The 227245-nt window shown below is 69.5% G+C and carries 213 protein-coding genes, 7 tRNA genes, 6 pseudogenes and 1 riboswitch (1 of these 227 cut by a window edge); of the genes and pseudogenes, 122 read left to right on the top strand and 104 right to left on the bottom strand.

Annotation, left to right across the window (positions count from 1 at the left end):
- Positions 1 to 65 precede the first annotated feature (65 nt).
- The 13 genes from J7E96_RS18105 to J7E96_RS18165 all read right to left on the bottom strand — a co-directional run bounded on the left by J7E96_RS18105 (position 66) and on the right by J7E96_RS18165 (position 10036).
- Complete coding sequence (locus J7E96_RS18105; protein WP_215132680.1) at positions 66 to 1325, bottom strand: tyrosine-type recombinase/integrase; 1260 nt, start codon at positions 1323 to 1325, stop codon at positions 66 to 68.
- Between the two features lie 10 nt (positions 1326 to 1335).
- Entirely contained in the window at positions 1336 to 1584 is a 249-nt protein-coding gene (locus J7E96_RS18110) for a helix-turn-helix domain-containing protein (RefSeq protein WP_308296027.1), read from the bottom strand.
- A 219-nt stretch (positions 1585 to 1803) separates the two neighbouring features.
- On the bottom strand, positions 1804 to 2988 hold the full coding sequence (locus J7E96_RS18115; RefSeq protein ID WP_215132682.1) for a DUF3631 domain-containing protein: 1185 nt from the start codon (positions 2986 to 2988) through the stop codon (positions 1804 to 1806).
- Positions 2985 to 3338, bottom strand: coding sequence for a hypothetical protein (locus J7E96_RS18120; protein ID WP_308296018.1), 354 nt, complete (start codon positions 3336 to 3338; stop codon positions 2985 to 2987). The genes J7E96_RS18115 and J7E96_RS18120 overlap by 4 nt, the downstream gene beginning before the upstream one ends.
- Positions 3335 to 4249: a bifunctional DNA primase/polymerase gene (locus J7E96_RS18125; protein WP_215132683.1), complete on the bottom strand. Its 915-nt coding sequence runs from the start codon at positions 4247 to 4249 to the stop codon at positions 3335 to 3337. Before J7E96_RS18125 ends, J7E96_RS18120 begins: the two co-directional genes overlap by 4 nt.
- 84 nt (positions 4250 to 4333) lie before the next feature.
- Entirely contained in the window at positions 4334 to 4471 is a 138-nt protein-coding gene (locus J7E96_RS18130; protein ID WP_215132684.1) for a hypothetical protein, read from the bottom strand.
- A 24-nt stretch (positions 4472 to 4495) separates the two neighbouring features.
- On the bottom strand, positions 4496 to 4948 hold the full coding sequence (locus tag J7E96_RS18135) for a hypothetical protein (protein ID WP_215132685.1): 453 nt from the start codon (positions 4946 to 4948) through the stop codon (positions 4496 to 4498).
- A 203-nt stretch (positions 4949 to 5151) separates the two neighbouring features.
- Positions 5152 to 7272, bottom strand: coding sequence for an ATP-binding protein (locus J7E96_RS18140; protein ID WP_215132686.1), 2121 nt, complete (start codon positions 7270 to 7272; stop codon positions 5152 to 5154).
- A 67-nt stretch (positions 7273 to 7339) separates the two neighbouring features.
- Positions 7340 to 7909 carry a hypothetical protein gene (locus J7E96_RS18145; protein ID WP_251070089.1) on the bottom strand — a complete coding sequence of 190 codons (570 nt, stop codon included), beginning with the start codon at positions 7907 to 7909 and terminating at the stop codon, positions 7340 to 7342.
- Between the two features lie 9 nt (positions 7910 to 7918).
- Positions 7919 to 8305 (bottom strand): RRQRL motif-containing zinc-binding protein, encoded by a 387-nt coding sequence (locus J7E96_RS18150; RefSeq protein ID WP_215132687.1) that lies wholly within the window; start codon positions 8303 to 8305, stop codon positions 7919 to 7921.
- A complete protein-coding gene (locus tag J7E96_RS18155; protein ID WP_215132688.1) occupies positions 8305 to 9177 on the bottom strand; it encodes a DUF2637 domain-containing protein in 873 nt (290 codons plus the stop codon). Before J7E96_RS18155 ends, J7E96_RS18150 begins: the two co-directional genes overlap by 1 nt.
- The gene (locus J7E96_RS18160; protein ID WP_215132689.1) at positions 9174 to 9773 is read right to left on the bottom strand and encodes a hypothetical protein; all 600 of its coding nucleotides are present in this window, start codon (positions 9771 to 9773) and stop codon (positions 9174 to 9176) included. The genes J7E96_RS18155 and J7E96_RS18160 overlap by 4 nt, the downstream gene beginning before the upstream one ends.
- Entirely contained in the window at positions 9770 to 10036 is a 267-nt protein-coding gene (locus tag J7E96_RS18165; protein WP_215132690.1) for a DUF6284 family protein, read from the bottom strand. The genes J7E96_RS18160 and J7E96_RS18165 overlap by 4 nt, the downstream gene beginning before the upstream one ends.
- A gap of 443 nt (positions 10037 to 10479) precedes the next feature.
- Between J7E96_RS18165 and J7E96_RS18170 the strand changes: the two genes are divergently transcribed.
- The 4 genes from J7E96_RS18170 to J7E96_RS18185 all read left to right on the top strand — a co-directional run bounded on the left by J7E96_RS18170 (position 10480) and on the right by J7E96_RS18185 (position 16145).
- On the top strand, positions 10480 to 11268 hold the full coding sequence (locus tag J7E96_RS18170; protein WP_215132691.1) for a GntR family transcriptional regulator: 789 nt from the start codon (positions 10480 to 10482) through the stop codon (positions 11266 to 11268).
- Positions 11265 to 11918, top strand: a complete 654-nt coding sequence (locus J7E96_RS18175) for a YdcF family protein (protein WP_215132692.1) — start codon at positions 11265 to 11267, stop codon at positions 11916 to 11918. The genes J7E96_RS18170 and J7E96_RS18175 overlap by 4 nt, the downstream gene beginning before the upstream one ends.
- A gap of 533 nt (positions 11919 to 12451) precedes the next feature.
- Positions 12452 to 12625 (top strand): hypothetical protein, encoded by a 174-nt coding sequence (locus tag J7E96_RS18180; protein WP_215132693.1) that lies wholly within the window; start codon positions 12452 to 12454, stop codon positions 12623 to 12625.
- Positions 12626 to 13706: 1081 nt separating this feature from the next.
- Positions 13707 to 16145 carry a helicase-associated domain-containing protein gene (locus J7E96_RS18185; protein ID WP_215132694.1) on the top strand — a complete coding sequence of 813 codons (2439 nt, stop codon included), beginning with the start codon at positions 13707 to 13709 and terminating at the stop codon, positions 16143 to 16145.
- 62 nt (positions 16146 to 16207) lie between these two features.
- Here J7E96_RS18185 and J7E96_RS18190 read toward each other — a convergent pair whose 3' ends face one another.
- Entirely contained in the window at positions 16208 to 16696 is a 489-nt protein-coding gene (locus tag J7E96_RS18190) for a DUF6083 domain-containing protein (RefSeq protein ID WP_215132695.1), read from the bottom strand.
- Between the two features lie 235 nt (positions 16697 to 16931).
- Here J7E96_RS18190 and J7E96_RS18195 point away from each other — a divergent pair, with 235 nt between their 5' ends.
- Positions 16932 to 17759, top strand: a complete 828-nt coding sequence (locus tag J7E96_RS18195) for an isocitrate lyase/phosphoenolpyruvate mutase family protein (RefSeq protein ID WP_215132696.1) — start codon at positions 16932 to 16934, stop codon at positions 17757 to 17759.
- A gap of 24 nt (positions 17760 to 17783) precedes the next feature.
- Here J7E96_RS18195 and J7E96_RS18200 read toward each other — a convergent pair whose 3' ends face one another.
- Entirely contained in the window at positions 17784 to 18368 is a 585-nt protein-coding gene (locus tag J7E96_RS18200; RefSeq protein ID WP_215132697.1) for a rhodanese-like domain-containing protein, read from the bottom strand.
- Positions 18369 to 18518: 150 nt separating this feature from the next.
- On the opposite strand from J7E96_RS18200, the gene J7E96_RS18205 reads away from it, so the two are divergent.
- A complete protein-coding gene (locus J7E96_RS18205; RefSeq protein ID WP_215132698.1) occupies positions 18519 to 20804 on the top strand; it encodes an excinuclease ABC subunit UvrA in 2286 nt (761 codons plus the stop codon).
- 13 nt (positions 20805 to 20817) lie between these two features.
- Here J7E96_RS18205 and J7E96_RS18210 read toward each other — a convergent pair whose 3' ends face one another.
- Positions 20818 to 21330 (bottom strand): MmpS family transport accessory protein, encoded by a 513-nt coding sequence (locus J7E96_RS18210; RefSeq protein WP_215132699.1) that lies wholly within the window; start codon positions 21328 to 21330, stop codon positions 20818 to 20820.
- Between the two features lie 162 nt (positions 21331 to 21492).
- Between J7E96_RS18210 and J7E96_RS18215 the strand changes: the two genes are divergently transcribed.
- The 3 genes from J7E96_RS18215 to J7E96_RS18225 all read left to right on the top strand — a co-directional run bounded on the left by J7E96_RS18215 (position 21493) and on the right by J7E96_RS18225 (position 23378).
- A complete protein-coding gene (locus tag J7E96_RS18215) occupies positions 21493 to 22083 on the top strand; it encodes an HhH-GPD-type base excision DNA repair protein (protein ID WP_215132700.1) in 591 nt (196 codons plus the stop codon).
- Between the two features lie 225 nt (positions 22084 to 22308).
- Positions 22309 to 22611, top strand: a complete 303-nt coding sequence (locus J7E96_RS18220) for a type II toxin-antitoxin system VapB family antitoxin (RefSeq protein WP_215132701.1) — start codon at positions 22309 to 22311, stop codon at positions 22609 to 22611.
- A gap of 119 nt (positions 22612 to 22730) precedes the next feature.
- Positions 22731 to 23378 carry a LytR C-terminal domain-containing protein gene (locus J7E96_RS18225; RefSeq protein WP_215132702.1) on the top strand — a complete coding sequence of 216 codons (648 nt, stop codon included), beginning with the start codon at positions 22731 to 22733 and terminating at the stop codon, positions 23376 to 23378.
- Positions 23379 to 23414: 36 nt separating this feature from the next.
- Here the strand turns inward: J7E96_RS18225 and upp are convergent, their stop codons facing one another.
- Positions 23415 to 24050, bottom strand: coding sequence for a uracil phosphoribosyltransferase (upp, locus tag J7E96_RS18230; RefSeq protein ID WP_215132703.1), 636 nt, complete (start codon positions 24048 to 24050; stop codon positions 23415 to 23417).
- Between the two features lie 105 nt (positions 24051 to 24155).
- Between upp and J7E96_RS18235 the strand changes: the two genes are divergently transcribed.
- The 9 genes from J7E96_RS18235 to J7E96_RS18275 all read left to right on the top strand — a co-directional run bounded on the left by J7E96_RS18235 (position 24156) and on the right by J7E96_RS18275 (position 29417).
- A complete protein-coding gene (locus tag J7E96_RS18235) occupies positions 24156 to 24371 on the top strand; it encodes a hypothetical protein (RefSeq protein WP_215132704.1) in 216 nt (71 codons plus the stop codon).
- Positions 24372 to 24567: 196 nt separating this feature from the next.
- Positions 24568 to 25116, top strand: a complete 549-nt coding sequence (locus J7E96_RS18240) for a hypothetical protein (RefSeq protein WP_215132705.1) — start codon at positions 24568 to 24570, stop codon at positions 25114 to 25116.
- Between the two features lie 71 nt (positions 25117 to 25187).
- Positions 25188 to 25616: a tRNA adenosine(34) deaminase TadA gene (gene tadA / locus J7E96_RS18245; RefSeq protein ID WP_215132867.1), complete on the top strand. Its 429-nt coding sequence runs from the start codon at positions 25188 to 25190 to the stop codon at positions 25614 to 25616.
- Between the two features lie 46 nt (positions 25617 to 25662).
- Positions 25663 to 25749, top strand: a tRNA-Ser gene (locus tag J7E96_RS18250).
- Between the two features lie 94 nt (positions 25750 to 25843).
- Positions 25844 to 26008 (top strand): hypothetical protein, encoded by a 165-nt coding sequence (locus J7E96_RS18255; RefSeq protein WP_215132706.1) that lies wholly within the window; start codon positions 25844 to 25846, stop codon positions 26006 to 26008.
- 43 nt (positions 26009 to 26051) lie between these two features.
- Entirely contained in the window at positions 26052 to 26345 is a 294-nt protein-coding gene (locus J7E96_RS18260) for a Dabb family protein (protein ID WP_215132707.1), read from the top strand.
- A 181-nt stretch (positions 26346 to 26526) separates the two neighbouring features.
- Entirely contained in the window at positions 26527 to 27387 is an 861-nt protein-coding gene (locus J7E96_RS18265) for an RNA polymerase sigma factor SigF (protein ID WP_215132868.1), read from the top strand.
- A 221-nt stretch (positions 27388 to 27608) separates the two neighbouring features.
- Positions 27609 to 28475: an RNA polymerase sigma factor SigF gene (locus J7E96_RS18270; RefSeq protein ID WP_215132708.1), complete on the top strand. Its 867-nt coding sequence runs from the start codon at positions 27609 to 27611 to the stop codon at positions 28473 to 28475.
- A 69-nt stretch (positions 28476 to 28544) separates the two neighbouring features.
- Positions 28545 to 29417: a hypothetical protein gene (locus tag J7E96_RS18275; RefSeq protein WP_215132709.1), complete on the top strand. Its 873-nt coding sequence runs from the start codon at positions 28545 to 28547 to the stop codon at positions 29415 to 29417.
- A 15-nt stretch (positions 29418 to 29432) separates the two neighbouring features.
- Here the strand turns inward: J7E96_RS18275 and J7E96_RS18280 are convergent, their stop codons facing one another.
- Positions 29433 to 29648, bottom strand: a complete 216-nt coding sequence (locus J7E96_RS18280; RefSeq protein ID WP_214974126.1) for a hypothetical protein — start codon at positions 29646 to 29648, stop codon at positions 29433 to 29435.
- 212 nt (positions 29649 to 29860) lie between these two features.
- On the opposite strand from J7E96_RS18280, the gene J7E96_RS18285 reads away from it, so the two are divergent.
- The 3 genes from J7E96_RS18285 to J7E96_RS18295 all read left to right on the top strand — a co-directional run bounded on the left by J7E96_RS18285 (position 29861) and on the right by J7E96_RS18295 (position 33766).
- Positions 29861 to 30397: a MarR family transcriptional regulator gene (locus tag J7E96_RS18285; protein WP_215132710.1), complete on the top strand. Its 537-nt coding sequence runs from the start codon at positions 29861 to 29863 to the stop codon at positions 30395 to 30397.
- 14 nt (positions 30398 to 30411) lie between these two features.
- Positions 30412 to 32832: an MFS transporter gene (locus J7E96_RS18290; protein WP_215132711.1), complete on the top strand. Its 2421-nt coding sequence runs from the start codon at positions 30412 to 30414 to the stop codon at positions 32830 to 32832.
- Between the two features lie 115 nt (positions 32833 to 32947).
- On the top strand, positions 32948 to 33766 hold the full coding sequence (locus J7E96_RS18295) for a YceI family protein (protein WP_215132712.1): 819 nt from the start codon (positions 32948 to 32950) through the stop codon (positions 33764 to 33766).
- 233 nt (positions 33767 to 33999) lie between these two features.
- On the opposite strand, the gene J7E96_RS18300 is transcribed toward J7E96_RS18295, so the two are convergent.
- The 7 genes from J7E96_RS18300 to J7E96_RS18330 all read right to left on the bottom strand — a co-directional run bounded on the left by J7E96_RS18300 (position 34000) and on the right by J7E96_RS18330 (position 38405).
- Complete coding sequence (locus tag J7E96_RS18300) at positions 34000 to 34761, bottom strand: TetR/AcrR family transcriptional regulator (protein ID WP_215132713.1); 762 nt, start codon at positions 34759 to 34761, stop codon at positions 34000 to 34002.
- 82 nt (positions 34762 to 34843) lie between these two features.
- Positions 34844 to 35074, bottom strand: coding sequence for a hypothetical protein (locus tag J7E96_RS18305; protein WP_285439482.1), 231 nt, complete (start codon positions 35072 to 35074; stop codon positions 34844 to 34846).
- A gap of 7 nt (positions 35075 to 35081) precedes the next feature.
- Complete coding sequence (locus J7E96_RS18310) at positions 35082 to 35804, bottom strand: response regulator transcription factor (RefSeq protein ID WP_285439483.1); 723 nt, start codon at positions 35802 to 35804, stop codon at positions 35082 to 35084.
- 90 nt (positions 35805 to 35894) lie between these two features.
- Positions 35895 to 36767, bottom strand: a complete 873-nt coding sequence (locus J7E96_RS18315) for an amidohydrolase family protein (protein ID WP_215132714.1) — start codon at positions 36765 to 36767, stop codon at positions 35895 to 35897.
- Positions 36754 to 36957, bottom strand: coding sequence for a hypothetical protein (locus J7E96_RS18320; protein WP_215132715.1), 204 nt, complete (start codon positions 36955 to 36957; stop codon positions 36754 to 36756). The genes J7E96_RS18315 and J7E96_RS18320 overlap by 14 nt, the downstream gene beginning before the upstream one ends.
- Before the next feature lie 87 nt (positions 36958 to 37044).
- Positions 37045 to 37944: a DUF2797 domain-containing protein gene (locus tag J7E96_RS18325; protein WP_215132716.1), complete on the bottom strand. Its 900-nt coding sequence runs from the start codon at positions 37942 to 37944 to the stop codon at positions 37045 to 37047.
- Positions 37945 to 37991: 47 nt separating this feature from the next.
- Positions 37992 to 38405, bottom strand: coding sequence for a DUF3291 domain-containing protein (locus J7E96_RS18330; RefSeq protein ID WP_215132717.1), 414 nt, complete (start codon positions 38403 to 38405; stop codon positions 37992 to 37994).
- An 86-nt stretch (positions 38406 to 38491) separates the two neighbouring features.
- Between J7E96_RS18330 and J7E96_RS18335 the strand changes: the two genes are divergently transcribed.
- Positions 38492 to 39142: a MerR family transcriptional regulator gene (locus J7E96_RS18335; RefSeq protein WP_215132718.1), complete on the top strand. Its 651-nt coding sequence runs from the start codon at positions 38492 to 38494 to the stop codon at positions 39140 to 39142.
- A gap of 61 nt (positions 39143 to 39203) precedes the next feature.
- On the opposite strand, the gene J7E96_RS18340 is transcribed toward J7E96_RS18335, so the two are convergent.
- Together J7E96_RS18340 and J7E96_RS18345 are read right to left on the bottom strand one after the other, a co-directional pair.
- Positions 39204 to 39276, bottom strand: a tRNA-Arg gene (locus J7E96_RS18340).
- Positions 39277 to 39448: 172 nt separating this feature from the next.
- Positions 39449 to 39539: transfer RNA gene (locus J7E96_RS18345), tRNA-Ser, on the bottom strand.
- A gap of 194 nt (positions 39540 to 39733) precedes the next feature.
- Here J7E96_RS18345 and J7E96_RS18350 point away from each other — a divergent pair.
- Both J7E96_RS18350 and J7E96_RS18355 read left to right on the top strand, forming a co-directional pair.
- The gene (locus J7E96_RS18350) at positions 39734 to 40207 is read left to right on the top strand and encodes an SSI family serine proteinase inhibitor (RefSeq protein WP_215132719.1); all 474 of its coding nucleotides are present in this window, start codon (positions 39734 to 39736) and stop codon (positions 40205 to 40207) included.
- Positions 40208 to 40445: 238 nt separating this feature from the next.
- Positions 40446 to 44405 (top strand): PAS domain-containing protein, encoded by a 3960-nt coding sequence (locus J7E96_RS18355; RefSeq protein WP_215132720.1) that lies wholly within the window; start codon positions 40446 to 40448, stop codon positions 44403 to 44405.
- Between the two features lie 127 nt (positions 44406 to 44532).
- On the opposite strand, the gene J7E96_RS18360 is transcribed toward J7E96_RS18355, so the two are convergent.
- The 8 genes and pseudogenes from J7E96_RS18360 to J7E96_RS18395 all read right to left on the bottom strand — a co-directional run bounded on the left by J7E96_RS18360 (position 44533) and on the right by J7E96_RS18395 (position 51516).
- Positions 44533 to 46221, bottom strand: a complete 1689-nt coding sequence (locus J7E96_RS18360; RefSeq protein WP_215132721.1) for a long-chain fatty acid--CoA ligase — start codon at positions 46219 to 46221, stop codon at positions 44533 to 44535.
- A gap of 114 nt (positions 46222 to 46335) precedes the next feature.
- Positions 46336 to 46914, bottom strand: coding sequence for a SigE family RNA polymerase sigma factor (locus J7E96_RS18365; RefSeq protein WP_215132722.1), 579 nt, complete (start codon positions 46912 to 46914; stop codon positions 46336 to 46338).
- 175 nt (positions 46915 to 47089) lie between these two features.
- Entirely contained in the window at positions 47090 to 47971 is an 882-nt protein-coding gene (locus tag J7E96_RS18370) for a DUF1906 domain-containing protein (protein WP_215132723.1), read from the bottom strand.
- A gap of 52 nt (positions 47972 to 48023) precedes the next feature.
- Entirely contained in the window at positions 48024 to 49199 is a 1176-nt protein-coding gene (locus tag J7E96_RS18375) for a lipid-transfer protein (protein WP_215132724.1), read from the bottom strand.
- A complete protein-coding gene (locus tag J7E96_RS18380; protein ID WP_215132725.1) occupies positions 49196 to 49591 on the bottom strand; it encodes a MaoC family dehydratase in 396 nt (131 codons plus the stop codon). The genes J7E96_RS18375 and J7E96_RS18380 overlap by 4 nt, the downstream gene beginning before the upstream one ends.
- A 57-nt stretch (positions 49592 to 49648) precedes the next feature.
- The gene (locus J7E96_RS18385; RefSeq protein WP_215132726.1) at positions 49649 to 50641 is read right to left on the bottom strand and encodes a bifunctional MaoC family dehydratase N-terminal/OB-fold nucleic acid binding domain-containing protein; all 993 of its coding nucleotides are present in this window, start codon (positions 50639 to 50641) and stop codon (positions 49649 to 49651) included.
- A gap of 80 nt (positions 50642 to 50721) precedes the next feature.
- A pseudogene (locus J7E96_RS18390) lies at positions 50722 to 51015 on the bottom strand (acyl-CoA dehydrogenase); the annotation flags it as partial.
- Positions 51016 to 51204: 189 nt separating this feature from the next.
- Positions 51205 to 51516 (bottom strand): hypothetical protein, encoded by a 312-nt coding sequence (locus J7E96_RS18395; RefSeq protein WP_215132727.1) that lies wholly within the window; start codon positions 51514 to 51516, stop codon positions 51205 to 51207.
- A gap of 303 nt (positions 51517 to 51819) precedes the next feature.
- Between J7E96_RS18395 and J7E96_RS18400 the strand changes: the two genes are divergently transcribed.
- Positions 51820 to 52761: a bifunctional DNA primase/polymerase gene (locus tag J7E96_RS18400; protein ID WP_215132728.1), complete on the top strand. Its 942-nt coding sequence runs from the start codon at positions 51820 to 51822 to the stop codon at positions 52759 to 52761.
- Here J7E96_RS18400 and J7E96_RS18405 read toward each other — a convergent pair.
- Positions 52721 to 53326 carry a hypothetical protein gene (locus J7E96_RS18405; protein WP_251070091.1) on the bottom strand — a complete coding sequence of 202 codons (606 nt, stop codon included), beginning with the start codon at positions 53324 to 53326 and terminating at the stop codon, positions 52721 to 52723. The two genes, J7E96_RS18400 and J7E96_RS18405, sit on opposite strands and share 41 nt — an antisense overlap.
- Before the next feature lie 200 nt (positions 53327 to 53526).
- Here J7E96_RS18405 and J7E96_RS18410 point away from each other — a divergent pair, with 200 nt between their 5' ends.
- Positions 53527 to 53718, top strand: coding sequence for a hypothetical protein (locus J7E96_RS18410; RefSeq protein WP_215132730.1), 192 nt, complete (start codon positions 53527 to 53529; stop codon positions 53716 to 53718).
- A 63-nt stretch (positions 53719 to 53781) separates the two neighbouring features.
- Here the strand turns inward: J7E96_RS18410 and J7E96_RS18415 are convergent.
- Both J7E96_RS18415 and J7E96_RS18420 read right to left on the bottom strand, forming a co-directional pair.
- Positions 53782 to 53868: transfer RNA gene (locus J7E96_RS18415), tRNA-Ser, on the bottom strand.
- 43 nt (positions 53869 to 53911) lie between these two features.
- The gene (locus tag J7E96_RS18420; RefSeq protein ID WP_215132731.1) at positions 53912 to 55423 is read right to left on the bottom strand and encodes a S1C family serine protease; all 1512 of its coding nucleotides are present in this window, start codon (positions 55421 to 55423) and stop codon (positions 53912 to 53914) included.
- A 225-nt stretch (positions 55424 to 55648) separates the two neighbouring features.
- Here J7E96_RS18420 and J7E96_RS18425 point away from each other — a divergent pair, with 225 nt between their 5' ends.
- The 3 genes from J7E96_RS18425 to J7E96_RS18435 all read left to right on the top strand — a co-directional run bounded on the left by J7E96_RS18425 (position 55649) and on the right by J7E96_RS18435 (position 58241).
- Positions 55649 to 56467, top strand: a complete 819-nt coding sequence (locus J7E96_RS18425) for a glycerophosphodiester phosphodiesterase (protein WP_215132732.1) — start codon at positions 55649 to 55651, stop codon at positions 56465 to 56467.
- 95 nt (positions 56468 to 56562) lie between these two features.
- Positions 56563 to 57141 carry an ATP-binding protein gene (locus J7E96_RS18430; RefSeq protein ID WP_215132870.1) on the top strand — a complete coding sequence of 193 codons (579 nt, stop codon included), beginning with the start codon at positions 56563 to 56565 and terminating at the stop codon, positions 57139 to 57141.
- 125 nt (positions 57142 to 57266) lie between these two features.
- Positions 57267 to 58241, top strand: coding sequence for a DUF5926 family protein (locus J7E96_RS18435; RefSeq protein WP_215132733.1), 975 nt, complete (start codon positions 57267 to 57269; stop codon positions 58239 to 58241).
- A gap of 204 nt (positions 58242 to 58445) precedes the next feature.
- On the opposite strand, the gene J7E96_RS18440 is transcribed toward J7E96_RS18435, so the two are convergent.
- Positions 58446 to 58934: a hypothetical protein gene (locus J7E96_RS18440; RefSeq protein WP_251070092.1), complete on the bottom strand. Its 489-nt coding sequence runs from the start codon at positions 58932 to 58934 to the stop codon at positions 58446 to 58448.
- Positions 58935 to 59101: 167 nt separating this feature from the next.
- Positions 59102 to 59761 (bottom strand): bifunctional DNA primase/polymerase, encoded by a 660-nt coding sequence (locus tag J7E96_RS18445; protein WP_215132735.1) that lies wholly within the window; start codon positions 59759 to 59761, stop codon positions 59102 to 59104.
- 467 nt (positions 59762 to 60228) lie between these two features.
- Between J7E96_RS18445 and J7E96_RS18450 the strand changes: the two genes are divergently transcribed.
- Together J7E96_RS18450 and J7E96_RS18455 are read left to right on the top strand one after the other, a co-directional pair.
- The gene (locus J7E96_RS18450; protein ID WP_215132871.1) at positions 60229 to 61731 is read left to right on the top strand and encodes a PP2C family protein-serine/threonine phosphatase; all 1503 of its coding nucleotides are present in this window, start codon (positions 60229 to 60231) and stop codon (positions 61729 to 61731) included.
- Between the two features lie 103 nt (positions 61732 to 61834).
- Positions 61835 to 63289 carry an aminopeptidase P family protein gene (locus J7E96_RS18455; protein ID WP_215132872.1) on the top strand — a complete coding sequence of 485 codons (1455 nt, stop codon included), beginning with the start codon at positions 61835 to 61837 and terminating at the stop codon, positions 63287 to 63289.
- A gap of 54 nt (positions 63290 to 63343) precedes the next feature.
- On the opposite strand, the gene J7E96_RS18460 is transcribed toward J7E96_RS18455, so the two are convergent.
- Complete coding sequence (locus tag J7E96_RS18460) at positions 63344 to 63802, bottom strand: ATP-binding protein (RefSeq protein WP_215132736.1); 459 nt, start codon at positions 63800 to 63802, stop codon at positions 63344 to 63346.
- A 180-nt stretch (positions 63803 to 63982) separates the two neighbouring features.
- On the opposite strand from J7E96_RS18460, the gene J7E96_RS18465 reads away from it, so the two are divergent.
- The 12 genes from J7E96_RS18465 (at position 63983) to J7E96_RS18520 (ending at position 76279) form a co-directional block, all read left to right on the top strand.
- Positions 63983 to 64798 (top strand): hypothetical protein, encoded by an 816-nt coding sequence (locus J7E96_RS18465; RefSeq protein WP_215132737.1) that lies wholly within the window; start codon positions 63983 to 63985, stop codon positions 64796 to 64798.
- 115 nt (positions 64799 to 64913) lie between these two features.
- Entirely contained in the window at positions 64914 to 65660 is a 747-nt protein-coding gene (locus tag J7E96_RS18470) for a YcnI family protein (protein WP_215132738.1), read from the top strand.
- 39 nt (positions 65661 to 65699) lie between these two features.
- Positions 65700 to 66359: an SCO family protein gene (locus tag J7E96_RS18475; protein ID WP_215132739.1), complete on the top strand. Its 660-nt coding sequence runs from the start codon at positions 65700 to 65702 to the stop codon at positions 66357 to 66359.
- Entirely contained in the window at positions 66356 to 66817 is a 462-nt protein-coding gene (locus J7E96_RS18480; RefSeq protein ID WP_215132740.1) for a copper chaperone PCu(A)C, read from the top strand. The genes J7E96_RS18475 and J7E96_RS18480 overlap by 4 nt, the downstream gene beginning before the upstream one ends.
- Before the next feature lie 14 nt (positions 66818 to 66831).
- Positions 66832 to 68748, top strand: coding sequence for a copper resistance CopC/CopD family protein (locus J7E96_RS18485; RefSeq protein WP_215132741.1), 1917 nt, complete (start codon positions 66832 to 66834; stop codon positions 68746 to 68748).
- 5 nt (positions 68749 to 68753) lie between these two features.
- Complete coding sequence (efeB, locus tag J7E96_RS18490) at positions 68754 to 70025, top strand: iron uptake transporter deferrochelatase/peroxidase subunit (protein ID WP_308296019.1); 1272 nt, start codon at positions 68754 to 68756, stop codon at positions 70023 to 70025.
- Between the two features lie 82 nt (positions 70026 to 70107).
- Positions 70108 to 71043 carry a prephenate dehydratase gene (pheA, locus tag J7E96_RS18495; RefSeq protein WP_215132743.1) on the top strand — a complete coding sequence of 312 codons (936 nt, stop codon included), beginning with the start codon at positions 70108 to 70110 and terminating at the stop codon, positions 71041 to 71043.
- Positions 71044 to 71583: 540 nt separating this feature from the next.
- Positions 71584 to 72861, top strand: coding sequence for a serine--tRNA ligase (gene serS / locus J7E96_RS18500; protein WP_215132744.1), 1278 nt, complete (start codon positions 71584 to 71586; stop codon positions 72859 to 72861).
- Positions 72858 to 73691 carry an HAD family hydrolase gene (locus tag J7E96_RS18505; protein WP_215132745.1) on the top strand — a complete coding sequence of 278 codons (834 nt, stop codon included), beginning with the start codon at positions 72858 to 72860 and terminating at the stop codon, positions 73689 to 73691. The genes serS and J7E96_RS18505 overlap by 4 nt, the downstream gene beginning before the upstream one ends.
- A 194-nt stretch (positions 73692 to 73885) precedes the next feature.
- The gene (locus J7E96_RS18510) at positions 73886 to 74560 is read left to right on the top strand and encodes a FadR/GntR family transcriptional regulator (protein WP_215132873.1); all 675 of its coding nucleotides are present in this window, start codon (positions 73886 to 73888) and stop codon (positions 74558 to 74560) included.
- A 35-nt stretch (positions 74561 to 74595) separates the two neighbouring features.
- Positions 74596 to 75906, top strand: a complete 1311-nt coding sequence (locus J7E96_RS18515) for an MFS transporter (RefSeq protein ID WP_215132746.1) — start codon at positions 74596 to 74598, stop codon at positions 75904 to 75906.
- Between the two features lie 13 nt (positions 75907 to 75919).
- Positions 75920 to 76279 (top strand): DUF488 family protein, encoded by a 360-nt coding sequence (locus J7E96_RS18520; RefSeq protein ID WP_308296020.1) that lies wholly within the window; start codon positions 75920 to 75922, stop codon positions 76277 to 76279.
- 51 nt (positions 76280 to 76330) lie between these two features.
- Here the strand turns inward: J7E96_RS18520 and J7E96_RS18525 are convergent, their stop codons facing one another.
- The 5 genes from J7E96_RS18525 to J7E96_RS18545 form a co-directional block, all read right to left on the bottom strand.
- A complete protein-coding gene (locus J7E96_RS18525; RefSeq protein ID WP_215132748.1) occupies positions 76331 to 77047 on the bottom strand; it encodes a hypothetical protein in 717 nt (238 codons plus the stop codon).
- Between the two features lie 268 nt (positions 77048 to 77315).
- Positions 77316 to 78035, bottom strand: a complete 720-nt coding sequence (locus J7E96_RS18530) for an ABC transporter permease (RefSeq protein ID WP_215132749.1) — start codon at positions 78033 to 78035, stop codon at positions 77316 to 77318.
- An 18-nt stretch (positions 78036 to 78053) separates the two neighbouring features.
- Entirely contained in the window at positions 78054 to 78965 is a 912-nt protein-coding gene (locus J7E96_RS18535) for an ABC transporter ATP-binding protein (RefSeq protein WP_215132750.1), read from the bottom strand.
- A complete protein-coding gene (locus J7E96_RS18540) occupies positions 78962 to 79909 on the bottom strand; it encodes an ABC transporter permease (RefSeq protein WP_251070093.1) in 948 nt (315 codons plus the stop codon). Before J7E96_RS18540 ends, J7E96_RS18535 begins: the two co-directional genes overlap by 4 nt.
- A complete protein-coding gene (locus J7E96_RS18545; protein WP_308296028.1) occupies positions 79899 to 80924 on the bottom strand; it encodes an ABC transporter ATP-binding protein in 1026 nt (341 codons plus the stop codon). Before J7E96_RS18545 ends, J7E96_RS18540 begins: the two co-directional genes overlap by 11 nt.
- 218 nt (positions 80925 to 81142) lie before the next feature.
- Here J7E96_RS18545 and J7E96_RS18550 point away from each other — a divergent pair, with 218 nt between their 5' ends.
- The 5 genes from J7E96_RS18550 (at position 81143) to J7E96_RS18570 (ending at position 86340) form a co-directional block, all read left to right on the top strand.
- Positions 81143 to 82012, top strand: coding sequence for a M24 family metallopeptidase (locus tag J7E96_RS18550; RefSeq protein ID WP_215132751.1), 870 nt, complete (start codon positions 81143 to 81145; stop codon positions 82010 to 82012).
- Complete coding sequence (locus J7E96_RS18555) at positions 82009 to 83778, top strand: SDR family oxidoreductase (protein WP_215132752.1); 1770 nt, start codon at positions 82009 to 82011, stop codon at positions 83776 to 83778. The genes J7E96_RS18550 and J7E96_RS18555 overlap by 4 nt, the downstream gene beginning before the upstream one ends.
- The gene (locus J7E96_RS18560; RefSeq protein ID WP_215132753.1) at positions 83775 to 84701 is read left to right on the top strand and encodes a metal-dependent hydrolase; all 927 of its coding nucleotides are present in this window, start codon (positions 83775 to 83777) and stop codon (positions 84699 to 84701) included. Before J7E96_RS18555 ends, J7E96_RS18560 begins: the two co-directional genes overlap by 4 nt.
- Positions 84702 to 84726: 25 nt before the next feature.
- On the top strand, positions 84727 to 85674 hold the full coding sequence (locus tag J7E96_RS18565) for a MerR family transcriptional regulator (protein WP_215132754.1): 948 nt from the start codon (positions 84727 to 84729) through the stop codon (positions 85672 to 85674).
- 123 nt (positions 85675 to 85797) lie between these two features.
- The gene (locus J7E96_RS18570; protein ID WP_215132755.1) at positions 85798 to 86340 is read left to right on the top strand and encodes an RNA 2'-phosphotransferase; all 543 of its coding nucleotides are present in this window, start codon (positions 85798 to 85800) and stop codon (positions 86338 to 86340) included.
- Positions 86341 to 86369: 29 nt separating this feature from the next.
- Here J7E96_RS18570 and J7E96_RS18575 read toward each other — a convergent pair whose 3' ends face one another.
- From J7E96_RS18575 to J7E96_RS18585, 3 genes are all read right to left on the bottom strand, one after another.
- Positions 86370 to 87068: a maleylpyruvate isomerase N-terminal domain-containing protein gene (locus J7E96_RS18575; RefSeq protein WP_215132756.1), complete on the bottom strand. Its 699-nt coding sequence runs from the start codon at positions 87066 to 87068 to the stop codon at positions 86370 to 86372.
- 19 nt (positions 87069 to 87087) lie between these two features.
- A complete protein-coding gene (locus J7E96_RS18580) occupies positions 87088 to 87987 on the bottom strand; it encodes an LLM class flavin-dependent oxidoreductase (protein ID WP_215132757.1) in 900 nt (299 codons plus the stop codon).
- An 84-nt stretch (positions 87988 to 88071) separates the two neighbouring features.
- A complete protein-coding gene (locus J7E96_RS18585; RefSeq protein ID WP_215132758.1) occupies positions 88072 to 88236 on the bottom strand; it encodes a hypothetical protein in 165 nt (54 codons plus the stop codon).
- A gap of 447 nt (positions 88237 to 88683) precedes the next feature.
- Here J7E96_RS18585 and J7E96_RS18590 point away from each other — a divergent pair, with 447 nt between their 5' ends.
- Entirely contained in the window at positions 88684 to 89559 is an 876-nt protein-coding gene (locus tag J7E96_RS18590; RefSeq protein ID WP_374196693.1) for a Cof-type HAD-IIB family hydrolase, read from the top strand.
- A gap of 32 nt (positions 89560 to 89591) precedes the next feature.
- Here the strand turns inward: J7E96_RS18590 and J7E96_RS18595 are convergent, their stop codons facing one another.
- The 6 genes from J7E96_RS18595 to hisC all read right to left on the bottom strand — a co-directional run bounded on the left by J7E96_RS18595 (position 89592) and on the right by hisC (position 100061).
- The gene (locus tag J7E96_RS18595; protein ID WP_251070094.1) at positions 89592 to 90713 is read right to left on the bottom strand and encodes a M23 family metallopeptidase; all 1122 of its coding nucleotides are present in this window, start codon (positions 90711 to 90713) and stop codon (positions 89592 to 89594) included.
- Between the two features lie 77 nt (positions 90714 to 90790).
- Complete coding sequence (locus J7E96_RS18600; protein ID WP_215132760.1) at positions 90791 to 92446, bottom strand: GAF domain-containing sensor histidine kinase; 1656 nt, start codon at positions 92444 to 92446, stop codon at positions 90791 to 90793.
- A gap of 25 nt (positions 92447 to 92471) precedes the next feature.
- Positions 92472 to 96185 carry a thiol reductant ABC exporter subunit CydD gene (gene cydD, locus J7E96_RS18605; protein WP_215132761.1) on the bottom strand — a complete coding sequence of 1238 codons (3714 nt, stop codon included), beginning with the start codon at positions 96183 to 96185 and terminating at the stop codon, positions 92472 to 92474.
- Positions 96186 to 96220: 35 nt separating this feature from the next.
- On the bottom strand, positions 96221 to 97222 hold the full coding sequence (gene cydB, locus J7E96_RS18610) for a cytochrome d ubiquinol oxidase subunit II (RefSeq protein WP_215132762.1): 1002 nt from the start codon (positions 97220 to 97222) through the stop codon (positions 96221 to 96223).
- Positions 97223 to 97243: 21 nt separating this feature from the next.
- Positions 97244 to 98752, bottom strand: coding sequence for a cytochrome ubiquinol oxidase subunit I (locus tag J7E96_RS18615; protein WP_215132763.1), 1509 nt, complete (start codon positions 98750 to 98752; stop codon positions 97244 to 97246).
- 229 nt (positions 98753 to 98981) lie between these two features.
- Complete coding sequence (gene hisC / locus J7E96_RS18620; protein ID WP_215132764.1) at positions 98982 to 100061, bottom strand: histidinol-phosphate transaminase; 1080 nt, start codon at positions 100059 to 100061, stop codon at positions 98982 to 98984.
- A gap of 349 nt (positions 100062 to 100410) precedes the next feature.
- Between hisC and J7E96_RS18625 the strand changes: the two genes are divergently transcribed.
- The 5 genes from J7E96_RS18625 (at position 100411) to J7E96_RS18645 (ending at position 104880) form a co-directional block, all read left to right on the top strand.
- On the top strand, positions 100411 to 101523 hold the full coding sequence (locus tag J7E96_RS18625) for a LacI family DNA-binding transcriptional regulator (protein WP_215132765.1): 1113 nt from the start codon (positions 100411 to 100413) through the stop codon (positions 101521 to 101523).
- A gap of 172 nt (positions 101524 to 101695) precedes the next feature.
- Positions 101696 to 102817, top strand: a complete 1122-nt coding sequence (locus J7E96_RS18630; RefSeq protein WP_374196695.1) for a metallophosphoesterase — start codon at positions 101696 to 101698, stop codon at positions 102815 to 102817.
- Between the two features lie 183 nt (positions 102818 to 103000).
- Positions 103001 to 103831, top strand: coding sequence for a hypothetical protein (locus J7E96_RS18635; protein WP_215132767.1), 831 nt, complete (start codon positions 103001 to 103003; stop codon positions 103829 to 103831).
- Positions 103832 to 104193: 362 nt separating this feature from the next.
- Positions 104194 to 104490, top strand: coding sequence for a hypothetical protein (locus tag J7E96_RS18640; protein ID WP_215132768.1), 297 nt, complete (start codon positions 104194 to 104196; stop codon positions 104488 to 104490).
- Positions 104491 to 104712: 222 nt separating this feature from the next.
- Positions 104713 to 104880, top strand: coding sequence for a hypothetical protein (locus tag J7E96_RS18645; RefSeq protein ID WP_215132769.1), 168 nt, complete (start codon positions 104713 to 104715; stop codon positions 104878 to 104880).
- Between the two features lie 176 nt (positions 104881 to 105056).
- Here the strand turns inward: J7E96_RS18645 and thiC are convergent, their stop codons facing one another.
- Entirely contained in the window at positions 105057 to 106832 is a 1776-nt protein-coding gene (gene thiC / locus J7E96_RS18650) for a phosphomethylpyrimidine synthase ThiC (protein WP_215132770.1), read from the bottom strand.
- Positions 106825 to 106962, bottom strand: a riboswitch (TPP riboswitch). (Overlaps the previous gene by 8 nt.)
- A gap of 71 nt (positions 106963 to 107033) precedes the next feature.
- Between thiC and J7E96_RS18655 the strand changes: the two genes are divergently transcribed.
- Positions 107034 to 108356, top strand: coding sequence for a YibE/F family protein (locus tag J7E96_RS18655; RefSeq protein WP_215132771.1), 1323 nt, complete (start codon positions 107034 to 107036; stop codon positions 108354 to 108356).
- Between the two features lie 18 nt (positions 108357 to 108374).
- Here the strand turns inward: J7E96_RS18655 and J7E96_RS18660 are convergent, their stop codons facing one another.
- From J7E96_RS18660 to J7E96_RS18675, 4 genes and pseudogenes are all read right to left on the bottom strand, one after another.
- Positions 108375 to 108812: an SsgA family sporulation/cell division regulator gene (locus tag J7E96_RS18660; RefSeq protein WP_215132772.1), complete on the bottom strand. Its 438-nt coding sequence runs from the start codon at positions 108810 to 108812 to the stop codon at positions 108375 to 108377.
- Between the two features lie 47 nt (positions 108813 to 108859).
- A pseudogene (locus J7E96_RS18665) lies at positions 108860 to 109596 on the bottom strand (IclR family transcriptional regulator).
- A 144-nt stretch (positions 109597 to 109740) separates the two neighbouring features.
- Complete coding sequence (locus tag J7E96_RS18670; protein WP_215132876.1) at positions 109741 to 109962, bottom strand: DUF5326 family protein; 222 nt, start codon at positions 109960 to 109962, stop codon at positions 109741 to 109743.
- A 161-nt stretch (positions 109963 to 110123) separates the two neighbouring features.
- Positions 110124 to 110441: a cupin domain-containing protein gene (locus J7E96_RS18675; protein ID WP_215132773.1), complete on the bottom strand. Its 318-nt coding sequence runs from the start codon at positions 110439 to 110441 to the stop codon at positions 110124 to 110126.
- A gap of 69 nt (positions 110442 to 110510) precedes the next feature.
- Between J7E96_RS18675 and J7E96_RS18680 the strand changes: the two genes are divergently transcribed.
- From J7E96_RS18680 to J7E96_RS18695, 4 genes are all read left to right on the top strand, one after another.
- Complete coding sequence (locus J7E96_RS18680; RefSeq protein WP_215132774.1) at positions 110511 to 110888, top strand: phage holin family protein; 378 nt, start codon at positions 110511 to 110513, stop codon at positions 110886 to 110888.
- Between the two features lie 3 nt (positions 110889 to 110891).
- Complete coding sequence (locus tag J7E96_RS18685) at positions 110892 to 112043, top strand: cystathionine gamma-lyase (RefSeq protein WP_215132775.1); 1152 nt, start codon at positions 110892 to 110894, stop codon at positions 112041 to 112043.
- 184 nt (positions 112044 to 112227) lie between these two features.
- On the top strand, positions 112228 to 113124 hold the full coding sequence (locus tag J7E96_RS18690; RefSeq protein WP_215132776.1) for a LysR family transcriptional regulator: 897 nt from the start codon (positions 112228 to 112230) through the stop codon (positions 113122 to 113124).
- 68 nt (positions 113125 to 113192) lie between these two features.
- Positions 113193 to 113708, top strand: a complete 516-nt coding sequence (locus J7E96_RS18695) for an NUDIX domain-containing protein (protein ID WP_215132777.1) — start codon at positions 113193 to 113195, stop codon at positions 113706 to 113708.
- A 95-nt stretch (positions 113709 to 113803) separates the two neighbouring features.
- Here J7E96_RS18695 and J7E96_RS18700 read toward each other — a convergent pair whose 3' ends face one another.
- Both J7E96_RS18700 and J7E96_RS18705 read right to left on the bottom strand, forming a co-directional pair.
- Entirely contained in the window at positions 113804 to 115324 is a 1521-nt protein-coding gene (locus tag J7E96_RS18700; RefSeq protein ID WP_215132778.1) for a globin domain-containing protein, read from the bottom strand.
- 412 nt (positions 115325 to 115736) lie between these two features.
- A pseudogene (locus J7E96_RS18705) lies at positions 115737 to 116370 on the bottom strand (HAD family hydrolase).
- Positions 116371 to 116593: 223 nt separating this feature from the next.
- On the opposite strand from J7E96_RS18705, the gene J7E96_RS18710 reads away from it, so the two are divergent.
- Positions 116594 to 117466 carry a GNAT family N-acetyltransferase gene (locus J7E96_RS18710; RefSeq protein ID WP_374196696.1) on the top strand — a complete coding sequence of 291 codons (873 nt, stop codon included), beginning with the start codon at positions 116594 to 116596 and terminating at the stop codon, positions 117464 to 117466.
- 56 nt (positions 117467 to 117522) lie between these two features.
- Here J7E96_RS18710 and J7E96_RS37495 read toward each other — a convergent pair.
- Positions 117523 to 117741: pseudogene (locus J7E96_RS37495) on the bottom strand (hypothetical protein); the annotation flags it as partial.
- 50 nt (positions 117742 to 117791) lie between these two features.
- Here J7E96_RS37495 and J7E96_RS38845 point away from each other — a divergent pair.
- Together J7E96_RS38845 and J7E96_RS18720 are read left to right on the top strand one after the other, a co-directional pair.
- A pseudogene (locus J7E96_RS38845) lies at positions 117792 to 117893 on the top strand (GNAT family N-acetyltransferase); the annotation flags it as partial.
- Positions 117894 to 118074: 181 nt separating this feature from the next.
- A complete protein-coding gene (locus J7E96_RS18720) occupies positions 118075 to 119133 on the top strand; it encodes a restriction endonuclease (RefSeq protein ID WP_215132781.1) in 1059 nt (352 codons plus the stop codon).
- Between the two features lie 56 nt (positions 119134 to 119189).
- Here J7E96_RS18720 and J7E96_RS18725 read toward each other — a convergent pair whose 3' ends face one another.
- Together J7E96_RS18725 and dnaB are read right to left on the bottom strand one after the other, a co-directional pair.
- The gene (locus tag J7E96_RS18725; RefSeq protein ID WP_215132782.1) at positions 119190 to 120575 is read right to left on the bottom strand and encodes a serine hydrolase; all 1386 of its coding nucleotides are present in this window, start codon (positions 120573 to 120575) and stop codon (positions 119190 to 119192) included.
- Between the two features lie 51 nt (positions 120576 to 120626).
- Positions 120627 to 122108, bottom strand: coding sequence for a replicative DNA helicase (gene dnaB, locus J7E96_RS18730; protein ID WP_215132783.1), 1482 nt, complete (start codon positions 122106 to 122108; stop codon positions 120627 to 120629).
- A 458-nt stretch (positions 122109 to 122566) separates the two neighbouring features.
- Between dnaB and J7E96_RS18735 the strand changes: the two genes are divergently transcribed.
- Positions 122567 to 123904: an MATE family efflux transporter gene (locus J7E96_RS18735; protein WP_215132784.1), complete on the top strand. Its 1338-nt coding sequence runs from the start codon at positions 122567 to 122569 to the stop codon at positions 123902 to 123904.
- A 99-nt stretch (positions 123905 to 124003) separates the two neighbouring features.
- Here J7E96_RS18735 and rplI read toward each other — a convergent pair whose 3' ends face one another.
- The 4 genes from rplI to rpsF all read right to left on the bottom strand — a co-directional run bounded on the left by rplI (position 124004) and on the right by rpsF (position 125714).
- On the bottom strand, positions 124004 to 124450 hold the full coding sequence (rplI, locus tag J7E96_RS18740; RefSeq protein WP_214974266.1) for a 50S ribosomal protein L9: 447 nt from the start codon (positions 124448 to 124450) through the stop codon (positions 124004 to 124006).
- 18 nt (positions 124451 to 124468) lie between these two features.
- A complete protein-coding gene (rpsR, locus tag J7E96_RS18745; RefSeq protein WP_003949403.1) occupies positions 124469 to 124705 on the bottom strand; it encodes a 30S ribosomal protein S18 in 237 nt (78 codons plus the stop codon).
- 43 nt (positions 124706 to 124748) lie between these two features.
- Entirely contained in the window at positions 124749 to 125348 is a 600-nt protein-coding gene (locus tag J7E96_RS18750) for a single-stranded DNA-binding protein (protein ID WP_215132785.1), read from the bottom strand.
- A 75-nt stretch (positions 125349 to 125423) separates the two neighbouring features.
- Positions 125424 to 125714 carry a 30S ribosomal protein S6 gene (rpsF, locus tag J7E96_RS18755; RefSeq protein ID WP_006604399.1) on the bottom strand — a complete coding sequence of 97 codons (291 nt, stop codon included), beginning with the start codon at positions 125712 to 125714 and terminating at the stop codon, positions 125424 to 125426.
- A gap of 276 nt (positions 125715 to 125990) precedes the next feature.
- Between rpsF and J7E96_RS18760 the strand changes: the two genes are divergently transcribed.
- The 3 genes from J7E96_RS18760 (at position 125991) to J7E96_RS18770 (ending at position 128637) form a co-directional block, all read left to right on the top strand.
- Positions 125991 to 126305, top strand: a complete 315-nt coding sequence (locus J7E96_RS18760; protein ID WP_215132786.1) for a hypothetical protein — start codon at positions 125991 to 125993, stop codon at positions 126303 to 126305.
- 111 nt (positions 126306 to 126416) lie between these two features.
- Entirely contained in the window at positions 126417 to 127535 is a 1119-nt protein-coding gene (locus J7E96_RS18765; RefSeq protein ID WP_215132787.1) for a peptidoglycan bridge formation glycyltransferase FemA/FemB family protein, read from the top strand.
- 70 nt (positions 127536 to 127605) lie between these two features.
- Positions 127606 to 128637, top strand: a complete 1032-nt coding sequence (locus J7E96_RS18770; protein ID WP_215132788.1) for an alanine racemase — start codon at positions 127606 to 127608, stop codon at positions 128635 to 128637.
- Between the two features lie 27 nt (positions 128638 to 128664).
- Here the strand turns inward: J7E96_RS18770 and J7E96_RS18775 are convergent, their stop codons facing one another.
- Together J7E96_RS18775 and J7E96_RS18780 are read right to left on the bottom strand one after the other, a co-directional pair.
- Positions 128665 to 130140 carry a glycosyltransferase family 87 protein gene (locus J7E96_RS18775; protein WP_251070097.1) on the bottom strand — a complete coding sequence of 492 codons (1476 nt, stop codon included), beginning with the start codon at positions 130138 to 130140 and terminating at the stop codon, positions 128665 to 128667.
- Between the two features lie 93 nt (positions 130141 to 130233).
- Positions 130234 to 132936, bottom strand: coding sequence for a transglycosylase domain-containing protein (locus J7E96_RS18780; protein ID WP_215132790.1), 2703 nt, complete (start codon positions 132934 to 132936; stop codon positions 130234 to 130236).
- Positions 132937 to 133300: 364 nt separating this feature from the next.
- Between J7E96_RS18780 and J7E96_RS18785 the strand changes: the two genes are divergently transcribed.
- The 3 genes from J7E96_RS18785 (at position 133301) to J7E96_RS18795 (ending at position 136482) form a co-directional block, all read left to right on the top strand.
- Entirely contained in the window at positions 133301 to 133984 is a 684-nt protein-coding gene (locus J7E96_RS18785) for a PadR family transcriptional regulator (RefSeq protein WP_215132791.1), read from the top strand.
- A gap of 52 nt (positions 133985 to 134036) precedes the next feature.
- Positions 134037 to 135119: an inositol-3-phosphate synthase gene (locus J7E96_RS18790; protein WP_215132792.1), complete on the top strand. Its 1083-nt coding sequence runs from the start codon at positions 134037 to 134039 to the stop codon at positions 135117 to 135119.
- A gap of 82 nt (positions 135120 to 135201) precedes the next feature.
- A complete protein-coding gene (locus J7E96_RS18795; protein ID WP_215132793.1) occupies positions 135202 to 136482 on the top strand; it encodes an MFS transporter in 1281 nt (426 codons plus the stop codon).
- Positions 136483 to 136575: 93 nt separating this feature from the next.
- On the opposite strand, the gene J7E96_RS18800 is transcribed toward J7E96_RS18795, so the two are convergent.
- Positions 136576 to 138018 (bottom strand): CCA tRNA nucleotidyltransferase, encoded by a 1443-nt coding sequence (locus J7E96_RS18800; protein ID WP_215132794.1) that lies wholly within the window; start codon positions 138016 to 138018, stop codon positions 136576 to 136578.
- A gap of 183 nt (positions 138019 to 138201) precedes the next feature.
- Here J7E96_RS18800 and J7E96_RS18805 point away from each other — a divergent pair, with 183 nt between their 5' ends.
- The 7 genes from J7E96_RS18805 to trxA all read left to right on the top strand — a co-directional run bounded on the left by J7E96_RS18805 (position 138202) and on the right by trxA (position 147880).
- Complete coding sequence (locus J7E96_RS18805; RefSeq protein ID WP_215132795.1) at positions 138202 to 140547, top strand: DUF6049 family protein; 2346 nt, start codon at positions 138202 to 138204, stop codon at positions 140545 to 140547.
- Between the two features lie 160 nt (positions 140548 to 140707).
- The gene (murJ, locus tag J7E96_RS18810; RefSeq protein ID WP_215132796.1) at positions 140708 to 142906 is read left to right on the top strand and encodes a murein biosynthesis integral membrane protein MurJ; all 2199 of its coding nucleotides are present in this window, start codon (positions 140708 to 140710) and stop codon (positions 142904 to 142906) included.
- A 121-nt stretch (positions 142907 to 143027) separates the two neighbouring features.
- Positions 143028 to 144743, top strand: a complete 1716-nt coding sequence (locus tag J7E96_RS18815) for a protein kinase family protein (protein ID WP_215132797.1) — start codon at positions 143028 to 143030, stop codon at positions 144741 to 144743.
- Positions 144744 to 144772: 29 nt separating this feature from the next.
- Entirely contained in the window at positions 144773 to 145486 is a 714-nt protein-coding gene (gene sigM / locus J7E96_RS18820) for an RNA polymerase sigma factor SigM (protein ID WP_215132798.1), read from the top strand.
- Positions 145483 to 146382: a zf-HC2 domain-containing protein gene (locus J7E96_RS18825; protein WP_215132799.1), complete on the top strand. Its 900-nt coding sequence runs from the start codon at positions 145483 to 145485 to the stop codon at positions 146380 to 146382. Before sigM ends, J7E96_RS18825 begins: the two co-directional genes overlap by 4 nt.
- Positions 146383 to 146504: 122 nt before the next feature.
- Positions 146505 to 147479 carry a thioredoxin-disulfide reductase gene (gene trxB, locus J7E96_RS18830; protein ID WP_215132800.1) on the top strand — a complete coding sequence of 325 codons (975 nt, stop codon included), beginning with the start codon at positions 146505 to 146507 and terminating at the stop codon, positions 147477 to 147479.
- Positions 147480 to 147532: 53 nt separating this feature from the next.
- Positions 147533 to 147880, top strand: coding sequence for a thioredoxin (gene trxA / locus J7E96_RS18835; protein WP_215132801.1), 348 nt, complete (start codon positions 147533 to 147535; stop codon positions 147878 to 147880).
- Between the two features lie 78 nt (positions 147881 to 147958).
- On the opposite strand, the gene J7E96_RS18840 is transcribed toward trxA, so the two are convergent.
- The 9 genes from J7E96_RS18840 to rpmH all read right to left on the bottom strand — a co-directional run bounded on the left by J7E96_RS18840 (position 147959) and on the right by rpmH (position 154770).
- The gene (locus tag J7E96_RS18840; RefSeq protein WP_215132802.1) at positions 147959 to 148576 is read right to left on the bottom strand and encodes a GNAT family N-acetyltransferase; all 618 of its coding nucleotides are present in this window, start codon (positions 148574 to 148576) and stop codon (positions 147959 to 147961) included.
- Between the two features lie 307 nt (positions 148577 to 148883).
- A complete protein-coding gene (locus J7E96_RS18845; RefSeq protein WP_215132803.1) occupies positions 148884 to 149987 on the bottom strand; it encodes a ParB/RepB/Spo0J family partition protein in 1104 nt (367 codons plus the stop codon).
- Positions 149984 to 151060: a ParA family protein gene (locus tag J7E96_RS18850; protein WP_215132877.1), complete on the bottom strand. Its 1077-nt coding sequence runs from the start codon at positions 151058 to 151060 to the stop codon at positions 149984 to 149986. The genes J7E96_RS18845 and J7E96_RS18850 overlap by 4 nt, the downstream gene beginning before the upstream one ends.
- 253 nt (positions 151061 to 151313) lie before the next feature.
- The gene (gene rsmG / locus J7E96_RS18855) at positions 151314 to 152030 is read right to left on the bottom strand and encodes a 16S rRNA (guanine(527)-N(7))-methyltransferase RsmG (protein WP_215132804.1); all 717 of its coding nucleotides are present in this window, start codon (positions 152028 to 152030) and stop codon (positions 151314 to 151316) included.
- Positions 152031 to 152136: 106 nt separating this feature from the next.
- Positions 152137 to 152649, bottom strand: coding sequence for a R3H domain-containing nucleic acid-binding protein (locus J7E96_RS18860; protein WP_215132805.1), 513 nt, complete (start codon positions 152647 to 152649; stop codon positions 152137 to 152139).
- Between the two features lie 16 nt (positions 152650 to 152665).
- On the bottom strand, positions 152666 to 153901 hold the full coding sequence (yidC, locus tag J7E96_RS18865; protein ID WP_215132806.1) for a membrane protein insertase YidC: 1236 nt from the start codon (positions 153899 to 153901) through the stop codon (positions 152666 to 152668).
- A 3-nt stretch (positions 153902 to 153904) separates the two neighbouring features.
- Positions 153905 to 154246, bottom strand: coding sequence for a membrane protein insertion efficiency factor YidD (gene yidD, locus J7E96_RS18870; RefSeq protein ID WP_214967162.1), 342 nt, complete (start codon positions 154244 to 154246; stop codon positions 153905 to 153907).
- Positions 154243 to 154614 (bottom strand): ribonuclease P protein component, encoded by a 372-nt coding sequence (gene rnpA, locus J7E96_RS18875; RefSeq protein WP_214967164.1) that lies wholly within the window; start codon positions 154612 to 154614, stop codon positions 154243 to 154245. Before rnpA ends, yidD begins: the two co-directional genes overlap by 4 nt.
- A gap of 18 nt (positions 154615 to 154632) precedes the next feature.
- Positions 154633 to 154770, bottom strand: coding sequence for a 50S ribosomal protein L34 (gene rpmH / locus J7E96_RS18880; protein WP_078606731.1), 138 nt, complete (start codon positions 154768 to 154770; stop codon positions 154633 to 154635).
- 366 nt (positions 154771 to 155136) lie between these two features.
- On the opposite strand from rpmH, the gene dnaA reads away from it, so the two are divergent.
- The 12 genes from dnaA (at position 155137) to J7E96_RS18940 (ending at position 171268) form a co-directional block, all read left to right on the top strand.
- On the top strand, positions 155137 to 156873 hold the full coding sequence (gene dnaA, locus J7E96_RS18885; protein ID WP_215132807.1) for a chromosomal replication initiator protein DnaA: 1737 nt from the start codon (positions 155137 to 155139) through the stop codon (positions 156871 to 156873).
- A gap of 839 nt (positions 156874 to 157712) precedes the next feature.
- Positions 157713 to 158843, top strand: a complete 1131-nt coding sequence (dnaN, locus tag J7E96_RS18890; protein WP_215132808.1) for a DNA polymerase III subunit beta — start codon at positions 157713 to 157715, stop codon at positions 158841 to 158843.
- Positions 158844 to 158925: 82 nt separating this feature from the next.
- Positions 158926 to 159804, top strand: a complete 879-nt coding sequence (gnd, locus tag J7E96_RS18895) for a phosphogluconate dehydrogenase (NAD(+)-dependent, decarboxylating) (protein WP_215132809.1) — start codon at positions 158926 to 158928, stop codon at positions 159802 to 159804.
- 34 nt (positions 159805 to 159838) lie between these two features.
- Complete coding sequence (gene recF / locus J7E96_RS18900; RefSeq protein ID WP_215132810.1) at positions 159839 to 160969, top strand: DNA replication/repair protein RecF; 1131 nt, start codon at positions 159839 to 159841, stop codon at positions 160967 to 160969.
- A complete protein-coding gene (locus tag J7E96_RS18905) occupies positions 160966 to 161532 on the top strand; it encodes a DUF721 domain-containing protein (RefSeq protein ID WP_215132811.1) in 567 nt (188 codons plus the stop codon). The genes recF and J7E96_RS18905 overlap by 4 nt, the downstream gene beginning before the upstream one ends.
- A gap of 270 nt (positions 161533 to 161802) precedes the next feature.
- Positions 161803 to 163875 carry a DNA topoisomerase (ATP-hydrolyzing) subunit B gene (gyrB, locus tag J7E96_RS18910; RefSeq protein WP_215132812.1) on the top strand — a complete coding sequence of 691 codons (2073 nt, stop codon included), beginning with the start codon at positions 161803 to 161805 and terminating at the stop codon, positions 163873 to 163875.
- 55 nt (positions 163876 to 163930) lie between these two features.
- Positions 163931 to 166585: a DNA gyrase subunit A gene (gene gyrA / locus J7E96_RS18915; RefSeq protein WP_215132813.1), complete on the top strand. Its 2655-nt coding sequence runs from the start codon at positions 163931 to 163933 to the stop codon at positions 166583 to 166585.
- Between the two features lie 93 nt (positions 166586 to 166678).
- Positions 166679 to 167296 carry a DUF3566 domain-containing protein gene (locus tag J7E96_RS18920; protein WP_308296024.1) on the top strand — a complete coding sequence of 206 codons (618 nt, stop codon included), beginning with the start codon at positions 166679 to 166681 and terminating at the stop codon, positions 167294 to 167296.
- A gap of 61 nt (positions 167297 to 167357) precedes the next feature.
- Positions 167358 to 167431 (top strand) — tRNA-Ile (locus J7E96_RS18925).
- Positions 167432 to 167610: 179 nt separating this feature from the next.
- On the top strand, positions 167611 to 167745 hold the full coding sequence (locus J7E96_RS18930) for a DLW-39 family protein (RefSeq protein ID WP_003958712.1): 135 nt from the start codon (positions 167611 to 167613) through the stop codon (positions 167743 to 167745).
- 224 nt (positions 167746 to 167969) lie between these two features.
- On the top strand, positions 167970 to 169898 hold the full coding sequence (locus J7E96_RS18935; protein ID WP_308296030.1) for a VWA domain-containing protein: 1929 nt from the start codon (positions 167970 to 167972) through the stop codon (positions 169896 to 169898).
- A 2-nt stretch (positions 169899 to 169900) separates the two neighbouring features.
- Positions 169901 to 171268, top strand: a complete 1368-nt coding sequence (locus J7E96_RS18940) for a hypothetical protein (RefSeq protein ID WP_215132815.1) — start codon at positions 169901 to 169903, stop codon at positions 171266 to 171268.
- 11 nt (positions 171269 to 171279) lie between these two features.
- Here the strand turns inward: J7E96_RS18940 and J7E96_RS18945 are convergent, their stop codons facing one another.
- Positions 171280 to 172683, bottom strand: coding sequence for a serine/threonine-protein kinase (locus J7E96_RS18945; protein WP_215132816.1), 1404 nt, complete (start codon positions 172681 to 172683; stop codon positions 171280 to 171282).
- A 31-nt stretch (positions 172684 to 172714) separates the two neighbouring features.
- Positions 172715 to 173263 carry a DNA-binding protein gene (locus J7E96_RS18950; RefSeq protein ID WP_215132817.1) on the bottom strand — a complete coding sequence of 183 codons (549 nt, stop codon included), beginning with the start codon at positions 173261 to 173263 and terminating at the stop codon, positions 172715 to 172717.
- 162 nt (positions 173264 to 173425) lie between these two features.
- On the opposite strand from J7E96_RS18950, the gene J7E96_RS18955 reads away from it, so the two are divergent.
- The 3 genes and pseudogenes from J7E96_RS18955 to J7E96_RS18965 all read left to right on the top strand — a co-directional run bounded on the left by J7E96_RS18955 (position 173426) and on the right by J7E96_RS18965 (position 174299).
- A tRNA-Ala gene (locus J7E96_RS18955) sits at positions 173426 to 173498 on the top strand.
- Between the two features lie 122 nt (positions 173499 to 173620).
- A pseudogene (locus J7E96_RS18960) lies at positions 173621 to 173904 on the top strand (hypothetical protein).
- Entirely contained in the window at positions 173886 to 174299 is a 414-nt protein-coding gene (locus tag J7E96_RS18965) for a DNA-binding protein (protein WP_215132818.1), read from the top strand. The pseudogene J7E96_RS18960 and the gene J7E96_RS18965 overlap by 19 nt, the downstream one beginning before the upstream one ends.
- Before the next feature lie 345 nt (positions 174300 to 174644).
- Here the strand turns inward: J7E96_RS18965 and J7E96_RS38475 are convergent, their stop codons facing one another.
- Complete coding sequence (locus J7E96_RS38475) at positions 174645 to 175022, bottom strand: hypothetical protein (protein ID WP_308296033.1); 378 nt, start codon at positions 175020 to 175022, stop codon at positions 174645 to 174647.
- Here J7E96_RS38475 and J7E96_RS38480 point away from each other — a divergent pair.
- The 4 genes from J7E96_RS38480 to J7E96_RS18985 all read left to right on the top strand — a co-directional run bounded on the left by J7E96_RS38480 (position 174972) and on the right by J7E96_RS18985 (position 179774).
- Positions 174972 to 175508, top strand: a complete 537-nt coding sequence (locus J7E96_RS38480; RefSeq protein WP_308296031.1) for a LuxR C-terminal-related transcriptional regulator — start codon at positions 174972 to 174974, stop codon at positions 175506 to 175508. The genes J7E96_RS38475 and J7E96_RS38480 overlap by 51 nt on opposite strands.
- A gap of 27 nt (positions 175509 to 175535) precedes the next feature.
- Positions 175536 to 176453 (top strand): LysR family transcriptional regulator, encoded by a 918-nt coding sequence (locus J7E96_RS18975; protein WP_215132819.1) that lies wholly within the window; start codon positions 175536 to 175538, stop codon positions 176451 to 176453.
- 160 nt (positions 176454 to 176613) lie between these two features.
- Complete coding sequence (locus tag J7E96_RS18980) at positions 176614 to 178224, top strand: DHA2 family efflux MFS transporter permease subunit (RefSeq protein WP_215132820.1); 1611 nt, start codon at positions 176614 to 176616, stop codon at positions 178222 to 178224.
- 170 nt (positions 178225 to 178394) lie between these two features.
- On the top strand, positions 178395 to 179774 hold the full coding sequence (locus J7E96_RS18985) for an FAD-binding oxidoreductase (protein WP_215132821.1): 1380 nt from the start codon (positions 178395 to 178397) through the stop codon (positions 179772 to 179774).
- A 96-nt stretch (positions 179775 to 179870) separates the two neighbouring features.
- Here J7E96_RS18985 and J7E96_RS18990 read toward each other — a convergent pair whose 3' ends face one another.
- Positions 179871 to 180911, bottom strand: coding sequence for a ParB/RepB/Spo0J family partition protein (locus J7E96_RS18990; protein ID WP_215132822.1), 1041 nt, complete (start codon positions 180909 to 180911; stop codon positions 179871 to 179873).
- Between J7E96_RS18990 and J7E96_RS18995 the strand changes: the two genes are divergently transcribed.
- From J7E96_RS18995 to J7E96_RS19005, 3 genes are all read left to right on the top strand, one after another.
- Positions 180842 to 181615 (top strand): hypothetical protein, encoded by a 774-nt coding sequence (locus J7E96_RS18995; RefSeq protein WP_215132883.1) that lies wholly within the window; start codon positions 180842 to 180844, stop codon positions 181613 to 181615. The two genes, J7E96_RS18990 and J7E96_RS18995, sit on opposite strands and share 70 nt — an antisense overlap.
- A gap of 58 nt (positions 181616 to 181673) precedes the next feature.
- Positions 181674 to 182165, top strand: a complete 492-nt coding sequence (locus J7E96_RS19000) for a PhzA/PhzB family protein (RefSeq protein ID WP_215132823.1) — start codon at positions 181674 to 181676, stop codon at positions 182163 to 182165.
- 191 nt (positions 182166 to 182356) lie between these two features.
- Positions 182357 to 182899 carry a hypothetical protein gene (locus J7E96_RS19005; RefSeq protein WP_215132824.1) on the top strand — a complete coding sequence of 181 codons (543 nt, stop codon included), beginning with the start codon at positions 182357 to 182359 and terminating at the stop codon, positions 182897 to 182899.
- 73 nt (positions 182900 to 182972) lie between these two features.
- Here J7E96_RS19005 and J7E96_RS19010 read toward each other — a convergent pair whose 3' ends face one another.
- From J7E96_RS19010 to J7E96_RS19020, 3 genes are all read right to left on the bottom strand, one after another.
- Entirely contained in the window at positions 182973 to 183632 is a 660-nt protein-coding gene (locus tag J7E96_RS19010) for a response regulator transcription factor (RefSeq protein WP_215132825.1), read from the bottom strand.
- Positions 183633 to 183659: 27 nt separating this feature from the next.
- On the bottom strand, positions 183660 to 185399 hold the full coding sequence (locus tag J7E96_RS19015; RefSeq protein ID WP_215132879.1) for a sensor histidine kinase: 1740 nt from the start codon (positions 185397 to 185399) through the stop codon (positions 183660 to 183662).
- 172 nt (positions 185400 to 185571) lie between these two features.
- Positions 185572 to 186282: a DUF5324 family protein gene (locus tag J7E96_RS19020; protein WP_308296025.1), complete on the bottom strand. Its 711-nt coding sequence runs from the start codon at positions 186280 to 186282 to the stop codon at positions 185572 to 185574.
- A gap of 243 nt (positions 186283 to 186525) precedes the next feature.
- On the opposite strand from J7E96_RS19020, the gene J7E96_RS19025 reads away from it, so the two are divergent.
- Positions 186526 to 187053 (top strand): peptidylprolyl isomerase, encoded by a 528-nt coding sequence (locus J7E96_RS19025; protein WP_215132827.1) that lies wholly within the window; start codon positions 186526 to 186528, stop codon positions 187051 to 187053.
- Positions 187054 to 187179: 126 nt separating this feature from the next.
- The gene (locus tag J7E96_RS19030) at positions 187180 to 188028 is read left to right on the top strand and encodes a rhomboid family intramembrane serine protease (RefSeq protein WP_215132828.1); all 849 of its coding nucleotides are present in this window, start codon (positions 187180 to 187182) and stop codon (positions 188026 to 188028) included.
- Positions 188029 to 188326: 298 nt separating this feature from the next.
- On the opposite strand, the gene crgA is transcribed toward J7E96_RS19030, so the two are convergent.
- Positions 188327 to 188587 carry a cell division protein CrgA gene (gene crgA / locus J7E96_RS19035; protein ID WP_214967326.1) on the bottom strand — a complete coding sequence of 87 codons (261 nt, stop codon included), beginning with the start codon at positions 188585 to 188587 and terminating at the stop codon, positions 188327 to 188329.
- Positions 188588 to 188729: 142 nt separating this feature from the next.
- Between crgA and J7E96_RS19040 the strand changes: the two genes are divergently transcribed.
- Genes J7E96_RS19040 through J7E96_RS19065 form a run of 6 tightly spaced genes read left to right on the top strand, consistent with a single transcriptional unit; the run spans position 188730 to position 193197 of the window.
- Positions 188730 to 189497, top strand: a complete 768-nt coding sequence (locus J7E96_RS19040; RefSeq protein WP_215132829.1) for a DUF881 domain-containing protein — start codon at positions 188730 to 188732, stop codon at positions 189495 to 189497.
- Between the two features lie 20 nt (positions 189498 to 189517).
- Positions 189518 to 190198, top strand: coding sequence for a class E sortase (locus tag J7E96_RS19045; RefSeq protein WP_215132830.1), 681 nt, complete (start codon positions 189518 to 189520; stop codon positions 190196 to 190198).
- A 58-nt stretch (positions 190199 to 190256) separates the two neighbouring features.
- Positions 190257 to 190427: a hypothetical protein gene (locus J7E96_RS19050; protein WP_215132831.1), complete on the top strand. Its 171-nt coding sequence runs from the start codon at positions 190257 to 190259 to the stop codon at positions 190425 to 190427.
- Positions 190424 to 191062 (top strand): aminodeoxychorismate/anthranilate synthase component II, encoded by a 639-nt coding sequence (locus J7E96_RS19055; RefSeq protein ID WP_215132832.1) that lies wholly within the window; start codon positions 190424 to 190426, stop codon positions 191060 to 191062. The genes J7E96_RS19050 and J7E96_RS19055 overlap by 4 nt, the downstream gene beginning before the upstream one ends.
- Complete coding sequence (locus tag J7E96_RS19060) at positions 191059 to 192399, top strand: class E sortase (RefSeq protein WP_215132833.1); 1341 nt, start codon at positions 191059 to 191061, stop codon at positions 192397 to 192399. The genes J7E96_RS19055 and J7E96_RS19060 overlap by 4 nt, the downstream gene beginning before the upstream one ends.
- Before the next feature lie 51 nt (positions 192400 to 192450).
- Positions 192451 to 193197, top strand: coding sequence for a class E sortase (locus tag J7E96_RS19065; RefSeq protein WP_215132834.1), 747 nt, complete (start codon positions 192451 to 192453; stop codon positions 193195 to 193197).
- Positions 193198 to 193272: 75 nt separating this feature from the next.
- Here the strand turns inward: J7E96_RS19065 and J7E96_RS19070 are convergent, their stop codons facing one another.
- The 7 genes from J7E96_RS19070 to J7E96_RS19100 form a co-directional block, all read right to left on the bottom strand.
- A complete protein-coding gene (locus tag J7E96_RS19070) occupies positions 193273 to 194301 on the bottom strand; it encodes a restriction endonuclease (RefSeq protein WP_215132835.1) in 1029 nt (342 codons plus the stop codon).
- A gap of 222 nt (positions 194302 to 194523) precedes the next feature.
- On the bottom strand, positions 194524 to 196563 hold the full coding sequence (gene pknB, locus J7E96_RS19075) for a Stk1 family PASTA domain-containing Ser/Thr kinase (RefSeq protein ID WP_215132836.1): 2040 nt from the start codon (positions 196561 to 196563) through the stop codon (positions 194524 to 194526).
- A 169-nt stretch (positions 196564 to 196732) separates the two neighbouring features.
- Complete coding sequence (locus tag J7E96_RS19080) at positions 196733 to 198193, bottom strand: penicillin-binding protein 2 (RefSeq protein WP_215132837.1); 1461 nt, start codon at positions 198191 to 198193, stop codon at positions 196733 to 196735.
- Entirely contained in the window at positions 198190 to 199605 is a 1416-nt protein-coding gene (locus J7E96_RS19085; RefSeq protein ID WP_215132838.1) for an FtsW/RodA/SpoVE family cell cycle protein, read from the bottom strand. Before J7E96_RS19085 ends, J7E96_RS19080 begins: the two co-directional genes overlap by 4 nt.
- Before the next feature lie 22 nt (positions 199606 to 199627).
- Complete coding sequence (locus tag J7E96_RS19090) at positions 199628 to 201157, bottom strand: Stp1/IreP family PP2C-type Ser/Thr phosphatase (protein ID WP_215132839.1); 1530 nt, start codon at positions 201155 to 201157, stop codon at positions 199628 to 199630.
- 137 nt (positions 201158 to 201294) lie between these two features.
- Positions 201295 to 201804: an FHA domain-containing protein gene (locus J7E96_RS19095; protein ID WP_028810660.1), complete on the bottom strand. Its 510-nt coding sequence runs from the start codon at positions 201802 to 201804 to the stop codon at positions 201295 to 201297.
- A 10-nt stretch (positions 201805 to 201814) separates the two neighbouring features.
- The gene (locus J7E96_RS19100) at positions 201815 to 202696 is read right to left on the bottom strand and encodes a DUF3662 and FHA domain-containing protein (RefSeq protein WP_215132840.1); all 882 of its coding nucleotides are present in this window, start codon (positions 202694 to 202696) and stop codon (positions 201815 to 201817) included.
- 358 nt (positions 202697 to 203054) lie between these two features.
- Here J7E96_RS19100 and J7E96_RS19105 point away from each other — a divergent pair.
- From J7E96_RS19105 to J7E96_RS19125, 5 genes are all read left to right on the top strand, one after another.
- A tRNA-Leu gene (locus J7E96_RS19105) sits at positions 203055 to 203137 on the top strand.
- Positions 203138 to 203225: 88 nt separating this feature from the next.
- Positions 203226 to 204923 (top strand): glycosyltransferase, encoded by a 1698-nt coding sequence (locus J7E96_RS19110; RefSeq protein ID WP_215132841.1) that lies wholly within the window; start codon positions 203226 to 203228, stop codon positions 204921 to 204923.
- Between the two features lie 174 nt (positions 204924 to 205097).
- Positions 205098 to 206540: a DUF2252 domain-containing protein gene (locus J7E96_RS19115; RefSeq protein ID WP_215132842.1), complete on the top strand. Its 1443-nt coding sequence runs from the start codon at positions 205098 to 205100 to the stop codon at positions 206538 to 206540.
- A gap of 34 nt (positions 206541 to 206574) precedes the next feature.
- Positions 206575 to 207474 carry a J domain-containing protein gene (locus tag J7E96_RS19120; RefSeq protein WP_215132843.1) on the top strand — a complete coding sequence of 300 codons (900 nt, stop codon included), beginning with the start codon at positions 206575 to 206577 and terminating at the stop codon, positions 207472 to 207474.
- A gap of 39 nt (positions 207475 to 207513) precedes the next feature.
- The gene (locus J7E96_RS19125) at positions 207514 to 207858 is read left to right on the top strand and encodes a rhodanese-like domain-containing protein (RefSeq protein ID WP_215132844.1); all 345 of its coding nucleotides are present in this window, start codon (positions 207514 to 207516) and stop codon (positions 207856 to 207858) included.
- Between the two features lie 2 nt (positions 207859 to 207860).
- Here the strand turns inward: J7E96_RS19125 and J7E96_RS19130 are convergent, their stop codons facing one another.
- From J7E96_RS19130 to paaA, 6 genes are all read right to left on the bottom strand, one after another.
- Positions 207861 to 208994 carry an acyl-CoA dehydrogenase family protein gene (locus J7E96_RS19130; RefSeq protein WP_215132845.1) on the bottom strand — a complete coding sequence of 378 codons (1134 nt, stop codon included), beginning with the start codon at positions 208992 to 208994 and terminating at the stop codon, positions 207861 to 207863.
- Positions 208995 to 209094: 100 nt separating this feature from the next.
- Positions 209095 to 210180 carry a 2Fe-2S iron-sulfur cluster-binding protein gene (locus J7E96_RS19135; RefSeq protein WP_215132846.1) on the bottom strand — a complete coding sequence of 362 codons (1086 nt, stop codon included), beginning with the start codon at positions 210178 to 210180 and terminating at the stop codon, positions 209095 to 209097.
- Positions 210181 to 210678 carry a 1,2-phenylacetyl-CoA epoxidase subunit PaaD gene (paaD, locus tag J7E96_RS19140; RefSeq protein ID WP_215132847.1) on the bottom strand — a complete coding sequence of 166 codons (498 nt, stop codon included), beginning with the start codon at positions 210676 to 210678 and terminating at the stop codon, positions 210181 to 210183. It abuts the gene before it with no gap.
- On the bottom strand, positions 210672 to 211373 hold the full coding sequence (gene paaC, locus J7E96_RS19145) for a 1,2-phenylacetyl-CoA epoxidase subunit PaaC (RefSeq protein ID WP_215132848.1): 702 nt from the start codon (positions 211371 to 211373) through the stop codon (positions 210672 to 210674). The genes paaD and paaC overlap by 7 nt, the downstream gene beginning before the upstream one ends.
- On the bottom strand, positions 211370 to 211657 hold the full coding sequence (gene paaB / locus J7E96_RS19150) for a 1,2-phenylacetyl-CoA epoxidase subunit PaaB (protein WP_028810644.1): 288 nt from the start codon (positions 211655 to 211657) through the stop codon (positions 211370 to 211372). Before paaB ends, paaC begins: the two co-directional genes overlap by 4 nt.
- Positions 211654 to 212643, bottom strand: coding sequence for a 1,2-phenylacetyl-CoA epoxidase subunit PaaA (paaA, locus tag J7E96_RS19155; protein WP_215132849.1), 990 nt, complete (start codon positions 212641 to 212643; stop codon positions 211654 to 211656). Before paaA ends, paaB begins: the two co-directional genes overlap by 4 nt.
- A gap of 148 nt (positions 212644 to 212791) precedes the next feature.
- Between paaA and J7E96_RS19160 the strand changes: the two genes are divergently transcribed.
- Genes J7E96_RS19160 through J7E96_RS19170 form a run of 3 tightly spaced genes read left to right on the top strand, consistent with a single transcriptional unit; the run spans position 212792 to position 215540 of the window.
- Positions 212792 to 213571: a DUF5819 family protein gene (locus tag J7E96_RS19160; RefSeq protein ID WP_215132850.1), complete on the top strand. Its 780-nt coding sequence runs from the start codon at positions 212792 to 212794 to the stop codon at positions 213569 to 213571.
- A complete protein-coding gene (locus tag J7E96_RS19165) occupies positions 213568 to 214776 on the top strand; it encodes an HTTM domain-containing protein (RefSeq protein ID WP_374196694.1) in 1209 nt (402 codons plus the stop codon). The genes J7E96_RS19160 and J7E96_RS19165 overlap by 4 nt, the downstream gene beginning before the upstream one ends.
- Positions 214773 to 215540 carry an RNA methyltransferase gene (locus tag J7E96_RS19170; protein WP_215132851.1) on the top strand — a complete coding sequence of 256 codons (768 nt, stop codon included), beginning with the start codon at positions 214773 to 214775 and terminating at the stop codon, positions 215538 to 215540. The genes J7E96_RS19165 and J7E96_RS19170 overlap by 4 nt, the downstream gene beginning before the upstream one ends.
- A 35-nt stretch (positions 215541 to 215575) precedes the next feature.
- On the opposite strand, the gene paaN is transcribed toward J7E96_RS19170, so the two are convergent.
- Positions 215576 to 217267 (bottom strand): phenylacetic acid degradation protein PaaN, encoded by a 1692-nt coding sequence (gene paaN / locus J7E96_RS19175; RefSeq protein ID WP_215132852.1) that lies wholly within the window; start codon positions 217265 to 217267, stop codon positions 215576 to 215578.
- 123 nt (positions 217268 to 217390) lie between these two features.
- On the opposite strand from paaN, the gene J7E96_RS19180 reads away from it, so the two are divergent.
- The gene (locus J7E96_RS19180) at positions 217391 to 218902 is read left to right on the top strand and encodes a 3-hydroxyacyl-CoA dehydrogenase (protein ID WP_215132853.1); all 1512 of its coding nucleotides are present in this window, start codon (positions 217391 to 217393) and stop codon (positions 218900 to 218902) included.
- Positions 218899 to 219501: a TetR/AcrR family transcriptional regulator gene (locus J7E96_RS19185; protein WP_215132854.1), complete on the top strand. Its 603-nt coding sequence runs from the start codon at positions 218899 to 218901 to the stop codon at positions 219499 to 219501. The genes J7E96_RS19180 and J7E96_RS19185 overlap by 4 nt, the downstream gene beginning before the upstream one ends.
- Positions 219502 to 219507: 6 nt before the next feature.
- On the opposite strand, the gene J7E96_RS19190 is transcribed toward J7E96_RS19185, so the two are convergent.
- Positions 219508 to 220056, bottom strand: a complete 549-nt coding sequence (locus tag J7E96_RS19190) for an Lrp/AsnC family transcriptional regulator (protein WP_251070101.1) — start codon at positions 220054 to 220056, stop codon at positions 219508 to 219510.
- A gap of 173 nt (positions 220057 to 220229) precedes the next feature.
- On the opposite strand from J7E96_RS19190, the gene pdhA reads away from it, so the two are divergent.
- The 6 genes from pdhA to J7E96_RS19220 form a co-directional block, all read left to right on the top strand.
- Positions 220230 to 221387, top strand: a complete 1158-nt coding sequence (gene pdhA / locus J7E96_RS19195) for a pyruvate dehydrogenase (acetyl-transferring) E1 component subunit alpha (protein ID WP_215132855.1) — start codon at positions 220230 to 220232, stop codon at positions 221385 to 221387.
- Entirely contained in the window at positions 221384 to 222412 is a 1029-nt protein-coding gene (locus J7E96_RS19200) for an alpha-ketoacid dehydrogenase subunit beta (protein ID WP_215132856.1), read from the top strand. The genes pdhA and J7E96_RS19200 overlap by 4 nt, the downstream gene beginning before the upstream one ends.
- Complete coding sequence (locus J7E96_RS19205; protein ID WP_215132857.1) at positions 222412 to 223719, top strand: dihydrolipoamide acetyltransferase family protein; 1308 nt, start codon at positions 222412 to 222414, stop codon at positions 223717 to 223719. The genes J7E96_RS19200 and J7E96_RS19205 overlap by 1 nt, the downstream gene beginning before the upstream one ends.
- A gap of 139 nt (positions 223720 to 223858) precedes the next feature.
- Complete coding sequence (locus tag J7E96_RS19210) at positions 223859 to 224746, top strand: NTP transferase domain-containing protein (RefSeq protein WP_215132858.1); 888 nt, start codon at positions 223859 to 223861, stop codon at positions 224744 to 224746.
- Positions 224743 to 226170 carry a molybdopterin molybdotransferase MoeA gene (locus J7E96_RS19215; RefSeq protein ID WP_215132859.1) on the top strand — a complete coding sequence of 476 codons (1428 nt, stop codon included), beginning with the start codon at positions 224743 to 224745 and terminating at the stop codon, positions 226168 to 226170. The genes J7E96_RS19210 and J7E96_RS19215 overlap by 4 nt, the downstream gene beginning before the upstream one ends.
- Positions 226167 to 227245: the 5' portion of a potassium channel family protein gene (locus J7E96_RS19220; protein ID WP_308296026.1), read on the top strand. Its footprint extends 19 nt past the window's final position; the window shows 1079 of its 1098 coding nt (coding positions 1-1079); the start codon lies at positions 226167 to 226169; its stop codon lies beyond the right edge, outside the window. The genes J7E96_RS19215 and J7E96_RS19220 overlap by 4 nt, the downstream gene beginning before the upstream one ends.

Below are 227245 nucleotides of genomic sequence, written 5' to 3' on the forward strand. Positions count from 1 at the left end.
GAATAAACCAACAGCGTCCGCTCACGCGGACCGGGCCTTCTGCCTTTGCAGTCTCATCCGCAGTCTCAACGGGGCTGTTCGGGATCTTCCTTCGTCGCCTCGTCGTCGCTCTTGGCGACCTCCCAGATGAGTCCACCGACCTGCTTCGCGACGTCTTGCAGGATGCCGCCGGTCACGTGCTGGTAGCGGGCCGCCATCGCCGTGGACGACCAGCCCATGATCTGCATCACGACACGCTCGGGGACTCCAAGGATGAGCAGCACCGTGGCCGCCGTGTGCCGCGCGTCGTGCAACCGGCCGTCGCGCACCTTGGCGTCCGCGAGTAACTGCTTCCACGCGTCGTAGTCGGTGCTGGGCACCAGGGGCGCCCCGACGGGCGAGGTGAAGACGAATCCGGTCTCCCGCCATTCCTGCGCGGCCCGCACCCGCTCTCGCTCCTGCTCCTGCCGGTGCAGCTCCAGAAGCCGAACCAATTCGTCAGGGACCCCGATCACGCGGCGGCCGGCGCGGGACTTCGTGTTCGCCGTGTCCTCGTTCTTCCTGACGCGCTGCTTGCAGTAGCCGGGCTTGCGCCCGCACTCACCGCCGCATCCGTGCAGGTACTTCGGCCGGAGACGGTTCTTACGCACTCGCAGGACGCCCGCCTTGAGGTCCACGTCCGACCAACGCAGACCCAACGCTTCCCCCTGCCGGAGACCAAGGGCCAGGGCGATGGACCAGCGGGCACTGTTCCGGACCTTGGCCGCTTCGGAGAGGAGCCGCTGCACCTCTTCGATGTCGTACGGCTCGACCTCTTCGTCTTCGATGCGGGGCGGTACGGCAAGCGTGGCGACGTTCCGGGTGACGTGGCCGCGTCGCATGGCGTGGTTGAGCGCCGTCCGGATGGTGCGGTGCGCCTGGTGTGCGGTGGCGGGCTTGCTGCCATGGGTCAGCATCTTCGTGTAGAAGCGCTCCAGGTGCTCCGGCTCCAGCTTGTCCAACCGGTGAGCACCGACGCCGGGAACCAAGTGCACCCTGACGGCGACCTCGTACCCCGCATACGTGTTCTCGCGCACTGATGGTTTGGCAATCTCCTCAACCCAGTGCTGGAGCCACGCCTTGACGGTCCACGGCCGCCCCGGCTTCCGAACCTTCCCGGCGTCCCGCTGCTTCTCCAGTTCCCGGACCTTCTTGATCACCTCCGCCTCGCTCTTTTTGCTCATGACGTGGCGCCGGTCGGGCTTACCGTCGTCACGAACGCCGACGGTGACGCGACCGTGCCAGTAACCGTCATTGCCGAAGTAGATGGATGACGCCCCGTCGGGACGCTTGGCACGCTTGGCCATGAAATCTCCTTTACGCGGCCACAGGCCGGGCCTGCATCTGGGCGGTGAGGTAGTCGCTGAGCGCTTGAACGGGGACGCGGCGGAGCCGACCAATGGGCACGGTCTGCACGGCTCCGTCGCGGATGAGGGCGTACATGGTGGTGCGGCCGACACTGATTCGGCGGGCCGCCTCCTCCACGGTGAGCGCGAGAAGAGTGGGGTCGAATTCGTCTTCGCTCGAACCGGCTTGTACTGCCGAGGGTTCGAGCGCACGGGCCACTGTCACGAAAGTCCCTCCTTGGCGGAGATCCGGGAGCCCAGGGCCCCCTCCCTGTCAGGTCCGCTACATCCGCTATGCCGCTACATGGCAGGTCAGAGGCGGGTTTCGTGTAGCGGAAAGCGCAGATGTAGCGGCTACGACGCCGTTCATCAGCCCTGGCTCGCGCGGAGCTGGGACGGAAGCGAGGGCGCGCGTAGCCGCTACATCGGATGGGTTCCGCTACGCCGCTGTGCCGTCTGAGCTGGGCAGTAGCGGGTGAAGCGCTTGTAGCGGAATTTCCGGAGGGGGCGGGCAGTAGCGCTGCCATGCGTCGTGGAGGTCGACGGCGTAGTAGCCCTTGAGGACCCCGCCGGATGTGCGGATGTTGCGTGAGGTGATGGGTTCGTTGTCGGCGGTCACGTAGTCGCGGAGCATTCGGGACAGGCGGCGGGAGTCGAGCGGTTTGCCTTGGAGGTCGGCCCACGGGGCGTCGTCGAGGGCGTTGAGCCGGTCGACGACGGCGATGGTGGGGAGACGGTCGACCCCGATGAGGACGTGATCGCGCAGGTCGGTCAGCAGCCGGATTCCGAGACTGCCTTTGTCGTCGCCTTGCGAGGCCTTGACGAGCTGCACACAGGCGGCGCGGGCGCGCTGGGGCCAGGTCCCGCCGGCGGCGTCGGCGACGGCGAGCAGGGGTTCCCACACGTCGGCCGGCCGGTCGGTGACGCCGTCGGGCATCTCGGGCCAGGCTCCTTGAACCCGGTCGCGGACCTGGCCGGCCCATACGGCGAGGCGGTCGCGCAGGACGTTGCCTTGCGGCTCGTGGATGCCCTGCCGGAAGGGCTCGACTTTCTCGTTCCAGGCTCGGCGGCGCATGCGGATGATGACGGAGCGAGTGAGGATCGTGTCGGGCAGGGAACCGAGTCCGGCCATGGCCACGGCGCAGTAGGACGGGAAGCCCTGGACGGTCTGGTTGGATCCGTCGCCCACGCACCGGTACATGAGCCGTCCACGGCGGTGTCCGGCGTTCAGGAAGCCCCGGAGCTGTTCGTTCTCTCCAGCCTTGGGGCCAAAGACGGTGTCGATCTCGTCGAAGACGATCGTGGGCCGCTCGCCTTCGATGCCGGACACGGCACGGAACAGGGCGGACGGCGAGGCGTCCACGGCTGCCATCCGGTTCGGCACCAGGGTCTCGACGATTTCCAGCGCACGCGACTTGCCCGACCCGGGTTCGGGTGACAGGAAGGCGATGCGGGGGGTGGAGTCGAAGGCGTCGATCAGGTGGGCGTGCGCGTCCCACAAGGTGACCGCGACGTAGGCCGCTTCGGTCGGGAAGACGTTGAAGCGGCGGTGGAAGGCTTCCACCTCGTTGAGCAGTGCCGCGCCGTCGATGGGTGCCGTGGTCTGCGGTGCGGTGCTGGTCATGCGGCGGTCCTTTCTGCGCTGGGGTTGCGGAGGGGGCACGCGTCGCGGTGGGCGGCGTGGTCCTCGATCAGGTCCAGGACTTTGCGCCGTCCGACCGCGCTGCGGTCACGACCGCACGCGCACGTCGAAGTCGCGGTGGGCACGGTGCCTTTGGGAGCGACGATGTGCAGCCAGGCGACGAAGTACCGTCCGTCGCCCTGCTGCGGGTCAGGACCAACAGCAATGGGGACGGCCTGACGGCCGACGACCTTCAGCGCCCTCTCTGGGTGGGGTGCCGGGGCCGGTTCGGCGTGGTCAGCGTCAGCGGTGGCGGGGAGGCATTTCAGATGGGGATTGGGGCGGGCGCTCACGTCGCCTCCCTCGGCCGGCAGTTGCGCAGCGACCAGTTCAGAACGCTGCGCAAAGTGGAGCGGCACTGGGATGCCGGGAGTCCGGCCGACTCACCAGCCGTCTGAAATGCCTGCTCCACCTCCTGTCGGGTCAGGTCCCCCCATCCGACGAACCGGGCCACCTTGCGGGCACTCTCGAACAACTGGGCCTCACGGCGGCCCTCTTTGGCCGCTGCCACGAGTTCGGTCTCTCGTTCCAGGGCGGTCTTAGCGGCCCGGTTCCCATGCTTCGGCAGGGCGAGCCGCAGCGGCTGCGCGGGGCGCTCAGCGGGCTTGAGAGCGTCCAGCAGCCACGGAGGCAGCGGAGCGACCGGGCGAGGGTCAGCCACCGTGTAGCTGCCGCTGTGGAGGGTGCTGCCCGCCGCGACGACGTACCCGCCCCACGCCCGGGTATCGACGAGCGGTGCGAGACCGCCGGCGGTGTTGCTGAGCCGGGTACCGGGCGGGGCGGTGAAGTACAGGTGCTCTCCGCCGCTCGCAGTCCGGGTGCGGTAGGTGATGGGGACGGGCTGCCCGGCGCGCTCGCAGAGCGCCTTGAATGTCGTCACGCCGCAAGGCGTGCCCTTACTGCCCTTGTGCTTTGGCATGTCGAGATCCACGACCACAAGCCCGGAGGGACCGGTGGCAATCCCGACGTTGAACGGCCTGTCGGCCCACGCCCGGCGGATGCGGTCAGGATCAGTGGTCGCTCGCTGCTCCCACTTGCGGTGCCCACCCGCGCAGTCCCCGGTGCCGGGGCAGTGGGCTTCGCCGTGCAGGGCGGGGCGCTTGTCGTCGGGGCGCAGCGGGAAGACGTGCCAGCCGCGTTCCGCCGCTTCCAAGGCAGCGTTCAGTAAGCGGCGGGATCGCGGGATGGGGGTGGGTTGAGTCATGCTGGAGACCTCCAACAGGTCTGTTGTGGACTGGAGAACCAGGGCGGCCGTCGCTCGCCAAAGTCACGGCCGCCCTAGCCATTGCTAGGCGCAGGTGCAGTCAGGGCGTTCGCTGCTGCCGTCCGCGCCGCATCCGCAGCAGTGCGGGTAGTCGTACGGGTCGGTTCCGTCGGTGGGGTCGCACAAGTCGCAGTCGGTGAACTCGTCGTCGTCCTCGTACATGGGCGGGCATTCCTCTCGGGTTGGTCAGTGGTGGAAGTGGTTGCGCTTGATGACGGCCTTGCGGATGTTGACCGTGGTCCCGGCGCTGTCACGTCCGGTACCGAGGGCCTGGACGGCGATCCAGCCGCCGAAGATGACGGCGGCCAGGATGATGAGTTGCTGGACGAACGCGGCCAGGGCGGCGATGAATCCGGTGAGGATCAGCAGTCCGCCGCATGCGGCGGCGAACCCGATTCCACCGAGCGCGATGTTCACCGCCGCACGGCTGACGGCCGGCCGCTGCTCGACCGGAGCGGGTGCCGGGGCCGGGGTGATCGCGTAGCCGGTGATCACACGCCCGTCCGGCAGGATGACGCTCGCCACGGCAGGGGCGGTGCCCGGCTGCACCGGAACCAGTGGCGGTGCCGGAATGGGGATGGGCTGGTGGACAGTCACGGCCTGTTCTGCGGGCTGGTGGCCAGGGGTCTCGGGGTACATGCGGAATCTCCTTTTCGGGCAGGCCAGGGAGGCTGAGGCACCCCCTTGGTTGGGCGCGTGGAGCGGGTTGCGTGGGTGCTGACCTGGTCGCTTCCCTGACTCCCTGAGAGATCGTTTGCGCAGGTCAGGAGCAGGGAGGCGGGCCAGGGAGCCGGTTAGGGAGTTCTCCCTGTCTCCCTGACCCGCCAGGGGTGCGGCTCCCTCTATCGGGCGGCGGAAGCGGAATCGTCGGTGTCGCGGTTGGTGAGGGCGCGGGCGACGCGGTCGCGGCCGACGACCATGCGGCCGTCGGACTTGTACGGCTCCGCGCCCGTGCCCTCCAGCACCCGCTTGAGGTCGGCGTGCGTCCACGCCCCGTAGGCGTCTTCCGACAGCGTCGCGAGCCGTTGCAGCACGTCCTGGGTGAGCACCCGGGGCGCGTTCGCGATGACGGTGGCGATGTCCGCGAGCGGGTCGCGCTCCTCACCCCGCTCGATGACGTGGAGGGTGGTGACCCCGTCGCGCATGGCCCGGGCGCGGGCGGTGATCTGCGCGGCGGTCTCGGTGTCGATGTAGTGGGTGCGGACGGTGATGGATGCCTGGCCGGCCGGGATCTCGATGCCGTCGCTGGCGACGACCAGGGTTCCCTTGTCCAGGCCGGGACGCAGCAGGTTCGGGGCGGCGCCGCCGTCCACGGCCTTGTCTCCCAGCGCCATGCGTGCCTGCGACTCCGTGCCGAGTGCGAGTGAGGCGCGGGTGTGGGCGCCCTCGCGGACCAGCTTGGGCAGGTTCTGGTCGGTCGGGTCCTGCGTGCCCTGCCACAGCGTCACGTTGACCGCACGTCCCTGGTTGTGGATCTTCCGGGCGGCCATGAAGTACCGGGACGTGGCCTTGGACCCGCCGTAGGGCCGCTTCTCTTCGTCGACCATCGGACACATGAACGCCACCTGGGCTTCGTCCACGATGAGGACCAGCGGCGGGAACACCGTGCCGGGCGGGGCCTGGAGGCGCCGTTCCATCTCGCTCACGCCGCCCTCGACCATCTCGGTTGCCTGGATGACGTGGTCGTCGGTCGGCCCCTGAATCAGCACCGTGGCCAGGCCATCCCACATCGCCCAGTCACCAGCGCCCTTCAGGTCCGCGAGGCGGAATTCCACGCTGCGGTCCAGCGCGAGCCACAGAGCGAGGGCGCGCAGGGCGGCGGTCTTACCCTGGTTGGACAGGCCGGTGATCAGTAGGTGGCGCTGGTACAGGCTCAGGGCCGCCGCGTCGCCGCGCAGGTCCTGACCCCACGGGGCGCGTCCGGTCTTGTAGTTGGCGGTCAGGTCCTGGTCGGTGGTGAGCGGGGACGGGCCGATCGGCTCGTCCAACGCGCCACTGTCCGCGATCCACAGCCGGACGGTGCGGGCCGCCTGCGGGATCGTGATGAACACTTCGTGCTCGTGGCGGGCCAGGTTCTCGGCAAGCTTCCGGCGCCGGTTCTGCACCTCGTTCGTGGAGACACCGGAGGGCAGGGTCACATCGACTTCCACGCCGCACCCGGCGATTCGAATCGGGCCCAGCATCGAAGCGCCGGCGTCGCCCATCTCCTTGATGGCGTTGCGCAACGGGGCGATACCGAGGTTGCGCAGCGCGAGGACAACGATGGACGGCGTGATCGGCTCCCCGTCACCGTTCCGGGCGTTGGTCGGGAGTGCCCACTGGGGTGCAGCCTGCTGGTGCTTGCCCACCGCCCACAGGCCGAGCAGGGCCGCCCAGGGGCCCAGGGTGACGAGCGGGCCCCAGGTCACGGAGATGATCAGGACGATCCAGCGGACCAGCTCGATCAGCGCCATGGTCGGCGCCGCGATGTCGGTCCAGTCCTTGTTGGCGACGGCGAGCATGATGCCGAGGACCAAGAGACCACCCGCGCCGATCCCTGCTCCGGCCGCGATGCCCTTGGCGGCATCGAGCGGGGCGGTGAGCAGGTCCATGCGCCGGCGGTGGCGCTCCTGGCGGAAGTGCCGACCGCGCTCCTCCCACTCCGCTGCGGCTTCCATGTTCCCCGCGGCTTCGGCAGCACGGAGCAGGCGTTCGTAGCGGGAGGCGGTGCGTCCTTCCCAGGTGCGGCGGGCCACGATCCTGGTCCCGCCGACGACGTAGAGGCCGTGGCGGGCCGCAGCGCGGCAGGCGGTCTTGGTGCGCTCGTGAGTGGCCACCGTGCGGACACCCCGCGCGGAGCGCACCCACAGGGGCACAGGCGGCTTGTCAGCGGCGGGCGTTGCTGCGGCAGCCGCCACGACCACCGACGGCTGCTCAGGGGCGGTGGTGGTCTCTTCGAAGAGGCGAACGACGTTGTCGCTCATGACGGAACGACTCCTGACTGCCCCAACTCGTGGGGCGAGAAAGAGAAGGAGGAAAGGGGAGGGCGGATCAGGCAGCGGCGGCGGGAACGAGCTGCTTAGCGAGGTACTCGACCCCGTACGCCTCGCGCTCTTCCTGCTCCAGGCAGCGGTCGTGCTCCCGGGACTGGCGGCGAGACAGCCGCTCGACCCCCAGGTCGTGGCGCAGGCCGGACACGACGCGCTCACGCACGCCCTTGCGGCTGAGCTGCATCGCGTGGACCAGCTCGTGGACAAGCGTGATCGCGAATGTGGCTTCGTTGGGGTGCTGGTCGACGTTGATGACGACCAGCACCCCGCCGCTCACGAGCGGGACGGCACGGCCGGCGGCGTCACGGGCGAGCCGCTTCGCCGCCCGCAGCGCGCGGGCCTGCTCCCACTTGTCGACATCACCAGCCGCCTCGATCTCGGCGGCGGTGGCCACCTCTGCCATGCCCCGCGCTGAGGTGAGGACGACCTGTACGTCGGGCATCCGGCCGGGCACGGCCCGCTCCACGATCGGTACGGCCTGCTCAGCCAGACGCTTGGCCGTGCGCAGGGTCGCGCGGTAGCCGAAGAGCTTGTGTGTGCTGACGGTCAGCTTCACTACGTCTCCGTTCATCGCCGCAGCTCAGGCGGCAGACTCGGTGTCGGGGTAGGCGCAGGTCACGCACATGCCGAGCGACGTCGGGATGCAGTACCCGGCATCGGTGCGGCACTTCGGGCAGGTACGGCGGGCGCACATCGCCTTGGCGAGCGCGGCCCACTTCGCCGGCGTCATCGCACGCACCGGCTTCGCCGCATCCACGCGGTAGAGGAAAGCGACGGCCACCCCGCCACGACGGCGGGAGGAACGGCGCATGACCTGTCCGGCGATCTCCTGACCACCGGGCCGTAAGCCGCGCGCCCGTAACTGCCGACGGGTGGCGTAGCCGTCCGGCGCGAAGCGCCACGGGAAGGTCGGTATCCCGTACTTCGCGCCGGACGGGTCGTGGCACTTGCCGAACGCCGGGGACATCAGGCCGCCACCGCATCAGGCCCGTCGTTCCCGCGCTCAGCGCGCTCCGCCTTGAGCGCGTCGCGCAGGATGCGGCCGTTGGCAGCCGACGTACGGACCGCCTTACGAATCCCGTCGGCCGTCAGCTCCGCATCCGACCAAGCGGCCGTAACCGACCGCGCCTCACCGAGCAGTTCATCCGGCGTACGGCTCGCTCGGGCGGTGCGGGCCGACTCGGGAACCCGACCGGTCGCCCGGCGCGGGCGAGGTGCTTCAGCGGCGACCGCAGTCAACGCGACCGACTCGACCGGCGCGGCAGGCTCGATGGCCGGGGTCAGGTCCGCCGACCCGACGGCGGGCAGCTCAGCGACCGGGGCGGGCAGTTCCGGGGTCGACTCGTCGAGGTCAGAGGTAGACCGTTTTACAGCGACCTCGGTGTCTTTCTGATGGTTTGCGGAGTCGACTGGTTGGTGGTGGAGAACCTTGGCCACCAGGTCCGAGCCGAAGTAGATCGACCCGACCGGCAGCGACGTGGCGAGCAGCACCAGGGCCCAGTTCGCCGGGTCCCAGTCGGCCAGTCGACCCCAGTCGACCGACTCGCCGTGCAGCTCCGGAACCAGGCCGTGCACGTAGTTCAGGACCAGCGAGGCGACCGTGTAGGCGGCCAGTACCCGCAGCGCGAACCGCTTGTCCGCCCGGTCGGTCAGCACCAGCGTGGCGACCAGTGCGAGAGCCATGAGGCCATCGACCACGAACGGGTACAGCAGCGCCGCCATGCTGTCCGCGCCGATCGCGCGGGCCACATCCCGCAACGCGTTCCAGGACACCCGGAACGCCATCGCCACCACAGCGACCAGGGCGAGAACGAGCAGGCTCTTCCCGGTGCGGTTCATGCCGTGCCCCCCACCAGCGGGGCGTTGACCAGGCCGGTCAGCGCGGCGATCTCGTCGCCGGTGAGCTTGGTGTGCTCGTTCATGGCGTGCGCCACGGTGCGGATCTCCCGCCACAGCAGGCCGACCTTTCGGCGGGCCATCCCGCGCACCATGCCCCAGGACTTGCCGTCCTGGGGCACGCAGTCCCTGCCGAGCCGGTAGCCGAACTGGGCGAGTACGTCGATGGCCTGCTCGCGGTCGTGGTCGGCGGTGCAGGCGTAGGCCCGCTCCGGTGTCCACAGGCCGCAGGTCATCAGGTACTGGACGTGGGCGATTTCCCCGGCCGCCGCCTGGGCGGCGAAGCGCCACGGGTTCGTGTCGTCTACCTCGAACGCGGTGTTGCCGGTAAGGCTCCACCTGTCGATTTCCGGCGACCAGGCGATGACCTCACTGGTCAGGACGTGCATGCCGTAGGCCATCGAGAGCACGGCGTGCCCGGCCTCATGGAAGGCCATGCCCAGCCGTGCCTGCTCGTAGCTGAGCGCCATCTCGTAGCGAGGCCGCAGGTTGCCCCGGTGGTCCAACAGCAACTCGGGGGCGGGAGCGGTGGCCATCATGCGGCACCGCCCGACAGCGCCACACCGGCGCGGTTCGACAGGTCGCGGCGGGCCGCCATGACCCGGTTCCGGGCCCGGCGAATACGCCGCCCGTCCAGCTCGGTGGCCGGCCGGTCCAGCGTCATGATCTGCGCGTCCAGCAACTCGACTTCCGCCGTGATGACGGGCATCTCCTCCTCGATCGCGCTCAGCTCTGCGGCCGTCGGCTCGCGATCGAAGGGGGCGGCGGTAACAACCGTCTGAACAGTGGCGATGTACCTCATGGGTCGTTTTCTCCTCACAGTGGAACGGCCCGAAAAGCAGCCCCGGTGTTTGCCCACCGGGGCTGCGCGCCGTTGTGGAACCAGCGGATTCCGGCTCCCCTCAACCCCGCCCGTACGGCCGATGGCCGGACGGGCGGAGGAGGCAACCGGCCGCAGCCGTGGGAGCTGCGGTGGGGTGGAGTCGCGCGGACCAGTGCCGCGCTGGCCGCCTTATCGAGGAGGCGGCTGCCTCAAATACATGTCGCTGTTGAGTTCTCAAGGGCCATCCGCTTCCTTCGAGCCGTTTCACGGGCCCTCCGGGCGCCGAGAGCAGCCCAAAGAAGGGCCCCTCTCCACCCGCTGTCCTAGGACTGCGGGTTCTGATGAAGACAATGACCCACAGTCCCAGGACTGTCAACAGTCCTGGGACTGTGTTTGACTGGGATCTGTCGAGAGGAGCACGCGTGTCACCCAAGTGGCGGGAACTGGCAGACAAGCTGGCTGAGCGGATCAAGAGGGGCGAGTACGCCCCTGGCCAGCAACTGCCGCACATCCGGGACCTTGTCGAAGCAGGTGAAGGCTCGAAGTCCACGGTTCACGCTGCCTACAAGGCGTTGGAAGCCGAAGGGCTGGTGACCTCATCCCGAGGTCACGGCACCGTCGTACGGCAGCAAGCCCCGCTCAAGAGGCTCGGTATCGCCCGGTACGACAAGGCGAAGTGGCGGGACGGCGACGAAGTCGCGTTCATCGCCGACCGCGTCGCCTCCGGGAGGGCGTACAAGAGGGGCGAGCAGACGCAGAGCGTCAGCCGTGTGCAGGCGTCGCCCCTCGTTGCGGCCGCCCATGGTCTGCCCGAGGGGTCCGAGGTGTACGCGCGCGCCCGGCTCGTTAAGGAGGGCGACCAGCCGACGCACACCCTGACCAGCTACTACCGGCCCGAGCATGTCGAGGGGACACGAATCGTCGACCCGACCCCGGGCCCGGCCGGCAAGGGTGGTGGCTTTCGGGTGCTCTACGACGCTGGGTACGAGATCGACCGCATGCGCGAGGAGCTATTCGCGCGGATCGCATCCCCCGAGGAAGCAGCCCTGCTTCAGTTGGCACACGGCGAGTGGGTCGTCGAACTCCACCGGACCACCTACACCGCCGACGGGACCGTCGTTGAGTTCGCGGTCGGCATCCACGCGGCCAGCCGCTTCGCGTGGGCGTACGACTTCAAGGTCCCCGACTCGGCTCAGGAGGCGTCCCAGTGATCTCGGTACAGGCATGGTCCGATGCCCAACGGCTCTGGGACTTCCAACAGATGCACCACGAGCCGCGCCCCTGCTCGGTGGGCATCGGACTCGGCAGCCATGACGTTGGGGTGGCCGACGTGACGGTAGACCTGTACCGGCGCGGCATGATGCCGCTGATCGTCTTCACGGGCGCCACGAGCCGCACCACGCGCGAGCGGATGCCGAAAGGCGAGGCGGAGCACTACCGGGAACGGGCCATGGAGCTGGGCGTGCCGGCGCACGCCGTCCTCGTCGAGCCGAACGCGAGGAACACGGGCGAGAACGTCCGCTTCTCCCGCTCGCTGCTCGCAGAGCACGGGGTGAATGTGTCGTCCGTCCTACTCGTCAGCAAGCCGTACGAAGAGCGGCGGGCCTACGCAACCGCGTGCAAGCTCTGGCCGGAAGTCGAGATCGTCAGCGCTTCTGCACCGATGACGTTCACGGAGTACGTGGACTCAATTCAGGACTCCCGGCTCGTACTGGACATGCTCGTCGGCGCTCAGCAGCGCCTGCTGATCTATCCAGAGCAAGGGTTCATGATCCGACAAGAAATCCCCGAGTCCGTCATGGCGGCCTATGAGCGGCTGTGCGTCGATGGGTTCACGAGCCGCCTCGTCCCCGCACCGTGATCACGCCCGCAACCATCTGGTATCCATCCACCGCATTGGCCGATAACACCAGGTCGGTCTGCATGGAGCCGCTGCAAATCAAGCGCTGCTGAGTCCGTCGTGACGTATGCACGGTAGAACTTTCCCTACTTCATCAAGGCACCCGCCGCGCACGCGCGGCGCGTGCGGCCCGTCGCCCGGGCCTGCGCTCCTGTCTGCGCCCCGCTCCAGCCCGGCCGCCGACCGCACGCCTACGGCTCGGGTTGATGGGCTAGGTGTATTGCCTTGTGAGGTTGGGGACGAGTCGGGCCGGGCGCCGTACCCCCGCCGTCACGGATGACGGGTGCGCGAGGCGACCGCACCACCGGGAATGGGCGGGCGGGGAGCAGCTGCTGCCGCGATGTGGTGGCGGCCGGTGTGGTCGCTCCGCGTCGGTACCGGTCTCGTCGTGGCTGATGAGCGTGTCGTTCAGTCCCCAGCGCCTGGTTGAGCCGTTGAGACTTCACCGACCTCAGAAGGTCGCTACGGTGTGGATCACCCACACCGGAGGTCACATGGCTGACTACGCCGCTCATGCGCACAAGGCTCAGGAGTTGCTCGAAACCGTCGAGCGCGAGTCGAAGGGACGCCTCAGTGCTGAGACCCGGGTGCGGATGGCCCAGGTTGAGGCGCTCCTTGCGCTCGCCGCTGCGATAGGCAAGCAGGAGACAGGCGTCGCACCTCGCTGATGCTGGACCGGTCCGCCGTACAGCAGCGCCGTACCGCAACCCCAGCAACCGCCCCCGTCCGATACCGTCCCTCTGGGGCCTCGTAGCGGCCGGAATGGCCGTGGCTGACCGTTCTCGCTAGAGCTACGGAGCAGGTGCTCCTTGCCACAAGCGCCAGCAGGACGCAGCAGCAGTGAGTGTCTAACCGCGTGAGAACGCCGACGCACAACGGCGGACAAGCACGGACGCCTGCGGACCATCAGCGCAGGCGAGGAGCACACCAGCCCAAGCCTGAGCTCCCACCCAAGTTGCTTCGGGACGAAGAGGTCACCAACGGAAGCAGCAGGCCAGCCTGAACCGCTGTCGGCCGTAGTTCTGGCTGATCTTCGGTGAAGTTTAAGAGCGTGCTCCCATGCCTCTCGCATACGCCTCCCCCAGGCGACTGTCAGGTGGAAGCCTGCCTGAGGTCTGGCGTTACCTGACCTCTTGGTAGGGGGATGGAGTGGCATCTCAGTCCAGGTGCGGCGCGCGTACCAAAGCCGGTACAGCGTGCCGGAACCTTGCAGTGGTTGGCACCTCACGTTGCGCGAAGCATCAAGGGCCCTGGTCGGCCTACGGAGTCGCGCAACGCAAGGAGAAAGAAGCCAAGGCCAAGAAGCGCAAGATCCGCAAGAAGCGGTAGGCACTGCGACGAGACATGCGCGAGACCGTCGGCACAGTCTCATCCGTAGTCTCGTTCACGGCCGTACGCGGTCGTTCAGTTTCCCGCCGCGTCCGGCCGTGACCCGGCGAGTGGACGGGCGCGAACCAGGACGAACACGGCCATGCAGAGTTGGAAAGCGTGTTGGGGGCAACCCCTCACGAGTTCGAATCTCGTATCCTCCGCCAGTGCCTCACCGGGCACTTGAAGGCCCCGACCGGGAAACCGGCCGGGGCCTTCTGCGTTCCGTGGTCGCAGTTCTGGTTGCCTCGTACCACCCGTGGGCGGGAACCTTCCGCCGTGCGGCGCATCCAGGCCCGCTGGATGGGCCATCCTTGAGCCGGCGCCGGACCGGCCGAGGTCCGACACGGCGCCGTTCATTGTCCTGAGGAGAGGTTCTCCATGGCGTCCGGATCAACGCTGACAGTCTGGCTGCGCGGTCTCGACCGCCCGCGCCTGGCGCGCGTGCTCGCGGCACGGAGGGACACCGCGTCCCCTCCGGAGCCGCGCTCGGCTGGGGAGCTGGCGGACCGTCTTCAGCGCCCGGGGTCGGTGGCACTCGCCCTGCCCCGGCTCACGCTGCCGTGCTTGCAGGCAGCCGAGGCGTTGGCGGCCCTGGGGGCACGCGCGTCGCGCGACGCCCTGGCCGAGTTGCTCGGCGCGACGGCCCCCGCTGCCGCTCGCGCGCTGGAGGCGACGCTGGAGGTACTGGCCGATCACGCGCTGGTCTGGCCGGACGGTGACGGGACGCTGCACATGGCCGGACCCCTGGGGCAGGCATGGGACACGCCACTGGATCTGGACGCGCCACTCGAAGAGCTGCTGACAGGTGCGACCTCCGACGAACTGCGCGGCATGCTGGTGGCCTTGGGCGTCAAGCCGCCCGGCACCAAGCAGCTGCGTCTGGCCGCCCTGGCCGAGCACCACAGCGATCCGGAACTGATCGCCTCGTTGGTCGCGAAGGCCCCTGCGGCGGCTCGGAAACTGCTGGAACGGCGCGCGATGTCCGCGCCGCGACAGCCCGATTTCATCATGTTCGGGGCTCCCGGAGCCGGCTCCGAACCGGGCGAGCGATGGGCGCTGGAGCGGGGACTTCTGGTCCAGGACCGTCACCGGTACGGGCCCGCCCGCATGCCCGTCGAGGTGGCACTCGCGCTGCGCGGCCCCGACTGGCACGCGCCGTTCGATCCGGCCCCGCCCGCTGTGCGACTGGTGCCCGTCACCGCGACGGAAGTCGCCCGGGAGACGGCAGCCGCAGCCACGGCCTTCGCAGCGCATGCCGCCTCGGTCCTGTCGGCATGCTCGGCGGCGCCGCCGGCCAGGCTGAAGTCCGGCGGTGTCGGCGCACGTGAACTGGCCCGCATCGGCAAGGCCGCCCAAGCCGATGACGCCGTGGTGCGCATCACGCTGGAGGCCGCGTACGCGGCGGGGCTACTGGCCCGGGACGGTGACCGCGTCGCCGCCACCAAGGCATACGACGCCTGGGCGGCGCAGGAGCCTTCGGAACAGTTCGCCGCGCTGATCAAGGCATGGCGGAACCTGCCCCTCACCCCCTCCCAGGCACGCGACGAGGACGACAAGGCACTCCCCGCGGTCTCCGCAGTCTCCGGGGCGCCGCCCTGCGACGGCTGCTTGCAGACCCGGCACGGGTTGCTCGCCGCCGCGGCGAGCCTCCCGGCAGGGCAGGGAGCGCGAGCCACCTCGGACCTGGGGGCGCTCGTGGCATGGCACCGCCCGCTCGCCGACCGGACGCCCCAGGACGAAACACCGTTCGCCACCGCGATCCGCGAGGCCGAACTGCTCGGCGTGCTCGCCCGCGGCGCCCTGTCACCCCTCGGCACCGCCCTACGAGCCGATGACACGGACGAACTGGCCGCCGTGTGCCGGCGTCTGCTGCCCGCGGCCACCGGCACGGCCAGGATCGGCGTCGACCTCACCGCCGTCGTCGCCGGAACACCGACCGCACGACTGGACGCACTCCTGGATTCCACCGCGGACCGGGAAACCCGCGGCACGGCCTCGGTGTGGCGGTTCAGCGCCGGCAGCATCCGTCGCGCGTTGGACTCCGGACGGACCTCGGACGAGATCACAGCCGACCTGTCCGCCATCGCCACCGGGCCCCTGCCCCAGCCTCTGGCGTATCTGATCGCCGACACCGCTCGCCGCCACGGCCGCGTACGCATCGCCCCCGCCGCCTGCGTCATCCACGGCGAGGAGCCCGCGCTCCTGGCCGAGATCGCCGTCCACAGCAAGCTCGCCAAGCTCGGCCTGCGACGGCTCGCCCCGACGGTCCTGGTCAGCCGCAGCCCACTCGACCAGACCCTCGCCGCGCTTCGTGCCGAGGGCTACGCTCCCGTGGCCGAGACGGCCGACGCAACCGTACGCGTCGAGAAGACCCGGCCCCAGCGGGCCGCCGCACCCGTACCGGCCCCGCGGAGGGCCCGTACCCAGGCCGGCCTCCGAAGCACGGCGGCTCCCCACCCGGCGAAGGCCCGTACCGCCGACCTGAATGGCCTGGCCGCCCAGCTCCTGACCGCCCCGCCGACCACACCGGAACCCGACCCGTTCGGGCCCGCCGGAATCCCCTTCGGCACGGATACCGAGGAGATCGTCGCCGGGTACGCGAAGTGGCTGTCGTACAGCGATGTCCGCCAGCTGGCCCATGCCATCGACACCGGTACGGCCGTCACGGTCGATTACGTCGCCACTTCAGGAAGCCGCACCGTACGCACCCTCGACCGCCTCACCCTCGACCCGCCCTATCTCGGAGCCTGGTGCCACCTGCGGGACGCCGAACGGGTCTTCACCCTCTCCGGGATCCACGGCGTGATGCCCGCATAGAGCCCATGCACCAGCGCCGCGCCCTGGCGCTCACCCGGCTGCGCGCCGCGGCCTATGGCGGTTCAGCCGTACGCTCCGCTCCCGGCCGGTGGTGAACAGCGCGCCCGCGCCGGGCAGAGGTCGAAGTGGCTGATGCGGCAGGTGTCGGACGGGGACGACGAGCCCAGGTTGACCGCCGTGCCGTCGCCCGCGATGCGCCAGCGCTTGCCCGCGGGGACGGCGCCGAGCGGCCGGTCGCCCGGCTCGATCAGGATCCAGCGGCCCCGTACGGTGCGGTGCCACGTGGCCCGGGCGCCGCACCGCTTGCATGCCGTGGTCGGGGCCGTACGCGGGTCGGGTACGGAGGCCGAACGGCGGGCCGCCAGGGTCAGCTCGACGGCCGTCGTGGCCAGCACCTCGGCGAGCAGCACCGGGTCACGGCCGGGCCTGCTGCCTCCGGTCCGCTCGCACGGACCGCACAGCGTCATCCCCAGAACCGCCCGCCACCTGCCGCGCGGGCCACCGCACGCGTCGCACACATCGCACGCACCGCGCTCGTCGTACGAGACCATGCCGCCCCCACCCGCAAACCGCCCTGTTTACAGCCGACTTGGACAATCGTTCCACGAGGGTCTGACAATCATGCCGACAACGGTCCTGACGCCCGTGGAAGTGGACCTGCCGAGCGCCGCGGAATTGGACCAGGGATGGTGGCCAACTCCTGTCTGATCTCGGTGACATGACCCATCCGAGCAGCACCCCGAAACCGTCACCGTCCCCCGGCACCCACACCCCGCAGGTGCGTTCATGAGCGCCGCCCGCCGAGCCGCCGAGCTCCGTGCGCTGCACGTCCCGGGCAAGCCGGTCGTACTGCCCAACGTCTGGGACGCCGCCTCCGCCCGCACCGTCGCGGCCGCCGGATTCCCGGCGATCGCCACCGGCAGCGCCGCGGTCGCCCCCGCCCTCGGGTACGAGGACCAAGAGGCGGCGCCGCCCGCGGAGATGTTCGCCGCGGTGGCGCGCATCGTGCGGGCCGTGGAACTCCCGGTGACCGCCGACCTGGAGCGCGGCTACGGCCTGCCGCCCGCCGAGCTCGCCGGACGGCTGGCGGAAACCGGCGCGGTGGGCTGCAACCTGGAGGACTCCGATCCGCGTACCGGCGCCATGGTGGACATCGGCGAACAGGCCGAGTTCCTTGCCGCCTTCCGCCGGGCGGCGCCGGATGTGGTGCTCAACGCGCGCATCGACACGTTCCTGCACGGCTCCGCCGACGCCGACGCCGACCCCGACGCCGACCCCGACGCCGACCCCGACCGTATGGACGAGGAGCTGCTCGCGGACGCCGTCACCCGTGGCCGGGCCTACGTCGAAGCCGGCGCCGACTGCGTCTACCCGCTCTCCCCGCGCGGCCTGTCCGCCCATACCCTGCGCGCGCTGGTGCTCGGCATCGGTGCGCCCGTCAATGCGGCGTACGGGCCCGGCAGCCCCCTGTCCTTCGACGACCTGGCGGCGGCGGGCGCGGCCAGGGTGACCTTCGGGCCAGGACTGTTCATGGCGGCGCAGAAGCATCTGGCCGGGCTGGTGCAGGAGATCCGCGCCGGGCGCGACCCGTACGCGGGCATCACGTTGCCATGAGCGACGCGCGCCCGGCCGCGGAAGTCAGCCCCGGCGCTGTCTGAGGGCGGCCAGCGTCGTGTCGAGGTCCGCTGCCGCGGTGCGCGGCCGGTTGTGCGGAAGCTTGCCCAGGACCACTGCCATGCCGCAGGTGTTGGTGAGCGCGGAGAAGACCAGGCCGCCCGCGACCCCGGCGGAGAGCAGCTGCCAGGCCGGGTGCAGCAGGCCGAGGACGAGGCCCGTCAGGACCAGGGCCCCGGCGGCGAGCCGGACCTGCCGCTCCATGGCCCAGGCGCTGCGGCCGCCTCCCGCGGGGCGGTTCAGCTCGTGCCCGCGCGCCGCCCAGCCGGTGGTTCCGCCGGTGAGGGTTGAGGCGGTGACGCCGAGGCCGGCGAGCGTCCGGCAGGCGTTCTCGGAGCGCGTGCCGGTCGCGCAGACGACCAGGATCTCGCCCTGCTCCGCGGCTTCCTCGATCGCGGGCAGCGCGTGGTGCAGCCGGTCGAGGGGGACGTTGTGGGCGCCGGGGAGGTGTCCGGAGGCGTACTCGCCCGGTGCGCGTACGTCGATGACGGTCAGGTCGGCCAGCCGGGCGTGGGCCTGGTTGATGTCGAGCGCGGCGGGAGAGTTCATGGCCGAAAAGGTACCCCTGCCGTACCTGCTGCCGTACCTGCCGTACCCCTGCCCGGCGGTTTCCGGACTGCTGAGTTCCGCCCCATGCGGACCACTGAATCGACAGACTGTACGACCGCCCTCCCCACGAATCCAAGAAGAGAGCCGGAAATGTCTGCCGACCCGTCCAGCCATCAGCCGACCACCGCGGACCACCACAACGTGATCCAGGTCCGCGGAGCCCGCGAGAACAACCTGGCGAATGTGTCGGTCGACCTCCCCAAGCGCCGGCTCACGGTCTTCACCGGTGTCTCCGGTTCGGGCAAGTCCTCCCTCGTCTTCGGCACCATCGCCGCGGAGTCCCAGCGCCTGATCAACGAGACGTACACGGCCTTCATCCAGTCGTTCATGCCGAGCATGGGCCGCCCCGACGTCGACGCCCTGCACAATCTGAGCGCGGCGATCGTCGTCGACCAGGAGCGGATGGGCGCCAACTCCCGTTCTACGGTGGGCACGGCGACCGATGCGTACACGATGCTGCGGATCATCTTCAGCCGCCTCGGCACCCCTCACATCGGCACCTCCACCGCCTTCAGCTTCAACAGCGCGGAGGGCATGTGCCCCGAGTGCGAGGGCATCGGGCAGGTGACGAAGATCGACGTCGATCAGCTCGTGGACCGTGAACTGTCCCTCAGGGAAGGGGCGATCACCGTCCCCGGTTTCGCGGTCGATGCCTGGTACTGGCAGGTCATGGCCGACTCCGGCCTCTACGACCCCGACACGAAACTGAAGGACTTCACGCCCGCCGAGTGGGACGACTTCCTCCACAAGCCGTCCACCAAGATCAAGTCCGGCGGCATCAACGTGACGTACGAAGGCCTCGTGGTGAAGGTCCAGCGCGTCTACCTCTCCAAGGACCGCGAATCGATGCAGCCCCACATCCGGGCCTTCGTCGACCGGGCGGTGGTCTTCACCGACTGCCCGGCCTGCGGCGGCACCCGCCTCAGCGCCGCCGCGCTGTCCTCGGTGATCGACGGCGTCAACATCGCCCAGTGCTCGGCGATGCAGATCAGCGACCTGGCCGCCTTCGTACGGACGATCGCCGATCCGTCGGTCGCGCCGATGCTCGCGGGCCTGAGCCACACCCTGGACTCGCTGGTCGAGATCGGGCTCGGCTATCTGAGCCTGGACCGTACGTCGTCCACGCTCTCCGGCGGCGAGGCGCAGCGCGTGAAGATGGTCCGCCACCTCGGATCCAGCCTCACCGACGTCACGTACGTCTTCGACGAGCCGACCATCGGCCTGCACCCGCACGACATCAGCCGCATGAACGACCTCCTGCTGCGCCTGCGCGACAAGGGCAACACGGTCCTCGTCGTCGAGCACAAGCCCGAGGTGATCGCGATCGCGGACCATGTGGTGGACCTGGGTCCGGGGGCGGGTTCGGCGGGCGGGCAGGTCTGTTACAGCGGCGACGTACCCGGCCTGCGCGCCTCGGGGACGCTCACCGGGCGCCACCTCGGACACCGGGCGCGGCTGCGCGAGAGCGTGCGCGAGCCGCACGGGAAGATCGCGATCGAGGGCGCGGACCTGCACAATCTGCGGGACGTCTCCGTCGACATCCCTACCGGTGTACTGACCGTGGTGACCGGCGTCGCCGGGTCCGGCAAGAGCTCACTGATCCACGGTTACCTGTCGGTGCGCGACGGCGTGGCGGTCGCCGACCAGTCCCCCATCCGGGGCTCGCGCCGCTCCAATCCGGCGACGTACACCGGGCTGCTGGGCCCGATCCGTACCGCCTTCGCCAAGGAGAACGGCGTCAAGGCAGCACTCTTCAGCGCGAATTCGGAGGGCGCCTGCCCGGTGTGCAACGGCCTCGGCCTCGTCTACACCGACCTCGCCATGATGGCCGGCGTGGCCTCGGTCTGCGAGAAGTGCGAGGGGAGGCGCTTCACGCCCGAGGTACTCACCTACACCCTGCGCGGCAAGAACATCAGCGAGGTGCTGGGCATGTCGATGGCCCAGGCGTACGACTTCTTCCCGTCCGGGCAGGCCCGCGCGATCCTGGGCCGGCTGACCGACGTCGGCCTGAGCTACCTCCGCCTCGGCCAGCCGCTCAACACCCTGTCGGGCGGCGAGCGGCAGCGGCTGAAGCTGGCGATCCACATGGCGGAGAAGTCGACGACGTACGTCCTGGACGAGCCGACCACCGGGCTGCACATGGCGGACGTCGACAAGCTCCTGGCGCTTCTCGACCGGCTGGTCGACGCCGGGAACACGGTCGTCGTCATCGAGCACCACCAGGCGGTCATGGCGCGGGCGGACTGGCTGATCGACCTCGGTCCGGGCGGCGGCCACGACGGCGGCCGCGTGGTCTTCACCGGCACCCCGGCGGAGCTGGTGGCCGACGGGGACACACTGACGGCGCGGCACCTGCGGCAGTACGTCGCCGGATGACGCACCCGCCGGGTCAGAAATCGTCACACGTCGCGGTGGCGAACCTTCCGGTGGCGGTGGCCGTCTGCGGCTCGCCGCCGTCCACCGTGACGGAGCAGGTGGCGGTGCCGCCGGAGGACCCGGTGGTGACGGTCAGGGAGCCGCCCTTGGCGAAGCCACTGGTGTCGACTTCCCTGCGCCACGGGAGCCGGGCGTCGGACACGGTGTCGGACGAGGCGTTCCCGTCCCTCCAGGTCGTGTAGGCGATGGTGACGCCCTTGGCGTCACCGGTCACGACGTACTTCACGGTCACGGTCCGGTCCGACTCGTCGTCGACCACCGTGGCGACGGTGGCGATGACGGCGATGCAGCCGCCGGCGAAGAGAAACAGCAGGCCGAGGAGGACCCAGGGCCAGACCCGGCGCTTCTTCTCGGGCGGCGGCGGGGAGGCGGACCAGCCGGGCGGGGGGAGGTCGCCGGGCGGTGGGGGTGGCGCGTCGGACATGGGCGCGTCCTTCCTTCTGGCCTGGTTGGTCGCCTCGACCACTCCTCGATCACTCCTCGATCATTGGCCGGGTCGGGCCCGTACGCCCACGGGCTTGGGCCGGCGGGATGGCGAGACGAAACGTCTTGCGTATGCGGAGAGGCTTTTGCGACGGGTACGCCGACGAGGTGTGCGAAGCCGGCGCGTTTGCGTGATCATCGAGGGATGAGCCCCGAAATCCGCCTCGCCCAGCAACCGGAAGCCGACGAACTGCTCGGCCGCAGCCCGCTAGCCGACCTGATCGGCATGCTGCTCGACCAGCAGATCCCCATGGAGTGGGCGTTCGCGGGCCCGTACACGATCGCCCAGCGGATGGGCGCCGACGACCTCGACGCGCACGAGATCGCCGCGTACGACCCGGAGGCCTTCGCCGAGCTCCTGTCGGCCAAGCCGGCCGTGCACCGTTACCCGGGGTCGATGGCCAAGCGGGTGCAGCAGCTGTGTCAGTACCTGGTGGACGAGTACGACGGTGACACGACCGCGATCTGGCGCGATGTCGCCACCGGCAAGGAACTGCTGGCCCGGCTGAACGCGCTGCCCGGCTTCGGCAAGCAGAAGTCCCAGATCTTCCTGGCCCTGCTGGGCAAGCAGCTCGGCGTACGCCCCCAGGGGTGGCGGGAGGCGGCGGGGTCGTACGGCGACGAGGGCTCGTACCGGTCGGCGGCGGACATCAGGGGGCCCGAGTCGCTGGCGAAGGTGCGGGCGTTCAAGCAGCAGACGAAGGCCGCGGCGAAGAAGAAGCCCCCGGCGAAGTAGGGCACTCTCGCGCCGGCGCCGCCCGGGTCAACGGCTGCTCGGGGGCGTACTCCGAATGAGGGGAACTCCTCGCCCGCAATCGGCGCGGACCGGCCGCTCGAGGACCCGGCATCACCGGAAGATCCGCCTCCGCTCGCGCTTTACTCCCGTTCTGGCGCCGAATAAGACCTTTGCACCCCGGCCTCATGGCTGCGCCCGGACCCCCTCGCCCGGTAGGCTTTCCGTGTGATCTTCAAGCGCATCGGAAACGGCCGGCCGTATCCCGACCACGGCCGGGAAAGCACCCGGCAGTGGGCGGATGTCGCGCCGCGCCCGGTCCGCCTCGATCAGCTGGTGACCACCAAGGGTCAGCTGGACCTCGAGACACTGCTGGCCGAGGACTCGACGTTCTACGGCGACCTCTTCGCCCACGTCGTGAAGTGGCAGGGCGACCTCTACCTGGAGGACGGACTGCACCGCGCGGTCCGAGCCGCGCTCCAGCAGCGCCAGGTGCTGCACGCGCGCGTCCTCGAACTCGACGGCACGTGACGCGCTCGGGACTCCCGAGCCGCCCGAACGGACGTCTCATTGCGCCTTATGGGTTGGCCTGACCCGATGTCATTGATCATTTAGTAGGCATCATCACTGAGGCGCACTACGCTGCGCCCATGAGCATGCTGACACCCCCCGGCATGGGCGGAAAGTACCGCATTACGGGCGACAAGTACCCGCGTATGCGACGCCCCCGGAACCGGCGCAGGGCCATCCTCGCGGTGGTGGCCTCCATCGTGGCCCTCGGCCTCGCCGGCTGGGGGACACTGCAGCTCATCGATATCTTCACGGGCGGCGGCGGGAAGAAGACCTCGGCCGCCGGACGCGCGCGGGGCTGCGACAAGCTGAAGGCGAAGGCCGCCGCACCCTCCGCACCGGCGCGCGACGCGGCCCTGCCCAAGCCGCGCACCATCAAGGTCAACGTCTACAACGCGACCAAGCGCGGCGGCCTCGCCAAGGAAACCGCCGACGAGCTGAAGAAGCGCGGCTTCACCATCGGCAAGGTCGGCAACGCGCCGCCGGAGTACGACAAGAAGGTCAAGGGCGCCGGGATACTGCTGGGCGCGCCCAAGGCGGCCTCCGGCATCCTGCCCGTACTCGGTACGCAGCTCAAGGGCGCCGTACACAAGGCCGACACGCGCAAAGGCGCCGACGTGGACCTGATCCTGGGCACGGCCTTCAAGACGCTGACCACGAAGAAGGACGCGGACAAGGCCCTGGCCGCTCTGGCCAGGCCCGCGCCCGCGCCCTCCGGGAAGTGCTGAGAACGCTGCGAGAACGGTTGGGCGTACGAACAGCGGCTAGCCGGCGGTCCCGTACATCCGGTCACCCGCGTCGCCGAGGCCCGGCACGATGTAGCCGTGCTCGTTGAGCCGCTCGTCGACCGAGGCCGTGACCACGGTGACCGGCGCGCCGGCCAGCTCGCGCTCCATGAGCTCGACGCCCTCGGGCGCCGCGAGCAGCACGACCGCCGTGACATCGTCCGCGCCGCGCTTGATCAGCTCACGGATCGCCGCGACCAGCGTGCCGCCGGTGGCCAGCATCGGGTCGAGGACGTACACCTGGCGGCCGGAGAGGTCCTCCGGCATCCGGGTCGCGTACGTCTCCGCCTGGAGCGTGTCCTCGTTGCGGATCATGCCGAGGAAGCCCACCTCTGCGGTCGGCAGCAGCCGCACCATGCCGTCGAGCATGCCGAGACCGGCCCGCAGGATCGGTACGACGAGGGGGCGCGGGTGGGACAGTTTCACGCCCGTCGTCGACGTCACGGGGGTATGGATGTCGACCTGTTCGGTGCGCACGTCCCTGGTGGCCTCGTACGCGAGCAGGGTGACCAGCTCGTCGGCGAGGCGCCGGAAGGTCGGGGAGTCGGTGCGCTTGTCGCGCAGCGTGGTGAGTTTGTGCGCCACCAACGGGTGGTCGACGACGTGGATCCGCATGCCGTCAACAGTAGCCGGGCATGTGGGGCGCCCGCGCTGGCATCAACACGCCGGCCGGAGGGAAGGTGGGGTGGGGACAGACGCGGGCTTGGGGTGGTGGGGCCGATGCCGGACGGGGACCAGGAGCAGGATCAGGAACAGGAAGCCGGACAAGAACAGGAACAGCAGGAAAACATGGGTCTGGTCGACCGCAGGCGGCGGCGCGCCCAGTTCCTGCGCGAGTTGCACGAGGCGAAGGCGCTGCGCGAACGGGTACAGCCACGCCGGGCCCGAGCGGCCCGGATGCGGCAGCAGATGCGGATGCGTACCTTCCGCTGGTAGGGCCTATCTCGCAGAACTGGTACACGACGCAAGAGCGGAAGACCTCTCGCGGAGCGATTGTTTCTGCCACGATTCCGAGTGGGCGGGGCTCGGAGCTGCGAAACGGTTTCTCCCCAACCTCAGCAACAACCTGAGCGACACCCTCCGGCCGGGAGGAACTCCAACCGGCACTTCTCAAGACAGTGGGAGAGTCACGGTGTACATCGCCGCACTGCTCGCGCGCACCGAAGACGGGTGGAAAGCGAGCGACACGGAGCTCGACGACGTGGAAACCCTGTCCGACCTGACCGATCTGGCCCGCGAGGCCACGGTCGACGACGACACGGTGATCGTCTTCATCGAGCAGGAAGACGCATGGTTCGGCCTCGTCCGGGTGGACGGCGAGGAGGACCCTCGTATCTATGTCTCGGACGCGGCCGCGGCCGCTCGTTCCTCGTACGGGGAGATCCTGCTCACCGACGAACTGCTCGGCCGGGACCCCGAGGACCCGGATGCCCTGGAAGACCTCGTCGACCTCGACGGCACCGAGGACGGGGAACCGGAAGACGCACTCAACGACGAGAACGACGAGGAGGAGCTCACGGCGGACGACGGCGGCGTCGTACCGGCGGGTCCGCTCGGGGAGACGGGGATCCTGGCGGACCTCGGCCTGTCCGAGAAGGAGCTGCTGGCGCTGAGCACGGACGCACTTGCCGAGATCGCCGACGCGCTGGGCGCCGCCGACGTACTGGAGACCGTCCAGTAGTGAGCCCGGCAGCGACAGAAGAAGAACCGGAACCGGAACCCGATCCGGTACGGGACCGGTGGCGGGCGCCCATGCGCCTGGCCATGGACGAGGCGGCGCGGGCGGCGGAGGCCGGCGACGTGCCGGTCGGCGCCGTCCTGCTGGGCCCCGACGGCTCGCTGCTCTCGGCGGGCCACAACGAGCGTGAGGCGACGGGTGACCCGACGGCGCACGCCGAGGTGCTGGCCGTCCGCAGGGCGGCGCTCAAGCTCGGCGAGTGGCGGCTGACGGGCTGCACGCTCGTCGTCACGCTGGAGCCGTGCACGATGTGCGCGGGTGCGCTCGTACAGTCGCGGGTGGACCGGGTCGTCTTCGGGGCGCTCGACGAGAAGGCGGGCGCCGCGGGTTCGCTCTGGGACGTCGTACGGGACCGGCGGCTGAACCACCGGCCCGAGGTCATCCAGGGCGTACTCGAAAGGGAGTGCTCGGCGCAGCTGACAGCCTTCTTCCGGGACCGCTGAAGAACCGATTTCGGAGCACGGCCCGGCGTGGGCTAAGCTCTCTCTCGGTAGCGTGTCCGAGCGGCCTAAGGAGCACGCCTCGAAAGCGTGTGAGGGGGCAACTCCTCCGTGGGTTCAAATCCCACCGCTACCGCTCAGAACGGAAGCCCCGACTCCCCGAGTCGGGGCTTTCGTGTTGTGCGGTTAGACTCACGCGACTCACGGGACCGGCAGGGGAGGCCGCACAGATGGTGCAAACGAAGAAGATCGCGCTGTACATGCTCGTGGTCTTCGTGCTGTACACGATCATCACGGACCCCGACAGGTCGGCCGATCTCGTCCAGATAGGGTTCGAGGGCGTGGCCAGCGCAGCACAGGGCGTCGGTGACTTCATGTCCGCGCTAATCAGGTAAGCGGACGCCCTCCGCACCGAAGTCCGTATCGAAGGAGTGCCCCTTGATCCGCCATCTGGTCCTCTTCAAGCTCAACGAGGGTGTCGAGCGGGACGAGCCGCGCGTCGTCGCCGGTGTGAAGGCCTTCGAAGCGCTCGACGGGGTCGTTCCCGAGCTGGAGTTCTGGGAATGCGCCTGGAACATCACCGACCGGCCCATCGCGTACGACTTCGCCATCAACTCGGCGGTCCAGGACCGCGATGCGCTGAAGCGGTACATCGAGCACCCGGCCCACCAGGCGGCCGCCGGACAGTGGCGTGAATTCGCCACGTGGGTGATCGCCGACTACGAGTTCTGAGCCCCCGCGTCAGCAGGCCCCGCACCAGTCCGGTGCGGGGTTTTTGTATGTTTACGCCCCAACTTGCCCCTCAACACGGAGTTATGCGGTGCTTGCACACAGTGCACATGTCTTGTGATGCTATGACCGCTTTTGACGGATGAGTTGACCTTGGTTGACCGAGAAGAGGGGTGGCGTGACCGTGCCGGCCAGTACAGCGCCTCAAGCTCCGCCCCAGCAGCTTCAGCCGCTCCCGCCCGAGACCGCCCCGGAACCCCCGGCGGGCGGCACCCCCAAGAGCCGCGGCGCGGACACCAGGGCACTCACGCAGGTGCTGTTCGGGGAGCTGAAGGGGCTGGACCCGGGGACACCCGAGCACAACCGCGTGCGCGGAGCGCTCATCGAGGCGAACCTGCCGCTGGTGCGGTACGCCGCCGCCCGGTTCCGCAGCCGCAACGAGCCGATGGAGGACGTCGTACAGGTCGGCACGATCGGGCTGATCAACGCGATCGACCGGTTCGACCCGGACCGCGGCGTGCAGTTCCCGACCTTCGCGATGCCGACCGTCGTGGGCGAGATCAAGCGGTACTTCCGCGACAACGTCAGGACCGTCCACGTACCCCGGCGGCTGCACGAGCTGTGGGTGCAGGTCAGCGGGGCCACCGAGGACCTCACGACGGCCCACGGGCGCTCCCCCACGACCGCCGAGATCGCGGAGCGCCTGCGGATCTCCGAGGACGAGGTACTGGCCTGTATCGAGGCGGGGCGCTCGTACCACGCGACCTCACTGGAGGCTGCCCAGGAAGGTGACGGGCTGCCGGGGCTGCTCGACCGGCTCGGGTACGAGGACCCGGCACTGGCCGGCGTCGAGCATCGCGACCTCGTACGGCATCTGCTCGTACAGCTGCCCGAGCGCGAACAACGGATCCTGCTGCTCCGGTATTACAACAACCTGACACAGTCCCAGATCAGCGCCGAACTGGGCGTCTCGCAGATGCATGTGTCAAGGCTTCTGGCGAGAAGCTTCGCCCGCCTTCGATCCGCAAATCGAATCGAGGCGTAACCAGATCGTGTAGTACCCGCCGAATGGCCGAAAAGCCGCACACCCCCCTTTTCCTGCGCAGATTTGTCGACTTGGCGCTACAGCGTGTTGCCGACATGTGACATTCTGCTGGAACCGCGTTTGCCGCAGCTCCGCCGCCGGTATTCAGGTGGAGGCTGCTTCCTCCGACGGGAGCGCCCGACGCTACCGTCAGCGACCTCAGTGCTTGAAAGGGGGCCGGCATGTCCGCAGATCAGGGCAGCTCGAAGGTGCTCACGAAGGAAATGCCCGCCGTGCTCGACCAGGTGACGGCTCCTCCGCCGCCGCTCGTCGCGTCACAGCCGGAAGTAATCGACACCCGCACTCTGTCCCGCTCGCTCTTCCTGCGGCTTGCCGCCCTGGACAAGGACAGCCCTGACCGTACGTACGTACGGGACACGCTCATCGAACTCAACCTCCCTCTGGTGCGTTACGCCGCGGCTCGGTTCCGCAGCCGCAACGAGCCGATGGAGGACATCGTCCAGGTCGGCACGATCGGCCTGATCAAGGCGATCGACCGTTTCGACTGCGAACGGGGCGTGGAATTCCCGACGTTCGCGATGCCGACGGTCGTGGGCGAGATCAAGCGCTTTTTCCGCGACACCAGTTGGTCGGTACGGGTCCCGCGCCGCCTCCAGGAGCTGCGGCTCGCGCTGACGAAGGCCAGCGACGACCTCGCGCAGAAGCTCGACCGTTCGCCGACCGTTCCCGAACTCGCTGCGGTGCTCGGGGTGTCGGAGGAGGACGTCGTCGACGGGCTGGCGGTGGGCAACGCCTACACGGCCAGTTCGCTGGACTCGCCCTCTCCCGAGGACGACGGCGGCGAGGGTTCGCTGGCGGACCGGCTCGGATACGAGGACACGGCGCTGGAAGGCGTCGAGTACCGCGAATCGCTGAAGCCGCTGCTGGCCAAACTGCCGCCGCGTGAACGCCAGATCATCATGCTGCGGTTCTTCGCCAACATGACCCAGTCCCAGATCGGCGAAGAGGTCGGCATCTCCCAGATGCACGTCTCGCGCCTGCTGACGCGCACGCTCTCGCAGCTGAGGGAAGGCCTCATCGCCGACTGACGCTGGACCCTGAACCTGAACACCTGCTGGACCCTTCCTAATTGACGGTGCGTCAGACACACTGGCGCGATGCGACGTCATGGTCTGACACACGGCCGCCGAGGCGCTGCGACGAGCGCCGCGACGGTTGTGCTGTGTCTGGGCGGGGTGCTGGCCGCGTGCGGCGGCGGGAGCGGCGACGACGACGGGTACGTGGCGGTCGGCACGGCGGGCTCGGGGCCGGAGCGGGGGCCGGGACGGGCCGTACCGCCGGAGGGCAAGGTCGAGTTGGTACCGCTCGACGGGGACAGTGCGCGGGGTGGTGGTGATGGTGATGGTGGTGACGGGCGCGGGTCCCCGTCTCCATCCTCGCCCTCCGCCTCGTCCTCGTCCTCGTCCTCGGCGCCGGAAAGTGGCGCCGACGAGCACGACAGAGGTACGCCCGGCGCCGGCGGCGAGGAGCCGTCCGGCGACGGCGGCAGCCCGGGCTCGACGGACGCGCCCGGCGTGCCTGGCGACGGCAGCGACAGTGGCGGCGGCGGCGGCGGCGATAACGGCACCAATGGCGGCAGCGATGGCGGTACGTCGACAAAGCCACCGGTGACCGGAACGCCCGGAACGCCCGGGGCGCCGAGTTCACCGGCGCCGCCCGCGGGGCCCGCCGTACTCAAGCTCGGTGACCCTGTGCTCGCGGCCGGCGAGAAGCGGTGGTGCGAGAAGGTGACCGTACCGTTCAGCAACACCGGGGAATCAGCGGTCCGTTCGGGCACCGTGACCTTCGCGACGCACATCATCGGCGCTCTCGGCGTCGACTGGGACACCAGGATGTCGACCCAGCCGCTGCCCGGGCCGATCGCCGCGGGCGCGGCCGTGAAGAAGACGTACACCGTGTGCGTGGACGCCTGGCGGGTGCCGCTGGGTATGCGTATCGAGACCCAGAAGGTCACCGCCGACTGGCAGTGATCGTTTACAACGTGATCAGCCGAGCGCGAGCCAGGCGACCGCCGCGAGGATCGCGACGACGGCTACGACGCCGATGATCAGGCCGGTCTTGGGTCCGCCCGACGCGGCGGCCGCGGCCGGCTGCTGCCGCTGCGGTTCGCCGTCGTCTACGAAGGCGCGGAACATCTGGGTGCTGCCTGCCGGGTCGTGCTGACCCTCGGGGCCCTGCGGAGCGTGGGGGTTGTGTGCCATGGGGCACGACCCTAGCGAAGTGGGCCCGCTCCGCACACCCCCGGACCCTCCGATGCGTGTGATCTGCGGCTTTACCGGCCGTGCGGACGCCCTTGACCCGCCGCGCACGGAGCCTTTTGGGTTCCTTTACCCCCACAGGCCCGAATTAGTTTGCCTGAAGCAACCAACTACTTCTATGGTTGCCCTAAGCAACAAGACGTTCGGAGGTGCCCGTGGCCGCACAGAGCCAGTTCGAGGAACTGGCCCGGCAACTCAGCGCCATAGGTGCCGTGAAGCGCGATCTCGCACGCGTCCTGCCCGCGCACTGCCCGGCCGGATCGGCCGCCGTACTCACCCTCCTCGACCGGCACGGCGAGATGCGGATGAGCCGGCTCGCCGAACTCCTCGCGGTCGACATGTCGGTAACCAGCCGGCACGTGGCGCATGTGGCGGAGGGTGGCTGGATCGACCGGGCCCCCGACCCGTGCGACAAGCGTTCACGCATCCTGCGGCTCAACCCGGCGGGCCGGGCGCTCCTGGAGGAACTCTCCGAGCGCTACACCCAGACGCTCGCCGGCGCCCTCGACGACTGGTCCGACGACGAGGTCGGACAGCTCAACACGATGCTGGCCCGCCTGCGCAGCAGTTTTGACGGCCGGGGGTCCGGGGGTCGCCCCCCGGCAAAGCACAGCGGAGACTGCCGGGCGCGGGCCCCGCACCACTTCGAGCACGACTCAGCGATACCCGCGACACCCGCAACACCCGCGTAAAGCAAAGGAATTCAATGGCTACGACCACACCGGCCGGTGTGCGGGGCGGCCACGCCAAGCAGGGGTCCCCCCACCACTCCCCCTCCGACGGCGGCGCGCCGATGACTCACCGGCAGATCATGGAGGCCCTCACCGTTCTTCTGCTCGGCATGTTCGTCGCGATGCTGTCGTCGACGATCGTGTCCAACGCCCTCCCGGAGATCATCCGGGACCTGGACGGCACCCAGAGCGCGTACACCTGGGTCGTCACCGCCGCCCTCCTCTCCATGACCGTGACCACGCCCCTCTGGGGCAAGCTGGCGGACCTCTTCAGCAAGAAGCTGCTGGTCCAGATAGCCCTGGTCATCTTCGTCATCGGCTCGGCGCTCGCAGGCATTTCTCAGAACACCGGCACGCTCATCGCCTTCCGCGTGCTCCAGGGCATCGGTACCGGCGGTCTGGTCGCGCTCTCGCAGATCGTGATCGCCGCGATGATCCCGCCGCGTGAGCGCGGCCGGTACGCCGGTTACATCGGCGCGACGTTCGCCGTCGCCACGGTCGGCGGGCCGCTGCTCGGCGGTGTCATCACCGACACCGACTGGCTGGGCTGGCGCTGGTGCTTCTACGTCGGCGTACCCTTCGCGGCCATCGCCCTCGTACTCCTCCAGAAGACCCTCAAGCTCCCGGTCGTACGCCGCAAGGTGAAGATCGACTGGCTCGGCGCCTTCTTCCTGGCCGCCTCCGTCTCCCTGCTGATGATCTGGGTGACCCTGGCGGGCGACAACTACGACTGGATCTCGTGGCAGACGTACGCCATGGTCGGCGGCTCGGTCGTGCTCGGGCTCATCTTCATCCTCGTCGAGACGAAGGCCGCGGAGCCCCTGATTCCGCTGCGCTTCTTCCGTAACCGCACGATCGCCCTCACGTCCTTCGCGAGTCTTTTCGTCGGTGTCGCGATGTTCGGCTCGACCGTCTTCCTCAGCCAGTACTTCCAGCTGGCGCGGGACAAGTCGCCGACGATGTCCGGCGTCATGACGATCCCGATGATCGCGGGCCTCTTCATCTCCTCCACGGTCTCCGGCCAGATCATCACTAAGACCGGCCGTTGGAAGGGCTTCCTGGTCGGCGGCGGTGTCGGCCTGGTCGCGGGCCTCGGCCTGCTCAGCACCATCACGTACGACACCGAGTACTGGCAGGTCGCCGTCTACATGGCGGTCCTCGGCCTCGGCCTCGGCATGATGATGCAGAACCTGGTCCTGGCCTCGCAGAACCAGGTGGAGCCCGCCGAGCTCGGCGCGGCCAGCTCACTCGTCACCTTCACCCGCTCCCTCGGTGGCGCGGTCGGCGTCTCCGCGCTCGGCGCGGTGCTCTCCAGCCGCATCACGCATTACGTCGAGGACGGCCTGGCCGCGCTCCACATCAAGCCGGGCGCGGCGGGCTCCGGCGACACCATCCCGGACATGGACGCGCTGCCGAAGCCGGTCAGGACCGTCATGGAGAGCGCGTACGGCGACGGGGTCGCCGACCTCTTCCTGTACGCCGCGCCCATCGCGCTGATCGGTCTCGTGCTGGTGCTGTTCGTGAAGGAGGTCGCTTTGAAGTCGTCCAACGACGATGCGGCGCCGGCCGCTGTGGAAACGCCGCAGCCCGTGTCCGCCACCGAGGCCGTCGCCACCCCCGCCCCGCCCGTGACGGGCCGGACCCTGCACGGCACGGTCCGTACCGCCGAGGGAGCAGCCGTGCCGCGGGCCGCGGTCACGCTGATCTCCCTGGCCGGGCGGCAGCTCGGCCGCGCGGTCGCGCAGGAGGGCCGTTACGCGCTGGACGCCCCGGCAGCCGGTTCGTACGTCCTGATCGCCTCCGCCGACGGCTTCCAGCCGCAGGCCTCCACGGTGGTCGTGGGTGACGAGCCCGTCGCGTACGACATCCTCCTGTCCGGTACGAGCGGCCTCACCGGAACCGTGCGCGCCGCCGACGGCGGCCTGCCGGTGGAGGACGCGATGGTGATCGTGACGGACGTGCGCGGCGATGTGCTGGCCACGGGCAAGTCCGCCGCACAGGGCGAGTTCGTCTTCGGCGAGCTGATCCCGGGCACGGTGACGGTCGCGGTGAACGCGGCCGGATTCCGGCCGATGGCGCTGCCGGTGGAGATCGGCGGCCAGGGCGTCACCCGTATCGAGGTCGCGCTCCAGGCCGGTGCGCTGGTCCAGGGCACGGTACGCGGCGGCGCAGGCCGGCGTCCGCTGGCCGACGCCCGGGTGACGCTGATGGACGCGGCCGGGAACGTGGTCGCCACCTCCACCACCGGGGACGACGGGGCGTACGCCTTCGCCGACCTCGACTCGGGCGAGTACACGGTCGTCGCGACCGGCTACCCGCCGGTGGCCGGAGCGCTCACGGTCACGGGCCGGGGCGTCGACGGCCACGACATCGAACTCGCCCACCCGGGCGAGTAATCCGTCTTGCGGCCGGTGTGGAAACGGGCCCCGGTGGCGGAGCCGGCAGGCAGGGGACGCCTGCCGGCCCCGGCCCCGGGGCCCTCGTAATGCGTTGGCAAGGAGAGAGAACGGGATGGGACTTCGCGCACAGGTACGGACCCGGGACGGCTGGGCCGTGCAGCACGCGGTGATGACCGTGACCGACATGACGGGCACGCAGGTGATCCGGGCGGCTGCGGATGAGGAGGGTTCGGTAAGGACCGATGCTCCCTTGTCACCCGGTCCTTACACGGTGATCGTCACGGCGGCCGGTTACACCCCGGCGGCGTCCACGGCGTTCGTCACGGCGACCGGACGGGCGGAGGCCGGCACGGTCGTCCTGGCCCGCCAGGGCGGCGTGGAACTCCCGCCGCCGGGCATCTGGACGCTCGACCCTGCGCACTCCTCGGTGGCGGCGGTCGCCCAGCATCTGGGGATCTCCAGCGTGCACGGCCGGTTCCTGGAATTCGGCGGGCGGATCGAGATCGCGGAGGATCTTGAGAAGTCGCGGGTGGAGGCGGTGATCGGTGCGGCGAGCATCGACACGGGGAACGGGATGCGGGACGGGCATTTGAAGTCGCCGGACTTCTTGGATGTGGAGCGCTTTCCGGAGATCAGGTACAGCAGTACGGGCGTTGTCCCGGCGGGGCCGGACCGGTGGACGGTGCGGGGTGAGCTGTCGCTGCACGGGGTCGCTCGTGAGGTCGACCTGGACCTCAGCTACCTGGGGACCGGGCCGGATCCGTGGGGCGGCGTACGGGCGGCCTTCCGGGCGACGGCGGAGCTGCGGCGGGACGACTTCGCCATGAACTACAACCAGGTCGTTCAGGCGGGGATCTCGGCGATCGGGGCGACGCTGCGGGTTGAGCTGGACGTTCAGGCGGTGCGGGGGAAGCGGTTGCCGGGTGTGTAGCCCCTGGCCGGCGTCGCGGTCCGGCGGCGGGCGGGCCGCTGCGCGGGGCCTTTTCCCCGACCCGTCCCTTCCCGAACTGGGGCGCTGCCCCAGACCTCGCTCCTCAAGCGCCGGAGGGGCTGGATTTGCCGGGCAGTGGCTGGCTTTGCGGCCCTGGCCGCAATAACCAGCCCGTCCGGCGCTTGAGGACACGCCCGAAGGGCGGAAAAGCCCCGCAGGGCAGCGGGCACCCACTACCCCGCGCGGGAGGCCATCGCCTCGATGCCCGCGATCAGTGTCTCCAGCGCGAAATCGAAGTCCCGCTCGCGCATCTCCGCCACCGTGTCCCCGCCCCGCGCCTCCATCAGATCCTTCGCGCTCTCGAACGTCTCACGGAGCTCCGGTGCGCTGGCGAATGTCCCCATCGCCTGCCTGAAGAACTCGTCCTGGCTCATGCCGGCCGACGCGCACCGCTGCACGAAGTGGCCCTCGATCGTCCCGAATCCGTACACGAACTGAAAGACCGCGGACAGGCCCCCCATCTGCCCGTGCGGCGGCAGCCCGGTCGCGCGCATCACGTCCTGCACGGCCCGCGAGAACGCCAGCGAGTTCGGCCCGATGTTCAGGAACGTACCGATCAGCGGCGACACCCAGACGTGCCGGACCAGCAACTGCCGGTAGCTGGTGGCCAGTGCGCGCAGCCGGTCGCGCCAGTCGTCGGTCTCCGCCGGAGGCGTGATCTCGCTGAAGACGGAGTCCAGGGCCAATTCCAGCAGGTCGTCCTTGGTGTCGACGTACCAGTAGACGGACATGGCGGTCACGTTCAGCTCGGCGGCGAGCCGGCGCATGGAGAACTTCGCGAGCCCCTCCGCATCGAGGAGCCGCACCGACACCGCCGTGATCCGGTCCCGGTCGAGCCCGGCCGGCTGTTCGGCCTTGCGGGTGCGTGATGTCTTTCCCTCCAGCCAGACGCTGTTCCGAGCTGGATTCTTGACGCGGTCGGCCGCGGACACCATGGGCGCACACTCCTCGTTCTCCCGGCGGGGCGGGGGCGGGCCGCGGACCGGAATGTTCCGGTCCGCTCTCCCGCTCCCGATGCTATGCCGCTGCTGCTGCTCCGGATGAGTCTGCCCGCTCCGCCCGCCGCAACAGCACCGCGGCCAGCAGTCCGCCCGCGAGAACCGCGACCGCGCCCACCAGTTGGCTGGTCTCGACCCCGGAGGCGAAGGCGTCCGCGATACGGTCCAGCTCGCCCGCGTCGCCGGCCGCCGCCAGCGCCGCCGGCAGCGAGGCCGTACCGACAGCGGCAGAACGCGTGCGCGGGGACACCGCGCGCTCACCCACCCGGCTTGATCAGATACCCCGCCCCACGCCGGGTGTGGATCATCGGCGGGCGGCCGGCGTCGATCTTCTTCCTCAGGTACGAGATGTAGAGCTCGACGACATTCGCCTGCCCACCGAAGTCGTAGCTCCACACCCGGTCCAGGATCTGTGCCTTGCTGAGCACGCGCCGCGGATTGCGCATGAGGAAGCGCAACAGCTCGAACTCGGTCGCGGTCAGGTGAATCCCGTCGCCGCCCCGCACCACCTCCTGGCTGTCCTCGTCCAGTGCCAAGTCGCCGACCTTCAGCAGCGATTCGCTGCGTACGGCCGCGGCGGCGGCCCCCGAGCGCCGGATCAGCCCGCGCAGCCGCGCCACGACCTCCTCAAGGCTGAACGGCTTGGTGACGTAATCGTCGCCACCCGCCGTCAGCCCGGCGATCCGGTCCTCCACAGAGTCCTTGGCGGTCAGAAACAGCACAGGCACGTCCGGCAGTTCGCAGCGCAGCCGCCCAAGAACGGCCAGGCCGTCCATGTCCGGCAGCATCATGTCCAGTACGACCGCGTCGGGCCGGAAGTCGCGCGCGGAGCGGACCGCGCCCGCGCCGTCACCGGCGCCGCGGACCTCCCAGCCCTCGTATCGGAGCGCCATCGACAGCAGCTCGGCGAGCGGCGCCTCGTCGTCCACGACGAGCACCCGCACGGGCCCGCCGCCGGGTCTGAGCATTTCGGTACGCATGGGGGCCAGGCTGGGCGACGCCCCTGAGAGCGCTCTTTCCCGTTCCTGTGAATCCCCTGAGAAACCCGGACGACGCGCCCCGCCGCCCCTTCACACCCCGAAGAGCCGCTCCGCGTTCCCGTAACAAACGGCCCGCAGCCAGTCGTCCCCCAGCCCGAGCCGCTCCAGGGCGTCCAGCTGATGCCCATACCCGTACGGAATATTGGGAAAATCCGTCCCCAGCAGAATCCGGTCACCCAGATCCGCCAGCCTCCCCAGCTCGGCCCTGGGGAACGGCGTGAAGCGCTCGGAGAAGTCGGTGAAGGCCATGGTGGTGTCCAGCCGGACCTCCCCGTACCGCTCGGCCAGCTCAAGGAAATCGGCGTACTCCGGCATCCCCATGTGCGCCACCACGAGCCGGAGCCGAGGATGCCGCGTCAGCAGCCGGCCGACCGGCTCGGGCCCGGTGTGCTTGCCGGGCGCGGGCCCCGAACCGCAGTGCATCACCACCGGAATGCCGGCCTCCGCCAACAGCCCCCACACGGGGTCGAGCAGCGCGTCGTTCGGGTCGTACGCCCCGACCTGGAGGTGCGACTTGAAGACGCGCGCCCCACTCTCCACGGCCTGCCGCACGTACGCCGCCACTCCGTCCTCCGGAAAGAGCGTCGCCGTATGCAGGCAGTCAGGCGTCCGGGCGGCGAAATCCGCCGCCCAGCCATTGAGCCAGGCCGCCATCCCCGCCTTGTGCGGATAGAGCATCGAGGTGAAGTGCCGCACCCCGAACTCCCGCAGCAGCGCGACCCGTTCGTCCTCCTCGTGCCGGTAGGTGATGGGCCACTCCATGCCGGTCAGCGGACCGACGGCGTCGAAGTACGCCCACACCTTCCTGAGCACCTGCTCCGGCATGAAATGCGTGTGTACGTCGACGATCCCCGGCAGCCCGAGCCGCTCCCAGAACCGCCGTACTCCTTCAGCCTCGCTCAAAGCCGTAACTCCGCTCCACCTTGGCGACGTGAACGGTGTAGTTCTCGTACCACTCGGCCCTGCCCTGCTTCTGCACGGCCCGGTGCTCCGCGTTCCGCTGCCAGACGCCGGCCCCCTCCTCCCTCCTCACTGACGTGAAAACGACTGCGTAGTAGGGCGGTTCATGCGCCTCAACGGGCTTGATGTCCATGCCGATCACCCTCCGGCACGTGCATCCCCCGGGTCCAGCCCCATTGCCACAAGGGATCCAAAGGGGATCCAGTTCTTGACCTTCGCGTCAGAAAAGTCCGCCTTGCACCCCCGGCTCCACACTCTTCACCGGCACAGTGACGCCCACCCCGGCGCCCGCTCCGGAAGCGGCGGCCTGCACCAGCTCCCACCCACTCATCAGCCGCGTATCGAGCACCACCACCCCACCGTCCGCCGTCCCCAGATGCAGATCGGGCCCGGCAGCGGCCAGCAGCCGCCCCGCGACCACCCCGCCCGGCGCCAGCTCGGTCACCACGCCGGTCATCGGCCGCAGCCCTTCGAGCCCGAACACCCCGGCGTGGTCCACCGCCTCGAACGGCGCCCGCTCCAGCGACTCGGGCCACCCCGCCAGCGCCCCGGCCCGCCGGTGCAACTCCGCGATCTCCCGCGCCCGCTCCACCCGCGCGGACAACGAGACGCGCTCGGCCCTCTTCACCTTGTACGGAATCCGGTCCGGCACCCCCAGCGCCGCCCGCAGCAGCTCCTCGGTCCGCCGCGCCGCCATCAGCGGCCCGCGGCCCAGCCAGGTGAACGCGACCGCCCCCTGCTCCAGCAGCCGGGCGGACCCGCGCTCGTCCGCCGTGATCCCGACCTTGACCATGCCGGGCCCGAACCAGGCCAGGTAGACGGCGTACGTCCGGGGATCGTCGGCCATCGTGTCCGCCGCCACCGACCGCGACCGGTCCAGCCGCGCGCACTCGGGGCACTGTCCCGCGCTGCTCCGTCGCGGCACCACGGCGCGCAGCGGACACCCACCCCGGCGCGCCCCGGCACACAGGCGCTCGACGCCCGCCACCCGGAACGCGACGTCGCCCCCATACGTCAGCTCACTGACGCGCTCGACGTGCTCCAGGCGTCCCCCGCCCCCGTACCAGGCAAGCGCCGGCCGCCCCGCCGTCCACCGCAAACCACCACACAGCCAGCCCATACCCGCAGGCTAACGGCCCCCTCTGACAACCGTCCGGCCACCGGCCGTCAGCCGGCGGCTTCGTCAGCCCGCGCCTGTTCGGCGGCCAGACGGCGCTTCGCGTCGTCCCAGCCGATCGGCAGCCGACCGGCCGGGACTTCCCAGAACGTGAACGTCGAGGCGCTCATCGTCGAGCGCAGCCCGGTCATGATGCCGCGGTGCGGTTCGGTCCTCGCGTACGTGTAGAGCGCTTCCCGGCTCTCCCACGCGGAGAGCGTGTAGAAGACGCGCTTCACCGGCTGGGCGATGAGCGAGGCCCCGTACGCCCCCGGCGCGGAGCGCACCTGTCGCCACGCGGCGAGCGACTTCCATAAGAACCGCGGTACGTCCCCGAGGGACCGCACCTCGAAGCGGGAGGCCATGACGAAGGCCTGAGCGTCTGGCGGAGCGGCGTGGGGCGTGAACCAGGGGAGTGTCGGCATCGCACTTCTCGCCTTCGTAGTTAGGTAGTGGCACTATCTACATTAGAGAGTCACACTCTCTAATAGCTAGACGAAAGAGAGAACCGGTGCGAATTTCCGAGCTGAGCCGCCGCAGCGGAGTGCCGATCACGACGATCAAGCACTACCTCCGGGAAGGGCTGCTGCCACCCGGCCGGCCGACGTCCGCCACCCAAGCGGAGTACGGCGAGCCGCACGTACGCCGCCTGCGGCTGATCCGCGCCCTCATCGGCGTACGGGGGCTGTCGATCGGCGAAACGCGGGAAGTGCTGAAGGCCGTGTCCGAGAACGAAGCGGACCCGCACCAGGTACTCGGCCTCGTGCTCGGCGCCAGGCCGCCTGTCCTGGCCGAGGAAGACGCCGGCGAAGGCACTGCGGAAGGTTCCCGCGAACGCCCTGCAAGGGCAGCCGACACGGACGCGCTGCTGGCGGAAATGGGCTGGGAGGTCTCCGAGCACGCCCCGGCCAAGAGCGTCGTCGCCGAGACCCTGGAGACCCTGCGCTCCCTCGGCGTGGACTACGACTGGCGGTCCCTCGTCCCCTACGCGGCACTCGCCGAGCGCACGGCCACCCTGGATCTCGACCAACTGGCCGACACCACCGACCCCCTGGAACAGGCTGAACGAGCTCTGCTGCTGACCGTGTTGCTGGAACCCGCGCTACTGGCCCTGCGCCGCCTCGCACAGGAGGCGGAGTCGGCCAGGCGCCACGGCGATTGACGGGCAACGATCAAAAAACCAGAGGCCCTGACGATTTCTCGTCAGGGCCTCTGGCCGGTTGTGCACTCGGCAGGATTCGAACCTGCAACCTTCTGATCCGTAGTCAGATGCTCTATCCGTTAAGCTACGAGTGCTTGGCGTCCGGGGCTTTTTCTGCCCCGTCGGCGTTGCGAGAACAACATTACATGACCTGCGCCGTCACGCGAAATCCATTAGCCGCACCCCTGCTGAGCTGCGGAAACGCCCCAAACGACCTTGGAACGACCGAAGCCCCGGTCCTGGGACCGGGGCTTCGGTGATCATGCGCGGAGGCGGAGGGATTTGAACCCTCGATGGGCTTTAAGACCCAAACCGCATTAGCAGTGCGGCGCCATAGACCGGACTAGGCGACGCCTCCAGCACACTCTCTCGCCTGCGCGAGTGGGTGCGTGCAGATGATGACACAGCCTTGCGTGGTGCCACCAATCGCAGCCCACGGTACTAGGCAGGCGGGGGCCAGGGCAAAGCCTTACCGGTTGCGCAACGCCCGGGGCTGCGGAGCGTTAGAGAGTGCGGGGCGCCCCTGCCCCCTCTTGAACCCCAGGAGCCTCCATGCTGCGCCGTCTCACCCTCACCGCCGCCGCGTCCTTCGCCGCACTGTCCGCCGCCGTCCCCGGCACGTCCGCCGTGGCGGCGCCCATCCCGCTCCCGCTGCTCCAGGACGTACTCCAGGGGGGCGCGCAGGACACAAGGGACGTGCAGGACCGGCTCACCGTGACGACGGCCGAGACGGGCAACCGTGCCGCCAATGGGACGTACGAACTGAAATGCGGGCCCACGGGCGGCACGCACCCCGAGGCACAGGCCGCCTGCGACCGGCTCGAAGAGCTGGCCGGGGAGGACGGCGACCCCTTCGCCGCCGTGCCGCAGGACCGGATGTGCACCCACCAGTACGGCGGACCCGCCACGGCGCGGATCACCGGTACCTGGAACGGGCGAAGCGTCGACGCGACGTTCAATCAGGGCAATGGCTGCGAAATCTCCCGCTGGCGTCAGATGGTGCCGGTGCTTCCCAGCGTGCGTTGACCGCCTGCTCCCGGACCGCGCTCAGCGGCGCCGGCGGGCACTCGTACCTGGTCAGGGCCTATGCAGCGTCGTCCGATGTGGCCCCAAGCGCACACAACCTTGGTGAGAGCTCCCCCTCATCCGCCGTCGCGCGCCCATCGCCTGCCTTTAGACTCCCTCCAGTGACAGCTTGCGGCCCGAGGGGCAAAATGAGGCCGGCTGTCGGCAAGGTGCAGTAGTTCAGGGAGGAACCGTCGTCGTGAGCAGCAGGCCATCCCGAGGCGCTGCTCGCCTCGCAGCGATACTCGACGCACTTCCTGACGGGCTGTTGCTCGTCAATTGCAACGGCACCGTCGTCAATGCCAACACCATCGCCCTGGAGACGTTCGAGTCCCCCGGCACGGGACTCGTCGGGCGCGGACTGCTCGATCTGCTGCCGACGTTCGACTCGAAGCTGATCCCGGGATCGATGCGCCGGGCCGACGGCGAGGACGATCAAGGGCGTACGAAGCCGACCCGGATGGTCGCGCGGCGCACGGACGGGACGGAGTTCCCGGTCGAGGTGACCAGCGCGAACCTGGAGGACGGCCGGGACGCCTACGCGTCCCACACCGATCGCCCCAGCTTCACCGGCGACGAGCTGCTGATGCTCGTCGTACGCGATCTGTCGGGGACCGTCGACACCGAAGCCGAGCTGGCCCGTTCGCAGCGCCAGACCGAGATGATCCTGCGGGCGGCCGCGGAAGGCGTCGTCGGGACGGACACCGACGGGCGCGTGGTGCTGGTCAACCCGGCCGCCGCGCAGATGCTGGGTTACCGCGCCAGCGACCTCGGCGGCAAGGAACTGCACCCCCTCGCGATCCACTCGAAGGCCGACGGCACTCCCTTTCCGTACGACGACTCGCCCCTCGCGGACACCCTCAAGTCCGGGCGCAAGCACCGGGTGCGCGGGCAGGTCCTGTGGGCGAAGAACGGCAAGCCGGTCGCCGTCGACCTCACGACCGCTCCGGTACGGGACGGCGACCAGCTCGTCGGCGCCGTGATGACCTTCACCGACCGCCGCCCGTACGACGAACTGGTCGAAAAGCAGGCAGAGGTACTCGAACGCGAGACCAAGCGGTACGAGGAGATGGCCGGGCGGCACGCCCAGCTGACCGCCGTACTGGGCGAGTCGCTGCGCGGCCCCCTGGAGGAACTGCGGGGCGAGCTGCGGACGCTGGCCTCCGACCCCGCCGGGCAGCTGTGGCCCGAGGCGAACCAGATCCTGCACCACCTGGCCGCCGGGTACGCCCGGATGACCACCCTTGTCGAGAATGTCCTGGGCTACCAGCGGCTCGCGGCGGGCACGGAGCAGCTGACGAAGGCGAAGGTGCTGCTCGACGGCGTCGTGGCGGCCGGTGTCGAGGGCGCGATCGAGCTGATCGGTCCGGGGCGGGCGCAGTTCGCTGTGCACGCGCCGCCGATCGAGGCCGAGGTGGACGCGGGGCGGCTGGCGACGGCGCTCGCGCACCTCGTCGCCGACGTGGCCGGGATCGACTCGACGGGCAAGGCACCGGCGGCGGCGCCCGGCGGCGGCTACACGGACTCGACGATCGTGGTCGCGGCGGCGCAGCGCGGTGAGGTCGTACGCATCGAGGTGCGCGGCCCGTACGCCGGGGGAGACCCGGTGCACGAGCCGATCGTGCGCGGCATCGTGGCGGCGCACGGCGGCGTACTGCAGACGCACGAGGTGCCCGGCGTGGGCGGGAGCGCGTACGTGCTGGAAGTGCCGCTCGGCGCGGGCGCCGGGGCGGTCACTCCGGCGCAGCCCAAGGCGGCCGCTCCGGATCCGGCTCCGGTGCCGGCGCAGCAGTCGGCGCCGGCGGACGGTGGCGGGCGGCGGGCGCGGCGTTCGTCCACGGACGCCTTCCTGGAGCTGGACGGCAAGCGCGCGACGGGCGAGCAGGCCGCCGCCGTGGCGGCGGCCGAGCCGGTTCCTACTGGCGCGGGCGCTGCGGGTCCTGCGCCCACCGGGCGGCGCAGGGCGCGGCGTGACGGGCCGGGCGAGGCGGACGGGGCGGGCGCGGTGACCGGTCCGCAGGACCGTATTCCGGCGCAGGCCTCAGGGGACGGTCCGGACTCCGGCTCCGGCTCCGGCTCCGGTGGTACGGGGCGCAGGCGCGGGCGGCCCAGTCCCGTCGAGGGTGGCGGCGACGGACGTACGGGCGGTGGAGGTGGCGGCGCCGTAGAACTGCGTGCCGCGCTGCCGGCCGCCGCGCCGTCCGGGGCTTCGGGCGTGGTCTCGGAAGGCTCCGTTGTGACGGCTTCCGAGGGGGCGCACGGAACCGGGCGCGCGGCGCTCGGGCAGACGGTGCCGCCCCAGGGCGTGCCCGTCGACGTACCGGGCTCTACAGGGCGTCGTGCACGGCGTGGTGGGGACGGGGCGCACGAGAACGCGCCCGCGCTGCCCGCCCTGCCTTCCGCACCGTCTGCGGCGAGCGAGTCCCCGCAGCAGCTCCAGCAACAGCAACAGCAACAGGCTTCAGGGCGGCGTGCCCGCCGGGCGCTCGCGCCGCCGGCGCAGGAGCGGTCCGAGGCCCCCCGCAGCGTGTTCGCGCTGCCGCCCGCCGACGCCGACCGGGTGCAGCCGACGGCGGGTGAGGCGGACGCCTCGCTGCCGGGCCGCCACGACGCCGTACGCACCACTCCGGACGCGGACCACACTCCGCCGCAGCCGCACCCGACACCGGCACCGGCACCGGCACCGGCACCGACGGGACGGCGCAGGGCCATGGCTTCGGTTCCGGTTCCGGCCCCGGAAGGCAACGCCGCTCACGACAGCGATGCCGTCTCCGTGCCCCCGAGCTGGTCGGCCGCCCCCGGCGGAGCCACCGCGACGACGACCGGTACGACGCAGACCTGGCCCGCTCCCGGCTTCGCCGTGGGAGCGGCGAGCGAGGACGACGCGGAGCCCGCCACCGGACCACAGCAGCCGCGCATCGCGCAGCCGTTGCCACCCGCCCAGCCCCTCCCCGCCGAAGCCCCCGCAACGGCCACAGCACCGGCCACGGCACAGGCACCGGCACCGGCAGCGGCCGCGCCCGCACCGGTGTCCGCTCCCCTGTCCGCCGACTCCACGCAGGGCCGCGCGTTCAGCGTCCGTACCCTCGGCCAGGGCATGCCGTTCGCCGAGCAGATCGCCCAGCAGCAGAACCAGACCCTGGGTTCGGGACGGCGCCGTAAGCTCGCCGCCTCGCGCACGGAGGCGGAGCAGTCCACGCCCGCCGAGGGCACCGCGACGCAGGACAGCGCCGAGCCCGCGGCCCGTCCGCACCCCCAGGGCCAGGGCACGGGCCAGGGCCCGCTCCAGCAGCGGCTGTCGCCCCAGAGCGAGGGCCGTGCGTACGCCATAGGCGCACCCGACGAGGGTTCGGAGGGCCCCGAGCCGCTGGACGGCCCCAACGGCGCCGTGGAGGTGGCCAACCGGCCCCAGCCGCAGCCCGTCGACGACGAGCTGCCCCCGGAGCCGCTCGACAACCCGCGCCGCCTGCTGGTGTGGCCCGCCCCGGACGCCTCCACGCAGCAGGCGCTGAGCGACCGCGGCTACCGCCCGGTGATCGTGCACTCCCGCGAGGAGGTCGACGCGCAGATAGCGGCGTTCCCCGCGGCGCTGTTCGTCGACCCGCTGACCGGGCCCATCACCCGTACGGCGCTCCAGTCGCTGCGCCAGGCCGCCGTCGCCGCCGAGGTCCCCGTCCTGGTGACGGCCGGGCTCGGGCAGGCGACGCGTGAGGCGGCGTACGGCGCGGATCCCGCCGTACTGCTGAAGGCGCTCGCGCCGCGCGACAGCGAGCAGCACCCGTCGCGCGTCCTGCTGATCGAGGAGCACGAGGAGATCGCGCTCGCGCTGACGGCGACGCTGGAGCGGCGCGGCATGCAGGTGGCGCGCGCCGGAACGGACACCGAAGCGGTCACGCTGGCGACGCAGATGCGGCCGAACCTGGTGGTGATGGACCTGATGCAGGTACGCCGCCGCCGCGCCGGAATCGTCGACTGGCTGCGCGCGAACGGGCAGTTGAACCGCACGCCGCTGGTCGTCTACACCTCGGCCGGACTCGACGAGGGCGAACTGCACCGGCTCGCCTCGGGGGAGACGGTGCTCTTCCTCGCGGAGCGCTCGACGAGCAGTGAGGTGCAGGGCCGGATCGTGGACCTGCTCGCGAAGATCGGCACGAACTGAGGAACGAAAGCCCCTGCTTCTCACGGCAGAGAGCCCCTGGCCGCTGCCAGGGGCTCTCTGCCGTGCCTGCTGAACTCGACGTGGCGGGGCTCTGTTCGAGCCCTCCCCACGCGCGCCTGAGGCGTGATCAGCCCGCTTCGGGCTTGCTTTCACCCTGCCTGACCTGCGGAGCCAGGTAGGTGACGTCCAGTGCGCCGGACTCGTGCAGTTGGCGCAGCTTCTTCTTGTCGAACTTGCCCACGCTCGTCTTGGGTACGGCCGGGATGGTCGCCCAGCGCTCCGGCAGCTGCCACTTCGCGATCTTGCCCGCGAGGAAGGCCCGCAGCTCCTCGTAGTCCGCGGTCGCGCCTTCCTTCAGCACCACCGTGGCCAGGGGGCGCTCGCTCCACCTGTCGTCCGGTACGGCGATGACGGCCGCCTCCGCAACGTCCGGGTGGGCCATCAACTCGTTCTCCAGTTCAACGCTCGAGATCCACTCCCCACCCGACTTTATGACGTCCTTCGCGCGGTCGGTGAGGGTGAGGAAGCCTTCGTCGCTGATGACGCCGATGTCGCCGGTCTTGAGCCAGCCGTCCTCGCTGAACTTGTCGGCGGGCCTGAGGTCCTCGCCCGCCGCGCCGCCGTAGTACGCGCCGGCGATCCAGTTGCCCCGTACCTCCAGCTCACCGGCCGACTCGCCGTCCCAGGCGAGGATTTCGCCGTTCTGCCCGATCAGGCGCGCCTCGACACCGGCCGGGAAGCGGCCCTGCGTGATGCGGTACGGCCACTCCTCCTCGGGGGTGAGCCCGGCCGGCGGGTGCGCCATGGTGCCGAGCGGCGAGGTCTCCGTCATGCCCCAGGCGTGGCACAGGCGCACACCGAGCTTGTCGTACGCCTCCATGAGGGCGGGCGGGCAGGCGGCGCCGCCGATGGTGACGTTCGCCATGGAGGAGAGGTCGCGCGGGTTGGCGGTGACCTCGGCGAGCAGGCCCTGCCAGATGGTGGGGACGGCGGCGGCGTGCGTCGGCTTCTCGCGCTCGATCATCTCGGCGAGCGGGGCCGGCTGGAGGAAGCGGTCCGGCATGAGCATGTTGATGCCGGTCATGAAGGTGGCGTGCGGCAGCCCCCAGGCCATCACATGAAATTGCGGGACCACCACAAGGGTCGTGTCCTTGTCGCTCAGACCCATCGACTCGGCCATGTTGACCTGCATGGAGTGCAGGTAGATGGACCGGTGGGAGTAGACGACGCCCTTGGGGTCGCCGGTGGTGCCGGAGGTGTAACACATGGCCGCGGCGGCGCGTTCGTCCAGCTCGGGCCAGTCGTACGTGGTGGGGCGGTTCGCGATCAGGTCCTCGTACTCGTGGACGCGCGGCGCGCAGCCGTCGAGGAGCGAGCGGTCGCCCGGGCCCGAGACGACCACGTGCTCGACGGTCTTCAGGTGCGGGAGGAGCGGCGCGAGCAGCGGCAGCAGCGAGCCGTTGGCGATGACGACGCGGTCGGCGGCGTGGTTGACGATCCAGACCAGCTGCTCGGGGGCCAGGCGCAGGTTGAGCGGGTGGAGTACGGCGCCCATGGAGGGGACCGCGAGGTACGCCTCCACGTGCTCCTGGTTGTTCCACATGAGGGTGGCGACGCGCTGGTCGCCGTCGACGCCGAGCTCGTCGCGCAGAGCGTTCGCGAGCCGTGTCGCGCGCTCCCCGGTCTCGGCGAAGGTGCGGCGCTGCGGCTCCTCCTCACCGGTCCATGTGGTGACCTGTGAGCGACCGTGGATCGTCATCCCGTGCTTCAGGATGCGGGTCACGGTCAGTGGTACGTCCTGCATGGTGCTCAGCACGGCGTCCTCCCGGTGGGCGCTACGCGGCAGTAATAAGGGTGGCCTGATTCTGCGCACGTACCACGCGGTATGTCACTACTTCCGGGAGTACGAATCGGATGCGGTCGGGGGAGGTCAGCGGACCGGGGCCAGCTCCGGGTCCTCGCGGAGCTTGCCGAGGGCGCGCGAGACGGCGCTCTTGACCGTACCGACGGAGACGCCGAGGACCTCGGCCGTCTGGACCTCACTCAGGTCCTCGTAGTAGCGCAGGACGACCATGGCGCGCTGGCGGTCCGGCAGCTTCATGATCGCGCGCCACATCGCGTCGCGCAGCACCTGCTGTTCGGCGGGGTCGTTGGCGAGGGCGGTGGCCGTGGCGGTGCTGGAGGCGGAGGCGGGCTCGGGGAGCTCGTCCGTGGCGTACTCGTCGACCTTGCGCTTGCGCCACTGCGAGGTGCGGGTGTTGAGCAGGGCGCGGCGTACGTAGCCGTCGAGGGCGCGGTGGTCCTCGATGCGGTCCCAGGCGACGTACGTCTTGGTGAGCGCCGTCTGCAGCAGGTCCTCCGCGTCGCACGGATTGGCGGTGAGCGAGCGGGCGGTGCGCAGCAGTACGGGCCCCCGGGCGCGTACGTACGTGGAGAACGACGGGTAGGGCGCCGGCGTCGCCGCCCTTGTCGCCGCCTTGGATGCGCTGGTGCAGACAGGCGTGGTCATGAAGTCCACGCTAGGAGCGCGTCGTACGCGGCGGATCGGCCCCAGGTCCCGAAACCGGATCCGCCTCAGGTTGTAGGGGTGGGGACGGCCCCACCTCCTGAGGGTGGAGACCGCACGGCTCTCCGTAGGGGTCGTGTCTCGGGGGCGGGGCCGTCTCTTCCTCCGTTACGGCAGGTCAGCGGCGGATCCGTGCGACCGGGGCGTCCGCCGTGTTCCGGTCGATGCTCAGGCGTCGGCCGCCGTGCTTCTCCACGACGTTTCCGGCGTACTGGTGGATGCGGCGGTGCGGCCTCCACGCCCACTTGGACAGGGCGCGTTCGCCGTACAGCGACGGCTTGCCGTCCCAGCGGGCGAACCACATCGCCGACGGCAGGTCCGTCACCCCCGCCCTGCGGGCGCGCTCCATGTGCCGTACGCCGGATTCCGCACTGCTGTAGAAACCCGGGAGGTACGCGTACTTGCGCACTTCACGGTTCCAGCCGCGGATGAAGTCGAGCGTGGTGCGGGCGCAGCGGCTGTTCCCCTCGTTGTACGCCTCCATGTCGAGGTAGAGCGCACTGCCGGCGCGCATGCCGAGCGCCTTCGCCGCGCGGACCGCCTGCCTCGCCTCCTTCTTCCCCTGGCGCCAGGGCGCGCGGCCCATCCTGACGCGCCGCTTGTTCTTGGCCTGCACGCAGGGGGACTGCGAACCGACGAAGACCGGCAGCACCCGCCAGCCCATCCGGTCCACGGCCGCCACCCACTGCTTGCTGAGGTGGCGCTGCTTCTGGCAGTGCCGGCCGCGGCCCGCGAAGTAGACGCCGACGGCCCGGTACGGGGAGGCTCGCCACGCCCGCATGGTGGAGAGCGAGGGGGCCTGGCAGGTGTCGAAGGCGCGGCCGCGGAATTTCACGGTGGGGGCGGCGACCGCTGGCGGTCCGCCGGCCGGCCCGGCGGCCGGTGCTCTCGACCGGGCGGCGGCGTCCACCTGATGCGGCACGACCAGCACTCCCAGCAAGCCGGCGAGCGCGACGGTGTATCCGAGGAGCTTCTGCGCGTAGATCTTCTGCAGGTGCATGAGAAGAGTCAACGTGCCCCCGCCCGCACCGACCACCGCTCACGCCCCTGCCTCAGCCATCCGCCCCCAAGATCAACCCGGACGTGGGAACTCCGGTGCCCGCCGTCACCAGCGACGTGGCCGCGCCCGGTATCTGGTTCACCGACGTACCGCGCAGTTGTCTGACCGCCTCCGCGATGCCGTTCATGCCGTGCAGGTACGCCTCACCCAGCTGGCCGCCGTGCGTGTTCAGCGCCAGCCTGTCCTCGGCCACGAAACCGCCGCCCTCGCCGGGCCCGCAGAACCCGAACTCCTCCAGCTGCATCAGCACGAACGGTGTGAAGTGGTCGTAGAGGATGCCCACATCGATGTCGGCCGGCCGCAGCCCCGAGGTCTGCCACAACTGCCGGGCGACCACACCCATCTCGGGCAGCCCGGTCAGAGCGTCCGGCCCGCCGCGATAGAAGCTCGTCATCTGCTCCTGACCGCGCCCGGCTCCCTGCGCGGCGGCGACGATCACCGCGGGCGGGTGCGGCAGATCCCGGGCCCGCTCGACGGAGGTCACGACGACCGCCTGCCCACCGTCGGTCTCCTGACAGCAGTCGAGGAGTCTCAGCGGTTCGACGATCCAGCGCGAGGCGGCGTGGTCGGCGAGGGTGATCGGCTTCTCGTAGAAGTACGCGGCGGGGTTGCGGGCGGCGTGACGGCGGTCGGTGACGGCGACGTGGCCGAAGACGTCGGCCGTCAGGTCGTACACATGCAGATAGCGCTGGGCGGCCATGGCGACCCAGGAGGCGGGGGTGAGCAGCCCGAAGGGCAGGTTCCAGCCGAGGGCCGCTCCTTCTGCCGACGGCTCGCGGTGCTGTACGCCCGAGCCGAAGCGGCGGCCGGAGCGTTCGTTGAACGCCCGGTAGCAGACGACGACTTCCGCCACCCCGCTCGCCACGGCGAGTGCGGCCTGCTGGACGGTGGCGCAGGCCGCGCCGCCGCCGTAGTGGATACGGGAGAAGAACGACAGCTCACCGATACCGGCCGCCTGGGCGACGGTGATCTCGGGGCTGGTGTCCATCGTGAAGGTGACCATGCCGTCGACGTCGGCGGGGGTGAGCCCGGCATCCGCGATGGCGGCCCGTACGGCCTCGACGGCCAGCTTGAGCTCGCTGCGCCCGGAGTCCTTGGAGAACTCGGTCGCCCCGATACCGGCGATCGCGGCCTTCCCGCCGAGCGTGTCGGCGTTGCGTACGCTCACGAGTCCTCCTCCCGGACTCTGACGGTCACCTTGCCGGTGACGTGATGGCCGAGCCCGTTGGCGCCGACGACCCGGACCTCGGCCGTGCCGTCCGCGTCGAGCGCGGTGACGGTGCCGGTGAGCACCATGGTGTCGCCGGGATAGTTGGGCACCCCGAGGCGGATCTTCACAGCGCGCAGCCTGGCACCCGGGCCGAAGTGATCGGTGATGTACCGGCCGACGAGCCCATTGGTCGTGAGGATGTTCATGAAGATGTCGGGCGAGCCCTTCGCCCGCGCGGCCTCGGCGTCGTGATGGACGTCCTGGTAGTCGCGGGAGGCCACGGCACCCGCGACGATCAGCGTGCGGGTGATCGGGATCTCCAGCGGCGGCAACTCATGCCCGACCTTCATACCGCTTCCTCCTCCTCGCCCTTGTCACCCGGGACGGTCCAGGTCGGCGCCCGCCCATCAGCCCTCACCCCCTCCGCCGTTCTCCACCGGCCGAAAGACTGGCAGCTCCAACTCCCCGTCCACGCTTAGGAATTCCAGCCGGACTGGCATCCCGATCCGCACCTTGTCGTACGGCACCCCGACCACATTGCTGACCATCCGCACGCCCTCCGCGAGTTCGATCAGCCCGACGGCGTACGGAGGGTCGAAGGCCGGAAACGGTGGATGGTGCATGACGACGTACGAGAAGACCGTGCCGGCCCCGCTCGCCTCGAGCGTGTCCCACTCCGGCGACCCGCAGCCGCCGCATCCCGGCAGCCAGGGAAACCGGAGCGTCCCGCAGCCCTCGCACCGCTGGATCAGGAGCTTGTGCCGGGCCACCCCGTCCCAGAACCCGGCGTTGTCCCGGTTGACGACGGGCCGCGGCCGCCGGCTTCGAACCTCCCGGCCTCCCGCTTCGCGCCTCCCCGCGGCCGGCGCGTACTTGAGGATGCGGAAGCGGTGCGTCCCCGCCCGCTCCCCCTCCGCCCGGACGTCCATCCGCGTCGTAACGAAATACCCGGTCCCCAGCTTCGTCGTCTTACGCTCCGACACCGACTCGATCAAGGCGTCGAAGGTGATCCGGTCCCCGGGCCGCAGATCCCGCACGTACTCCTGCTCGCAGTCGGTCGCGACCACCGAGGTGTACCCCGCGCCGTCCAGCAGCGCGAGCAGTTCGTCGTACGCCGCCGACCTGCCCGTATGGTCCGCATGCCCGGACAGGCCGCCCATCGTCCAGGCCTGGAGCATCGTCGGCGGGGCGATCGCACCGGGGCCGCGGTACGCCGCCGCGCCGTCCCCCATCGCCTCGCACCAGTGCCTGATCATCGGCTCGTTGACGGGGTCCTTGCCAACCCCGTCGACCACCGCCGCCCGCCCCTCGAACGCCTTCAGCAGCCCGTACAGATCCCCATCCGCGCCCCCGCCCACGCCCACTTCCGCGCGCCCGCCCGCATCCACTTCCGCGCTCATCCCCGCCGCCCCCTCGGCATCTCGCCCGCAGCCTCCTGACACATTGGATACACCGCAACGGCCGATTCGGTTCCCATAAATTTCACGCCGCCGACGATCCATTCGTCGCCCTCACGCACCGCGCGCGTACGGAGCGAGGCGAGGTCGGTACCGGCCGACGGCTCGGTGCAGCCGATCGCGAAGACGATCTCGCCGCGCAGGATCCGGGGGAGGAAGTAGTCCTTCTGCTCGGGCGTCCCGCCGCGGCCGGCCCGCCGCAACGGCGCGCGCTGTCCGGCGGCGCCGTGCGGATCCGCTCCCCCCATCACCTCGCGGAAGTACGAGCGGAGTTCGGCGCGCAGCTGCCGCCGGCGCAAGGTGGGGGCAAGGTGCACGGCAGCGTCCTCCGACGGCAGGCGGCGTCACAGTCTGATGATTACTGGATATTTGACTGTCCGTCAGATCAACGCGCACTGTCAAGGAAACAGCACACCCAGAAACGGGAACGGCCTGCGCAACGGCGACAAGCGCCGTCGCGCAGGCAGTCATTCACCCCGCAACACAGACCCCGGCCGGGTCGCGGCTCACCAGAGCTGCGCGAAGTTCACGGCCACGGTCTCGTTGGACTGGTCGATCGCCGTGAAGCCGGATCCGCTCACGCTCGCCGTGTTGTTCTGGTTCGACGCGCCGGCACCCGTCGCCACCTGCTGCGTGGTGGTCGAGTTGCCGAGGTTGTGGCCACCGACACCGCTTCCGCCGACCGTGGCCACGGTCGCGTTCGACCCGTCGTTCGCGAAGGAACCGTTGTCCGCAAGGGCGACGCCTGAGCAGAGGGCGGCCGCGAGGGGCAGGGCGGCAACAGCTGCGATGACACGGGCGCTACGGATGCTTGCCATGTGAGTTCCTCCAGGAACGGTAAGTACGGCTTGGTCCGGGGCAGTTGGCCGACTGCCTCAGCGATGGTCACGACGTCGCGAGATCAGAATTGCCCACCGAATCCCCGGCGAACCAGCCCGGAGGCCCTTATTCCCCCTCAAGCGTGAGGACATGTCGATAAACACCCTTCACGCCCCCAAAACCCCAGCTCACCCCTCTCGCACCCGACAACCCGGCCACCCCAAGGAGAAAAGCGTTCCAGCGCATTTTCGGCCAATCCGCCCCCCTTCCCTTCTTCGAACGCGCGTACGAAAATAGAGCCCATGGCCACCCCCGACCGGCGTGCCGCCACCTTGGCCCTCGCCCACGCTCTCTCCGCCGCCGAGCGCGGGCTTCCCGTCATTCCTTTGTCCCGCACCAAACTCCCCGCCCTGCGCTCCCCGCACCGGGACGCCGCCGAGCCGCTCCTGTGCCGGGGCGAATGCGGACGCCCAGGGCACGGCGTACACGACGCCACCACAGACCCCGCCGCCGTCCGCGCCCTCTTCGCCGCCGCGCCCTGGGCGACGGGTTACGGGATCGCGTGCGGGCGCCCCCCGCACCACCTGATCGGCATAGACCTGGACACGAAACCGGCGAAGGACACCGCCTCCGACGCCGGCACGACTACCGCCACCGCTGCCCCCACCGACGCCACCGCGGCCCTACGGCACCTGGCGCTCCGGCACCTCTTCACGATCCCGGACACCGTCGTCGTCCTCACCCCCAGCGGCGGCCGCCACATCTGGCTGACCGGCCCGCCGGACGTCGTCGTAGCGAACTCCGCCGGCCGCCTCGCCCCCGGCATCGACATCCGGGGCACCGGCGGCTACCTGGTGGGCCCCGGCTCCGTCACCACCCACGGCACCTACCGCACCGCGCCCGGCACCGGCCACCTCGCGCCGGCCCCCTGCCCCGGCGCACTGCTCCGCCTGCTCACGCCCCCCGCACGCCCTCACTCCCCGGCGCACCACCCGGCGGGCGGGCCCGGAAGCGGCCACGGCCTGGTCCAGTTCGTACTGGCGGCACATGAGGGCCAGCGCAACACCCGCCTCTTCTGGGCCGCTTGCCGCGCGTACGAGAACGGCATCGGCGACTCCCTCGCGAACGCACTGACGGACGCGGCGGTCCACACGGGCCTCACCGAACGCGAAGCCCGCGCCACCATCGCCTCCGCCGCCCGCCTCAGCGCGTGCGGCCGCGGGTGCGCTCCTGGTGGCCCTTGACGTCGGGCAGACCGAGATAGCCGCGCTCGCGCTCGGCCTCGCCGAGCCACAGCTGGGGGACGTGCTGCTGGATCGCCGCGACCAGGGGCTCCCGGAAGCCGCTGTTGGCGACAAGGCGGTAGCGCAGTCGCGGCAGGTTGGGCTGCAAGGGCTCCTCGTCGCGGACCATGGCCCACAGGACCGGATCGTCGCGATCGACGGGCGCGTTGGGGTACAGCTCGACGGAGTAGTGCTTCACGGGGCGGCTTCCCGTCCTGCACCAGTTCAGACCGACCCCGGCGAGGCTGTCCCAGGGGATGACCTTCTGGCCGCCGGGGTTGTTGACCCACAAGCCCGTGTGGTCGACACACAGGAAGGTGTGCCGGGACTTCAAGCCGGCGGACACGAAGACGACGCCGCAGAAGCCGATCAGCAGCCCAATGATGACGCCCGCGATCCCACCGGGGTTGGGGTTCTTCCCGGTCAGCCCGGCCATGACCGCAACGCTGCCAAGCACGACGAACGCGCCGACCACGGTGCAGCCGACTCCGACCGGAACCTCGGTCCGGGCAGCGCTGCGTCCCATGCGTATGAGCGTGGCGGTGGGCGCGGGACCTTGGGCATAGGGACTCGTCATGGCGATCGAGCTTAGCGAGCGTGGAGCGATTCCCCGGCCGTACCGCAGGCGGCCGCACTATGCTCTACCTGCATGACCGCACGGGGCCAAGAAGCGTCGGACACGGAAGACGACCTGCGGGCGCGCTTTCAGCTCTGACGATCATCGCCATGGGATTCAACGCCGGTGTGAACATGGGCATCTGGGTCGCTGTCTGCGCCCTGGGCACAGCCGTCGGCGCCGCAGCGGCGGCCCTGGCCATGCGGGGGCGCACCCGCTGGGCAGTCGCCGGCTTCATGCTCGCGTTCACGCTCGGCACGGCCGGCGACATCCTCAGCGGCCGCCTTTCCCAGACAGGGTGAACGCGGAAGGGGTGTCTCCGAGTCGGAGACACCCCTTCTGACCTGTACCTGCGTTGAGCTGTGCGGTGGGTGTGGGATTTGAACCCACGGTGACATCGCTGCCACGACGGTTTTCAAGACCGTTCCCTTAGGCCGCTCGGGCAACCCACCCTCGCGCCACCGGCCCGCGGTCGCGCGAGAACAGCCTAACCGGTCAGCTGTCGTCGCCCTTGCGCTGGCCCAGGGTGACTTCGGCCGTCGCCGTCTTGCCGTCGCGCTCGTACGTGAGCGTGACCTTGTCACCCGGCTTGTGGGTCCAGATCTCGCTGATCAGCGTCGGGCCGCTGTCGATCACCCGGTCGTCGAGCTTGGTGATCACATCGCCCGCCTTCAGACCGGCCCTGCCCGCCGGGCTGTCCGGCGGGACCGCCGCGGTGCCGCCCGTGCCGCGGTCCGCGATGACGGCGCCGCCGTCGCTCTTCGGGTCCATGGAGACCGTGGCGCCGATCACCGGGTAGACCGGCTCGCCGGTCTTGATCAGCTGCTGGGCGACCGTCTTCGCCTGGTTGACCGGGATGGCGAAGCCCAGGCCGATGGAGCCCGCCTGGGACTGGCCGAAGCCGCCCGTGCCGGCGGACTGGATGGCGGAGTTGATGCCGATGACGGCGCCGCGCGCGTCGAGCAGCGGGCCGCCGGAGTTGCCCGGGTTGATCGACGCGTCGGTCTGCAGGGCGCTCATGTACGACGCCTTGCTGTTCTGGCCGTCGCCCGAGGCCACCGGACGGTTCTTCGCGCTGATGATGCCGGTGGTCACCGTGTTCGACAGGCCGAAGGGCGCGCCGATGGCGATCGTCGAGTCCCCGACGGCCACCTTGTCGGAGTCGCCCAGGGGCAGCGGGGCCAGGCCGGCCGGGGCGCTCTTCAGCTTCAGTACGGCTACGTCGTAGCCCTCCGCGCGCCCGACCACCTCGGCGTCGTACTTCTTGCCGTTGGAGAAGGTGACGGACAGTTCGCCGCCGTCCGCCGCCGACGCCACCACGTGGTTGTTGGTGACGATGTGGCCCTGCACGTCGTAGACGAAGCCAGTTCCCGTGCCGCCCTCGCCGTCGCCCCCCTGCGCCTCGATGGTGACGACGCTCGGCAGTGCCTTCGCCGCGACCGCCGCGACGGTGCCCGGGTCGCGCTTGAAGCCCTCCGCGGTGCCGGAGGCGGAGACGGTGGTCGAGTCGGTGGGGCTGTCGTTGCGCTCGGCGGCCCAGTACCCGATGCCGCCGCCGACGCCACCCGCGACCAGCGCGGCGGCCAGCACCCCGGCGACCAGACCGCCGGTGCGCTTCCTACGGGGACCGGGCGGTACGGGCGGCATGGGCGCGCCCCACGCGGGGCCGCCGCTGTCGCCGCTGCCACCGCCGCCGTAGGTGGGATGCGCGGGCGGGGGCGGCGGCCATCCGGCGCCGGGCCCGGCGGTAGGTCCGGCGGCCGGACCTGGCCCGGGCGCGGCCGCGTGAGGCTGCGCGACGGGCATGTACCCCGGCTGCGGCTCGGACGTGTGCCCCTGCGCTGTGGGATTGTGTACGGGCTGCTCGAGGGCCGGGGGCGCCGGCTCGCGCCCCGGGTCCGCAGCGTTCGTACCCGTGGAGTCGGAGGCGGGCCCGGAAGCGGCCACCGGCACGGGAGGTGCGGAAAGGGCGGCCGGAACCGCAGTGCCCTCGTTCTCGGTGCTCACAGCTCTCTTCTCCTCGGTCCCACGTCGTTTTCGGTCAACGTCACCACTGTGCAAGTGTCCGCTGTCAGCTTTTCCCACCGCACATCAGAGGACCGTAAGCGGTTCCTGTGCATCCACGGAATATCCTTTACATCGGTCAAAACGGTCGCATGCCGAGCAGAGCCGATCGGCCGCCTCCAGTGACGTGTTTTCCCGCCTACCCATCCGCGGTGACACCATGACGCCGTGACCCACGCACGGCAGCACACCATCCAAGTCGTCGCTCACCGCGGCGCCTCCGAGGACGCCCCCGAGCACACCCTCGCGGCGTACATGAAGGCGATCGAGGACGGCGCGGACGCCCTCGAGTGCGATGTACGGCTCACCGCGGACGGGCACCTCGTCTGCGTCCACGACCGCCGGGTGAACCGCACCTCGAACGGCCGCGGCGCCGTCTCCGCCCTCGAACTGGCCGACCTCGCCGCCCTCGACTTCGGCTCCTGGCGCGACAGCCCGGAGTCCCCGGACTGGGACCCGGCCCGGGGACAGGCCCCCGGCGAGTTCACCTCCGTACTCACGCTGGAGCGCCTCCTGGAGCTCGTCTCGGACGCCGGGCGCCGCGTCGAGCTGGCCATCGAGACCAAGCACCCCACCCGTTGGGCCGGCCAGGTCGAGGAGCGGCTGCTCCACCTGCTGAAGCGGTTCGGCCTGGACGCCCCCGCCGCCGACGAGCCCTCGCCCGTACGCATCATGAGCTTCTCGGCGCGCTCCCTGCACCGGGTCGCGGCCGCGGCGCCCACCCTCCCGACCGTCTACCTGATGCAGTTCGTCTCCCCGCGCCTGCGCGACGGGCGCCTCCCGGCGGGCTCGCACATCGCGGGCCCCTCCATCCGGATCGTCCGCAACCACCCCGCCTACATCGCACGGCTGCACCGCGCGGGGCACCGGGTGCACGTATGGACGGTCAACGAGCCGGAGGACGTCGAGCTCTGCCAGCGCCTCGGTGTGGAGGCGATCATTACGAACCGCCCCAAGCAGGTCCTGTCTCAATTGGGACGCCCATAACCCTGGTCACAGGGAGTGCACCGGCGCGTTCAGTGCGTATTCGATCGTTACGAGTGCGTCACTGACCGGCGCTTGGCCGGTTTCCGGTCCAGGCCATTGGGGCATTCACTCGGTGGCGTGGGGCGAAGGAGGTCTCGGGGGTGGCGTTGGTGGTGGCACGGGAAGTGCCCACGTCGTCGAGCATGGCCGTACCCCATGGCCCTGCGGGCGTGGGTGAAGCAAGACGCCGTATGCGCGACGAACTGCGCATCAACGGGTTGTCCGATTCGGTCATCGACGACGCCGTACTGATCCTGTCCGAACTGCTCAGCAACTCCTGCCGTCATGGCAGGCCGCTGGGGCAGGCGGAGGTCGGTGACGGTGACATCCGCGCCGCGTGGCGCGTCGACGCAACAGGCAGGCTGACCGTCGAAGTGACGGACGGAGGCGGTCCGACCCGACCGGTTCCGGCCACGCCCTCGGTCACCGCACGCGGTGGCCGCGGGCTCAACATCATCACGGCCCTGGCGCAGGACTGGGGCGTACGGGACAGCGCGGCCGGCGAGGTCACGGTGTGGGTCAACGTGACGGAGGGGCACCGTCGCGAGGACTTCGCTACGCGCGTCGCCGTCCCCGGAATGGATTTCGTGGACTCGTTCGACGACCTGACCGACCCAGGACTGACCCCTCACTGATCGCTGGGTCCTCTCGGTGGACCTCGACCGGCCGGCTCCGGTACCCGGCCGGTCCCGGTCGGGGGCGGCTCAGCGGCTAGGCTCGCGCCCGACACAGCACTGCCGTGAACGGGAGAAGCCAAGCCATGGCCAAGAAGCGCCCCCAGCCCGCAAGGGGAACCAAGCCGCAGGCTCAGGTCACAGTCGGGGAGGTGCCGGTCGTCGGGGCCCGCGAGCCCTGCCCGTGCGGTTCCGGCCGTCGCTACAAGGCCTGCCACGGCCGCGCCGCCTCGCACGCCGTCACCGAACTGGTCCAGCGCCCCTTCGAGGGCCTGCCCGGCGAGTGCGACTGGGTCGCCCTGCGCGAGCTGGTGCCGGCCGCGACCGTACCGCTGACGCTGAAGGACGGGCTCCCGGACGACGTCCCTTCCGTCACGCTGGCGACCGTACTCCCGATGGCCTGGCCGGCCCTGCGCCGCGACGACGGCTCCGTGCTGCTCGGCCTGCAGAACGACACGCCCTCCGGCGACCTCAGCCGCGACCTCGCGGACACCCTGCGGCGCGCGCTGACCGCGAAGCCGGGCACGCCGGTCGCGGCCGAGCGCGCCCCGGCGGACGGTCCGCGCCTGCAGGACCTGCTCGACGCCGACGCGCCCTTCGAGCCCGAAGTGCACTCCGGCTTCGAGTTCTGGGTCCCCGACGCGCAGAACGCGACACCCGAGGTGAGCGCCTCCCTGGAGCGCGCCAACGCCGCCGCGATCCCCACGGTCAGGCTGACCGGTGTCGACGCCGCGTACTGGTGCGAGACGCCCGACAAGAACCACCTGCGCTGGGTCATGCCGTACGCCGAGGACCAGCTCCTCGACGCACTCGCACGGCTGCACGCCGCCGGTACGTCCTCGCTCGGCGAAGGCACCCGTCTCGTGGGGTCCTTCCGCGCGCACGGACTGATGGTTCCGGTGTGGGACCTGCCGAGCGAGACCAGGGCGCAGGACATCGAGAAGGCCGCCGCCGAGCTCGCCGAGCGGCTCGCCGTGGCCCTCGCTTCGGACACTCCGCTGACGTCGGAGGAGCGCCGCGCGCGGGGCGGTCTCACCAACCGCCAGGTGACGCTCAGCTGACCGTGACAATTCCCGCCGGCCGATCGGTGACCCCGGTCACAACCCCCGTTTCAGCAGTTAAATCCCTGTCTGAATAAGGGAGATCGAATTTGCCAACCGCAGATCTCTTGTTACCGTTCTAAGTGCCCGGTCGCTGGTGCATCCCCCGTCGCCAGCGACCGGGTCTTTCTGTATCCCCGTTCCGTCGTGCGTCGCATCGCCCGGTCAACGGGGCGCGGGCGCCACCGAGTTGCTTCCGGAGCGCAGTAGCAACGGCCCGTCTCCCGCTGCGGCGAACTCCGACACCGCCGAATATTCATCGGCTTTTCCGCGCGACGGCTCACGCGGTGTTTCACACACCCCGGGTTCGTCCTGCGCACTCACCGGACAATGCATCTGAACGGTCCGGCCCGCCGGGCCCATCAGGGTGAGTACGGATCGAAGTTCCGTCCCCGTCGCGTTGCGGTAGTACGTACGCGCCCAGGTACTGCCGTCCTCGGTCAGCACACAGGTCTGGCCCTCGATGCCTTCCGGGGAGCTGAGCTCGGGACCGCATTGCGGAGCGTTCCCGGGAGCGTCCTTTTGAGCGTTCCCGGGAACGTTCACCGCAGCCGCCTTGGCGTCGTCGGGTACGGACAGCGGCTCGGGCTCCGCGGAGGCGCCGGCCAGCGGCAGCAGGACGGTGAACACCACGACGGCCGCGAGCCCGGTCATGCGGAGATTCAAGGCGGGTCCCACCTGTCGACTGCCCGGAAATTCTTGACGGTGGGCCGAAGATATCGACGGATGACCGGTGACACGGCAGCCGCGCGCCCGAATCCCTCAGAACACGGGCGCGCTCACACCCATACGAGTGAGTACAGGTGAGTACGGGTGAGCTGTCAGTACGCGAGCCTGCTGCCGCCGTCCGGTGCGCCATTGCTCGCCGCCACCAGCGCGTCCACCACCGCCTCGACATCCGGCAGCCAGGGCGCGGCCGAACCGGCCAGCGGAGCCCGTTCCCAGCACACCTGCCCGGTCCCCGTCTCGGAGGGCGGCAGCACCAGGTAACCGCCCTCTCCGTGGAACCGCAGCGAACTGGGCACCCAGTCCTTGGCGTACAGCAGCTCTCCGAGCCGCTCCAGGGAGTACGGGGCGACCAGCAGCGACCAGCGGGTCGGCGTCGCGACAACGGGGCCCAGGCGCATCCCCATGCCGTCGAGCGCCGTCAGTGCGACGGCGCCGGCGACCGCGGGGAGGCTGATCGCGCACGGAGCGGCGCCCCCGGTGGCCAGCATGACGGGCGCGGTCGGACGGTTGGTCCACCACCAGCGGATCATGCGTTCGTCCGTGGTGGCCGCCAGGATGCCCGGGTCGAAGGGATGCGCGCCGGGAACCACGCATTCGGGATCGGGACAGGCACAGGCCTGTCCGTTCAGGCCCACTCCGGGGAGCACGGGCCACTGCCAATCGGTGGCGCAGGTCAGCGCCGCGCCGAGCTGGGCAGGCCCCTCACTTCGCCGGAACCGGGGCCTGCGTCGCTTTCCGGGGATCTCGCGCATGAGCGCTCGTTCCTTTCCGTTGAACGCCGAGGTCCATATCACACCATGTGTGCATATCTTCACTGAGCGTGCACGTCACGTACTGGCTGCGTACTGGTGGTGCATCGCCGCACTTTTCAGCCTGCGGCACGGGTAACCCCTCGGGGCCAAGCGTGAAACGTAGCGGAGGGTGGCGCACACATGGCGCTTAACTGATCCGTACTGGCATCTGCGGTAGATCCGTAGTGCTGTCCCGCGTGCTTTCCCGCTGTCGGGGACGAGGCACGGCCTACGGCGGTTAGGACGCCCAGGCCCGCCGCCAGGTTCCGGGGCGGTCCCAACTACCCCTGGCCATCACCGATTAGGTACCCATCACGGTTCATATGACGCGCTGTCGAACACCCTCAGTCGACCGCAAATTCTTGCCGTGTGTGGCATTTTTAGGCCAAGTTGGCTATCCCACAGACACCAACAGTCCCACGATGACAATGCTGGACATCCCCTTACTTGTACGTGTACATGTGGATGCATTGATAGCGGCGCAGAATGACATGGGGGTTTGCGATGCTATTGAGCAAAACGCACCAGCTGGAAAGCCCGCGATCATGAGCGCCCCTCACGTGCCGAAAGTGGCTGGAATCGATCCAGTGGTTCCGCCCCCCGCGCACACTGTCGCGCCTCATCCGGCTACCCCTGCCCCACCCGCCGCCGCCGGCGCGGTGCTTCAGGACCGGCTCGCGGGCTGGGTCTCCGACCTCACCACCCTCCATGAACTCACCGAACGCCTGGTCCGCACCCGATCGCTCGACAGCGCACTGCACGAACTGCTGCGCGCCGGCGCCGCCCTCGTGGGCGCCCGCCGCGGACTCGTCGTCCTCGAACCGGCCGACGGCCTCGGCCCGTCCACCACCGTCGGCCTCGGACTCGCCCACGCCGACCTCGGCCACATCGAGACCGTGCCGCGCAGCTCCACGTCGTACGGGCGACTCCTCGACGGACTCCCCGGAAGCCCCCGCCCCACCGAGATCGCCCACCCCGACCTGCTCGGTGAGGCGGAACTCGACCCACGCCACCGCGAAGTCGCCGCGCGCCTCGGATACGCCGCCAGCTACGCCCTGCCCCTGACCACCGAAGCGTCCCCACGTCTCGGCGCCGCCGTCTGGCTGTACGACGAACCGGCCGAACCCGCGGAGCGCCGCAGACACCTCGCGAGCCTCTACGCCCGCTACGCCGCCGAACACCTGGCCCGCCTCCTTGAGCTCGAACACGCCCGAGCCCAGGTGGCCACCGTCGCCGAGGAACTGCTGCCCAGCAGACTCCCCCGGGTCGCCGGGACGCAGCTCGCCGCCCGCCACCGCACAGGCCCCCGCGGCGGCGGCGACTGGTACGACGCCCTGCCGTTGCCCGAAGGGGCACTCGGGCTCGCCGTCGGGTCGGTCTCCGGAACGGGCCCCAGCGCCCTGGCCGCCATGGGCCGCCTGCGGGCCAGCCTGCGGGCGTACGCCGTCATGGAGGGCGAGGACCCCGTCGCCGTGCTGTCCGACCTCGAACTGCTGCTGCGGCTCACCGAACCCGCCCGGTCGGCCACCGCGCTCTTCGCCTACTGCGAACCCGCCCAGCGCAAAATCGTGCTGGCCGGCGCCGGACACAGCCCCCCACTGATCATCGGCGACCGTCGCACCGAATACGTCGAGACCTCACTGTCCGCACCACTGGGCATGCTCGCCTGCTGGGAAGCACCGAGCGTGGAAATCACGCCCGCACCCGGCGAAACAGTGCTCCTCTACACCGACGGGCTGCTCGAACGCACCGGCGACCCCATGGACCGCGCCTTCGCACGCCTGCACGCGGCCGCCGCGAGCGTGCCCAGGGCCGTCAGGAACGACCCCGGAGCGATCGCCGACCACGTACTGCGCACCATGCTCCCCGGCGGCGCCGACACGGCGGATTCGACGGAGGACATCGTGCTGCTCGCCGCCCGGTTCGACTGATCCGTCACAGTCGCCCACAGCGCCCAGGGCCGTCTTCCCGTCGCACATACGATGGAGGGCGGTCCAGTGTCGTATCAAGGAGACAGTCGTGTCCGAAGAGCTCATGCCGGAGACCCCGGAAGAGACCGAAGAGCCGATCAAGCAGCGGAAGAACGGCCTGTACCCGGGCGTGTCCGACGAGCTCGCCGAGAACATGAAGTCCGGCTGGGCCGACACCGAACTGCACGGCCTGAAGCCGATCGCACAGGTCGGCCACACCGCCGACCGCCGCGCCGCACTCTCCGCACGCTTCCCCGGCGAGCGCCTCGTGATCCCCGCGGGCAACCTCAAGACCCGCTCCAACGACACCGAGTACGCCTTCCGCGCCTCCACCGAATACGCCTACCTCACCGGCGACCAGACGCAGGACGGCGTCCTCGTCCTGGAACCCCGTCCGGAAGCCGACGGCGGCCACGACGCGACGATCTACCTCCTGCCCCGCTCCGACCGCGAGAACGGCGAATTCTGGCTCGACGGCCAGGGCGAACTGTGGGTCGGCCGCCGCCACTCCCTCACCGAGGCCGAACAGCTCCTCGGAATCCCGGCGAAGGACGTCCGCGAACTGACCGCCGCACTGAAGGAAGCCACCGGACCCGTCCGCAACGTCCGCGGACACGACGCCGGCATCGAAGCCGCACTCGCCGACAAGGTCACCGCCGAACGCGACGAAGAACTGCGCGTCTACCTCTCCGAAGCCCGCGCCGTGAAGGACGCCTTCGAAATCGGCGAACTCCAGAAAGCCGTCGACTCGACCGTCCGCGGCTTCGAAGACGTCGTCAAGATCCTCGACAAGGCCGAAGCCACCAGCGAGCGCTACATCGAAGGCACCTTCTTCCTGCGCGCCCGCGTCGAGGGCAACGACATCGGCTACGGCTCCATCTGCGCCGCCGGACCCCACGCCACCACCCTCCACTGGGTACGCAACGACGGCGACGTACGCTCCGGCGACCTGCTGCTCCTCGACGCCGGAGTAGAGACCCACACTCTCTATACCGCCGACATCACGCGCACCCTGCCCATCAACGGCACCTTCACCGACCTCCAGCGCAAGATCTACGACGCGGTGTACGAAGCCCAGGAAGCCGGCATCGCCGCCGTGAAGCCCGGCGCCAAATACCGCGACTTCCACAACGCCTCGCAGCACGTACTCGCCGAGAAGCTCGTCGAATGGGGCCTCGTCGAAGGCCCCGTCGAACGCGTCCTGGAACTGGGCCTCCAGCGCCGCTGGACCCTCCACGGCACCGGCCACATGCTCGGCATGGACGTCCACGACTGCGCCGCCGCCCGCCGCGAGGCGTACGCCGACGGAACACTGGAACCGGGCATGTGCCTGACCGTCGAGCCCGGCCTGTACTTCCAGGCCGACGACCTCACCGTGCCCGCCGAGTACCGCGGCATCGGCGTCCGCATCGAGGACGACATCCTCGTCACCGAGGACGGCAACCGGAACCTGTCGGCCGGGCTGCCGCGCCGCTCCGACGAGGTCGAAGCCTGGATGGCGCGGGTCAAGCAGGGCTGACGTACGGCCCACACCCCCAGCCACGCGAGGGCGCGCCGCTCAGGACCAGGACCTTCAGGACACCTTGAGCAGCGCGCCCTCACGCCATTTCAGGATCTTGTCGAAACTGACCACCGCGCCGCGCCCCGGCCTGTTCCGGAAATGCACATGATCGGCCAGCTGCTCGATCAGGCACAGACCTCTGCCGTTCTCCGCCGAAGTGTGCGCCGGACGCAGATCAGCGCGACAACCCCGCCGTGAAGAGGGAAAGCCCGGCCCGGAGTCGGCGACCTCAATACGGCATTTCTCGCCGTCCAGATAAGCGGTCACGCGATATTCCGCGGAAGGCGTCCCGGACCGCTCGTCCCCACCGTGCTCGACCGCGTTCGCACAGGCTTCGCTGAGCGCGACCGACAGGTCGTAGGAGATGTCCGGATCCACCCCCGCCGTCTCCATGGTGCCGAGCAGAAGGCGGCGGGCGAGCGGGACGCTCGCGGCTTCGCGCCGCAAGTGGAGAGACCACCAGATGCTCATGCTCCAGCCTCCTGGCTGCGGCTCGACATACCGATACGTATTGCCGCAAGCAGCGCTTCATAAGCGTGGAGTGAACATGATTGCCCTCATTCGGCCGACGCGCGCACTCCTTACGCCGGTGTATACGCTCCTGGACCTGCCGTAGGAATGCTGTGAACGCGATGCGATGATGTCGAGGCCATGTCTACGTCCGACGCACGCGCCGGAGCCCGTCTGCGGCTGCTCAGGACCGCGGTCTTCACCGCGGTCTGCGTCGTGCTGTCCGCGACCGGACATGCCATAGCCTCCTGCGCCACCGTCCCCTGGTGGACGCTGGCACTCGGCTGCACCGCCGTATTCGGCCTGATCGCACCCTTCGCCGGACGCGCCCGCTCCATGCCCGCCATCGCCACCGCACTGGCCTCGGGACAACTCGCACTGCACACCCTCTTCGGACTCGGCCAGCACAACCCGGCCCTCGAAAGCGCGGCCACCGACACCTCGCTCCGCACCTTCGCCGCGAAACTCGTGTGCAGCGCCGGCGCACTGCCGCTCAGCACCGCCGAAGCACGCCGGATCATCACCGAAGCCGGCCTCGACCCCGCCTCCGTACACCAGGCGCAGCAGCACCTCACGCACACCGCACACGCCGCGGCACACCACACAGGAGCCGCCGAACCCGCCGCCGGGCTGCTGCCCACCCTCCCCATGCTGCTCGGCCACCTGCTGGCCGCCGTCGCCACCGGCTGGCTCCTGCGGCGCGGGGAAATCGCACTGTCCCGGCTGATCCTGCTGTCGGCCCACGGCGTCGCCGAAGGCGCGCTCGTACGGTCACTGCGCGCCGCCCTGGCCCTCGTACGGGCGCTGAACGCCGGCCCGCTCCCCGCGGCGCCCGCACAAGGCTCCCGCACACCCCACACCCCCTTCGTGACGCCACCGCGGCCGGCCGGCGAAGCACTCCAGCACACGGTGATCAGGCGCGGACCGCCCCCCGCGGCGCTCGTTCTCGCAGCCTGACGCGGCGCACTCTCCGGCGTAACACACGCACGATCACGGGAGCGGCGCCGCGATGCCGGTGCGCACCCGCGCACCGGAGCGTCATTCGCCTCTGCTCCGTGGAGTGTTCCCAGACATGAACGTTTCTCGTATCGCTGCCGTCTCCGTCGCCGGCGCCGCCGCTTCCACCGTCCTGCTGTTCGCGGGAACGGCCTTCGCGCACGTCGGTGTACAGCCCGTCGGCGCCGCCGAAAAGGGCGGCTACGCCACCGTCAACGTCAAGGTGCCCAACGAGCGGGACAACGCCTCGACCGTCAAGCTCGAAGTCTCCTTCCCCACCGACCACCCGCTGTCCTCCGTCATGCCGCAGCCCGTGCCCGGCTGGAAGGTCGACGTCACCAAGACCGAGCTCGACAAGCCGCTCAAGGTCCACGGCAAGGAGATCACCGAGGCCGTCTCCAAGGTCACCTGGAGCGGCGGCAAGATCGGACCCGGCCAGTTCCAGCAGTTCCCGCTCTCCCTCGGACAGCTGCCCGAAGACGCCGACCAGCTGGTCCTCAAGGCCGTCCAGACGTACGACAACGAGGAAGTCGTCCGCTGGATCGAAGAGCCCAAGGAGGGCGAGGAAGAGCCGCAGTCGCCCGCGCCCGTCCTCAAGCTGACCGAGCCCGCCGGAGACGACCACCACGGCGCCTCCGGCAAGGAAGCCGCCAAGGCCGACGCCGGCCCCAAGGACAACGCCGGCCACAAGAGCGAAAAGGCCGCCGACAGCGACACCACCAGCAGCGACACCACCGCCCGCATCCTCGGCGTCGTCGGCATCATCGTGGGCGTCGCGGGCGTGGCCTTCGGCGTACTCGCCGGCCGCCGCCGCACCGCCTGACACCAACTCCCCCCTCACGAACCACCAGGACATATCCACATGCGCAAGAAGACCGCGCTGACCGTGGCGGCGCTCGCCGCCACGGCCACGCTCACCCTGTCCGCGTGCGGCGGCAAGACCGACGGCGGCTCCAAGCCCGTCACCGACGTCTCCGCCACCGCCAACGAAAAAGCCGCGACCGTACTCGACCGGCCCTTCAAAAAGCCGGACCTCGTCCTCACCGACACCCACGGCAAAAAGTACGACCTGCGCGAACAGACCAAGGGCAAGCCGACACTCATCTACTACGGCTACACCAAGTGCCCCGACGTCTGCCCGCTCACGATGAGCAACATCGCCATCGCCTACAAAAAGCTCCCCCCGGCCGACCGGGACAAGCTCCAGGTCGTCTTCGTCACCACCGACCCCGAACGCGACACCCCCGAAGTGCTCGGCAAGTGGCTCAAGGGCGCCGGCGACCCCGCCTTCACCGGACTCACCGGCGACTTCCCCACCATCCAGGCCGGGGCCCGCCAGATGGGAATCGGCATCGACCCGCCCAAGAAGGAAAAGAACGGCACGGTCGTCTCCATGCACGGCGCCCAGGTCATCGCGTTCTCCCCGAAGACCGACGCCGGGTACGTCCTCTACAGCGAGGACACCTCCGCCGACGACTACATCAAGGACCTCCCCAAGCTCCTCAAGGGCGAGAAGCCGTGAAGCGCCGCCGCACCACCACCCTCGCCACAGCCCTGATCCTGGCCACGGGCCTCGTACTGACCGGCTGCTCCTCCGGGAGCGACGACAAGCCCCGGCTGAACATCAGCGGGGCCTTCATGCCCGAGCCCGTCATGGACGACATGGCCGCCGGCTTCCTCACCATCAAGAACGACAGCGACGTCGCCGACAAGCTCACCTCCGTCACCAGCGACATCGCGGGCCAGGTCCAGATCCACCAGACCAAGAACCAGAAAATGCAGGAGGTCACGTCCTTCGACATCCCCGCGAACGGCGAGCTCGATCTGGAGCGCGGCGGGAACCACATGATGTTCCTGAAGCTCAAGAAGAAGCCCAACCAGGGCGAGAAGGTGTCCGTGGAGCTGCACTTCGAGAAGGCCGGCCCCATCAAGGCCGAGCTGCCCGTGAAGGAGTCCACCCACAACCCCGCGAAGCAGTGAGGGACTGACACACCATGCCGGTAACCGCCCCGCGCTTCGGAGCAGCCGCAGTGATCAGGCTGCTGCTCATCACCACAGCACTCCTCGGCACCCTGCTCGCAGGAGCCGCACCCGCGTCCGCGCACGCCGCGCTCACGGGAAGCGACCCGAAGGACGGGGCGGTTGTCGCCACCGCGCCCAAGCACATCACCCTCACGTTCTCCGAAAAGATCGCTCTCGGGAACGACTCGATCCGCGTACTGGAACCGAGCGGGAAACGCTCCGACACCGGTGAAGTACGCGACATGAGCAGCGGAAGCATCGTCCAGTACGGCGTTCCCCTGCACCCAGGGCTGCCCGACGGCACATACACCGTCGCCTGGCAGGCCGTCTCCGCCGACAGCCACCCCATCTCCGGCGCCTTCACCTTCTCCATCGGCGCCCCCTCCAAGACCACCGTCGCCCTCCCCGAAGAGACCGCCGGCGGCGGCCTCGTCGGCGCCCTCTACGGCATCGCCCGCTACACCTCGTACGCCGGCTTCATCCTGCTCGTCGGCGGCGGCGCCTTCGTACTCGCCTGCTGGCAGCGCGGCGCCGGCGAACGGCCCCTGCAACGCCTCGTCGTACAGGGCTGGATCACCCTCACCGCCTCCACACTCGCCATGCTGCTGCTGCGCGCCCCCTACACGGGCTCGGGAAAGCTCGCCGACGCCTTCGACCTGAGCGGACTCAAGGCCGTACTGGAGACAAAGACCGGCGCCTCACTCGTCTCCCGGCTGCTGCTGCTCGGCGCGGCCGCGCTCTTCGTCGCCGTGCTGTTCGGCGCGTACGCCAAGAGGGACACACCCCTCAACGAAGAAGAGGTGAAGGAGAAGAAGGACCTCACCTTCGGGCTCGCCCTCGGCGGCGGAGTCATGGCCGCCGGGATCGCGGCCACCTGGGCGCTCTCCGAGCACGCGTCGACCGGCCTCCAGCCCGCCGTCGCGATGCCCGTCGACGTACTGCACCTGCTGGCCGTCGCGACCTGGCTCGGCGGCCTCGCCGCGCTGCTGGTCGCGCTCTACCGGGTGCCGGCCATCGAAAGCGGCGCCGTACGCAACTTCTCCCGCGTCGCCTTCGCGAGCGTCGCCGTACTGGCCGCGACCGGGACCTACCAGTCCTGGCGGCAGGTCGGCTCCTGGCCGGCACTGACCGGGACGGCGTACGGGCAGCTCCTGCTCGTCAAGATCGCCCTGGTCGCCCTCCTCGTCGGCATCGCCTGGATCTCACGGCGCTGGACGGGACGACTCGCAGAGAAGCCGGTCACCGAAGCGGCAGAGGCGGCCGCAGCCGACGAGGAGACGGCCGAGGAGCCCGAGCCGGTCACCGTCCCCGACGACCCCGCGCGGGCCGCCCAGCTCGCCCGACAGAAGGCCGCGGTGACCACCGCGCGCGTGAAGCGGGTACGGGACGCCGACCCCGGGCGGCTCGGGCTGCGCCGCTCCGTGCTGGCAGAGGCCGCGGTCGCCGTAGTGCTGCTGGCCGTGACGACCGCACTGACCAGCACCGAACCCGGACGCACCGAGGAGAAGGAGGCGGGGAAGAGCGAGACCTCCACCGCCGCCCCCACCGGCCCGGTCGACGTCCGTATCCCCTTCGACACGGGCGGCGAGGACGGCAAGGGCACCGCGAGGATCGAACTCGACCCGGGACGCTCGGGCGGCAACGCCCTGCACGTCTGGCTGGAGCGGCCCAACGGACGTGCCATGGACGCACCAGAAGTCAAGGTCGCGTTCACGCACAACGCCAAGGAGATCGGACCGCTGCCCGCCGCCCCCGACCGCATCTCCACCGGACACTGGAGTGCCAACGGGGTGCAGATCCCCCTGCCGGGGACATGGGAGATCGAAGTGACCGTACGCACCTCCGACATCGACCAAGTGACCGTCAAGAAGAACGTGAAGATCGGCTGACCGGCGTGAGCAACAACGACGTGAGCGACAACGGCATCTCCAGGAGGCGGCTCCTCGGCACCGCGGGCGCGGCCGGAGCCGCCGGCCTCGCCCTCGGCGCTACGGGCGGGGCAGGCGTGTACGCCGCGGCTGCCGGCTCCGGTACGCCCTCGGGCGCGAAGGCGCTGGCGTCGCTCGGCTCCACCACCGTCCCCTTCCACGGCGAGCACCAGGCCGGCATCACCACCCCCCTCCAGGCCCGCGGCCACCTCGTCGCCTTCGACCTCGCCCCCGGCGCCGGACGCAAGGAGGCAGCGGCGCTGCTGCGGCGCTGGTCGGCGGCGGCGCGCACGATGATGGCGGGCGAGCCGTTCGGGGACGCCGACACCGGGGTGGCGCTGGACGCGGGCCCCTCCTCGCTGACCGTCACCTTCGGCTTCGGACGCACCTTCTTCGGCCGTACGGGACTGAACGCGCGGCGGCCGGCGGCCCTCGACCCGCTGCCCGACTTCTCCTCCGACCACCTCGACGCGCGCCGCAGCAACGGTGACCTGTGGGTGCAGATCGGCGCCGACGACTCACTGGTCGCCTTTCACGCACTGCGAGCGATCCAGACAGAGGCCGGCGACGCCGCACGGGTGCGGTGGCAGATGAACGGTTTCAACCGTTCCCCGGGGGCGACCGCGCATCCCATGACAGCCCGCAATCTGATGGGACAGATCGACGGTACGGGCAACCCGAAGCCGTCCGAGGCCGACTTCGACCGGCGGATCTTCGTACCCGCGAACGCCACGGGAGCCGACGGGCCCGCGTGGATGGCGGGCGGCTCGTACGCCGTCGTACGCCGCATCCGCATGCTCCTCGACGACTGGGAGAAGCTGCCGCGCGGCGAACAGGAAACGGTCATCGGCCGCCGCAAGAGCGACGGAGCACCGCTGACGGGCGGCAGCGAGACCACCGAGCCCGACCTCGACAAGACCGGCCCCGACGGCAGACTCGTCATCGCCTCCAACGCCCACGCCCGTATCTCCGCGCCCGAGCAGAACGGCGGCGCGGCGATGCTGCGGCGACCGTTCTCGTACCACGACGGGATCGGTGAGGACGGGACGCCGGACGCCGGACTGCTCTTCATCTGCTGGCAGGCGGACCCGCTGCGCGGCTTCGTACCGGTGCAGCGCAAGCTCGACCGGGGGGACGCGCTTTCGCCGTTCATCCGGCACGAGGCGAGCGGGCTGTTCGCGGTGCCGGGCGGGGTGCGCGACGGGGAGTACGTGGGACAGCGGCTGCTGGAGTCCTGAGGGAGGGAGTGCGGCAGGGAGCGGGCGGGGCGGGCGGCGCGAGTACGCGCGGCTGCTTCGTACGGCGCATTAAGGTGACCGTATGTCGGCAACGCGCTATGCCTATCTCGGTCCCGAAGGCACCTTCACCGAGGTCGCCCTCCGTACGCTCCCTGAAGCCGCCACCCGGGAGCTCGTCCCGATGGTGTCCGTACCCGCAGCTCTCGACGCGGTACGCAACGGGGAGGCCGCGGCAGCGCTCGTACCGATCGAGAACTCCGTGGAGGGCGGGATCAGCGCCACTCTCGACGCGCTGACGTCCGGCGAACCGCTGATGATATACCGCGAAGTGCTGCTGTCGATCACCTTCGCACTGCTGGTGCGCCCCGGTACGCAGCTCTCCGACATCAAGACCGTCACCGCGCACCCCGCAGCCCAGCCGCAGGTGCGCAACTGGATGGCGGCGAACCTGCCGGACGTCCTGTGGGAGTCGGCGGCGTCGAACGCGGACGGCGCGCGGCTGGTCCAGGAGGGCCGGTACGACGCTGCTTTCGCGGGTGAGTTCGCGGCGGCGACGTACGGCCTGGTGCCGCTCGTCACCGAGATCCATGACGCCGTGAACGCGCAGACCCGCTTCGTGCTGGTCGGGCGGCCCGCGCGGCCGTCGGCGCCGACCGGTGCGGACAAGACGTCGGTGGTCATCTGGCTGGGCGACGACCACCCGGGTGCGCTGCTCGAACTGCTCCAGGAATTCGCGGTGCGCGGCGTCAACCTGATGTTGATCCAGTCGCGGCCGACGGGTGCGGGGATCGGCAATTACTGCTTCGCCGTGGACGCCGAGGGTCATATTTCGGAGCGGCGGGTGGGCGAGGCGCTGATGGGTCTCAAGCGGATCTGCCCGAATGTGCGGTTCCTCGGGTCGTATCCGCGGGCCGGTGTGACGCCCCAGGAGGTGCGGTCTTTGCGGCCCGGGACCTCGGACGCGGAGTTCGTGGCGGCTGCGGAGTGGTTGGCGCGGAGCCAGGACGGGCGGGCCTGACCGTTACCCACAGAAGTTATCCACAGGGCGGGTTCTCGACCTGGGGACAAGTCGACAACGTAACCCGACATCGTCGACAAATCTGTTCACAGACCTCTCTTCCGTCCACAGGACGGCAGGTCGGGCTCTGTCACCTCAATTCCATTGATCAACTCTTTAGAGCGAGTAATTCCCACCCGAATGAGCGTGTGAAGAGGGTTTGAGAGGGGAATCCTTCGCCCCTCATGCACCTTTCGGAACGATCTCTTCCGGCGTCCACAGATCTTTCGCACAGCCTGTGGATAAGTCTCTGGACTCGCCCATTCCTGTGGACAACCAGGTGCCAACTCCATGCCAACTCCCGCTTCAGACAAGGGGGAAGCGTCAACGGGGCCAGCACGAACTGCCCTGTTTCAGGGAATAGCGCCTGTTTTATTGACGCGCGTCGGCCGTGCCGAGGTGGCCGCTCAACAGGATTACCAATTAGGGCAATACGGGCAAAGCGTCATGCAATGCAATATCAAGTCGATCGGCGGAAGCGGTCGCAGGTAGCCTGGTGGGGTGATTGACCTTCGCCTGCTCCGTGAGGACCCCGACCGTGTTCGCGCCTCCCAGCGCGCCCGTGGAGAGGACGTCGCCCTCGTCGACGCCCTCCTCTCCGCCGACGAGCGGCGCAGGTCGTCCAGCGTCCGCTTCGACGAACTCCGCTCCGAGCAGAAATCGCTCGGCAAACTCATCCCCAAGGCCTCCGGCGACGAGAAGGCCGAGCTGCTGAGGAAGGCCGGCGAACTCTCCGCCGCCGTCAAGGCCGCCGACGCCGAGCAGGACGAGGCGGCCGAGGAGTCCAAGCGGCTGCTGCTCCAGCTCGGCAACATCGTGCACCCCGACGTCCCCGTCGGCGGCGAGGAAGACTTCGTCGTACGGGAGACCATCGGTACCGCGCGCGACTTCGCGGCCGAGGGCTTCGAGCCCAAGGACCACCTTGAGCTCGGCGAGGCACTCGGCGCGATCGACGTCGAGCGCGGCGCCAAGGTCTCCGGCTCGCGCTTCTACTACCTGACCGGCATCGGCGCGCTCCTGGAGCTCGCCCTCGTCAACGCGGCGATCGCGCAGGCCACCGAGGCCGGCCTGATCCCCATGCTGACGCCGGCGCTGGTGCGCCCGCGCGCCATGGAGGGCACGGGCTTCCTCGGCCAGGCCGCCGAGAACGTGTACCACCTGGAGAAGGACGACTACTACCTGGTCGGCACCTCCGAGGTCCCCCTCGCGGCGTACCACATGGACGAGATCATCGACGCGGAGAAGCTGCCGCTGCGGTACGCCGGCTTCTCGCCCTGCTTCCGGCGCGAGGCCGGGACGTACGGGAAGGACACCCGGGGCATCTTCCGGGTGCACCAGTTCGACAAGGTCGAGATGTTCTCGTACGTCGCCCCGGCGGACGCCGAGGCGGAGCTGGAGCGGCTGCTGGCGTGGGAGAAGCAGTGGCTGTCGTCGCTGGAGCTGCCGTTCCAGGTGATCGACGTGGCCAGTGGTGACCTGGGTTCCTCGGCGTCGCGCAAGTACGACTGCGAGGCGTGGATTCCGACGCAGGGCAAGTACCGCGAGCTGACGTCCGCGTCGAACTGCCTGGAGTTCCAGTCGCGCCGGCTGTCGATCCGCATGCGCGACGGCAAGAAGGTGCAGCCGCTCGCGACGCTGAACGGCACGCTGTGCGCCGTACCGCGCACGATCGTGGCGATCCTGGAGAACCACCAGCAGGCGGACGGTTCGGTGCGGGTGCCTGAGATCCTGCGGCCGTACCTCGGGGGACGAGAGATCTTGGAGCCTGTCTCCAAGTGAGCACCGCTTCCCGGCCGTTCCCGCACAAGCCGTTCCCGTACAAGCTCGTCGCGACCGACCTCGACGGGACGCTGCTGCGCTCCGACGACACGGTCTCTGCCCGTACGCGCGAAGCGCTCGCCGCCGTCACGGCGGCGGGCGCGGCCCACATCGTCGTCACGGGGCGCGCGGTCCCCTGGACCCGGCACATCCTGGACGATCTGGGCTACGAGGGCCTCGCGGTCTGCGGCCAGGGCGCGCAGGTCTACCACGCCGGTGAGCACCGGCTGCTGACCTCGGTGACGCTCGACCGGCAGCTGGCCGGGCTGGCACTGTCCAAGATCGAGGCGGAGGCGGGCCCGCTGGCGCTCGCCGCGAGCCGCGACGGCCTGGACGGCGAGGTGCTGGTCGGGGCGGGCTACCGGGTGCAGGAAGGCCCGCTGCCGTACGTCGCGTTCGAGGACCCTTCCGAGCTGTGGTCGGCGCCGCTGAACAAGGTCTACATCCAGCACCCGGAGCTGGACGACGACGAGCTGGCGCGGATCGCGCGCCAGACGGTCGGCAACCTGGTCGACGTGGTCATGGCGGGTCCCGGAGTGGTGGAGCTGCTGCCGCTGGGGCTGAGCAAGGCGACGGGCCTTTCACTGGCGGCGCGGCGGCTGGGGCTCAAGGCCTCGGACACGATCGCGTTCGGCGACATGCCGAACGACATCCCGATGTTCGGCTGGGCGGCGCACGGCGTGGCAATGGCCAACGCGCATGACGAGCTCAAGGCCGTGGCGCAGGAGATCACGGCGTCGAACGACGGGGACGGCATCGCGGTCGTCCTGGAACAGCTGCTGAGCGGCTGAGGTCCAGTCCTCTCACCGTGGTGAGTGTTGGCCGGGTCGGCACGTCACCGGCCAACACCCTCCCCCGTGAGTGGTGCGTCACCCAGTGTGCCCGCGTCTGCCGAGCGGCGCCACTGTATTTCCCGACTTGTAGGATGACCGGGCAACCAGGATGGGCAACCGGCCCAAAATTCTCCTATGAGTCGGAGGCGGACATGGCGCTGCGGGCGGCGGGACGGCAGTCCCTGGTGGACACCGTCGTGGACCAGTTGCGGTCCCAGCTCGCCGAGGGCGAGTGGGCGGTGGGCGACCGCATCCCGACCGAGCACGAGCTCGCCGAACAGCTCGGCGTAGGCCGCAACACCGTGCGCGAGGCGGTGCACGTGCTGGTGCACGCCGGGCTCCTGGAATCGCGACAGGGCAACGGCACCTTCGTACGATCGGCCGCCGACCCGGCGGCGGTCCTGCGCGGCATGCGGCACGCGGGCGTACTCGACGTACTGGAACTGCGGGTCGCGCTGGAGGCCGAGGCGGCGCGGCTGGCGGCCGTACGACGCGACGAGGCGGACCTGCGCGCGCTGCGCCACGCCCTCGCCGACCTGCACGAACAGGGCGACCGGGCCGCGGATGCCGACCTCGCGTTTCACCTCGGCGTCGTCGAGGCGACGCACAACGCCGCGTTCACCGAGGTCTACCGCTTCTTCTCCACCCAGGTGCACGAGACGCTGATCACCGCGCTCGGTGACCACGAGATGCCGCCGATCGACCTCGCCGCGCACGGGGCGCTGCTCGACGCGATCGAGAACGGGGACCCGGTGGCGGCGGAAGGGGCGGCGCGGGCTGTGCTCCAGGTGCCGATCGATGTGGTGACGGCCCTGACCACCCGCTGATTTCTCCAATCGTCCCTTTCTGAAAGGTGTTTGCCTTGCCACGCCCGGATTCCGATCAACTCCTCCTGGACGCCGGGGCCGGCGTACGGACGTCGGCTCAAGGAGTGGCCGCGAGAAGGGCGTTGCTCGCCCGTCCGGTGGTGCTGCTGATCGGAATCGTGCTCGCTTCGGTCAACATGCGGGCGGCGCTCGCGAGTGCGTCGCCGCTGGTGAGCGAGATCGGCGAGGCGTTCGGGCTGTCGTCGACGGCGACCAGCCTGGTGACGGCGGTGCCGGTGCTTTTCCTCGGGGTGGGTGCGATGGTGGCGCCGTGGCTGGGGCGGCGGTTCGGCACTGAAGTGGTTTTGTTCTGCGCGCTGTTGGTGCTGGGCGCGGGGATTGTGGTGCGGGTCGTTCCCACCGTGACGGCGCTGTTCGCGGGCAGCCTGCTGATCGGGCTGGCGATCGCGCTGCTCAACGTCCTGATGCCGGGCCTGATCAAGCGCGACTTCCCGGGCAGGGCGGCCTCGATGACGTCGGTCTACACCGGCGCGATGATCGCGGGCGCGACGGTCGCGGCAGCGGCGTCGGTGCCGCTGGAGAGGGCGTTCGGCGGCAGCTGGGAGGCGTCGCTGGCGTTCTGGTCGCTGCTCGCCGTGGTCGCGGCGGTGGCGTGGCTGCCGCAGGTGCTGATCGCCTGTGGCCGTACGGGACATGAGATACGGGGTGTCATACCGGCGGGCAGCGACCGTACCCGCGGCCGTACCCGCATCCGCATCCCCGACCGCGTACGCGTACGCAGCGTGTGGCGGTCGGCGCTGGCGTGGCAGGTCACGCTCTTCATGGGGCTGCAGTCGCTCTGGACGTACGTCCTGATCGCCTGGCTGCCGACGATCTTCACGGACCACGGAATGAGCCGCTCCGCCGCCGGCGTCGTCTTCGCCTTCAACAACCTCATCCAGGTCGCGGGCGCGTTCGTGGTGCCGCTGCTGGCCGGACGTATGCGCAGCCAGCGCCCTCTGATCGTGCTGGTCACGACCTTGGTCGCGGCCGGTTACGCCGGCCTGATGACCGCCCCGGTGTCGGGTGCCTGGCTCTGGGCCGCGGTGCTCGGCGTCGGGCAGGGCGGTGCGGTGGGCCTGGCCCTGACGCTGATCGTGCTGCGCTCGGGCGACGCGGTGACGGCTGCCCGGCTGTCCGGGATGGCGCAGACGGTGGGCTACCTGCTGGCCGCGGTGGGCCCGCCGGCGGCGGGCGCGGTGTACGAGGCGACCGGAGGCTGGACGCTGCCGATCGCCCTGATGCTGGGGGTGTGCGCGGCGGCCCTGGTGGTGGGTCTGTTCGCGGCGCGCGACCGGAAGGTGTAGCAGGGTGGTCCTTGTGACCAAACCTGATGTCCGAGTGCGCAGGGTGTACGAGCCGCCGTCCGCCGACGACGGTACGCGCGTCCTGGTCGACCGGCTGTGGCCGCGCGGCCTGAGCAAGGAGACGGCGGAGGTCGACGAGTGGCCGAAGGCCGTCACCCCGTCGACGGAACTGCGCCGCTGGTACCACGGGTTTTCCGGCGAGTTCGAGGAGTTCGGCCGGCGTTACGAGTCCGAGCTCGCCGGTCCCGAAGCGGCCGCGGCCCTGGAGGACCTGCGTACGCTCGCGAAGGCGGGCCGGATCACGCTGCTGACCGCCGCCAAGGACCCGGAGCGCAGCCACACCGCCGTACTGCGGCGGCTGCTGCTGCGCTGACCTGAGAGTGGCCGGGGGTAGTGGCCGGAGGTCCTCGACGGCGGCCGGTTATCAGCTGCGCTTACGCCGGTGGCTGCGCTCCAGGGCGCTCAGCCGGAGGGAGACGTCGTCCAGCCTGCGGTCCATGCGGTGCTCCATGCGCCGCATGTCGTCGGAAAGATCGCAGAGCCGGTTGCTGATGGCGCCGACGACCTGGTTGGTGGTTTCGAGCCGCCGGTCGAGGCGGTCGAGCCGTACCGAGATCCCGTTGATGACGGGGCCCAGCTCCTGAAGCGCGCGCCCCACCGTGCCGAGGTGGGACTCGACCTTGGTGACGCGCCGGTCGAGCGAGGCGTCGCCCGCGCGCCAGCCGTTCTCCTCGGCATCGAGGAGGTACGTACGGACGCACCGGGCGATGTCGCTGTCGCGAAGAAGCATCGCCACGTTGAGGACGGCCCGGCGGGTGTAGAGCGTGAGATTCGTGGCCGCCTGTGGATAACTTGTCCCCAGGTTGTCGCTCCAGAGGGACAAGATGTCCCTCTGGAAGATGCGCAGGTCATCGCCTCGCAGTACTTGCAACCCGTTCTCGTTGAGTTCCTCCCGATGGCGCTGGACGACCTTCTTCAGTACCTCTGTGGATACTTCGAAGTACCGCGCCACGTCCTCTGTGCGGACGTAAATTCCGTCCGGGAGCATGACAAGCGCCTTGACCTTGTCGAGGACGTCTACGCGCCCCTGATGCTCGTCGCGCATCGCGCGCGATTCGAGCAGGGTGAGTTCCGATGGCATGAGCATGCCTTCTGTTCGTGAAAGCCGACGATGGACAGCCCTGTCCCCGGGCTTTTAGGGGCGGAGGACGCTCAAGGTGGCTACAAACTCTGGTGACCGGCCCGGATCCGTTCCAGTACCGGCAATCCCCAAATTCACGAACGCTCGACGTCTCAGATTCCCATTGCCTCCACGCACGGTGAACAACGAGCCGATAAACGTACAGTTACGCGGAAAACGCCTCAACCCCCGCCCATGGGGCGGGGGTTGAGGGAAGGAAGCGCTCCGTTTACGCCTCGCCGGCCAGCGTGAGCGTGCGGAGTTTCTGGCCCGCGTACCACGCGGCCGCCACCGTGACCGCCGCCAGCAGCACCGCCGCCGTCGGCAGGGCGACGTCCGAGGTGATCGTGCCGTTCACGCCGATGCGTTCGGCCACGGACAGCGCCCACTGCTGGACGCTGAGCGTGCGCGCGCCCGGCACGAGACTGCCGAAGAGCGTCTCCCAGACCAGCGCGTAGACGAGGCCGAAGACCACCGCGTGCCGGGTGACCGTACCGAGCAGCAGGAACATCGCGCTGTACGCGATGGAGGCGACCAGCGCCGCGACCGTGTAGGCGATCGCGATCTGTCCGCCGTTGCCGTTGAGGATCAGGCCGGCGATGAAGGTCGGGATCGCGGAGAAGGCCATCGTCACGGCGATCGCGACGATGAGCTTGGTGAAGATGATCGTGGGCCGCTTCACCGGCTTGGCGAGCAGATAGACGATCGAGCCGTCGTCGATCTCCGGACCGATCGCCCCGGTGCCCGCGATCACGCCGATCAGCGGAACCATCGTGGCCATCGCGAAGCCGCCGAGGACGTCGGAGGCGATCTGGTCGTCCGCTCCCGTGAGCAGCCGTACCGCGCTTGCGATGACGATCAGCAGCGCGGGGAGAACGAAGAGGATGGCGGCCCTGCGGCGGCCGAGGAGGGCCCGGTAGGTGAGCCGGGCGACTGTGGGTTCGTACATGATCGCTTCAAGCTCCTTTCAGGCCGCTACGAGGTAGGAGAAGACCGATTCGAGGGACTCGTCGGAGGGCGAGACCGTCAGCAGCCGGATGCCGTGCGCGCGGGCGACCTGCGGGAGCAGTGCGGTGAACCGGCCGAAGTCGACGGCCTGGATGCGCAGCGCCCCCTCCGCCATGTCCACTTCGATGCCGGCCGTCGACGGGTCCGCGATCAGCGCGGCGGCGAGGGCGCGGTCGTCGCTGGACCGTACGAGATAGCGGTGCGGGCGGTCGGTCATCAGGCGGCGGATCTTGCGGAAGTCGCCGGAAGCGGCGTGCCGTCCGGCCACGATCACCTCGATGTGCGAGGCGAGCTGCTCGACCTCCTCCAGGATGTGGGAGGAGAAGAGGACCGTACGGCCCTCCGCGCCCATCCGCCGCAGCAGCTCCATCAGCTGCATGCGCTGGCGCGGGTCCATGCCGTTGAACGGCTCGTCCAGGAGCAGCACCGACGGGTCGTGGACGAGGGCGGAGGCCATCTTCACGCGCTGGCGCATGCCCTTGCTGTACGTCGCGATCTTGCGGTCCTGCGCGGACTCCATCTCGACGGTCGCGAGCGCCTTCTGCGCCGCTTCCGCGGTGAGGCCGTGCAACTCGGCGTTGGCGACGACGAATTCGCGTCCCGTGAGGAAGTCGTACATCGCTTCCCTCTCGGGCACGATTCCGATCTCCTTGTAGACGGACTCGTTGCGCCAGATCGGCTTCCCGTCGAGGGTGACGGTGCCGGTCGAGGGGGCGAGGAAGCCGCCCATCATGTTGATCAGGGTGGACTTTCCGGCGCCGTTGGGGCCGAGCAGTCCGGTCACGCCCGGAGCGACGCGCAGTGTGATGTCGTTGACGGCCACCACGTTGCCGAACCAGCGGGAGGCGTGGTCGATGTCGATCGTGGTCACAGCCCGACCTTTCGGTAGCGGCGCATCAGCACGGCGTACGAGCCGCAGATGAGCGCGAGGACGGCGAGCAGGTAGACCACGCCACTGCCGGCTGAGGGGCCTTCCCCTCCGGGGAAGGCTGAGGTGGCTCCGAGGAAGGCGGTCTGTACGCCGTCGATGAGCGTGACGGGCGAGAAGAGCCCGAGCCACTCGACCGCCCCGGTGGAACCCTGGTCCCAGGCGATCGCCTGGACGGTGGACACCGCGCCGTACGAGATCGTCAGTACGGCGATGACGGCGGCCACGCCGAAGCCGCGGCGCGGGGTGAGGGCGGCCATGACCAGGCCGAGGCCGGCGAAGAGGACGGACAGCAGTGCCACGGACACCAGCCCCTGTGCGAACGCCTTCGTCTGGTCGGCGAAGTCGAATTCGGCGAGCAGCGCACCGGCGTACAGGATCACCAGGGGGGTCGCCGTGAGGATGAAGAGGGCCGACGCCATCGCCGCGAACTTGGCGAGGACGTAGTCGGCGCGTTCGATGGGGCGTGAGAAGTACAGCGAGACGCTTTTGAAGCGCAGGTCGCGCGATACGGACTGCGGGGCCTGGGAGGCCAGGTAGAGGCCGATGACGGCCTGCATGACGATCGCGTAGCGCGTGTACTTCACCGGCAGGTCGGTCATGGTGGGGACGGAGACGGCGACCGCGACGATGATCGCGGCGACCAGGCACATCACCGCGAAGAGGATCATCGGCAGCACCTTGGACTTGGCGCTGCGGCCCAGTCCGTACGCGCCGCGCAGGGACTGCGAGAAGAGCGAGCGGCGTGCGTACGCCCGGCCCAGGCGGGGTCCGTCGTACGACCGGTAGCCGATGTTGTGGATACGGGCCGGGTCGGTGCCCGGGGTGCCGGTGCCCGGGGTTCCGTTGCCCGGTGTGCCGTTCGGTGTCGTGAGGTCAGCTGCCATCGCGGCTGTCTCCCTTCTGAGGCATGGCGGCTGCGACGGGCTCACGCGCCCCGCCGGCTGCGTCTGTGCCTGCTTCCGCGTGTTCGTTGGTGCGGAAGACCTCCGCGATGTGGTGGCGGCGCTGTTCCATCCGTACGAGCCCGATTCCGAGGTCGGCGACGGCGTCCCGCACCAGGTCGTACGTCTGCTCACCCGTCGCTTCGACTAGCAGGACGTGGCCCGCGCCCGGCAGGCCGTCCTCCGCGCTCGCGTGGAGCGTCAGCCCCGCGGCGGTGAGGGCCTCGCGCAGGGCGCGCGTACCGTCCGGATGGGTGTCGCTGTCCGTCACTTCGACCGCGAGCGTGGCCGTGTTCTGCGTGAAGTCGCTGGTGGAGCTGGAGCGGAGCAGCCTGCCGCCGTCGATGACGACGACGTGGTCGCAGGTGCGCTCGAGCTCTCCGAGGAGGTGCGAGGTGACCAGGACCGAGATGCCGAAGTCGGTGTAGACGCGGCGGATGAGGCCGAGCATCTCGTCGCGGCCGACCGGGTCGAGGCCGTTGGTCGGCTCGTCGAGGAGGACCAGTTTCGGGTCGTGGACCAGTGCCTGGGCCAGCTTCACGCGCTGCTTCATGCCGGTCGAGTAGCCGCCGATGGGCCGGTAGCGCTCCTCGTAGAGGCCGACGTGGCGCAGGGTGTCGGCGGTGCGCTCGCGGGCGGCGGTCGGCGGAAGGCCCGACATGCGTGCCATGTGGACGACGAACTCGGTGGCCGAGACGTCGGGTGGCAGCGCGTCGTGTTCGGGCATGTAGCCGACCTGCTCGCGGATGGCGCCGCCGCTGGTGGCGACGTCCAGGCCCAGCACGGCAGCGGTGCCCTCCGTGGCGGGGGACAGACCCAGCAGGATCTTGATCAAGGTGGACTTGCCGGCTCCGTTGGCGCCCACCAGGCCGGTTACACCGGGTCCGATGTCCAAGGAGAGCCGGTCAAGAGCGGTCACCCTCGGGAACCGCTTGCTCAGGCTTTCGGTCGCGATCACAGTCACGTTTTGAAGGTAGTGGCGCGGACCACAGCACGCGTCAGACCAGGCGGCTGGATCGGTGTCCGACTCAAGGCGTACGGGCCCGTAGGGGGGCGGCGGTCCGGAGGGAAGTTTCCACAGGTAACACCCGCCCCCTTGACGTCGCCGCCGGGCATTGTCACATTCATCAGTGTCAAGTTACGTACGCGTACCGCAACACGGGACGGACAGGTGGCATGGCTTCAGCAGCAGTCTCAGCAGCGTCTGCGTCGCAGAGTGAACGCGCCGCGCAGCTGCGGGGGTTCCGGGAGGTGCAGCGCCTCGCCTACGCCTGCGCGGAAGCCGTCGCGGCCCAGCTCAAGCCGGGGGTGACGGAGCGCGAGGCGGCGCGGATGCAGCGCGACTGGCTGCGCGAGCGGGGCGTGAAGGACTGGTTCCACTTGCCCTTCGCCTGGTTCGGGGACCGTACGGCCTTCGTGAACTTCCGGGTGCCGTTGCAGTTCTTCCCGACGAACCGGCGGCTGGAGCCGGGAATGCCGTTCATCCTCGACATGGCCCCGGTCTACAAGGGGTTCACGTCGGACATCGGCTATTCGGGGTGCCTCGGCCTCAACCCCGTGCACGACAAACTCCTCGCCGATCTCGAACCGCACCGCGAGCTGATCCTGCGCGAGGTGCGCGAGCGGCGGCCGCTGCGCGAGATCTATGAGGACGTCGAGCGGCTCATGGCCCGCCAGGGCTACGCCAACCGGCATCGCGCGTATCCCTTCGGCGTCATCGCCCACAAGGTCGACCGGGTCAAGGAGCGCCGCTGGTCGCCGCATCTCTTCGGGTTCGGCACGCAGTCGCTGAAGGGGCTGGCGAGCGATGCCCTGCACGGTCACCGCGACGGCTGGTCGCCGCTGTGGAGCCCGTACAAATTCTCCGACCATCCGCCCCAGCCGGGCTTGTGGGCGGTCGAACCGCACCTCGGATTCCGGGGTACGGGCGCCAAGTTCGAGGAGATTCTGGTGGTGACGGACTCCAAGGATCCGGAGCAGAGCGCGTTCTGGCTCGACGACGATCTGCCGCACGTGCGGCGCTGGGCAGAGGAGAAGTCGGCGTGAGTATCCAGGGAGCCACCGAGCGGTGGGTGCGTACGGGCGGAGTCGAGCTGTGCGTCGCCGAGCTGGGCGACGCGGCGCGGCCGACCGTACTGCTGGTGCACGGCTATCCGGACAGCAAGGAGGTGTGGACGGAGGTCGCCGGCCGGCTCGCCGAGCACTTTCATGTGGTGCTGTACGACGTGCGGGGACACGGCCGGTCGACCGCGCCCAAGCCGCTGCGTGGCGGTTTCACGCTGGAGAAGCTGACGGACGACTTCCTGGCGGTCGCGGACGCGGTGAGCCCGGACAGGCCGGTGCACCTGGTCGGGCACGACTGGGGGTCCGTGCAGGCCTGGGAGTTCGTCACGGTCAAGCGGACCGAGGGCAGGATCGCCTCCTTCACGTCGATGTCCGGTCCTTCCCTGGACCACTTCGGGCACTGGATCAAGAAGCGGATGGCGCGGCCGACCCCCCGCAGGGCCGCCCAGCTGCTCGGGCAGGGCGCCAAGTCCTGGTACGTGTACATGCTGCATACGCCCGTGCTGCCGGAGCTGGCCTGGCGCGGCCCGCTCGGCAAGCGGTGGCCCAAGATCCTCCAGCGGGTGGAGAAGGTGCCGGCCGGTGACTATCCGACGGCGTCCCTGCCCCAGGACGCGGCGCACGGCGCCTGGCTCTACCGCGACAACGTCCGCGCCCGGCTGCGCAGGCCGCGCGCCGACGCGTACGCCCACGCCCCCGTCCAGCTGATCACGCCGACCGGCGACATCTTCCTCTCGGAGCGGCTGTACGACGACCTGGGGCAGTGGGCGCCGCAGCTCGTGCGGCGCTCGCTGCCCGCCAAGCACTGGGTGCTGCGCACCCGCCCCGACCAGCTGGCGGCGTGGATCAGCGAGTTCGTCACGGGAAATGAGGACACGGCGGCAGGGGTGGCGCCCAGGGACCCGGTGGCGAGCGGCCCGTACGCCGACCGGTTCGGCGGCCAGCTCGTCCTGGTGACGGGCGCGGCCAGCGGCATCGGACGCGCCACCGCCTACGCGTTCGCCGAGGCCGGCGCGCGGATCGTGGCCGTCGACCGGGACGCGGAGGGCGCGGCCCGTACAGCGGAGATGGCCCGGCTGATCGGGGCCCCGAAGGCCTGGGCCGAGACGGTCGACGTCAGTGACGAGCAGGCGATGGAGAAGCTCGCAGAGAAGGTCGCCACCGAGTACGGCGTCGTCGACGTCCTGGTGAACAACGCCGGGGTCGGCATTTCCGGCTCGTTCCTGAACACCACCTCGGAGGACTGGAAAAAGGTCCTGGATGTGAACCTGTGGGGCGTCATCCACGGCTGCCGCCTCTTCGGCAAGCAGATGGCCGACCGGGGCCAGGGCGGCCACATCGTCAACACCGCGTCGGCGGCGGCGTACCAGCCGTCAAAGGTCCTGCCCGCCTACAGCACCTCGAAAGCGGCGGTGCTGATGCTGAGCGAATGCCTGCGGGCGGAATTCGCCGGCCAGGGCATCGGGGTCAGCGCGATCTGCCCCGGGCTCGTGAACACCAACATCACCTCGACCGCGCGGTTCGCCGGGGTCACGGTGGCCGAGGAGAAGCGCAGGCAGCAGAAGTCGGCCCGCCTGTACGGGCTGCGCAACTACCCGCCGGAGAAGGTCGCCGACGCGGTCCTGAAGGCCGTCGTACGCAACCAGGCGGTCGTGCCGGTGACGCCCGAGGCGCGCGGCGCCCACTTCCTGTCGCGCTTCGCACCGAAGACGCTGCGTGCGATAGCCAGGATGGAGCCGCCGCTGTGAGCACCGACGAGCGCGCTGAGCTCCATCAAAAGCATGCCATCACCCCGCGCCGGGTCTCCTTCGACTGGCGCGAGACGCCGCTGCACTGGATACCGGACGAGCCCACGGCCACGCACGTGATCAATGTGCTGCATCTGCTGCTGCCGGCGGGGGAGCGGTGGTTCGTCAGGGTCTTCAGGGAAGCGCTGCCGCTGGTCCGTGATCCGCAACTGCTCAAGGACGTCAAGGGGTTCATGGGGCAGGAGGCGACGCACAGCGTGCAGCACGCGTATGTGCTGAACCACCTGGCCGAGCAGAACCTGGACACCGGCGCGTACACGAAGCATGTGGACTTCCTCTTCGAGAAGCTCCTCGGCGAGGTGCCTCCCTTCGGGCTTCCGATACCGGAGCGGGAGTGGCTGCGCTTCCGGCTGTCGCTGGTCGCCGCGATCGAGCAGTTCACCGCGGTCCTGGGGAACTGGGTGCTGCACGCCGAGGGACTGGACCACGCCGACCCGGACCCCGTGATGCTCGACCTGCTGCGCTGGCACGGCGCCGAGGAGGTCGAGCACCGGGCCGTGGCCTTCGACATGTACCAGCACTGCGGGGGCACGGGGCTGCCCCGGTACGTCCGCCGCGCCGAGGGAATGGTGGTGGTCGCCCCGGTGCTGCTGTGGCTGTGGGCGTGGGGAGCGGCGTATCTCATACGCCACGATCCGCAGCTCGCCGGCCGGCTGCGGTACTCGCTGCGCGAGCACAACAGGGCAGTCGCCAAGGGCCTGCTGCCGACCTGGCGCGGGCTGGGCGCCGCGATACCGCGCTACTTCCGGCGGTCGTACCATCCCTCGCAGGAAGGCTCGCTGCGCAAGGCCGTCGAATACCTCGCGACCTCGCCCGCGGCCCGTGCCGCGGCGGGGGCGGTGGGACGGGCGGCGATGTCATAGGTGAAACAGACGAGGGAGTGAAGGCGTGAGCGGGTCCGGGCAGCCGGCAGCCGAGTACCGGATCGAGGACCTCGCGCACCTCAGTGGTGCCACGGTCCGTACGATCCGCGCCTACCAGGACCGCGGGCTGCTCCCCAAGCCGCAGCGGCGCGGCCGGTCCAATGTGTACGGGGACACGCATCTGGCCCGGCTCCACCAGATCGCCGGCCTCCTCGACCGGGGCTACACCCTGGCCAGCATCAAGGAGCTGCTGGAGGCGTGGGACGCGGGGAAGGGGCTCGGCGGGGTGCTCGGACTCGTCACCGAGGTCGCCGGTCCGTGGACGGACGAGGAGGCGGACCGGATCTCGCGCGCCGAACTGGACGAGCGGTTCGGCGGGAAGCCCGACGACGCCGCGGTCGACGAGGCGGTGGAGCTCGGGGTTCTGGAGCGCGTTCCGGGCCGGGAGGACGAGTTCCTGGTTCCCTCGCCACAAGAGCTGGCTGTGGCTGCGGAGTTGCACGCGGCGGGCGTTCCACTGCCCGCGATCTCGGGTCATTTGCGGGAACTTCGCGGGCAGGTTGAGCACATCGCCGCGCGTTTCCTGGAGTTCACGACCGAGCATGTCTTCGCCCGGTACCTCGGTCACCGGCCGCCCACGGACGCGGACGCGGCCGAGGCGGCGACGCTGGTGCGGCGCCTGAGGCCGCTCGCCCAGCAGACCGTCGACGCGGAACTCGCCCGCGCCATGCGGCTGTTCGCCACCCGCCACCTCCAGCAGCACCTCGGTGCGGAGGCGCCGCCCGTGGCGGACCCGGAGTCCGCCACTGTGACGATCCCCGAGGAGACAATGCGCGCTGTACGTCGGCTGGTTGGTCCCGGCAATGCCGCGGCCTTCATCGCAGCGGCGACTGAACGGGAGGTGCAGGCCAGGACATTGGATGCGTTGGCCACAAGTCACCTCAAAGCGGGAGGAGTTGACCAAACGTCCTGAAATTCCATGTGAGTTGTCCACAGCACCGTCAAATCCCTTGTGGAAAAGCCAAGTTGGCTGTGGATCAAACCCGGACGCTCAAATAAGTGGCGTGATGCTCGTCTCGCCGGGCACTGTGACCCGATGGACGAAAGACGCACCACGAAGGTCTCGAAGTACCTCTCGAAGCATCTGCGGCATCAGCCCGAACGGATCGGGATCACGCTCGATGAGAACGGCTGGGTGGCGATCGACACCCTCCTCCGGGCCGCGGCCGCGCACGGCTTCCCCATCACCCGCGCGGAACTCGACCACGTCGTCGCCGTCAACGACAAACAGCGCTTCGCGGTCGACGGCCCCCTGATCCGCGCCAGCCAGGGGCACACGGTGGAAGTCGACCTGGGGCTCCCGGAGGCCGAACCGCCGGCGTACCTCTACCACGGCACCGTCACCGGCAGCCTCGAAGCGATCCGGGCCGAAGGCCTGCGCCCCATGGCCCGGCACGACGTCCACCTCTCACCCGACCGCGAAACCGCCACCCGCGTCGGCGCCCGGCGCGGCCGCCCCGTCGTCATCACCGTGGACGCCGGGGCCATGTACCGCGCCGGCCATGTGTTCCGGGTGAGCGCCAACAGCGTATGGCTCACCTCGTCCGTACCGCCGGAGTACCTGCGCTTCCCGCGCTGAGCTCCGTCCGCCCTGTCGGCCGCGGGCCCTCAGCCCAGCGTCAGCCAGTGCAGCCCGTGGCGCTCCGCCGCGGTGCGTTCGGTCGCGGACATCGGCAGCCGCCCGGTCGCCTTGCGCAGGAACGTCGTACGGTCCCAGCCGGCCCCCGCCACGGTCACCGGCCTGTCGTAGGGGCGCCCGTCCAGCAGCAGCCGGGCGACCACATCCGCCGCCTCGCCGGTCGGCCACGGCTGGTGCCCCAGCCCCGCCGCCACGTCGAAACCGTGCACGCACACCTCGACGACGCGGGTGACGAGGAAGTCGGACAGCAGCATCGGGTCACCGTGCCGGGTACGGACCTGCCGCTGGGGCGGCTCCTTGGCGCAGGCGGCGGCGACGGTGCGCCACACGGTGTCGAAGTGCTCGGCCAGCGCCCGGCCGTCGCCGTACGAACCGGCGGACTGCTGAGCCGCCCCGACCCGTACGTCGTTGACGCGCGGCGAGAAGCGCTCGTCCGGCGCGTAGTAACCGGCGGCCGTCACCAGCGCGCCCGACGGTTCGGGTTCGGGTTCCGCCAGCATCACGCCGACCCGGCCGACGGCGTCCGTCACATGGGCGAACACCTCACGCACGGTCCAGGGGTCGCACGGGCTCGGCCGGTCCCACTCCGCTTCCGGGATTCCGCAGACCTTCTCGTACAGGCGCTGCGATTCGGCCCTGAAGGCCGCCAAAACCGTTTCCCCGTTCATACGGAACACCCTAGGCAGCTCAGGAACTGAGCTGAGCCAGGCCCTCCGTCGCGATCTGCTCGAAGACCTTCTCGTCGGCCGCGAACTCCGAGTCGGGAACGGGGGCGTGCAGCACGATCTCGGTGAAGCCGAGGGCGAAGTGCCTGCCCGCGAAGTCGACGAAGGCATCGAGAGACTCCAGCGGACCGCTCCGCTCCGGGGTGAACCCGGCGAGCAGGATCTTGTCGAGCTCGCCGGCGTCCCGGCCGGTCTCGGCGCAGGCGGTGCCCAGCTTGCTGATCTGGCCGCGGATGGCCTCCAGCGACTCGGCGGGCGTACCGGACTCGAAGAGCTTCGGATCGCCCGTGGTCACCCAGGCCTGGCCGTATTGAGCGGCGAGCTTCAGCCCGCGCGGGCCGGTCGCGGCGACGGCGAAGGGAAGCCGCGGCCGCTGGACGCAGCCGGGGACGTTGCGCGCCTCGACGGCGGAGTAGTGCGTGCCCGCGTGGGTGACGGCGGGCTCGGTGAGCAGCCGGTCCAGGAGCGGCAGGAACTCGCCGAAGCGGTCGGCGCGCTGGCGTGGGGTCCAGGGCTCCTGGCCGAGGGCGGTGGCGTCGAATCCGTTGCCGCCGGCCCCGATGCCGAGCGTGACGCGTCCGCCGGACACGTCGTCCAGCGTGATCAGGTCTTTGGCGAGGGTCACGGGGTGCCGGAAGTTCGGCGAGGTGACGAGCGTGCCCAGCCGCATGCGCGTGGTCGCACCGGCGGCGGCCGTCAGGGTCGGTACGGCGCCGAACCACGGGCCGTCGCGGAAGGTCCGCCAGGACAGGTGGTCGTACGTGTACGCGGCGTGGAAGCCGAGCTGCTCGGCCCGCTGCCAGGCGTCACGGCCGCCCTGTGTCCAACGGCGGATGGGAAGTATCACGGTACTCAGACGCATCCCCCGACCCTACGCGGGACGCCGCCCGTGCTGGGGCGGCCCAGGGGCCGGGGCCGGGGGCAGCGCATGGGGCAGCTCAGTTCCTCAGCTGAGGTTCTTGAGGTTGCCCTCCACCGCCCGCAGCAGCCGGCGTGCCTCGTCGCTGTCGCTCGCGCCCAGCTCGGCCGCCAGCTCGCGCAGGCGGCGAAGGGCGTTCTCCGACCGCCCGAGGCTGTTCTCGTTCCAAGCACAACGCAGCGCACAGTCCACTCGCTCCTGCAGTGCTCCTCACCGGAGGCCGTGAACGCGTCGACCGCCTTCTCCCAGAGGACCGCCGTCTCCCGGCGCACGGCGTCCCCGTCGGCGTTCTCCTCCTCGTCGTCCTCGTCCTCGTCATACTTGTAAAGCTGTGCTTCCAGCAGTTCCGCCAGCTGCGCCCACGTACGCGCCCGCTCCACCAGCAATTCCTCGGGGCCGCCCTCCAGCGCCTCGATCGCCTGGTCCATCAGAGCCCGCGCCCGTACGACGGCTTCCGCGTCTGGTCCCTCGCCGCTCACCTCCAGCCAGGCGAGCGAGCGCGGCGCCCTGACGTACGGGACGGACGCCCAAGGAGATTGATCCCGGCCCGGCAGCGGCCGGTAGCAGGCAGACCTTCCGGCAGGTCTCAGATGTGCGCCACTTCGCACGCCCGTGCATCCCGTACGGGAAGATGGATCTGTGACCTCAGCTACCGACCCTCAGCAGGCCCGACCGGCCCGGCCGGCCCCGGCCGCCACCACCACCCCGCGGCTCATCGCGACCGACCTCGACGGCACGCTGCTGCGTGACGACAAGTCCGTGTCGGACCGTACGATCGCCGCGCTCGCCGCCGCCGAACGGGCCGGCATCGAGGTCTTCTTCGTCACCGGCCGCCCGGCCCGCTGGATGGACGTCGTCAGCGACCACGTCCACGGCCACGGCCTGGCCATCTGCGCGAACGGCGCAGCCGTCGTCGACCTGCACGCGGGCGGAAAGCTGATCCAGGTCCGCCCGCTGGCCCGCGAGGACGCCCTCGCCGTCGTGCTCGCGCTGCGCGCCGCCGCCCCCGGCACGTCCTTCGCGGTCGAGCTCTCCACCGGCATCCACTACGAGCCGCACTACCCGCCCTTCCACCTCGACCCGGGCGCAACCGTGGCCACCGCCGAGAAGCTTCTCCAGGAGCCCACCCCCGGCTCCGGCGCCCCGGTCGTCAAGCTGCTCGCCCACCACGCCGAGCTGTCCCCCGACGACTTCCTCACCCTCGCCCGCGCGACGACGGACGAGCGCGCGTCGGTCACCCGGTCGAGCCCGACGGCCCTGCTGGAGATCAGCGGTTACGGCGTCTCCAAGGCCAGCACCCTGGCGCAGTGCTGCGCCGAGCGCGGCATCTCGCCCGCCGAGGTCGTGGCCTTCGGGGACATGCCGAACGACGTCGAGATGCTGGCCTGGGCGGGCACGTCGTACGCGATGGGCAACGCGCACCCGGACGTGGTGGCCGCGGCCTCCGGCCGTACGGTCGCGAACAACGACGACGGCGTCGCGGTGGTCATCGAGCGGATCCTGGCCGCCCTGTAGCCGCGCATTCGGGCCACACCACCTCAGCACCCTCAGAAACCCGCGCCGCGCTCCCGCATCCAAGGCGCCGGATCGATCCCCGATCCCAGGTGGGGAGTGAGCCGTACCTCGAAGTGCAGGTGCGGTCCCGAGGAGTTCCCGGTGGTGCCGGCCTGCCCGATCCACTGGCCGGTACGCACCAGCTCACCCTGGTCGACCATGACGCCTGCCAGGTGCGCGTACTGCGAGTAGTAGCCGTCCGGGTGCCCGATCACCACCTCGATCCCGAAACCACCGCCGCAGGAGACCGAGACGACGCGGCCCTCGCCGATGGCCCGTACCGGTGTGCCGATGTCCACGGCGAAGTCCTGCCCGGTGTGCCGGCTCTTCCAGCGCGCACCCTCACCGCCGAATCCGGCGGACAGCTCGTACTCCTCGACGGGTGTCACCCACGCGCGCGTGGTGGACGACCGTCCCTTTTCCTCCAGGCGTACGGCGCCGGCGCAGCGCCCCGCCGCGACGCTGCGCTCCGCCTCGCCCTGGAGCTTCCACCGGGCGTTTTCGAGCTTCGCCGTGATGGCCCGTTTGATCGACGCGAGCCGCTGGGTACGGGCGTCGAGGTCGTGCCAGGCGGCTTTCGCCAGCTGCTCGTCCTTCACCAGCCGGCGCTCGGCCCGCTCGGCCCGGTCCAGCATCCGGGACACGGCGAGCTCCGCCTGCCAGGCGAGCCGGTGACCGTCCATCAGCTCCTCCGGGTCGTCGGCGAGCAGCAGCTTGGCGGTGTACGCGATTCCGCCACCGCCGGCGCGGTACTGGGCGCGGGCCACCCGTCCCACGTCCCCGCGCAGCCGCTTGATCTCGCGCCGCTCGGCCGCGAGCAGCCGCTCCAGGCGCATGGCCTTCGCCTGCTGCTCGCGCGCTGCCCGCCTGCCCTGCTCGTACGTCTCGGCGGCCCGCGCGGCCTGTTCGTAGAGCCGCGCCACCTCGGCGGCGATGGCGGGCCCGTCGGAGGAGGCGACACCGGCGCCGACACCGGGCGCGGGCCCACCCCCAGCGGCAGCGGCATGAGCAGGGGCAGCGGCGAAGGCAGCAGTAGCGGCGGCGGCGGGCGCGGGAAGGCACAGAAGCACGCACATCACCGGCACGAGCAGCCGTTGGCAGGGTCCGAGGTGCATCCACGGATCGTGTCCCGCTCACCCCCCGATCCCGTGCACCGAGGTCACCTCACCGGGGTGTCGTCCCGCCATCCGGCCTACCCAGGCACCTGCGGAGGGCCCTGCAGCGGCACCTCCCACACCACCGTCGTCCCCCCGCCGCCCTCCCCGAGCCCCGGCCCGCACCGGCTCGTACCGCCCAGCGACTCGGCGCGCCGCCTGAGGTTGCGCAGTCCGCTGCGCCGGCCGCCCTCCGGGATGCCGACCCCGTCGTCCGCGACCGACAGACGCACCCCGCGCCGCCCGTCCGCCATTTCGGCGGTGGCGTCGACGACGACTTCGATACGGGAGGCCCGCGCGTGCCGGAAGGCGTTGGACAGCGCCTCCCGCAGCGCCGCGATGAGGTTCTTGCCGGTCAGCTCGCCGACCAGCGAGTCGACCGGGCCGACGAAGTGGTGCCCGGGCTTGAAGCCCAGTGGCACGGCCGCCATGTTGATCTCCCGCAGTACGCGCGTACGCAGCCCAGCAGGCGCCTCGGCCGGGCCCTGCTGGAGCGCGAAGATGGCCGTCCGGATCTCCTGGATCGTCACATCCAGCTCGTCGACCGCCCTGCCCACCCCGCTGCGCACCTCGGGGACGACGGACCTGCGCTGCGCGCTCTCCAGCATCAGCCCGGTGGCGAACAGCCGCTGGATGACCAAGTCGTGCAGATCGCGGGCGATCCGGTCACGGTCCTCGTACACAGCGAGCCGCTCCCGGTCCCGCTGCGCCTGCGCCATCATCAGCGCCAGCGCGGCCTGCGAGGCGAACTGCGTGGCCAGTGTCCGCTCGGCTTCGGTGAACAGCCTGCCGCCCCGCTCCCGGGGTGTGGCGAGCGCGCCGAGCACCCGGCTGCCGCTGCGCAGCGGCAGCAGCATGCTCGGCCCGTACCGCCGCGCCGCCCTGTTCAGCACGCGCGGCTCGCTCTCCGAGTCGCCGATGAACACCGCCTCACCTGCGAGGAGCCGGGCGGCGACCGGGTTCTGGGGCGGGATGACCACGCCGAGCGACTCCGACGGGTCGTCGGCCGAGACCGCGACGGTCTCCAGGCCGCCGTCCCGCGCCGGCAGCAGCACTATTCCGGCTGCCGAGTCGGCGAGGCGGCGGGCCTGTTCCGCGACGACGCTCAGCGCGTCGTCGGCGTCGCCGCCCGACAGAAGCGCGGTGGTGACGGCTACGGACCCGTCGATCCAGCGTTCGCGCTGCCGCGCCGCCTCGTACAGCCGGGCATTGCCGATGGCGATCCCGGCCTCCGTGGCGAGCACCCGGACCATGTGCCTGTCGTAGTCGTTGAAGTCCGCCCCGCCGTGCTTCTCGGCGAGGTAGAGATTGCCGAAGACCTCGCCCCGTGCGCGGATGGGTACGCCCAGGAAGGTCCGCATCGCCGGGTGGTGCGCGGGGAGTCCGTCGGGCAGCCGCCCGATGCGCGCGGCCTGCTCCTCGGTCATCCCGTACGTCACGACGTCGCGGAGGCCGCCGCGCTCTTCGTCGACGAGGCCGATCGCCGCGTACCGGGCGTCGGCGAGTTCTGCGGCGGTCTCGCAGATCCGGTTGAGGGTGGAGTGCAGATCAAGCCCCGTGCCGACGGATCGCATGGCTTCCAGCAGCTGGGGCACGCGCGCGGCGAGTTCGGTGGACAGGCCCTGCAGACTGCGGGCCGACCGGGCGGCGGCCTCGTGGTGATCGTTCGGGTCCGGCTCGTCCTGCACTGGCATGCCCTTGAGCCTAATAAGTCCTATTTCAACGGGAAAGTCGGGCCTCGAGCGATACGGCCGGTCCCGGCTTACTCACCTCGGCCTCCAGCTCACGCTCCAGCATCCGCCGCAGCGGCCCCTCCACCTCCACCAGGTCCGCGTACTCGCCGCGCTGTACGACGCGCCCCTCATCCAGCACGATCACCTCGTCCACGGCCTCCAGGCCCCGGAGCCGGTGCGTGATGATCAGCGTCGTACGTCCCCGGGTAGCCCTGAGCAGGTCGGCCGTCAGCGCGTCCGCCGTCGCCAGGTCGAGGTGCTCGGCGGGCTCGTCGAGCACAAGCACGGGGAAGTCGGCGAGGAGGGCGCGGGCCAGCGCGAGGCGCTGGCGCTGGCCTCCGGAGAGGCGGGCGCCGTGTTCGCCGACCATCGTGTCGAGCCCGTCGGGCAGCGCGTCCACCCAGGTCAGCAGCCGAGCGGCGGCCAGGGCGTCGCGCAGCTCCTCCTCGCTCGCGTCGGTCCTGGCCAGCCGTAGGTTCTCCCGTACCGAACTGTCGAAGATGTGCGCGTCCTGGGCGCACAGGCCGACGAGCCGCCGTACGTCGTCGCCGTCGAGCTCGGCGGCGTCCGTTCCACCGAGCGTGTACGTCCCCTCCCGCGCGTCCAGGAAGCGCAGCAGCACCTGGGCGAGCGTCGTCTTCCCGGCGCCGGACTGACCGACCACCGCGATGCGCCGGCCCGCTTCCAGCGTCAGGTCGAAGCCGGCCAGCGCGTCCCGCTCCTGCCCGGTGTACCGGGCGCTCAGCCCGCGTACCTCCAGCGGGAACGGCGACGCGGGCGCGGCGGCAGGCGTCAGCGGCTCGCGCACCGGCACCGGCGCGTCCAGCACCTCGTACACGCGCTCCGCGCTGCGCTTGACGCGCTGGCGGTACTGCACGGCGAGCGGAAGCCCGGTGACGGCCTCGAAGGCGGCCAGTGGCGTCAGCACGACCACGGCCAGCGTCACACCCGACAGCCGCCCGTCGTGCACGGCCTGCACCCCGGCGAGCGCGGCGAACACGACGGTCAGCCCGCAGGCCAGCGAGGAGAGGCCGCCACCGAGAGCGGTGGCGGTGGCACCCCGCGAGGCGATCCGGGTCAGCACCCCGTCCGCTTCCCTGACGCTGTCCGTACGTCGCTTCAGCGCACCGGCGACGGTCAGCTCGGCCGTACCGCCGAGCAGATCGGCGACCCGGGCCGCGAGCAAGCCCCGCGCGGGCGCCAGCTGCCGTTCGGCCCGCCGGGCACAGGCCCCGCTCAGCCACGGCACACCGATTCCGGCGACGAGCAGCCCTGCGGCCAGCACTGCCCCGGCCTCGGGCAGCAGCCACGCGGTGAACCCGACGGAGCCCGCACTCACGAGCACGGCGGTCCCGACGGGCAGCAGCCACCGCAGCCAGTAGTCCTGCAGCGCGTCCACGTCGGCGACGAGCCGGGACAGCAGATCCCCGCGCCTGGCGTCGCGCAGCCCGGCGGGCGCGATGCGCTCCAGCCGGCGGTACACGGCGACGCGCATCTCGGCGAGCATCCGCAGCACGGCGTCGTGCGACACGAGCCGCTCGGCGTAACGGAAGACGGCCCGCCCGATGCCGAAGGCGCGGGTCGCGGTCACGGCCACCATCAGATAGAGCACCGGGGGCTGTTCCGAAGCTCGCGAGATCAACCACCCGGACACGGCCATGAGCCCCACGGCCGACCCGAGCGCGAGACTCCCGAGCCCCAACGCGAGCCCCAGCCGCCCCCGCAACTCCCCGGCAGCCACCCGAACCCGCCCGAGCACGGACCGGGCCCCGGACGAGGGCAAGCCGGCCACCCGCCCACCAGCGGCCACGCCTGCCCCCGCGCCACAAGTCGCGGTGCCGGGAGGGGACGTGTCGGAGCGCTCCCCGCAGGGCGTTGAACGCAACCACCCCAAAGCAACCGACGTACCCGAACGTTCGACGCCCGAGGAGACGCCCCGACGCGGCACCGACCCCAGAGCCCCCGCTGCCACCCGGGGTGCCGGGGGCTCCCCCCGGCTCCCGGGGCGCGCATCCGCCGCCCCACCACCCGCACCCGCACCCGCACCCCGCCCCGCCGGAGCACCCAGCTCCACCACCCGGTCCGCCACAGCCAGCAGCGCGGGCCGGTGCACCACCAGCACCACAGTCCGCCCGGCCGCCAGCCTCCGTACCGCGTCGACGATGCCCTCTTCCGTCTCCCCGTCCAGATTCGCCGTCGGCTCGTCCAGCAGGAGCAGCGGCCGGTCCGCGAGGAACGCCCGTGCCAGGGCGAGCCGTTGCCGCTGCCCGGCCGAGAGCCCCGCGCCGTCCTCCCCGAGCCGCGTCCCGGCGCCCCGCGGGAGGGCGGCCACGAAGTCGTACGCCCCCGCGTCCCGCAACGCCTCGGCCACCGCCGCGTCATCCGCGTCCGGCCGCGCAAGCCGTACGTTCTCCGCGACCGTTCCCGCGAACAGGTACGGCCGCTGCGGCACCCACGCGATCCGCTCCCGCCACCGCTCCATCGACACGGTGGACAGGTCGACCGCCTGCGGCCCGTCGCCGACGACCACCCGGCCCTCGTCCACCGGGGCGAACCCGAGCAGCACGTTCAGCAGCGTGCTCTTACCGGCCCCGCTCGGCCCGACGACCGCGACCGTCTCGCCTTCGCCCACCACCAGTGACGCCGAGTCCAGCGACGCCTCGGTCCGCCCCGCGTGCCGGACCGTCACACCCTCGATCCGCAGCGGCCCGGCGGGCGCGTCCGCGCCACCCGCCGGCCCCTGCGGCTCGGTCTCCAGAATCTCGAAGATCTCCTCGGCGGCGGACAGCCCCTCCGCCGCCGCGTGGTACTGCGCCCCGACCTGCCGCAGCGGCAGATACGCCTCGGGCGCCAGCACCAGAATCACCAGACCCGTGTACAGATCCAGATCCCCGTGCACGAGCCGCATGCCAATGCCCACGGCGACCAGCGCCACCGACAAGGTCGCCAGCAACTCCAGCGCGAACGACGACAGGAAAGCGATGCGCAGCGTGCGCATGGTGGCCTGCCGGTACTCGGCCGTGATCGTCCGGATCGACTCGGCCTGCGCCTTCGCCCGCCCGAAGACCTTGAGCGTAGGCAGCCCGGCGACAACATCCAGGAAGTGCCCGGACAGCCGCGAGAGCAGCCGCCACTGCCGGTCCATCCGCGCCTGGGTGGCCCACCCGATCAAAATCATGAAGAGCGGGATGAGCGGCAGCGTCCCCACGATCACCGCCGCCGAGACCCAGTCCTCGGTGACGATCCGCGCGAGCACCGCCACCGGCACCACGACCGCGAGCCCGAGCTGCGGCAGGTACCGCGCGAAGTAGTCGTCCAGTGCGTCGACGCCCCGCGTCGCCAGCGCCACCAGCGAACCCACCCGCTGCCCGGTCAGCCAGCCGGGCCCGAGCTCAACCGCCCGCGCCAGCAGCCGCCCGCGCAGCTCAGACTTGACCGCCGCGCTCGCCCGGTGCGCGGCGAGCTCGGTCAGCCAGGCCACCAGGGCCCGCCCCACCGCGACCGCCGCCAGCAGCATCAGCGGCGTACGCAGGTCGGAGCCGTCCAGCCCGCGCTGGAACGCCCCCACCACCACCTCGGCGACGATCATCGCCTGGGCGACGACCAGGCCTGCCCCGGCCAGCCCGAGGAGCACCACGGCCCCCAGGAAGAGGCGGGTGGCGCGGGCGTAGCGGAGCAGACGCGGGTCGATCGGTTTCACGTGAAACATCTCCCACTAAGGCGCATCAGCGAGCATCAGTGCTCATCGGCGATGTGCTGCGTGCCGATCCGCTTGCGGAACACCCAGTACGTCCAGCCCTGGTACAGCAGCACCACCGGCATGGCGATCCCGGCGCACCAGGTCATGATCTTCAGGGTGTACGGCGTGGAAGAAGCGTTGGTGACCGTAAGGCTCCACGCGTCGTCCAGCGAGGAGGGCATGACGTTCGGGAACAGCGTGAGGAAGAGCATCGCGACCGCGGCCACGATGGTCACCCCCGACAGCGCGAACGCCCATCCCTCGCGCCCCGCCGTCGTGAACCCGAGCGCCGCGACCAGCGCCAGCACCGCCACGGCCATCGCGACGAGGCTCGCCGAGTCGCCGTTCTCCCGCTGCGTCCAGCCCAGGAAGGCAACGGCCAGCACCCCGCCGACGACGCCGAGCTTGAGCGCCAGCTTCCGCGCCCGCTCCCGGATGTCGCCGACCGTCTTCAGCCCGGCGAAGACCGCACCGTGGAAGGTGAAGAGGCTGAGGGTCACGAGGCCGCCCAGCAGCGCGTACGGGTTGAGCAGGTCGCCCAGGGTGCCGACGTACTCCATCTCCGAGTCGATCTTCACGCCGCGCACGATGTTGCCGAAGGCGACGCCCCACAGGAACGCGGGCAGCAGCGAGGTCCAGAAGATCGCGTGCTCCCAGTTGGTCTGCCAGCGCTCCTCACTGCGCTTGACCCGGTACTCGAAGGCCACGCCGCGCACGATCAGGCACACCAGGATCAGCAGCAGCGGCAGGTAGAACCCGGAGAAGAGGGTGGCGTACCAGTCGGGGAAGGCGGCGAAGGTCGCACCGCCGGCGCTCAGCAGCCACACCTCGTTGCCGTCCCAAACGGGTCCGATGGTGTTGATGAGGACCCGCTTCTCCTTGCGGTCACGGGCCAGCAACTTCGTCAGTACGCCGATCCCGAAGTCGAAGCCCTCCAGGAAGAAGTAGCCGATCCACAGAACGGCGATGAGCACGAACCAGACGTTGTGGAGTTCCATACCTCAGCAGCTCCTCAGTCCTCAGTACGAGAAGGCCATCGGCCGGTCGGCGTCCGCGTGGTCGCCGCCGATCTTGGTGGGCGGGTTGAGGTCGGCCTCCGTGAGTTCGGGCGGTCCGGCCTTGACGTACTTCAGGAGGAGCCTGACCTCGATGACGGCGAGGATGGCGTAGAGCAGCGTGAAGACGGTCATCGAGGCGATGACCTCGCCCTGCGAGACGCCGGGGGAGACCGCGTCGCTGGTGCGCAGCACGCCGTACACGACCCAGGGCTGGCGGCCCATCTCGGTGAAGATCCAGCCCCATGAGCTGGCGATGAGCGGGAAGCCCATCGTCCACAGCGCCACGATCCAGTACCACCTGGCGAACTTCGGGCTGAGCGCCTTGTTCTTGAAGAGCACCAGATTCGGCACTTCGTCGTCGCCGGTGCGCAGCGCCGCCGGCAGCAGGAACTTCTTGCGCGTCAGCCACAGCCCGAGCATGCCGAGCGAGAAGGACGCCATGCCGAAGCCGATCATCCAGCGGAAGCCCCAGTAGGCGACGGGGATGTTGGGCCGGTAGTCGCCGGGGCCGAACTTCTCCTGCTCGGCCTTGTTGACGTCGTTGATGCCGGGGACGTGCGACGTGAAGTCGCCGTTGGCGAGGAAGGAGAGCAGTCCGGGGATCTCGACGGCGACCGTGTTGTGGCCCTTGTCGACGTCTCCGTACGCGAAGATCGAGAACGGCGCCGGTGCCTCGCCGTCCCACAGCGCCTCGGCGGCGGCCATCTTCATCGGCTGCTGCTTGAACATGACCTTGCCGAGCAGGTCACCGCTGACGGCGGTGAGCATTCCGGCGATCACGACGGTGATCAGCCCGAGCCGCAGCGAGGTGCGCATCACCGGGATGTGCTTCTTGCGCGCCAGGTGGAAGGCGGCGATGCCGACCATGAAGGCGCCGCCGACCAGGAACGCGGCCGTGATGGTGTGGAAGAACTGGGTGAGCGCGGTGTCCTGGGTGAGGACGAGCCAGAAGTCGGTGAGCTCGGCGCGGCCGCGTTCCTCGTTGATGCGGTAGCCGACGGGGTGCTGCATCCAGGAGTTGGCCGCCAGGATGAAGTACGCGGACAGGACCGTACCGATCGAGACCATCCATATGCAGGCCAGGTGGATCTTCTTCGGCAGCTTGTCCCAGCCGAAGATCCACAGCCCGATGAAGGTGGACTCGAAGAAGAAGGCGATCAGCGCCTCGAAGGCCAGCGGCGCCCCGAAGACGTCACCCACGAAGCGCGAGTAGTCGGACCAGTTCATGCCGAACTGGAACTCCTGGACGATGCCGGTGACGACACCCATCGCGATGTTGATCAGGAAGAGCTTGCCCCAGAATTTGGTGGCCCTGAGGTACTTCTCCTTCTGCGTACGCACCCACGCGGTCTCCAGGCCCGCGGTGAGCGCGGCCAGCGAGATCGTCAGGGGCACAAAAAGGAAGTGGTAGACGGTGGTGATGCCGAATTGCCATCGCGCGAGAGTCTCCGGCGCCAGAGCTAGGTCCACGTCGCCTTCTCCTTCGTATCGCCTCGGAGCTTTGTGGAGCTTGTGAACGCGTTCACATTCACAAGCAACAGTATGTCGCACATGCGTTTCGCGACATCCAGCCGGGGGGTACAACTGTGCCCTCGAACGCCTACGAAAAGGCGCACGAGGGCACAGGAAAGCAAGGAAGAAGCGGCGAAACGGCCACCACAACCAAGGCGGAGCGCCCAGGCGGGGCCGAGCGTGTGACTTACAGCTCCTTGAAGTACGCCTCCGCGGTGTGCAGGAAGATGTCGTTGGCCTCGTCCTCGCCGATCGTGACCCGCAGCCCCTCACCCGCGAAGGGCCTGACCATGACGCCGGCCTTCTCGCAGGCCGCCGCGAAGTCGGCCGTACGCTCCCCCAGCCGCATCCAGACGAAGTTCGCCTGCGTGTCCGGCACGGTCCAGCCCTGCGCGACCAGCGCCTCGTACACCCGCTCGCGCTCGCAGACCAGCGAACCGACCCGGCCCAGCAGCTCGTCCTCCGCCAACAGCGAGGCCACCGCCGCGTCCTGCGCCAGCTGGCTCACGCCGAACGGCACCGCCGTCTTGCGCAGCGCGGCCGCCACCGGCTCGTGCGCCACGGCGAAGCCGACCCGTAGCCCGGCCAGCCCGTACGCCTTGGAGAAGGTCCGCAGCACCGCCACATTGGGGCGGCTGCGATACAGCTCAATGCCGTCCGGCACCTCGTCGTCCCGTACGAACTCCCGGTACGCCTCGTCCAGCACCACCAGCACGTCGGAGGGCACCCGGTCCAGGAAGCGCTCCAGCTCCGCCCTGCGCACCGCCGTCCCGGTCGGGTTGTTCGGGTTGCACACGAAGATCAGCCGCGTCCGCTCGGTGATCGCCTCGGCCATCGCGTCCAGATCGTGCACGTCACCGTCGGTCAGCGGCACCTCCACCGCCGTGGCGCCACTGATCCGCGTGATGATCGGGTACGCCTCGAACGACCGCCAGGCGTAGATCACCTCGTCGCCGGGCCCCGAGGTCGCCTGGAGCAGCGACTGCGCCACCCCGACGGACCCGGTGCCGGTCGCGATGTGCGACACCGGCACCCCGAAACGGTTCGCCAGCTCGTTCATCAGGCCGGTGCAGGCCATGTCCGGGTAACGGTTGAAGTTCCCGGCCGCGCCGATCACGCTCTCCAGCACACCGGGCAGCGGCGGATACGGATTCTCGTTGGAGGACAGCTTGTACGCCACCGGTCCCCCGGCGGCGGCAGGCTTCCCCGGCTTGTAGGTGGGAATGCCGTCCAGCACCGCACGCAGCTTGGGGCTCGTCTCGCTCACTTCGGGTCCTCCTCGACCGTACGTACCACCAATGCTGCTCACCTTATGAGGATTGCGCCGCGCTGCGAATGGCAGGCGCACGGAATTGGGGGGAGCGCTCCGCGTTCTGGCGCGCGCCGGTGGCTCACTCCGTGGCGCGCGTCCCCCGTGAAGGTGAGTTGAGACCTCTTCGAGACCTCGGTCACTGGCAGGAGCATGCCGGTCGACAACCGCGACCGACCGGCCATTATCCTCAACCACCTTTAAATCAAAGGCCATTGGGCAGATATCACCTTGCAGAAACGTGCCTGTCAACGACTGCATATGCATCCGCCCTAACCGCCCGCCCGAGCCCTACTATCGGCTCGCCATGACAGCAGCAGGGAAGCATCAGGTGAGCCGGACGGAAACCCCCCGGCGGAGCACCCGGCCAGGACGAGCGGGCATTCGAGACGTAGCCGCCGCAGCCGGTGTCTCGATTACGACGGTCTCCGACGCGCTCAACGGCAAGGGCCGGCTCCCGGACGCCACCCGCAGCCATGTTCGCGAGGTCGCCGAGAGACTGGGCTACCGCCCCTCCGCGGCCGCCAGAACCCTCCGTACCGGCAAGTCGGGCCTCATCGGCCTGACCGTGACCACCTACGGGGATGAACCTTTCACCTTCACCGAATTCGCGTACTTCGCCGAAATGGCGAGAGCGGCGACCTCCGCCGCACTCGCCCGCGGGTACGCCCTAGTCATCCTCCCCGCCACCTCCCGGCACGACGTCTGGTCGAACGTCGCCCTCGACGGCACCGTCGTCATCGACCCGTCCGACCAGGACGCGGTCGTCACCGAGCTCGTCCGCCAGGGCCTTCCCGTCGTCTCCGACGGCCGGCCTGCCGGCACCCTGCCCGTGACCGCCTGGGTCGACAACGACCACGAAGCCGCCGTCCTCGACCTGCTCGACCACCTCGCCGACGCCGGAGCCCGCCGCATCGGGCTGCTCACCGGCACCACCACCGACACCTACACCCGCCTGTCCACCGACGCGTACCTGCGCTGGTGCGAGCGCGTCGGACAGGACCCCGTCTACGAGTCCTACCCCGCGCACGACCCGTGCGCGGGCGCCGTCGCCGCCGGCCGGCTGCTCGCCCGCCCGGACCGGCCCGACGCCGTGTACGGCCTCTTCGACCCCAACGGCACCGACCTGCTCGCCGCCGCCCGCCGCTACGGGCTGCGCGTACCCGAGGACCTGCTGCTCGTCTGCTGCAGCGAATCCACCGTGTACGCCGCCACCGAACCGCCCATCACCACACTCTCGCTGAAGCCACGCCGCATCGGCACCGCCGTGGTCCAGCTCCTCATCGACGCCATCGAAGGCATCAATACCGACAGTCCCGTCGAACAGGTAATACCGACCGAACTCATCGTCCGGACGTCTTCACAGCGCCGGCCGCCACGCACCACGGTGAGTCCGCCGCGCTCACCTGCCGGAGACTGACGGGGGACCGAACCCCCTAATCGGTACGAAACAACCAGCGAACCGCGCGCGCATCCGGATTCACCACCCCTGGTGCGTCACAGACCACGAGCCTCATTCCTATGATGGGCGCACGACACCACGGACCAACCACGACCAGGTGGGACCCAAAGGTGTACGGCGGCGCGCGACGGTGGTGGAGGGGTCGATGACTCAGGGGGCCGGTCAGGGACCCGCAGTGCGGACGGCTACATTGCGGGACTTCCGCGTACCGCCGTACGCACAGGCCCCCGATCCCGCGCACACGAACGCTTTCGGGAACGCCTACGCGAGCCCGTACGAAAGCGCCTACGCCCCCGACGAGGAGCCGGAGGGCTACACACCGACGCAGCGCGACCTGCCGGTGATCAGCCGCGGCGGTCCCGGCGACACGGTGCAGGTGAGCGTGCAGACCGAGCCCGAACCGCGGCCCGCCGCCGGTGAGGGCCTCGGCCCGCTCTTCGTCGTCGGTGACGTGCACGGCTATCTCGACGAGCTGTACGCCGCCCTCGCCGAACAGGGCCTCATCGACGCCGGGGGCCACTGGTCCGCGGGCAACGCCCGGCTCTGGTTCCTCGGCGACTTCACCGACCGCGGACCCGACGGCATCGGCGTCATCGACCTCGTGATGCGCCTGTCCGCCGAGGCCGCGGCCGCCGGCGGCTACTGCAAAGCCCTCATGGGCAACCACGAGCTGCTGCTCATCGGCGCCAAACGGTTCGGCGACACGCCCGTCAACTCAGGTGCGGGCACAGCCACCTTCCAGGCCGCCTGGCTCCTCAACGGCGGCCAGAAGGCCGACATGGACCGGCTCCAGGACGTACACCTTCAGTGGATGTCGCGCCTCGACGCGGTCGCGCTGGAAGACGCGCATCTGCTGACCCACTCCGACACAACCGCCTACCTCGATTACGGCAGCACCATCGAGGACGTGAACGACACAGTCCACGCCATCCTCACCCGTAACGACGCCGACGAGTGCTGGGACGTCTTCCGCAAGTTCACCAAGCGTTTCGCCTTCCGTGACGAGGGCGGCGCCCAGGCGGTGCGCGAACTCCTCGGCGCGTACGGCGGCGAACGCATCGTCCATGGTCACAGCCCCATTCCCTACCTCCTCGGCGAAGTGGGAAATGAGAGCTCGGACGGCGGCGACGAGAATCCCGGGCCGGTCGTGGAAGGCCCTCACGTGTACGCCGACGGGCTCGCCATCGCCATGGACGGCGGCGTGACCATGGCCGGAAAGCTACTGGTCGTCCAACTGCCCCTGCATAACTGAACTTCACCGGGGAAGGCGCGGCCATATACATGCCGCACTTACCACTGGGCCCTATTTCCGGAAACCCCCTGTCACCCCGTGCCGTAGGCGCTCTACCATCGGCTTATCCGTAGCAGGCTCTCCTCCGTTTCCGCCCCATTACCCGCCCGAAGCGGGTTGTCCGGCCCTACGGAGCATCGGGGGATGCACATGAACAGCAGCGCTCCGCACCTGCTGGCCGAGGACCGCCCGGAGTACGAACGCGTCCTCGACGAGGCACTGCGCACCGCTCACCACCGCCCGGAACTGGCCGCCGTCGGGCAACGGCTCAACACGGAACAACTGCGCACCATGGCAATGAACGCCAGTGCGATCGTCGCGGCGGCAGCGGCCGCCGAGTACGACCACTACGTGAAGGTCCGCGAGGAAGGGCGCACCCCCTCCGCGGCGGCCACCCGCACCGGCTCCGTCCTCGCCATGGGTGACGCCACCGAGACCACGGGGGCGGGCGTCGTCGCCGTCGTCGCCGTTCTGACACCCGTACTCGCTGGCTCCGCGGCGGCGATCTTCCTGCTCGTCGGGTACCTCCTCAAGATGCTCACGCCCGAGCCCGCCTTCGCCCGGACCCTCCTGACGGCAGGCTGGATCTTCGGAGCGCTCACGGTGGCGGGCATCCTGGTCGGCGCCGCCGGACTGCTGCTGACAGCTCTGCGCAACGGTTCGACGGCGTTCTCCGAAGGACGCGGAAGCGAGCGTACGCAGGAGATCGACCGGGCCAGGGAAGCCTGGCGCCTCGCCCTGCTGGAGCGGGGCTTCGTACCGTTCCTGCGAGACGCCCTGGCCGACCCCGGTACGTCCCCCGCCGCCCCGGCGCCGCGCCGCCCCGCCGGGCGCATGCCCGACCTGGGGTACTCACGCCCGGACTACAGCAGCCCGGGCCCGGACGGCGGCACCACACCGGGGCCGCGCCCGAGCTTCTCCAGCCCGGACTTCTCCAGCCCCGACTTCGGCGGCCCCGACCACAAACCGGAGTAACCCCAGCAACTCCTACAGCCGGCGGACCACCTGCGCCTCGGCGCGCTCCACCGAAGCACGGCCGTGGACGTGCACCAGCGCCAGGTGGAACAGCGCGGGAGCCAGCGGCGCCCCACCGGTGGATCCGGTCCGGACGCAGGAGGTACCGGGAGACGTCCGCCGGGCGGAAGGGGACGAACTCCGTCGTCTGGTGTTCCCACCGGTCGGCGACGCCTCTGCTCATGCGTTCCTGCACGCCCTCGCGGGTCAACGTCTTCAGGCGCGCGTAGAAGTGGGCGCTCCACTGGCGCTTGTCGACGTCCAGCACGAAGGCCAGCAGAGCGAGGGTGTACTCGGGCGGCTCCAGGGACAGTCCCTCGCGCATGCCGCGCCGGGCGACGGCGTACAGATCCGGCGCGCTCCGGCCGGACGAGTCGATGTGCCGGGACAGGCCCTCGTTCACCGAGGAGTTCCACACACCCGGCCCCATGCGTACCCGTTCGCTTCGCCGGCTGACCACCAGCATGTCGTCGGCGGTCACCACGGCGACGTTCACCGCGAAGCTGCACTGCAGGAAGGCCGGGGCGTCCAGCGGACGGTCCGGATCGAGGTACTGGGACCGCGGGGTGCCGCCGCTGGGCAGCCGGCGGTCGAGCTGCTGCGCGGCCAGGAACGTGTAGTAGTCCGTGGGCCGCAGCCTCAGGTGGACCTCTGGGTGCTCCTCGAGAGCGCTCCGCGAGATGTCGAACGCCTCGACGGCGTAACGAGGACCGTTCCATACGGGCGTCCGGCCCCCGGCCTGGAGCTGAGCGCTGTCGGCCTCCATCTCGTCACGCCACCCGGCCATTTCCGGAGGAAGAGCCACTTCATCGTCCAGAACCTGGATGTGTACGGCATCGGCCGTGATCGTGGATTCACCGTCACCCTCCACGATCAGGGCGGAGGTGTGGAGCGGCCCCAGGGCGAAGGAGGTCCAGGCACGGCTGGGCTCCCCGCGCGACCGCAGGCTGCGGACCGCACTCGAAGAGCGCCTGCGGACCCTGAACCAGGCGTCCTGCAAAGGCTGCTGAAACAGCGTGGCGAACACCATGCCCACCAGGGCGCCCACCACTCCATTGGCCACGTCGATTCCACCCATGGTGGGGAGCGTATGCAAAACGATCAAGAGGTGGGTGGCTCTTGCCTGTTCCGTTACCGCACGGCCGATGGGCCCCCGCCTTACGGCAGGCAGGGGCCCTTCAGCGACTCAGTCCGCGATCGGGAGGTACACCCGGTTGCCGGCGGCGGCGAACTCCTTGGACTTCTCCGCCATGCCCGCCTCGATCTCGTCCTGCGTGCCGCCGTGCTCACGACGGATGTCCTGGCTGATCTTCATCGAGCAGAACTTCGGCCCGCACATGGAGCAGAAGTGCGCCGTCTTCGCCGGCTCGGCGGGCAGCGTCTCGTCGTGGAACGCCCGCGCCGTGTCCGGGTCCAGGGCCAGGTTGAACTGGTCCTCCCAGCGGAACTCGAAGCGGGCGTCCGACAGCGCGTCGTCCCACTCCTGCGCCCCCGGGTGCCCCTTGGCGAGATCCGCGGCATGGGCCGCGATCTTGTAGGTGATGACGCCGGTCTTCACGTCGTCACGGTTGGGCAGACCCAGGTGCTCCTTGGGCGTCACGTAGCAGAGCATGGCCGTGCCCCACCACGCGATCATCGCCGCCCCGATGCCGGAGGTGATGTGGTCATACGCCGGGGCCACGTCCGTAGTGAGCGGGCCGAGCGTATAGAAGGGGGCCTCCTCGCAGATTTCCTGCTGGAGGTCGATGTTCTCCTTGATCTTGTGCATCGGGACGTGACCCGGACCCTCGATCATCGTCTGCACGTTGTGACGCTTGGCGATCGTGTTGAGTTCCCCGAGCGTCTTCAACTCCGCGAACTGCGCCTCGTCGTTGGCGTCCGCGATCGAACCGGGCCGCAGGCCGTCGCCGAGCGAGTACGTCACGTCGTACGCCGCGAGGATGTCGCACAGCTCCTCGAAGTTCTCGTACAGGAACGACTCCTTGTGGTGCGCCAGGCACCACGCCGCCATGATCGATCCGCCGCGCGAGACGATGCCGGTCTTGCGGTTGGCCGTCAGCGGGACGTACGCCAGCCGCACACCGGCGTGGACCGTCATGTAGTCGACGCCCTGCTCGGCCTGCTCGATGACCGTGTCCTTGTAAACCTCCCAGGTCAGCTCCTCCGCCCGGCCGTCGACCTTCTCCAGGGCCTGGTACAGCGGCACGGTGCCGATCGGCACGGGAGCGTTGCGCAGGATCCACTCGCGGGTGGTGTGGATGTTGCGGCCGGTCGACAGGTCCATGACCGTGTCGGCGCCCCACTTGGTCGCCCACGTCATCTTGTCCACCTCCTCCTCGATGGAGGAAGTGACCGCCGAGTTGCCGATGTTGGCGTTGACCTTCACCAGGAAGCGCTTGCCGATGATCATCGGCTCGATCTCCGGGTGGTTGACGTTCGCCGGCAGGACCGCCCGGCCCGCCGCGATCTCTTCCCGTACGACCTCGGGGGAGACGTTCTCGCGGATCGCCACGTACTCCATCTCGGGCGTGATGTCCCCGCGCCGGGCGTACGCGAGCTGTGTGACGGCCTGCCCGTCGCGGCCCCGGCGGGGCTGACGCGGGCGGCCGGGGAAGACCGCGTCGAGGTTCCGAAGGCCCCCGCGCGGTGAGGTGTGCTTGATCCCGTCGTCCTCGGGACGGACCGGACGGCCCGCGTACTCCTCGGTGTCGCCGCGGCCGATGATCCAGTTCTCGCGCAACGGCGCGAGTCCCCGGCGTACGTCCGTCTCGATGGTCGGGTCGGTGTACGGGCCGGACGTGTCGTACAGCGTCACGTCCTTCCCGTTGGTGAGGTGCACCTGCCGGACCGGCACGCGAAGATCCGACCGCGAGCCCTCGGGCCCCGAGACGTATCCCTTGTGCCAGCCCGGCTTGCGCCCGTCCTGGCTGGTGGCAGGCGTGTGTGCATCCGCTGTGGTCATGAGACCTACTCCCTACGCCGGCATTACCCGGTAACAGGTTCGGCGGTCGACGCAGCGGCTTTCGTACGGTTTTGCGTACGAAGGTCAGCGCCCTCTCAGCCCGGTGCTCCGAGCTCCCGCGTGTGCAAAGGTGCCCCCACGCTAGCGTCCCTCCTGGCGCGCTGAACAGAGGGCCCCCTCCGTTCTTGCGATGATCGGTCGGTGACGTCCCCACAGCCAACGCCCGAAATCCACGGCCACACCCACAGCCACGGGCCCGCCGCGCCCGTCTCCAAGCACCTGCGCAAGGTCATCGCGGCGGTGCTCATCCCGTTCGCCACGGCCGTTTTCATCGGCCTCGTCGTGCTCTGGCCGGGCGGCGCGCCCGGCCACGAGCGCACTGGTGTCGGTTTCGACCGGCAGACCGTGTCGGGCAAGGTGACGGCCGTCCAGCAGGTCGACTGCAAGGACGTGAACGCCGCCCAGGTCCCACCGACCGGCGACACGTCCACCCCGTCCGGCCGCGAAGCCCAGCAGGCCCAGCAGGGCACCTGCGAGAGGGCGACGATCGAGGTCACGTCCGGCAAGGACAAGGGCCGTACCTTCACCGAGATCGTCCAGCCCGACGCGCCCAGACAGCTGAACCAGGGGCAGGGCGTGGTCGTGGCGTACGCCCCCGACGCGCCCCGCGACCTCCAGTACTCGGTGACCGATGTCGACCGCGGGATCCCCATGGCCCTGCTGGCCGGGATCTTCGCCCTCGCGGTGATCGTCGTCGGGCGCATGAAGGGCCTGATGGCGCTGATCGCGCTCGCCGTGTCCTTCGCGATCCTGACCCTCTTCATCCTCCCCGCGATCCTCCAGGGCTCGAACCCGCTGGTCGTCGCGGTCGTCGGAGCGAGCGCCATCATGCTCATCGCGCTCTACGCCTGCCACGGCCTCACCGCCCGTACGTCCGTCGCCGTCGTCGGCACCCTCATCTCACTGCTGCTGATCGGGCTGCTCGGCTCGCTCTTCATCGGCTGGGCGTTCCTGAGCGGCAACACGGACGACAACACCGGGCTCATCCACGGCCTCTACCCGGACATCGACATGAGCGGCCTGCTCCTCGCGGGCGTCATCATCGGCTCCCTCGGCGTCCTCGACGACGTGACCGTCACCCAGACGTCGGCGGTCTGGGAACTCCACCAGGCCGACCCGTCCATGGGCCCCCGCGCCCTCTACAGGGCCGGTATCCGCATCGGGCGCGACCACATCGCGTCCGTCGTCAACACGCTCGTCCTGGCGTACGCGGGCGCCGCCCTGCCGCTGCTGCTGCTCTTCTCGATCGCGCAGAGCAGTGTCGGTACGGTCGCCAACAGCGAGCTGGTCGCGGAGGAGATCGTACGGACCCTGGTCGGCTCCATCGGCCTGGTCTCCTCGGTGCCCGTGACCACGGCGCTCGCGGCGCTGGTCGTCTCGGCCGACCGTCCGGCATCCGGCGCGGCCGCCGCTGCTCCCCCCGCACGCGGCATCGGCGGCGGCGGGCGGCGCCGCAAGCGCTGACCGCCCGCCCGGGGGTGCTCAGCCGGCGTTCTGCTCCTCGGCGAGGATCCGGTCGAGCGCTTCCTCAACGTCCCCGCCGAAGCCCGCGAGGGTGTACTCCTGCCCCAGCGGCACGAGCCTGTCCGTACGGTCGAGGAAGGCCGCCAGCGGGGCGGCGCTCGCACTGAACAACGCACGCTCCCCGGCGACCTGGAGCCGGATGTGAACATCCACGCGCTCATCAAGGCCGGTTGGCTCGATGTGCACATCACCCTCGCCGCACGGCTTGGCGAGTCCGTCGAGAAGCAGCTCCCGGCCGAACGCCCACGTGACGGGATCGTCGCCGGGGAGGTGGAACGTCATCCGGACCGCATACGGATCCCTGGTCGCGTACTGAAGCTCCACCGGGATCCGGAAGGAAAGCTCCTCCGAGACAAGGAAGTTCATCATGACCTGTGCCTGAACCGACTCGCGCATTCGCCCATCGTGCTGGAACCACCGGCCGACGCACAAGGCGTGATATTTCAGATACTGATAGAGAATGCGAACGACCTGATCAGCCCGCCCACCGCACCCCGCAGTTGGTCAACCGCGGGCAGCAGCCGCCGCTCCTGTTCGGCAGGCAGAGAAATGGCCATCGCCGCGGCCGTCGGTCCGACGGTGACCGGAAGGGCCGCACAGACCGAGCCGACCGCGTACTCCTGGCGTTCCACGACCGGCCGCATCCGCTCCATCGACCGCAGCCGCTCCAGCAGCGCCCCTCGGTCACGTACGGAATACGGCGTGAGCGGCTCGACCGGATGACGGTCCAGATGATCCCGCCGGGCCTCCTCGCCGAGCTGGCTAGCAGACACTGGCCCAGGGCGTGAGCATGACCGGTTTCACGGAAGTCGGCCCACTCCTCCACGGCGGGCGACGACGGGCCCTGCGCGACCGCGACGAGATCGATCTCGCCCTCGCGGTAGAGCGCGAAGTAGACGGCCACGCCGATAGCGTCCCGCCAGTACTCCAGCGAATCCGTGATCAGGCCGCGACGATGGTGCCGCGCCCCCGTGGCCGCCAGCCGCACGGCCGCCTCGCCGAGCACGAACACCCCGCCCTCGCGCCGCAGATAGCCCTCGTGCGCCAGCGTGCGCAACAGGTGATAGGCGGTGGGAAGCGGAAGACCGGCCTCCCGCGCGAGCTGCTTGGCCGGGGCCCCGCCGGCATGGGCGCCCACCGCCTCCAGAAGCCGCAGGGCGCGCTGTACCGAACCGATCAGGGTCGGAGCCGCAGCCCGAGCCGGAGTGGGAGTCGGAGCAGCGGCGGTGTGTGACGTAGCCACGGCCGTCACTCTAACTGCCCAACCCGTGCGCGCAGAGTGGTTGTCGCGCCCGTATCCCTCAGGTGGGCTAACCGGGGCCGGCTACCAGCCGCCGCCCGACGACGAGGACGAGGACGACGCCATGAACTTGCGTACGACGTAGATCAGTCCGCCGACCAGGGCGACGAAGAGCAGCACCTTGAAGAGGAGGCCGATCAGCAGACCGATCGCGCTCAGGATGGCTCCGCCGAACACGACCAGAGCGATGACGGGCACCGCGACCCACTTCACCCACCACGGCATCCCCGCGTATATCTCCCGCACAGCCATCGCCCTGCCTCTTCTCCCTCGGAGTTCTGCTTCGTTGACCTCGATGCTAGGGGCGAAGGGGCGGTTCACGGGGCACCCGGAGCCCTTGAAGACCCCTGATCGGCCCCCTAGGGAACCCCGAGTTCCGCGTCAGCCCTCCGCGTCAGCCCCCGGCCTCAGCTCTCCGGCGGCGAGAAGACAACCATCACCCGCAGATCCTCGGTGATGTGGTGGAACTTGTGCGGCACCCCGGCCGGTACGTACACCACACTGCCCCGCCCCACCTGCGTCGTCTCCATACCCACAGTGATCGACGCGCGCCCGCTGACCACGAAGTACACCTCGTCCTCGCGGTGCGGCTGCTGCGGGTCGCTCTCGCCCGCGTCCAGCGCGTACAGGCCGACCGACATGCTCCTCTCCCGCAGGAACTGCAGATACGCACCGTCATTGGCGGCGCGCTCCGCCTCCAGCTCGTCCAGTCGGAATGCCTTCATCGTCCGTCCGCCCCTCACCCTGCCGTGCGCCGCTGTCCGGCGCAGATCATGTCTGCCACGATCAGACACATGATGAATTTTCTAGTCAAGACGATCGCCAACGCGGGAGCCCTGCTGGTAGCCATCTGGCTCCTGCACGACATCACGCTGACCGGCGAGAGCACCGGCAAGAAGGCGCTGACGCTGATCATCGTCGCGCTCCTCTTCGGCCTGGTGAACTTCCTCGTCAAGCCCGTCGTGAAGCTGCTGACGCTGCCGCTCTTCATCCTCACGCTCGGCCTGATCACCCTGGTGATCAACGCGCTGATGCTGCTGCTGACCTCCTGGCTGGCCGACAAGTTCGACCTCAGCTTCCACGTCGAGGGCTTCTGGACGGCCGTGCTCGGCGGCCTGATCATCAGCATCGTCTCGTGGGCGCTGAACGTCATCCTGCCCGAAAAGGACTGACGCATGAGCCCCGAGGCCAAGCCCGACACGGCCGTGGGAGACGGCACCCGGGCCGTACGCGCAGGCCTTCCCGAGCCCGTCGCGTACGAACCGACACTCCCGGGACCGGTCTTCGCCGCGCACTACCACCTGCCCGGCGAGCCGACCGGACCGTACACCTACGGACGCGACGAGAACCCCACCTGGACGCACCTGGAGCGCGCCATCGGCGAACTGGAGGCGCCGCGGGAAACGGGGGTCGAGACGGTCGTCTTCGCCTCCGGCATGGCCGCCGTCTCCGCCGTCCTCCTCTCCCAGACCCGGGCCGGCGACACGGTCGTACTGCCCGACGACGGCTACCAGGCACTCGCGCTCGTACGCGAACAGCTGGCGGCGTACGACGTGACAGTGCGCACCGCACCGACCGGCGGCGACGCCCAGCTCGGCATACTCGACGGCGCGCGCCTGCTGTGGATAGAAACGCCCTCCAACCCGGGGCTCGACGTCTGCGACATCCGCAGGCTAGCGGACGCCGCGCACGACGCCGGAGCACTGGTCGCCGTCGACAACACCCTCGCCACACCACTCGGGCAGCGGCCCCTGGAGCTGGGCGCGGACTTCTCCGTCGCCAGCGGCACCAAGGGCCTCACCGGCCACGGCGACGTCCTGCTCGGCTACGTGACCTGCCGCGACGCCCGCCTCGCGGCCCGCGTACGGCGCTGGCGCAAGGTCGTCGGGGCCATCCCCGGCCCCATGGAGGCCTGGCTCGCGCACCGCTCGCTGGCCACCCTCCAGCTGCGCGCCGACAAGCAGGGCGCGAACGCCCTGGCCCTCGCCGAAGCCCTGCGCGAGCACCCAGCCGTGAGCGACTTGCGCCATCCCGGACTGCCCGGCGACCCGTCGTACGCCGTCGCCTCGCGCCAGATGCGCCGCTTCGGCTGCGTCGTCTCCTTCACGCTGCCCGACCGCGCCTACGCCGAGCGGTTCCTCGACGGGCTGCGGCTGGCCGACGACGCCACCAGCTTCGGCGGCGTACGGTCGACCGCCGAGCGGCGCGGACGGTGGGGCGGCGACGCCGTACCGGAGGGCTTCGTCCGCTTCTCCGTCGGGGCCGAAGACCCCGAGGACCTGGTGGCGGACGTACTGCGCGCGCTCGACGAGGCAGCTCCGCAGTGACGTACGACGGACGGTCCGAGCCTCCCCCCTCATGGCTCGGACCGTCCCGGTTCCACGCGCGAAGAACCGCGAAACAAAGGCTAGTTGACTCTGTGTCAGTGTCCAATCACAGTAGCGACAGAGACCTATCGACATATTTATAGTTGTGACCGTCGGCGACCCTGCCGGGACGGGAGGCCGCGCCATGGACCTGGCTCTGCTCCGCACGTTCGTCACGGTTCACCGAGCCGGCTCCTTCACCCGCGCCGCCGCCCTCCTCGGACTCTCCCAGCCCGCCGTCACCAGCCAGATCCGCACCCTGGAACGGCAACTGGGCCGCCCACTGTTCCTGCGCCAGGCCCGCGGCGTAACCCCCACAACCGTCGGCGACGAGCTCGCACACCGGGCGGCGCCGCACCTCGACGCACTCGTCGAGATCACCGAAGCGGGACTCGACGAGGACTCCGGCGTACGGACCCTGCACCTCGCCGGGCCACCGGAGTTCACCTCCATACGCGTCCTGCCCACGCTCTCCCCGCTCATCGCACAGGGCCTGACGCTGCGCATCTCCTTCGCCAACGCCCAGGAGAGCCTCGAAGGCCTCGCCGCCGGACACCACGACCTCGCCATCTCCACCGACCGGCCGCGCGGCACCATCCTCACCGGAACCGCCCTCTGCGACGAGGAACACGTCCTGGTCGCCGCACCGCGCTGGGCCGGCAGGATCGGCCCCGGCCTGCTGCGCCGCAAGGGGCCACGGGTACTGGAGCAATTACCGGTGGTGGAGGTGCACGAATCGCTGCCGCTGGTCACCCGCTACTGGACCACCGTCTTCGACGCCCGGCCGGCCGCCGCCGGCACCGTCGTCGCACCCGACCTGCGGGCCGTGCTGCACGCCACGGCCGCGGGCGCCGGGCTCGCCGTACTGCCGCGATACCTGTGCGAAGAGGCACTGGAGCGCGGGGAAGTCGTGGCGCTCTTCGACCCTCCCGTGCCGCCCCTGCGGACCTACTTCCTGGCCGTACGCACGGGCACACTCGCCCTCCCGCACATCGCACGGGCGCACGAGTGGCTGCTGCGCGCCGCCACCGACTGGTCCTGAGCCGACACGCCGGCATCCGGCAGCGGCGCGGGCGTTTCAGAACGGGCGAGGTGGGCCACTGTATTGCCATGACCGGCACCTCTTTTCCCGAGGGGACCACACCCGCACCCGCGAGGCCCGTGGTCAAGCGCACCGCACGCGCCATCCTGCTCGACGGCGACGACCTGATCCTGATCAAGCGCACCAAGCCGGGCGTCGATCCGTACTGGCTGACGCCCGGCGGCGGCGTCGAACCGGAGGACGCCACCGTCGTCGAGGCCCTGCACCGCGAACTCGACGAGGAACTCGGCGCGAAGATCACCGACGTGGTGCCCTGCTTCGTAGACACCGTCGAGCACATCGCGGGCGGCGGAGTCACGGGCGTAAAAGTGCAGCACTTCTTCGTCTGCCGACTGGAGTCCATGGACCCCACCCGGCGGCACGGGCCCGAAATCGACGAGCCGTGCGGTGAGTACGAGATCGTACGGGTGCCCTTCAGCCGGGTCGGGATCGCGGCGGTGCACCTCGTGCCGCTGTCGCTGCGGCACTACCTGGACGGCAACATCGAGGGCGTACGGGCCATGCACGCCCACGACCTGGGCTGACCGGGCCGAGCGGGCCGACCGGGCCGACCGGGCCGACCGGGCCGAGCGGGCCGACCGGGCCGAGCGGGCCGACCGGGCCGACAGACACCCGGTGGCTAGTCGCCCGCCGCCACCAGCTCTTCGATGGAGTCGTGGCGGATGCGCTCGCCGGGGATCCCCAGGTTCCTGAGGGCGTCGACGCCGCTGCGGATCATGCCGGGCGGGCCGGACAGGTAGGCGTCGTGGGAGTTCCACGGGCCGTACTCCAGCACGGCGTCCGGGAAGTGTGTCCTGCCGTCGACCACCGGGTGCACCGAGAGCCACGAGTGGGCCTGCTGAAGGCGCAGCATGGTGTCGATGTCGTACAGGTCGTGGTCGGTGCGGGCGCCGTAGAAGACGTCGACCGGACGGCGCTCGCCGTGCTCGGCCACATCCTCGACGAGCGCCTTGATGGGCGCGATACCGGTGCCGCCGCCGAGACAGAGCAGGCCGCTGTCGGTGGTGTGGTCGACAGTCATCGAGCCGGCCGGCGGGCCGAGGCGCACGGTGTCGCCGGGCCGGGCGCGGTGGACCAGGGCATTGGACACCCAGCCGGCCGGGACCGCCTTGACGTGGAAGGACAGCAGGCCGTCGGGGCGAGGGGCGGCGGCGAAGGAGTAGTGCCGCCACATCCGCGGCCACCAGGGGGTTTCCAGGCTCGTGTACTGACCGGCCAGGAAGGGGTAGGGCTGGTCGGGGCGCAGAGTGATGACCGCTATGTCGGGTGTGCGCAGGTCGTGCGAGACGACCTCGGCCTGCCACCAGGCGGGCGCGCGCAGCTCGTTCTCGGCCGCCGCGTCGATCATGATCTGGGAGATCGCGGTGTACGTACGGATCCACGCGGCCTCGGCCTCGTCGTCCCAGGTGGACGTCGCGTAACGGGCCAGCGCCCCGAGCAGCGCCTCACCGACCGCCGGGTAGTGGGAGGCCTGGGTGCCGTACTTGCGGTGGCCGCGGCCCAGATTGCGCAGGTACTCGGTGAGCACCGGCTTGTTGTCGATGTGCTCGGCGGCGGTCAGCAGCGCCTTCAGGAGACGGTCGCGCTGGGTGTCCATGGCGGCGGGGAAGAGCGCGCGCAGCTCGGGGTGGCGGGTGAAGAGCAGCGCGTAGAAGTACGCGGTGACCTTGCCGGCGTCGTCACCGACGTCGGCGAGGGTACGGCGGATGAGGGCCGCGTCGGGGGACACGGGGGCGGCGGGCGCGGAAGGGGTGGTGGGCGCGGCGGGGGCCTCTTGCCGCTCGGGGGCTCGCGGCTCCTGGGCTTGTGCTTCGGCCGCGGGCACTGCGGCCAGGGGCGCGGGAGCAGGAGCGGGCGCGTCGGCCACAGGAGCAGGAGCGGGCGCTTCGGCTGCGGGGGGCATGGTGGGAGCGGCGGCGGGCTGGGGCCGTGAGGCGCCGGTGCCCACCGGACGTATCGCGGACACCGGGCGGCTCGGACGGCTCGCGCCCGCGCCCGGTATCCGGTCCTGGCCCGGGTCCGAGCCCTGGCCGGGCGGCTGCTGGGGACCCGCACCCGGCTTCCTGCGCGGCTTGAACCAGCCGCTGCCGTTGTCACCGGAAGCGCCGTTGTCGGCCGACGTGGCGGTCGGAGCGTCCATAGATGTGCCTCGCCTCGAACATCTTTCGGTCGGTCTCTGCACTTCCGGGGCGGAACGTGCTCGCAATTTCCCCGCTCTGCTTCAGGTGTGCGCTTCAGTTCTGTCAGTACTGCCGGTCGCCCACACTAATCACGCCCCTACCCCTATTTGGGGTGAGCCGGACAAAAGTGTGACATTGCCCGCAGTTCTGTCGTCGCAGCATGCCAGGCACCACTCCCGCATCGGACAAAGAACAGGAAGTCCGGGCATCCGGACCCGTTTTCTGGTTAGGCTCCTTTTGCCCCATGCCTTACGCAGTAAGGCCACCAGGACAAACCGGAGTCGACCCTACCGGCGGTAGCGCGGCGCACAAGCCCCCTGCCGCGGCAGCCCGGACTCGTCGGCTCACGCCCGCTCTGCGGCAATTCCCGAATTACCGGCGGGACTGCACCAGTTCGTACGCCTCACGCAGATCGCCGCCCCGATAGGCAAGCACCGCAAGGTCCGACACATAGTGATCCGCGTTGACGGCCACGGAAATCGGCACCGCTGCGAAGATCTCCGCGTCCGACATCGAATCCCCGTAAGCCACACAGTCACTCCGAAGCAGCCCAAATTCTTCACAGAGCCGTTCAGTGATCTTCACTTTCGCGGCCGCGTTCAAGATCCCCGCCCGCTCCACCGGGCTCCAGAAAGGGAACCGCCGGCCAGCGTGAACCATGCGCGGCATGCGCACCCCAGGCCAGCAGCCGCTCCACGAAGAAGTCCGGAGACAGCGAGATCACAGCGCAGTACTCACCGCGCGAGCGGATGTCCGCCCACACCTCCTCAATGCCCGACAGCCAGGGCGCACCCTCGAAAGCCGCCGCCACCTGCGCCTCGGTGAGCTCCGCCCACAGCTCCCTGGCCCGTACGGCGAACTCGTCGGGCTCCATGCCCCGCACCAGGAAATCCCGCTCCAGCTCCGCAATCTCGGCGCTCACACCCAGCTGGCGAGAGATCTCGACAGCCGCCGCCGAGCCTCGCATCAGCGTTCCGTCGAGATCGAACAGATGAAGTCGCGTCATGTACGCCGAGGCTAGTACGCGCCGTTACTCCCACCGATAGACGCCGGACCGGCCCGCCGCCAGGCACGGTGTTTCACGTGAAACAAAATCCCTCACCGACCCCCTACACCTCCATGAAGATCTTCGGCGACTGGCTCCTCATTCCAAGCCGCCTCCTCCTCTTCACGTAAAGCGGTGGACGGACGATCAGTACGTCAGCCAGCCTGATCCAATGCCGACACCGCTGCCGACTCCGCTCGCCGATCTGCCCATCCGCCGCCTGACCCTGGGCGACCTCACCGCCTGCGCCGACCTCTCCGAAGACAGGAGCTGGCCACGCGAGGAGCACAGATGGGGCCTGCTGCTCGTAGCCGGCACCGGCTACGGCATCGACGCACCGGAAGGAAAGGGCCTCGCCGCCGCCGGCATCCTCACCTCGTACGCCCCCACGACCTCGTCCGAACCCGGACTCACCGCGATCGGCATGGTCCTCGTCGCGCAGCGCCACGCACGACAGGGCATCGGCCGCCGCCTCATGCACCACCTCATCGCGGAAGTCGGCGACACCCCCCTCACCCTGTACGCCACACCCCAAGGCCGCCCGCTCTACGAAGACCTCGGCTTCACCGTGACCGGGAAGGCCGAGATGATCCGCGGCCACTTCCGCCCCTCCGGACCCCCGGCCGGCGTACCAACCCGCCCCGCCACCGCCGACGACCTTCCCGCGATCCTGCGCCTGGACACCGAAGTCTTCGGCCTGGACCGCACCCACATGCTCACGCGCCTGCCCGCCTTCGCCGACCAGATCCGCGTCGCCGAGGACGAGAGCGGCCTCATCGGCTACGCCGCCGCCTGGCCCAATATGCAAACCCATGTCGTGGGCCCGCTCATCGCCCGCGACACCGAGACCGCCAAGGCACTGATCGCCGCACTGGCCGCCGGTACGGACCGCCCGCTGCGCACCGACATCGACGTACGCCACGAGGACCTGCTGGAATGGTTGAAGGCGCACGGCCTGGAGCCGGTCGCCTTCAACACCGTAATGACCTACGGGATCCCCGCCCTCCCCGGCGACTGGACCCGCCGCTTCGCCCCACTGACGCTCGCGGCGGGCTGACGGCGACGGGGGGACGGTCGCGAAGCCCAGCCCGCCGATAGCGGCGCGAGGCAGGTGATCGCGCCGAACGAGGGGGCGACAGCTGACAGCAGATTGCCCGCGGTGAACAGTCCCATCAGCGGCGCACCCAGCACGACACCGAGGGAATAACAGCTGACCAGAGAGCCGGCGGTGGGTATCGAGACACCGAAGTCAGCAGCCACCTCGGGCAGCAGCCCCGTGATCAAGAACTCTGTGGTGCCGAGACAACGCCCCGAACTGGCGCCCCTGGTCAAGGCAGTCGAAGAACTGCGCGCCCCCACACCAACTGCGTAATCTCCACCCCATGAGCGATCTTGAGATACGCCCCGCGACCCCCGACGACCTCCCCGCCATCGTCGCCATGCTCGCCGACGACCCCCTCGGCGCCCAGCGCGAGTCCCCCGACGCCCACCGCTTCTACGAGCGACTCGGCTTCGAAGCCTCCCATGTCGGATTCAAGCTGAGTATCTGAAAACCATTTCTTTATCCGATTTGACTCGTTGCCCCCAGCAAGAGGGGCGGCCGTATGTCCGGATCCCGTCCCTCCACTCGAAACGGGCCGCAAGGCCCAGGAGGAGACGAGCCGGATGGTCAACGAAGTCGCCCTGCTCGAATCAAGGGCACTGCGCAACAGCGTCGCTGAACGCACCGAAGCGCTCGACAAAGTCAAGGCGCTCTCACTGCTCCCGGACGGGACGCACGTGACGACACACATGGTCGCCAACTACTTCGAGGTGGTCGAGACCGCCATTCGCAGCATGGTGAGCGACCATCGCGAGGAACTGGAAGCGAACGGCTACCGCCTCGCGACCAGCGAGGAGGTTAGTGCCTTTAAGGCACTAGCCTCCGTGGACCGCTTCGCGAGCCAGGTTGGATTGTTCACAAGAAGGACCGTGCTCAACGTCGCAATGCTGCTGCGCGACAGCATCGTCGCACGTCAGGTGCGTACTCACCTGCTCGACCTCGAGGAAAACCAGCGCTCGCAGCCTGTGGATAACTTTGTCCACAGGCTTGCCTCACTGCTCGACGAGCACATCACCGAAGTCCTCGACCAGCGCCTGGCCACGCACCCCGACGGAAAGATCGCCGACATCGCGGAGGACGTCTGCCGCACCACTATCGGCCGCGCCGTCGTCCCCCTGCTCAACGCCGCGGTCGAGAACGACGGCGAACACCGAGGCCGCATCCAGGCCCTCGAGGACGAAGTCACCCACCTCCGGCGCGTTCTGCGCGAACGCGAGGCAGCCGGATCGATGGGCGCACTCGACGCCATGAACCCCCGCCAGTTCGAGCAACACATCGCCTGGCTCTGCCGACGCGACGGCTGCGACCGGGTCACGGTCACCGGAGGCCACGGCGACACCGGCGCAGACATCGTCGCCCACACCCCCGACGGCCGCCGCATCATCGTCCAGTGCAAACCCCGCAACCCCGGATCGACCATCGCCAGCGGCGACGTCCAGCAGTTCATCGGCATGGCCAAGCTCGAATACAACGCCGACGTCGCGCTACTTGTCGCCACCTGCCCCTTCACACGGGACGCCCTCCTGCTGGCCGCCCGCCACGGCGTAACGGCTGTCCACCGCGGGCTGCTCGAGGCATGGAACAACGGAGCCAAGCTGCAGGCCCTCAACGTCGTGCCTTAAAGGGTGCCTGTCCACAGATCGGGCCCCGACCCGCCTGCCCGGTTCCACGTGAAACGTCACAGACCGCGCCAGCCGCCCTCGTCCACGCCTCCAGGGACCGCATCCCCCGGCTCGTACGGCTCACGCGTGAAGACGAACGACCCCAGGTCGAGATGACTCACCGACCCGTCGTCCCGCCGAACCACCCGGAGCGTCTCCCCAAGGTAGTAACCATCAAGACCCGTCCACGTACCGTCCGGCCGCGCCGCGAAGCGTGATCCGCGCCCGTTGCCCCGCAGCGGATGCAACTCCACGCCACGATCGGCCACAAGAGTCAGCGCGTACGACGCCGTGCCCCAGAACCAGGGCCCGGTCAACGCCAGCAGCTCCTGGTCCACCTCGGCCGCAGGCAGCGGCCGCCAAGGCTCCGGGATGCGCGGCTCGGCCTCCACCACGATCCGGATCAGATCGGCCGCCACCGCCGGAGCGGACACCCCCGACGTAGCGTTGACGAGCGCCACCGCAGCCACCCCGTCCTCCACGCTCACCCAAAGACCCGCCACAAAGCCCGGCAACGATCCGGAGTGCCCCACCAGCGTCCGACCGCCGCCCTGGACGATCTGCAACCCCAGCCCATAGCCACCGGCCACGTCCGCAGGACCCGCCGGAGCAGCCGGCGTACGCATCTCCCGTACGGACTCCGCACTCAGCACCTTCTCGTCACCCACCGCGAGGAACCTGGCAAAGCGGCAGAGGTCCCCAGTCGTAGACCAGAGCTGACCGGCCGCGGCCATCAGGCCAAGGTCCACCGCCGGTTCCGGCAGCATCACATCCGCCCACGGATGCACCGCCCAACCACCGGCATACGGGGCCTCGGCCTCTACGCTCGTACGGCCCATCCCCAGCGGCTCAAGAATCTCCCGCCGCAGCACCTCCGCCCAGGACTCCTCCCGCACCGCCTCCACGAGCTGACCGAGCAGCGTGTAACCGGGATTGGAGTAATGATGAGTACGCCCGGCCGGATGCATCCGCGACTGCTCACCCAGCACATCGGCCAACTCCGGGCGCAAACTGCCCGGCGTCCGCTCCCACCACGGCGCCGGCGCCTCCGCCGACAACCCGCCGGTGTGACTGAGCAGTTGAGCAACAGTCACCTCACCCGCCACCCCCGTACCCGGAAGATGCTTCTCCAGCGGGTCACCGAGGTCGAGCAGACCTTCGTCGCGCATCCGCAGCACCAGTACAGCGGTGAAAGTCTTGGTGATCGAACCGATCCGATACTGCGTATCCGCATCCGGCCCATGCCCCTCGACACACGTACGGGACCCCGTCCACACGGTCCGCCCATCACGCTGCACCGCGGCGACGAACGAGGGCGCCCTCCCCTCGGCCTGTGCGGTGGCGATGCGATGCAGGAGGGCGCGTTGCGTACTGGGAAGCAGCTCTTCGAGCGGTGAGGTCATGGTCAACACCTACCTCCACCACCCCACCCCGTCGACCCCTTTTTATACGGATCAGGTCTGCGCCATGTCCACGAAGCGCGAGTAGTGACCCTGGAACGCCACCGTGATCGTCGCCGTCGGACCATTACGGTGCTTGGCCACCATCAGGTCCGCCTCACCCGCGCGCGGCGACTCCTTCTCGTACGCATCCTCACGGTGCAGCAGGATGACCATGTCCGCGTCCTGCTCGATCGAGCCGGATTCACGCAGGTCGGAGACCATCGGCTTCTTGTCCGTACGCTGCTCGGGCCCACGGTTCAGCTGCGACAGCGCGATCACCGGCAGCTCAAGCTCCTTCGCCAGCAGCTTCAGGTTTCGGGACATGTCCGAGACCTCCTGCTGGCGGCTCTCGGCACGCTTGGAACCACCCGACTGCATCAGCTGCAGATAGTCGATGATCACGAGCTTCAGATCATTGCGCTGCTTCAGCCGACGGCACTTCGCCCGGATCTCCATCATCGACAGGTTCGGCGAATCGTCGATATACAACGGCGCCTGCGAGACATCCGGCATACGCCGCGCCAGCCGCGTCCAGTCCTCGTCCGTCAGCGTGCCGGACCGCATGTGGTGCAGCGCCACCCTGGCCTCCGCCGAAAGCAGGCGCATCGCGATCTCGTTGCGCCCCATTTCCAGGGAGAAGATCACGCTGGGCAGGTTGTTCTTGATCGAACAGGCCCGCGCGAAGTCCAGCGCCAGCGTCGACTTACCCATGGCGGGACGGGCCGCGATGACGATCATCTGGCCAGGGTGCAGACCATTCGTCAGCGAGTCGAAGTCCGTGAAACCGGTCGGCACACCGGTCATCTCGCCCGTACGCGAACCGATCGCCTCGATCTCGTCGAGCGCGCCCTCCATGATGTCGCCGAGCGGCAGATAGTCCTCGCTGGTGCGCTGCTCGGTGACGGCGTAGATCTCGGCCTGGGCGGCGTTGACGATGTCGTCGACATCGCCGTCGGCCGCGTATCCCATCTGCGTGATCTTCGTGCCCGCCTCGACCAGCCGGCGCAGCACCGCCCGCTCATGAACGATCTCGGCGTAGTACTCCGCGTTGGCAGCCGTCGGCACCGTCTGCACCAGAGTGTGCAGATACGAGGCGCCGCCGACCTTCGTGATCTCGCCGCGCTTGGTCAGCTCGGCGCCCACCGTGATGGGGTCGGCCGGCTCACCCTTGGCATAGAGGTCGAGAATCGCCGTGTAGACGGTCTCGTGGGCGGGGCGGTAGAAGTCATGCCCCTTGAGGATCTCCACCACGTCCGCGATGGCGTCCTTCGACAGCAGCATGCCGCCGAGAACGGACTGCTCCGCGTCAAGGTCCTGCGGGGGTACTCGCTCAAAGGCAGGAGCCCCACCCTCCCAGCCGCCACCACTGTCACCACCGCGGTCGTGCTGCTCGTCTCGCCCCCTGCCTTCGCCCCGGCGCCGACGGGAGGCGGGCAGACGGTCACCAGGACCGCTGTCGGCCCAGGGGTCGTCCAATGGCTCGGAAATGCTCACCGGGCCACCTCCTCCCGTCCGCTGCGCGGACCTCGCTGTGCCACTCTTTCTTACGGCACGGCTCTGACAAATGAGACGCCCGACTCCGGTTCCGGCGCATCGGGTTCGACGAGCTTCCGGGGCCGGAACGGAAGGCGGGCGCCGCACCACGGTAGGCCCGCGGGCACCGTCAGCCAATCTGGTTATCCACAGGCCGTGTGGACGAAAGACCACTTGCTGTGGAGAAGTCCACCGAACCTGTGCACGGACCGGGGGACAGCACTGTGGACAAACTCATAACGCACCCACCTACACTGCCCTGACCTGCACTTTCTCCATCCACCGGCTGTGGGGAAGAAAAACTTGGGCCCCTGGTTCAAGATCAGAACAAACGGCGCACAGCCGAACCCGGAAAGCACCCGTCCGTAAGGACTGCAAGGCCATTGCATCTCTTACCTGTGGAAGATTAGATTGAGCTCATGACTCAGGCCCCCACGGCAGCGAAGACCAGCCGACGCCGGCACGACCGCGAGATCATCGCGCTCGCCCTCCCGGCCTTCGGCGCCCTGGTCGCCGAGCCTCTCTTCGTGATGGTCGACAGCGCGGTCGTCGGCCACCTCGGCACCCCGCAACTCGCGGGCCTCGGCATCGCCGCCACGCTCCTGATGACCGCGGTGAGTGTCTTCGTCTTCCTCGCCTACGCCACCACCGCCGCGGTCGCCCGCCGCGTCGGCGCGGGTGATCTCCAGGCCGCCATCCGGCAGGGTATGGACGGCATCTGGCTGGCGCTGCTTCTCGGCGCCGCGGTGATCGCGATCGTCCTGCCCGCCGCCCCCTGGCTCGTCGATGCCTTCGGCGCTTCAGATACGGCGGCTCCGTACGCCATCACCTATCTGCGGATCTCCAGTCTGGGCATCCCCGCGATGCTCGTCGTCCTGGCGGCCACCGGTGTCCTGCGCGGTCTCCAGGACACGAAGACACCGCTGTACGTCGCCGTCGGCGGATTCACCGCCAACGCGGTACTCAATGTGGGCCTGGTGTACGGCGCCGGACTCGGCATCGCCGGTTCCGCGTGGGGGACCGTGATCGCACAGTGCGGGATGGCCGCCGCCTATCTCGTGGTGGTGGTCCGGGGCGCCAGGAAGCACGGAGCGTCCCTGCGCCCCGACGCCGGGGGCATACGAGCCTGCGCGCAGGCCGGGGCACCGCTGCTGGTCCGTACGCTCTCGCTGCGTGCCGTCCTGATGATCGCCACCGCGGTGGCCGCCCGGCTCGGTGACGCGGATGTCGCGGCGCACCAGATCATTCTGTCTCTGTGGAGTCTGCTGGCCTTCGCCCTCGACGCGATCGCCATCGCGGGCCAGGCCATCATCGGGCGCTATCTGGGCGCCGGCGACGCCAAGGGTGCGCAGGAAGCGTGCCGCCGGATGGTGCAGTGGGGCATCGCGTCCGGGGTGGTGCTCGGCGTGCTGGTCGCGGTGTCGCGGCCGTTGTTCATCCCACTGTTCACGAGCGATCAGGTGGTGCGGGACGCGCTGTTGCCGGCGTTGCTGGTGGTGGCTGTCTCTCAGCCGATTTCGGGGATCGTCTTTGTGCTGGACGGTGTGCTGATGGGCGCGGGGGACGGGCGTTATCTGGCGTGGGCCATGCTGGCGACGCTGGCGGTCTTCACGCCGGTGGCTCTTCTGGTGCCGGTGCTGGGCGGTGGGCTGACCGCTCTGTGGTGGGCGATGACGCTGATGATGGCGGTGCGGATGGTGACGCTGTGGCTGCGTGCACGTTCGGGCCGCTGGATTGTCACGGGCGCCACGCGCTGAGGAAGCCACGCGCTGAGCGAAGGTGATGTTTCACGTGAAACGACGAAGGGCCGCACCCCGTGGGGTGCGGCCCTTCGTACTGCTCTGAGATGCGCAGCCTTAGGCGGCGACGACCTCGACGCCGAGCTTCGCGGCGACCTCGGGGTGCAGACGCACCGAGACCTGGTGCGAACCGAGGGTCTTGATCGGCGAGCCCAGCTCAACGCGGCGCTTGTCGACGTCGGGGCCACCGGCAGCCTTGATCGCCGAAGCGACGTCGGCCGGGGTGACGGAACCGAAGAGACGGCCGGCGTCGCCGGAGCGAACGGCCAGACGGACGTTCACGCCTTCGAGCTTGGCCTTGATCTCGTTGGCCTGCTCGATGGTCGCGATCTCGTGGATCTTGCGGGCGCGGCGGATCTGCGCCACGTCCTTCTCGCCACCCTTGGTCCAGCGGATCGCGAAACCACGCGGGACCAGGTAGTTGCGAGCGTAGCCGTCCTTGACGTCAACGACGTCGCCGGCAGTGCCGAGGCCAGAGACCTCGTGGGTGAGGATGATCTTCATTTTTCGGTCACCCTTCCCTTATCGCGCGGTGGACGTGTAGGGCAGCAGCGCCATCTCACGGCTGTTCTTGACTGCCGTGGCGACGTCACGCTGGTGCTGCGTGCAGTTGCCGGTCACGCGGCGGGCACGGATCTTGCCGCGGTCGGAAATGAACTTCCGCAGCATGTTCGTGTCCTTGTAGTCCACGTACGTGACCTTGTCCTTGCAGAATGCGCAGACCTTCTTCTTAGGCTTGCGCACAGGCGGCTTCGCCATGGTGTTTCTCCTGTGTGATCAAGAAGTGGTGTACGGGCCCGCCCTAGAAGGGGGGCTCGTCCGAGTAGCCGCCGCCGGTGGAACCGCCGGAGCTTCCGCCCCAGCTGCCGCCGCCCTGCTGCTGACCGCCGCCGGCCGGTGCACTGCTGGCCCAGGGGTCGTCGGCGGGTGCGCCGCCGCCCTGCTGCTGGCCGCCGCCGCTGGGGGCTCCGCCCCAGTTGCCGCCGCCCTGCTGGCCGCCCTGCTGACCGCCGCCGTATCCGCCCTGGCCGCCTCGACCGGTGGTCTTGGTGACCTTGGCCGTGGCTGTCTTGAGGCTGGGGCCGACTTCCTCGACGTCCAGCTCGTAGACCGTGCGCTTGACGCCCTCGCGGTCTTCGTAGGACCGCTGCTTGAGCCGGCCCTGTACGACGACGCGCATGCCTCGCGTAAGCGACTCTGCGACGTTCTCCGCCGCCTGACGCCAGACCGAGCAGGTGAGGAACAGGCCTTCGCCGTCCTTCCACTCATTGGTCTGCTTGTCGAAGATGCGGGGAGTGGACGCGACACGGAACTTCGCGACCGCCGCACCGGACGGGGTGAAGCGCAGCTCGGGGTCGTCGACGAGATTGCCGACGACCGTGATGACGGTCTCGCCTGCCATGGGTGAACCTCTCGGCGGGGATTGCTGCTGGCTGCTTGTTGCTACTCGGACCCGATTACCGCTGAGCTACTGAGCTCAGTGGGTTTCGGGGCGGAGGACCTTGGTCCGGAGGACCGACTCGTTCAGGTTCATCTGTCGGTCGAGCTCCTTGACGACTGCGGGCTCGGCCTGCAGGTCGATGACCGAGTAGATGCCCTCAGGCTTCTTCTTGATCTCGTAGGACAGACGACGACGGCCCCAGGTGTCGACCTTCTCGACCTTTCCGTTGCCCTCACGGACGACGGAGAGGAAGTTCTCGATCAACGGGGAGACAGCGCGCTCCTCGAGATCGGGGTCGAGGATGACCATCACTTCGTAGTGACGCATGTGGAACCCACCTCCTTTGGACTCAGCGGCCACGGTCGTTCCGTGGCAGGAGGGTCGTGATGCGTACGCAACGGTATCGGCCGCCACTGACAAGCCGCCTCCTTCGAGAGAAGAGGCTCGTTTTCTGACATGGGCAGACACCGGTGCAGACCGTACAGACTACCTGCTCACCGCCTTGCGGTTGAAATCCGGGCAGGAAGGCCCACAATCTGTACACATCGGGTGTGTGCGGCGTCACGGTTCGCCGCTTCGAGCAGTTCGAGCAGGAGGTGCCCCATGGCACAGGCAATGCGACGACACTCCTCGAGCTCTCTCCTCGAGACCGACGGCAAGCCTCATCCGCGCCAGGACACGCTGGTCGCGGTGACGATGCTGCTGGGCGCGGTCGCCTTCGTCACGGCGATGTTCCACGACCTGCATCTGATCAGCTCGTGGGCGGGGCTGGTGGGGATCATCACGGGTGCCTACGGGCAGTTCATCTCGGTCACGACGCGCGAGCGGACGTTCCTGATCATCGGGCTGGGGGCGTCAGCGGTCGGCTTCTACCTCGGTATGGCGCACGGTGGTCTGTTCGGCGGGGTGCTGGGATAGGCCCGGCTGGGTCAGCGGGCCAGTCGGGGCGCTCCTTGGGCGCAGTAGGCTTCGGCGCGAGAGCCGGAGCCCCTGATCCCATGGGGACAGACCTGCCGAGGAGCGCCCCGCATGAGCCTGACCCTGAGGACCATTAGCCGCGAGCAGCATCTGGCGTACATCCAGAGCCTGCCGTCGGCGAGCCATTGCCAGGTCCCGGCGTGGGCTGATGTGAAGACGGAGTGGCGTTCGGAGAGCCTGGGCTGGTTCGACAGGAGTGACCAGCTGGTCGGCGTCGGTCTGGTGCTGTACCGGCAGTTGCCGAAGATCAAGCGGTATCTGGCGTATCTGCCCGAGGGCCCGGTGATCAATTGGTATGCGCCGAATCTGGACGACTGGCTGCAGCCGATGCTGGCGCATCTGAAGCAGCAGGGTGCGTTCTCCGTGAAGATGGGCCCGCCGGTGGTCATCCGTCGCTGGGACGCGCCGGCCATCAAGGCCGGTATCCAGGATCCGGATGTGAAGCGGCTGCGGGACATCGAGGCGACGCACATCGAGCCGCGTGCCTTCGAAGTGGCGGACCGGCTGCGGAAGATGGGCTGGCAGCAGAGCGAGGACGGCGGCGCCGGTTTCGGTGACGTGCAGCCGCGTTACGTGTACCAGGTGCCGTTGGCGAACCGGTCGCTGGATGACGTGCTCAAGGGCTTCAATCAGCTGTGGCGGCGCAACATCAAGAAGGCCGAGAAGGCCGGTGTCGAGGTCGTGCAGGGAGGTTACGAGGACCTCGCCGAGTGGCAGCGCCTGTATGAGATCACGGCTGTGCGTGACCATTTCCGGCCGCGCCCTCTCTCGTACTTCGAGCGGATGTGGTCGGTCCTGAACGCCGAGGACCCCAACCGGATGCGGCTGTACTTCGCGCGGCACAACGGGGTGAACCTGTCGGCGGCGACGATGCTGGTCGTCGGTGGGCATGTCTGGTACTCGTACGGCGCTTCGGACAACATCGGCCGTGAGGTCCGGCCCTCGAACGCGATGCAGTGGCGGATGCTGCGTGACGCGTACGCGATGGGTGCGACTGTCTATGACCTGCGGGGTATTTCCGATTCCCTCGACGAGACCGACCACTTGTTCGGCCTGATCCAGTTCAAGGTGGGTACGGGTGGGGAGGCTGTGGAGTACGTCGGCGAGTGGGACTTCCCGCTCAACAAGGTGCTGCACAAGGCGCTCGACATGTACATGTCGTATCGCTGATCCCTGACCGACTCCGTTTCCGTTCATACCCCTGATACACCGCAGCCACGAGAAAGGTTCCGGACCGGCCATGGCGCTCACCCTCTACGTCGACACCGCGCGCTGGCGGGCGCACCAGAAGTCCGTGCTCGATCAGTTCCCGGGAATCGTGCCGGTCTGCAAGGGCAATGGCTACGGCTTCGGCCATGAGCGGCTCGCGGACGAGGCGACCCGTTTCGGCTCGGACATCCTGGCCGTCGGCACCACCTACGAAGCTGCCCGCATCAAGGACTGGTTCGGCGGTGACCTGCTCGTCCTGACGCCGTTCCGGCGCGGTGAGGAACCGGTTCCGCTGCCGGACCGGGTGGTGCGCTCCGTATCGTCGGTCGACGGGGTGCACGCGCTGGTCGGCGCCCGTGTCGTCATTGAGTGCATGAGCTCGATGAAGCGTCACGGCGTGAAGGAGGAGGAGCTCGGGCTGCTCCACGCGGCCATCGAGGACGTACGCCTGGAGGGCTTCGCCCTGCACCTCCCGCTGGACCGTACGGACGGTTCCGACGCGGTCGAGGAGGTCATCGGCTGGATGGACCGGCTGCGGGCGGCGCGTCTTCCGCTGCACACAATGTTCGTCAGTCACCTGAAGGCCGAGGAGCTGGCGCGGCTGCAGCAGCAGTTCCCGCAGACCCGCTTCCGTGCGCGTATCGGCACGCGGCTGTGGCTGGGCGACCACGAGGCCACGGAGTACCGCGGCGCGGTGCTGGACGTGACCCGGGTGTCCAAGGGCGACCGGTTCGGTTACCGCCAGCAGAAGGCGGCGTCGGACGGGTGGCTCGTGGTGGTGGCGGGCGGTACGTCGCACGGTGTCGGCCTGGAGGCGCCCAAGGCGCTGCACGGCGTGATGCCGCGCGCGAAGGGCGTGGCGCGGGCCGGTCTGGCCACGGTGAACCGCAATCTGGCGCCGTTCGTGTGGGCGGGCAAGCAGCGCTGGTTCGCCGAGCCGCCGCACATGCAGGTGTCGATCCTGTTCGTCCCCTCGGACGCTCAGGAGCCGAAGGTGGGCGAGGAACTGGTGGCCCATCTGCGCCACACGACCACGCAGTTCGACCGCCTCGTCGACCGCTGACCGCCCGCTGACCGACCGCTGACACCCTCAGGTCCGGGACGTGGTGCCCCACTCCACCCGTGGCCCCTCGAAGTGGTGCACCGCGTGCCGCGGCGGGTGCACCGCCTTCCCCAGGACGAAGGTGTCCTCGGCCCCGTCGAGGACACCGCCCGACGGGTCGTCTGAGCCGTCGCGCCGCACGGCGTCCCGTTCGGGCATGAGGATGTCGCGTACGACGACGGCGCACAGGTAGAGCGTGGCCAGCAGGTGCAGCGCGATGGCGAGCTGGTAGCCCTCGGGGGGCAGTCCGCGCTGCTTGTCGCCGCTGGTGGTGTACGCGAGGTACATCCAGATCCCGAGGTAGTACATGACCTCGCAGGCCTGCCAGATGAGGAAGTCGCGCCAGCGCGGCCGGGCCAGGGCGGCGAGGGGGATGAGCCACAGGACGTACTGCGGTGAGTAGACCTTGTTGGTCAGGATGAACGCGGCGACGACCAGGAAGGCGAGCTGCGCGAAGCGCGGCCGGCGGGGTGCTGTCAGCGTCAGTGCGGCGATGCCCGCGCACAGCAGGATCATCAGCAGGGTGGCGTAGGTGTTGACTACATCGACGTCGAGGGACTTGCCGGTGCGCTGCGTGATGATCAGCCAGAAGGAGCCGAAGTCGACGGTCCGTTCCTGGCTGAAGGTGTAGAACTTCTTCCACCCTTCGGGGGCGAAGATCATGACGGGCAGGTTCACGAGCAGCCAGGCCCCTGTCGCGCCGAGCAGCGCGGCTCCGTACTGCCGGTATTTGCCGGCTCGCCAGCAGAGCACGAGGAGCGGTCCCAGGAGCAGTACGGGATAGAGCTTCGCGGCGGTGGCGAGCCCGATGAGGATGCCGAAGGCCAGCGAACGTCCCCGGGACCACATGAGCATCGCGGCGGCGGTGAGGGCGACGGCGAGCAGGTCCCAGTTGATGGTGGCGGTGAGAGCGAGGGCGGGCGCGAGCGCGACGAGCAGGGCGTCCCAGGGGCGTCGTCGGTGGGTACGGGCGACGCAGACGGCGATGATGACGGCGCAGATCATCAGCATGCCCGCGTTGACCATCCAGTAGGCCTGTTCGCGCTCCTGGACGGAGCCGTCGAAGGGCATGGTCAGCCAGGCGGCGACCTGCATGAACAGCCCTGTCAGGACGGGGTATTCGAGGAACTCCATGTCGCCTGCCAGGCGGTCGAAGTACGGTACGAGACCGTCTGCGAAGCCCCGCCCCAGGTAGAGGTGCGGGATGTCGGAGTAGCAGGCGTGGGTGTACTGCGAACTGGTGCCGCGGAACCAGGCCCACTCGTAGCACGGGATCTTCTGCACCATGCCGAGCGCGAACATGCCGATGGCGACGAGGGCTACGACGCGGACCGGCGTGAGCGGGCCGGCTCCCAGCCCGGCCCACCGGCCGATGGGTCCGCCGATCAGCTCGCTGCCCGCCGCCGCGACTTTGTCCTGCTGCGTGGGCCGTACTACGGGCCGGTCCTCGTGCACGCTCGTCATGGGGGTCATCCTGCCGTACGGGGCTGTGCATGCGGCGAGGGCCGCCGCACCGGGGTGCGACGGCCCTCGTCAGGGGTGGGGTGGTGCGTGGCGTCAGCCGCCGCCTCCGAAGAGGCCACCGTCGTTGTTGCCGTTGCCCGGCTTGCCTTCAGTGCTGCCGTCGGTGGTGGTGCCGTCGGTGGTACCGCCGTCGGTCGTGGTGCCGTCGGTGGTTCCGCCGGTATCGGTGCCGCCTGCGTCCGTACCGCCGGCGTCGGTGCCACCTGCGTCCATACCACCGGTGTCGGTGCCGCCGTTGTCGTTCCCACCGCTCTCGCAGGCCCAGTCGAGCGGCTCGCAGGTCTCGGTCTCGCTCGGGGTCTCGGTGGGTGTTGGCGCGGTTTCCGAGGGGGTCTGGGACGGGGTCGAGGACGGGGTCGAGGACGGCGTCTGGCTGGGCGTGACGCTCGGCTTCGGCTTCGGCGCACCGGCCGAGTCGGCCTTCTTGCCGATCGGGAGCGCCTCGGGGAAGTCCTTCACTTCCTCATCCTTGAGCGCGTCGCGCATGTAGTTCGTCCAGACCTCGGTGGGAATGTCACCACCGTGGATGGAGGGGACGCCGCCCGTTCCGTTCATCGAGAGCAGCTTGCGGGACTCGGGGTCCGTACGGAACAGGGTGACCGCGGTCGACAGCTGCGGGGTGTAGCCGACGAACCAGGCCGACTTGTTCTTGTCGGTGGTACCGGTCTTGCCGGCGACCGGGCGGCCCAGCTTCTGCGCCTTGTTGCCTGTGCCCTCGTCACTCTCGACGACGTTCCGCAGGACGTCGGTGATGTTGTCCGCGATCTCCGGGTCCATCGCCCGCTCGGCCTTGGGCTTCTCGAAGCCTGGCTGCTCCTCGCCGTTCAGGAGGACCTTGGAGACGGAGTACGGCTCGCGATGCGTGCCGGAGTCGGCGAAGGTCGCGTACGAGTCGGCCATACGGATGGCGCTCGGAGTGGACGTACCCAGGGAGAAGGACGCGTTCTGCTGGTCCATGCTCTCTTCGAGGATTCCGGTGTCCTCTGCCATCTCGGCCACCTTCTCCAGGCCCACGTCCATGCCGAGCTGTACGAACGGGGTGTTGATGGACTTTTCCATCGCTTCCCTGAGCGTGACGTAGCCGTACGCCTTGTCGCTCTCGTTCTTCTGACGGAACGGCTGCCCGTTCTTGCCCGGGACCGGATTACCGCTCGGGTACTTGATCTCGATCATGTCGTTGCCGTTGTACTTGCTCAGCGGCGAGATACCTTCAAAGCCCGAGTTGTGGGTGCCGTGCTTCATCGCCGCGGCGAGGACGTAGGGCTTCCAGGTCGAGCCGACGGGGACGCCGGAGGTGTCGGCGTTGTTGGTGAAGTGCTTCTTGTCCCAGCCCTCGCCGCCGTAGAGCGCGACGATCGCGCCGGTCTCCACGTCCACCGAGGCGGAACCGAACTGGACGAACTTGTCCTTCTCGGGTCGTGCCTTCGTGTCCAGGAACGCCTTGCGCGTCTTGTTGACGGCTTTCTCCATCGCATTGACCTTGACCCTGTCGAAGGTCGTGTAGATGCGATAGCCGCCGAGCGCGAGCTTCTCCGGCGTGATGTTGGTCTGGCTCTGCTTCATCACGTACTTCTTGGCGGTCTCGACCAGGTAGCCCTTCTGGCCACCGAGGCCAGTGGCCTGGTCGGAGTCCTTGAGGTCGGGGAACCCGGCCTTCTTCCACTTGTCCGCCTCAGCCGGCTTCATCCGGCCGACCTCGACCTCGCGGTCGAGGATCCACGACCAGCGGATCTTGGCACGTGCAGCGTTCTTATCGGCGGTGGCGTTGTCGCCGATGCCGCCGTCGGGGTTGAAGAGGTTCGGCCCCTTGAGGAGTGCCGCGAGGAAGGCGCTCTGGGACGCGTCCAGGTACTTGCAGTCCTTGCCGAAGTACGCCTGGGACGCGGCCTGGATTCCGTATGCGTCGCGGCCGAAGTAGGCGGTGTTCAGGTATCCCTCGAGGATCTTGTCCTTGTCGTCCGTCGCGCCGACCTTGACCGAGATGATGAGCTCGGTGAACTTGCGCTTCATCGTCTGGTCCTGCTCGAGGTACAGGTTCTTGACGTACTGCTGGGTGATGGTCGAGCCGCCCTGCGTCTCCTGACCCATGGCCATGTTGAAGACGGCCCGGCCGATACCCATGGGGTCGACGCCCCAGTCGGTGTCGAAGGAGGCGTTCTCCGCAGCGATCACCGCGTCCCGCATGGGCTGCGGGATCTCCTTGATGGTGACTGTCTGGCGGTTGCGCGCGCCACCGGTCGCGGCCAGCTGCGTGCCGTCGTCCCAGTAGAAGACGTTGTTCTGCGCCTCAGCCATCTTCTGCGGGTCGGGCTTGTCGACCCATGCGAAGGCCACCCCCGCACCCGCGACCATGATCGCGAAGAAGCCGAGGCAGGTGCCGCCGACCAGCTTCCAGGACGGTACGAACCGCCGCCACCCGTACTTCTCCGAGCGCGGGTAGTTGATGAACCGCTCCTTGGCCGGGGGGCCTCCACGACCGCGTCCGGCGGCCCGGCCGCCAGGCTCCGCCCCGCGCCGGCGTGAGCCGCCCGCCGTGCCGCGCTGGGCGGCACGGCGGGCTTCCGCTCTGCCGCCGGGCGGACGTTCCTCTCCGTACGAGCCGGAAGGCATCTCGGTGGTGCTGCTGGTGTCCCGCGTGGGGGCCGCGCGGCGGCCTGATGGCTGCTGGGCGGCTCGCCGGGCCGCGGCACGTCCTCCGTCCTGCGGCTGCGACGGTTTGCGACGGTGCTCGCTCATCGAACGACTACTCCTCGGGCAGGCGAGATCGCCTGGAAGCGGCAGGTGAGTTCCGGTCCCCCCGAAGTACGGAGCAGCCCGGGGTCGGGCGTCCGTACGGCCTCATGTGCATCCAGGACGAGGACGCTCCCTGGCGTCACTTGGTTCCCGGTGGTCTGCATGCCGCACAGACTACGCACCGTCAAAACCCGCCCAGTGCCGATGTTCACCCCAAATCAGGCAAGTTGCGTGCATCGAATTGGTGATGTGACGCCGTTCACCATGGCCCCCCTTGTCGAAGCGGGACTCCCGATCTATCGTCTGGATGTATCGAGTCGATACATCAGCTCGGCATAAGGCCCGTCGGCGACTGAGGAGGCGAAGGATGAGCAGGCGCTCAGGCATCCTCGAATTCGCCGTGCTCGGCCTGCTGCGCGAGTCCCCCATGCACGGTTACGAGCTGCGCAAGCGGCTCAACACCTCACTGGGGGTCTTCCGCGCCTTCAGCTACGGGACGCTCTACCCCTGCCTCAAGACGCTCGTCGCAAACGGTTGGTTGATCGAAGAGCCCGGCAGCGCTCCCGAGGACGCGCTCGCCGCTTCGCTCGCCGGACGCCGGGCGAAGATCGTCTACCGGCTGACAGCCGAAGGTAAGGAGCACTTCGAGGAGCTGCTCTCCCACACCGGTCCCGATTCGTGGGAGGACGAGCACTTCGCCGCTCGTTTCGCCTTCTTCGGACAGACGGAGCGCGAGGTGCGGATGCGGGTGCTCGAGGGCCGCAGGAGCCGGCTGGAGGAGCGTCTCGAGAAGATGCGCGCCTCCCTGGCCCGTACCCGGGAGCGCCTGGACGACTACACGCTTGAGCTGCAACGGCACGGCATGGAGTCCGTCGAGCGCGAAGTGCGCTGGCTGAACGAGCTCATCGAGAGCGAGCGGGCGGGGCGGGATCAGCGACGATCCGACCCCGAGTTCCCGGCTCGTCACGACACCACATCTGGACAGACGGACGGCCTGCCCCGGCACCGGGATGACTCCCCGCCGGGTCCGTCCGACGACACCGTCAAGTGAGGCCCTGCACATCCGCAGGGCTTCGTAGAGAACACACAGGGAGCAACCGCCAATGGGTTCGGTTCGCGTAGCCATCGTCGGCGTGGGCAACTGCGCCGCCTCGCTGGTGCAGGGCGTCGAGTACTACAAGGACGCCGACCCGGCGGGCAAGGTGCCGGGTCTCATGCACGTGGAGTTCGGCGAGTACCACGTGAAGGACATCGAGTTCGTCGCCGCCTTCGACGTCGACGCGAAGAAGGTCGGCCTCGACCTCGCGGACGCCATCGGCGCGAGCGAGAACAACACCATCAAGATCTGTGACGTGCCGAACTCGGGCGTCACCGTGCAGCGTGGTCACACCCTCGACGGCCTGGGCAAGTACTACCGCGAGACGATCGAGGAGTCCGACGAGGCCCCGGCCGACATCGTCCAGACCCTCAAGGACCGCCAGGTCGACGTCCTCGTCTGCTACCTGCCCGTCGGTTCCGAGGACGCTGCGAAGTTCTACGCGCAGTGCGCCATCGACGCCAAGGTCGCGTTCGTCAACGCTCTCCCGGTCTTCATCGCCGGCACCAAGGAGTGGGCGGACAAGTTCACCGAGGCGGGCGTCCCGATCATCGGCGACGACATCAAGTCGCAGGTCGGCGCCACCATCACGCACCGCGTCATGGCGAAGCTCTTCGAGGACCGGGGCGTCGTCCTGGACCGCACGATGCAGCTGAACGTCGGCGGCAACATGGACTTCAAGAACATGCTCGAGCGTGAGCGCCTGGAGTCCAAGAAGATCTCGAAGACGCAGGCCGTCACCTCGCAGATCCCCGACCGTGACATGGGCGCCGACAACGTCCACATCGGCCCGTCGGACTACGTGGCCTGGCTGGACGACCGCAAGTGGGCGTACGTGCGCCTCGAGGGCCGTGCCTTCGGTGACGTCCCGCTGAACCTGGAGTACAAGCTCGAGGTCTGGGACTCCCCGAACTCGGCCGGTGTCATCATCGACGCCGTACGCGCCGCGAAGATCGCCAAGGACCGTGGCATCGGCGGCCCGATCCTCTCCGCGTCCTCGTACTTCATGAAGTCCCCGCCGGTGCAGTACTTCGACGACGCGGCCCACCGCGCCGTCGAGAGCTTCATCGCGGGCGAGGTCGAGCGCTAAAAGCGCGGCAGTAGCAGTCTGATCGTCGAGGGTCCCCGGGTAATCCGCCCGGGGACCCTCGACGTGTGTGACGCTTGCTCGCATGCCCGTCGTACGTGATCTGCGCGTACTCCTGCGCCTGACCAACTTCCGCCGCCTGCTGACGGTCCGGCTGCTCTCCCAGTGCGCGGACGGCGTGTACCAGGTCGCGCTCGCCGCGTACGTCGTCTTCTCCCCGGAGAAGCAGACCTCGCCCGGCGCGATCGCCTCAGCCATGGCCGTACTGCTGCTCCCCTATTCGGCCGTCGGCCCTTTCGCGGGCGTGCTGCTCGACCGCTGGCAGCGCCGACAGGTCTTCCTGTACGGGAACCTGCTGCGGGCGGTGCTCGCCTGCGGCACGGCGGTGCTGATCCTCGCGTCCGTGCCCGACTGGCTCTTCTACGTCTCGGCTCTCTCCGTCACGGCCGTCAATCGTTTCGTACTGTCAGGGCTCTCGGCCGCACTGCCCCGCGTTGTCGACGCCGACCGGCTTGTCATGGCCAACTCGCTCTCCCCAACGGCCGGGACGCTCGCCGCCACCGCTGGCGGCGGCCTGGCCTTCGCCGTACGGCTGGTGGCGTCGGACTCCGATGCGGCGGTGGTGCTGCTGGGCGCGGCCCTTTACCTCTGCGCCGCCTTGTCCTCGCTGCGGATGAGCCGTGAACTGCTCGGCCCCGATCCCGATCAGGTGCAGCCGCGGCTGGGCGCAGCGCTGGCCTCCACGGCACAGGGGCTCGCCGACGGCTTGCGGCATCTGTCGGAGCGACACGCCGCGGCGCACGCGCTGGCCGCGATGACGCTGATGCGCTTTTGCTACGGCGCGCTGACGGTCATGGTGCTGATGCTGGTCCGGTACGCCTGGCCGGACGGGCCGGGGGGCGGCGAGGACGAGGGGCTGGCGCTGCTCGGCATCGCCGTTGCGGTCTCAGCGGCGGGGTTCTTCGCGGCCGCCGTGCTGACGCCGTGGATGGTGGGGCGGCTTGGACCGTATGGGTGGATGGTCATGTGTGCGGGGTCTGCTGCCGTACTCGAACCTGCCCTCGCGCTGCCCTTCGAGCCCGTACCGATGATGATCGCGGCCTTCGTGCTCGGTCTCACGACGCAGGGCGCGAAGATCACCACCGACACGGTGGTGCAGTCGTCGGTCGACGACGCCTATCGCGGGCGGGTCTTCTCGATCTACGACGTGTTGTTCAACGTCGCCTTCGTGGGCGCCGCGGCGACGGCGGCGCTGATGCTGCCCGCCGACGGCCGCTCGGCCACCCTGGTGATCGCGGTCGCTCTCATCTACGCGGCTGCCGCTGCGGCCATGCTCCGTTGGAACCGGCGGGGAGACACCCCTTAGCGTGCAAGCGAGGGGGTGGTGTTTCACGTGAAACACCACCCCCTCGCCGCCTCCATCAGGCTTCAGCCGTCATGTTTCACGTGAAACATGACCTCAGCTCTGCGACGCCCACCACTCCTTGAGAGCCGCGACCGCCGCATCGTGCTCCATCGGCCCGTTCTCCAGACGCAGCTCCAGCAGGAACTTGTACGCCTGGCCGATCGCCGGGCCGGGGCCGATGCCAAGGATCTCCATGATCTGGTTGCCGTCCAGATCGGGCCGGATGGAGTCCAGCTCCTCCTGCTCCTGAAGCTGCGCGATGCGCTCCTCAAGCCCGTCGTACGCCCGTGACAGCGCACTCGCCTTGCGCTTGTTGCGCGTGGTGCAGTCCGAGCGGGTCAGCTTGTGGAGCCGCTCCAGCTGGGGGCCCGCGTCGCGTACGTACCGGCGTACGGCGGAGTCGGTCCACTCGCCGGTGCCGTACCCGTGGAAGCGCAGGTGCAGCTCCACGAGGGTCGAGACGTCCTTGATCAGGTCATTGGAGTACTTCAGGGCCGTCATGCGCTTCTTGGTCATCTTCGCGCCCACCACCTCGTGGTGATGGAAGGAGACCCTGCCGTCCGACTCGAAGCGCCGCGTCCGCGGCTTGCCGATGTCGTGCAGCAGCGCCGCGAGCCGCAGCACGAGGTCGGGCCCGCCCTCTTCGAGGACCATGGCCTGCTCCAGGACGGTCAGCGAGTGCTCGTAGACGTCCTTGTGCTTGTGATGCTCATCACTTTCCAGCCGCAGCTGGGGCAGCTCCGGCAGCACGAATCCGGCGAGGCCACTGTCGACAAGCAGCCTCAGCCCCTTGCGCGGGTTCGGAGAGAGGATCAGCTTGTTGAGCTCGTCACGCACTCGTTCGGCCGAGACGATTTCAATGCGCCCGGACATCGCCGTCATCGCGGCGACCACCTCGGGAGCCACCTCGAAGTCGAGCTGAGCGGCGAACCGCGCGGCGCGCATCATGCGCAGCGGGTCGTCGGAGAACGACTCCTCAGGGGTCCCGGGCGTGCGCAGGACGCGGGCAGCGAGGTCCTCGAGGCCGCCGTGCGGGTCGATGAACTCCTTCTCCGGGAGTGCGACCGCCATCGCGTTCACGGTGAAGTCACGGCGTACGAGGTCTTCCTCGATGGAGTCGCCGTAGGACACCTCAGGCTTGCGGGAGGTCCTGTCGTAGGCCTCGGAGCGGTACGTCGTGACCTCGATCTGGTAGCCCGCCTTCTGGCACCCCACCGTGCCGAAGGCGATCCCGACCTCCCACACGGAGTCCGCCCACGGCCGGACGATCTTCAGTACGTCCTCGGGGCGGGCGTCAGTCGTGAAGTCCAGGTCGTTGCCGAGGCGGCCGAGCAACGCGTCCCTGACCGATCCGCCGACGAGCGCGAGACTGAAGCCCGCCTCCTGGAAACGGCGCGCGAGATCGTCGGCGACAGGTGAGACGCGCAGCAGTTCGCTGACCGCGCGGCGCTGCACCTGATTGAGGGCGCTGGGATTGTCTTCCTTGGCGTTCGGCACAACAGAAAAGGGTACGTGCCCCGCCCGGCCGAAGCTTCCCGGTTTACCGCCGCCCGACAAGACTCTTCCGATCATGTGGAGCAGTGGGCAGCACTTCGCCACAGCGCACCTCGTTACCATGCGTGGACGCAAGAACCGACAACCAACACCGACAGCAGACAAAGACTAGGAACGGGCGTGGGCGTGGCCGAGGCGGCAGACTTTCAGGGGATGGTTCCCTCACCTGCCCGCCGGTGGCTGCGGCGGACGGCAGGGCTCCTCGCCGGCGCCCCGCTGGTCGCGGGTCTCCTGTATCTCCCGGCTGCCGCGCCCGCGCAGGCCGCCGAGGACGCCACGGGCTCGCGCACGGTTGAGGTGTCCCTCGACGCAATGAGCCCCGGTGCCCCGGTGGAGGGAGACGAGGTCACCGTCTCCGGCACGGTCACCAACAGGGGCAAGGAAGCCATCACCGACGCCCATGTCGGAATCGGCGTGGGACCGCGGCTGTCCGGCAGAGCGGCGATCGACGCCGTGGACCGGCGCAGCCAGGAAGCTGACGCCCGTGCACCCGCGGAACTCGGCGGGAAATTCACGAAGAAGTTCGCGAAGCTCCCGGCCGGCATCAGCGAGGACTTCAGCATCACCGTCCCGGTCGACAAGCTGGATCTTGACGACCAGGGCGTCTACCAGCTCGGCGTGTCCCTGTCGGGGCAGACCCAGAGCCGTCCGTACGAGCAGACGCTGGGCATTCAGAAGACCTTCCTGCCCTGGCAGCCCGATGCCACGGAGAAGAAGACCCAGCTCACCTATCTCTGGCCGCTGATCTCCTCGACACATGTCACCGCGGAGACGGGTTCGGACGAGCAGCAGACCCCGGTCTTCGAGAACGACAACCTCGGCGCGGAGCTCGCCCCGGGCGGGCGGCTGAACCAGCTCGTCTCCCTCGGCAATGAGCTGCCGGTGACCTGGGTCGTCGACCCGGACCTGCTCGCCACCGTCAACGCCATGACGGAGAGCTACCAGGTCAAGCCCCAGGACGGTGAAACGACCGTCCCGGGCCAGTACCAGGCGGTGGCCAACCGGTGGCTGAGCGATCTCCAGAAGGCGGTCAGCGGCCGGAAGGTCGTCGCGCTGCCGTTCGCCGACCCCGACCTGGCCTCGCTGGCACACCGGGGCAAGGACGTTCCGGGCTCTCTCAGTCACCTGCGGCGCGCGACCGATGTCGCGGCGACAGCCGTGAAGTCGATCCTCCACACGGAACCCTCCACCGATTTCGCCTGGCCGGTGCACGGGGCCGTCGACCCGTCCGTCGTCGATGTCGCCACCTCAGCCGGCGCGCACAACGTGATCGCCCGCAGCGACAGCCTCCACGAGACGGGCGGTCTGCCGTACACGCCCACCGCGACCCGGCCGATCGGCGGCGGCACCAACGCGGTGGTCGCCGACGCCCGGCTGTCCACCGCCTTCGAGGGCGACATGTCGAAGGCCGGGAATTCCACCTTGGCCGTGCAGAAATTCCTGGCCCAGACCCTGGCGGTGACACTCCAGGACGAGGAGAAGCAGCGCAGCGTCGTGGTGGCCCCGCAGCGGCTGCCGTCCGCGAGCCAGGCGCAGTCCATGGCGAGCGCTTTGCACAGCCTCGACGCCCAGCGCTGGTCGCAGCCGCTGGATCTGGTGGCGGCGGCGAAGGCCAAGCCCGACGCCCGGGCTACGACCGACGTGCCCGGCCCGGCGTCGTACCCCCGGTCGCTGAGCAGGCAGGAGCTTCCGGCCAAGGCGTTCCAGGACATCAAGGCCACCCAGGACAAGCTCGACAACTTCAAAGTGATCCTCACCTCTCCCGACCGGGTGGTCACCCCCTTCGGCAACGCGATCAACCGCGCGATGTCCACGTCGTGGCGCGGCAGCGAGCCGAAGGCGCAGGAGTACCGCGACGGGGTGCAGAGCTATCTGGTAAGCCTCACCGACGAGGTGCAGCTCATCCAGAAGTCCGACGCGACCCTGTCGGGGCGCAGCGCGACGGTGCCCGTAACGGTCCAGAACCAGCTGGTGCAGGGTGTGGAGCACCTGGTGCTGCGGCTCGAATCGACCAAGCCGACCCGTCTCAAGCTGGACGGTGACCAGAGCGTCGCCGAAGGCCAGGTGAAGATCGCCGGCGGCCACAGCCAGTCGGTGAAGTTCACCGCCACCGCCAACGCCAACGGCCCCGTCCCGGTGACCGCCCAGCTCTACACCGAGGACGGCACGCCGTACGGCCGCCAGATGGAGTTCACGGTCGACGTGAACGAGTTCACGCCGACCGTGATGCTCGTCATCGCCGGCGGTGTGCTGCTGCTCGTTCTCGCCGGCATCCGGATGTACACCCAGCGCAAGCGCGCCGCGGCCCGCGAGGAAGCGGACGGGGACGGGGACGGGGACGGCGGGGACGACGGGGACACTGACGGGGGTGCTGACGGGGGCGACGACTCCGAGCAGCCGAGTGACCCGACACCGGACACCGGTCCCGAAAGCGGCGCCCCGTCGGGCGCGGGTGAGAAAGTGGACCGTTGAGCTACGCCGTGGCCGGTCTGCGGCCGGGGACGATTGGGTGGGCTTGCAATGCAGCGTCATGTCGGGGGAGAGTCCCCGGATCCCCGGTCGGCCCACACGATCAACAGGGTCGGCCGACGGGGCACAGCTCGCCGGAACAGGAAGCTCGAGGGGAGCACCAGTGAACGCGCCGTACGACGGTGACCGTGGACAGGGCGCGAGTGGCACCGCGCCCTTGCGGGGCGTGCCCCCGGAGCCCCCGGCAGCAGGCCATGTGCCGTCGCCGCAGCCTCCCGAGTCCGCCCAGGAGCCCTATGCCGTCCCGGACCCCTACGTCCAGGACGCCTACAGCCACGACCCGTATCGCTCCCAGGACCCCTCCACGCAGGACCCGGTGACCGAGGCGCTGTACGACCGCGCCTCGCACCCCCCGCCGCCGCCCGGCACGTATCAGGAGCCGCAGCCGCTCTACCAGCAGCCGGCCGCGCCGCCGCATGCGCCGGATCCGCACGTATGGGCCCAGACACCGCCGCCCGAACCGGACGGCCCCTCGCGCCGCCTGCCGTACGGGGACGATCCCACGACCACTGAGTTCGTGGGCGTGGACGACCTGGTCTCCAAGGCGGGCGAGGAGATCCCCGAGCAGGACGCGTTCGCCCACCTCTATCGCGATCAGCAGGCGCCCGGGCAGCCCACCCCGGCTGCTGTTCCCGAGCCGGCTCCGGCCCCCCCGCCGCCCAAGAAGCCCGCCGGGCGCGCGGCCAGTGTCCTGAAGTCGAGCGCGCTGATGGCCGCGGGCACGCTGGTCTCCCGCCTCACCGGCTTCGTACGCAGCCTGGTGATCACCGCGGCGCTGGGCGCGGCGCTGCTCGGCGACACGTTCACCGTGGCGTACACCCTGCCGACGATGATCTACATCCTCACCGTCGGCGGCGGCCTCAACTCGGTCTTCGTGCCCCAGCTGGTGCGGGCGATGAAGAACGACGAGGACGGCGGCGAGGCCTTCGCCAACCGCCTCCTCACCCTCGTGATGGTCGCGCTCGGCTTCATCGTGGCCATCGCGGTCTTCGCAGCTCCGCTGCTGATCCGCCTGATGTCCGTGGAGATCGCCGACAACGAGGCGGCCAACAGTGTGGCCGTCACCTTCGCCCGTTACTGCCTGCCCACGATCTTCTTCATGGGCGTGCACGTGGTCATGGGGCAGATCCTCAACGCCCGCGGCAAGTTCGGCGCGATGATGTGGACCCCGGTCCTCAACAACATCGTCATGATCACCACGTTCGGCCTGTTCATCTGGGTGTACGGCACCTCCGCCGAATCCCGGATGGGCGTCGAGACCATTCCGGACGAGGGCATCAGGCTGCTGGGCATCGGCACCCTGCTCGGCCTCGCGGTCCAGGCCCTGGCCATGCTCCCGTACCTGCGGGAGACCGGCTTCCGTTTCCGTCCGCGCTTCGACTGGAAGGGTCACGGGCTCGGCAAGACCGTCAAGCTCGCCAAGTGGACCGTCCTGTTCGTCCTCGCCAACCAGGCCGGCGTCCTCGTCGTCACCCAGCTCGCCACCGCGGCAGGTGTGGCCTCCGGCAAGTCCGGCGCGGGCATCCTCGCGTACTCCAACGCCCAGCTGATCTGGGGCATGCCGCAGGCCATCATCACGGTCTCCGTCATGGCCGCCCTGCTGCCCCGCATCTCACGGGCCGCACACGACAACGACCCGGGTGCCGTCCGCGACGACATCTCCCAGGGGCTGCGCAACTCGGCCGTCGCGATCGTCCCGGTCGCCTTCGCGTTCCTGGCGCTCGGCGTCCCCATGTGCACCCTGCTGTTCGCGTCCACCGGACACCAGGCCGCCCAGGGCATGGGCTTCACCCTGATGGCCTTCGGCCTCGGCCTCATCCCGTACTCCGTGCAGTACGTCGTCCTGCGCGGCTTCTACGCGTACGAGGACACCCGCACGCCCTTCTACAACACCGTCATCGTCGCCGCCGTCAACGCCGCCGCCTCGGCCGCCTGTTACGTCGTCCTGCCCGCCCAGTGGGCCGTGGTGGGCATGGCGGGCTCCTACGGCCTGGCGTACGCCATCGGCGTCGGTGTGGCCTGGCGGCGCCTGCGCAACCGGCTGGGCGGCGACCTGGACGGCAAGCACGTCCTGCGTACGTACGCCCGGCTCTCCGGTGCGTCCGTACCGGCGGCGATCCTCGGCGGCGCAGCGGCCTTCGGCATCATGCGGGTCCTGGGCAGCGACGCCCTCGGGTCGCTCGCGGCGCTGGTCGCGGGCGGCATCGTGCTCCTGGGAGTCTTCTTCCTCGCCGCGAAGAGGATGCGGATCGTGGAACTCAACGCCATGGTCGGCATGGTGCGCGGACGTCTCGGTCGCTGACCGGCCGGGCGGTCCCGCACAACCATCACGGGCCGCCGCGTGTCGTGCATAGCGCCGGACTGTGGGCACAATTGGCATGGCTGTTCAACAGCGCGCAACGGATGGGGAGGCAGGAACGACGGTGGCGGAACGTAGCACGGCTGCCGTCGACGTGGCAGACAACAGCGGTGATGAACCGCTGGCCGCCAAGGCGGACAAGGCCACGGCCGACGGGGTGGCAAAAGCCCAGCAGCCAGCGGACGAGAGCAAGAGCGACGCGGACGGCGAGCGCCAAGGCGCCGAACTCCCCATCGCCACACCTGAGCTGCACAGCGGGCACAAACTCGCCAGGCGTTACCGGCTCGAAGAGTGCGTCACCCGTCTGGACGGTTTCAGCAGTTGGCGCGCGGTCGACGAGAAACTGCGCCGCGCCGTGGGCGTGCACCTGCTGCCCGCGGACCACCCGCGGGCCAGGTCCGTACTCGCCGCGGCCCGTTCGTCGGCGCTGCTCGGCGACCCGCGGTTCGTACAGGTCCTGGACGCGGTGGAGGAGAACGACCTCGTCTACGTCGTCCACGAGTGGTTGCCCGACGCCACCGAACTGACGGCGCTCCTCGCGGCCGGACCGCTGGAGGCCCACGAGGCGTACCAGCTCGTCAGCCAGATCTCCCAGGCCATGGCCGCCGCCCACCGCGAGGGCCTGGCCCACCTCAGACTCACCCCGGGTGCCATCCTGCGGACCTCCTCCGGCCAGTACCGGATCCGCGGCCTCGCGGTGAACGCCGCCCTGCGCGGCATCACCTCCGACCGCCCGCAGCGCACCGACACCGAGGCGATCGGCGCGCTGCTGTACGCCGCCCTGACACAGCGCTGGCCGTACGAGAGGGACGCCTACGGCCTGTCCGGGCTCCCCAAGGGCGTCGGTCTGATCGCCCCCGATCAGGTACGCGCCGGCATCCACCGGGGTCTGTCCGAGCTCGCCATGCGGGCGCTGGTCAACGACGGCGCCACCGCCTCACGCCAGGAACCGCCCTGCACGACCCCCGACGAGCTGGCCAAGGCCGTCGCCGCGATGCCCCGCATCCGCCCGCCGGAGCCCACCTTCGCGGCGCCTGCGGAGTACCAGCGCACCACCTACCAGCAGGGCACCTACGGCAGGCCCGGCCCGCACCCGGGCGCCCCCGTAGGCCAGGCCATTCCCCCCGTCCCGCCGCGCCCTCTCCAGAGCCGCACCGGGAAAGTCCTCAAGTGGGGCGTGGCCGCGCTGCTCATCGCCGCGCTCGGCCTCGGCAGCTGGCAGCTCGCGGACACCCTCCTGGACCGCGGCCAGGACTCCGGCGACACGAAGTCCTCGCAGCCGAACGACGACGAGGCCCCCAAGAAGCCGGACCCCAAGCCACTGCGCATCGCCGACGCCACGGTGTTCGCCCCCAACGGCTCCGGGATAGAGCCCGAGGACGTACCGAACACCATCGACGGCGAGATCGGCACCGCCTGGATCACCCCGCACTACCAGGGGTTCGCCAACTTCGGCAATCTCCCGCACCGCAAGGACGGCAGCGGGATCATCGTCGATCTCGGCAGCGTCAAGGACGTGTCCGGCATCGACATCGACATGTACCGCAGCGGGCAGACCGTTCAAGTGCTCGCAGCCGGAGAAGACGTGTCGAATCCGGCCGCCGTCTCCGATTTTTCGCAGCGGATGACGAAACTGGAGCTCGCAGACGGCAAGCTGGAAGCCACGCTCGACAAGCCGGTGCGGACCCGGTACATCCTGATCCACATCACGGAACTGCCGCCCGAGGGATCATCCAGCAGATTCCGTGGCGGAATCTCGGAGATCAGGGTCACCGGCTGACCGGCACACCAGGGGGAGGGGGCTCACCGTTGGACGACGCCGCGCTCAGCGCCACAAGCGACCAGGACCTCCTGGCCGGCCACGTCAAAGGCGACCCCGACGCCTTCGGTGAGCTCGTACGGCGCCACCGCGACCGGCTGTGGGCCGTGGCCCTGCGCACGCTGGGAGACCGCGAGGAGGCCGCTGACGCGGTCCAGGACGCCCTGGTGTCCGCCTACCGTGCCGCCCACACCTTCCGCGGCCAGTCCGCCGTCACGACCTGGCTGCACCGCATCACCGTCAACGCCTGCCTCGACCGCGCCCGCAAAGCGGCTTCCCGCAAGACCGCCCCGGTCGACGACGCGGAGCGCCTGGACCAGCTCCTGGAGCCCCACGAGTCCGCCGAGGCCCCTGCGGAGCGCCAGGACCTCCACAGAGAGCTCATCGCCGCCCTGGCCACCCTGCCGCCCGAGCAGCGGGCCGCGCTCGTGCTCGTGGACATGCAGGGCTATCCGGTGGCGGAGGCCGCCCGTGTCCTGGACGTGCCGACCGGGACGGTGAAGAGCCGCTGCGCGCGCGGCCGCGCACGGCTGCTGCCACTCCTCACCCATCTGCGCACCGATGCGGGGGACGGCGGGGATAACACGGCCCTTGGTGGGGGAAGGAACCGGACGCCCGGGGCATCCGTCCCACCGGCATCGGGACCAAAGGACGCAGGACCGAGTGATCCTGCTGCTGTGAAGGGCGGAGGTGGGCGCGCATGACATCGACGACCGGCAGGGCCGACACAGCACAGCACCCGGACGTCTCGGAGATCTCCGATCTCGCCGAAGGCATCCTCTCCCCCTCCCGCACGGCGGACGTACGCCGACACCTGGACGGGTGCGCACTGTGCGCCGATGTACAGGCCTCCCTGGACGAGATCCGCGGCCTGCTCGGCACCCTGCCCGGCCCGCACCGGATGCCCGCCGATGTCGCGGGCCGCATCGACGCGGCCCTGGCCGCGGAAGCCCTCCTCGATTCCACGGCGCCCGAAGGAAGCGCGCATGTTTCACGTGAAACAGCGCCCGCGCCGCACGCCGCCGAATCCGCCCCTGCGGACCGCCCCGCAGGCCGCCCCCACGCGACCACCGGACCCGGCCGGGACGGCAAGGCAAAGCGCCGCCGGCGCACCGCCGTCCTCGGGGCCGTGCTCGGGACCGCCGCGCTCGGCATGGGCGCGCTCCTCCTGCAGACGCTCCAGTCACCCGACGGCACGGACTCCTCCGCCGACAGGGGCGTTTCCGCCACAAAGCAAACGGGGCCCACGTTCTCCAAGACGGCCCTCGAAGACCGGGTTCAGGGCCTGATCGCCAAGCAGCCGATGACCCAGGGCGAGAAGACCGAGAACGGCCCCTCCATGGACATCGAGTCCCACACACCCCTGCGGGAAACGGATGTCCCGGTACCCCAGTGCGTCCAGGACGGCACCGGCCGCAACACCGTGCCGATCGCCGCACAGGAGGGGACGTACAACGGCAAGAAGGCCTTCCTCCTCGTCCTCCCACACGCCACCGACGTCACCCGGGTACAGGCCTACATCGTCGACGCCGCGTGTGAGGGGGCGGCTCCGCCCGCCAAGGGTGAGATTCTGCTGACACAGGCCTATCCCCGCCGTTGACATCACGCCGGAATGGGGTCGGACACCTCGGGAATGCAAGCCCCGTAGGATCCGTTGGGTGGGTGAGAGTCCCAGACAGGCCCCAGTAGGCAGCAGGCTCCGCAGAGACGAGGAAATAACCCGTGAGCGACGTCCGAAACGTGATCATCATCGGCTCCGGGCCCGCCGGCTACACCGCCGCGCTGTACACCGCGCGTGCGTCGTTGAAGCCGCTGGTGTTCGAGGGCGCGGTGACCGCAGGCGGTGCTCTGATGAACACCACCGACGTGGAGAACTTCCCCGGGTTCCGCGACGGCATCATGGGCCCCGACCTGATGGACAACATGCGCGCCCAGGCCGAGCGCTTCGGCGCCGAGCTCGTACCGGACGACATCGTGTCCGTCGACCTCACCGGCGACATCAAGACCGTCACCGACACCGCAGGCACGGTCCACCGCGCCAAGGCGGTCATCGTCTCGACGGGCTCCCAGCACCGCAAGCTCGGCCTCCCCAAGGAGGACGCCCTCTCCGGACGCGGCGTCTCCTGGTGCGCCACCTGCGACGGGTTCTTCTTCAAGGACCAGGAGATCGCCGTGGTCGGCGGCGGCGACACCGCGATGGAGGAGGCAACCTTCCTCTCCCGCTTCGCCAAGTCCGTGACCGTCATCCACCGCCGGGACACCCTGCGCGCCTCCAAGGCGATGCAGGACCGTGCGTTCGCCGACCCGAAGATCAAGTTCGCCTGGGACAGCTCGGTCGCCGAACTCCAGGGCGACCAGAAGCTCGCCGGCGTGACGCTGCGGGACACCAAGACCGGGGAAATCACTCCGCTGGCCGTCACCGGACTGTTCATCGCCGTGGGCCACGACCCGCGCACCGAGCTGTTCAAGGGTCAGCTGGAGCTGGACGACGAGGGCTACGTGAAGGTTGACGCACCGTCGACCCGTACGAATCTCACCGGTGTTTTCGCCGCCGGTGACGTCGTCGACCACACCTACCGGCAGGCCATCACGGCGGCCGGCACCGGCTGCTCGGCCGCACTCGACGCCGAGCGCTTCCTGGCCGCTCTCGCCGACACCGACAAGGTGTCCGAGCCCGAGAAGACCGCCGCCGCCTGATCGTCCCGCCCCACCCCACACCCCACCCCGAAGTTGAAGTTAAGGAGACTGCCGTGGCCGGCGACCTGAAGAACGTGACCGACGCGTCCTTTGAGGAGGACGTCCTCAAGAGCGACAAGCCCGTACTGGTGGACTTCTGGGCCGCCTGGTGCGGTCCGTGCCGTCAGATCGCCCCGTCGCTCGTGGCGATCGCTGCCGAGCACGGCGACCAGATCGAGATCGTCAAGCTCAACATCGACGAGAACCCGGCCACCGCAGCCAAGTACGGCGTCATGTCCATCCCGACGCTGAACGTCTACCAGCGCGGCGAGGTCGCCAAGACGATCGTCGGCGCCAAGCCGAAGGCCGCTCTCCTGCGTGACCTCGAGGAGTTCATCGGCGAAGAGGCCACCAAGGCCTGACCGCCGGCTCAGTTGTTTCACGTGAAACACGTGTGGGCTCATCCCTGACGGGGATGAGCCCACACGTGTTTGCAGCCCTCACAGCGGACGCAGCACCGGCTCTTTCTGAACCGCCCCCAGCAGCCTGTCGATAGCCAGCTCGACGTCTTCCTTCCAGGAAAGCGTCGTCCGAAGCTCCAGCCTCAGCCGAGGGTGCAGCGGGTGCGGCCGTACGGTCTTGAAACCGACCGACAGCAGATGCTCCGCGGGCAGCAGACAAGCGGGCTCCGTCCAGCGGGCGTTGCCGAAAGCCTCAATGGCCTTGAACCCGCGTCGCAGCAAATCCTTCGCAACGGTCTGCACCATGACCCGCCCCAGCCCCTGACCCTGATAACTGGGCATGATCCAGGCGGTCATCAACTGCACAGCGTCCGGAGACACCGGGCTCGTCGGGAAAGCCGTCGAGCGCGGCACATAGGCCGGCGGCGCGTACAGCACGAAGCCCACAGGAATCTCGTCGACGTAGACGACCCGCCCGCACGACCCCCACTCCAGCAGGACAGCCGAAATCCAGGCTTCCTTCTCCAGCTCCGGAGTGCCCGCCTTTACGGCTGCTTCTCCACTGACCGGATCAAGCTCCCAGAAGACGCAGGACCGACAGCGCTTGGGGAGGTCCGGAAGATTGTCCAGCGTGAGCGGTACGAGCTGACGCCCCATGAAGGATGTTCCTCACTTCCTTGGCCGGCCGCACCACGGGCGGCTGCCAGCGCGCCCCGTTCCCGGAGCAGACTGCCGACGAACCCGCCGACCGCTCCGACACTCAGCCCGGCTGTCACCAGTCGGCTGCGGCTCACCGATCGCATGACCCCCGCCCTCCTTCTCAAGTGAACCAAGGTGGATGCGCCATACCAGAACGCATCGTATCCACCCAGCGATCGAACGGACACCGTGAGAAAGCAAAGGGCGGGTCGTGTTCCAGATTGCTCCGGACACGGCCCGCCCTGCAACAGCCCTTGGCGACAACTCAGCTCTCGCCGCCCTCCGCGCCCTCTTCCATGAGCCCTTTCTCCAGGACCCGACCCTCGCCGGGAGCGAGCGTCCCGAGGATCCGCTCCAGATCCTCCATCGACGCGAACTCGACGACGATCTTTCCCTTCTTGTGCCCCAGGTCGACCTTCACCCGCGTCTCGAACCGGTCCGAGAGCCGCGAAGCGAGACCGGACAGCGCCGGCGACAGACGGCTACCCGCACGCGGCCCCTTCGCCTTCGGAGTGCTCTGCGGACGCGAGCCCATCAGAGTGACGATCTCCTCGACCGCACGCACCGACAGCCCCTCGGCCACGATCCGATGCGCCAGGCGATCCTGCTCCTCGGAGTCCTCCACCGCGAGCAGGGCCCGCGCATGCCCGGCGGACAGCACACCCGCCGCGACCCTGCGCTGCACCGACGGCGACAGCCTCAGCAGACGCAGGGTGTTGGAAACCTGAGGACGCGAGCGCCCGATCCGGTCCGCCAGCTGGTCGTGCGTGCAGTTGAAGTCCTTCAACAGCTGGTCGTACGCCGCCGCCTCTTCCAGCGGGTTCAGCTGCGCCCTGTGCAGGTTCTCCAGCAGCGCGTCGAGGAGAAGCTTCTCGTCCTCCGTGGCACGGACGATCGCGGGAATCCTCTCCAGACCCGCTTCCCGGCAGGCCCGCCACCGGCGCTCGCCCATGATGAGCTCATAGCGCTCGGGCCCCAGCTGCCGTACGACGACGGGCTGAAGAAGCCCCACCTCCTTGATGGAGGTGACCAGCTCCGCCAGCGCGTCCTCATCAAACACCTCACGCGGCTGGCGCGAGTTCGGCTTGATGGAATCCAGCGGAAGCTCGGCGAAGTAAACCCCGGCCACCTCATCGGGTCCCACCGGCTCCGGCTGCGGCGGCTGCCCCGGAGCGTGCGTTTCACGTGAAACGGCGCCCGCGGGAAGCGACGTGACCTTCGCGGCCGCCACCCCCCGGTCCGCGGTCAGCACCGGCACGGCCCCGGGGGACGTCGAGGCCGCCCCTACGGGCGAACTCGGCTTCTCCTGCGAAGCGGCAGGGATCAGCGCACCGAGCCCACGCCCCAACCCTCTACGTCGCTCACTCACTGGATCCCCTCCGACATGCTCTGCTGACTGTTCTGGCTGCCCGGGTGGGCATGCTGCGGGTCATAGTGCACCCCGACCCCCCGCAGCGCGATCTCGCGGGCCGCTTCCAGGTACGAAAGCGATCCACTGGATCCCGGGTCATAGGTGAGTACGGTCTGGCCGTAGCTCGGTGCTTCGGAGATACGCACGGACCGCGGGATGCTCGTCCTGAGCACCTCCTTGGCGAAGTGCGTACGCACTTCATCGGCCACCTGAGAAGCGAGCCGAGTCCTTCCGTCATACATGGTCAGCAGGATCGTCGACACATGCAGGTCCGGGTTGAGATGCCCCCGCACGAGATCGACGTTCCGAAGAAGCTGACCCAGCCCTTCGAGCGCGTAGTACTCGCACTGAATGGGGATCAGCACCTCGGCGCCGGCGACCATCGCATTGACGGTCAGCAGGCCCAGGGAGGGCGGGCAGTCGATGAGGATGTAATCCAGCGGCTGCTCGTACGCCTGGATCGCCCGCTGCAAGCGACTCTCCCGCGCCACCAGCGACACCAGCTCGATCTCCGCACCGGCGAGATCGATGGTGGCCGGTGCGCAGAAGAGACCTTCGACGTCAGGGACGGGCTGGACCACCTCGGAAAGCGGTCTGCTGTCCACGAGGACGTCATAGATCGAGGGAACTTCGGCGTGGTGGTCGATGCCCAGCGCCGTAGAAGCGTTGCCCTGCGGGTCGAGGTCGACGACCAGGACGCGCGCACCGTGCAAGGCGAGCGAAGCAGCGAGGTTGACCGTCGATGTGGTCTTCCCGACGCCGCCCTTCTGGTTGGCGACCACCATGATGCGGGTCTGCTCGGGCCGGGGCAGGCCCTCGCCCGCACGGCCAAGAGCCTCTACCGCCAGCTGGGCAGCACGACCAATAGGGGTGTCGTCCATCGGGGGCGGTGTTTCACGTGAAACATCCTCCCCCGCCGATTCGGTTCGGGGGCCGGGGACCGGGTCGGTCATCGGCCCCGCGATATTGGCGTCGGACCGCACGGATTCACTCTCCTCGACTTCAGGCTCGCAATGCACAGAGCCTGCCATGCTTTCGGGGTCATGAACCAGCGAGGCCCGTTCTTCTGTGGAGGAATCCACCTGTGTGGACAACTCCGTACCCCTCACGGGCCTGCGGTCGCGCGGCTCGGCAGCCGCACGACCGCGACTGATGATTCCATGCAGCAAAGAGCGACGTTTCACGTGAAACACGATGCACCGGCGGCGCACCTACACCCTCACGACACTCCCAAATGCATACGTATGGAAGCTTGTATGGAGCATCGTTGATAGACAGGACAGATCATCGCCGCCGACGCGTACGCGACGGCCGGGCCGCCTTGGCCCGCTTGGCCGCGAACCGCACGCCGCCAGGACTCTCCCCGACCTCCACACGCACCACCGTGGACATCGGATCCACCAAGCCCTCGCCGACCTGAAGCACCTCCGTCTTCACCACGCCCAGCTTGCTCAGCGCGGAACGAGTGCTCTTCAGTTCCTCCTCGGCGGTGTCACCCTTGAGCGCCAGCATCTCGCCGTACGGACGCAGCAACGGAACCCCCCAGCCGGCCAGCCGGTCCAGCGGCGCCACAGCGCGCGCAGTCACCACATGAACCGGCGGCAGCTTCCCGAGGACTTCCTCCGCCCGGCCGCGCACCACCGTCACATGCTCCAGACCCAGCAGCTCGACGACCTCCTGAAGGAAGTTCGTACGCCGCAGCAGCGGCTCCAACAGCGTGATCTTCAGGTCCGGACGCACCAGCGCCAGCGGAATGCCCGGAAGCCCGGCCCCCGAACCCACATCGCAGACCGTGACACCTTCGGGAACCACCTCGGAGAGCACCGCACAGTTCAGCAAATGCCGCTCCCACAACCGCGGCACCTCACGAGGACCGATCAGGCCCCGCTTCACACCGGCGTCCGCGAGCAGCTCCGCGTACCGGACAGCCGCTGGAAAGAACTCGCCGAATACCGCCCGTGCCTCTTCAGGCGCCTGGGGAAGCTCTGCTTCCTCCGTCACGGGGACCGTCCTTCCGTACCGCGCTACCGAACTGATGGCTGACTAACAGGCTGACAAAGATCGGCCCCGCCTGCGAACAGACGGGGCCGACAGAAAAACAGGCCGATCAGGCCGGAAGAACGACGACGAAGCGCTCCGGCTCTTCGCCCTCGGACTCACTGCGCAGACCCGCCGCCGCGATCGCGTCATGCACGACCTTGCGCTCGAACGGCGTCATCGGCTCCAGATTCACCGGCTCACCGGTGCTCTTCACCTCGTCCGCGGCCTTGGCCCCGAGCACGGAGAGCTCCTCACGCCGCTTGGCCCGGAAACCCGCGATATCCAGCATCAGCCGGCTCCGGTCCCCGGTCTCACGGTGCACAGCGAGACGCGTCAGCTCCTGAAGCGCCTCCAGCACCTCACCGTCCCGGCCCACGAGCTTCTGCAGATCACGGCTGCCCGCGTCGCTGATGATCGAGACCGCGGCCCGGTCGGCCTCGACATCCATGTCGATGTCGCCGTCGAGGTCGGTGATGTCGAGCAGGCCCTCAAGGTAATCGGCCGCGATTTCCCCTTCCTGCTCGAGGCGGGTCAGGGTGTCGCCACCCTCAGCGGCCGCGGAGGTGGTGCCTTCCGTCACGGGATGGACTCCTTTATTACTTCTTGGACGGGTGCTTGGGCCGCTGCTGGCCCTTGCGCTGCCCGGACTTGGCTTGGCGTGCGGAACCGGAAGCAGGCTTGCCGGCCGTCTTGGGCTTGTCGTCCTGCGGCTCTTCCTTGTGCAGCGACGTCTTCGCCGCAGGTTCGGCGGCGGCCTGACGCTGCGCCTTCGTCAGACGCTTGGGCTGCTGCCGCTTCGCGCCGGACTCGGACGTCGTACCGTCCTCGGCCGCGACCTCGGGCTCACCCTTCGCCACAGTGCCATCAGGCTGCACGGTCAGCCGGGCCAGACCAAGGCCCCTGACGAACTTGCGCTCGGCCTCGTTGCGCTCACGGCCCTTGTCGGCGATCTGCTTGACGACGTTGCGCTGGCGCCGGCCGCGCACCTTGCCGTGCTTGACGATCGACTTCTGCATCCGCTCCAGCAGCTCAGCCTGCGCCTTGCTGCCCGGAGTCGGGTTCCCGTGGATCACGTACATCTGCTGACCCATGGTCCACACGTTGGTGGTCAGCCAGTAGACGAGGACACCGACGGGGAAGTTGATGCCCATGACGGCGAACATGACCGGGAAGATGTACATCAGCATCTTCTGCTGCTGCATGAACGGCGTCTTGACCGTCAGGTCGACGTTCTTCGTCATCAGCTGGCGCTGCGTGTAGAACTGCGACGCCGACATCAGGACGATCATGATCGCAGTGATGACGCGGACATCGAGCAGAGAGGCGTCGAACTTCACCATGTCCGCCGCGCTGTCCGTGAACTTCGCGGCCAGCGGAGCGCCGAAGATGTGCGCCTCACGCGCACTCGCCAGCAGCGAGTCATTGATAACGCCGACGGTCTTGCCCGAGGCGATGCTGGAGAGCACGTGGTACAGGGCAAAGAAGAACGGCGACTGCGCCAGGATGGGAAGGCACGAGGACAGCGGGTTGGTACCCGTCTCCTTGTACAGCTTCATCATCTCTTCGGACTGACGCTGCTTGTCGTTCTTGTAGCGCTCCTGGATCTTCTTCATCTCAGGCTGGAGCGCCTGCATGCCACGCGTCGACTTGATCTGCTTGACGAACAGCGGGATCAGACAGATCCGGATCAGTACCACCAGGGACACGATGGACAGACCCCATGCCCAGCCGGTGTCAGGCCCGAAGACCGCCCCGTACATCGTGTGGAACTGGACGATGACCCAGGAAACTGGGGTGGTGATAAAGCTGAACAGACTGGCAATCGTGTCCACTAATCAGGCTCCTTGAGCATTGGGCGAGGGCTCTGCGGCCGGGTTGATCTCAGCGGCGGAGTGCTGCCCGCCCTTGCTGCCGCGGTTGCCGCTCCACGCATTACGCAGCGCTTCGTGCCAACGCGGACGAGTGCGCGGCGGAACATGATCCACACCACCCGGCGACCACGGATTGCACCGCAGAATGCGCCAGGCGGTCAGGGCCGTGCCCTTCACCGCACCGTGCCGGTCGATGGCCGTAAACCCGTAGTGGGAACACGACGGGTAGTACCGGCAGACAGGCCCCAGCAACGGGCTGATCGTCCACTGGTACAGCTTGATCAGAGCCAGCAACGGGTACTTCATCGCGCGCCCCCTCCCAGCAGCCGCTCAAGTGCGGCATCCAGGTCTCGGGCCAGCTGTGCATGGTCGGCATCGCCTGCTCCGGGCAATGCCCGTACGACAACCAGGCTACCGGGGGGCAGCTCCGACAGACGGTCCCGGACCAGGTGGCGAAGCCTGCGCTTCACCACATTCCGTACGACGGCATTGCCAACGGCTTTGCTGACGACGAAACCCGCACGCGGCTGGGGAACGCTCTCCCCAGGCGCGTGCGGGTCCGTTGAACCACTGCGTAGGTGGACGACGAGGAGCGGGCGTCCGGCCCGGCGTCCTCGGCGTACCGCGGTCGCGAAGTCCTCGCGCCGCCTCAGCCGATTCTCGGTAGGCAGCACGTCATGACCTGTAGGTGATCAGGCGGAAAGGCGCGTGCGGCCCTTGCCACGGCGAGTCGCCAGGATGGCGCGACCGGCACGCGTCCGCATGCGGAGACGGAAACCGTGGGTCTTGGCACGACGACGGTTGTTCGGCTGGAAGGTGCGCTTGCTCACTCGGGGGCTCCAGAAGTGGTGTGGTGGCGGGGCATCGCCTGGCTGTCACCGTGCGCCCACGAGGAAGCTCGCAACGCCCGTGTGCACCGCTTCACGATCACAGACCGTGATCATTGCCCATCGGAGGCAGGCGGCAGCAGCCATCGACAACTCGACCTGGTCACGGTACGCGCGGCTACGCCATCCGGTCAAACCGACCCGTCTCCAGGGTCCACTATGCACAGGCTGTGGACAACAACTTGATGCACGCGAGGGCCCGCGACTACCGTGCATGAACTTGGATTCTTATCCGTTGTGTCCTTGCCTGTCCGTCCCATCCCGTCCCAAGAACCACACATTCGTGGGACCTGTGAGAGAGCGTGCCCTGTGGCTGATGTACCTGCCGATCTTGCCGCAGTGTGGCCACGAGTGCTGGAGCATCTCCTCGGAGAGGGCCAGCAGGGCATCGAACCCAAGGACAAGCAGTGGATCGAGCGCTGCCAGCCGCTCGCGCTGGTCGCCGACACCGCGCTGCTTGCCGTCCCCAATGAATGGGGCAAGCGCGTCCTCGAAGGCCGGCTCGCGCCGCTCATCAGCGAGACGCTGAGCCGCGAGTGCGGCCGCCCCATCCGGATCGCGATCACCGTCGACGACTCCGCCGCGGAGCCCGCCCCGCAGCAGCAGCCCCAGCACGATGCGTACGACACCTACGGGCACCGGCCGCCGACCGACGACCTGCCGACCGCCAGGCCCGCGTACCCCGACTACCGCCAGCCCCGGCACGAGCAGGGCGCCTGGCCCCGCCCGCAGGAGGACCACGGCTGGCAGCAGCCCCGGCTCGGCGGATTCCAGGAACGCGACCCGTACGCCTCCCGACCCCCGCAGCACGACTACCGGCAGCAGTCGCCCGAGCACCAGCAGTACGAGCAGCCGCACTACGACCAGCCGCCGCGTCACGAACGCCCCGAGCGCCGAGACCACCAGGACCAGTCCGGCCCGCACCGCGGCGGCCCCGGCTCCTCGATGCAGCACACCGGCGGCGCCCCCGGCCCGCTGGCCGCCCAGGCCTCGACACCGGGTCCCGGCGAGCCGCACGCGCGCCTGAACCCGAAGTACCTCTTCGACACCTTCGTCATCGGCTCGTCCAACCGCTTCGCGCACGCGGCGGCCGTCGCCGTGGCCGAAGCGCCGGCGAAGGCGTACAACCCCCTCTTCATCTACGGGGAGTCAGGCCTCGGCAAGACGCACCTGCTGCACGCGATCGGCCACTACGCGCGGAGCCTCTACCCCGGCACGCGCGTGCGCTACGTGAGCTCTGAGGAGTTCACCAACGAGTTCATCAACTCCATCCGCGACGGCAAGGGCGACGCGTTCCGCAAGCGCTACCGCGACGTGGACATCCTGCTCGTCGACGACATCCAGTTCCTGGCGAGCAAGGAGTCGACGCAGGAGGAGTTCTTCCACACCTTCAATACGCTCCACAACGCCAACAAGCAGATCGTGCTGTCCTCGGACCGGCCGCCCAAGCAGCTGGTGACCCTGGAGGACCGGCTGCGCAACCGTTTCGAGTGGGGCCTGACCACCGACGTACAGCCGCCGGAGCTGGAGACGCGCATCGCGATCCTCCGCAAGAAGGCGGTGCAGGAGCAGCTGAACGCCCCGCCGGAGGTGCTGGAGTTCATCGCCTCCCGCATCTCGCGCAACATCCGCGAGCTGGAGGGTGCGCTGATCCGGGTGACGGCCTTCGCGTCGCTCAACCGGCAGCCGGTCGATCTCGGCCTCACCGAGATCGTGCTCAAGGATCTGATCCCCGGTGGCGAGGACGCGTCTCCCGAGATCACCGCCGGCGCCATCATGGCGGCGACCGCCGACTACTTCGGGCTGACGGTGGAGGACCTCTGCGGGTCGTCCCGCAGTCGCGTGCTGGTGACCGCCCGGCAGATCGCGATGTACCTGTGCCGCGAGCTCACGGACCTCTCGCTGCCCAAGATCGGCGCGCAGTTCGGCGGCCGCGACCATACGACGGTGATGCACGCCGACCGCAAGATCCGCGCGCTGATGGCGGAACGCCGGTCCATCTACAACCAGGTCACGGAGCTCACCAACCGCATCAAGAACGGCTGACGCGGCGCTGCGAGACCCTTCGAAGGGCGCCCAGGGAGCTCGTCCCTGGGCGTCCTTCGTCGTTCCGCGGTCGTTCCGCACCTTCAGGGTGTTCGAATACCTGCCCTCAGGGCTCTCTTCTCCACAGAACAGGGCAGGATGTTCCGTCCACACCCTGGGGACTCAAAAGTTGTCCAGACTGGGTCCACAGGCACGGTTCCTGAGACTCCATCACCCCAGGTCAGGTGGTTGGGGATTTGTGGTCAACCTTCATCCACAGGCTGTGGACAGAAAAACTGTCCACAGGGCGCGATCTTGGTTGTCCACCGGCGGCCCACAGGCTGGACCAGCTTGTGCACAGCTAATCCACACCTCTGTCCACTGTTCGGCAACGAAACACGCGCTCTCACCGGGGCGAGTGAAAGCGGTCACACCAAGGAGGTCGGTTGGGCTGTGGGGAACGTGGGTAAAGCTGGGGACAGCGCTGGGGAGAAGTCACCCCTGCCTGTGCACCGAGTGTGTGTAACTTTCGCGCGTCCACAGAAACACCGAGTTGTCCACCGGCTCCGCCCACAGGCGCGGTGGACAAAAAAGTGGGGTTGACCTGCGAAAACGGGGTTATCCACCGTTTCCACAGGCCCTACTACTACTCCCACTAAGAGTTAGCTCGGAATTCGCTTGGAAGAAGGGCCTGTGCACAACTTCGGCCCGGACCCCTCGGCGCCTCTCGCCACGACTTGACCCCGAGCCGCACCGACTGTCGGTGCCGTGCGTCAGACTGGTCCCCGGCAACACAGCCAGACGACCCCAGACCACGACGGCCAGCAGGGCGAGCCAGCAACAAGCAGGAGGCGGTTCCGGTGAAGATCCGGGTTGAGCGCGATGTACTCGCGGAGGCGGTGGCCTGGACGGCTCGCAGCCTTCCGGCCCGTCCGCCGGTCCCCGTCCTCGCGGGACTTCTTCTGAAGGCCGAGGAGGGGGCTCTGAGCCTCTCCGGCTTCGACTATGAGGTCTCGGCGCGGGTCTCGGTCGAGGCGGACGTGGAGGAGGACGGCACCGTTCTCGTCTCCGGCCGGCTCCTCGCCGACATCTGCCGCGCCCTGCCGAACCGTCCGGTGGAGATCTCCACAGACGGTGTACGGGCGACCGTGGTCTGCGGCTCCTCGCGGTTCACACTCCACACGCTGCCTGTGGAGGAGTACCCGGCGCTGCCGCAGATGCCGACCGCGACCGGCACCGTTCCCGGCGAGGTCTTCGCTTCCGCCGCTGCCCAGGTGGCTATCGCCGCCGGCCGCGACGACACGCTGCCCGTGCTCACCGGCGTACGCATCGAGATCGAGGGCGACCGGGTCACGCTGGCCTCCACCGACCGTTACCGCTTCGCGGTCCGCGAGTTCATGTGGAAGCCGGAGGACCCGGAGGCGTCGGCCGTCGCGCTGGTGCCCGCGAAGACGCTGCTGGACACCGCCAAGTCGCTGACCAACGGCGACACGGTGACCATCGCGCTCTCCAGCTCCGGTGCCGGTGAGGGCCTGATCGGTTTCGAGGGTGCGGGCCGGCGTACGACCACGCGACTGCTCGAGGGCGACCTGCCGAAGTACCGGACGCTGTTCCCGACCGAGTTCAACTCGATCGCCGTGATCGAGACCGCCCCGTTCGTCGAGGCCGTCAAGCGTGTGGCGCTGGTCGCCGAGCGGAACACCCCGGTGCGGCTGAGCTTCGAGCAGGGCGTGCTGATCCTCGAAGCGGGTTCGAGCGACGACGCACAGGCTGTGGAGCGGGTCGACGCGAACCTCGACGGCGACGACATCTCGATCGCCTTCAACCCGACGTTCCTGCTCGACGGCCTGAGTGCGATCGACTCGCCGGTCGCCCAGCTGTCCTTCACGACGTCCACGAAGCCGGCGCTGCTCAGCGGCAGGCCGGCGGTGGATGCCGAGGCGAACGAGGCGTACAAGTACCTGATCATGCCGGTGCGGCTCTCGGGCTGATGGCTCGGGCTGATGGTCCTGTGGGCCGGGCGTAGGCTCGGCCCTGGGTACGAATCTCGCCTCAACGCTTAAGGAATCTCTGATGGAGCTCGGTCTCGTCGGCCTCGGCAAGATGGGCGGCAACATGCGTGAGCGCATCCGCCGCGCAGGCCACACCGTCATCGGTTACGACCGCAACCCGGACGTCGCCGATGTCCACAGCCTTGAGGAGCTTGTGGCCAAGCTCAAGGGCCCGCGGGTGGTGTGGGTGATGGTCCCGGCTGGTGCCGCGACGCAGTCCACCGTGGATGAGCTGGCCGAGCTGCTGGAGCCGGGTGACGTGGTCGTGGACGGCGGGAACTCCCGCTGGACGGACGACGAGAAGCACGCGGTGGAGCTGGGCCTCAAGGGCATCGGTTTCGTCGACTGCGGTGTCTCGGGTGGTGTGTGGGGCCTGGAGAACGGCTACGCGCTGATGTACGGCGGCGACGCCGAGAACGTGGCGAAGGTTCAGCCGATCTTCGACGCGCTGAAGCCGGAGGGTGAGTTCGGTTCGGTGCACGCGGGCAAGGTGGGCGCCGGCCACTTCGCGAAGATGGTTCACAACGGCATCGAGTACGCCATGATGCAGGCGTACGCCGAGGGCTGGGAGCTGCTGGAGAAGGTCGACTCCGTCACCGATGTGCGTGAGGTCTTCCGGTCCTGGCAGGAGGGGACGGTCATCCGTTCCTGGCTGCTGGACCTGGCGGTCAACGCGCTGGACGACGACGAGCACCTGGAGGGCCTGCGCGGGTACGCCGCGGACTCGGGTGAGGGTCGTTGGACCGTCGAGGCGGCGATCGACAACGCGGTGCCGCTGCCCGCGATCACGGCGTCGCTGTTCGCGCGGTTCGCTTCGCGTCAGGACGATTCCCCGCAGATGAAGATGATCGCCGCTCTGCGCAACCAGTTCGGTGGTCACGCGGTCGAGTCGAAGAAGTAAGCAGTTCAGAGCTGGGAGAAGGTCGGCGCACGCCATGCACGTCACGCATCTGTCGCTGGCCGACTTCCGCTCGTACGCCCGGGTCGAGGTCCCTCTCGATCCGGGCGTTTCCGTTTTCGTGGGGGCGAACGGGCAGGGCAAGACGAATCTTGTCGAGGCGGTGGGTTATCTCGCGTCGCTCGGGAGTCACCGGGTGGCTTCGGATGCGCCGCTGGTGCGGATGGGTGCGGAGCGGGCGGTGATCCGGGCGGCTGTGACGCAGGGCGAGCGGCAGCAGCTGGTGGAGCTGGAGCTGAATCCGGGCCGGGCGAATCGGGCGCGTGTCAACAGGTCGTCGCAGGTCAGGCCGCGGGATGTGCTGGGGATCGTACGGACGGTGCTGTTCGCGCCGGAGGATTTGGCTCTGGTGAAGGGTGATCCGGGTGAGCGGCGGCGGTTTCTGGATGAGCTGATCACGGCGCGGTCGCCGCGGATGGCGGGTGTGCGGTCGGATTACGAGCGGGTGCTGAAGCAGCGGAACACGCTGTTGAAGTCGGCGGCGATGGCGCGTCGGCACGGTGGCCGGTCGATGGACATGTCGACGCTGGATGTGTGGGATCAGCATCTGGCGCAGGTGGGTGCGGAGCTGTTGGCGCAGCGGCTGGATCTGATCGCGACGTTGCAGCCGATGACGGACAAGGCGTATGAGCAGCTGGCGCCCGGTGGGGGGCCGGTGTTGTTGGAGTACCGGAGTTCGGTTGGTGAGGGTGTTGGGGTGGGGCAGTCGCGTGAGGAGTTGTACGGGCGGTTGATCGCGGCGTTGGCTGATGCGCGGAAGCAGGAGATCGAGCGGGGTGTGACGTTGGTCGGTCCGCATCGGGATGATCTTGTGTTGAAACTGGGGCAGCTGCCTGCCAAGGGTTATGCGAGTCATGGTGAGTCGTGGTCGTACGCGTTGTCGCTGCGGCTTGCTTCGTACGATCTGTTGCGTTCTGAGGGTAATGAGCCGGTGCTGGTGCTCGACGATGTTTTCGCGGAGCTGGATGCGCGGCGGCGGGAGCGGCTGGCGGAGTTGGTGGCGCCGGGTGAGCAGGTGTTGGTGACGGCTGCGGTGGATGACGATGTGCCGGGGGTGCTGGCGGGGGCGCGGTATGTGGTGTCCGGTGGCGAGGTGGCGCGGGTATGAGTGGGCTGGGTGAGGAGCTGCCGCAGGAGTTGCCGAAGGTGCCTGGGCAGGCGGCGGCGGTGGAGTCGTCCGGGGTGGATTTGGCGCGGGTGGCGTTGCGTGCGGCGAAGGAGCAGGCGCGGGCGCGTGGTGCTGCGGCGCAGCAGAAGAAGCAGGTCAGGCGTGGTGGTGGGCTGCGGTCGGGGTCGGGTGCGGATGGTCGTGATCCGTTGGCGTTGGGTGCTGCGCTGGATCGGTTGAAGACGGAGCGTGGCTGGGAGATGCCGATGGCGGTCGGGGGTGTGATGGGGCGGTGGCCGGAGATTGTGGGTGGGGATCTGGCGAATCACTGTGTGCCGCAGCGGTATGACGAGGATGAGCGGGTTCTCACGGTGCAGTGTGATTCGACGGCGTGGGCGACGCAGTTGCGGTTGATGCAGCGGGAGCTGTTGACGCGGCTGAATGCTGATCTTGGCCGGGACACGGTGCGGGTGATCAAGATTTGGGGGCCGGGTGGTCCGCCGCGTCGTTTTGGTGCTTTGCGGGCTCCGGGGAGTACGGGTCCGGGGGATACGTACGGCTGAGGTGTGGGTGTACGTGTGAGGTGTCCGTCACGGTAGTGGGTGGTTGACAGCCCGAAGCGCTGAATGCCCGTGTGAGCCTCTTGGAGCCCCTTCCCGGATATGGGGAGTCGGACAGCGCCGGTTCAGGACGGCACATGGGTACTCAGGTACCGGCAAACCCCCATGAGTGTCCGCGCTACCGGTAGACTGGTGCACAATCCCGCCCGCTTGCGGGACACGTCGACTTATACAGAACGACGCGGCCGGTCCCGTTTGTCGGGGTTTCGGCCCGTGCTGTGCCAGAAAGGGCGCTTCGTGGCCGATTCCGGCGACCCCAACGAGAACATTCCTTCCACTGTCGTCGCGGGCGGCGAGGGTGCCGTCTCGGCGGCCTATGACGCCAGCGCGATTACCGTGCTCGAGGGCCTGGACGCGGTCCGCAAGCGGCCCGGTATGTACATCGGCTCGACCGGTGAGCGTGGTCTTCATCACCTTGTGCAAGAGGTCGTCGACAACTCTGTCGACGAGGCGATGGCTGGTCACGCGGACACGATCGATGTGACGATCCTGGCCGACGGCGGCGTGCGCGTGATCGACAACGGCCGTGGTATCCCGGTCGGCATTGTCCCGTCGGAAGGGAAGCCGGCCGTCGAGGTCGTGCTGACCGTTCTGCACGCGGGCGGCAAGTTCGGCGGCGGGGGTTATTCCGTCTCCGGTGGTCTGCACGGCGTGGGTGTTTCCGTCGTGAACGCGCTGTCGTCGCGGGTGGCTGTCGAGGTCAAGCGCGATGGTTACCGCTGGACGCAGGAGTACAAGCTCGGTGTGCCGACGGCGCCGCTGGCCCGTAATGAGCCCACTGATGAGTCGGGTACTTCTGTCACGTTCTGGGCGGACCCGGACGTGTTTGAGACGACCGACTACTCCTTCGAGACGCTGTCGCGGCGTTTCCAGGAGATGGCGTTCCTCAACAAGGGTCTGACGCTGAAGCTGACGGACGAGCGTGATTCGGCGAAGGCGACGGTGGGCGCGGACGACCCGGACGTCGACGCTGCGGCCGAGCCGCAGGCCCGGACCGTGACGTACCACTACGAGGGCGGCATCGTCGACTTCGTGAAGTACCTGAACTCGCGCAAGGGCGAGATGATTCACCCGACGATCATCGATGTCGAGGCCGAGGACAAGGAGCGTCTGCTCTCGGTCGAGATCGCGATGCAGTGGAACTCGCAGTACACGGAGAGCGTGTACTCCTTCGCGAACACGATCCACACGCATGAGGGCGGTACGCACGAGGAGGGCTTCCGTGCGGCGATGACGGGTCTGGTGAACCGTTACGCGCGCGAGAAGAAGTTCCTGCGTGAGAAGGACGACAACCTCGCGGGTGAGGACATCCGCGAGGGTCTGACGGCGATCATTTCGGTGAAGCTGGGCGAGCCGCAGTTCGAGGGGCAGACGAAGACCAAGCTGGGCAACACGGAGGCGAAGACCTTCGTGCAGAAGGTCGTGCACGAGCACCTCAATGACTGGTTCGACCGCAATCCGAACGAGGCCGCGGACATCATCCGCAAGGCGATCCAGGCCGCGACGGCTCGTGTGGCTGCCCGTAAGGCGCGTGACCTGACGCGTCGTAAGGGTCTGCTGGAGTCGGCGTCGCTGCCGGGCAAGCTCAGTGACTGCCAGTCGAACGACCCGACGAAGTGCGAGATCTTCATCGTCGAGGGTGACTCGGCCGGTGGTTCGGCGAAGTCTGGTCGTAACCCGATGTACCAGGCGATCCTGCCGATCCGGGGCAAGATCCTGAACGTCGAGAAGGCGCGGATCGACAAGATCCTGCAGAACACCGAAGTCCAGGCGCTGATTTCGGCGTTCGGTACGGGTGTGCATGAGGACTTCGACATCGAGAAGCTCCGCTATCACAAGATCATTCTGATGGCGGACGCCGACGTCGACGGTCAGCACATCAACACGCTGCTGCTGACGTTCCTGTTCCGCTTCATGCGGCCGCTGGTCGAGGCGGGGCACGTGTATCTGTCGCGTCCGCCGCTGTTCAAGATCAAGTGGGGCCGGGACGACTTCGAGTACGCCTACTCGGACCGTGAGCGCGACGCGCTCGTCGAGCTCGGCAAGCAGAACGGCAAGCGGATCAGGGACGACTCGATCCAGCGCTTCAAGGGTCTCGGTGAGATGAACGCCGAGGAGCTGCGCATCACCACGATGGACGTGGACCACCGCGTTCTCGGCCAGGTGACTTTGGACGACGCGGCGCAGGCCGACGACCTGTTCTCGGTGCTGATGGGTGAGGACGTCGAGGCGCGGCGTTCGTTCATCCAGCGCAACGCCAAGGACGTCCGCTTCCTCGACATCTGAGTCGGCCGTGCAAGCCGCCAGCCGCAGCCGCAGCTCGAAAGGATTTTGACCAGCAATGGCCGACGAGAACATTCCTGTCCCCGTGACGCCCGAAGAGGTGCCGCCCGTCGAGGGTGTGGGTATGCGTGTCGAGCCCGTGGGGCTCGAGACGGAGATGCAGCGCTCGTATCTCGACTACGCGATGTCCGTCATCGTGTCGCGTGCGCTGCCCGACGTACGGGACGGTCTGAAGCCCGTACACCGCCGGGTGCTGTACGCGATGTACGACGGTGGTTACCGGCCCGAGAAGGGCTTCTACAAGTGCGCCCGTGTCGTCGGTGACGTCATGGGTACGTACCACCCGCACGGCGACTCCTCGATCTATGACGCTCTGGTGCGTCTGGCGCAGCACTGGTCGATGCGTATGCCGCTGGTGGACTCCAACGGCAACTTCGGCTCTCCGGGCAACGACCCGGCCGCGGCGATGCGGTACACCGAGTGCAAGATGATGCCGCTGGCCATGGAGATGGTCCGGGACATCGACGAGGAGACCGTCGATTTCCAGGACAACTACGACGGCCGTAACCAGGAGCCGACGGTTTTGCCGGCGCGCTTCCCGAACCTGCTGATCAATGGTTCGGCGGGTATCGCGGTCGGTATGGCCACCAACATTCCGCCGCACAACCTGCGGGAGGTGGCGGCCGGCGCGCAGTGGTTCCTGGAGAACCCCGAGGCGAGCCACGAGGAGCTCCTGGACGCGCTGATGGAGCGCATCAAGGGTCCGGACTTCCCGACCGGTGCGCTGGTGGTGGGGCGTAAGGGCATCGAGGAGGCGTACCGGACGGGCCGCGGCTCGATCACGATGCGCGCGGTGGTGGCGGTCGAGGAGATCCAGAACCGTCAGTGCCTGGTGGTCACGGAGCTTCCGTACCAGACCAACCCGGACAACCTGGCGCAGAAGATCGCCGACCTGGTGAAGGACGGCAAGGTCGGCGGCATCGCTGACGTGCGTGACGAAACGTCTTCGCGTACGGGTCAGCGTCTGGTCGTCGTACTGAAGCGGGACGCGGTCGCGAAGGTTGTCCTGAACAACCTGTACAAGCACACCGATCTGCAGACGAACTTCGGCGCGAACATGCTGGCGCTCGTCGACGGGGTGCCGCGCACGCTGTCGATCGACGCGTTCATCCGGCACTGGGTGACGCACCAGATCGAGGTCATCGTCCGGCGTACGCGCTTCCGCCTGCGCAAGGCGGAGGAGCGGGCGCACATCCTGCGTGGTCTGCTCAAGGCGCTGGACGCGATCGACGATGTCATCGCGCTGATCCGGCGCAGCCAGACGGTCGATGTGGCGCGTGAGGGCCTGATGGGCCTGCTGGAGATCGACGAGATCCAGGCGAACGCGATCCTGGAGATGCAGCTTCGCCGGCTGGCGGCGCTGGAGCGTCAGAAGATCGTCGCGGAGCATGACGAGCTGCAGGCGAAGATCAATGAGTACAACGCGATTCTCGCCTCGCCGGAGCGTCAGCGGCAGATCATCAGCGAGGAACTGGCGGCGATCGTCGACAAGTTCGGTGATGACCGGCGTTCGAAGCTGGTGCCTTTCGACGGTGACATGTCCATCGAGGACCTGATCGCCGAGGAGGACATCGTCGTCACGATCTCGCGTGGCGGCTATGTGAAGCGTACGAAGACGGACGACTACCGGTCGCAGAAGCGCGGCGGCAAGGGCGTGCGCGGTACGAAGCTGAAGGAAGACGACATCGTCGACCACTTCTTCGTGTCGACGACGCATCACTGGCTGCTGTTCTTCACGAACAAGGGCCGGGTGTACCGGGCGAAGGCGTACGAGCTGCCGGATGCCGGCCGGGACGCGCGTGGTCAGCATGTGGCGAACCTGCTGGCTTTCCAGCCGGACGAGCAGATCGCGCAGATCCTGGCGATCCGTGATTACGACGCGGCGCCGTATCTGATCCTGGCCACGAAGGGGGGCCTGGTGAAGAAGACGCCGCTGAAGGACTACGACTCGCCGCGTTCGGGTGGTGTCATCGCGATCAATCTGCGGGAGACCGCGGACGGCAGCGACGACGAGCTGATCGGTGCGGAGCTGGTGTCGGCCGAGGATGATCTGCTTCTTGTGAGCCGGAAGGCGCAGTCGATCCGGTTCACGGCTACCGATGACGCGTTGCGGCCGATGGGGCGTGCGACTTCGGGTGTGAAGGGCATGAGTTTCCGTGAAGGGGACGAGCTGCTCTCGATGAATGTCGTGCGGGCGGGTACGTTCGTGTTCACCGCCACCGATGGTGGGTACGCGAAGCGGACCCCCGTCGACGAGTACCGGGTTCAGGGTCGCGGTGGTCTGGGTATCAAGGCCGCCAAGATTGTGGAGGACCGGGGTTCGCTGGTCGGCGCGCTGGTGGTGGAGGGAACGGACGAGATCCTCGCCATCACGCTCGGCGGTGGTGTGATTCGTACGCGAGTCAACGAAGTCAGGGAGACGGGCCGTGACACCATGGGCGTCCAACTGATCAACCTGGGCAAGCGCGATGCCGTTGTAGGTATCGCTCGTAACGCCGAGGCCGGTCGTGAGGCCGAAGAGGTGGAAGGTCCCGAAGGGGCCGACGCCGATGCGGTCGAAGGTGACGCGGTCGAGGTTGCAGAATCCGTCGAGGGCGCTGAGCCCTCATCCGCCGAGGGCGCAGCGCCTTCGGCCGGGGAGCACGAGGAGTAAAGCGTGAGTGGAGCCACGGGCGCCGGAGCGGCCGCTTCCGAATCTGGAGCACCCGGTGCCCGTGGCTCTGCCGCGGACTCCCAGGGGGGGACTGTGACCGATGCGCGGGGGCCTCAGCCTCAGGGTTACGACGGCTACGCGAGTGGGCCGCTGCCCAGTGAGCGTGAGCCGCAGGGGCCGGGCCAGACGGCGCAGCCGTATCACCCGCCGCAGGCGTATCCGTCTCCTGCGGGCGGCGGTACGCAGGGTGCAGGCGGTGCGGCAGGGACGCAGGGCGCCGCGCAGCAGTCTGGTGTCGCCGCGGTGCGTCTGCCGCGGACGGGTGCGCGTACGACGCCGCGTACGCGCAAGGCGCGGCTGCGGGTGGCCAAGGTCGACCCGTGGTCGGTGATGAAGGTGAGCTTCCTGCTCTCCATCGCGCTGGGCATCTGCACGGTGGTGGCGGCGGCGGTGCTGTGGATGGTCATGGACGCGATGGGCGTCTTCTCCACGGTGGGCGGGACGATCAGCGAGGCGACGGGTTCGAATGAGAACAACGGCTTCGACCTGCAGTCCTTCCTGTCGCTGCCGCGGGTGCTGATCTTCACGTCGGTCATCGCGATGATCGATGTGGTGCTGGCCACGGCGCTGGCGACGCTGGGCGCTTTCATCTACAACCTGTCGGCGGGCTTCGTCGGCGGCGTCGAGCTGACGCTCGCCGAGGACGAGTAGGAAGCCGGCGGAACCGATTTTGGTACTGCCCCCGAGGTGCGCTAATCTTCAGGGGCAGCGCGGGGCTATAGCTCAGTTGGTTAGAGCGCATCCCTGATAAGGATGAGGCCACAGGTTCAAATCCTGTTAGCCCCACTTCGCGCGAAGGCCCCCAGGCGATCAGCCTGGGGGCTTTTGACATGTGCGGGCGGCCGGGGCTTTCGCTGTGTGGCGCGCGTCAGTTGGGTGGGTATCTAGGTCACCGATCGGTATCGATCGGTGTGTATAGTCGGCGGCCAGAAGTCTCCTACGTCAAGGAAAGACGAGGTCGCGCGGTGAAGAAGCTTCTCCTGGTCGCACTGGCCGCCATCGGCGGGCTCCTCGTGTACCGCCAGATCCAGGCGGATCGCGCCGAGCAGGATCTGTGGACGGAGGCGACTGACTCCGTGCCCGCAGGTTCGGGTGTGTGAGACCCAGTAGTCCGAAACACTTGCCCCGGTCGCTCAGCGGCCGGGGCTTTGTGCTGTCCGGGGCTGCTTTCGGGGGGCTTGCGGACTTTGTGGGGGCGGCCGAACGGGTTGCGGTCTGTTGTTGCCGGACCGTGACGGGATCCGCATTGAATTCACCGAAGCAAATTAATAGCTTGCGAGAGCAAAGGTGGGGGATCTCTTTGAGGGGGGGACGGGTGAAACGGGTGAGGGGACGGCTGAGCCGTCGGACAGCGGGCGCGCTCATCGGCGGGACACTGCTCGCGCTGACCGCGGGACCGCTGCCCGGCGCGGCGGCGGCGCACAGGGAAGCGGTGGCGCGGGCGGACGGTGCGGGCAGCCTGGTGATGGTGCTCGACTCCTCCGGGTCCATGGCCGACGACGACGGCTCGGGGCGTACGCGGATGGAGGCGGCCCGCGCGGCGGTCGCCACGGTCGTGGACACGCTTCCGGACGGCCACCCCACCGGCCTGCGGGTGTACGGCGCCGACCGCGCCTCGGGGTGCTCCGACACCCGGCTGGTGCGGCCCGTACAGCCGCTGGACCGGGACGCGATGAAGCGGGCCGTGGACGGCGTACGGCCCAAGGGAGACACCCCTATGGGGCTTTCCCTGCAGAAGGCCGCCCAGGACCTCCCCGAGCCCGCCGACGGCGCACTCGGGCGGCGTACGGTCCTGCTGATCTCCGACGGTGAGGACAACTGCGGGACTCCGCAGCCCTGCGAAGTCGCCCGGCAGCTCGGCGAGGACGGCATCGACCTGCGGATCGACACCATCGGCTTCCAGGTACGCGGCAAGGCCAGGCAGCAGCTCGAATGCGTCGCGGAGGCCGGCCACGGCTCGTACTACGACGCACCCGACGCCAAAGCGCTGGCCCGGCAGTTGCAGCGCGCCTCGCAGCTCTCGGCGGGCGGATACCGCTTGCGGGGCGAGAGCGTCGAGGGCGGTGCGAGCGCGAGTGACGCCCCCGGCCTCGCGCCCGGCCAGTACACCGACACCATCGGGCCCGGCGAGACCCGCTGGTACGCCCCGCGGCTCGACGCGAAGTCGGCGGCGGACCTTGCCGTGACCGCCGTGCCGCAGCCGGGCGTCCCGGTGGCTCTCGCGGACGGGCTCGAACTCAAGCTCACCACCGAAGAGAAGGCAGGGGGCACCGGGGGTGTCACTTGCGAGACCAGCCAGAAGATCTTCGGGCAGAACGAGGGCGCGATGGTGCTCACGACCGCTGTCAGCCGCATCCCCTCCCCAGACGGTGGCCAATTCTGCGACCCGGCGGGCCGCTATCTGCTTTCTGTACACCGCACGAGCGATTCAGGTTCCGACCGGGCGCGCTGGCCTTTGGAGTTGAGGTACGCGGCGGAGCGGCCGCTCGCCAAGGGGACCGTGCCCGCGGAGTCCGCGACCGAGTACGGCGAGGCGGGCAAGGACGCCGTATCACCCATGGGGGACCCCAAGGACGTCGAGGGCGGCACAGGGTTCAACGACGCCAGGGCGCTCGGCAAGGGCGTGTGGCGCGACCGGCTGCTGCCCGCCCAGACCCGCTGGTACAAGGTGCGGGTCGGCTGGGGCCAGCAGCTGCGCTACGCCGTCGACTTCGGCAACGAGCCGACCCTGGAGGCGGACAGCACGGAAATGAGCTTCGTCGACACCGCGGCGTACAGCCCGGGCCGCAGGCCGGTCTCCGGCGGCGGAGAGTTCACCGACCGCACGATGTATCTCGGGAAACCGGCCGCGGTCGACTCCGGGACCGTGCCGGTGGCCTGGACGAACCGGTGGGAGACGGCGGGGCATGTCGTCCCGGTGCGCAGCGCGGGTGATTACTACATCGCGGTGTCGCTCGGCCCGGACGCCGCCAGGTTCGCCGAGAACCCGGCGATCGGTGTCCTCCTGCGGGTCGATGTCGTCGGTGACGAACTGGCGGGGCCGCAGCACGATGCGCCCGTTCTGGCGAAGTCGGATACGGCGGCCCGCGCAGACAGCACTGGGGCCGGCGGGGCAGGATGGACCGGCACCGCGACCGCCGCGGCGGCGGGCGGCGCTGTCGTCCTGGCGGCGGGGACCGGGTTCGCCGTGTGCGCGGCGATGCGGCGTCGCAGGGCGGCGGCCAAGGAGACTGGGACGAGGGGTGGCGCGTGAGGATGCGGCGCAGCAGGGGCAGGGTGGTGCCGGCGGTGGTGGCGGCGCTGTGCGCGGTGGCGGCGCTGCCGGCGCAGGCGTGGGCGGCGGGTGAGCCCAGCCCGTACACCTTCGGGCCGTCGGCGACGACGGTCAGGGGGGCGGTGACCACTACCGATGCCGAGGAGCTGAAGGCGGGCAGGACGTACCGGGACTCGATCAAGCCGGGCGGCAAGCTCTACTACCGTGTGGAGCTCGACGCGAAGTCCAACGCCTATGTGTCGGCGACGGCTGTTCCGAAGCTGGGGACGAAGGTCGGGTACGCCGACGAGCTGAAGGTGACGTTGCAGGACCGCGACGGTTCCTCGTGCAGCTACAACACCGCGCGATTCAGCTCGGCGGAGTACGCGCGGCCGATCGGGACGTACGCGCACCGGACCATGGAGGAGGACAGCACCTCCTGTCAGAGCCAGGACAGGTACTACGTGCTGATCGAGCGGACCAGTGAGGCCACCTCGTCGAGTGAGCCGTGGGAGCTGGAGATCCGGCATCTGACGGAGCCGGGGGTGAAGGCGGGCGGGGCGACCGCGGCTCCGGAGAGCTGGCCCAGTGGCTCGCCCCCGGCGCTTGGCGGTCAGGCCCGGGACCGCAGGGGCGGGACGAGCTTCTACAGTGCGACCGCTCTGGAGCAGGGCGAGTGGCGGGACAAGATCAAGCCGGGCGAGGCGCTGTTCTACAAGGTGCCGGTCGACTGGGGGCAGCAGCTGTTCGCCAGCGCGGACCTCGGCAGCACGGCCGGCGACGGATACGTGTCCAACGCGCTGACGATGGCGCTGTTCAACCCGGCGCGGGGGCTTGTCGACAGCGCGAGCGACATTACGTACGACGGCAAGCCGGAGTCGTCGGCGCTGGATCCGCTGCCGCCGGTGGCGTACGAGAACCGCTTCGACTCGTCCGAGGACGTCAACGGGATGCGGTTCGCGGGTTGGTACTACCTGAGGGTCAGTCTGAGTCCTGAGGTGGAGGAGGTGTTCGGGGCGAAGCCGATCGGGCTCTCCCTGCGGCTGACCGTGAAGGGGACTGCGAAGAACGCGCCCGCCTATGCCGGGGACCCCGGTGAATTCCAGGTCACGGACGACGACCTGAACGCGGCGGAGGACGGGCTGAGCACGCCCGCGGCGGCGAAGAGCGACACGATGCGGCTCGTCGCGGCGGCGGGGATCGGGGCGGGCACCGTGCTGGTGCTCGGGCTCGGGGTGTGGACGCTCGTCGCCAGGCGGCGCGCGGTGGTGGATCCGGTGGTGGATCCGGGGGCGGAGGCCGGGGCCGGCGTTGGTCCCGGCCATGACAGTGGGGCGGCTACGCGGTACGGGCCGCCTTCCGCCTGGTAAGCGGCTCCGGCTCAGCTCTGGGTCAGCGCCCAGATACCCACCGCGAAACAGGCCAGCGCCAGCAGCAGCACCGGGACCGTCACCTTCGGGGGCGGTCCCGGCCGCTTGTGCGGGGCCTGTACGGGGGCGTGGGCGCCGCGCGGGACCGAAGGGGACGCCGGAAGTGGAACCTCCGGGCCTTGAGCGGTGTATGGACGAGTAAGGGCTTGTTCGTACGACACCGCGGCCGCGGGACCCTGGGAGGGGTTGTGCGCCGCACCGGAGAGGGGGGAGGCCGCATGCGCGTGCAGCGGAGCGGGAGCGGGGGTCGCGGTGGGCGGCGTGGAGGGCTGCGCCGGGTGCGGCGCCGGGTGCGGCGTCGAAAGATGCTGCGGGGGCGGTGCCAGGTGGAAGCTGCCCGTCTCCGACATGGAGGACGGCTGCTGCGGTACGGGCTGCGCCTGCCGGCCGCCACTGTCGGCGCCGCTCTGGCCGCCGCCCTCTGCTGCCTGGTCTTGGGGGCCTGCATGGCCCTGGGGGCCGCGGGCGGGCGGTGTTTCGGGCCCGTCCGGGCCGAAGCCCGGCGGGAGCGGACCGATCTGGTCGAAGACCTCCACCGGTTCCTCGCCGGGGCCCGGCTCGGGCAGCATCTCGACGGCGGCGGTCAACGCCTTGCGCGCGCCCGTCGCCGTACGGAACCTCGCCTGCGGGTCCGGCTGCAGCATCCCGGCGATGACCTGCCACAGCGGCTCCGGGATGCCCTGCGGGGCGACCGGTGTGCCGTACGTCGCGAAGTGCTCCACCAGGGCCTGGGAATCGGGCTTCTGACCCTGCACCAGGTAGAGGGCGACCAGGCCGACCGCGAACAGATCGGCAGGGAAGTCCGGCTCCGCTCCCATCATCTGCTCGGGCGCGAAATAACCCGGCGTACCCACCACATAGTTGGTCTCGGTGAGGCGGGGCTCGCCCTTGCGCATCGAGATACCGAAGTCGGACAGCCGCAGATGCGGACGCCCGGTGCCGGTGGCTTCCAGCAGGATGTTGGCCGGCTTGATGTCGCGGTGCACGACACCTTCCGCGTGGACCGCCGTGAGACCGGAGAGGAGCTGGTCGAGAAGGGTGCACACGAAGCGGGGCGGCAACGGGCCGTAGTCCCCGATCACATGCGCCAGCGAACCGCCGCTCACCAGATCCATGGTGAACAGCACCTTGTCGTCGTCCGCGGCCCAGCTGGCCGGGGCGAGGACATGGGGATGGTCGATGCGCAGCGCCTGCTCGCGCACGAAACGCAGCAGCGTGTGCGCGTCGCTCTGCTGGAGCACCTTGGCGGCCACGTACCGGCGGCGCCTGTGGTCCCACGCCCGCCAGACCGCTCCCACTCCACCGCGCCCGATCGGGTCGATCAGCTCGTACCGACCAGCGAAGATCTCACCCATTGCGCTGCGCCCGCTCCCCGGTCCGCTTGCTTCAGCTCTGATGCGCTTCGTAGTGGGCGACCGCGTCGGCGGTGCGCCCGGCGCCGTACACCCGGAGGAACTCTGCCAGTTCGGGGTGGGTCGGGGCGAGGGTGTCCGCCGCATCTATGATGTCGCCGGCCGCCGCCACCGAGCGCAGCAGTGACTGGATCTCGCGCACCACGCGCCGCACGGTCGGCGCTCCGGAACTGGCCGTGGTCTGGCTGGTGTTGCTGAGCACGGAGCCGCCCTGGGACTTTTTGATCTCATCCATCCGGTCGGTGGCCTCGGCGGCGCTGACGCTGCCGTCGGCGACCTGGCCGGCCAGGTCCTGCAGAGCCTGGACACGCTGGACCACGGCCGGGTTGCCGATCTTGGCGCGCTGGCCGCTCATCAGCTGGGACAGCATGGGTGCGGACAGGCCGAGCACGGCGGCGAGTCTGGCCTGGTTCAGGCCCAGATCGTCGATCAGCCGGCGAAAGAGTGCCCCCAGCGGCTCCCCGTACCAATTGCGCTGAAGCTCTCTGGCTCTGGCCGTCGACTCCTGCTGCGCTGCATCCATTGCGTCTCCCCTTCGCTGCTGCGAACCTCGCCGAGCATCTTACGGAGCGTGGTCGCGGACCGGGAGTCCCAATCCTTTTGCAGGATCCGGGGGGAGTACCGGTACTCTGTTCTGCGGCGGTGGCCACGGCGCGGTTGTGGCCGGTCGTATCCTCCCGTTCGCGGGGCCTTAGCTCAGTTGGTAGAGCGCTGCCTTTGCAAGGCAGATGTCAGGAGTTCGAATCTCCTAGGCTCCACTCCATAGATGCCCTCTGACCTGCGGAAACGCGGTTTCAGGGGGCATTTTTGTGCCCATTGTTGGGCACGATGTGCCCCCCGGCCGATTCTCGGCCCTTGAGCCGACAGGGGCGAGGGTCGCCTGTCCGAGATGACGTACAGCATTGGTGAGGGGCCGGCGACCCGGGTCAGTCTCTCTCTGCCTGAGGGGACCGCTGAGGCGATCCGTGCCCGGTCGGCAAGCGTGAGTTTTCCGCGTTCATCGCCGCGGCCGTCGAGCGGGAGCTGCGTGGCCAGGTGCTGGACGAGTACTTGGCCGACTATGAGAGCCGTAAGGGATCGATCTCCGAGCAGGCGCGGCAGCGTGCACGTCAGGTGTTCGACGAGGTGTTCGCTGAGGAGGACCAGTGGCCCGCCGCAAGCTGAGCCACGAGGGGACGCTGGTCCTGGACAGCGAGGGGCTCGCCGAGCTGCTCAGCGATGACGAGACCGTGGTGGCCTTGTTCGCGGAGGCGCGGTCCCGTGGCATGGAGGTGGTGAGCAGTGCGCTCACCATCATCGAAGCCGTGCATGCCCGTACGAACAAGGCGCGGCTGGGCCGGGTGCTATCTGGCCTGCGCGCCGTGCCGGTGGGGGATGAGGAGGCGAAGGCGGCCTCGGCGCTATTGATGAGGGCTGGGCTGCACGGTCACGAGTACGCCATCGATGCGGCCGTAGCTGAGGCCGCCCTGCGGCAGCGGCGTCCGGTTCTCATGCTGACGTCGGATGTCGACGACATGACCAAGCTGTGTGGTGACCGGGTCCGCCTCGTCGCAGTGTGAGCCACCCTGGCATGACGATGCGCGGCGATTGAGCGGTCGGGCCACGGCCAGTACTGACTGGGCAGCAAAGCAGCTCATGTCGATATGCGGCGATGTCAGGTGTCCAGGACTCCCTCGACCCGCATCGGATCCATGGCCGACATTGGCGCGGTCTTTGGGATCCCTGAGGGCTTGCTGTGAAGCGCGCCCATGCCGTCGTAGCGGGCTCCGACACGGACGGCGGCCGCGGAGGCACGTCGTGGATTCCCGCTCGCGATCAGCGCCGGTCAGGCGGGCGGCACCAAAAGACCAGCTCCGCAACGGGGGAGGTGCGGAGCTGGTCGTCTCTTGGTGGTGCGTACGGCGTCAGGCCGTCACTCTTTCGTACGCGGCGAGCAGCACCGGCACAGGTGGGGCCCCTCCAGCACCGGTCGGCCTGCCCGTCGCGGTCGTGGACGACGAGCAGTTGGTTCGCTCGGGGCTGCAGTTGATCCTGAGCTCGGCCGGGGGCATCGAGGCGGTGGTGGACTGCGGCGGCGCCGGGGCCGTCGACGCGGTGCGGGCCTTGGCGGCAGGGGGGGGAGGATCCTGGCGCCGGAGGCCGCGGGTGCCGTGATCGGCGGCTGTTTCGCCTCCGGCCGTGAGAACGACGCGACCCGTCGGCTGGAGGGCCTGACCGAACGCGAACGTCAGGTGCTCGCCCTCGTCGGCGAGGGACTGTCCAACCGGGAGATCGCCCGGCATCTGCGGCTCTCCCACGGGACGGTCAAGGACCACGTCAGTTCGCTCCGCGCCAAGCTGGGTGGCGTCAACCGCGTCCAGGCCGCCGTCGTCGCGGACGGCGCGGGCCTGATCGAGGAGCGGCAGTCACAGTCTTCTCCCGCCCCGGCGATCAGTGCGGCGGCGCATCGCACCCCGCGGGCCCGGTACGGACTCAGATCCCCGCGCAACAGGACGGCCTCTGAGACAGCCCTGTGCCAGGGGGAGAACACCGGGTCGGTTTTCGTGGTCATATACGGCGCATGGTGGGGTGAGGTCTGCCGTCTGCCTCACGCGGCGGCGCCCACTCATGGGGCTACGACGGCGTCTATGGGGACGCCTTCGCTCCCATGCGACCCCTCTCAGACAGGCCGCAAGGTTGGCTGGGCCGGCATCACGAGTACACGTTCGACAGCGCCGATCGGCTGCACCGCGGCGAGAGCGCATCCCGTTCAACACCCACGCGTATGAAAGGGGCCCTTGCTAGCCTTAACTGTTATGGAACTGCGTCAACTTGAGTATTTTGTAGCTGTATCGGAAGAGGCGAGTTTCACCAAGGCCGCCGCGCGCCTCTACGTGGCCCAGCCAGGAGTGAGCGCGCAGATCAGACGCCTGGAACACGAACTCGGACAGCAACTGCTCGACCGCTCGGGGCGCACTGTGCGGCTCACGGAAGTGGGAACCGCGGTCCTGGCCTACGCCCGTCGGGCGCTCGACGGCGTCGCCGGCATGAGACTGGTGATCGACGACTTCACCGGGCTGATGCGGGGCCGCGTGTCCGTGGGGATGGTGCGTTCGTGCTCCTCCCTCGACCTGCCCGAACTGCTCTCGGACTTCCACAAGGCGCATCCCGCGGTGGAGATCACCCTCACCGAGCAGAATACGGACCGGCTGCTCGACGACCTCCACAACGGCTTACTCGACGCGGCGATCGTCGCGCTGACGACTGCCAGGCTCCCGGGCATCGATCTCCACGTCATCGCTGACGAATCGCTGGTCGTCGCCGTCAACCCCAGTGACCTGCTGGCCGATCGCGCCTCGATTCCCGTCACGGAGCTGCGTGACCGGCCGCTGATCAGCCTCCCAGCAGGGACGGGCATGCGAGCCTGCCTCGAAAAGGCATGCGCCGAGGCCGGATTCGAGCCGCGGGTGGTCTTCGAGGCGAGCGACCCCAACATACTTGCCCAACTCGCAATCCACAGCCTCGGCGCCGCCGTCATCCCGGAGTCACTCGCGGCCCTGCACACGGAGGAACTTCACGCCGTCAACCTCGCGAGCCCGTGGTTCCGCGGCCTGATGGCCCTCGCGTGGCGCTCGGAGGGCCCGATGAGCCCCGCCGCGCACGCCTTCGTCGAACACGCCAGAGCCGTCCTGGCGACGCCGTACGCATCCGGCCATCCTTCCGCCGAGGCATAACCATCGGTTATCGGGGTCAGAACCACCCGATCTTGGACTTGCGTCCCGGCCGGCCCAAAGGTGAAGGCGGAGTGCGCGCCCGGTACACGACGGGCCGTCGCTGAGGAAAGGGCCTGAGCCGGTGCCGGCGAACAAGACAACGACGTCCCCTGACACACAGGTGAATCCATGGGCCGCGCTGTCGGCACTGTGCGTCGGATTCCTCCTGATCATGATGGACACCACCATCGTGAGCGTCGCGATTCCGGGCATGCTGACCGACCTGCACGCCGACCTCAACCAGATCACCTGGGTGAACAGCGTCTACCTGCTCACGTACGCGGTGCCGCTGCTGGTCGCCGGACGGCTCGGAGACCGGCTGGGGCGCAAGCCCGTGTTCCTCGCCGGCATGGCCGTCTTCACCGCGGCGTCGCTGTGGTGCGGCATGTCCGACAGCGTCGGGATGCTGATCACCGCGCGCGCCGTCCAGGGTGTCGGTGCCGCGCTGATGGCCCCGCAGTCCATGGCCTTCATCACCGTACTGTTCCCCCAGAGCCGTCGGGGCGCGGCCCTGGGCGTATGGGGTGCCGTCGCGGGCGTGGCGACCGTCCTGGGCCCGCTGGTGGGCGGGCTCCTCGTCGACACCGCGGGGTGGGAATGGATCTTCCTGATCAACGTACCCATCGGCGTCATCGGTCTGTGTATGACGGTCTGGCTGGTGCCCGGAGGCCAGCCGCGGCACAGTCGAAGCTTCGACCTGTTGGGCACCGCGCTCTCCGGCCTGGGCTTGTTCGCGCTCGTCTTCGGCCTACAGAACGGCCAGCACTACGACTGGGGCACGGTCTTCGGTCCGGCCACCGTCACGCACGTCATCGTGGCGGGCCTCGTACTGCTGCTCGCTTTCGTCGGCTGGCAGTACCGCAACAAGCGGGAGCCGCTCATGCCGCTCGCGCTGTTCGGCCGGCGCAACTTCAGCGCCGCCGCGCTCGCCGCTGCTTCCATCGGATTCGCTCTGACGGGCCTGTACCTGCCGCTGATCCTGTTCCTCCAGTCGGTCCTCGGTCTCACTCCGCAGGAGACGGGCTTCCTGCTGGTGCCGATGGCAGTGGCCGGCGGCGTCGCCGGCCCCCTCGCGGGAGCCCTTTCCGACCGGGTCAGCGGCAAGTGGATCGTGCTCACCGGGTTCGTCCTGTTCGCCGCGGGCATCGGGATGCTCGCCCTCGTCGCGGAACCGGGCGCGTCCCCGTGGCTGGTGGGTGTCGCCCTGTTCGTCTCTGGAACGGGCAGCGGTTCGGCCTTCGCACCCATGGCCAACGTCGCGATGGGGGGACTGCCACCCACCCTGCTGGGAGCTGGATCCGGCACCTACAACTCGATCCGCCAGGTCGGCAGCGTGATCGGCAGCGCGGCCACGAGCGTACTGCTCCAGGCGCAGCTCTCAGCCTCGCTGCGGTCCTCTACCGCGGACGCGGCGGCCGGCCTGCCCCCTGGGCCGCGGCAGGAGTTCACCGACGGGATGAACCGGACCGGCGAGCTGTCCGAGGGGGTGGGCGCCGCCCCACCGGCTCTGGCGGGGGACCTCGCGGACCTGGCCCGACGCACCTTCGACCGTGCCCTGGCCGACGCGGCCGGCGCGACGCTGGCGCTGCTGGTCGCGGTTCTGGCGGTGGGCGCGGCCGCCTGTCTGGTGATGGCGCCGCGCGCGCCGAAGACGCCCGGGACGTCGGCCCGAACCACCCGTGACGAGGACGTCGCCACGGCGGGCGAGCGCCGGCCGCTCGACGCGCGCTGAACCGGCCTCACGCAACCCCATACACGCAACCCCATAACGGCGGCTTCTGCCCCCGATAAGGACCTGATCTTGGACCTCCGGGCAGGTTGTCTCGGAGGATGGAAACGCAAGGAAAGCCGGTCCGTCGTGACGGTCGGACCGGCTCGGCAATGACGGTGAGGACTTTGGTGATGGCGACTCAGGACCTGCAGGATCAGATCTCCGAGCTGACCCGGCGTGTGAAGGGTCCGGTTCTGCTCCCGGGCCAGGAAGGCTATGAGGAAGAGCTCATCGGCTTCCAGGCCGGATACCGCCATCGGCCGGCCGTCGTCGTCGGCGCGGAGACTGCCGAGGACGTACAGGCCGCCATTCGCTTCGCCGCGGCCCATGACCTGGCGGTCGCCGTCCAGTCAACCGGCCACGGCATCACCGTGCAGGACGAGGGCGGCGTGGTGATCTCCACCAGGCGCATGAACGACGTGATGGTGAACCCCGGGAGCCGGTCCGCGTCCATCCAGGCCGGTGCCCGCTGGGAGCAGGTGGTCGCCGTGGCCGAGCCGCACGGCCTGGTCCCGCCCAGCGGCTCGGCCGGGCACGTGGGAGTGGTCGGGTACACGCTGGCGGGCGGACTGGGGTTGCTGGCCCGTGAGTTCGGCTACGCCGCCGACCACGTGCGGGCGGTCGACCTGGTCACCGCCGACGGCGAACTGCGCCATGTGACGCCGGACAGCGACGCCGACCTGTTCTGGGCCTTGCGCGGCGGCCGGGACAACTTCGGGGTGGTGACATCCCTGGAGATCGCGCTCCAGCCCGTCGCCCGTATCTACGGCGGGGGAGTGTTCTTCGGATCGGAGCACGCTGAGCAGGTGTTCGCCTTCTTCCGGGAGTGGACCGCCGGGGTGCCCGAGACGATGACCTCCTCCGTGGGCATGATCGGATACCCGCCGATCCCGGTCTTCCCCGAGTCCCTGCGCGGCCGCCACGTGGTCCACGTCCGCTTCGCGAGCACCGACCTGGAGGGGGCACCGGAACTCGTCCGACCGTGGCTGGACGTCGCGCCCACCCTCCTGGAGCACCTGGGGGAGCTCCCCTACAGCGAAGCCGGGTCGATCTACCGGGAGCCGAACTTCTCGCACTACTACGACGGCAACAGCGTGCTGCTCAGCGAGCTCGATCCGCAGGTGTTGGACTCGGTCCGGGAACTGGCGGGTGCGGACGCCGAGGTGCCTTGCATCGTCGACCTGCGCCACCTGGGCGGTGCGTTGTCGCGTACCCCCGAACCGGCGAACGCGGTGTCCTTCCGCGAGGCGCGCTACATCCTGCGCGTCCTGTCCTCGCCCGAGGGTGTAGGCCTCCCCGAGGTCCGGGCCGCGCACGCCCGGATCGACAAGGCCGTGGCACCGTGGACGATCGGCCGGTCGGTGAACTTCGTGTACGGGATGCGCGCCGCCGACGACTTCCGGTCCGAGCTGTACGAGGACGCTGTCCTGGCCAAGCTCTCCTCCGTGAAGGCCCGCCTCGACCCGAAGAACATCTTCCGCCGAAACCAGAACATCGAACCGGCGGCCTGATCCTGTCGGCGCCCCCCGTCGCCGACACCCCAACCGGGGCCGACTCGTCGAGAGTCGGCCCCGGTTGTCGGCCCGCGAACTCACCTGCTCGAAGGCCTACGGGGTCTCCAAGCGGGTGGCGATCTCGTTCCACCGGGTGGCGATCACCCGCGCGACGTGTGCGACGCTCGCCATCTGATGCGCCGGCATCCGCATCACCCGGTCCGTGTCCTCCTCGTAGATGAGGCGGGACTCCAGCCAGCGGACCAGCGCCCGCCCGTCGTCGCTGTACCTGATGGCGGGATCCCTCTTGAGGGAGTCCAAGGTGGCGACGATCTCTGCCAGCCCGGACGATGCGGACTCCGCCGTGGCTGATGCCCTCACCTCACCCGTGCTGTTCTGGCAGGGGACGGAGGCGGCCCCTGCGGCTGCGGCCCCGGCGGTCCCTGGCGTCATACGGCCCCGTACATCCCGTGCGGTCTCCACGGAGACTCCCGCCGAGCTCGCGATGTCACGCAGCGATGCCTGCGGATTCCGCATGATCTCCGCCTGCGCCCTCCGTCGCCCGTCGGCGGGATCGAGTGGACGAACCCGCCCGTCGAGACCGACCCTGACATCGGGCTGGGCGGCCGGATCGCCTTGTCGTTGCCGAATGGAACCAATGGTCTTGTGGTCCAGCCCGACCCTGGCCGCGATGGAACGGTTGGACCACTCAGGGAAATTGTGCAGAATTCTCTGGGCGGCCTTCTTGCGATCCCTCAGTGAGAGCGGCAGGCCATGTCGTATGTTGGATTCCACGGACAGCAGGAAGGATTCCTCCTCCGACCCGTCGAAGTACATCACGTCGATAGTCCGGTAATTTCTCATCCTGGCCGCGTCGAGTCGGTGTATGCCGTCGATGACTCGCATGGTGGGGCGGTGCACGAGGATCGGAGGTAACTCGCCCTCCAGCCCCGACAGAAGTTTTACGTGCTCTTGATCTATGCCGTTCGAGCGGGGAGAATCCCCCTCGCGCAGTAATTCGATCGGAACGCTGGAGACTAAACCTGATAGTCCCGCCAGATTCGACGGTTCGGATTCGGACCCGATTGAGTCGCCTGCGGGCGACAGTGGCGCGGCGATGGCGATGCGGGCAACCTGGCTTCCTCGGCGGCTCAATTGCCGATCTGTCCGCCCTCGTCCCCGTCATCGCCGCGGTCGACATCCGGTTGCGGCGAAGCCCGTTCCACAACGAGATGTCGCGGCACCGCTACGACGCCGTCCTGCGCAAGGCCGGCGGGCCCACCACGGTCACCGACGTGAGCGACTGCCCGAGCCTCGTCTGGGGCGCCGACGTGCACGACCTCTCCGAACTCGCCGGCCGTGCGACCGCGACGCGATCACCGGTTCGCATTGTCGAGATCCCCAACGCCCGTATCACCGGGGAGGTACGCGCCCTGCGGGCCCTCGGCGAGGGCGACGCGGCAGGGGCCGCCGTCGCGCTGACCGAGCCGGACCCCGCTGCGGTGGATCCCGAGACGCTGGCGCGCCGGGTCGAGTCCGTCCTGGACGTCGCCCTGACCCTTGCTCACGACCGTCCCGGCCACTTCGAGGCCGTACTCGTCCCCAGGCGGCCGGTCCGCCCGGCTCTCACAGGCACCTACCGCCACCCAGCCCAGGCCCCGGCACGTCCCGGGCCCCTGGCCGAGATCCCGGCCGCGGCCCACCAGGCGGGAAGGTTCGCCGATCGACTGCACGGTTGGCTCCACGAGCGACTGGGCGACCGTGCGAAGTCGGTCGAGATCGTCGTCCTCGACGCGCTTCCGCTCGGCCCGGACGGCGTCCCAGCCCCGCGGGCCGCCGACCGGACGACCGCCCCATAACACGGCCGATGGCCATCCGAACTCCCCTCCAGCCCCCTCACGAAAGGTGATTGCAACCATGCCTGTCGACATCGACGACACCGGGATCCCCACCGACGAGACCGAGCTCCGTGCCCACAACCGGGCCATCGTCGAGCGGTACATGACGACTCTCGGCGAAGACCGTCTGAAGCGGCACCTGCTGTTCACGGAGGACGGCATCGGCGGTCTGTGGACATCGGACAGCGGAGAGCCGATCGTGACTCGCGGCCGCGACCGGCTCGGAGAGCACGCGGTGTGGTCCCTGCGGTGCTTCCCCGACTGGGTCTGGACGAACATCGAGATCTTCGACACCCAGGACCCCAACCGCTTCTGGGTCGAATGCGACGGGGAAGGAAAGATCATCTTTCCGGGCTATCCGGAGGGCCACTATGAAAATCACTTCATCCACTCGTTCCTCTTCGAGAACGGGAAGATCAAGGCACAGCGAGAGTTCATGAATCCCGCACGACAGTTCCAGGCGCTCGGTATCGCCCTTCCCGAGATCAAGCGCGAAGGCATTCCGACATGACCTCCGCCCGAGGAGCTGTCGGCCGGCCGGCCGCGCTGTGACGAGGGGCTGATCCGGAGGGGGCCGGGTGCGCGGCGGCCCCACCCCGCCGGCTGCCACCCGCGGAACCGACCGCCCGGCCCCCCGTGCCCTCCGAGCAGCGCGTCAGCGCACCCAGGCCCCTTTCCCGCCAGCGCGAAAGCTGTCGTCTCATGACCATCGACTCGCTGAAACTGCCGATCGCCGAGAAGACTCCCCACGACCCAGCCCTCGGCCCGCCCGGGCAGCCGGCGGCCCCGGCCTCTCAGGACCTCGTCGCGTACATCGCCCTCCTCACCCAGGCCGTCGAAAGCGCCGACCCGGGACCCGCCGCGCCCGGCGGCTGGGAGGAACGGGAGCGGCTGCGCTTCTCCACCTGGGTACGCCAGGTCTACGAGCACCCGCTGTCGCCGAGCGCCCTCGCCTTCCCGATCAGCCGGCTCATCCGGGAGGTCCAGCTGCGCGAAGCCGCCGGACTCGCCTTCCGGATAGACGTCGGCCGGGCCCGCGCGAAGCCCGCCAAGCCGTCCGCCGAGGTCCGGGCCACAGCCGCGGTCGCCGCGGCCTGGGCGATCGTCGCGGACGCGCTGTCCCGGTCGCCGCGGCCGCCGCGCGAGCGCGTTGTCGGCGACGTGTGGCAGATCGTACGAGAAACCATCGAGCCCGTCCTCAGGCCCACGGGCACCGTCTTCCCGTGCTCCCACAACACTTGGTGAACGCCGAGAAACGGCTCCACACCTCAGATGTCCCTCTGACCTGTTTCCGCAGGTCAGAGGGACATTTTTTGTTTCACAGCGCGGCGTCCCGGGCGAGCAGTGCCGCCTGTACGCGGTTCTCGCAGCCCAGCTTCGCGAGGATCCGGCTGACGTATGTCTTGACCGTGGCCTCGCTCATGTGGAGCCGCTTGCCCGCGTCGGCGTTGGACAGGCCCTCGCCGAGCAGCGCGAGGACGTCCCGCTCCCGCACGCTCAGCGCCGTGACGAGCTGCCGCGCGCGCTCGGCGCGGGCCGGCGCCCGCCCCGAGGCGAGCTGTTCCACGACGTGCCGGGTCGCCCCCGGCGACAGGTAGGCGTTCCCGGCCGCGGCGGCCCGTACCGCACGGATCAGCTCGGCCGGGGCGGAGTCCTTCAGCAGGAAGCCCACGCCGCCGCTCTCCAGGGCACGCAGGACGTTCTCCCGCTCGCCGAACGTCGTCAGTACGATCACGCGCGTGCCCGGCACCGCCCTGCCCAGTTCGGCGAGGGCGGTGAGCCCGTCCATCACCGGCATCTGAAGGTCGAGCAGCACCACGTCCGGCGCGTGGACGCGCGCCAGGTCGACGGCCTCGCGGCCGTTCGCCGCCTCCGCCACGACCTCGATGGCCCGGTCCGAGGTGAGGATCATCCGGATGCCCGCCCGGATGAGGGGCTCGTCATCGGCGATCACGACCCTGACGTGCGCAGCCGTCATGCTTGTCCCCCCACAGCTGCCGCGCATCTACTGCTCGACGTCGTACGACTTCTTCTCGATCAGCTTGCCGTCCCTGAAGCAGAAGCGGAACACCGGCTCCTGCGTCATGCTGTCGCCGAACTCCGAGGAGGCGAGGACCAGGCAGTCGGACCCCTCCGGCTCCTCGGGTCCGGTGCCGTCGAGGCCCGACGTCATGAAGGAATCCCCGTCCGGCAGGCGGTCGCGGACCTCCGTCTCCGACGTGCCGACCTTCACCGCCTCGTACACGCTCGGCTCGATCATGCCTTTGTCCACCGAACCTATGAGGAAGAACAGTCCGAGCCCGCCCACGATCACCAGCAGCACCGCTGCCACCACCGCGATCCCGCAGCCCAGTACGACCCCACCGGCCCTGCCCCCGCGCCCACCGCTCATCGCCAGCTCCCTCTGCACAACGGTCCAGTCCACGACCGGACCACCGTCGCCGACAGGGACCGAAGGAGACTGCTGGCGGAAGTCGTCCTCCACATCGACCAAAGGCGCTCCGAAAGGCGCTGAGCCCGTGGCCGGCGGGAGGCCGTCGGCGCCGTACGGCAGGACGCCCGCGACCCGGAAGCCCCCGCCGTCCGTACGCCCGGCGTGGACCATGCCGCCCACCAGCCGGGCCCGCTCGCGCAGGCCCGTCAGGCCCTGCCCGCCGCTGACGACGTCACCCGGGTCCGCCGGGGCGGGGCCGTTCGCGATCTCGACGATCAGCGAGTCCGGTTCGTACCGCAGCTCAACGGTGATCGCGGCGCCCGGCGCGTGCTTGTACGCGTTGGTCAGCGCCTCCTGCACGATCCTGTACGCCGCGTGACCGGCGGCCGCGGCCAGCGGACGCCGCCCGCCCGTACACCGCAGCTCCACCTCGTTGCCGGCCGCCCGCGCCGCCTCCACCAGGCCCTCGATGCCCGCGACGCCGCGGGCAGCCGGGTGCGGATCCTCGCCGGGCGGCGCAGCGGGCGCGGTGGCCGCGTCGTCCCGCTCCACGCCGTCGCGCAGGATGCCGACGACCTCGCGCAGTTCGTGCATGGCGGCCACCGAAGCGTTCCGCAGTACGCCCACGCCCTCACTCTGACGGTCGGTCAGCGCCGGGTCGACCTCCAGAGCTCCCGTGTGGACGGAGATCAGCGCCAGCTGGTGGCCCAGGCTGTCGTGCATGTCCTGGGCGATCCGCTGCCGCTCGCGCAGCCGTGCCTGGCCGGCCACCATGGCGCGCTCGCGCAGCAGTTGGGCGTTGTGGGTCTGCAGGGCGTGCAGCAGCGTGCGGCGCTGGGCCCAGTAGCGGCTGGCGAGGCCCGGTACGACGGTGGTCGCGAGGAAGTACAGGGTGCTGAACAGGATCAGTGCCAGCGGGGTGTACCGCGGCCACTCGGCGGTGACCCCGATGCTGACGGACAGGACGTACGACGTGGTGAACGCCGCCAGCGCCCGCCCGGCTCCGGGGATCCGGCGTCCCGCCGACCACCCCGACACCATCAGCAGCGGCCCGAAGCCGGCCAGTACGCCCGCCGCGCCGCCCGAGATCACCAGCACACTCGCGGGCAGCCGGCGGCGCAGCAGCGACAGCACGGCGACGGCGAGCGCGGTAGCGAACTGCACCAGTCCGGTGCTGCCCATGACCTCCTGGGCGCCGGCCGCGAGCAGCGCCAGGACCGCGGCGAGTACGGCCTCGCCCGCGATCCGGCGCCCGGACCAGGGATCGGGGCCTGTCAGCCACTGCCGTCCGGCCCTGATCTTCGATGGCATGTCCACGGCCGCACTCTAGGCGGACCCCCGCGGCCGTTACGGCCCACTTTCGTCGCCCCGGGCCGCTACCAAAGAGAACACCGCGGCGACGCGGCGAAAGAGCGGCGAAAAGAAACGGGTGCCTGGAGACCCGAAGGTCTCCAGGCACCCGCCGGCACCCGTGGGCGTACCGTCAGTCGTTCTTCCGGTCGCGCTCCGCCGCCTCGGCTTCGGCCTCGGCCTGCTTGGCCTGGACATCGGGGTCCAGCACCGCCTGACCGCTGCCGTCGACCGAGGTCAGCGGCGCACGGTCGGAGACCTCGGTGGCGGCAGGGGGCTCGACCAGCCAGTCCGGGTTGGCCTGCTTGTCCCACCACTTCCAGGCCGCGAAGGCGCCGCCCGCCAGCACGCCGACGACCGCGAGGCCCTTGGCCAGCCGGCCGGCCTTGGCCCGCCGCTCATGCCTCTTGACGAGCTTGCGGATGTCCTTCGCCGTGATCTGTCCGCGCAGGGCGGCCACGGCGGCCGCACTGCGCGCGGCTGCCGCCTCGCGTACGGGCTGAGCGGCCGCCATCGCATGCTCTACGCGCGGAACGGTGTAGTCGGCGGCCTGCCGGGCCGCGTGCCGGGTGCGTACAGCAGCCCGGTGTGCCGCCACGTCGACCTTCGGCGGCACGTGCGTACGGGCCTGCTCTATGCGCGGCGCCACATGCGCCCCGTACTGGACACGGGCCTGACGCTTGGCCTTCGACACCTTCGGCGCGAGCCGAACGCGGGCGTCGTGCGCGTATTGCGTGGCCTGTTCCTTGGCCGTACCGGCGTAGGGCGCCACCACTTCCGCGGCGTGCAGCACGCTTTCCTTCGCCGATTCGGATGCGGCGCGCACGCTGTCGATGCGGGTCACTGGATCCTCCTCCTTGGTGGCGGTTCGGTTTATCGCCTGTCCACCCATTTCGAAATCATGCCTGCCGAAGGCCATCACGGCACGTGCGGGCGGGCATCCGGGTCATGGGTGGCGACTCGGGGCAAACCCCGCGTACGACACTGTCATGGTTCGCCGTCCCGCGTGGCGGTTCGGCGGCTACTCGTCCCAAACCCTCCGTGGGAGGATCGGGACACGTCAGTGAAAACTCAAGGAAGGCAGCACGTGGCCGAGCAGCTCTACGCCACCCTGAAGACCAGCCGGGGCGACATTCAGATCCGGCTTCTGCCGAACCACGCGCCGAAGACGGTCAAGAACTTCGTCGAACTGGCACAGGGTGCTCGGGAGTGGACGAACCCCGAAACGGGGCACAAGACCACGGGCCGGCTGTACGACGGCACTGTCTTCCACCGCGTGATCCGCGACTTCATGATCCAGGGCGGCGACCCGCTGGGCAACGGCACCGGCGGCCCCGGCTACGAGTTCAAGGACGAGTTCCACCCCGACCTCGCCTTCGACCGGCCCTACCTGCTGGCGATGGCGAACGCCGGCCCGGCCACGAACGGCTCGCAGTTCTTCATCACCGTCTCCCCGACGATGTGGCTGACGGGCAAGCACACCATCTTCGGCGAGGTCACCGACCCCAGGAGCCAGAAGGTCGTGGACGCCATCGCGGGTACGCAGACCAATCCGCGCACCGCCCGCCCGGTCACCGACGTGGTCATCGAGTCGGTCGTCGTCGAAACCCGCTGAAGACGCCTCGGCCGACCGCCGGGAACCAAACCGCCCCGTCCATCCGTACTGGATAGGCGGGGCGTTGCACTGAGCAGTACCGCTGCACCGCCAAGAGTCACACCTAGGGACACTGGGGACGGACCGATGGACCACTGCTACCGGCACCCGGGCCGGGAGACGGGCATCCGCTGCACGCGCTGCGAACGCCCGATCTGTCCCGAGTGCATGATCAGCGCGTCGGTGGGCTTCCAGTGCCCGGACTGTGTCCGCGAAGGCTCCGGTACGGGCCGTTCCCCGGCCCCGAACCAGCCGCGCACGCTCGCGGGCGGCACGATCGCCGCCGATCCCCGGCTGGTAACCAAGATCCTGCTGGCCATCAACGTGGCGCTGTTCATCGCCGTGCAGGCCCGCGCAGGGCTCGTCGATGATCTCGCGCTGGTCGGCGCGTGGCCGCCCAGCCCGCACGTACCCGTCGAAGGCGTCACGACCGGCGAGTACTACCGGCTCTTCACCTCGATGTTCCTGCACGAGGCGCCATGGCACATCGTGTTCAACATGCTGGGCCTGTGGTGGCTCGGAGGCCCACTGGAGGCGGCGCTCGGCCGGGCGCGCTTCCTGGCGCTCTACCTGATCTCCGGCCTGGCCGGCAGCGCGCTCACGTACCTCCTCGCCGCTCCCTCACAGGGCTCGCTCGGCGCGTCCGGCGCCGTCTTCGGGCTTCTCGGCGCGACCGCCGTCCTGATGCGTCGCATGAATTACGACTTGAAGCCCGTCCTGATGCTTCTCGCGGTGAACCTGATCATCACGATCGCCTTCAGCGACTTCATCGCCTGGCAGGCGCACGTCGGCGGTCTCGTCGCCGGCACCGTCGTCGCGGCCGCCATGGTGCACGCCCCGCGCGAGCACCGGACGCTGGTGCAGTACGGCACCTGCGGGCTGGTGCTGCTCGTAACCGCCGTACTCGTCGTGGCGAGAACCGCCATGCTCACCTGAGCGCCGCGGGCATCGGTTGCGCGTGCTCTTGTCCACAGCCCACGCCGAACCTTGTGCATTCAGGTGGGACGGATAGGAACAGCTGTGCCCCTTCTCCCTGATCTGGGTTTTTCCCAGGCGGGGCAAGGGGCACGCCGTACGTCTCGGACGGCTCAGGCAGTCACACCGGCGTCAACACCCTGTGAGTTATCCACAGATCGTCTGACCTTTCCCCACCGTGTGGACAACGCTGTGGATAACCTCTGGTCAAGGCTTGCGCGGCCCAGGCGGGACAGGGCCTACTTGGCCCCTGCTCTGCCTACTTCCACTGGGTGGAGACGCCGAAGCCGGCTGCGATGAAGCCGAATCCGACGACGATGTTCCAGTTGTCGAAGCTCTGGATCGGCAGATCGCCCTCGGTCACGTAGAAGACCACGATCCAGGCGAGCCCGATGAGGAAGAGCGCCAACATCACCGGAGCCACCCAGCTGCGGTTCGTCAGCTTGATGCTCGTCGCCTGCTTCGAAGGCGCCGGTGGCGGCGTGAAGTCTGACTTCTTGCGGATACGTGACTTCGGCACGAGGGACTCTCCTGTCGATGCGCTGCGTTACCGCGCAGGGAACTGTGGCTGGCGCCCGGTGCGGGAGCGAAGGGGAACACTGCCCTCCCCCGGGCGTCCGTTAGCGTAGTGCTTCCGAGGCGTCGAAGGAGATAAGGGTACGTTGAGCAATTCTGCCGACTCTCCCACGGAACCTGCCCGGCGCCCCGCCCTGCGGCCGGTCAGATTGCTGACGGCCGGAGTTTTCGCGCTGGCCGGGCTCATCTTCGTCACCAGCTTCAATACTGCCAAGGGCACCAATATCCGTACGGATGCCTCGCTGCTGAAGCTCTCCGACCTTATTGACCAGCGCAGCCACAAGAACAAGGAACTGGACGAGTCGACGGCGTCCGTACGCGACGATGTCGACGCGCTCGCGCAGCGCGGCGACAGCAGTACGCAGGCCGAGGACGCGAAGCTCAAGGCGCTGGAGGCGGCCGCCGGCACCAAGAAGCTCGCCGGCCCCGGTCTCACCGTCACCCTCGACGACGCCCCGCCGAACGCCACGGCCAACCCCGGCTATCCCGAGCCGCAGCCCAACGACCTGGTCATCCACCAGCAGGACCTCCAGGCGGTCGTCAACGCTCTCTGGCAGGGCGGCGCCAAGGGCATCAGGGTCATGGACCAGCGCCTGATCTCCACCAGCGCGGTGCGCTGCGTCGGCAACACCCTGATCCTCCAGGGCCGCGTCTACTCGCCGCCGTACAAGGTGACGGCGATCGGTGACCGGGACGAGCTCCAGCGGGCGCTGACGGCCTCCACGGCGCTCCAGAACTACCAGCTGTACGTGAAGGCGTACGGCCTCGGCTGGAAAGTCGACGAACACGAGGCGATGACTCTTCCCGGCTACTCGGGCACAGTGGATCTCCACTACGCGAAGCCTGTGAAGTAGCCCCCGGGGGAGGCGTCCCGATGCCGGTGCGACTGATCGTGCGGACCTTCAGCGAACTGTGCGTCACCGTCGGCACCGTGATCGTGCTCTTTGTCGTGTACGTGATGTTCTGGACCGGGGTCAAGGCCGCCGACGCGAGCGACGGGCAGATCGACCGGCTGCAGGACACGTGGGCGCACAGTCCCCTCCCGACGGCCACGACTTCGACCCCGCCCGCCCCCGAGGCGTACGAGCCGGGCCGTCCCTTCGCCGTGATGTACGTGCCGCGCTTCGGCAAGGACTGGGACTGGCCGGTCCTCGAGGGCACGCGGACCGAGACCCTGCAGAAGGGCCTCGGGCACTACGAGGGGACCGCGCGGCTCGGCGAGACGGGAAACTTCTCCGTCGCCGGTCACCGCCGTACGTACGGTGATCCCTTCAAGGACTTCCCGAAGCTGCGGCCCGGTGACGCGGTGGTGCTGACGGACGGGGCGACCTGGTTCACGTACCGGATCGCCGGCAGGCCGCACCGGACGGTGCCGAGCGACACCGGTGTGATCGACGACGTTCCCCGGAAGGCCGGTTTCGACGGTCCTGGGCGGTATCTGACACTGACCACGTGCGAGCCGGAGTGGGGCAGCAGCCACCGGCTGATCGTGTGGGCGCACCTCGACGCGACCCAGCCCGTGGAGGACGGCAAGCCGCGCGCTTTGAGCGGCTGACCCACGAGCGTTCGCCGTCGCCCTTTACTCTGGGTTTCGACCGAACGGAAGGGACAGCATGTACGGCTGGATCTGGCGGCATCTGCCGGGCAACGTATGGGTGCGGGCGATGATCTCGCTCGTACTGATCCTGGCGGTCGTCTACGCACTGTTCCAGTACGTCTTCCCGTGGGCGGAGCCCCTGCTTCCGTTCGGGGAATCGACGGTCGGCGGGGGGACGGACCAGTGAGCGCGCGGATCCTGGTCGTCGACAACTACGACAGCTTCGTCTTCAACCTCGTCCAGTACCTCTACCAACTCGGGGCCGAGTGCGAGGTGCTGCGCAACGACGAGGTGGAGCTGAGCCACGCCCAGGACGGCTTCGACGGCGTGCTGCTCTCGCCGGGCCCCGGTGCCCCCGAACAGGCGGGCGTGTGCGTCGACATGGTGCGGCACTGCGCCGCGACGGGTGTGCCGGTCTTCGGTGTCTGCCTGGGGATGCAGTCGATGGCGGTGGCGTACGGCGGTGTGGTGGGCCGGGCCCCCGAGTTGCTGCACGGCAAGACGTCCCCCGTGACGCACACGGGTGCCGGCGTTTTCGCCGGGCTTCCCTCGCCCTTCACGGCGACGCGCTACCACTCGCTGGCCGCCGAACCGGAGGCGCTGCCCGCCGAGCTGGAGGTCACGGCGCGCACGGCCGACGGGATCATCATGGGGCTGCGTCACCGGGATCTGCCGGTCGAGGGTGTGCAGTTCCACCCCGAGTCGGTGCTGACCGAACACGGGCATCTGATGCTGGCCAACTGGCTTGTGCGGTGCGGCGATCCGGGCGCGGTGGAGCGATCCGCCGGGCTCGCGCCGGTGGTGGGCAAGGCCGCCGCGTGACGGCGCTCCGCCCCGAACACGACGCCGGCCGGGAAGCCTCGTACGGGCAGGGCGCGTACGGGGCGGCGGGCGCGTTCGAGGCGGCGGTGGATCAGCTCGCGGATCCACTGAATGATCCGCTGCCGGGGCAGGAGCGGCCGGCAGCGGCCGTGGACCCGGTGCCTGGTCCCGGCACCGGCGCTGGCCTTGGCCCTAGCCCTGGCCCTGAAGCCACTTCGCCGTGGTTCCGGTCGGGGACGGTGCCGCAGGCCGCGCAGCAGCCGGATCCGGCGTACGGGCAGCCGCAGTACGTGCCGCACCCCGTACAAGAGCCTGTACAGGCCGTTCAGGAGCCCCAGCAGCCCCTCCAGCAGCCTCAGGTGCGGTACGACTCCCCGGAGCACCCGCAGGGCTTGTACGGCGGCCAGCAGCCCGTAGCGGCCCCCGAGCCGGTGTTCGACGACGAGACCGTGGCCCTGCGGACGGACGACACCCGGCGAATAGCCGATGCCGGGCCGGGGCCGGGGCCGGTCACGCCGCCCGCGCCGGTCACCGGTGGCCGCGCGGAGCGCCGCAGAGCCGCCAAGGCCAAGGGGCATGGAACCCGAGGCAAATCCCCCGAGCCGGAGCGGAGCGCCGAGGCGCCGCGCACCCGCCTTGAGGCCAGGCGCGCGGCGCGCGCCGCCAAGGACAGCCCGGCCGTCGTCGCCAGCCGTTTCTTCGGGGAAATGTTCATCACGCTGGGCGTGCTGATGCTGCTGTTCGTCACGTACCAGCTGTGGTGGACCAATGTCCGTTCCGGCTGGTTCGCGGGCAACGAGACGGAGAAGATCCAGGAGGGCTGGGACCAGGGGCGCAAGCCGGGGGCGTTCGAGCCGGGCCAGGGTTTCGCCATCATGCACATTCCCAAGCTGGACGTCGTCGTCCCGATCGCCGAGGGCATCGACAAGGCGCGGGTCCTCGACAACGGCATGGTGGGCCACTATGCGGAGGGCAAGCTCAAGACGGCGATGCCGTCGGACAAGCAGGGCAACTTCGCGGTCGCGGGGCACCGCAACACCCACGGCGAACCGTTCCGGTACATCAACCAGCTGAAACCGGGCGATCCGATCGTCGTCGAGACGCAGGACACGTACTACACGTACGAGATGGCGAGCATCCTGGAGCAGACCCCGCCGTCGAACGTGGCCGTGATCGCGCCGGTGCCGCCGGGTTCCGGATTCACCAGGCCCGGCAGGTACATCACGCTGACGACCTGCACGCCGGAGTTCACGAGTACGTACCGAATGATCGTGTGGGGCAAGATGGTCGACGAACGGCCGCGCAGTGAGGGGCAACCCGACGCGCTCGTCGGCTGAGACCGAGCCGGCCGGACGCGATGCAAGAGACTCAGGACGGGGACGGGTGCGGTGGCAGCCAGGACGACCGAGCAGGACGAGCAGAGCGGCACGGCCGTGCCCGCGTCGGCACCCGCTGCTGCGGGACGGCGGAAGCGTGGACGTATCGCGGGCGCTGTCAGCGTCTTCGGGGAGCTGCTGATCACGGCGGGCCTGATCCTCGGCCTCTTCGTCGTCTACTCGCTGTGGTGGACGAACGTGCTGGCCGACCGCGACGCGGACAAGCAGGGCAACGAGGTGCGTGACCGGTGGGCGGGTGGCCCCGGGGCCCTCGACACGAAGGACGGCATCGGCTTCCTGCACGTACCCGCGATGAAGAACGGCGAGATCCTGGTCAGGAAGGGCACCGACTCAAAGGGTCTCAACCGCGGTGTCGCCGGCTACTACACGGACCCGGTCAAGTCGGCGCTGCCGTCGGACAAGCAGGGCAACTTCTCGCTGGCGGCGCACCGGGACGGTCACGGCGCGAAGTTCCACAACATCGACAGGCTGAAGGACGGGGACTCGGTCGTCTTCGAGACGAAGGACACCTGGTACGTCTACAAGGTGTACGCGAAGCTGCCCGAGACCTCGAAGTACAACGTGGACGTACTGAAGCCGGTCCCGAAGGAGTCGGGCAAGAAGAAGCCCGGCCGCTACATCACGCTGACGACGTGCACGCCGGTGTACACGTCGAAGTACCGGTACGTCGTGTGGGGCGAGCTGGAGCGTACGGAAAAGGTCGACAGACACCGGATGCCGCCGGCGGAGCTGCGCTAGCGTGACCATGAGCTGGGCCCGAAGCCGCAACTTCGATTTGCGACTTCGGGCCCTTTTTTGCGGACTGGACTGCTGCTAGCGCAGGACTTCCAGCGTCGCGCCTGCGCTCCAGGATTCCAGCAGGCCGCGGTGTACGGCGGTGACGCCGGCCTGGGCGGCGATGGCGAGTGACTCGGGTGAGAACGGGCAGGTCGCGGCGTACACGGCCACGTCCGCCTGGTGCAGGGTCTTGGTGCCGACGAACTTCTGCATCTCTCCGCTCCACACGGAGCGGTACGGAGCCCGGTGCTTGCACTGCACGACGAACCGGCGCCCGTCGGCCGTACGACCGCTGATGTCCGCCCCACGGTCGCCGCTTCCGCCGTGGATCTCGACGTCGGTGCAGCCGTCGCGGCGGAGCAGCTGGGCCACGTGCTCCTCGAACTCCCGCCAGTTCATGCCGTCGATGGCAGCCATCACCCCGGCGAGGCCGCGCTGCCCCTGCACCCGCTCCAGCCGCACCAGCCGCACGTCGTGCTGGACGAGCTTGCGCTCGATGCGCTGCACGTCGTCGCGGAGGGAGATGAGCTCCTTGCGCTGCTCGCCCGAGGATTCGATGAGGGCGTTGAACATGGGGACGACGGCCTTGCCGAGGATGTCGGTGATGCGTCGGTCGATGCGGTCGTCGAGGGGGTCAGGGGCTGTGGGGACAAAGTTATCCACAGGCTGCGTGCGGGCGGTGTATTCGGCGTCGAGGAGGTACGTACGCACCTGACGTGCGGTTTCGCTGTCGCGGAGCAGCATGGCGACGTTGAGGACGGTGCGCCGGGAGAACAGTGCGAGGGTCGGTGTGTGCGACTGGATCCCACTGAGCTCCTTAAAGGAGCTCAGTTCTGTACCTGACAAAACGCGGTAGCCGTTGGCTGTCAGCTCGTCACGGTGATCAAGCACCAAGGAGCGGATGGCCTTAACGCCGACCTGGAAGTAGGCGGCGACCATCGCCGTCGTGACGTGCATGCCGTCCGGCAGTAGCGACAGTGCCTTGACCCTGTTGAGTACGTCGGTCCGGGTGGCCACGCTCTCGCGCAGTGACTTCGACTCCAGGAGAACGGTCTCGTTGAGCATGTTCCTTGGCCCTTGCTCGATGGCCTGACTGAGTTGCTTGCAGCAACTCAGTGGTGAGCTGCTTAACGAGTCCGTACATATGAAGACACGCTCGTGTTTCGGTGTGTCGTTCGACTTCATGTAGACAGGCCCCCTTGAAGGGTTCAGTGCCGAGGCAAGCAAGAAGGGCCGTGGACTTCTCTCGAAGTCCACGGCCCTTCCGCGTGCTGCACCCAGGGCGGGCTAGTCGCTGTCGCCGCCGCGGCCGAAGCCGCCGCCGAAGAGGCCGCCGGCGTCGTTGCCGCCGCCGTTGTTGCCCCCGTCACCGCCTCCGCCGTCACCGCCACCGCCGCCGCCGGCCACGGTGGTCAGGTTGACCGCGGTGCCCTTGGGGACCTGCTGGCCTGCCGCGGGCTGGGTGAGGACGACGATGGCCTCGTCGTCCTGGGGCTCGGTGATCGTGCCGACGGTCAGGCCGGCGTCCTCGATCGCCTTGCGGGCGTCCTTGACCTTCTGGCCGGTCGCGGCCGGTACCGCGACCTGTTCCTGGGCGGGGGCCTTCGCGACGGTCAGGGTGATGGTGCCGCCCTTGTCGGTCTGGCTGTTGCCCACCGGGTCCTGCTTGATGACCGTGTTCGGGGGCTGGGTCGATTCTTCCTCGACGACGGAGACCTGGAAGCCGAGGTCCGTCAGCTGCTTCTTGGCCGCGTCGACGTTCTGACCGACGACCGGCGGGACGTCCGCCTTGGTCGACTTGGCGATGGAGATGACGACTGTCTCGCCCTTCTCCGCCTTTGTGCCGCCCGGCGGGTCCTGGTTGACGACCGTGCCGGGTGCCTTCTCGGACTCGACCTGCTTGGTGTCGACGTCGAAGCCCTTGTCTTCGAGGTTCTTGGTGGCCCGGTCCCTCGTCTGGTCCATGACGTCGGGGACTTCGATCTTCGGAGCGCCCGTGGAGACGACGACCGTGATGGTGTCGCCTTCCTGGACCTCCTGGCCGCTGTCCGGGGACTGGCTGCAGATCTTGCCCTTGGGCTGCTCTTCGCACTCCTTGCGCTCTCCGACCTGGACGGTGAGGTCGGCGTTCGTGCCGAGATCCTTCGCCTTGGCGAGGGTCTCGCCGACCAGGAGCGGCACCGTGCGGGTGCCCTTGTCGCTTTCGCCGCTGAAGATCGCCTTGCCGATCAGGATCGCGCCGACGAGGACGAGGATGCCCGCGAGGACGAGCAGGATCGTCGAGAGGTTGCTTTTCTTCTGCTGCCTGCGGCGGTCCGGGCGGTCGTCGTAGCCGTAGCCGCCGTCGTCCGGGTTGACCGGCGGGAGCATCGACGTGGGGGCACCGCCGCCGTCGGCCGAGCGCATCGCCGTGGTGGGGTGATCGTCGCCGTGGCCGCCGTAGCCGCCGTACCCGACCGCGCCGAGCGCGGAGGTGGCCGCGACGGGCTGGCCGTCGAGGCAGGCCTCGATGTCGGCGCGCATCTCGTCGGCGGACTGGTAGCGGTAGTCGGGGTCCTTGACCAGCGCCTTCAGGACAATGGCGTCCATTTCGGGCGTGATCTCGGCGTCGAAGTTCGACGGGGGCTGCGGTTCTTCCCGTACGTGCTGGTAGGCGACCGCGACCGGGGAGTCCCCGATGAAGGGCGGGCGTACGGTCAGCAGCTCGTAGAGCAGGCAGCCGGTGGAGTAGAGGTCCGAGCGGGCGTCGACCTGCTCGCCCTTGGCCTGCTCCGGGGAGAGGTACTGGGCGGTTCCGATGACCGCGGCCGTCTGCGTCATGGTCATGCCGGAGTCGCCCATGGCGCGGGCGATGCCGAAGTCCATGACCTTGACCTGGCCGGTGCGCGTCAGCATGACGTTCGCCGGCTTGATGTCGCGGTGCACGATCTGGGCGCGGTGCGAGTATTCGAGCGCCTGGAGGATGCCTACGGTCATTTCCAGGGTGCGCTCGGGCAGCAGCTTGCGGCCGGAGTGCAGCAGCTCACGCAGGGTCGACCCGTCGACGTACTCCATCACGATGTACGGGATGGAGACGTTGTCGACGTAGTCCTCGCCGGTGTCGTAGACCGCGACGATCGCCGGGTGGTTCAGCGAGGCCGCGGACTGGGCCTCGCGGCGGAACCGGGCCTGGAAGGACGGGTCGCGCGCGAGATCCACCCGCAGCGTCTTCACGGCGACGGTGCGGCCGAGCCGGGTGTCGTGCGCGATGTAGACCTCGGCCATGCCACCACGGCCGAGCACCGAGCCCAGCTCGTACCGGCCGCCGAGGCGACGCGGCTCTTCCATAGCTAATCCAGCCCTCTCCGTCTGTCCCGACCGCACCTGTGTGTGGTCCGGCGGTGTGCTGTCCGCGCATACGGTACCGGGCGGGCCGTATCCGATCCTCCCGTGACGGTCAGCTGATACCCGACCGGTACCGCGACCTGGGCGTTACGCGGCCTTCAGGTGACCGGCGTCACTTCTCCCTGTCGAGCACGGCCTGCATTACGTCCTTGGCGATGGGGGCCGCGAGACCGCCGCCGGAGATGTCCTCACGGTTCGCGTTGTCGTCCTCGACGACGACGGCGACCGCGACGGGTGAGCCGTTGTCGGTCTTGGCGTACGAGATGAACCAGGCGTACGGCTTCTCACTGTTGTCGACGCCGTGCTGGGCGGTGCCGGTCTTGCCGCCGACGGTGGCGCCCTGGATCTGGGCCCTGGTGCCGGTGCCCTCCTTGACGACCGTCTCCATCATTTCCTGGACCTTCTGAGCGTTCTCGGGAGAGAGCGGCTGGCTCATCTCCTCGGGGCTCGTCTTTTCCAGGACGTCCAGGTTCGGGTCGGTGAGCCGGTCGACCATGTACGGCTTCATCAGCTTGCCGTCGTTGGCGATGGCGGCGGTCACCATGGCCATCTGCAGGGGGGTGGCGGCGGTGTTGAACTGGCCGATGGAGGAGAGCGCGGTCCCGGCCTTGTCCATGTCCTTGGAGAACACGCTCGCGGTCGCGCGCACCGGCACGAACTGCTCCTCGTTGAAGCCGAACTTCTCCGCCGTCTCCAGCATCTTCTCGTTGCCGAGGTCGGCGCCGATCTTGCCGAAGACCGTGTTGCAGGACCACTGGAGGGCGACGCGCAGGGTGGCGTTCTCGCAGGGGTGGTTGCCGTCGTTCACCAGGTTCTTGGTGGAGAGCGGCAGCCTCCACGGCAGCGGCGACTTGGTCTTCGCGTCGATGTTGTCGTACAGACCGTGCTCCAGGGCCGCTGCGGCCGTGACCGCCTTGAACGTCGAGCCCGGCGGGTAGGTCTGGCGGAGCGCGCGGTTGAGCGACGGGTCGTCGGGGTTGAGCTTCTTGTCGATCTTCTCCCACGCCTTGCCGTCGCCCATGCCGGCGATGGTCGAGGGGTCGTACGACGGCGCGCTGGCCAGCGCGAGGATCTTTCCGGTGCGCGGGTCGAGAGCGGCGACGGCGCCCTTCTTGCCCTTGAGGCCGTTGTACGCGGCGCGCTGGGCGTCACCGTTGAGGGTGGTGAGGACGTTGCCGCCCTGCTTCTTGTCACCGGTGAACATGGAGAGCGTCCGGTCGAAGAACAGCCGGTCGTCGGTGCCGGTGAGGATGTCGTCCTCGATGCTCTCGAGCTGGGTGGCGCCGTAGACCTGGGAGGCGAAGCCGGTGACGGGGGCCCACATGGCGCCGTCCTTGTAGGTCCGCTTGTACTTGAGGTCACCGTTCTTGGCCTCGACGGACCCGGTGATGGCCTTGCCGTCGACGATGATGTCGCCGCGCTTGTGGGCGTAGCGGTCGATCAGTACGCGGCGGTTGTTGGGGTCCTTGGTGAGCTCGTCGGCCTTGACGTACTGCACCCAGTTGACGCGTACGAGCAGGGCGAGGACGAGCAGGCCGCAGAAGATCGCGACCCGGCGCAGGGGCTTGTTCACGGGCGGACCACCTGGGTCATCTCGGCGTCGGAGGTAGGTGCGGGGGCGGGTGCGGGCCTGCGGGCGGTGTCGCTGATGCGCAGCAGGATGGCGATGAGCGCCCAGTTGGCGATGACGGAGGAGCCGCCCTGTGCGAGGAACGGCATGGTCATACCGGTCAGCGGGATGACGCCGGTGACGCCGCCGGCGACGACGAAGACCTGGAGGGCGAAGGCGCCGGAGAGGCCGATGGCGAGGAGCTTGCCGAAGGGGTCGCGGGCGGCGAGCGCGGTGCGTACGCCGCGCTCGATGAGGAGGCCGTACACGAGGATGATCGCCATGAGGCCGGTGAGGCCCATTTCCTCGCCGACGGTGGCGAGGATGTAGTCGCTCTTGGGTGCGATGCCGCCGATGAGTTTGGAGTAGCCCTGGCCGAGGCCGGAGCCGAAGAGGCCGCCGGAGCCGAAGGCGTACACGGACTGGGCGGTCTCGGTGACGAGGCCGCATTCGCCGTCGGCGTTGCAGACCGTCGCGAGGGGGTTGAGCCAGTTGTCGACGCGGGTCTGTACGTGGCTGGCGAAGGAGGCGACGCCGACGGCGCCGGCGGCGCTGAGGGTGAGGCCGAAGACGACCCAGCTGGTGCGTTCGGTGGCGACGTACAGCATGATCACGAAGAGCCCGAAGAAGAGCAGTGAGGTGCCCAGGTCGGTCTCGAAGATCAGGATCATCAGGCTGAGGGCCCAGATGGCGAGGATCGGTCCGAGGTCGCGGCCGCGGGGCAGGTACATGCCCATGAAGCGGCGGCTGGCGAGGGCGAGTGCGTCGCGTTTCACCATGAGGTAGCCGGCGAAGAAGATCGCGATGATGATTTTCGCGAATTCGCCTGGCTGGAGTGATCCGAGGCCGGGGATGGTGATCCAGATCTTCGCGCCGTTCACGCCGGGGAAGAACATCGGCAGGATCAGCAGTACGAGGGCCACGACCATGGAGATGTACGTGTAGCGCTGCAGTACGCGGTGGTCCTTGAGGAACAGCAGGACGCACAGGAACAGCGCGACGCCGACCGCCGACCACATCATCTGCTTGGGCGCCATCGCGCCGCCCAGCGCGGGCGTGGTGATGGACGGCTCCAGGTCGAGCCGCCAGATCAGGACCAGGCCGAGCCCGTTGAGGAGGGTGGCCAGTGGCAGCATCAGCGGGTCGGCGTACGGCGCGAACTTGCGCACCATCAGGTGCGCGACGCCCGCGAGCAGGCTGAGTCCGATGCCGTAGCCGAGCATGCCGGCGGGCAGGCTGCCGTCCTTGGCGAGGCCGACATTGGCGTACGCGAAGACCGGGATGATGACGGCGAACGCGAGCATGGCGAGCTCGGTGTTGCGCCGGCTCGGCGCTTCGATCGCGCCGATGGTGGTCGTGTTGGTGACAACGCTCATGGTGGTAAGGCCCCCTACGGCTTTACGGCTTACCGCACTGCGAGACGAGCTTCTGCTCTTCCTCGGAGAGGCTGGGGCCAGGTGTGGGCGGAGCTGTAGCCGTCGGAATTTTCTGGGTCGTGGCGGTCTGGGTCGTGGCGCCGGAGCCGGTCGTGCCGCCCGCTTCGCCCTCGCCCGGACGCGCTGCTTTCTCGCGGTTTTCGCGCTCTGCCTTGCGGCGTTCCTCGTCCTTCTTGCACGCGGAGGCCTGGGTGCCGAGTTCGGCGACCTTCTCGCGTGCGTCGGCGAGGCTGCCTTCGGTGATGGTCGCCTCGACCTGCTTGCGCTGGTAGGGCGGGAGGTACTTGAGTTCGATCTCGGGGTGGTCCTTCTCGATCTTCGAGAGGGAGACCCAGGCGAGGTCCTGGCTGATGCCCCGGTAGAGCGCGACGTGCTCGTCGTTGGCGCCGACGTAGTACTGGGTCTGGGTCCAGCGGTAGCCGCCGTACAGACCGCCGCCGACGACGGCGAGCGCGAGCACCAGGTAGAGCGATCTTTTGAGCCACCTGCGGCCGGCGCGCGGCTTGAGGAAGTCCTCGTCGCTGTACGCACCGAAGGCGCCGTCGGGGGCCGCTCCGTAACCGCCGCCGTTGTCACCGCTGCCGGGAGGGCCGAAGGCGCCTCCCGGTGCGGACTGCGGGGGAACGGGCCGGCCGAGGCCCGCCGCGCGGCCCGCGGGGGTCTGCATCGCGGCCGCGTTGTCGGCGGCGGCCTGCTGGATCTGGTTCTCGGCGACCGCGCCGACGACGACCGGGGTGTCGTTGAGCTGCCCGGCCAGGGTGTCGTTGCCGTCGACGTCGAGGACGTCCGCGACGATGCAGGTGATGTTGTCGGGTCCGCCGCCGCGCAGGGCGAGCTGGATGAGCTCCTGCACGGTCTCCTGGGGGCCGTGGTAGCTGGCGAGCGTCTCTTCCATCGTCTGGTGGGAGACGACGCCGGAGAGGCCGTCGGAGCAGATCAGGTAGCGGTCGCCGGCCCGGACCTCACGGATGGAGAGGTCGGGTTCGACGTGGTCGCCACTGCCCAGCGCGCGCATCAGCAGGGAGCGCTGTGGGTGGGTGGTGGCTTCTTCCTCGGTGATGCGGCCCTCGTCGACGAGGCGTTGCACCCAGGTGTGGTCCTGCGTGATCTGTGTCAGTACGCCGTCACGGAGCAGGTACGCCCGTGAGTCGCCGACGTGCACGAGACCGAGGCGCTGACCGGTCCACAGGAGGGCGGTGAGCGTGGTGCCCATGCCCTCCAGCTGGGGGTCCTCCTCGACCATCATGCGCAGCTGGTCGTTGGCCCGCTGCACGGCGGTGCCGAGCGAGGTGAGGATGTCCGAGCCGGGTACGTCGTCGTCGAGCGTGACCAGGGTCGAAATGACCTCGGAGCTCGCCACTTCGCCCGCGGCCTGTCCGCCCATGCCGTCGGCGATGGCGAGAAGGCGTGGGCCGGCGTAACCCGAGTCCTCGTTGCCTTCCCGGATCATGCCTTTGTGTGATCCGGCGGCGAAGCGCAGAGACAGACTCATGCGCACCTCGCCCGTCGGCTCCGGGTACAGCCGGTCTCGAGCCACACTGCCCACCCTCCGGTCGGGAGCCGTCGGGGATCCGCTGTCACGGCCGCCGCGGCTCGCTCGCTCCGCTCGCGCTCATTCATGATGTAGCACTACTTCCGCAGCTCGATGACGGTCTTGCCGATGCGGATCGGCGCGCCCAGCGGAATGGGGGTCGGGGTGGTGAGTCGGGTCCGGTCGAGATACGTGCCGTTGGTGGACCCGAGGTCCTCGACGATCCACTGGCCGTCACGGTCCGGGTAGATCCTGGCATGACGGCTGGACGCGTAGTCGTCGTCCAGCACGATCGTCGAGTCGTGCGCCCGCCCCAGCGTGACGGTCTGCCCCTGGAGGGCCACCGTCGTGCCGGTGAGTGTGCCTTCGGACACCACCAGCTTTGTGGGGGCGCCGCGGCGCTGGCGCTGCTGCGGCGGCGCCGCAGCCTGTTGCTGGCGTCCGGCCTGCTGCGGTCTGGCGTCGGCGGACGCGGTGCGGCGTGAGCCGCGCTGCGTTACCCGCGTACCGAACAGATCGCTGCGGATGACCTGGACGGCCACAATCACAAACAGCCACAGAACGGCCAGGAAACCTAGCCGCATGACCGTCAGGGTCAGCTCTGACATTGCCCCCGCTTCACCCTTCGGCTTGCCGATAAACGATGGTTGTGCTGCCCACGACGATCCGCGAGCCGTCGCGGAGCGTAGCGCGGGTGGTGTGCTGTCCGTCTACCACGATGCCGTTGGTAGACCCGAGATCCTGGATCGTCGGGGGCGTTCCGGTCCGGATCTCACAGTGCCGGCGCGAGACGCCGGGGTCGTCGATCCGCACGTCTGCTTCGGTGCTGCGGCCCAGCACCAGCGTCGGGCGGGACATCTGATGGCGTGTGCCATTGATCTCGATCCAGCGCCGCGTCTGTGCGCCGGGCATGGGGCCGGGGCCCGCGCCCTGACCGGCCGGTCTGCGGTCGGCGGGTGCGGCTGCGGGTCCCGCGGGCCTCGCGCCGGGTGGCGGGGCCGCGGGCATGGGGGGCGCTCCGGGGGCGGCCGACGGCGGGTAGCCGTAGCCGCCGCCGCGCGGGGCGGCGGGTGCGGGGCTGTGCCGGCCGGGGGCCGGGCTCTGCGGCGGGGCGGCCTGCGACGTACTCGAAGCGAGGGTGCGGCTGCGTACGCGGTAGAGACCGGTGTCGAGGTCTTCGGCCTTCTCCAGGTGGACCTTGATGGGGCCCATGAAGGTGTAGCGCTGCTGCTTCGCGTAGTCGCGGACCAGGCCGGAGAGCTCGTCGCCGAGCTGGCCGGAGTACGGGCTGAGGCGCTCGTAGTCCGGGGTGGAGAGCTCGACGATGAAGTCGTTGGGGACGACGGTCCGCTCGCGGTTCCAGATCGTCGCGTTGTTGTCGCACTCGCGCTGGAGGGCGCCGGCGATCTCGACGGGCTGGACTTCGGACTTGAACACCTTGGCGAAGGTGCCGTTGACCAGACCTTCGAGTCGCTGCTCGAACTTCTTCAGGACTCCCATGAGGCACCTCCTCCGTCGTTGCCGTCCTGGTACTGCTTACTGATCGTATCCACGCGTCGGGAAATCGGCTGGTTCCCCTTGTCTGCACAGTGGATGAGTGTCACCTCTCACAGGGATCGTAGAGGTGGCCTGCTGACAGTGTCCCGCACTCGGTGGGCACTCTGGAGGAGTGGGTGGCGGGCGGCGGCGTTCCCGTGATCGTTCTCTTGTCTCGTTCCCTCGGCCGTTCCCTTGGTCGTTCCCTTCCTCGGGTCCCCCCGAACAACGCGTGTGAATCCACCCTGGCCACCGTGCTAATCTTCTGCATGTCGTCAGGCGCTCGCACAAACCAGTGAGAGATTCGAACGGCACCACTCATGCGCGAGTGGCGGAACGGCAGACGCGCTGGCTTCAGGTGCCAGTGTCCTTAGGGACGTGGGGGTTCAAATCCCCCCTCGCGCACTTGGTTTGACCCATGATTCGGGCCTCATCGTTTATTCGATGGGGTCCGTTTCTGTTTCGGGTTCTGTTCGGGGTGGGGGATCTCGGGGTGAGCCGCAGGAAGGCCGCCGGTGTCGTGGCCGTGGTGTTCACGGCGCTCGCCGGCGCACAGCAGGTGCTGCTGGTGGCGGGGTTCGGGTCGTGGCTGCCGGGGTGGCAGCCGTGGCCGTATCTGCTGGTCGCGGCGCCCGCGTGGCTGATCTCGCGGCCGCTGTGGGGGGAGCGGATACCCCCGCCCTGGCGGCGGGCTGTGCGGGCGTTGCGGCGGGTGCCCTCCTGGGCGTACGCCGTGGGGGCGGTGGTGTCGGCCGCCGGGGTGTGGGCGGCGCTGCAGGATTTCGAGCCGTACCTCGGTCATGAGGAGGCGGTGTACGCCAACAAGGCGCGCTCCTGGGTGGACGGGACTCCGGACGCGGGCTGGGGCGTCTACCGGCCTGTGGGGCTTCCGGCGCTGGGGGCGATCGCTCTGTGGCTGTATGGCGCTTGCGGTGCGGGTGCGGGTGCGGGCGGTGGTGTTGGTGGCGGCGTGGGGGTGCTGCGTGCGGTGGGGCTTGTACTGGCTCTGGGGACGCTGACGGTGACGTACCTCGTCGCGGCCGCCTGGACCTCGCGGCGGCGTGCGGTGGTGGTCGTGGTGGTGCTGCTGAGCGGGCTGGGGTTCTTGCGCCGGGTGCCGGAGTACCTCAATGACATCGGGGCGACCGGGCTTGTGCTGGTCGTTGTCTTCCTGCTGGTGCGTGCGCAGGAGAAGGACGGGTCCCGGGCCTTGTGGGGAGTGCCGGCCGCCGCGCTGGCTGCCTTCTATCTGCGGTACGGCGTGGTGGGGAACCTGCTGGCGGTCGGGCTCGCCGCGCTCTTCGCGTACGGCCCGCGCGCGTGGGCGGCACAGGGGCGGCGGCTGGTGGGGGCCGCTGTGGTGCTGGTGATCGGGCTCGTACCGCATCTGGTGCATGCCGTACGGGAGACGGGGTCGCCGCTCGGGATGGTGCTGTCGGCGACTTCGCAGGCCAATCGCGCGTACGTGGGTGACGGGCTCGTCTATTACCTGGCGGTCTTTCCGTACCGGCTGGCAGGGGATCTCGGTGCGGTGGTGATGGTCGCGGGACTGTGGGCGGCCGGGGCGGCGCTGCGGCGGGTCCGAGGGGGGCGCGACGGGCGTTGCGGGGTACGGGCGGATGACCGGCGGCGGGTGTTCCTGGGAACGGCCGCGGTGCTGGTCTTCGTGATCCTCGGCGTGGCGACGGACGGGGAGCCGCGGTTCGTCTACCTCGCTGTCGTTCTTCTCACCGTGCTCGGTGTGCAGGCGGTGGCCGAGCTGGTGGGGCCGGCGCGGAGCGCGGCCGTGCTGGCCGCCGTGGCGGCGCTGGCGGGGATCACGGTGCTGGGTACGACGCAGGTCGTGGCGCACGGCGCCATGCCGGGGCCGACGCGGCTGGCCTCGTCGACGGTGCCGGTCGCGCGGGAGATCGGGGCGGCGGCGCAGGGGCGGCCGTGTCTGGTGGTGACGGGGTACGAGCCGGAGTTCGGCTGGTACTCCGGGTGCGACGCGGTGACGTACGCGCAGTACCGGAGGATGCGGGTCCGAGTGCCTGAGGGGACGCTGGTGAGCCTGGTCGTCTTCGAGCGGGGGCGGCTGCAGCCGGATGCGGCGGGGCTGGAGCGGCTGGCCGCGGGGCGCGAGTCCGACGTACGCACGATCGTCACGGACGGGTCCGTGGGTACGGCGACGGTCGTCACACTGCGGTAGGTCCTCGGGCCTCCTCCGCTCCCCTCCGCCCTCCTGTGCGTTCGGTTGTCCACAGGAGTTGTCCACAGGGGGAGACGGGTGTCGGCGGGCGGCGGTACGGTCGTGAGCAGTTGATGTTGGCGGCTGCGGCCGGCAGCAGCCGGTGCTGTGCGAGGGCGGGGGAGGCGGCGCACCATGGCCGAGAACGAGAGGGTCGAGAGGGTCGAGGGGGCGCTGTCCCGGGGGCGTATTCCCGAGGTGCCAGGCTTCGCGCGGTGTACGGGGGAGGGATCGCCCGACGTATCGCCCAAGGCTGAGGGCAAGGCATTGCGGTCGCGGGTGCCCAGGGCCTCGCACGATTCGCTGGTGCTCGCGGTGCGGCGGCCCGACGCGGTGCGGGCGGTCGAGGAGTCCAGCCGCGGCCGGGTGCCCGGGCTGACGCCGATACGGGTCGGGCGTATGGCCGCTTCCCCCTTCGCCTTCATGCGGGGCGCGGCCGGACTGATGGCGCACGACCTGGTGGGTACGCCGGTCACGGGGCTGGGCGCGCAGATATGCGGTGACGCGCATGCGGCGAACTTCGGCCTGTACGGCGATGCGCGCGGCCGGCTGGTCATCGACCTGAACGACTTCGACGAGACCGTCGTCGGCCCGTGGGAGTGGGACGTCAAGCGGCTCGCGGCGTCACTGGTGCTGGCGGGGCGCCAGACGGGGGCCGGCGAGGACGTCTGCCGGCAGGCGGCTTTCGACGCGGTCGGGGCGTACCGGCGGACGATGCGGCTGCTGGCCAGGATGCCGGTGCTGGACGCGTGGAACGCGATCGCCGACGAGGAGCTCGTCTCGCACACGGACGCGCGGGACCTGCTCGGCACGCTCGAGCGGGTCGCGGAGAAGGCCCGTAACAACACCAGTGCGCGGTTCGCCGCCAGGGCGACGGCCGAGGGGCCGGGCGGGACGCGGCGCTTCGTGGACGCGTTGCCGGTGCTGCGGCGGGTGACGGACGTGGAGGCGGCCGCGGTCGCCTCGGCGCTGGGCGGGTATCTCAAGACGCTTCCCGAGGACCGGCTGCCGCTGCTCGCGCGGTACGCGATCCACGATGTGGCGTTCCGGGTGGTCGGCACCGGCAGCGTGGGGACGCGGTCGTACGTGGTGCTGCTGCTCGACCACCGGGGCGAGCCGCTGGTGCTCCAGGTGAAGGAGGCGCGCCCGTCGGTGCTGGCGCCCTACCTGCCTCTCGCCGGCTTCGGGGCGCCGGGCGCCGGGCATGAGGGGCGGCGGGTCGTGCTCGGGCAGAAGCGGATGCAGGTGGTCAGTGACAACCTGCTGGGCTGGGCCGAGGTGGAAGGGCGGCCCTTCCAGGTACGGCAGTTCAGGAACCGCAAGGGCAGTGTGGATCCGGCGGCGCTCGACCCCGGCCAGCTGGACGACTACGGGCGGATGACCGGGGCGCTGCTGGCGCGTGCCCACGCGCACAGCGTCGACCCCCGGCTGGTCGCCGGGTACTGCGGGAAGAACGAGGAGTTCGACGAGGCGGTGGCGCGTTTCGCGGTGGTGTACGCGGACCGTACGGAAGCGGATCACGCCGATCTGGTGGCGGCGGTCAAGGACGGGCGAATAGCCGCCGAGGCAGGGGTGTGAGCACGGCGACCCCCGCCGCCCGTACGCTGGGCGGGTGACTCAGGAAGCTCACGGGGAGCCGACGACCCGCAACGATGACCCGCAGGACCCGCACGCGTCCGGGCGCGAGGCCGGGGGCGAGGCTGGACGTGAGGCCGGGGAGCCGCAGACGGGCGAGGCTCCGGAGCGGCCCGAGGCCCGGCTGGAGCGGGCCGTGCGCGCCGCCGAGCAGGCACTGATCGAGTTCGAGATCGCGGTGGAGACCTTCCGGGTCGAGGTGGAGAACTTCTCCCGGCTCCATCACCAGAAGCTCGGACCGATGTACGCGCGCCTGGACGAGCTGGACGCCCAGATCGCGGAGGCCACAGCCGCCCGTACCGGCGATCCGGAAGACCGCCGCAGGGCGGACGAGGCGCGGGCCGTCGTCATGCCGATGCCCGGCGTCGAGGAGCTGTTCCACGACTGGATGGACTCGGACGGCCTGTCGCCCGAGGCATCGGCGATGCTCACCGGGCAGACCGTGCAGCCGCCGAAGCGGGTCAGGCCGACCGAGGAGGCGCGCAAGCTCTACCGGGAGCTTGCCCGCAAGGCGCACCCGGACCTGGCGCAGGACGATGCGGAGCGGAGCCGCAGGGACGAGTTCATTACGCGGGTCAATGCCGCGTACGGGCGCGGTGATGTGGACCAGCTGCGCACGCTCGCGGAGGAGTGGGCGGCGGGGCCGGCGCCCGAGGAGCAGCAGCCTGAGCGTGACGAGCTCTACGCCCGGCTGGAGTGGCTCTCGCAGCGCAAGGAGCTGCTGTCGGTGATCGCCCAGGAGCTGGAGGACAGCGCCATCGGGTCGATGCTGCGGATGGCGCCCGAGGATCCGGACCGGTTGCTGGAGGAGATCGCCGAGCAACTGCTCGCGCGGGTCTCCGAGCGCGAGGCGGATCTGGCGAAACTGGTGCAGTAGGTTGCGAAGACTGTGTACGTACGAAAGAAGGCATGACCCATGAATTTCGCCCCGCTCCCTTCGGTCGACGCCGCGGCGGTGCCGGCCGACGGCCTCGTGCTGGACGTACGGGAGGACGACGAGTGGGCAGCCGGTCACGTCGAGGGCGCGCTGCACATCCCGATGAGCGACTTCGTGGGCCGCTTCGGTGAGCTCACCGAAGCGGCGCAGGACGGCCGGCGGGTGCACGTGATGTGCCGGGTCGGTGGCCGGTCCGCGCAGGTCACGCAGTATCTGGTGCAGCAGGGCGTGGACGCGGTGAACGTCGACGGCGGGATGCTCGCCTGGGACGGCGCCGGACGCCCGATGGTCACCGACAGCGGAAGCCCGGCCTTCGTCCTCTGATCTCAGCCAAGGGTGTGGGCGGCCAGCAGGTCGCCCAGTGCCTCTTCGTGCGCGGCGGCCGGGCCGAGTGAGAGCTCGATCTGCTTGGCCCACGCGTGGTAGCGGTGCAGGGGGTAGTCGGTGTCCGCGCCGAAGCCGCCGTGCAGATGCTGTGCGGTCTGCACGACGCGGCGTACACTGTCGGACGCCCAGATCTTCGCCACCGCCACATCGCCCGTCACGGGCAGGGCGCCGTGCGATCCCGTGGCCAGCCGCCAGGCGGCCTGCCAGAGGGTGACTTCCATGGCGCGCAGGTCGATGTAGCGGTCGGCCGCCTGGACGGCCACGGCCTGGAAGGTGGCGACGGGGAAGCCGAACTGTTCGCGTTTGCCGGTGTATTCGCTCGTCATGGCCAGTACGCGCTCGCCGAGCCCCAGTGCGAGCGCGCAGGTGCCGGTGGTGAGGAGATCGCGCAGCCAGTCCCAGGCGCCCTCGGTGTCGATCACCTGAGGGGCGGTGACGCGTACGGAATCGAGGCGGACCTCGGCGAAGCGTTCTCCGCTGGTGGAGACCTGGTCGGCGAGCGTGACGCCCGGGTGGTCGCGGGGGACCAGGGCGAGCACGGCGCGGCCCGCGCCGGTGTGCGCGGGCACGGCGATACGGTCCGCGCTCTGCGCCCAGGGCACGCCCGTCTGGACGCCGTCGAGCAGCCATTGACCGCCGTCCCGCTGTGCGGTGACGGCGAGCTCGGCCGGATCGTGGCCGGTGCGGCCGTTGGCGCCGGCCGTCAGCACCAGTTCGCCGCGGCCGACGCGGGGAAGGATCTCGGCCGCCAGCTCCGGGCTGCCGTAGGCCTGTACGGCCATCGCGACCGCACTGGTCTCCAGCAGGGGTACGCGGGCGAGCACCTTCGCGGACTCGCGCAGCACGAGGCAGAGCGCGATGGGATCGAGGCCCGCCCCTCCGTGTTCGGCGGCCAGGACCAGGCTCAGCAGGTCACAGCCGGCGAGCCTGGCCCACAGCGGCCGGTCGAAGTCCTCGGCCACCGCGCCCGGGGTGAGTGCCGGGCTCGGGACCTGGTCGGGCGCGACGCCCGAGAAGACCGCCTTCGCGGCTTCGACGGCCGCCTGCTGCTCCTCGGTGAAGGTGAAGTCCACGTCCCTTGCCCTCCCGTGCCCTCGGTACCGCATTCACCTGACGGACCGTCAAGATAGAACAGGTTCTAGGTGAAGGGAAGGTGCGGGAACGGGCGGGACTTCAGCGGTCGAAGTCCAGCTCCACTTCCGGCGTCGCGGGATGCGACTGGCAGGCCAGGACGTAGCCGGCTTCCGTCTCCTCCGGCTCCAGCGCGTAGTTGCGGTCCATCCGCACCTCACCGGAGACCAGAAAGGCCCGGCAGGTCCCGCAGACGCCGCCCTTGCAGGCGTACGGCGCGTCCGCGCGGCTGCGCAGCACCGTCTCCAGCAGCGATTCGCCGTCCTGTACCGGCCACTTGCCCGACCGGCCGTCGAGCGTGGCGGTGAGGGTGCTGCTCGTGGGAGCCGTCGCCGTACCACTGGTGACCGTTCCCGTTCCGTCGTCGACGTGGAAGATCTCCTCGTGGATACGGTTCCTGGCCACCCCGAGAGCGCGCAGCGCCCGCTCGGCGCCCTGGACGAGACCGAAGGGCCCGCACAGGAACCAGCCGTCCACCTCCGCCACCGGCAGCAGCGCGGGCAGCAGCCCGGTCAGCCGCTCCTCGTCGAGGCGGCCCGACGGCAGCCCCGCCTGCTGCTCTTCCCTGGAGAGCGCGGTGACCAGCTGGAAACGGTCCGGATAGCGGTCCTTCAGGTCGGCCACCTCCTCCAGGAACATCGTCGAAGCCGCCGTGCGGTCGCTGCGGACCAGACAGAAAGTGGCGTCGGGCTCGCGCGCCAGCACCGTCGCCGCCATCGACAGCACCGGCGTGATGCCGCTGCCGCCCACGATCGCCGCGAAGCGGCCCGGGCGCGGGTTCAGGATGAAGCGGCCCGTCGGAGCCATGGCCTCCACCGTGTCGCCGACGGTCAGCTCCTTGAGGGCGTACGTCGAGAAATCGCCGCCGTCGACCAGCCGGATGCCGACCCGCAGCACCGGCTCCAGTGGCGCTTCGGTGGCCGGGGCGCAGATCGAGTACGTACGGCGGATCTCCTCGCCTGCCACGACGCGGCGCAGCGCGATGTGCTGGCCGGGTGTGTGGCGGAAGGTGTCGCGGAGCTCGGGCGGCACGTCGAGGGTGACGGCCACGGAGTCGTCGGTGAGCCGCTCGACCTCGCGGACCCGGAGCGGATGGAACCCAGCGCGTCCGGCGTCTGAGGACAGCATCTACAACTCCTTGAAGTGGTCGAACGGTTCGCGGCAGGAAACGCAGCGGCGCAGTGCCTTGCACGCGGTGGAGGAGAACCGGCTGAGCAGCTCCGTGTCCGTGGACCCGCAGTGCGGGCAGCGCACCGACAGGGTGAGCGGCACGGGTCCGCCGTCGGCGGGCTGCGGGCGCGGCGGGGCTATGCCGAACTCGGCGAGCTTGCGGCGGCCCTCAGCGCTGATGTCGTCCGTCGACCAGGCCGGGGACAGGACCGTGCGGACCGAGACCTCCGGTATGCCGTGGTCGTGCAGCACACGCTCGATGTCCGAGGACATCGCCTCGATCGCCGGGCAGCCGGTGTACGTCGGCGTCAGCTCGACCTCGACCCTGCCCGGTCCGTGGATGTGGACGGCGCGCAGGACGCCGAGCTCCTCCAGGGTGAGCACCGGCAGTTCCGGGTCGGGGACCGAGCCCGCGACCCTGCGCAGCTCGGCCTCCAGGAGCGTCTCGGTCACCATGTCGCCCCCGGGTGGCTGCGGTGCAGGTGCTGCATCTCGGCGATCATCCGCCCGAACGGTTCGGTGTGCAGCCCCTGGCGGCCCGCGCCCGCCGCCCAGGCTCCGCTCTGCGGCCCCTCGGGCACGGTCAGCGTCGCCCGCTCCAGCACGGCGCCGACCGACTCCCGCCAGCCGGCCTCCAGCTTCTGCCAGTCGACGTCGACGCCCTCGACGGGCTGGAACATCTCACCGGTGAACCGCCACAGCGCGTCGCAGCCCCGCTGCATCCGCCCGTGGCTCTCCTCGGTGCCGTCGCCCAGGCGCAGCGTCCAGTGCTCGGCGTGGTCCTGGTGGTAGGCCACCTCCTTGACCGCCTTCGCCGCCAGCGGCGCGAACTCGCCGTCCCCGGCTGCCAGTTGCCCGTACAGCAGCCGCTGGTAGGTGGAGAAGTAGAGCTGGCGGGCGATGGTCTGCGCGAAGTCGCCGTTCGGCTGCTCGACCAGCTGGAGATTACGGAAGGCACGCTCCTCGCGGAGGTACGCCAGCTCGTCCTCGTCGCCGACGAGGGAGAGCAGGATCCGCGCCTGCCCGAGCAGGTCCAGCGCGATGTTCGCGAGGGCCACTTCCTCTTCGAGCACGGGCGCGTGTCCCGCCCACTCCCCCAACCGGTGCGAGAGCACCAGCGCGTCGTCGCCCAGGGCGAGGGCCGCGGTCACAGGTGCCTCACTCCCTCGGGGATCTCGTAGAAGGTCGGGTGCCGGTAGGGCTTGTCGGCAGCCGGTTCGAAGAACGGGTCCTTCTCGTCGGGCGAGGACGCGGTGATCGCCGACGAGGGCACCACCCACAGCGAGACGCCCTCGGACCTGCGGGTGTAGAGGTCGCGGGCATTGCGCAGGGCCATCTCCGCGTCCGGCGCGTGCAGGCTGCCGGCGTGAGTGTGGGACAGTCCGCGGCGCGAGCGCACGAACACCTCCCACAGCGGCCAGTCGGAGTTCGTCATGCTGCTGCCTTCCCGTGCTTCGCGGCGTACGCGCTTGCCGCTTCCCGGACCCAGGCGCCCTCTTCGTGCGCCGTGCGCCGCTGCGTGATCCGCTGCTCGTTGCAGGGACCGTTGCCCTTCAGTACGTTCCAGAACTCGTCCCAGTCGATCGGACCGAAGTCGTACTGGCCGCGCTCCTCGTTCCACCGCAGGTCGGGATCGGGCAGGGTGAGCCCGAGGGCCTCGGCCTGCGGTACGGCGATGTCGACGAAGCGCTGGCGCAGCTCGTCGTTCGAGTGCCGCTTGATCTTCCAGGCCATGGACTGGGCCGAATGGGCCGACTCGTCGTCCGGCGGGCCGAACATCATCAGCGACGGCCACCACCAGCGGTCCACCGCGTCCTGCGCCATCGCGTGCTGCTCGGGCGTCCCCTTGCTGAGGTGCAGCAGCAGCTCGTACCCCTGCCTCTGGTGGAAGGACTCCTCCTTGCAGATCCGGACCATCGCGCGGGCGTACGGGCCGTAGGAGCAGCGGCACAGCGGCACCTGGTTGGTGATCGCGGCGCCGTCCACCAGCCAGCCGATCGCGCCGACGTCGGCCCAGGTCAGGGTGGGGTAGTTGAAGATCGAGGAGTACTTCTGGCGGCCGGAGTGGAGCTTGTCGAGCAGCTCTTCGCGGCCGGTGCCCAGGGTCTCGGCGGCGCTGTAGAGGTAGAGCCCGTGCCCCGCCTCGTCCTGCACCTTGGCCATCAGGATCGCCTTGCGGCGCAGGGAGGGCGCGCGGGTGATCCAGTTCGCCTCCGGCTGCATGCCGATGATTTCCGAGTGGGCGTGCTGCGCCATCTGGCGGACCAGTGAGGCCCGGTAGGCGTCGGGCATCCAGTCGCGGGGCTCGATGCGCTCGTCCGCCGCGACCGCGGCGTTGAACGCCGCTTCGTACGCGGCCGTCTGCTCCGCCTGTCCGGTCTGCGCATCAGCCGTCGTACGGTGCGCAGCTGCTGTAGCCATCCGAGCCCCCTGCCGTCCCTGCCGCCTCTTGCCGAGCGGCCAACCGACCGACCGATCGTTCGGTTCGATGACTTCAATGGTGAGTCGGCGGCCCGTAGGGTGTCAACCCTGTGGATAACTGAGGTGGACCAACGGTGAGCGGGGCGGGATGGATTCGTACGACGACAGGGGCGTAACCGCCGGGCGGGGGGCGGGTCAGGTCCCGGGCGCCACGGACGCCTCCGAGGTGCCGAAGGGCCCGGAGGATCCTCCCGGCCCCGGCATACCGAGCGGCGGTATCGCGGCGCTCTCGCTCCCGTACCAGGCGGTGGCAGCCCTCGCGCTCGCCGTCGTCGGCGTCATCGCGTGTGTGCACCTCGGGATGGTTTTCCTGCACGTCGCACCGTCCAACACCCTCACCAAGCAGAACGGTGAGGCCATAGACGACTGGGTCTACCCCGAATTCGAGCAGAACTGGAAGCTCTTCGCTCCTAATCCGCTCCAGCAGAACATTTCCGTACAGGTGCGGGCGCAGGTCCGTACGGCCGACGGGCAGTGGAAGACCAGCGACTGGATCGACCTCTCCGCCCAGGACGGCGAAGCGATCCGCGGCAATCTGCTGCCGAGCCACACGGTCCAGAACGCGCTGCGGCGGGCCTGGGACTTCTACACCGCCTCGCACGACAACGCGAACAAGCCGAACGGCATGCGCGGCGCCCTGTCCGAGCGCTACGTCCGCCGCACCGTCATGCTGCGCCTCGCCGGCCTGGACCTCGGCGGCAAGGTCGAGCGGATACAGGTCAGGTCCGAGACGATGTGGGTGAAGGCGCCGCCGTGGAGCAACGAGAAGACGAACGCCCGGCCGGCCCATCGAGTGCTTCCGTGGTGGCCGGTGACCGAGGCGGACCTTCCGGAGGGCGCCCGGCGCGCATCGGAGGCGGCCCGGTGAGCTCGTCGTCCGTCCGCACCCCTGACCGCACTGCTGACCGCGCCCCCGGCCGTACGCCGGGCCCTGTCGCGGGCCGCGCCCACGGCGGCGCTGCGGCCCGTAAGCTCGCGGGCGCCGTTCAGCGCGTCACCTCCACCGCCATCGGGCCGTACCAGAGCGCCGTCGTCCGGATCGGGTTCTCGCTGACCTGGCTGCTCTTCCTCCTCTGGGAGTACCCGCACCGCCGTGAGCTGTACGGGCCGGACGGGCCGTGGAGCTGGGACATGGCCCACAAGCTGATAGCGAACAATCAGGCCTTCACCGCGCTGATGTGGTCGGAGAGTTCGCTGTGGTTCGAGATCGTCTACGGGCTCGCCGTCGTGTCGGCGGCGCTGCTGATGCTGGGCTGGCGGACCCGGACGATGTCCGTCCTCTTCATGATCGGCGTGCTGTCGCTGCAGAACCGCAGCATCTTCGTGGGCGACGGCGGCGACAACGTCATCCATCTGATGGCGATCTACCTGGTACTGACGCGGTGCGGGCAGGTGTGGTCGCTGGACGCGCGGCGCGATCCCTCTCGCGGAGACCAGGTGGGGCCGGCCCTGTGGGGTGCGCTCGGTGCCTGCCTCGTCGCGCTCACGTTCATGGGCGAGCTCAGCGGCGGCTGGCTGCTGATCTTCTGGGGCTTGCTGGTCGCACACGGCCTGTGGTGGGCGGCCGGCCGCTACGCGCCTGGGCAGCCGCGCATCCTGCTGGACGTCATCGCCAACCTCGCGCACAACGCCGGACTCTTCGTGATCATGGCCGAGGTCTGTCTCGTCTACGCGACCGCCGGCTGGTACAAGATCCAGGGCTCGCGCTGGCAGGACGGCACCGCGCTCTACTACCCGCTGCACCTGGACTACTTCTCGCCCTGGCCCGCGCTTTCCGGGCTGCTCGCCTCCAGCGGCGTGATCGTGATGCTGCTGACGTACGGGACGGTGGCCGTTCAGGTCGCGTTCCCCTTCACGCTCTTCAACCGGCAGGTCAAGAACGTCCTGCTCGCCGTCATGATCGCTGAGCACGCGGCGATCGCTGTGCTGCTCGGGCTGCCCTTCTTCTCCCTCGCGATGATCGCCGCCGACGCGGTCTTCCTGCCGACCGGCTTCCTGCGGCGTATCGGCCGTTGGGGGGCGCGGCTCGACGTATCGGGCCTGGTCAAACGCCCCCGTAGGCTGAAGTCATGACCGATGACGTGGCCGAGGCTGTGATGGGGCGGTGGCGCGCGGCTGCCCCGGACACCGTTCTGCTCGACGGGTTCCATGCCATCAAGCACGCGCTGCGCTTCGGTGCGGACGTGCGGATGACGGTGACGAGCGACCGGCAGGCCGCGGTGGCGCTCGCACGGGAGCTGGCAGATGACGTGTCGGACGTGATCGCTCGGTCCGTGGTCGAAATTCCGGCCCACGCCTTGCGTGAGCTGGTCCCCCGGATTCACACCACGGGGATTGCCGCACTGGCCGTCCGACGCGATGCCCGGGCGAACGCGGAGACCCTGTCCCGGCTGCCCCGGCCGTCTCCGGTCGTCGTGCTGGACAACCCTCGTAATCTCGGCAACGTCGGAGCCGTGGTGCGCCTGGCTGCCGGTTTCGGTGCCACGGGTGTGGTCACGACCGGCGACATGGACCCCTGGCACCCGAACGTGGTGCGTGCCGGAGCGGGCCTGCACTACGCCACGGCCGTCGAGCACAGAAGCCTGGACGAGTTGCCGCCCGGTCCGCTGTACGTACTGGACCCGGAGGGCGAGGACATCAGGTCCGTGAAGGTCCCCGACGACGCGCTCATAGCGTTCGGTTCCGAGCGGCACGGGATCTCACCCGAGCTGCGGAGCAGGGCGACCGAGCTGGTGTCCCTCCCCATGCGCCCGCAGGTGTCCAGCTACAACCTCGCCACCAGCGTCGCCATGACGCTGTTCCACTGGGGCGGACCGCCCGCCACCACCCCTGCCTGACGGCCTGAAGGTGGGGCGGGCGAGCAGCTGACCGGCTACGCCTGCCTGCGGACCTCCACCACGCGGAAGCGGTTGGCGACGAACGCCGCGTCGCACAGGGCGGCGTTGGCCGCCGGGTTGCCGCCCGAGCCGTGGAAGTCGGAGAACGCCGCGGTCTGGTTGACGTACACCCCGCCCGTCAGGTTCAGCGAAAGCTGCGCGGACTCCTCCAGGCAGACTTCCTCGATGGCGGCCTCCGTGATCTGCGAGGTCGTGTACGCGCCCACCGTCATGGCGCCCTTCTCGCGGATCGTACGGCGCAGCAGCTCCAGGCCGTCCTCCGTGGAGTCGACGGCGACGGCGAAGGAGACCGGGCCGAAGCACTCGGACATGTACGCCGCTTCCGCGTCCGGCTTGGCGCCGTCGAGCTTGACCATGACCGGCGTACGAACCACCGCTCCAGGGAAGTCCGGGTTCGTGATCTCCCGTGACGGGAGCGCCACTTCGCCCATTCCCGCGGCCGCTTCGAGGCGGGCCTTCACGTCGGGATTGACCAGTGCGCCCAGCAGCGCGTTCGCGCGGGCGTCGTCGCCGAGCAGTGCGGCGACCGAGGCCGCGAGGTCGGAGACGACCTCGTCGTAGGACTTGGCACCGGCGTCCGTCATGATCCCGTCCCTGGGGATCAGGAGGTTCTGCGGGGTGGTGCACATCTGGCCGCTGTAGAGGGACAGCGAGAACGCCAGGTTGGACAGCATTCCCTTGTAGTCGTCGGTGGAGTCGATCACCACCGTGTTGACGCCGGCCTTCTCGGTGTAGACCTGCGCCTGGCGGGCGTTGGTCTCCAGCCAGTCGCCGAAGGTGGTGGAACCGGTGTAGTCGATGATCCGGATCTCCGGACGCACCGCCAGGGTCTTGGCGATGCCCTCGCCGGGACGCTCGGCCGCCAGTGCCACCAGGTTCGGGTCGAAGCCGGCCTCGGTGAGGACTTCGCGGGCGACCCGGACCGTGAGGGCGAGCGGCAGGACCGCGCGGGGGTGCGGCTTGACGAGGACGGGGTTGCCGGTGGCGAGGGAGGCGAAGAGGCCCGGGTAGCCGTTCCAGGTCGGGAAGGTGTTGCAGCCGATGAGCAGCGCGATGCCGCGCGGGACGGCGGTGAAGGACTTGCTCAGGTTGAGCGGGTCGCGCTTGCCCTGCGGCTTGGACCAGTCGGCCGCCTCGGGGGTACGGACCTGCTCGCCGTACGCGTACGCCACGGCCTCCAGGCCGCGGTCCTGGGCGTGCGGGCCGCCAGCCTGGAACGCCATCATGAAGGCCTGGCCGCTGGTGTGCATGACAGCGTGCGCGAATTCGTGCGTACGGGCGCTGATGCGCGACAGGATTTCGAGGCAGACCAGGGCGCGGGTCTCCGGTCCGGCGTCCCGCCAGGCGCCCATGCCCGCCCGCATCGCCGGCAGGAGGACGTCGAGGTCGGCGTGCGGGTATTCGACGCCCAGTTCCGGCCCGTACGGCGACACCTCGGCGCCCGTCCAGCCGTCGGTGCCGGGCTGGTCGAGTTCGAAGCGGGTGCCGTGCAGGGCCTGGAAGGCCGCGAGGCCTTCGGCGGCGCTCAGGCTGCCGTTCTCGCCGTACGCCTTGGGGTGCTCGGGGTGCGGGGACCAGTACGCCCGCGTGCGGATCACCTCGAGCGCCTGGGCCAGTGTGGCCTGGTGCTTCTGGGACAGCTGGGAAGTGGTGAGTTCGGCGGCCACGGCGGACCAACTCCTCGTCGAGCTGGGCAGGGACAGGCGGACACGGATACAGTAACCGAACGATCGGTCGGGACAAGAGGGCCCGGTAAAACCTGTGGATAACTCATACGGGAGGATCGGGTCATGACAGCTATCGATCGAGCCCGCAGCGTCGCCGTCGTAGGCACCGGCACCATGGGTCAGGGCATCGCCCAGGTCGCTCTCCTCGCAGGCCACCCGGTGCGTCTTTACGACGCCGCGCCGGGGCGCGCCCAGGAGGCCGCGGAGGCCGTCGGCGCGCGCCTGGACCGGCTCGTCGAGAAGGGCCGGCTCGAACGCGCGGAAGCGGACAGTGCCCGCGCCCGGCTGCACGCGGCGAGCGATCTTTCGGAGCTGGCCGACGCCTCACTCGTCGTCGAGGCGATTGTCGAAAAGCTTTCGGTCAAGCAGGAGCTGTTCACCGCCCTCGAAGCGATCGTTTCCGACGACTGCCTGCTGGCCACCAACACCTCCTCCCTCTCCGTCACGGCCATCGCGGGTCCCCTGAAGAACCCCGGCCGCTTTGTCGGGCTGCACTTCTTCAACCCTGCGCCCCTGCTGCCCCTGGTCGAGGTCGTCAGCGGCTTCGCGACCGACGAAATGAGCGCCACGCGCGCGTGGGCGACGGCGGCCGCCTGGGGCAAGACCCCGGTGCGCTGCGCGGACACCCCCGGTTTCATCGTGAACCGCATCGCCCGCCCCTTCTACGCCGAGGCTTTCGCGGTGTACGAGGAGCGGGGCGCCGACCCGGCCACCATCGACGCCGTACTGCGCGAGTCGGGCGGCTTCAGGATGGGCCCCTTCGAGCTGACCGACCTGATCGGACAGGACGTCAACGAAGCGGTCAGCCGGTCCGTCTGGGAGTCGTTCTTCCAGAGCCCCAAGTTCGTTCCCTCGCTCGCCCAGCGCCGTCTCGTCGAGTCGGGCCGGCTCGGCCGCAAGTCGGGCCACGGCTGGTTCCCGTACGGAGGCGAGGGGGCGGCGAAGCCCGCTCCCCGGACGGCGGGTCCCGAGGCCGCCCCCGAAGCCGTCACCGTCGTCGGGGACCTCGGGCACGCCGGCGTACTCGTCGCGATGATGGAGGAGGCGGGCATCGCCGTCGAGCGGGTGGGGGCGGGCGGCCCGTACATCGAGCTGCCGGGCGAAGGGCAGCTCGTACCGGCCGACGGACGGACCTCCGTGGAGTACGCGGACGTCGTCTATTTCGACCTCGCCCTCGACTACCGGGGCGCGACCCGTATCGCGCTCTCCGCCTCCGAGGACACGTCCGCGCGGGCGCTCGCCGAAGCCACCGGGCTCTTCCAGAAGCTCGGCAAGGACGTCAGCGTCATCGGTGACGTCCCCGGCATGATCGTCGCCCGTACGGTCGCCATGCTCATCGACCTGGCCGCCGACGCGGTCGCGCGGGGCGTCGCCTCGCCCGAGGACATCGACACGGCGATGCGGCTCGGTGTGAACTACCCCCTGGGGCCGGTCGAATGGAGCCGCGCGCTCGGCCAGGACTGGGCGTACGACCTGCTGCAGAACCTGCACGAGTGCTGCCCGACCGGGCGCTACGCACCGTCTCTGGCGCTTTACCGGCAGGCGTTCGCCGCCAAGGAAGAGGGCGCCTCATGACCGCGGCCAAGCGCGACACGTACACCCCCGAGACGCTCCTGACGGTGGCTGTCCGGGTCTTCAACGAGCGTGGCTACGACGGCACGTCCATGGAGCACCTTTCCAAGGCCGCCGGCATTTCGAAGTCCTCGATCTACCACCACGTGGCGGGCAAGGAGGAGCTGCTGCGCCGCGCGGTCAGCCGGGCCCTCGACGGTCTCTTCGGGATCCTCGACGAGCCGGGCGCGGTGCGCGGGCGGGCGATCGAGCGGGTGGAGTACGTCACCCGGCGCACCGTGGAGGTGCTGATGGCCGAGCTGCCGTACGTCACGCTGCTCCTTCGCGTACGCGGCAATACGAAGGCCGAGCGCTGGGCGCTGGAGCGGCGCCGCGAGTTCGACCAGCGGGTGGCCGATCTGATGAAGGCGGCGGCCGCCGACGGTGATCTGCGCACCGATGTGGACATACGCATGGCGACGCGACTGCTCTTCGGAATGGTCAACTCGCTGGTGGAGTGGTACCGGCCGCAGGCGGCCGAGGGCCATGGCGGCGTGGACGGGGAGCAGCTCGCCGAGACCGTGGTGCGGCTGGCGTTCGACGGGCTGCGGACCAGCCGCTGAGGCTGCTCACAGCTCCTGGGGTGACTGGGGTGACTGGGGCGGCTGCGGTGACTGGGGCGCCTGTGGGGAGCCCGCCGAGTCGAGATCTGTCTCCTCGAAGACCAGCAGGGTGCGCGTGCTGAGCACTTCCGGCATCGACTGGATCTTCGTCAGTACGAGCTCGCGCAGCGCCCTGTTGTCGGCCGTGTGCACGAGCAGCAGTACGTCGAAATCCCCGCTGACCAGCGCGATGTGCGCGGCGCCGGGCAGTTCCTGAAGCCGTTCGCGGACCGTGCGCCAGGAGTTCTGCACGATCTTGAGCGTGATGTACGCCGATGCTCCCTGCCCCGCGCGCTCGTGGTCCACGCGTGCGCTGAAGCCGCGGATGACTCCGTCGTCGATGAGGCGGTTGATGCGCGCGTAGGCGTTGGCGCGCGAGACATGCACACGCTCGGCCACGGACCGTATCGACGCGCGGCCGTCCGTTTGGAGCATCCGGAGGATGTCCCGGTCGATGGCGTCCAGCGGGCGTGCGGGCGGGCCTCCTCCCGCGTCGGCCATTTGTTCAGCTGCCATGTCCCCCCGCCTCTCTCTCATGGACGACCTGCCTCTATCCCAGGCTGTGCAGAACCGTTTGTCCACAGGCTGGAGGTGCCTGTAGCCAAATTGCGTCCACGACCGAACAATCGGTAGGTGAGGCACACCACATTGCTGTGCCTTCTCACCGCTCCCACGAGGAGGTGCACGCGATGAAGAAAAGCACCCTGACCGCTCAGCCGGTCCAGGACCTGCCCGGTGCCGCCGCCTACCGGCCCACCCCTCCCCCGGCCTGGAGGCCCCGCACGGACCCCGCACCGCTGCTGCCCGACAGCGAGCCGTACCGCGTGCTCGGCACCGAAGCCGCGGAACGGCTCGACGCCGGGCTGATGCGGCGGCTGTACGCGGAGCTGGTACGCGGCCGCAGGTACAACGCGCAGGCGACCGCCCTCACCAAGCAGGGCCGCCTCGCCGTCTACCCCTCCAGCACCGGGCAGGAGGCCTGCGAGGTCGCGGCCGCGCTCGTCCTGGAGGACCGGGACTGGCTGTTCCCGAGCTACCGGGACACGCTGGCCGCCGTGGCGCGCGGGCTGGACCCCGTACAGGCGCTGACGCTGCTGCGGGGCGACTGGCACACCGGTTACGACCCGCGTGAGCACCGCATCGCGCCGCTGTGCACCCCTCTCGCGACCCAGCTGCCGCACGCGGTGGGCCTTGCGCACGCCGCGCGCCTCAAGGGCGACGACGTGGTCGCGCTCGCCATGGTCGGCGACGGCGGCACCAGCGAGGGTGACTTCCACGAGGCGCTGAACTTCGCCGCCGTCTGGCAGGCACCGGTCGTCTTCCTCGTGCAGAACAACGGCTTCGCCATCTCCGTGCCCCTCGCCAAGCAGACCGCGGCGCCGTCCCTGGCCCACAAGGCCGTCGGGTACGGAATGCCGGGCCGGCTCGTCGACGGCAATGACGCCGCCGCCGTGCACGAGGTGCTGGCCGAGGCGGTGGAGCGGGCCCGGCGGGGTGGCGGTCCGACGCTGGTCGAGGCGGTCACGTACCGCATCGAGGCCCACACGAACGCCGACGACGCGACCCGTTACCGGGGCGAGGCGGAGGTCGAGGCGTGGCGCGCCCATGACCCGGTCCAGTTGCTTGAGCGGGAGCTCACGGAGCGCGGAATGCTTGACGCGGACGCCATACAGCGGGCCCGAGAAGCGGCGGAGACGATGGCGGCGGAACTGCGGGAGCGGATGAACGCGGACCCGGTGCTCGACCCCATGGACCTCTTCGCGCACGTCTACGCCGAGAAGACCGCGCAACTGCGGGAGCAGGAAGCCCTGTTGCGGGCCGAGCTCGATGCGGAGGACGAGCGATGACGGCGGCAGCGGCGAGCGCCGTCGACGCGAAGCCCGCCAAGCCCGCGACGATGGCGCAGGCCCTCGGGCGTGCGCTGCGCGACGCGATGGCCGAGGACCCGAGTGTCCATGTGATGGGCGAGGACGTCGGCGCGCTCGGCGGGGTTTTCCGGGTCACCGACGGGCTCGTGAAGGAGTTCGGCGAGGACCGGGTCACGGACACGCCGCTCGCTGAGGCGGGGATCCTGGGAACGGCCGTGGGCATGGCGATGTACGGGCTGCGGCCCGTCGTCGAGATGCAGTTCGACGCGTTCGCGTATCCGGCGTTCGAGCAGCTCATCAGCCATGTGGCGCGGATGCGCAACCGCACGCGCGGGGCGATGCCGATGCCGATGGTGATCCGGGTGCCGTACGGCGGCGGGATCGGCGGGGTCGAGCACCACAGCGATTCGTCCGAGGCGTACTACATGGCGACTCCGGGGCTCCATGTCGTCACGCCGGCGACGGTCGAGGACGCGTACGGGCTGATGCGGGCGGCGATCGCGTCGGACGATCCCGTGGTCTTCCTGGAGCCGAAGCGGCTCTACTGGTCGAAGGCGGCGTGGTCGCCGGACGCGCCCACCGCCGTCGAGCCCATCGGGCGTGCGGTCGTACGCCGCTCGGGGCGCAGCGCGACGCTGATCACGTACGGGCCGTCCCTGCCGGTGTGCATGGAGGCCGCGGAGGCGGCAGAGGCGGAGGGCTGGGACTTGGAGGTTGTGGACCTGCGCTCGCTCGTGCCGTTCGACGACGAGACGGTGGCGGCTTCGGTACGGCGTACCGGCCGGGCGGTCGTCGTCCACGAGTCCACCGGTTTCGGCGGGCCCGGCGGGGAGATCGCCGCGCGGGTGACGGAGCGGTGCTTCCATCATCTGGAGGCGCCGGTGCTGCGGGTCGCCGGGTTCGACATTCCGTATCCGCCGCCGATGCTGGAGCGGCACCATCTGCCGGGAGTGGACCGGGTCCTCGACGCGGTCGCGCGGCTCCAGTGGGAGGCGGGCATCTGATGCCGCAGGTCCTGGAATTCAAGCTGCCCGACCTCGGTGAGGGGCTGACCGAGGCGGAGATCGTGCGCTGGCTGGTGGAGGTGGGCGATGTGGTCGCCGTCGACCAGCCGGTCGTCGAGGTCGAGACGGCCAAGGCGATGGTGGAGGTGCCGTGCCCGTACGGGGGTGTGGTGACCGCCCGCTTCGGCGAGGAGGGGACCGAACTGCCGGTCGGCTCGCCGCTGCTGACGGTGGCGGTCGGGGCGGCGGCTGCGGCGCCTCAGGCCGCTCCTGCTGACGCGGAGTCGTCGGGGAACGTGCTGGTGGGGTACGGCACGGGGGCGGCGGTGGCGCGGCGGCGGCGTATCCGGCCGGGCGCGGCTGCCCCGGCTGCTGGGTCTGCTGGGTCGGCCGGTTCTGTGGCGGTGGCTGCCGCAGCTGCTCCGGCGGTGGTTGAGAGTGACGGGCCCGTGCCGGTCATTTCGCCGCTGGTGCGGCGGCTGGCGCGCGAGAACGGGCTGGATCTGCGGGCGTTGAAGGGCTCTGGGCCCGACGGTCTGATCCTGCGGTCCGACGTGGAGGGCGCGATTCGCGGGGCGGCGGTGCCGGCGCCGGTGCCCGCGGCCGCTTCCGCCGCTGTGGGCGAACGCGTACCGCTGCGCGGGATGCGCGGCGCCGTCGCGGACAAACTGTCGCGCAGCCGGAACGAGATTCCGGACGCCACCTGCTGGGTGGACGCGGACGCGACCGAGCTCATGGCGGCTCGTACGTCGATGAACCAGGCGGGCGGGCCACCGGTATCGGTCATCGCGCTCTTCGCCCGGATCTGTACGGCCGCTCTTGCCCGTTTCCCGGAGCTCAACTCCACCGTGGACATGGCCTCCCGCGAGATCGTGCGGCTGCCCGGTGTGCACCTCGGGTTCGCGGCGCAGACGGAGCGGGGGCTGGTCGTTCCCGTCGTACGGGACGCGCATGGCCGCAACGTGGAGGAGCTGAGTGCGGAGTTCGCCCGGCTGACGGAGTCGGCCAGGAAGGGGTCGCTGACTCCGGCGGAGCTGACCGGTGGCACGTTCACGCTGAACAACTACGGGGTGTTCGGGGTCGACGGGTCCACGCCGATCATCAATCACCCGGAGGCGGCGATGCTCGGGGTCGGCCGGATCGTGCCGAAGCCCTGGGTGCACGAGGGGGAGCTGGCGGTGCGCAAGGTGGTGCAGTTGTCGCTGACGTTCGACCACCGGGTCTGTGACGGGGGGACCGCGGGCGGATTCCTGCGGTACGTGGCGGACTGTGTGGAGCGGCCGGCGGTGCTGCTGCGGACGCTTTAGGGCCGCTGCGCGGGGCTTCCCTGACCCGCCGCCCCCAGGCCCCCGGGGACAACCCTTCGGGCGTGTCCGTAATCGCCGGAGGGCTCCTATGGAGACCCTCCGGCGATGAAACAGGAAAGCCGCCCCGCATACTCGTGGCATGACCGCGACCGCGTACGACGCCATCGTGTTGGCCGGAGGGGCCGCCAAGCGGCTCGGTGGGGTGGACAAGCCCGGTGTGCGCGTGGGCGGGCGGACGCTGCTCGACCGGGTGCTGGGCGTGTGCCGCGGGGCCGGGACCACCGTCGTCGTCGGCGGGCGGCGGGCGACCGTACGCGCCGTCGAGTGGGCGCGTGAGGAACCGGCCGGGGGCGGGCCGCTGGCCGCGCTCGACGCGGGGGTACGGCGTACCGCCGCGCAGACCTTGCTCGTACTCTCCGCCGATCTGCCCTTCATCCGGAGCGGGACGGTTCAGCGGCTCCTCGACGCCCTGGACAGCAGCGGGTGCGAGGCGGCGCTGCTCGTGGACGCGGGCGGGCGCGACCAGCCGCTCGTCGCCGCCTACCGCGCCGAACCACTGCGCCGTGAACTGGCCCTCCTCGCCGCCGAGCACGGCGGCCTCTGCGGATTGCCGCTCCGGCTGCTCACGCACGAACTCGCCCTGGCGCGCGTCGCCGCCGGGCCGCTCGACTCCTTCGACTGCGACACCTGGGAAGACATTGCCGCGGCCCGGTCCAGGATCAGGGAGCATGGACACGTGCTGGATGAATGGATGACCGCAGTCAAGGACGAACTCGGCATCGAGCTGGATGTCGACATCAACGTCCTGCTCGACCTCGCCCGCGACGCCGCGCACGGTGTCGCCAGGCCCGCCGCCCCGCTCACCACCTTCCTGGTCGGTTACGCGGCGGCGAAGGCCGGCGGGGACGGGCCGCAGGCCGTTGCCGAGGCGGCTCGCAAGGCCGCGGCTCTCGCCGCCCGTTGGGCGGAAGAGGAAGAGCCCAAGGGTGAGGCCGCGGGACACGGCACGGAAGACGGCGCGGGGTGAGCCAGGAGGACCGCGAGGTCGACGAGGCGCTCGCGCTCGTCAACCGGGCGGCGCAGGCGCAGACATCACCGGATCCTGGTGCGGAGCCGGAGCCGGAGCCGGAGCCGGAGCCGGAGCCGGGGTCGGAGGCGCAGTCGCAGTCCGAGACGCAGCCGCAGTCGGAGCAGGCGGGCCAGGAGACCGGTCCCGCCGCCCTGCCCGCGTCCCCGGCCCGCCCCCGCGCCACGCCCTGGCGTGAGGCCCGCGCCGTGGCCGCGCGGGCGGGCGGGTCCACCGTGTCCCGTGCGCGGCGGGTGTCGCTGGGCCAGGCCCTCGGGCAGGTCCTCGCCGAGCCCCTGGACGCCCTCACCGACCTGCCGTCCTTCGATACGTCCGCCATGGACGGGTGGGCAGTCGCCGGGCCGGGGCCGTGGTGGAGCGTCGAAGAGGGCGGCCAGGTTCTCGCCGGGCATGCCGCGCCAGGGGCGCTCGCCGACGGCGCCGCCGTACGCATCGCCACCGGCGCCCGTATCCCGCCCGACGCGACCGCCGTGATCCGCAGCGAGCACGCCCGGCTGGACGAGTCCAGGGGGCGGCTGTACGCGCGCCGGGAGGTCGTCCAGGGGCAGGACATCCGGCCGCGCGGCCAGGAGTGCCGTACCGGCGACCGGCTGCTGCCCGCCGGCGCCCTGGTGACCCCGGCCGTCCTCGGGCTGGCCGCTGCCGCCGGGTATGACGGGCTGTCCGTGGTCCCCCGGCCGCGCGTCGAAGTGCTCGTCCTGGGTGACGAGTTGCTGAGGGAGGGTCTGCCGCACGACGGGATGGTGCGCGACGCCCTCGGCCCCCTCCTCGGCCCGTGGCTGCGTGCCCTCGGCGCCGACGTGATCGGCACCCGGCATCTCGGTGACGACGCCGACGCCCTCCACCGGGCCGTCACCACCTCCGAGGCCGACCTCGTCATCACTACGGGCGGTACGGCGGCCGGTCCTGTCGACCACGTCCACCCCATCCTGCGCAAGGCGGGCGCCGAGCTGCTGGTGGACGGTGTCGCGGTCCGGCCGGGGCACCCGATGCTGCTGGCGCGCCTCAGCAAAGGCGCTGAGGGCCGGTACCTCGTCGGCCTGCCCGGTAATCCGCTCGCCGCGGTGTCCGGCCTGCTCACCCTCGCCGAGCCGCTGCTGCGCGCCCGCGCCCAGCGGCCGCCCCTCGCGCCGTACCTCTCGCCCGTACGGGACGAGGTGAACGGTCATCCGCACGACACCCGGCTCGTCCCCGTCGTCCACCGTGCGGAGCAGGCCGTGCCGCTGCACTACAACGGTCCGGCGATGCTCCGCGGAATCGCCGCCGCCGATGGCCTGGCCGTCGTCCCGCCCGGGGGCGCACGAGCCGGCCAGGAACTCGAAATCCTCGATCTGCCCTGGACCACAGAAGGACGTTTCACGTGAAACTTCCCGGCCACGATGCGATGGCCAGGCATGCCGACGAGCACCTTGTCACCGCTCGGATCCGGCTGCCGCGCCGTATCGTCGACCGCCCGCTGCGGCAGGTCGGCAAGCGGCTGCTGATGGCGTTCGGGGTCCTGGCCCTGACCGTGTTCATCGTCTACGTCGACCGCGCCGGCTACCACGACAACGCCGACGAGAGCCTCGACTTCCTCGACGCCGTCTACTACTCCACCGTGACCCTCTCCACGACGGGTTACGGCGACATCGTGCCGCACAGCGACAGCGCCAGGCTCACCAATGTGCTGCTCGTGACGCCGCTGCGTGTGCTTTTTCTGATCATCCTGGTCGGCACCACTCTCGAAGTCCTCACCGAGAGGACGCGGGAGGAGTGGCGGCTGAACCGCTGGAGGACCCAGTTGCGCGACCACACCGTCATCGTCGGGTTCGGCACCAAGGGCCGTTCCGCGATCCAGACCCTGGCGGCCACGGGGCTCAGGAAAGAGCAGATCGTGGTCGTCGACCCGAGTGCGAAGGTCATCGAAGCGGCGAACGCCGACGGCTTCACGGGCGTCCTGGGCGACGCGACCCGCAGCGACGTACTGCTGCGCGCCGAGGTCCAGAGGGCCCGCCAGATCGTCATCTCGACCCAGCGTGACGACACGGCCGTCCTGGTCACCCTCACCGCGCGCCAGCTCAACCGGGGGGCGAAGATCGTCGCCGCGGTGCGCGAGGAGGAGAACGCGCCGCTGCTGCGCCAGTCGGGCGCCGACGCCGTCATCACCAGCGCGAGCGCGGCCGGCCGCCTGCTGGGTCTGTCCGTGCTCAGCCCCAGCGCGGGCACGGTGATGGAGGACCTGATCCAGCAGGGCAGCGGTCTCGATCTGATCGAGCGGCCGGTGATAAAGGCCGAGGTGGGACGGAGCGTGCGGGAGACCGAGGACCTGGTGGTCAGTGTCCTGCGCGGACACCGGCTGCTCGGTTACGACGATCCGCAGGCCAGTCCGCTCCAGCTGACGGACCGGGTGATCACCATCGTGCGCGCCTCGCCCGGTGTCACGACTGCGGGGGAGATGCG

It is taken from the genome of Streptomyces sp. ISL-96 (assembly GCF_018614035.1).
GTDB lineage: Bacteria > Actinomycetota > Actinomycetes > Streptomycetales > Streptomycetaceae > Streptomyces.

Bases quoted from the DNA above. Each gene is read 5' to 3' on its own strand.
- J7E96_RS18105 (WP_215132680.1), bottom strand. From the start codon at position 1,325: ATGGCCAAGCGTGCCAAGCGTCCCGACGGGGCGTCATCCATCTACTTC.
- J7E96_RS18115 (WP_215132682.1), bottom strand. From the start codon at position 2,988: ATGACCAGCACCGCACCGCAGACCACGGCACCCATCGACGGCGCGGCA.
- J7E96_RS18125 (WP_215132683.1), bottom strand. From the start codon at position 4,249: ATGACTCAACCCACCCCCATCCCGCGATCCCGCCGCTTACTGAACGCT.
- J7E96_RS18130 (WP_215132684.1), bottom strand. From the start codon at position 4,471: ATGTACGAGGACGACGACGAGTTCACCGACTGCGACTTGTGCGACCCC.
- J7E96_RS18135 (WP_215132685.1), bottom strand. From the start codon at position 4,948: ATGTACCCCGAGACCCCTGGCCACCAGCCCGCAGAACAGGCCGTGACT.
- J7E96_RS18140 (WP_215132686.1), bottom strand. From the start codon at position 7,272: ATGAGCGACAACGTCGTTCGCCTCTTCGAAGAGACCACCACCGCCCCT.
- J7E96_RS18145 (WP_251070089.1), bottom strand. From the start codon at position 7,909: ATGAACGGAGACGTAGTGAAGCTGACCGTCAGCACACACAAGCTCTTC.
- J7E96_RS18150 (WP_215132687.1), bottom strand. From the start codon at position 8,305: ATGTCCCCGGCGTTCGGCAAGTGCCACGACCCGTCCGGCGCGAAGTAC.
- J7E96_RS18155 (WP_215132688.1), bottom strand. From the start codon at position 9,177: ATGAACCGCACCGGGAAGAGCCTGCTCGTTCTCGCCCTGGTCGCTGTG.
- J7E96_RS18160 (WP_215132689.1), bottom strand. From the start codon at position 9,773: ATGATGGCCACCGCTCCCGCCCCCGAGTTGCTGTTGGACCACCGGGGC.
- J7E96_RS18165 (WP_215132690.1), bottom strand. From the start codon at position 10,036: ATGAGGTACATCGCCACTGTTCAGACGGTTGTTACCGCCGCCCCCTTC.
- J7E96_RS18180 (WP_215132693.1), top strand. From the start codon at position 12,452: ATGGCTGACTACGCCGCTCATGCGCACAAGGCTCAGGAGTTGCTCGAA.
- J7E96_RS18185 (WP_215132694.1), top strand. From the start codon at position 13,707: ATGGCGTCCGGATCAACGCTGACAGTCTGGCTGCGCGGTCTCGACCGC.
- J7E96_RS18190 (WP_215132695.1), bottom strand. From the start codon at position 16,696: ATGGTCTCGTACGACGAGCGCGGTGCGTGCGATGTGTGCGACGCGTGC.
- J7E96_RS18195 (WP_215132696.1), top strand. From the start codon at position 16,932: ATGAGCGCCGCCCGCCGAGCCGCCGAGCTCCGTGCGCTGCACGTCCCG.
- J7E96_RS18200 (WP_215132697.1), bottom strand. From the start codon at position 18,368: ATGAACTCTCCCGCCGCGCTCGACATCAACCAGGCCCACGCCCGGCTG.
- J7E96_RS18205 (WP_215132698.1), top strand. From the start codon at position 18,519: ATGTCTGCCGACCCGTCCAGCCATCAGCCGACCACCGCGGACCACCAC.
- J7E96_RS18215 (WP_215132700.1), top strand. From the start codon at position 21,493: ATGAGCCCCGAAATCCGCCTCGCCCAGCAACCGGAAGCCGACGAACTG.
- J7E96_RS18225 (WP_215132702.1), top strand. From the start codon at position 22,731: ATGAGCATGCTGACACCCCCCGGCATGGGCGGAAAGTACCGCATTACG.
- upp (WP_215132703.1), bottom strand. From the start codon at position 24,050: ATGCGGATCCACGTCGTCGACCACCCGTTGGTGGCGCACAAACTCACC.
- J7E96_RS18235 (WP_215132704.1), top strand. From the start codon at position 24,156: ATGCCGGACGGGGACCAGGAGCAGGATCAGGAACAGGAAGCCGGACAA.
- tadA (WP_215132867.1), top strand. From the start codon at position 25,188: ATGCGCCTGGCCATGGACGAGGCGGCGCGGGCGGCGGAGGCCGGCGAC.
- J7E96_RS18255 (WP_215132706.1), top strand. From the start codon at position 25,844: ATGGTGCAAACGAAGAAGATCGCGCTGTACATGCTCGTGGTCTTCGTG.
- J7E96_RS18270 (WP_215132708.1), top strand. From the start codon at position 27,609: ATGTCCGCAGATCAGGGCAGCTCGAAGGTGCTCACGAAGGAAATGCCC.
- J7E96_RS18275 (WP_215132709.1), top strand. From the start codon at position 28,545: ATGCGACGTCATGGTCTGACACACGGCCGCCGAGGCGCTGCGACGAGC.
- J7E96_RS18280 (WP_214974126.1), bottom strand. From the start codon at position 29,648: ATGGCACACAACCCCCACGCTCCGCAGGGCCCCGAGGGTCAGCACGAC.
- J7E96_RS18290 (WP_215132711.1), top strand. From the start codon at position 30,412: ATGGCTACGACCACACCGGCCGGTGTGCGGGGCGGCCACGCCAAGCAG.
- J7E96_RS18295 (WP_215132712.1), top strand. From the start codon at position 32,948: ATGGGACTTCGCGCACAGGTACGGACCCGGGACGGCTGGGCCGTGCAG.
- J7E96_RS18300 (WP_215132713.1), bottom strand. From the start codon at position 34,761: ATGGTGTCCGCGGCCGACCGCGTCAAGAATCCAGCTCGGAACAGCGTC.
- J7E96_RS18310 (WP_285439483.1), bottom strand. From the start codon at position 35,804: ATGCGTACCGAAATGCTCAGACCCGGCGGCGGGCCCGTGCGGGTGCTC.
- J7E96_RS18320 (WP_215132715.1), bottom strand. From the start codon at position 36,957: ATGGACATCAAGCCCGTTGAGGCGCATGAACCGCCCTACTACGCAGTC.
- J7E96_RS18325 (WP_215132716.1), bottom strand. From the start codon at position 37,944: ATGGGCTGGCTGTGTGGTGGTTTGCGGTGGACGGCGGGGCGGCCGGCG.
- J7E96_RS18330 (WP_215132717.1), bottom strand. From the start codon at position 38,405: ATGCCGACACTCCCCTGGTTCACGCCCCACGCCGCTCCGCCAGACGCT.
- J7E96_RS18350 (WP_215132719.1), top strand. From the start codon at position 39,734: ATGCTGCGCCGTCTCACCCTCACCGCCGCCGCGTCCTTCGCCGCACTG.
- J7E96_RS18365 (WP_215132722.1), bottom strand. From the start codon at position 46,914: ATGACCACGCCTGTCTGCACCAGCGCATCCAAGGCGGCGACAAGGGCG.
- J7E96_RS18370 (WP_215132723.1), bottom strand. From the start codon at position 47,971: ATGCACCTGCAGAAGATCTACGCGCAGAAGCTCCTCGGATACACCGTC.
- J7E96_RS18380 (WP_215132725.1), bottom strand. From the start codon at position 49,591: ATGAAGGTCGGGCATGAGTTGCCGCCGCTGGAGATCCCGATCACCCGC.
- J7E96_RS18385 (WP_215132726.1), bottom strand. From the start codon at position 50,641: ATGAGCGCGGAAGTGGATGCGGGCGGGCGCGCGGAAGTGGGCGTGGGC.
- J7E96_RS18395 (WP_215132727.1), bottom strand. From the start codon at position 51,516: ATGGCAAGCATCCGTAGCGCCCGTGTCATCGCAGCTGTTGCCGCCCTG.
- J7E96_RS18400 (WP_215132728.1), top strand. From the start codon at position 51,820: ATGGCCACCCCCGACCGGCGTGCCGCCACCTTGGCCCTCGCCCACGCT.
- J7E96_RS18405 (WP_251070091.1), bottom strand. From the start codon at position 53,326: ATGGGACGCAGCGCTGCCCGGACCGAGGTTCCGGTCGGAGTCGGCTGC.
- J7E96_RS18410 (WP_215132730.1), top strand. From the start codon at position 53,527: ATGGGATTCAACGCCGGTGTGAACATGGGCATCTGGGTCGCTGTCTGC.
- J7E96_RS18435 (WP_215132733.1), top strand. From the start codon at position 57,267: ATGGCCAAGAAGCGCCCCCAGCCCGCAAGGGGAACCAAGCCGCAGGCT.
- J7E96_RS18440 (WP_251070092.1), bottom strand. From the start codon at position 58,934: ATGACCGGGCTCGCGGCCGTCGTGGTGTTCACCGTCCTGCTGCCGCTG.
- J7E96_RS18445 (WP_215132735.1), bottom strand. From the start codon at position 59,761: ATGCGCGAGATCCCCGGAAAGCGACGCAGGCCCCGGTTCCGGCGAAGT.
- J7E96_RS18450 (WP_215132871.1), top strand. From the start codon at position 60,229: ATGCTGGACATCCCCTTACTTGTACGTGTACATGTGGATGCATTGATA.
- J7E96_RS18455 (WP_215132872.1), top strand. From the start codon at position 61,835: ATGCCGGAGACCCCGGAAGAGACCGAAGAGCCGATCAAGCAGCGGAAG.
- J7E96_RS18460 (WP_215132736.1), bottom strand. From the start codon at position 63,802: ATGAGCATCTGGTGGTCTCTCCACTTGCGGCGCGAAGCCGCGAGCGTC.
- J7E96_RS18465 (WP_215132737.1), top strand. From the start codon at position 63,983: ATGTCTACGTCCGACGCACGCGCCGGAGCCCGTCTGCGGCTGCTCAGG.
- J7E96_RS18470 (WP_215132738.1), top strand. From the start codon at position 64,914: ATGAACGTTTCTCGTATCGCTGCCGTCTCCGTCGCCGGCGCCGCCGCT.
- J7E96_RS18475 (WP_215132739.1), top strand. From the start codon at position 65,700: ATGCGCAAGAAGACCGCGCTGACCGTGGCGGCGCTCGCCGCCACGGCC.
- J7E96_RS18485 (WP_215132741.1), top strand. From the start codon at position 66,832: ATGCCGGTAACCGCCCCGCGCTTCGGAGCAGCCGCAGTGATCAGGCTG.
- pheA (WP_215132743.1), top strand. From the start codon at position 70,108: ATGTCGGCAACGCGCTATGCCTATCTCGGTCCCGAAGGCACCTTCACC.
- J7E96_RS18510 (WP_215132873.1), top strand. From the start codon at position 73,886: ATGGCGCTGCGGGCGGCGGGACGGCAGTCCCTGGTGGACACCGTCGTG.
- J7E96_RS18525 (WP_215132748.1), bottom strand. From the start codon at position 77,047: ATGCCATCGGAACTCACCCTGCTCGAATCGCGCGCGATGCGCGACGAG.
- J7E96_RS18530 (WP_215132749.1), bottom strand. From the start codon at position 78,035: ATGTACGAACCCACAGTCGCCCGGCTCACCTACCGGGCCCTCCTCGGC.
- J7E96_RS18540 (WP_251070093.1), bottom strand. From the start codon at position 79,909: ATGGCAGCTGACCTCACGACACCGAACGGCACACCGGGCAACGGAACC.
- J7E96_RS18550 (WP_215132751.1), top strand. From the start codon at position 81,143: ATGGCTTCAGCAGCAGTCTCAGCAGCGTCTGCGTCGCAGAGTGAACGC.
- J7E96_RS18570 (WP_215132755.1), top strand. From the start codon at position 85,798: ATGGACGAAAGACGCACCACGAAGGTCTCGAAGTACCTCTCGAAGCAT.
- J7E96_RS18575 (WP_215132756.1), bottom strand. From the start codon at position 87,068: ATGAACGGGGAAACGGTTTTGGCGGCCTTCAGGGCCGAATCGCAGCGC.
- J7E96_RS18580 (WP_215132757.1), bottom strand. From the start codon at position 87,987: ATGCGTCTGAGTACCGTGATACTTCCCATCCGCCGTTGGACACAGGGC.
- J7E96_RS18595 (WP_251070094.1), bottom strand. From the start codon at position 90,713: ATGCACCTCGGACCCTGCCAACGGCTGCTCGTGCCGGTGATGTGCGTG.
- J7E96_RS18600 (WP_215132760.1), bottom strand. From the start codon at position 92,446: ATGCCAGTGCAGGACGAGCCGGACCCGAACGATCACCACGAGGCCGCC.
- cydB (WP_215132762.1), bottom strand. From the start codon at position 97,222: ATGGAACTCCACAACGTCTGGTTCGTGCTCATCGCCGTTCTGTGGATC.
- J7E96_RS18625 (WP_215132765.1), top strand. From the start codon at position 100,411: ATGACAGCAGCAGGGAAGCATCAGGTGAGCCGGACGGAAACCCCCCGG.
- J7E96_RS18635 (WP_215132767.1), top strand. From the start codon at position 103,001: ATGCACATGAACAGCAGCGCTCCGCACCTGCTGGCCGAGGACCGCCCG.
- J7E96_RS18640 (WP_215132768.1), top strand. From the start codon at position 104,194: ATGCCGCGCCGGGCGACGGCGTACAGATCCGGCGCGCTCCGGCCGGAC.
- thiC (WP_215132770.1), bottom strand. From the start codon at position 106,832: ATGACCACAGCGGATGCACACACGCCTGCCACCAGCCAGGACGGGCGC.
- J7E96_RS18660 (WP_215132772.1), bottom strand. From the start codon at position 108,812: ATGCGCGAGTCGGTTCAGGCACAGGTCATGATGAACTTCCTTGTCTCG.
- J7E96_RS18675 (WP_215132773.1), bottom strand. From the start codon at position 110,441: ATGAAGGCATTCCGACTGGACGAGCTGGAGGCGGAGCGCGCCGCCAAT.
- J7E96_RS18680 (WP_215132774.1), top strand. From the start codon at position 110,511: ATGATGAATTTTCTAGTCAAGACGATCGCCAACGCGGGAGCCCTGCTG.
- J7E96_RS18685 (WP_215132775.1), top strand. From the start codon at position 110,892: ATGAGCCCCGAGGCCAAGCCCGACACGGCCGTGGGAGACGGCACCCGG.
- J7E96_RS18690 (WP_215132776.1), top strand. From the start codon at position 112,228: ATGGACCTGGCTCTGCTCCGCACGTTCGTCACGGTTCACCGAGCCGGC.
- J7E96_RS18695 (WP_215132777.1), top strand. From the start codon at position 113,193: ATGACCGGCACCTCTTTTCCCGAGGGGACCACACCCGCACCCGCGAGG.
- J7E96_RS18700 (WP_215132778.1), bottom strand. From the start codon at position 115,324: ATGGACGCTCCGACCGCCACGTCGGCCGACAACGGCGCTTCCGGTGAC.
- J7E96_RS18720 (WP_215132781.1), top strand. From the start codon at position 118,075: ATGGTCAACGAAGTCGCCCTGCTCGAATCAAGGGCACTGCGCAACAGC.
- J7E96_RS18725 (WP_215132782.1), bottom strand. From the start codon at position 120,575: ATGACCTCACCGCTCGAAGAGCTGCTTCCCAGTACGCAACGCGCCCTC.
- J7E96_RS18735 (WP_215132784.1), top strand. From the start codon at position 122,567: ATGACTCAGGCCCCCACGGCAGCGAAGACCAGCCGACGCCGGCACGAC.
- rplI (WP_214974266.1), bottom strand. From the start codon at position 124,450: ATGAAGATCATCCTCACCCACGAGGTCTCTGGCCTCGGCACTGCCGGC.
- rpsR (WP_003949403.1), bottom strand. From the start codon at position 124,705: ATGGCGAAGCCGCCTGTGCGCAAGCCTAAGAAGAAGGTCTGCGCATTC.
- J7E96_RS18750 (WP_215132785.1), bottom strand. From the start codon at position 125,348: ATGGCAGGCGAGACCGTCATCACGGTCGTCGGCAATCTCGTCGACGAC.
- rpsF (WP_006604399.1), bottom strand. From the start codon at position 125,714: ATGCGTCACTACGAAGTGATGGTCATCCTCGACCCCGATCTCGAGGAG.
- J7E96_RS18760 (WP_215132786.1), top strand. From the start codon at position 125,991: ATGGCACAGGCAATGCGACGACACTCCTCGAGCTCTCTCCTCGAGACC.
- J7E96_RS18765 (WP_215132787.1), top strand. From the start codon at position 126,417: ATGAGCCTGACCCTGAGGACCATTAGCCGCGAGCAGCATCTGGCGTAC.
- J7E96_RS18770 (WP_215132788.1), top strand. From the start codon at position 127,606: ATGGCGCTCACCCTCTACGTCGACACCGCGCGCTGGCGGGCGCACCAG.
- J7E96_RS18775 (WP_251070097.1), bottom strand. From the start codon at position 130,140: ATGACGAGCGTGCACGAGGACCGGCCCGTAGTACGGCCCACGCAGCAG.
- J7E96_RS18780 (WP_215132790.1), bottom strand. From the start codon at position 132,936: ATGAGCGAGCACCGTCGCAAACCGTCGCAGCCGCAGGACGGAGGACGT.
- J7E96_RS18785 (WP_215132791.1), top strand. From the start codon at position 133,301: ATGAGCAGGCGCTCAGGCATCCTCGAATTCGCCGTGCTCGGCCTGCTG.
- J7E96_RS18790 (WP_215132792.1), top strand. From the start codon at position 134,037: ATGGGTTCGGTTCGCGTAGCCATCGTCGGCGTGGGCAACTGCGCCGCC.
- J7E96_RS18795 (WP_215132793.1), top strand. From the start codon at position 135,202: ATGCCCGTCGTACGTGATCTGCGCGTACTCCTGCGCCTGACCAACTTC.
- J7E96_RS18825 (WP_215132799.1), top strand. From the start codon at position 145,483: ATGACATCGACGACCGGCAGGGCCGACACAGCACAGCACCCGGACGTC.
- J7E96_RS18840 (WP_215132802.1), bottom strand. From the start codon at position 148,576: ATGGGGCGTCAGCTCGTACCGCTCACGCTGGACAATCTTCCGGACCTC.
- J7E96_RS18850 (WP_215132877.1), bottom strand. From the start codon at position 151,060: ATGGCAGGCTCTGTGCATTGCGAGCCTGAAGTCGAGGAGAGTGAATCC.
- yidD (WP_214967162.1), bottom strand. From the start codon at position 154,246: ATGAAGTACCCGTTGCTGGCTCTGATCAAGCTGTACCAGTGGACGATC.
- gnd (WP_215132809.1), top strand. From the start codon at position 158,926: ATGGAGCTCGGTCTCGTCGGCCTCGGCAAGATGGGCGGCAACATGCGT.
- recF (WP_215132810.1), top strand. From the start codon at position 159,839: ATGCACGTCACGCATCTGTCGCTGGCCGACTTCCGCTCGTACGCCCGG.
- J7E96_RS18905 (WP_215132811.1), top strand. From the start codon at position 160,966: ATGAGTGGGCTGGGTGAGGAGCTGCCGCAGGAGTTGCCGAAGGTGCCT.
- gyrA (WP_215132813.1), top strand. From the start codon at position 163,931: ATGGCCGACGAGAACATTCCTGTCCCCGTGACGCCCGAAGAGGTGCCG.
- J7E96_RS18940 (WP_215132815.1), top strand. From the start codon at position 169,901: ATGCGGCGCAGCAGGGGCAGGGTGGTGCCGGCGGTGGTGGCGGCGCTG.
- J7E96_RS18945 (WP_215132816.1), bottom strand. From the start codon at position 172,683: ATGGGTGAGATCTTCGCTGGTCGGTACGAGCTGATCGACCCGATCGGG.
- J7E96_RS18950 (WP_215132817.1), bottom strand. From the start codon at position 173,263: ATGGATGCAGCGCAGCAGGAGTCGACGGCCAGAGCCAGAGAGCTTCAG.
- J7E96_RS38475 (WP_308296033.1), bottom strand. From the start codon at position 175,022: ATGCCGGGCGATCTCCCGGTTGGACAGTCCCTCGCCGACGAGGGCGAG.
- J7E96_RS18975 (WP_215132819.1), top strand. From the start codon at position 175,536: ATGGAACTGCGTCAACTTGAGTATTTTGTAGCTGTATCGGAAGAGGCG.
- J7E96_RS18985 (WP_215132821.1), top strand. From the start codon at position 178,395: ATGGCGACTCAGGACCTGCAGGATCAGATCTCCGAGCTGACCCGGCGT.
- J7E96_RS19000 (WP_215132823.1), top strand. From the start codon at position 181,674: ATGCCTGTCGACATCGACGACACCGGGATCCCCACCGACGAGACCGAG.
- J7E96_RS19005 (WP_215132824.1), top strand. From the start codon at position 182,357: ATGACCATCGACTCGCTGAAACTGCCGATCGCCGAGAAGACTCCCCAC.
- J7E96_RS19010 (WP_215132825.1), bottom strand. From the start codon at position 183,632: ATGACGGCTGCGCACGTCAGGGTCGTGATCGCCGATGACGAGCCCCTC.
- J7E96_RS19015 (WP_215132879.1), bottom strand. From the start codon at position 185,399: ATGCCATCGAAGATCAGGGCCGGACGGCAGTGGCTGACAGGCCCCGAT.
- J7E96_RS19030 (WP_215132828.1), top strand. From the start codon at position 187,180: ATGGACCACTGCTACCGGCACCCGGGCCGGGAGACGGGCATCCGCTGC.
- J7E96_RS19045 (WP_215132830.1), top strand. From the start codon at position 189,518: ATGCCGGTGCGACTGATCGTGCGGACCTTCAGCGAACTGTGCGTCACC.
- J7E96_RS19050 (WP_215132831.1), top strand. From the start codon at position 190,257: ATGTACGGCTGGATCTGGCGGCATCTGCCGGGCAACGTATGGGTGCGG.
- J7E96_RS19070 (WP_215132835.1), bottom strand. From the start codon at position 194,301: ATGCTCAACGAGACCGTTCTCCTGGAGTCGAAGTCACTGCGCGAGAGC.
- pknB (WP_215132836.1), bottom strand. From the start codon at position 196,563: ATGGAAGAGCCGCGTCGCCTCGGCGGCCGGTACGAGCTGGGCTCGGTG.
- J7E96_RS19085 (WP_215132838.1), bottom strand. From the start codon at position 199,605: ATGAGCGTTGTCACCAACACGACCACCATCGGCGCGATCGAAGCGCCG.
- J7E96_RS19090 (WP_215132839.1), bottom strand. From the start codon at position 201,157: ATGAGTCTGTCTCTGCGCTTCGCCGCCGGATCACACAAAGGCATGATC.
- J7E96_RS19095 (WP_028810660.1), bottom strand. From the start codon at position 201,804: ATGTCAGAGCTGACCCTGACGGTCATGCGGCTAGGTTTCCTGGCCGTT.
- J7E96_RS19100 (WP_215132840.1), bottom strand. From the start codon at position 202,696: ATGGGAGTCCTGAAGAAGTTCGAGCAGCGACTCGAAGGTCTGGTCAAC.
- J7E96_RS19115 (WP_215132842.1), top strand. From the start codon at position 205,098: ATGGCCGAGAACGAGAGGGTCGAGAGGGTCGAGGGGGCGCTGTCCCGG.
- J7E96_RS19125 (WP_215132844.1), top strand. From the start codon at position 207,514: ATGAATTTCGCCCCGCTCCCTTCGGTCGACGCCGCGGCGGTGCCGGCC.
- J7E96_RS19135 (WP_215132846.1), bottom strand. From the start codon at position 210,180: ATGCTGTCCTCAGACGCCGGACGCGCTGGGTTCCATCCGCTCCGGGTC.
- paaD (WP_215132847.1), bottom strand. From the start codon at position 210,678: ATGGTGACCGAGACGCTCCTGGAGGCCGAGCTGCGCAGGGTCGCGGGC.
- paaB (WP_028810644.1), bottom strand. From the start codon at position 211,657: ATGACGAACTCCGACTGGCCGCTGTGGGAGGTGTTCGTGCGCTCGCGC.
- paaA (WP_215132849.1), bottom strand. From the start codon at position 212,643: ATGGCTACAGCAGCTGCGCACCGTACGACGGCTGATGCGCAGACCGGA.
- J7E96_RS19160 (WP_215132850.1), top strand. From the start codon at position 212,792: ATGGATTCGTACGACGACAGGGGCGTAACCGCCGGGCGGGGGGCGGGT.
- J7E96_RS19170 (WP_215132851.1), top strand. From the start codon at position 214,773: ATGACCGATGACGTGGCCGAGGCTGTGATGGGGCGGTGGCGCGCGGCT.
- J7E96_RS19180 (WP_215132853.1), top strand. From the start codon at position 217,391: ATGACAGCTATCGATCGAGCCCGCAGCGTCGCCGTCGTAGGCACCGGC.
- J7E96_RS19185 (WP_215132854.1), top strand. From the start codon at position 218,899: ATGACCGCGGCCAAGCGCGACACGTACACCCCCGAGACGCTCCTGACG.
- J7E96_RS19190 (WP_251070101.1), bottom strand. From the start codon at position 220,056: ATGGCAGCTGAACAAATGGCCGACGCGGGAGGAGGCCCGCCCGCACGC.
- pdhA (WP_215132855.1), top strand. From the start codon at position 220,230: ATGAAGAAAAGCACCCTGACCGCTCAGCCGGTCCAGGACCTGCCCGGT.
- J7E96_RS19200 (WP_215132856.1), top strand. From the start codon at position 221,384: ATGACGGCGGCAGCGGCGAGCGCCGTCGACGCGAAGCCCGCCAAGCCC.
- J7E96_RS19205 (WP_215132857.1), top strand. From the start codon at position 222,412: ATGCCGCAGGTCCTGGAATTCAAGCTGCCCGACCTCGGTGAGGGGCTG.
- J7E96_RS19210 (WP_215132858.1), top strand. From the start codon at position 223,859: ATGACCGCGACCGCGTACGACGCCATCGTGTTGGCCGGAGGGGCCGCC.